Genomic DNA, 230,686 nt, shown 5'->3' on the forward strand with positions numbered 1-230,686 from the left:
ACATAGTTCATGGTGAAGGCGCTAGCCAGGTCGGCCCCGGCCTCGGCAAAGGCCTGGATTTGGGGCCGGTGGTAGGTTTCGGCTGCGGCCACGGTCATGGCGGTGCTGACGCTGTAGCCATCGCCCCGGGGGCCAATGCAGCCGCTGACGACGATTGGGGTGTCGGGGGTGGCGTAGGCCTGGCGCAGCAGGTGCAGCAGGGCGATCGCCTCGCGGTTGGCCGTGGCCAGTTCCTCCGCTGAGTAGCCCAGGCGGCTACCCCAGTCGGAGTTGGCCCGCCAGGTGGGGGACTCTAACACAAAGCCCACCCGCTGCTGAACGGCCAGATCGAGGTAGGTGCGAAAGTAGTTGGCGATCGCCTGGTAGCCCTCGGCGGTTTTCAGCAGGTCGAAGGCAGCGAAGTGGGGCAAGTCAAGGCCCTGATGGAAGATAAAGGTGGTTTCCATGCCGCCGTCGGTGAGGAAGAGGCGATCGGCGAGTTGGGGGAGGGGGGGGTAGGCATGGGTGGGGGACTCCTTGGGGAATGGGGGTGAGGGGATGGGTGAGGGGGTGAGGGGAACATCAACCAACGGGCGCACCGAGCCGTCAGCGCTGCAACTGGGGGTTGCAGACTGAGGGTTGCCGAGCCGCAGCGGACTCGTTTGATTCAGGCTGAAAGCTTGGTGGTCAGGGGCTCATGGGTGGAGCACCGCTGATGTTTCTAACGATAGGGGCAAACTTTGGGCCTGTCTTTACAGAAAAGTATGCAGATGGGTAGGGTTGGCTGCCCTCAAGAGTATGGTGATGGGCTCAAGGTATGGTCTTGGCCATACCTGGGCGGAATCGGGGGCGATCGCCCCTACGAGAGCCTGAGGATCGAAGCCATCCTGGGGCTGCCAACGGCTCAAAAGTCTACTCTGATCGCCCTGGGGGCATAGGGGACGAAATAGAGTCCGGCCATTGACTAAACTACACCGTTCAGTTAAATTTTTGACAACAGCCCTTTCGCTACGGTTTGGGCTGAGGTTATGGGCTGTTAGCCTCACATTTGTGTCTTGCCCCTGTTACGTCTATGTCTATCAACCCTGATCAACCCTGGAGAAGGCCGAGTTTTTGGCTTTTAATTGGTGCTCTACTGATTGTGGGCACTGGCTCTACCCTGGCCGTTCGCAACGTTTTGCAAACCCGCCAGGCGGCCCGAGAGCAGGCCGAGCTACCGCCCCCCCGCCAGGTTAAGGTGGTGGCCCTGGGTCGGGTTGAGCCCGCCAGTCGGGTGATCGACGTCGCCCCGTCGGAGTCGGGCCGCATTGAGCGCCTGGAGGTGCAAAGGGGCGATCGCGTTGAGGCGGGCCAGATTCTCGCCTACCTCGACACCTACGATGTGCGCCGGGCCGAGCGCGATGTGGCCGCCAGTCAGCTGGCCGAGGCCCGCGCCCAGCTGGAGGCCGAAACCACCCTGGGCCGTTCCCAGGTGCAGGAGGCCAGCACCCGCGTGGCCCAAATCGACGGGCCGCAGCAGGCCGCGATCGCCGCCCAGCAATCTGCCATAGAGAGTCTCCAGGCCGAGCTGAGCGTGGCCGAAATTGATCTGGCTCGGTTTCAAGAGCTCAACGCCTCGGGGGCGATCTCCCGCCAGGAGTTCGATCGCCAGCAGGCCACCGTCAACAGTTTGCGCGCCGATCTGGGCAACGCCCAGGCAACTAAACAGCGGCTAGAGCAGACCCGCCTCAGCGACATTCAAAACGCCCAGGCCCAGGTGGTTTCGGCCCGCGCCACCAGCACCCGCGCCCAGGTGGCCAGCCGGGTCGACTCGGCGGCCCAGAGTCTGGCCCTGGCCGAGGCCCAGCTGGCCCGCACCATCGTGCGATCGCCCCAGGCCGGACAGGTGCTCGATATTTTTGCCTACCCCGGTGAGGCAGTGTCGGCCTCCGGGGGGCCGATTGTGGCCCTGGGGGACACTCGCCAGATGGTGGTGGTGGCGGAGGTCTACGAAACCGACGTGGGTCTGGTCAGGCTGGGGCAACCGGTCACCATCACCAGCCGCAATGGGGCCTTTAGCGAGACCCTGACCGGCACCGTCAGCGAAATTGGCCTGCAAATTGCCAAAAACGACGTGCTCGACGACGACCCCGCCGCCAACGCCGATGCCCGCGTGGTCGAGGTGCGGGTGGCGGTGGACCAGAGCGAGGCCGTGGCGGCACTGACCAACCTCCAGGTCGATGTCGCCATCGACATTGAGTCGTGAGGGCACCATGAAACTCCCCTCCCTGCCCCGCATTCCCCTGGCCTGGTACAACCTGCGCCACGATCGCCCCCGCCTGCTCGTGGCCGTGGCCGGGGTCACCTTTGCGGTGCTGCTGATGTTTATGAACCTGGGCTTTTTGGGAGCGCTGGTCAGCACCACCACCAACTTCTACGACCAGTTCAACGGCGACATTTTTTTAATCTCGCCCCAGTCGCTGGAAATTAGCTCCACCAAGGCATTCCCCCGCGAGCGGCTGTACCAGGCGGCGGGGCTTGAGGGGGTGGCGCGCACCATGCCCCTCTACGCCGAGTACGCCCTCTGGAAAAACCCCGAAACCAGCCTCAGTCGGGCCATGTTTGTCTACGCCTTCAACCCCAGCGACCCGGTATTTTTGATGCCCGAGCTGAATACCCCTGGGGCCAGTCAGGCGCTTCAGCAGCCCAACTCGGTATTTATCGACCGGCGATCGCGGCCCGAGTTTGGCCCCCAGACCGTGGGCCTCGAAACCGAAGCCGACCGCCGCCGCATCACCATTGTCGGCCAGTACGACCTGGGCGGAGGCTTTGCCGCCGACGGCACTTTGATCATGAGCGACCAGAACTTTCGCCGCTACTTTGCCCCCCGTTCCCTCAACCAGATCAACCTGGGCCTGGTGCTGCTGGAGCCGGGGGCCGACGCCCAGCGGGTCAAGCTGGCTCTCCAGAATCAGCTCCCCGCCGATGTTGAGGTCTACACCAAACCCGAAATCGTTCTCAAAGAAAGCCAGTTCTGGATTCAAACCACATCGATTGGCTTCATCTTTGGGCTGGGGGTGCTGGTGTCGTTCATCGTTGGCACGGTGATTGTGTACCAAATTCTCTACACCGACATTCGCGACCACCTGCGGGAATACGCGACGCTGAAGGCGATCGGCTATAGCGGCGGTTACCTGTTTAAGACCGTGATCCAAGAGGCCATTTTGCTGGCCCTGATGGGCTACGTGCCGGGGCTGGTGCTGGCCCTGGGGCTTTATGAACTGGCTTACAACGCCACGGCGGGCACGCTGCCCATGCAGATGACCATTTTTCGGGTGGTGTTTGTTTTTACCCTGACGGTGCTGATGTGCGCCCTGTCGGGCTTGATCTCGGTACGCAAGGCGGTGACAGCCGATCCGGCGGAGGTGTTTGCGTGATGCAGCGAACTCCGCTAGCCCTCCTCAACCTGCTCCACGATCGCAAGAAGTTCCTCACCTCGATGGCCGGGGTGGCCTTTGCGGTGCTGCTGATGTTTTTGTTCACGGGGTTCAAAAATGCCCTCTACGACAGCCAGACCCAGTTGCTCAGTCGGCTCAATGGCGATATCGTGCTGATCAACCGGCTGAAGGAAAACATGTTTGTGCCCCGGGCCTTTGCCCGTCGCCGCCTCTACCAGGCCCAGGCCTTCGACGGCGTGGAGGGGGCCTACGCCCTCTACATCAACGATGCCCGCTGGAAAAATCCGGAGACCCGCAAAACCCGTCCGGTGCGGGTGATCGCCTACAACCCCTCCGACCCGGTGCTGCCGCTGCCGGAGATTCTAAATCACCAGCAGGAGCTGCGCCTGCCGAATACGGCGCTGATTGACGTGCGATCGCGCGCTGAGGTCGGCCCCCGCGAAACCGGCGTGATCACCGAGCTGGCCGATCGCGAAATTCGCATTGTCGGCACCTTCAGCCTGGGCACCGACTTTGCCTCGGGCAACGGCAACTTGATCATGAGCGACCAGAACTTTTTGCGGTTTTTTGCCAATCGCGGGCCTGAGGAAACCGAGCGCAGCTTTGCCACCGCCGACATTGGTCTGCTGCGGGTGGCCCCCGGTGCCGACGTGGCTACCCTGGTGCAAACCCTGCGGGACAACCTGCCCCAGGATGTACTGGTGCTGCCCATGGATGGCCCGGAGGGGTTCATCGCCCGGGAGCGCACCTACTGGGAAGAGAACACCAACATCGGCTTTGTGTTTTCGCTGCTGACCACCATGGGCTTTGTGGTGGGAATTATTCTGGTCTACCAGATTCTCTACACCGACGTGGCCGACCACTGGTCGGAGTACGCCACCCTGAAGGCGATCGGCTACGACAATGCCTACCTGTTCGGGGTGGTAATTCAGGAGGCGGTTATTCTCTCGGTGCTGGGATTTATCCCTGGGCTGCTGATCAGCGCCCTGTTCTACAACCTGGGGGCCGCCGTTACCGGGCTGCTGTTTCAGCTCACCCTACAGCGAGTCGCTAACATTTACATCATGACGTTTGTGATGTGCCTGATTTCCGGTGCCATTGCGGTCCGCAAGGTGCAGCGTACTGACCCCGCCGAGGTATTTGGCCTATGAGTTCTGCCCCGCCCACATCCCCGTCTGCCCTGCCCGCCGCTGTTGAAGCGTCGATTCGGGTGGGCAGCCTCAGCTATTTCTTTGGCCGGGGCGATCTGCGCAAGCAGGTGCTGTTTGACATTAGCCTCGACCTGCACCCCGGCCAGATTGTGATCATGACCGGCCCCTCCGGCTCAGGCAAAACTACCCTGCTGACGCTGATTGGGGCGCTGCGATCGGCCACCGAGGGCAGCCTCCAGGTGCTGGGGCAGGAGCTGGTGGGGTTGGGCGATCGCCAGCTGGTGGGCATTCGCCGCAACATCGGCTTCATTTTTCAGGCCCACAATCTGTTTGAGTCGCTGACGGCGGCCCAGAATGTGGAAATGGCGGTGGAGCTAACCGGCCAATTCGGCAGCAAGCGCCAGCAGGCGATCGACATCCTCAGCCAGGTGGGGCTGGCCGAGCGGGCCGACTACAAGCCGGGGGCCCTGAGCGGCGGGCAAAAGCAGCGGGTGGCGATCGCCCGTGCCCTGGTCAACCAGCCCCAGCTGATTCTGGCCGACGAACCCACCGCCGCCCTCGACAAGCAGTCGGGCCGCGACGTGGTCACCCTGATGCAGCACCTGGCCCAGGAAAAGGGCTGCACCATCCTCATGGTCACCCACGACAACCGCATTCTGGACGTAGCGGATCGCATCATCAACCTGGTGGACGGGCGGCTGGAGTCCGACGAAAGCCCCCAGCAGTTCGTAGACTCCCACGCCCCCAAGTCCCTCGATCAAAAAATGTTCATCATGTGAGGGGCTGGCGAAAGCCGGTTGCGCCACCCAGAAGCAATGGTGGCACTGCCCACGCTACAAAGACTAGGATTCACTACCCATCCCCCCTCCCCCCCATCCACCCATCCCCCCTCCCCCCCATGCCCATCTCCTTCGCCAGCAACGTCCAGGCCCTCACCTACACCAAAGTCGCCGACTACCTGCAAACCGCCGCCCTGTTCAAAGACAACCTGCGAGCCTACGGTGACATCCCCCGCTTCGACGTGCTCTACGGCTCTACCCTGGTCGAAATCGAGGTGTTGCCCTGGGAAGTTCATCCCTGGGAAAAGGCCGACCTGGCGACGGTGCGGGCCACTAGCTGCGTCACCATCGGCAGCACCATCGACCACGAACTGATGCACTTTTTGCTCACCGAAAACCGCCGCATGCGGTTTGGGGCTTTTCACCTCGACGAAGCCAACCAGGTGCTGTTTGCCGAGAGCGTTCTGGGCGGCGAAAACATGGATCTGATGGAGCTTCAGACCTGCATTCTCTCCGTCGTCACCATCGCCGACACCTACGACGACATCATCGCCCAGCGCTTTGGCGGGAAGCGGGCCATCGATCGCCTGGAGCAGAGGGCGATCGCCCCTTAGGAGAGGCCCCAGGGAGCGCTCTATACGGGCCGAACAAGACCAAAGGTATGAAGCAGCCGTACCCAAGCCTTACCCTATGGCCGCTCACTCCGGGCTGTTGCCAGGGTATCTGGTCATCCCCAGGGGGAACGGCCAACGGCAAAGCTTATAACCCAAAGCCCCTTCAGCTTCATGCAGGTTTTGGGCGATCGCCTTTGCAGAACGGTGCCGCCAGGCTTAGAAAAATGACTCAATGATGCCTTGCGCGGATCACCCGTTCTGCCCACAACCCTTGGAGTAGTAACCTTTCCGTGAGCTAGTGGAAGTTACTTGATCGCCATACCAGGGCCAGCCAAGTACCTTAACACAAATTTAATAAATCAGGGAAATTACTTAAACAAAACAAAAAGTTGTATTTCCAAAAAATACTCAACCTCGATTTTAACCATAAGGTTTGGATAATAGATATGCTTCTACCAAAGCCTGGTTTTTAATCGCCCTACACCTCATTTGCTCACATAGCCAATTCGCAAACGGCCTAGACGGTCTTGTAGCCTGAAATACAATTTTATCCGCGGATCGACAAATTATTTCTGTAAAAGAGTGGCTCGATCACACTGTTTGGCACACCATTGAATAAGTTGACAAGCAGCGATCGAATTGTATAGCTATAGCCACTTAGGTTAGGACACCGCTTGCTTGAGGACAGCCTCAATAGCGGCCCGCAGGCCATCGTCGTGGGGGAGGGCTTTTCGGATCCGGCTTTTCAACCACCCCCAGCACTAGCGGACTCGTTTGATTCAGGCTGAAAGCTTGGTGGTCAGGGGCTCATGGGTGGAGCACCGCTGATGTTTCTAACGATAGGGGCAAACTTTGGGCCTGTCTTTACAGAAAAGTATGCAGATGGGTAGGGTTGGCTGCCCTCAAGAGTATGGTGATGGGCTCAAGGTATGGTCTTGGCCATACCTGGGCGGAATCGGGGGCGATCGCCCCTACGAGAGCCTGAGGATCGAAGCCATCCTGGGGCTGCCAACGGCTCAAAAGTCTACTCTGATCGCCCTGGGGGCATAGGGGACGAAATAGAGTCCGGCCATTGACTAAACTACACCGTTCAGTTAAATTTTTGACAACAGCCCTTTCGCTACGGTTTGGGCTGAGGTTATGGGCTGTTAGCCTCACATTTGTGTCTTGCCCCTGTTACGTCTATGTCTATCAACCCTGATCAACCCTGGAGAAGGCCGAGTTTTTGGCTTTTAATTGGTGCTCTACTGATTGTGGGCACTGGCTCTACCCTGGCCGTTCGCAACGTTTTGCAAACCCGCCAGGCGGCCCGAGAGCAGGCCGAGCTACCGCCCCCCCGCCAGGTTAAGGTGGTGGCCCTGGGTCGGGTTGAGCCCGCCAGTCGGGTGATCGACGTCGCCCCGTCGGAGTCGGGCCGCATTGAGCGCCTGGAGGTGCAAAGGGGCGATCGCGTTGAGGCGGGCCAGATTCTCGCCTACCTCGACACCTACGATGTGCGCCGGGCCGAGCGCGATGTGGCCGCCAGTCAGCTGGCCGAGGCCCGCGCCCAGCTGGAGGAGGCGCTAGGCTGCCAGTGGCGGCTTTACGCTTGAGCCACAAGTCGATGGTGTTGCGACTGATCCCAAAAACAACACTGGCTTCGCTCTTCTTCATCCCATCCAGTTCGATGGCGTTGATGACCTTTTGTCGCAAATCGAGGCTGTAGGGTTTGGCCATGGCATGCAGGGGGAGATGGCGTTACCTCTAAATTATGTCCTAATCAGGCTGGCTATAGCTATATATCCTGCTCTAAAAATTTTTGCTTAGATTGCTCTATTGACATTGGTGAACAGTAAGTCAATTTCATTGATCTTTTAATAATTAAAATATAGGCTGGTCAATGCTTAAGAACCTCTCACAAAAATGGCTTGTCCAAGAGTCAGCTATTACCTTTGACTCCTGGCCAATGACTCACCAGAACGCCAATCAATTTTTTATGTATATAGACAAGCAGCTAATTCCCTTGGATGTACACGATCCAAATTTACCTTCTGGTTGCTTTGTTGAGTATTTTGGCAAGGCGTTGCAAGTCGTCGATAACGCTCTGAATAATCAGGGACTTGTTTTTTATCTCACCATGACCGAAATGGAGGAAATGCCTTCCTATGGTGCCAATGTTTTTGTGCTGATACTGGGAGATGAACTCTACCGGTTGCCAAGTTACATCGATCGCGTGGGAGGTGTTTTTAAGTGCTACGGTACTCATCAAATTCGTGAGCAGCTCAATCTATTTCGACCGCTTCTAAGGCCATCTTATTTGAAACTTTTGATTCTTGCTCAGGTGGCCAAAAACCTTGGCCATCGCTTGGTCAGAAAAATTCGTCATAGACTTAGAAAAATCAAAACCTTGCTTTTTGATGATCGAAAACTGGTTCCTGTATACGACATTCCGCTAGGTTATTTCAATTCTGAGAATCTGCCTATCAAACCCATGGCCAGTCGCACCTGCGATGTGTTCTTTGATGGCAGCATAATTCATCATGAGTACCCGGTTTGGTCGTTGAGGTACTGGTCCAAAACGCCAAAGGCCCATGCCCGAGAGCAGATGGTGGCGAAGTTAAAAGAGTTTGGTGCTGAAAACCCCCAGTTTCAAGTTCACTTAGCCCTCGCCGTCGGTTTTTCTGGCTTCCAGAACACGGCAGAAAATACCTATAGCCAAAATTTAATGAACGCCAAAATTTGCCTTGCTCCCAGAGGCACTACTTTGGAAACCTATAGGCTCTTTGAGGCTATGCGCTATGGCTGCGTCATTATCGTAGAATCTCTGCCGTCTCGGTGGTTTTACGATGGGGCTCCCATTATTCAAATTGGCAACTGGCAAAACTTGGGCCCAGTGCTAGACAAACTGCTTAACAATCCCACCCTGCTAGAGACCCTCCATCAGCAGACCCTGGATTGGTGGGAAACAAAGTGCTGTGAAAAAGTGGTGGGCAAGTACATTGCCGATGAGATCAACGCGCTAAGGCTAAGGTTCTAGGGCGTGTTATCAATTGCGGCCTACACCCGGTATAGCCATCGCCAGGACCATTAGGACATGACCCAAGCCCCTGAATCGATGGCTATACGCCATTGCGCCGCCCCAGTTTTTGCCTTTGGATGAGGCCAATGTCCTAAGCGCAATGGCCACCGCTATGTACCAAGCATTGCTGTCCTCGAAGCGCCCAGCCATCCCCGCTGTAGCGGTCTACTCCTACAACCGTGCCCTTAACTCAATAGCAACCGTACCAGCAGCAGCAGACAGGCCACCCCCAGCAACGGGGTAGAGATGGCCACGACCCGGGCCGAGAGCCAGGGCGGCAGATAAATATCCTGGATGGTTTGCCCTGGCGGGGTCAGAGTTTCGGCCCAGGTTCGCAGGGGACAGCGAAAGCCGTTGCCAGCATAGATCACGACCTCAATGGTGATGAGTGCGAAGGCGATCGCCGTCCAGAGGGTGAGTTGATTCGCGAGGCCGCAGTACAGCAGGAAGAGAATGGCCCCGAACATCACCACAAAAACGAGGGTATGAAATAGCCGTACCCAGACTAACCGCATGGCTTCTCCCTCCAGGTCTGCTGCTTCTATGGTATCTGGTCACCCAGGTAACCCTGTTCACCACAAGGGGCACCGCTAACGGAAGGCTTAAGACCCCAGCAGCCAGGACAGGAAATGTTGTCTCCGGGGGAATAAAGGTGTGTAGCAGAGCTAGCGCTGATCTATTCCAAACCCTGAAAAATGTGTTGGGTGGTGAGTAGGGCGCTGAGCCCGACAAAGCCATGGCAGCGGCCTCGCTGGGCGGTCATGCCGAGCGCGATCGCGGCGGACTGGGCCGGATTGCGGACAAAGCGGGGGGAGGTGTTGATGTAGGCCACGGCGCTGGTGGCCAGCTGGGCGAAGCGGCTGCCCTCAGCGTAGGATTCGGTGGCAATGGCGTTGGCGTGGCCACTGCTGTGGCGGTTGATCAGGGCCGCGGCGGCCTGCACGTCCTCTACCGCTCGCAGGGCAACCGTTTTGCCCAAAAAAGGACGATTCCAGTCGGCGGCAGCGGCGGGCTTGACATCGGGGAGTTCCCCCAGCAGGGCCTCGTCGGCCAGCACCTCAAAGTCCTGATCCCACAGGGTGTGGCAGAACTGGGCCAGGGTAGAGGCGCTGCAGCTCCGGTGAACCAGCACTTTTTCGATGGCGTTGACAGCGTCGGGGTCGCCCCGGTGGCTGTCTAGCACCATGTGGGTTACGGTGCTGAGCTGACCGGAGGCCGACCAGTAGAGGTAGCAGTTGCCCATGGCGGTGGGTAGCACGGGCACCCCGGCCTGACGCACCACCTGCTGCACCAGACCAGGCCGCCCATAGGGAATGATCAGATCGATACCGGGGTCCTGCAGCAACCAGGAGCGGGCGACATCCCCCTGCTCCTCGGTCAGGGAAAAGACGCACTCCTGGGGCAGGCCCACCTGGTCGAGAGCCTGGTGGATCGCCTGCAAAATGACCTGGTTGCTCTGACTGGCCTCGTTGCTGCCCTTCAAAATCAGGCCGTTGCCCGTGCGCAGGCTCAACCCCGCCGCGATCGCCGCCAGGTCAGGAAAGGCTTCGTAAACCAGGCCCACGACCCCCAGGGGAACGACCTGGCCATAGCCCACGGTGGCTTTGCTCAGCCGACTGGGGGCGGGGTGCAAGAGCCCGCGCGGATCCCCCAGATAGGCCAGACGGCGCAACATTTTGGCGGTGGTCTGCAGGCGCTCGGGGGTGAGTTTGAGCCAGTCGAGCACCCGCTCGGGCACAGCCATGTCCAGACTGGCCTCCAGATCGAGGGTATTGGCCTCCAGGATGTCGTCCAGGCAGGCTTCAAGGGTGGTGGCAACAGTTTCGAGCAGGTGGCTCTGAGCCTCGGCTCCGGCGCTGACCAGCACCCGGCTGGCCTGGCGCACCTGCTCAACCGCAGCGCTGAAGTCTGCCTGGGTGGCTAGATTCACCATCGTCTTACCGCCGAGAGGCCAGCCAGAACATGCCCACTACCGCTAGCGATACCGCCAGGGTGGTCAGCAGTCGGGCAATGGATTGGGCGCCATCGGGGGTTTGCAGGGTGGCCAGCAGCAAAAAGAAGACCATCACCCCAAAGGCCGCCAACACCACCAGGGGGAGATAGCTAACGCTGAGGGACGAGCGATCGAGCCGCCACTGCTGGCCCGTCCAGCGCCAGATGCGCTTGTAAGGGTAGTGGGTGGAGAGCTGCTCAATCACGTAGCCGTCGTCCTGGACGACAAAAATCTGTTGGCAGCGATCGCAGCCAAAGGCCTCAGTCAGCGTAATCGGCTTAATACAGCCATTGCGGCGACAGGGGCAGGGATAGTCGGCATTTTGGTCGATCTTCTGGCTTTTGTAGGTACGCACAGCACTGCCAGTGGGGAACAACATGGGCTGCTATCCCAAGTCCAGCTGGGGCTCTGGAGATGTGCCCGTGGGAAAACTCCACCGCTGAACCTGGATGGGGTTCTAGTCCCATCATGTAGCCCCATCATTCTGACACATTAACCAAAACCTCCTCTGAAAAACAACTAGCTGAGATAGGTAGATTGGCCAACCGGCTCAAAACGGTAAGTTTAGGTTTAGATGTAGCGACAGCGGCTTGAAATTTTGGGGACAACCGTGCTAGTTAAAAGCTACTTAACTATGCGACTCCTGTTCTTGCCCAGGGCAGGGGTCTCCACTATCGGGTTCCTGACATAAACCCCTGGCCCCGATCCCCTCACCCCTACGGACAGGATGTTGTTATGGCTACCGAGCGCCTGGAGACGGCCATGAGAAATTTTCAGCACGTCAATCAGATGGTGGAACGCTACACCCGCCTGTGCCGTGCCTACGTCAGTTTGTCCGAGCGATTTCACCAGCTCGATGTGGACCACATGACGCTGAAAGGGCAGGTCGTTCCCCTGCTCAAGGCGCTCCAGGAGCACCAGGCCAAGCTAAAAGCCGTCGAGGCCGAAAATTTCCAGCTCCAGTCCGATCGCGACCAGCAGGAGGCGCGGCTTCAGGCCGCCCTCGACCAGCAGGAGGCCAAACACCGCCAGGAGCTGCAGCAGCTCACCAAGACCTACGAAGAGCAGCTGCAGAACCTCTCCAGCCATGTTGCTGAGCTTCAGCCCCTGGAGCAGTTGCTCAGCGGGGATACCCACCACGAACTCAGCATTGCCGAAGAGCAGATGGAGCTGGTCGAAACCACACTTCAAGAAATTGAAGAGGACAGCTCCCCCGACCTCTCGGACGAGGAAAAAGCCCTGCTGGCGGCCTACCGCTCTGACCCAGCAGCCTTCCTGGTGGCCGCCGCCGCTCCCGTGGGGGGTGAGCCCCTGGACAGTGAGCTTCTGGACAGTGATCTTCTGGGCAGTGAGCTGCCGAACAGTGGGGCAGAGGCCGAGGAACCCGTCGCCGTGGGGCACTACTACTACGATGACCCGGTATCTGACGCATTCAGGGCCTAGGGTGGGTCATCAATTGTGGTCAGAACCCCCAAGGGGCGTTCCTGAACACAGGTATAAATCAAAAATTCAATGCCTCTCGTAGGGGCAAACGACCGTTTGCCCCTACCCAAATTCATGCCTCAATTCTGCAACGCCGCCCCAAGGTATTAGCGTTGTGACGCCCAATCTAAGAAGATGACTGAGGCCCTGGGCCATCTCAGGACACCAGCTTACTCACCAGCCACTGGGCTAACCCGCCCCCGTAGGGAGCACAGAGGCGGTGAATGGAGGCTGCGGTAAACCGCTGCTGAGCGAAGCAGAGAATGTTGCCGTAGACGCCATTGGGGTAGAAGGGCGATTCCTGGGCCAGGTCTAAGGCCTGGAGGTCAAATAGTTTAGCCTGGGTGCCAGGCGCATAGTCAATCATGATGCTGAAGTCGTAACCCCGCTGTTGGAGGGTCTTGAGGCAGGTCATGGTGCCCTCAAAGAAACGCGGCGACCAACCCTTTTCGCCTTGCCTACGGCTGCCGCCGCCGCCGTACTCAAACATCACCACCTCAGGCAGTAGCGCTGGGGGCAGTTCGGCAAACTGCTGAATCACCACGGGTTCCCAGCCTTCAATATCGATCTTAAAGACGGTAATGCGGGTTGCGCCCACCTGCGCTAGCAGGGTAGCCAGGTCAAGGGTGGGCACCTCCCGCGTGTTGCTGGAGGCCCCAAACCAGTCAGCAGCCAGGGAGCTAAAGTTGCTGTTGGCCAGGTTGGCAAACTGACCCAGGTGCAGGGTCTGGGTGCCGACGCGATCGGACAGGCACTGCTCGACGAGCTGAATAGGGTACTGCTGACAAATGGCCCGCAGCTTGTCAGTCGGAGATGGCTCGACGGCAACGGCGGCAAACCCGAGGCGGGCAAACAACTCGCAGTAAAAGGCAAAGGTCCCTACCCCCACATCAAAACACAGCCCCTGGCGCTGGGGATCGATGTCGGGCAGGAGGTGCTCAAGCAGGGCCTGGCAACAAGCTTCTACGCGCATTAATCTGGCCCTAGAGAAAATTTAATCTAAGCGTAAGGCATTTAGGCCGTGCGGAGGTTGCCGGTTGACCGGTTCATCCGCTACGCAAATAAATAATACATATAGACAGCTAGATAGGTGCCTGAGCTGAGCCACTGCTCCCTATCCCTCGGCGCTAGAGCACCGGTTCAGTATGGCTGCGATCTCGAATATGCCCCCCGCAGGGTCTACAGAGTCCTACCGATTTCTTGGCCAAACAGAGGTTTAAACCGATGATCGATCACTCTTTTCCGTCGGGTCCAAGGCGGCCAATAGTTGCATTTGCGCCCCAGTAGGGGCGACGCCCCTGGTCGAGGGGGGTCTGGGGCCAGCGACATGGCCCCAGTAGCACCTTGGGCTTACCGCCGCAGTTGTGGCTCGCGTGCCCCGATCTCGCTGCAAAACAAATTCTGTACCGACGATCTAGGGTTCGGTTCATCCAGGGAATGGTCGGGCGGGCCATGCCCACCTGACGGAGATGGCTGGACAGGGTTAGGGCCAGGCGGGGCTGCAAGCTAAAACGTCATCGGCGCGATCGGTTCGATGTCGGGGTCGTGGCCGCCCACCTGGCTCGTGCGCAGCACCCAGGCAGACGCGCCGTACTTGAGAAACCTGTGCACCACCACATCGCTGGCCTTGCGAGGAAACACCGTGCGCCAGCTGCCCAGGCCCATGATCAGGTTGCGAATCGGTTCATCTTCGATGGAGCTACCCAGGTTAAACTCGTTCTTCTCCCAGGCAGGGCGCAGGCCCCCCAGGGGTTGGAGGGTGTCCTTGAGGTCGCGGCCAAATAGGGCCAGCTGGTGCAGCGGCTCGGCCTGGTCGGGGTGCTGGTCAATCAGGGCGTCGGCATGGCGGTGGAGGCTTTGGGCAATGCCCTGCAAGCTGGCAAACAGCGCCTGGTTGGAGTCCTGGGAGCAGTTGTTGGAGGGGCCGACGAAGGTGCCGCCGGTGCCGTCGCCGATGCGGTAGCGGGCGGTCATGGCCTGCAGGTGGGCTTCCATGCGGCCCAGGGGAGAGCGGCGCTCGTCGTCGAAGTAGTAGTAGCGGCTAAAGGCGTCGAGCTTGACCAGAATATCGCAGGTGGGCCGGGTGCCCAGCCAGCCCCGCTGGCGATCGCCCTGATACCTCGACCAGTGAATTGTGCCTGCGATCAGCCCGTCGATGTTGTGGGCGTAGACCTGGTAGTAGCGGATCTCGAAGCGCTTTTCGTCAGCTAATCGGTCGTGCACCACCTCGGCCCGGCCGTAGGCAAAGTGGCCAAAGAAGATGGGGCTAAAGGCGGCGGGCTCTTTTTTGGTGCCGCCGATGCCGCCGTAGGTGTGGAGGATGAGGGCGCGATCGCCCACCTGCCACTCGGCGATCGCGTCGTGAATTGCCTCCGGGCGACCGTTGTCTTTCGCGGTACAGAGCACCGAGCTGACCCGGCCCTTTTGGGCCACCACCTCGGCCCACGACTCTTTGCGAATGTAGCGGTAGGCCGCTTTGGCGCCGCCAAACACGACGCGATCGGGCTGCAGCCGAAACAGGGCGCGGGGACCGAGGGCCTGCACCACAAAGGTACCGCTGGCGTCCTGTGCCCCGTAGATGTACCAGCCCGACTCGTTGTAGGGCGATTTTTCTAAATCCCGCGTGGTCGAAGGGTCGCTGCCGTAGGCCTCCATGGTGGCTACCGGGGGCAGGCTGAGCTGTTCCTCCGGGCCGTCAAAGGCGCGGCTGACCCGGTTAAAGTGGCGCACCCGCCACCGGTCGGTAACCGCCACCGGCTCGACAAACTGCACCAGGCCGTAGTAGCGCCCGGTCACCTCCATGGGCTGGGTGCTGATCAGGAGGGTAACGCCGTCTTTGTCCAGCACCACCTGGGGGTTCTCCACCACGGCAATCATGTCGTCTTCGGGCAGCGAACCGGCCAGGGACTCCAGCGGGTCAACCCGCAGCCAGTGGTTGAGCCGCACGGGGTTGATCACCCCGTCAAAGCGGCTGGCGTACTCGGCATCGGCGCTAAAGTGCACGTCGTGGGTGACCGCCTGCACCATCCTTTGGGTGAGGGGATGGTCTGACCAGCGCAGCTTGACCACTCGGCCCACCAGGCCCTGGTGATCGTCGGGGGCATGGTGAATTTCGTAGAAAACGCCACCAAACCGCTCCTGCTTGGCGGGCAAAATCAGCCGCCCCACCCAGTCGCCCAGGGGCAGGTAGAGGGCCGGGTCGGGTCGCCGGTCGAGGGGGTAGTTCTGGTAGCGCACCAGGGGGTGAGCGGCAAAAATGTCGTAGTTGTTGGCCTCGCCGCCCCGCTCCAGCTCGGCCTCCAGGATTTCGCCCCGCAGAATGGCATTGATGGTGTCAATGGTTTGCGCCAGCGAACTGCGGCCATCGGGCAGGAGCAGCTTGGGGTCAAGGATGCCCCCCGGCACCTGGTGCCCCACCGGCCCCATGGACACCAGGGTGATTTTGCCCCGGCGCTTGGCCCGGTTCCAGTAGGAGAGGGGAAACAGCTTCCAGCGCCCCGGAAAGATCTTCGGCCCCAGCTTTTCCACCGTGTCTTTCTCTCCCACCAGGTGGTAGAGGTGCTCCAGGGCCAGGAGGTTGATGTTGGCGCTGATCACCCCGCCCAGGGAAATCACATCCACCGGTGCCCCCAGGGCGCGCTTCAGGTAGGGGGCGCAGGCGCAGGACATCTGCCCGCCGCCGCTGTAGCCAATGAAGGTGACAGGAATACCGCTGCCCACCGGGTAGCCATTTTTCAGCAGCCCGTTGTAAACCACCTGGGCAATCCCCTGGTTGTAGAGCGGGCCGTAGCGCTTGTCGGCGGAGACCCCCACAATCAGCACGTTGCGAATATTGACCAGCAGCCCCAGCAGGCTGGCGGGGTTAGCAAAGCGCAGGGTGTCGGCGTAGCGCCACAGAAATGACAGGGGACGATCCTCATTGAGGGGGGCATTCATCACCGAGTAGGGCATGATGCCGCGAATCAGCCCCACATCCTCGGGGAGGGTGGGGGCAAGGGTATCGAGAAATTCTTCAATATCGGGCAGGTACTCGAAGCTGGAGATGCCAATGCCGTCGAGGTAGACCAGGTAGCGGCTGACCTGGTTGGGGTCGGCGAGCGGTTCAGCCAGTTCCCCGGCGTTGAGGGTGGTGTTGACTTCGTCGTCGTACCAGCCCGCCCACCAGCCCAGGGTTTCGAGGGGGGCCAGGAGCCCGGCCACCACCAGGGCCACCAGGCCAATCCAGATTAAATTCAGCACCAGCACCAGGGGGGCGGGTAGGCTGCTCAGCCAGCCAAACCACCACAGCCGCAGGGGACGCAGTAAGGTCAGTGTGGCCACCGTCAGCACCACCATGGCCAGCAGTCCCAGGAAGGGCTTCAGGTTGGGCCACAGCCGTTCGCTGGTGGGGACCGGGGGAACGGCTACCGCAGCGCCACCACTGGCCGGGACAGCAGCCAGCGGTGGCGGATCGCCGGTAACGGCTGCGATCACCTGGACCTGGCTGAGGGCATTGATGCGTTGGCTGAATTCCTCCTGCCAGCGGGTGGAGGTTTGGGCCAGGTCGTCCCGGTAGGAGGCGGTCAGGGCGCGGCGGCTGGTGACCAAATCCACCCCCGCCGCCCGGTTGGCGATGCGTTTGCCCAGACTGGCCAGGGGGCGGCCGACGGTGTTTTGCAGTACCTGCAGCAGCACCCAGCCAAAAACGACGTAGCCAAAGGCATTGCCAAGGCCAAGGTTGGCGATCGCCGCCACCCCCACCACCATGGCCAGCAGATGCCACACCGACAGCAGATTGAGGATGGGGAGGCCCAGGTAGGGCAGCGCCCCCAAAAACGCAAACAACAGCGGCGCATAGGCCGCCCCCAGCACCGTCACCAGCTGGCCAAAGGGCAGCGATCGCGTCCAGGGAGCCAGGGTAACCAGCCAGGTGCTCAGCACCAGGGCTAAAAAGCCAAAGGCAAACAGCACCGCATTGATGGCCAGGCTGAGGGCAAACCGGGCCGGCCTTACCTGATTGATAAACAAGATAATGCTCTGGCCAATGCCCTGGGACAGCCCCGCCAGCAGCACCACCAGCAGCGCCAGTCCCTGCCCTCGGGGGAGGGTGGTGGCAATCCGAAAAGCTTCCGCGTTGAGAGCAAAGACGTACCCCAGCACTTCCCAAAAGCGATCGAGCATTGACCCCGGCCTCAATGGTGTGCCGAGATCTTACTCCAAGGGCAGAGCCAAAATAGCCTCTGTTAGGTTAAGTGAAGGATCTCGAGGGGAGCCTGGCGGGGAGACTCCAAAACCAGGCTGGGGGCTGTAACCGTTGATTCCTGAGCTGTCAGAGGCTAACTGATGACAGCCCCTAGAATAGAGCCAGCGCTATACCCGGCATTTCTATGGCGAAACTCTGGCCCTACGCCACCCCCGGCATTCCCGACCACCTGTTCGAGCAGCTGCCCGGTATTCCCCTCAGCAGCCGGGAGGTGCGGTTGCTGCTGCTGGGCTACCTGCGGCTCCGCCCCAAGGATGTGCTGTGGGATATTGGCGCGGGCACCGGCACCCTGGCGATCGAGGCGGCGCTGATGATGCCGGGGGGTAAGGTGGTGGCGGTGGAGCGCGATGGCGATGTGGCCGACCTGGTGCGGCGCAACTGCGATCGCTTCGGCCTCTCCAACGTACAGGTGATCCAGGGCAGTGCCCCCGACTGCCTGGGCGACCTGCCCCACCACCCCGACTGCATTTTTGTTGAAGGGGGCCGCAACCTGAAAGATATCCTGCTGGCCGCCTGGGACTACCTGCCCTCCCTGGGCCGGGTGGTGGTGACGGCGGGCAACCTGGAAACCCTCTACGCGGTGTCCGAGACCTTTGCCCAGCTGCGGGTGCGGAACATTGAGGCGGCCCAGCCCGCTGTCAATCGGCTGGAGACCAAGGGCAATTACCAGGTGTTCACGGCGGTAGACCCAATCTTCATTCTCAGCGGCGAAAAGTACGAGTGATTCCCAGGAGGGCAGCACGATGACCATCACTGCATCAGAACGCTTTCGGGGCTGCCTGCTGGGGCTGGCGGCGGGGGATGCTGTGGGCACCACGGTCGAATTTCGGCCCCGGGGTTCATTTTCGCCAGTCACCGATATGGTGGGCGGTGGCCCGTTTGACCTCCAGCCGGGCCAGTGGACCGATGACACCTCGATGGCCCTCTGCCTGGCCACAAGCCTGGTGGAGCAGGGGGCCTTCGATGCCGCCGACCAGATGGATCGCTACTGCCAGTGGTACGAACAGGGCTACCTCAGCAGTACCGGTCACTGCTTTGACATTGGCAACACGGTGCGACAAGCGCTGGAGGAATACAAGCGGTCGGGCCAGCCCTTCAGCGGCTCTACCCATCCCCAATCGGCGGGCAATGGCTGCCTGATGCGGCTCGCCCCCGTGCCCATGTTTTACAGCGCAGACCGCGATCGCGCCATAGCGTTTTCGGGCGAGAGTTCTCGCACCACCCACGGGACCGCCGAATGTGTCGAGGCCAGTCGGCTGTTCGGCCATGTGCTGTTCCAGGCTCTCTCAGGCGCTGGCAAACGGACCATTCTGCTCGAACACGATCTGGAAACCTTTGCATCTCCCGCCATTCGGGCCATTGCCGCCGGAGCGTATCAACGTAAGCCCGTCGAGGAGATTCGCGGCACAGGGTATGTGGTCGACAGTTTAGAGGCGGCGCTGTGGTGTTTTTGGACCACAGAAACCTACGAGCAGGCCGTTCTGGCCGCCGCCAACCTGGGCGATGACGCCGATACCACCGCCGCCATCTGTGGTCAGGTGGCCGGTGCCTACTACGGCGAAGCGGGCATCCCCGAGCGGTGGCTGAGCCAACTCACCCTGGGGGATCAGATTGCAGCCCTGGCCGATCGGCTCCAGGCTGCCGCTGTCTAGTCTGGGCTATTCATCAGAATTTTGAGCTATCCTCTTATGGGATGGGCCTCTGGCCCGTTACGCCCTGAGCATTAAATAAATCTAGCTAAACAGCCAGCACCTGCTGAATTCGGCGCTCCAGCTGATCGAGGTCGAGGCCGCCCTGGTCGCGGTTGATGCGGCGCACCGTCGAGTTGACCTTCGACAGATCCTCCAGCAGGTCGGTCAAAATCTCCTGCTGCTGCCGCGACTGAATCACCTCGCGCGGCTCCTGCACCAGATCGCGCACAATAGTGTCCTCGGTGCGGGAGGCCACAATGGGGTCGGTGTGCCCCTCCAAAAATACAAACGTCCGCCGTCCGGGGCCGCGCTCCTCTTCAACCGGCTGGAGCGAGGTCACCTGGTCCGATCGCACGTACTTACCAAAGCCTAAATGTACCAATACCGACGATTGAATCTTCATACTGCCACTGCGTCTACTACCGCTATATCCCCATGATAAATACCGTTTAGAACCACCAGAAGCCAACCCAGGAGAGGATTCTACGGTAGTTTAGGTAGGGGTTTACGCGGCGGTTTCAGCCGTGACGGGTTGACCTCAAAATCCCTGGGACAGTCACCGGAAAAATGTCGCGATCGCCCCATCCAAGCCCTGGTGAAACCACGGCTCTGTTGTCCATTATTTCAAGGGTGAAAATGCCTCCTTCTATGCAGCATCCCAGTCGCCACGTGTGGGACTTTTGGTATTACTTTGACGCCGCCAATCATCTTTTTCATATTTTTTATTTAAATGCCGATCGGGACTTAGTGGCCTCAGACCAACATCACTTTGCTTCCTGCGTTGGCCATGCCACCACCGCCGATTTCGACCACATTGACTGGGGCAAGGCCGACAGTTGCCATGTTCTGAAACCCGCCCTGGGCCACTGGGCCAACACCTGTATCTGGAGTGGCGATGTGATCCAGGTGCAAAACGGCTACCTGATGTTTTTTACCTCCCGCGATCGCCATCGGGATGACGGCTTTACCCAGAGCATTGGGGTAGCCTATACCGACGATGTGGGGTCGCCCCACTGGCAAATTCTAGACACCCAAATTAGGCCTGGTTCTGTCTACCACACCAGGAGCATCGACGGAGATCTGACCTTTCACGCCTGGCGCGATCCATTTTTGTTTCGGCAGCAAGACGGCCAAATTTACATGCTACTTTCCGCTAAAACTGGCGATGGCCACCTGGGGCGCAGCGGCGCGATCGCCCTCCTCAGCGTTTCCGAATCGGACTTTTCGGCGGCAGTCCAGGGCCACCGCGAATGGGAATATCTATCCCCAGCGGTGCAGCCCCGCTGCTATGCCGAAATGGAAGTGCCCCAGCTGTACAAAAATCCCCAGGGCGGCTACGAACTCGTCTTTTCCACCTGGGCGAAATACGATTTTGCGCCGACCACAGAAGGAGCGGGCGGCTTTCAGGGGTTAACCCTACCAAGGTCTGGCGACACCGAAGCGGCTATCGAGTTCTCCTCAACTAACCCAAATTTTCGTGTGCTGCTGCCTGAGAAATACGGCCTATACGCCTGCCGTATTGTGCCCGAACTCGACGGCGAAATTATCGGGTTTGACATCCAGATGGGAGGCATTCGCCGCAGCGGCATCAAAACCAGGCTTGCCGCAATGGACCGCGATTTTTCAGACTTTTCAGTTTAGCGTTAGCGTCAAACTATTGTCCCGGCCCAGCGCCTAGGGTGCACAGGTCTGGTGGAGCTGTACCCGATCGCCTCCATCCCCCCTGCCAGGCTGACTATAGTAGGATTTGGACATCCCAGCGCCAGCACCCGATCTAATGCAGAACTCCGGCTTTTTCCGCAGCGCCCAGCGGTGGCTGTTTCGCACCCCCGAGCGCGCCCTCAACCAGGCCTACGAAGCCGCCCAGATGATTGTGGCGATCGAGCGCGAGTACTTCGGCGGCAACCCTATCTCAACCCGCTACGGCAGCTACGGCGACAGCGCCATGGAGTATTTTCAGGGCGAGCTGAAGAAATACCTGAACCTGATCAAGGTGCGGATGGCCGAGTTTCGGGCCAGTCGTACGGTCGTGCGGGTCAGCGATCCGCGCACGATGGAAGTGCAGCTGCCCGCCTCCGAGGCCGACGAACTGGCCGTCAGCGTAATTGACCAGCAGGCGATGTTTTTTCGCAAGCTGCGCCTGGTGGACGAGGTGCTGGCCCGCTACGCCAGCCTGGATGCCAACCCCGAGCGGGTAATTACCCTGGCCAATGGATCCGATGGCCGCCTGGAGCCAGCCCCCTCGGCCCAGGTGTTGCGCTCCAAGGCCAACCAGGCCCGCGGCGGCGGGGCGAATCTGGCCAGCCAGAATGGCGTCGCCGCCACCAACCCCCTGAACCCCGACGGCACCCGCGCGGCGGGCCTTTCCGATCGCGTCAACGTGCTGCCCCGCTCCATTCTGCGCACCGTCGATCGCATTCGGCAGGACCTCGACCCCAACGCCGAACAGGAGGTGGTGAAAGAGTTTCGCAGCTCCAAGTCCAAAACCACCGCCGCTATTCGGTTTGTGCTGCTGCTGATCATTGTGCCGCTGCTGACCCAGCAGTTTACCAAGGCCTTTATCGTGGGGCCAATCGTTGACCGGGTGCGGGCAGGCGGCTCCGAACCCGAGGTTTTTCTCAATATCGAAATGGAAGAAGAAGCACTCCACGAGCTGCAGCAGTTCGAGGAGCGGCTGCGCTTCGAGGTGCTAATCGGCAAAGCGCCGCCGCTGTCCGAACTCAACATCGAGCAGCGGGTACGCACCAAAGCCAGCGAGATTGAAGACGACTACCGCGCCCGCAGCGCCAGCGCCGTCAAAAACGTGTTTGCCGATATTCTGGCCGCGATCGCCTTTGCCCTTCTGCTCATCTACCGTCGCCAGGACGTCGCCAACGTCAAATCCTTTATGGACGAGATCGTCTACGGCCTCAGCGACAGCGCCAAAGCCTTCATTATTATCCTGTTCACCGACACCTTCGTCGGCTTCCACTCCCCCCACGGCTGGGAAATCCTCCTAGAAGGACTCTCGCGCCACCTGGGCCTACCCGCCAACCGCGACTTCATCTTTCTGTTTATCGCCACTTTCCCCGTTATCCTCGACACCATCTTTAAATACTGGATCTTTCGCTACCTGAACCGGATCTCGCCATCGGCGGTCGCCACTTATAAGACGATGAATGAGTAGGTGGGTCAGTGAGTGGATGGGTGGATGGGTAGATGGGTGGGGAGAAGCGGCTGATTGAAGCTGCCTACAGGCTGATTTGCAGAACAGAGGTTTAAACCGATGATCGGCTGGTCCTTTCCGTGAGGTCCAAGGACGGCGGAACGTCCTTGTCGACGGGGGTCTGGGGCCTGCGAAATGGCCCCAGCAGCAGATCTGGCTTTTGCCCCCAATTGTGCGCCGCCCCGCCCCACCGACCGCCTTGAAGCAAGTTCCCCAGCGTTGCGTTGCGGCTGCTCAAAGCAACCGAGTGGTGCTGGATGAGGGTAGCCGCGAATGCACCCTAGGGTAGACCTGGCTTTTAACCCCAAATGTACGCCGCCCCGCCCCGCCCCACCGATCACCCTGGGCAAAGGCCCTTTGCCCCTAAGGCGGCATACAGCCCGATACCCTACCTAAAGACAGAGTGTTCCACTCTCAACACGAATTAACATTTCATAAAATTAGGTCCGCTTTCCGCCATCCCAGTGAGAGAATCTGCCCACACCCCGGCTGTGGACAACTGCTGACCCTGGCGATTGATAGCTGTGATACCTACCCTATAAAGAGCCACTTGTTATGCTCAGGCCAGCCCCAATCCTCCCCTAGCGACCCCAAACCCATCTCCCATCGCTTTGGGAAATTGCTCTAGCAACGCCCTGATCTAACCCGCAAGCCCCCAGCCTGCCTGGTCTTCCCCAGGTTCAACTCCCCAGGAGACATCCCCGTGTTTGAGTACCTGCCCCCCCTCAACAGCCACAACCTGCCCTACCCCGATACCATTCACCCCATCGTGGTGCATTTCGTGATTGCCATGGTGCTATTCGCCGTGCTCTGCGACCTGATTGGCTTTGTAACCAAAAATACTCGCCTGTTCGAGGTCAGCTGGTGGAACATGGTGTTTGCCACGGTATCCATCTTCATCGCGATTATTTTTGGCCAGATTGAAGCCGGCCTGGCCGAACCCTACCCGGCGGCGGTGAGCGATCTCAACCTGCACACCCTGATTGGCTGGTCGCTCTCGGGCATCATTGCTGCCCTGACCGGTTGGCGCTACATTATCCGTATTCGCACCCCCGAGAAGCTGCCTGGGGCCTACCTGGGCCTCAACGGACTGCTGACGGCGATCGTGCTATTTCAGATCTATCTGGGCGACAAGCTAGTGTGGGTTTACGGACTGCACAGCGAACCGGTGGTCGAAGCTACCCGGGGAGGGCTGCTGTAATGATGTCTTCTCTCGTCGCTAGCGTCGGTGCCAACAACCTGCCCTACAGCATTCCCATTCACCCCAACCTGGTGCATTTGACGCTGGGTCTGTTTATCGTGGCGGTCGGTTTTGATATTGTGGGGGCGCTGTTTCCGCTGGAGAAGCGGGTGTTTAAGTTCCTGGCCATTCCGGCCACTCGCTCTAACCTGTTCGATGTGGGCTGGTACAACATGGTGGCCGCCGCCATCATCACCTTTTTTACTGTGGCAGCGGGCTTCTACGAAATCTTGATGGCCGACATGACCGTCGAAGGCGTCAGCGACTGGGGCCTGGGCTTTAAAGACACCATGATCTGGCATGGCCTGGGCGGTGTACTGATCTTAGCTCTGATCGTGCTGATGACCGTTTGGCGAGGATTTCAACGCTACCTGTGGCGACAGGACCGCGCCCGCCAGGTGCAGTGGAGCTATCTGCTGGTGGGACTGGCCGTCTTTGCGCTGATGTTTGCCCAGGGCACCCTGGGGGCCCACCTCGGTGGGGAGTTTGGCGTCCATGTCACCGCCGATCAGCTGCTGCGATCTGGCAGCAGCCCCAACCAGCTTTAGAGGAATAACCGACAGCGATATGACCACACCGACCACACCGACAGAACCCCGCAGCCTTTCCTTCCGCACGGTTGCCCTGCTGGTCGCCCTGGCGATCGCCGACGCCGCTATCAGCTTCTGGGTCGGTCGCCAGGCTTACCTCTGGATGCCGCCCCAGGCATCGGCTGAGGCTCTGCTGGTAGACGATCTATTCGGGTTTTTGACCACCATTGGCTGTTTTATCTTCCTGGGGGTTACCACCGCGCTGGTGGTTTCGGTGCTGTTTCAGCGGGCCGATAAGTACGACACCAGCGATGGCCCCCCCATTGAGGGCAACCTGTTGGTGGAAATTCTCTGGACGACCATTCCCCTGGGGCTGGTGATCTGGATTGCCACCTACAGCTACCAGATCTACGACAAAATGGCCATCCTCGGTCCGATGGAGCACATGAACCATGTGCCCAGCCTGAGCCTGATACCTCCGGCGGAGGCCGCAACGCTGCCTGCGGTGCCCGAAAAGACGCCGATCGAAGTTCACGCCCGTCAGTGGGCCTGGGAGTTTTACTACCCCGATCAGGGGATCACCAGTACTGAGCTGCACCTGCCGGTGAATGAGCGGGCCAGGCTGGTGCTGACCTCTGAGGACGTGCTGCACGGGTTCTATGTGCCTGCCTTTCGCATCAAGCAGGATGTCATCCCCGGCAGTTCTATCGATTTTGGGTTTACCCCCATTCGCGAGGGTAGCTATCGGCTGCGCGACTCTGACTACAGCGGCACTTACTTTGCCGCCAACCAGGGCACTGTGGTAGTAGAGTCGGCGGAATCCTACCAGCAGTGGCTGGCCGATGCTGCCGCAAGTCCGCTCACCGTTGCCGACAACCGGGCCTACCGCGAATTTAACAAGGCTCCCGAGCGCCTGGGCTGGAAATCAATTCAGCCCGCCCCGCCCCCCCGTGTCAACTACGCCAGCGCTGAGGACAATAGCTATGAGTAATGCGTCGTTAGAGGCGATCGCCGCCAAGAGCGGCCAGCCGTTTCCCGGTGCCCCCAACAACTGGCAGCGCTTTTTTAGCTTCAGCACCGACCACAAGGTGATCGGCATTCAGTACATCGTCACCGCCTTTGTGTTCTTCCTGATTGGCGGGCTGCTGGCCATGGTGATGCGGGGCGAGCTGATTACCCCCGAGGCCGACCTGGTCGATCGCACCGTCTACAACGCGCTGTTCACCATGCACGGCACCATCATGCTGTTCATGTGGACCTTTCCCGTGCTCAACGGCCTGGCGAACTACCTGGTGCCGCTGCAAATCGGGGCCAGGGATATGGCCTTTCCCCGGCTGAATGCCGCCGCCTTCTGGCTGGTGCCCGTATTTGGCATTCTGCTGATGGTCAGTTTTTTTGTTCCCGGCGGACCTTCCCAGTCGGGCTGGTGGGCCTATCCCCCGGTCAGCCTGCAAAACCCCACCGGCAACCTGATCAACGGCCAGGTGCTGTGGCTGCTAGCCGTAGCCCTTTCCGGGGTGTCGTCGATCATGGGGGCGGTCAACTTCGTCACCACCATCTTTCGCATGCGGGCACCGGGCATGGGCTGGTTTAGAATGCCTGCCTTCTGCTGGACAGTGCTCAGCGCCCAGATGATTCAGCTGTTTGGGCTACCGGCGCTGACAGCGGGGGCGGTTATGCTGCTGCTGGATTTGACGGTGGGCACCAGCTTTTTCGACCCGGCTCGGGGCGGTGACCCGGTTCTCTACCAGCACTTCTTCTGGTTCTATTCCCACCCGGCGGTCTACGTGATCATCCTGCCGGTGTTTGGCATGTTTTCGGAGATTTTTCCGGTCTATGCCCGCAAGCCCCTGTTTGGCTACAAGTTCGTCGTCGTGTCGTCGGTGATCATCACCATGCTCAGTGGCGTGGTGTGGGTTCACCACATGTTTGCCAGCGGCACCCCCAGCTGGATGCGGATGCTGTTTATGTTCTCCACCATGCTGATCTCGGTGCCCACTGGGGTAAAAGTGTTTGCCTGGGTGGCCACGGTGTGGGGCGGCAAGCTGCGCCTCGATACACCCATGCTGTTTGCCCTGGGCGGCCTGATTTGCTTTTTGTTTGCGGGCATTACCGGGATCATGCTGGGGGCAGTGCCCTTCGACATCCACGTCAACAATACCTACTTTGTGGTGGGCCACTTCCACTACGTGATCTACGGTGCCACGGTGATGGGGGTCTACGCCGCTATTTACCACTGGTTCCCCAAAATGACAGGTCACATGTACTATGAAGGGCTGGGCAAGCTGCACTTTGCCCTCACGTTCATCGGCGTCAACCTCAACTTTTTTCCCATGCATCCCCTGGGGCTGATGGGCATGCCCCGGCGGGTGGCCTCCTACGACCCCGAGTTTGCCTACTGGAACGTAATCGCCAGTCTGGGCGGCTTTTTGCTGGGGGTTTCGACCCTGCCGTTTATTCTCAACATGATCAGCTCGTGGATACTGGGCAAGCGGGCTCCGGCCAACCCCTGGAATGCGATCGGCTTGGAATGGCTAATTTCGTCACCGCCGCCGGTGGAGAACTTTGAAGAAATTCCGTTAGTAGTGTCTGGCCCCTACGGCTACGGCTCCCATGAACCCCTCGTTGCTAACCACCCCGCTGGAGAGTTGAACAGTGAGCACAGCTAACTTAGACCCGACCCTCAACACCCACGGTGCCCACGCCGCCGAGCACGAAGAAGAAGACCACCGCATGTTTGGCTTCATCGTCTTTTTGCTGTCAGAAAGCGTGATTTTTCTGAGCTTTTTTGTGGGCTACACCGTCTACAAAACCAACATTCCCGATTGGCTACCGGCAGGGGTCGAGGGCCTGGAGGTGCGCGAACCGCTGATCAATACCATCGTGCTGGTGTCGAGCAGCTTTGTGATTTATTTTGCCGAGCGGTTTTTGCACAAAGAAAATCTGTGGGGATTTCGTGCCTTTTGGCTGCTGACTATGGCCATGGGCAGCTTTTTTCTCTACGGCCAGGCGGTGGAGTGGATGGGGCTGCCCTTCGGCTTTACCGATGGGGTGTTTGGCGGCACGTTCTATTTGTTGACCGGCTTCCACGGCCTGCACGTGATGACCGGCGTGCTTTTGCAGGGGATTATGCTGGGGCGATCGTTTTTGCCCAACAACTACGCAGGCGGTGAGTTTGGCGTGGCGGCCACCTCGCTGTTCTGGCACTTTGTTGATGTGATCTGGATCATTCTGTTTATTTTGATCTACGTGTGGCAGTAGAACTGGTGCCCAGATCCCAGGGTTCTTACCTGCTACCTTAGATTACCTACGCCTTGCCCAAGGAACCCTGGGATCTCTTGAGGCACTGCCCACCAATTCCTAGCCCGTTAGAGCCGACCCAGTGAGGACCCCGCCATGATTATCGACGACCAGCACTACGACATAATCATTGTTGGTACGGGGGCGGGGGGCGGCACCCTGGCCCGCAAGCTGGCCCCATCGGGCAAGCGGATTTTGCTGCTGGAGCGGGGCGAGGCCATGCCCCTCGAAGAACAAAACATCAGCGATGTGGATATTTTTCAAAAGCAGCGCTACCACGCCCCGGAGCAGTGGTATGACGAGAACGGGGAGCCGTTTACGCCGCAGATGAAGTACGCCATCGGCGGTAATACCAAAATCTATGGGGCCGCTCTGCAGCGGATGCGGGAGCAGGACTTTGAAACGGTGAACCACCAGGACGGCACCTCCCCCGAGTGGTGCCTCAAGTACAGCGACTTTGAACCCTACTACACCCAGGCGGAGGCGATGTACCAGGTGCATGGCCAGGGCGGGGTAGACCCGACAGAACCGCCACGCAGTGCGGAGTTTGCCTACCCGGCGATCGCCCACGATTCCACCATTCAGCCCGTGGTTGAGGGCCTCACCCGGCAGGGCTGCCACCCTTACCCCCTGCCCATGTCGCTGTCGCTGCGAGAGGATGACCCGACGGGCGACGCCGAGGTGTTTGGGGTGGGCCCGGCGCTGGATTTTGGCAATGTCAGCCTCAAGACTGCGACCCAGGTGACGGGCGTTCTGACTAATCCCTCGGGAACGGCGGCTCGAGGGGTGCAGGCCAATATCAACGGCCAGCCCTACCTGTTTCTGGCCGACATTGTGGTGCTGGCCTGTGGGGCAATCAATTCGGCGGCGCTGCTGCTGCGATCGGCCAACGAAAAACACCCCAATGGGTTGGCAAACCGTTCTGACCAGGTGGGCCGCAACCTGATGAAAATTCAGCTCAGTTCAATTGTGCAGGTGACGGCCCAGTCTAACTCAGGCAAATTTCCGCGATCGGTGGGCATCAATGACTACTACTGGGGCGACAGCCAGGTTGACTACCCCATGGGCCACATCCAGAACATGGGCGGCGTGCTGCAGGACGCGATTTTTGCTGAATCGCCGCCGGTACTCTCGCTGGTGACCAAATTTATGCCCAACTTCGGGCTAAAGCAGCTGGCGACACGATCGATCGCCTGGTGGGCCATGACCGAGGTACTGCCCGACCCCAAAAACCGGGTGGAAGTCAAAAACGGTAGGCTCTATGTGTCGTTTACCGCCAACAACGCCGAGGCCCACGATCGCCTGGTTTACCGCTGGCTCGACGTACTCAAGTCGGTCGAAAAAGACAGCAACCTGTTCTCGCGAACGGGCCTGCACCCGCGCGGCGAGGTGCCCCTGTCGGTGATGGCCTACCAGTGTGGCACCTGCCGTATGGGAACCGACCCCACCACCTCGGTACTGGATGCCAACTGCCGCGCCCATGACCTCGACAACCTCTACGTGGTAGACAGCAGCTTCATGCCCTCCAGCGCCAGTGTGGGCAATGCCCTGACGGTGATCGCCAATGCCCTGCGGGTTGGAGACCATCTACTGGAGCGGTTAGGGTAACAGCCCATTCACGGCCCTCTAACATTCCCCTCTAACATTCAAACGACATTGAGCCTGGGGGGCCGCTCTAGTGTGTGTAGCGATGGCCATTGCGCTTAAATAACCCTGATGGCCCCTTTCCTAATTCCTTCGAAAAGTCTATTGATAATGCTAACGTGCTCTACATCCATGTCTGGTTCAGATAGCAGACCGATCAAAAGGCTCTGTTCCTTTTGAGAAATTTTCCGTGCCATCAAGACATTGGCAAACAATGCTTTGACCAAGTCAGAGGATAAGTTCTTCGTTTGGGCTTTGAGTGCTTTAAACTGAAGATAAACCTCTTCGGTAGGAACGCTATGGGTTTTGGTCATATTGAGTAAACATAGCAAGCTTTTCTCGGTGGAGATATACTTGTCAATAGCCAAAGTCCAGAATTTCCAGCTCGTTTCATTTAAAAACAGCTGATTTTCATGTTCACCGTTGTTGATTAAGAGATTTGCCAAGTAGTCTGTTACTCGTCTGGCGAGATCGTGAGAGTCCTGCTTGGGGCAGGAAAAATCAAACTGCCCACGGAAGAGAAGGTTTAACCGTTCGGGGCTTTGATTGAGTCGGTACCAGATCCAGATTTGGTGGGTGAAACAGGGTTCGGCTCGGAAGGGAGAAAATCCCTCGCCAGGAATGAGGTCGAGGTGTTCGCATCTAATGATGTGTCTTGCTCTTCCTTCAAGTCCGGGCAAAAAACCGCAGTAGGAACGGATAATCCTTCCACCCTCCGCCATACAGGAGAATCGTTTAACGGTTTGGCTTCGGGGTTCTCGTCGAACTGAATGCTCATGTATATTTGAGTTTCCCTTGGGTAGATATGTTTCCACAGGCAGCTGCGATTTTACAGGAATTTAGATTAAACCTTATCAAGATGCACACCCATCATGAAATTTAAAGTTCGAGATATTGCCCGACCAACAGAAGAATTATGGCCCTAGCCCGTCTGAAAATCAATGGTCTTAGTCGGTCAGAGGAGCTAGATCGTGGGTTGGCCTTGTTTTTTTCTCCAGACGGTCAAAAACGAAACCATCAGACTGCCTGCTATTTTAACAGGGGTTATTTCTCTTTCCAAGGATTCCCAGCTTCAGGTCCAATAGCACATCTAAATTATGACTATTGATTAATTTTGCGCTAACGAAAATATCTTGAGTCCCTGCGGGGCAGCATTGCCAAGAAACTCCAGGCCTTTTATCGCGGGTGGCCTAAGTCAAGCGATTAGGGTGACCGTGCCAGTGTCGAGGTCGTAGCGGGCACCGACCACCTGGAGCTGGCCCGATCGCTGGCGATCGCGGATCAGCGGCGATCGCATCAGCTGCTCCATCTGGTAGCGCACATTGGCTGACACCGCATTGTCCACCGCATTGCCCGGCTGCCCTTTTACTTGAGCGATCGCTGGCAAAATGGCCTCGACAAACGTACCGATTTGACCTGGCAGAGGGCCATTTTCAACCGCCGCCGTCACCGCCCCACAGCGCTCGTGACCCAGCACCATCAGCAGTGGGGTCTGCAAAAGTTCCACGGCGTACTCGATGCTGCCCACCACTTCTGGCGTGGCAATGTTGCCCGCCACCCGCACATCAAAAATGTCGCCGAGACCCTGGTCAAACACGATTTCGGCGGTCACCCGTGAGTCGGCACAACTCAGCACCGTGGCGAAGGGATGCTGGGCCTGAGTTAGCTCCAGCACTCGCTCCTCCGTCTGGTCGGGGTGCTCTAGATGGTGCCCTGTAAAGCGCTGGTTGCCCTCTAACAACCGCTTTAGAGCTGCCTGCGGGCTGAGGGACGGCGATCCTGAAGCCGCTGCCGCCGCCGATTGAGTCGGCCAGATGACAGGGGCCAGTGCCGCTAACCCCAACAACTGGCCTCCCACAGCCAGTACCTGGCGGCGATCGATACCCCTAGGGCTGTAGTCCATAACCCAACTCCTTGCAGCCTGTTTTTTATAGCGACGCTTTATAGCGACGCCACGCATTTAACCGAGCGAATTTCCATTACATCCGAGATGTAGCAGGTACCCCCAAACTTGTTCAGCAGCGGTCGCACGTTCTCGGCCACGACTTTAATTTGGTCAGGCATACAAAACGCAATGATGTAGACGTTGTCGCCCATGGTCATATCCAAATCCTCGCTGCCGTCGCGCAGCCCTTCTCCCTCCACGTTGCGAATCACCGCGTGGCCATGAACGCCCGATTTTTTGAGGCTGTCCAAAATTTTTGTCAGCTCAAAAGAGTTGGCAATAATTTCAATTTTTTTGACAGGGTGCATAGGCTTAGCTCCACAACAGGTTAATGCCTTACAAATAAAGCGGTATTCCCACAATGATATTGAACGGAAAGGTAACCGCCAGAGCTGTAGAAACGTACAGGCTCGGGTTGGCCTCGGGCACGGTCAACCGCATGGCCGCGGGCACCGCAATGTAGGACGCACTGGCACACAGCACGGCAAAGAGTAGAGCATTTCCCTGGGACATATGAATTGCCTTAGCGATGAGCAGTCCCACCCCAGCATTGAGGATTGGAATCAGAATGGCAAAGGAAATCAGGAATACCCCCGTTTTTTGCAGGTCTTTAATGCGTCGGGCAGCTACCAGACCCATGTCGAGCAGAAAGAAGGTCAGCACCCCATAGAACATCTGCTGGGTGAAGGGCGACAACACTTCCCAGCCGTGTTCTCCGGTCAGTACGCCGATGAGCAGACTGCCGACCAGCAAGAAAACCGAGCTGTTCAAAAAGGCGTCGCGCAGCACCTCAGACCAGACAAACTCGCGCTTTTCATCCCTGGCAAAAAAATTGACCAGAATCAGTCCAACAATAATGGCGGGAGACTCCATCAGCGCCAGCGCAGCGACCATAAAGCCATCGAAGGGCATGCCCAATTCGGTCAAAAAGGCGCTGGCGGTGATAAAAGTGACGGCGCTGATCGAGCCGTAGGTAGCTGCGATCGCAGCTGAGTCGTAGGTGTCGAGCTTAATCCGCAGAATAAAAAAGGTGTAAAGCGGCACCACACAGGCCATAATGATGGCCGCCAAAATGGTCAAAACCACCTGCTGGTCAATGCCACTTTTGGTTAGCTCAACTCCCCCCTTAAACCCAATCGCCAACAGCAGATATAGCGAAAAAAGCTTGGGAATTGGCGGCGGAATTTCTAAGTCGGACTTGACCAGCACAGCTGTCATTCCCAAAAAGAAAAACAGCACCGGAGGATTCAAAATGTTGGACATGATCAAGTTGGCATCCATGTCCATCTCCCCTGCTGCGGATATTGACTCAGGTTAAATAAAATTTGCATTTGCAAGTGATAATTGCCCTATGCTCCTTGGTGTATCGTGTTGAATCTTCTCTGTCAATCATTTTGGTAAAAACTTTGCCGATCTCTACCAGGATTTGTAATTCATCACCTCGGATCCACAGATTTAACCGTCGCAGTCTTTGGCCTAGGCAATTCCTGCAGAGGGAGGATGTTCTAAAAAAGGAGTTAACCGCTAAAGGGCTAACTCCTGTATTGCTCTACTGGCCAACCTGCCAGCAAAGGGATTTAATGGCCGGGACCAAATTTAGTGCGTTATGCAGATGATCTCAGGCGCTAGGATTAACCAAGGTTTGTCTTTTGAAGACCCATTTTGGTCACTGCATTGCGGGTGAAGTTAATCCGCTGCTCAAAATCAAGTTCTTTGATCTGGTTGACAAAGCCCTCGGTATTTTCAGGCAGGGAATAGTCATTGGGAACGTTGATAATTTCGCCCGACTCCATGCCCTGGGCCAGCAGTAGCCAAAACTCCAGTTTGGACGAAGGGCTAAGCGCACCGTACCCTTTGCTGATGTCGGTATCGGCCCTGTTGGCAATGTCGCGCTGGGCCTGAAGCTGGTCATCTTTGGACAAAACGACTACCTGGTTGTACAGGGTTTGGCCCAGACCTTCTACTTTGCTGTCGGGGTTGGGCTGGAGTTGGTCTTTGAGGTCTAAATAGCCATACCACAGCAGGGCTAACTGAGTGTCGGCATCAAACTTTTCAAACTGGTTTAGGGGTTCTTTAACAGCGTCTACGGTTAAGTAGGTCATGGAGACCTCCTGTGTAAGGTTTTGACGTTGAGTGCTGCTTAGAAACCTGAGATTCAGGCTGAACTTCAAGTCGGCAAGCCAAGCTTTCAACGCCTTCATTACAAACTGTAACGATCTGACTCAGGGGTCGTTGTCCGTCAGAAGAAATAACCTTAAAACTTCAAATTGAAGTAGCTTTGCCTCCCCAGGCGATGGTTTAGCCTTAACCTTACACCACCGCCGGAGCCTCGTACTGAAGGGCCAGGGTACGCAGCACCGCCTTGGTCGAGCCCGTCCAGCCAATGATGCCGTCCTGGGCGCGCACCATTTCCAGGGTGGCCTGCTTGAAGGCGGGAAAGTAGCTCTCCGTGGCGTCTTCCACCAGCAGGCACTCGTAGCCGCGATCGTTGGCCTCGCGCATGGTGGTCTGCACGCAAACTTCGGTGGTCACTCCGGTGATGATCAGGTGGGTAATGCCCAGGCTCTGGAGGTGAGACTCTAAGTCAGTGGCGTAAAAGGCCCCTTTGCCCGGTTTGGGAATGATGACCTCTTCCGGCAGTGGCGCAAGCTCGGCAATGATGCCGTTGCCCGGTTCGCCCAGCACCAGAATGCGCCCCATGGGCCCGCGATCGCCGATTTTGAGCGGGCCAGAACCGCGATCGCGCTTCGACGGCGGACAGTCGGACAGATCGGGCAAATGCCCCTCCACCGTCTGAAAAATTGGCAGGTTGTAGCGGCGGAAGGCCTCCTGCAGCGCCTTGACTTGGGGAATGATGGCCCGCAGCAGGCTGACATCGTTGCCCAGGGCATCGCCGAAGCCGCCGGGCTCAATGAAGTCCCGCTGCATGTCGATGATCAGTAGCGCCAGGCCGGTGAGGGGTAGGGGGTAGGGGTAGGGGAGGGCGGGGATGGTGGGCATGGTGGGTAAGAAGGTAGGCGGGTGGATGGGTAGGTGGGTGGATGGGTGGATGGGTGGGGGACGGGGGCTGCGGTAGGGGCTTAGCAGTGCTCGGCCCCTAAGGTCTGGGGCTATTCTTCGATCTGGACGGGTTTGGCCCAGATGGCGAGGACGATGCAGCCGTCGGGGCTGTGGACGGTGTGGCGGGTGCCGGGGGGATTGACTACCAGGGTGCCCACGGGGTAAGTGCCGTTTGCGTCGGACTGACTGCCGCAGATCACCAGGATGTGCTCGAAGCCGGTATGCAGGTGGGATGGCACGGTGGCCCCCGGTTGGTAGCGCAGCAGGGCGGCGGCGGCCCCACCGGGTTCGGCGGGGTAGAGCCGGTGGATCTCGACCCCAGGGCGAAAGGGTTCCCAGGAAAGGTTAGGGTCGAGTGCGATCGCCTTCAGGTCATCTAAAACAATCGGTTCCATCAAGACTCTCCCATTGGTCAACCTCTTCTCGCCAGGGCAGGACAGACCCGTGGGTCTGCCCCTACCCATCCACCCCCTACCCGCCTACCCGCCCACCCATCCACCCATCTACTCCCCTAATGCCCCGCCATCCGCTGCCCCAGCACCTTGATGTCTGCCTCAGCGGTGGGGCTTTCGTAGACCAGTTCGCCGTCGCTGATGACAAAAATGCGATCGCTCAGCTTCAGCAGCTCGTCCAGGTCTTCACTGACCAGCAGCACTGCGACGCCGCGATTGCGGGCGGCGAGGATCTGGGTATGGATGTAGTCTACGGCGGAGAAGTCGAGGCCGAAGCAGGGGTTGGCAGCAATCAGCAGGTTGATGTTGGTGGAGGACAGTTCTCTGGCCAGCACGGTGCGCTGCACGTTGCCGCCGGAGAGGTGGCCCACGGGGGTATCCACCGAGGGCGTTTTGACCGAAAACACCTGCACCAGTCCCTCGGCCATGCGCCGAATCTGGCTGAGGCTGAGCAACCCGCCGCGCTTGGCCTGGGGGGGCTGATCAAAGGTGCGCAGGGCCATGTTTTCGGCCACGCTCATGTGGGGCACGCAGGCGTTGCGCAGGGGTTCCTCGGGCAGGGTATAGACCTGGTGCTGGGCCATTTCCCGGCGGGTTGACTGGTAGGGGGTGCCGTTGACCAAAATCTCGCCGCTGTGGCGGGGACGCTGCCCAGCTAGCACCTCCACCAATTCCCGCTGGCCGTTGCCCGAAACCCCGGCAATGCCAACAATTTCGCCGCTGTGGACGGTGAGGCTGGCGCTGCGGACAGCGGGCAGGCCATTGTCGCGATCGGCGCAGAGGTCTTTTAGCTGCAGCACGGGGCGCGAGTCGGCGACGACGACTTTCTCCACCGGGGTGGCCTCCGTCTTTTCGCCCAGCATCATGTGGGCCATGTCGTCGACGGTGAGGTCGCGCACGTAGCCGTGGCCCGCCAGTTTGCCCTTGCGCAGCACCGTCACTTCGTCGGTAAAGGCCATTACCTCGCGAAACTTGTGGGAGATCATCAGCACGCTGAGGTGCCCGGCGGTGACTTCCTGCCGCAGCAGCCCCAGCACCTCGTCGGCCTCGTCGGGGGTGAGCACCGAGGTAGGCTCATCGAGAATCAGCACCCGGCTATTCAGATAGAGCTGCTTGAGAATTTCGAGTTTTTGCTTTTGACCCGCCGCCAGTTGGGCAATGGGGGTGCGCAGGTCGATTTGAAAGGGGGAGGTAGCCATAAAGGCGTCCAGGCGTTCATACTCAGCCTTCCAGTTGATCCACTGGGGGCTGTCGTAGCGCGAAAGCACCAGATTTTCGGCCACGGTCATGGCCGGTACCGAGGTGAAGTGCTGGTACACCATGCCTAGGCCAAAGTGGTGAGCATGCTTGGGGCTATTGATATTCCGGGACTGCTTATCGACCAGCACGTCGCCAGAGGTAGGGGTGTAGAACCCCATGATGCATTTCACCAGGGTGCTTTTGCCCGCCCCGTTTTCCCCCAGCAGGGCGTGGAAGCTGCCGGGGGTGACTTTGATCGACACCTGGTCGAGGGCGGTGAAGGTGCCAAAGCGCTTGGTCAGGTTGATCACCTCTAGCTCGGGCGGGGTGGTTTTGGTGGGGGGGGTGGCGGTGGTGGTTTGCATGGAGGGTAGGGGGTAGGGGGTGGGTGGGTAGGGGGTAGGGGCAGACCCACGTGTCTGCCCTCAAGAATTTTGGATTTGTGATTTTGGATTTGGGTAGGAATTCCTAGGGTGGGCACTGCCCACCATTGTCCTCAGACCCGTCTCAAATTTCTTGGCCTGATCTAAACCAAGGCCTCGATCAGGGCTTCCGAATGGGCCACAGCGCCAAACACGCCGCCCTGCATTTTGACCATTTTGAGGGCGGCGAGGTGGTTGCCGTAGTCGGTGGCTCCGGTGCAGTCGGAGAGCAGCAGGCACTCGTAGCCGCGATCGTTGGCGTCGCGCATGGTGGTGTGGACGCAGACATCGGTGGTGATGCCGGTGAGAATGATGTTGCGGATGCCTTTGCGACTGAGGATCAGGTCCAGGTCGGTGGCGTAGAAGGAGCCTTTGCCGGGTTTGTCGATCACCACCTCGCCGGGCAGGGGTTGCAGCTCGGGGATGATCTCCCAGCCGGGTTCGCCGCGCACCAGGATGCGTCCGCAGGGGCCGGGGTCGCCAATGCCTGCGCCGATCTGGCGCGATCGCCACTGTTTGTTCTCTGGCAGGTCGGCCAGGTCGGGGCGATGGCCCTCGCGGGTGTGGATGATGGTGAAATGACGATCGCGCATCACCGCCAGCAGCTTGGCGATCGGCTCAATCGGGGCGCGGGTGAGGGCCAGGTCGTAGCCCATTTTGTCTACATAGCCGCCGATGCCGCAGAAATCGGTCTGCATATCGATCACAATCAGGGCCGTATTCTCGGGCCGCAAATCGCCGTCGTAGGGGTACGGGTAGGGTTCGGCGTCAACAAAGGTTCCCATGGTTACTCTCCATTGCGATCGGACTTGAGATGCACACTGACGGCAGGAAGGGTTGAGGCAATACTGGGCAATGGGGACTATTCCTGCGTCTGTCCCAGCGCCCCTGGGGCACCCGTCAGCGTCCGCTTCGGCGAACAGGTGACGATCATAATAATTAGCGTCAAAATATACGGTGACGCGTTGAACAAATAGTAGTAGGCGTCGATGCCCACCGACTGTAGGGCTGGGCCGATCGCCTGGGCACCGCCAAACAGCAGCGAGGCGTAGAGACACTGCACCGGACTCCAGCGGGCAAAGATCACCAGCGCCACCGCCATCAAGCCCTGACCGCTGGAGATCCGCTCTGACCAGCTGCCGGGGTAAAACAGCGATAGCGATGCCCCACCAATTCCGGCCAAAAAGCTGCCCGCCACAATGCTGGCCATCCGCACCTTAAAGATTGAGATGCCCATTGCTCGGGCGGCATCGGGGCTGTCGCCCACGGCCCTCACCAGTAGCCCCCAGCGAGTGGAGCGAAAGAACCACTGCATCAGCGGGGCGATCGCCACCCCCAGCAGAAACAGCGGACTAATTTGCAGGGCCGATCGCACCTGGGGCATTTGACTCCAGGCGCCCAGCGCTATCACCGGCAGCTGGGGGGCCGATGGCTGAATGAAGGGTTTGCCCAGGAAAAAAGCCAGGCCGCTGCCAAAGATAATCATGGCAATGCCCACCGCCACATCGTTGACCCTGGGCTGCTGGGACAGCCAGCCGTGGATCAGGCCCAAAAACATGCCCGCCACTCCGGCCACAATCACCCCCAGCCAGGGCGACCCGCTCAGGTACGACACGGCGTAGGCGCTCATTGCCCCCATCAGCAGGGTGCCCTCCAGACCCAGGTTGATTTTGCCGCTTTTCTCGGTCAGGCATTCCCCCAGACTGACAAACAGAAACGGGGCACTCCCCCGCAGGGTACCGGCAAGAATGGCGAGGGGAATGCCCCACCAGCCTAACGCTTCACTGGCCATGGTTTTCAGGCTCCGTAGGTGTGATTGAAAGGGGTGACGGAAAACGGTTAAGTGACTGATTCAGGGGTGAACTCCTGCCCCATCTTTGCTGGCCCAGCCGCTGCTTGTGGCCAACCTAAACCGGGGTGGCGGTGGCTACCGGGGGAGTGGTAGGTCGCACCTTGGGCGGGCGAGCCTTGAAGATCGGCAGCTTGCCGTAGAGGGAATCGCTGTAGAGCACCGAGAGAAACACGATGCCCTGGAATACCATCACCGTGGCGTCGGGCAGACCGTGGCTGCGCTGGAGAATGCCGCCGCTGGCCAGAATGCCCCCCAGCAGCAGGGCCACCAGGCTGGCGGCCAGCGGGTTGTGGCGGGCGATGAAGGCCACCAGTACACCGCCGTAGCCGTAGTTGGCGTTGAGCGATTCATTGGCCCGACCGTGCACCGCCGCCACCTCCACCATGCCGGCCAAGCCCGCGCAGGCTCCGCCCAAAAAGCAGATCGCCAGGGTGAGCTTGCCCACCGGCAGCCCCGCCACCCGCGCCGCCCGCACGTTGCCCCCGGCGGTGCGGGCCGCAAAGCCAAAGGTGGTGCGCTGAATTAGAACGTAGGCCAGAGCACAGGCCATCAGCCCCAACACCAGCCCGTAGTGCACCCGGCTGCCCGGCAGCGTGCCCAGCATGTGCATCTCAGGAATGGGATAGGTGGAGGGCTTGTTCAGCGAGGCCGGATCTTTCATCGGGCCGTTGACCATATGGTTGAGCAGCGCGATCGCGATGTAATTCATCAGCAGGCTGCTGATCGTCTCATTCACCGCCCGGTAGTGGCGCAGGGCACCGACGATGGCGATCCAAACCCCGCCCGCCGCCATGCCCGCCAGGGCCATACCCAGCTGCACCCCAGCGGTCGGCAGCCCCCAGCCGCCCAGGGTAAGACCACCCGCCACCGCCGCCAGCCCCCCCAGCACCAGCGCTCCCTCGTTGCCAATGATCACCAGCCCCAGCCGGGCGGGGAGGGCCGTACAGAGGGCGCTCAGCATCAGCGGCGATGCCTGAATCAGCGTGTTTTGGAACGAACTCCAGCTGCCAAAGGCGGCCCGATAGATCGAGTAGTAGACCCCAAATGGGTTGGCCCCAGCCAGGGCACAAAACAGGCCAAACATCACCAGGGCGGCCACCAGCGCCCCCACGGGAATGCAGATTTTTTCCAGCAGACTCCGCCAGCGATCGCTCATCATCAAGCTCCTTTATTCACCGGATTATCAATGTCAGGTGTTAGGTGTCAGGTGTTAGGTGTTAGGTGTCAGGCAGAACCGATACCCGATACCCGACACCCGATACCCGATACCCGACACCCCTCTACCCCACACTCCCCATCACCCCTTCCGCTAGCCAGTTCATCTGCTCCAGCTCGACGGCTGTTTGGCCCAGTTCCTTGCCGCCTGCGATCGCGACCTTGCCCTGGTTGTCTTTGATCTCGCCTTTGTAGATCACCAGGTTGCCCGCCACCAGTTCGGCCTTGGCGGCCTCTGCCGCCTGCTGGGCTTCGGGGCTCACCGCCGGGCCAAAGGGCGACAGCTTCAAAAAGCCGTCCTGGAAGCCGCCCCGCACCAGGTGGGGAATGCCGCCGTTCATCAGGGTTTTGCCCTCCTGCATCAGGGTGACGTAGTTCTTGTACACGTTTGACCAGTCCCACTCGGCGCCAGTCAGGTAACCTTTGGGAGCCAGTTCAGCCTGGTTGGCGTGGTAGCCGGAGGCAAAAATGCCCCGCCGCTCGGCGGTTTCAATCACCACCTTGGGGCTGTCCACATGGCAGGTAAGCACATCGATGCCCTGGTCGGCCATGCTGTTGGCGGCTTCGGCCTCGCGCACCGGGTCGGCCCAGTCGCCCGTAAAGATCACCTGGGTGGTAACGCTGGGGTCAATGCTGCGGGCCCCCAGGGTGAAGCTGTTGACGTTGCGCAGCACCTGGGGAATCGGTTTGGCGGCGATGAAGCCCAGCCGCTTGCTGTTGGTGGCATGGGCGGCGACGATGCCGGCCACGTACTGGGCCTCATCGATGTAGCCAAAGTAGCTGCCGACATTGTCGGGATGTACGCCCTCCTGGTAGAGCCCGCCGCAGTGGAAAAACTGCACTTCGGGGAACTGCTGGGCCAGGGTCAGCACGTGGGGGTCAAAGTAGCCAAAGGAGGTGGCAAAGATCGCCGTGGCACCATCCAGGTCGATCATGCTGCGGATGGTTTCCTGCACAGCGTTGGTCTCAGGCACGCTGGCCTCTTCGGAGGTTTTCACGCCGGCCATCCCCTCCAGGCTGGCCCGCCCCTCGGCGTGGGCCTGGTTGTAGCCGTAGTCGTCCTTGGGCCCAACGTAGATAAACCCGGCGGTCAGCGTATCGCCGCCCGCCGCCGTGGGGGCGTTGCCACAGCCGCTGAGTTTGACCGTTAGACCAAAGGCACCCGTGGCCAGCAATCCCCGGATGGCCTGGCGTCGGGTCACCTGAAACGTGGGTTTCCGCATGGGGGTTCTCCTGAATTGAGGGCAGAGTCAAGATGAAGCGCGCGGCCCTAACCCCGGTGGCATGGGAGGGGCAGAGAGGAGGGCTTTGGCGCGATGTGGTTGTGGAACGCTGTTGAACGTTAAGAAGAGACTATCAATGGGACCCGAAAACCGAGGTTCGAGAAAGGTGTGGCGGAGGTGCGCTGATGGCTGGGTCTCCCCGGACGATGCAGCAAAATGTGACCTAAAGTACAAATTTGGCAGGTGGGCTTGGCTACGATGGCAGCCATCGGGTTTGCTCCAGGCCTTGTGCTGCGTTAGTTTCAGGCCAGCGAGTAGCATTGAATACAGGCCCATAGCTGCACTATGACCGCCGCCGACGCCCTAGCCCTGGTTGAGCGATTACTGGCCGCCCGTGGGGCGAGGGGCTTAAACGCGATTCAGGCCACCCTGCTCCGGCAGACCTGGAGCGATCGCACCTACCAGGCCATGGCCCTGGAGCTGGGCTACGAGGTGGGCTACGTCAAGCAAATTGGCTCCGACCTCTGGCAGAGCCTATCTGACACCCTGGGCGAAAAGGTGACCAAACGCAACCTGCGGGAGGTGCTGGCCCGCCAGCAGAGGACGTTACTGGCAGACGTTGGCTTGGCCTTACAACCACCCAACCTGGGCCGCTGCCGCGACTGGGGCGATGCCGCCACCGCCACCCCTTTCTACGGGCGCACCGAGGAACTGGAGCAGCTCCAGCGCTGGGTGCTCGGCGATCCGGCGGCCCAGGGGCAGGGCCAGCGCTGTCGGCTGGTGGGGCTGTTTGGCATGGGCGGCATGGGCAAAACCACCCTGGCGGTCAAACTGGCCCAGCAGCTGCAAGACCACTTCGAGGTGGTGATCTGGCGATCGCTGCGCCATGCTCCCCGGGTTGAGGACCTGCTGCGAGACCTGCTGGGGGTGCTGGTGCCGGGGGCCGATACCGCCGCTACCGACTTTGCCAACTCCTTTGATGGGCTGCTGCGATCGCTGCTCGACCAGCTGCGCCAGCGCCGCTGTTTGCTGGTGCTCGACAACGGCGAAACGATTTTGCAGCCCCGCGATCGCACCGGCACCTACCAGCCCGGCTACGAAACCTACGGCCAGCTGTTCTACAGCCTGGGTAGCACCGACCACCAGAGCACCCTCCTGCTCACCAGCCGCGAAAAGCTCAGGGAAATTGCCCAGCAGGAAGGGGCGGCCCTGCCGATTCGATCGCTGCGGCTGAAGGGGCTACCGCCCCCGGTGGGGCAGTCGATCTTTCAGGCCCGGGGCCAGTTTAGCGGCACGCCCACCGACTGGCAGCACCTGGTCAACCACTACGCGGGTAACCCCCTGGCCCTCAAGATGGTGGCCGCCGTCGTACAGGACTTTTTTGACGGGCAGCTGGGGCCGTTTGTGCAGATTCTGGCCCAGGGGGACTCGGTGTTTGGCGACATTCGCGACCTCTTGGCCCACCAGTTTGACCGCCTCTCGCCGCTGGAGCAGCAGATCATGGCCTGGCTGGCCATCCACCGCGAGCCGATGACCCTGGCCCAGGTGCGATCGCACCTGGTTGATCCCCTGGCCCTGGGTGATGTGATCGAAGCCCTGACCAGCCTGGAGCGGCGATCGCTGATCGAGCGCGATGCCCCCAGGGCGACCAGCCCCCGCAGCACCCGCTTCACCCTCCAGCCTGTGGTGATGGAATACATCACCGACTGGCTGGTGGAGCAGGTCAGCCAGGCCATTCTGGCTGAGCCCACCACTGTCCCCAGCCCGCTGCACACCCACGCCCTGATTTTGGCCCAGACCAAAGACTACCTGCGCGACAGCCAGACCCGGCTGATTTTGCAGCCAGTGCTCGATCGGCTGCGGCTGCGACCCCAGGATCTGGCCTGCCGCCTGCGCCACCACCTGGCGGCCTGGCGCGGGCAAAACCTACCCGGCTACGCCTGCGGCAACCTGATCAACCTGCTCCACCAGGCCAAGATTTCCCTGGCGGGCTGGGATTTTTCTCACCAGACCGTGTGGCAGGCCTACCTGCAGGACAGCACCCTGCACCAGACCAACTTTGCCCAGGCCGACCTGGCTAGGTCGGTGTTTAAAGACACCTTTAGCCAGGTGCTGGCGATCGCCTTTAGCCCCGATGGTCAGCTGCTGGCCGCCAGCGACGTCAGCTACGAAATCCACCTGTGGCGGGTCAGCGATGCCCAGCCCGTGCTCACCCTGTGTGCCCAGGACGGCTGGTGCTGGGCGGTGGCCTTTAGCCCCAACAACCAGACCCTGGCCAGCAGCGCCAACGGCACCATCGACCTGTGGAACCTCAGCACGGGCGATCGCTACGGCCAGCTCAAGGACTCCTCCAGCCGGGTGTTCTCGCTGGCCTTTAGCCCCGACGGGCGCTGGTTGGCCAGCGGCTGCGAAGACCACCAGATCCGAGTTTGGGACCTTCGCAGCGGCACCCTGGTTCACCGACTCAGGGGCCACACCGACGAGGTGCGATCGGTGGCGTTTTCGCCCCAGGGCTACCTCGGCGGCGGACTGACCCCCAGCGCCCACACCACCCCCTACCACTTAGCCAGCGGCAGCTACGACGGCACTCTGCGCCTGTGGAGCCTGGCCAGCGGCGACAGCACCGTTCTGGCCACCGGCTCCCCCGTCTGGTCGGTGGCCGTTCACCCGGTCAACGGCCATACCCTGGCCACCGGGCACCAGGACGGCACCATTGGCCTCTGGGACGGGGCGACCCAGACCCGGGTGCGATCGCTCCGAGGCCATACTCAGGCGGTGCGATCGATCGCCTTTAGCCCCGATGGCTGCCTGCTGGCCAGCGGCGGCGACGACCAGACCCTGCGCCTGTGGAACTGGCAGAGCGGGCAGGTGGACTGGGTGCTGAAGGGCCATAGCAGCTGGATCTCCAATGTCGCCTTTAGCCCCGTTCGCGGTGGCTCGACCGAAGCGATCGGCTACACCCTGGCCAGCGCCAGCGAAGATCAGTCCGTGCGCCTGTGGGATAGCCAGACCCACCAGGCCCTGCGGGTGCTGCGCGGCCACAGCAGCGGGGTGTGGTCAGTGGCCCTGCATCCCCAGGGGAACTACCTGGTCAGCGGCGGCCAGGATCGCCAGGTGCGGCTCTGGTCCCTGGCCGAGCAGGCTGCCCCCAGGGCATTTTCAGGCCACGACGGTTGGGTGTTTGCGGTGGCCATCAGCCCCGATGGTCGCTGGATTGCCAGCGGTGGAGAAGACCGCACCGTGCGCCTCTGGGATAGCGACAGCGGTACTTGCCAGACCACCTGGGCCGTCCACAGCCACGAGGTCTGGGCGCTGGCCTTTTGCCCCCGGAGCGACTGCTTGGCCAGCGGCAGCCTCGATGGCACCATTCGCCTCTGGGACCCAGTTAGTCGGTCTGGTCGGGGCGTTTTGACCGGCCACAGCAGCGGGGTCTGGACCCTGGCCGTCAGCCCGGACGGACGCCGCCTGGCCAGCGGCAGCCAGGATCAAACCGTGCGCCTGTGGGACTTGGATCGCCAAACCTGTCTACAAACCCTGCCCTGCGAGGGCAGCTGGGTGCGGGGACTGGCCTTTAGCCCCGACGGCCGGTTTCTCTCCAGCGGCGGGTCCAACGGCTACGTCATGCTGTGGGACTTGAAGCTGGGCCACCGCACCGTCATCGGCACCCACCCCAGCCTGGTGCTGGCCGTGGCCTTTAGCCCCGATGGCCAGTGGCTGGCCAGCTGCGGCGGCGACGCCACCATTAAACTCTGGCACCTGCCCAGCCGCCGCTGCCATCAAACCCTCTCCGGCCACGATAAGTGGGTGCGCTACATTACCTTCAGCGCCGACGGCGATCGCCTGATCAGCTGCAGTCAGGACGAAACCATCCAGGTCTGGGGCAAACTCGTGACTCCAGACGGGTTCATTTATTGTCATCAGCAAACCCTGCGGGTGCCCCGCCCCTACGAAGGCCTGGTGATCACGGGCGCAACAGGGCTTACGGAAGCCCAAAAATCTGCCTTAATGACCCTAGGGGCCAGCGAAACCCTCCCCCTGGAAAACAGCGCTGCTGCACCCGCTACGCAGTCCGTCGGTAGCGGTATACCTCTACCCGGGCAGTCGGAGAAGGCGTAGGAACGGGCTGCCAGACTACACGGTCCGCCGCCATCCGATCGCTAGCGCGGCAACGGGAGGGGAAAGCTACCGACCTATAGGTACGCGGCACAGGGTATAAGGTTGAAGGGAAAGCCATGAACTTGAGCCGCCGCCCTCTGCCCCTGACCAGGCTAAAGTCAGCCTGTCGGATCTGGAGAGCATCTAGCTTCGGTTCTTGGCCCTTAGCTCTGTTCTAAAAATAGCTATGTCATCTGAATTTACCATCGGCGATCGGGTGCGCCTGATTGCCCTGCCGTCTTACTTCAAAACCGCCGACCCCATGCCCATGCTGCGCCCCGCCGACACGCTGCCCCTGGGGGCCGAGGGCCTGGTCCAGAGCCGCCGCCCTGGCGGCTACTGGGGGGTGAAGTTTGCCAAAGGGGCGTTTTTGCTCGACAGCCAGTACCTGGAGCGCATAGAAGCCCCGGCAGACGAGGCTACCGGGGCTTCTCAGTGAGCGCTACAGTTTGAACGCTACAGTTCTTAGGGGCTGGGTAAAGCGAAGCGCCACCCAGCGGCAGTCAACCCGGTTGGATTTTGCTAGCACGCCACCCAACCTACCATTTAGATTTGACAGATTAGATTTGACAGATTTGACCGGGCATTAGGCTGAGGCTGCTTCGGAATTTTCATCCCCGGCATCAGCGGTAGCTTCAGCCAGAGGTTCAGCTACAGTTTCAGCCTCGGGCGCAGTTTCGGTCGCTTCGGCCTCAGGCGCTTCGGCTTCAGGCGCATCAGCTCCAGATTCCTCAGCCACGGCCTCCTCGGGCAATTCCTCGGCTTTGGATTTGGGCTTGGGGCCGCGCATCAGGGCGGGAGAAACCGCAGGTTTGCGATCGCGCTCATCGCGATCGCGGCCCCGGCCTCCGCGTCGGCCCTTGCTGCCCTCCCGGCGTCCTCCGGTGCTGCGCTCACCGCCGCTGTTGTCTCCCACTGTAATAATCTTTTTCTTAGGCTTCTCGGGGGAGGTATTGGGAGTGTCTGCCATGACCCTACAGTAGTTAACGTCGTGGAGATCTTAACCCGAATCAGGTCTCAAATCTGGCTTGCTCCATCGTTCAGCTTTGATCTGATTTGATCTGGCGGAGATAGCGGCCCGATGGAGCCCACTCAATCCTTCTGGACAGAAGGATCCCGCTGTCGGCGTGATTGCGATCGGCTAATCGACCACCCGCAAACGCCCCTGACTCAGCGCCTCGTAGACCCGATTGATCAGGGCGGCATCCTTGGGGCTCAAATCTCGCTGGGAAAACATGGCCATGAGCTGCTGCTGATCGTTGCGGGTTAGGCGGCGGGCCGCAAACATTCTGTCGATGGTTTGCTCAAGGTTTGACATGGTGACGCACTCTGAATGAACAAGCGGAGGCTACTTTGACGACGCGCAGAAGGTCTCCTTGGTTACATTACTCAACAACCGTAACGCTTTGTATTATTAACCTGATTTTACTGATTGCCAAGGGGAGGCACATCGGGAGGATAACTTACTTGTTTGCCAAACTTGCACATGCCCCAGGGGCTCAAATCCGTATTCCTACGATCCCCCGATTGGGGGCCACAAAAAAGCTCCCGCCCTGGGGCAGGAGCTTTTATGGGTTAGCCCACTAGGCTTGGCCTCAACCGTTAGTCGAGGTCGCCCATAGCGAGCACGGGTTCAGCTTCGCGATCGATCCCTTTCTCGAAGCCTGCCTCAGCCGCACGGGCGCGGCCAGCATGCCAGAGGTGACCAATCAGGAAGAAGAAGCCCAGCACAAAGTGAGAGGTGGACAACCACTGGCGGGGGTTCACAAAGTTCACCGAGTTGATTTCGGTGATCACGCCGCCCACCGAGTTGATGGAGGCGTTGGGCGCGTGGGTCATGTACTCAGCCGCACGACGCACCTGCCAGTCCTGGATGTCGTTGGTGAGCTTGTCCAGGTCAAGGCCGTTGGGGCCACGCAGGGGCTCCAGCCAGGGGCCCTGGAAGTCCCAGAAGCGCATGGTTTCACCGCCGAAGATGATCTCACCGGTGGGAGAGCGCATCAGGTACTTACCCAGACCGGTGGGGCCTTGGGCGGCACCGATGTTGGCACCCAGGCGCATGTCGCGCACCAGGAAGGTCATCGCCTGAGCCTGGGAGGACTCGGCGTTGGTGGGGCCGTAGAACTCAGAGGGGTAGGCGGTGTTGTTGAACCACACGTAGCAGGAGGCGATGAAGCCCATCAGGGACAGAGCGCCCAGGCTGTAGGACAGGTAGGCTTCACCAGACCAGATCAGGGCACGGCGGGCCCAGCCAAAGGGCTTGGTCAGAATGTGGAAAATCCCACCGCCGATGCAGATCAGGCCAACCCAGATGTGGCCGCCGATGATGTCTTCCATGTTGTTGACACCGATGATCCAGCCGTCGCCACCAAAGGGAGAGCCTAGCAGGTAGCCGAAGATCACGGCGGGGTTCAGGGTCGGGTTGGTGATGATGCGCACATCGCCACCGCCCGGGGCCCAGGTGTCGTAGACACCGCCAAAAACGCAGGCCTTCAGCACCAGCAGCAGCGCACCACAACCCAGCAGGATCAGGTGGTAGCCGATGATGTTGGTCATCTGGTTCTTGTCTTTCCAGTCGTAGCCGAAGAAGGAAGAGTACTCTTCCAGGACTTCGGGGCCGCGCAGGGCGTGGTAGATACCGCCCAACCCCAGCACTGCCGAGGAAATCAGGTGCAGTACACCAACGACGAAGTAGGGATAGGTGTTGATGACTTCACCACCAGGCCCTACCCCCCAACCCAGCGTAGCCAGGTGGGGTAGCAGAATGAAGCCCTGCTCATATAGAGGCTTGTCGGGAACAAAGTGAGCGACTTCAAACAGGGTCATAGCCCCTGTCCAGAACACAATCAGACCAGCGTGGGCCACGTGGGCCCCCAGCAGCTTGCCGGATAGGTTGATCAGTCGAGCGTTACCAGACCACCAGGCAAAGCCGGTGGATTCCTGGTCGCGCCCTGCAATGTACGAGTTGCTAGAGAGCGTTACCACGGGGGAGTACCTCTTCGGGGAATACAAACTTCTCATGGGGCTGGTCGGTGGGTGCCATCCAGGCCCGGATGCCTTCGTTCAGCAAGATGTTCTTGGTGTAGAAGGTCTCAAACTCGGGGTCTTCCGCCGCCCGAATCTCCTGCGACACGAAGTCGTAGGCCCGCAGGTTCAGGCCCAGACCCACAACACCCACCGCACTCATCCACAGGCCGGTCACCGGCACAAACAGCATGAAAAAGTGCAGCCAGCGCTTGTTGGAAAACGCAATCCCGAAAATCTGGGACCAGAATCGGTTCGCGGTCACCATCGAGTAGGTCTCTTCGGCCTGAGTGGGCTCAAACGCACGGAAGGTGTTGGCGTTCTCGCCGTCTTTGAACAGCGTGTTCTCCACGGTGGCACCGTGGATGGCGCACAGCAGCGCTCCACCCAGCACACCCGCCACTCCCATCATGTGGAAGGGGTTCAAGGTCCAGTTGTGGAAGCCCTGGAAGAACAGCAGAAAGCGGAAAATCGCCGCTACGCCGAAGCTGGGCGCAAAGAACCAGCTCGACTGGCCCAGCGGGTACATCAGAAAGACGCTGACAAACACCGCAATCGGGGCCGAGAAGGCAATGGCGTTGTAGGGCCGCAGACCCACTAGCCGGGCTACTTCAAACTGGCGCAGCATGAAGCCAATCAGTCCGAAGGCACCGTGCAGCGCCACGAACGTCCACAGCCCGCCCAGCTGGCACCAGCGCACAAAGTCGCCCTGGGCCTCGGGACCCCACAGCAGTAGCAGCGAATGCCCCAGGCTGTTGGCCGGAGTCGATACCGCCACGGTCAAAAAGTTGGCACCTTCCAGGTACGACGACGCCAGGCCGTGGGTGTACCAGGAGGTCACAAAGGTGGTCCCCGTCAGCCAGCCCCCTACCGCCAAAAAGGCGCAGGGAAACAGCAAAATGCCGGACCACCCGATAAACACAAAGCGATCGCGCTTTAGCCAGTCGTCAAGGACGTCGAACCATCCTCGCTGGGCTTGCGCGCGTCCCATTGCTATGGTCATGTCAAATCCTCTTTATATGACATCCAATCCATAAGGTCGCGGCTCTGTTGGATCCAAACCTAAGGGTTTGGCAGAGCATTACCTCAGAGCAGGGGTTTATATCTACTAAGTATTCCAGATATTAGAGCCAGGAGGAAAAATATTCCTGCCTCCGTAGCGATCCCCTGTCTGAGTTACACCAGCTAGCCTCCAAGCCAGCCCTGGGGCCAGCCTTAGAAAGGCCAGATTTCTATTTATGATAAGGAGTGTTCTAAATTTTTACAATCTGACACGTAAATTCTCAGGGTCATCGATCGGAGACTTTTGCCCTGGCGAGACGGGCAAGCGCTGCGCAACCGGGGTTTGCCCCGGTTGGAGCGGTACCGAAGGGGTTTAAACTGGAGCTACATCGCTGTCCTAACGACTACTTGCTACGGACGATCGCCCAAGTATCCCTAGCGGACCTGGGGGCGTCTACCGCAAATGTCTTTACTGGTATGGCTGGTCGGGATCGCTGGAGAGTCGGGGAGGTGCCCGTTGGCGGACATTTCCCGGTCGTCTAGCTGATCCTGGGACACCTCAATCGTTTTTGCTGGCGTTTTCAATCTATTTTTTCTTAAATTTCTATGGCCGCCTCTGTTTCTTCGACCCAACCGCAGACTTTGAAACGCACCGTACTGGGAGCCCGCCGCGCAAGCAATATCTTTTGGGCCTCGGTACTGACCCTGGGAGGGCTGGGCTTTGCTCTGGCAGGGGCCTCCAGCTACCTAAAAACTAATCTTCTGCCGTTCTCTGACCCCACACAGCTGGTGTTTATTCCCCAGGGCATTGCCATGGGCTTCTATGGCGTGGCCGCCCTGGGCCTGGCGACCTACCTGTGGGTGGTGATTGGCCTGGACGTGGGGGGTGGCTACAACAGCTTTGACAAATCCAGCAACCGCCTGAGCATTGTTCGCAGCGGGTTCTGGGGCGAAAATCGCCGCATCGAAATTGAGCATCCCCTGGAGGATGTCACGGCGGTACGGGTCGCCATCAAAGAAGGGCTGAATCCCAGACGTACGCTTTACTTGCGGATCAAAGGGCGCTCTGACATCCCTCTGACCCGGGTGGGGCAGCCCATCCCGCTGGCTGACCTGGAAAACCAGGGAGCTGAACTGGCGCGGTTTTTACAGGTGCCCCTCGAGGGCCTCTAGGGGCTGTCCATTAGGTGTTCAACTACCTGCTCAACGCTCAAAATCAAGGGTTACAGCCCCTAACCTGTCCTGGGGTGGGGGGCGGGCGTGGCAACGCTTGATATATAGAGCTTTTGGCCACAGTTGATGACACGCCCTAAGCCGCGTGCCTGGGGTGAGAGGTGGCTAAGTTCCCCTCGGCGCTAGCCCCAGTCGCCGATCCCTTGAGATAACATGGGGGGTCGGTTGCACTATTAGGAATTGACGTATTAATGGCTCTTTACCTGCGCCCCTTTACCCTGGCTCTGGCCGCGCTACTGACCCTGTGGCTGGGTGCCTGCGCTAATTCTGCCAATCTGGAAGCGCCCCCCAGCGATGCGGCTCCGGCTCCCGGGGTTTCAGAACTGGCCGCCTCGTCAGCCAATCTGCCGGTGCTCGAGGGGACGGCCACGGTGGAGATGGTGGTCAACGGTAGCCCCATTGTGATGGAGCTAGACGGTACCAATGCCCCGATTACCGCCGGTAACTTTGTCGATTTGGTGAATCGCGGCGTTTACGACGGTCTGGTATTTCATCGGGTAGTGCGCGACCCGCAGCCCTTTGTAGCCCAGGGCGGCGACCCCCAGAGTAACGACCCCAGCGTGCCCGCCCAGCAGCTGGGCACGGGCAGCTTTATTGACCCCGACACCCAGGCCCCTCGCTACGTGCCCCTAGAAATTAAGCCAGCGGGAGCGGCGGAACCGATCTACAGCGAAACCTTTGAGCAGGCCCGCATCAGCGCCGCCCCGGAGCTGCCCCACACTCGCGGGGCGGTGGCGATGGCGCGATCGCAGGCGGTGGACTCGGCCTCGGCCCAGTTCTATATCACCCTGGCGGAGCTGCCCTTTTTGGACGGTAGCTACGCGGTGTTTGGCTACGTCACCAGCGGCATGGAAACTGTAGATGCCATTCAGCAGGGCGATCGGATTGAGTCGGCCCGGGTGATCGAGGGGCTGGAGAATCTCAGGACTGAGTAGCCGCAATGCTGGGGATGGGTGGATAGGTCGATGGGTGGACGGGATAGCGGGCTGGTGCGGTTGCCTTGAGCGCATCCCTGGGTAGCCAAGAGGCAGGCGATCGCCGGGTGGTGGTGACGGGCCTGGGGCTGGTGACGGCTCTGGGAACCGCCGCCGCAACGACCTGGAAACGACTCCTGGCCGGGGAAACGGGGATTCGCCGGTTGCAGCCCTTCCCCGAGCTACCGCCCCGTCCCCTGGCGATGGTGGGAGAGCAGCCCGCAGATTTACTGGATCTGCTGCTGCCGGCGGTGGCGGAAGCCGTTGCCGATGCCGGGCTGACTCTGCCGCTGAGCGACTGTGGGGTGGTGATTGGCTCCAGCCGCAGCTTTCAGAGCCGCTGGGAGTGGATGGCACGGCAGCCCACCGGGGGCGAACGGTCGTGGCTGATGGCGTTGCCCCACATGGGGGCGATCGCTGCCGCCCGTCAGATCCAATCCCTGGGGCCGGTGCTGGCCCCGATGGCCGCCTGCGCCACGGGGCTGATGGCGATCTTTCAGGGCTACGAGCTGGTGCGGCGGGGGCAGTGCGATCGCGTTCTGGTCGGTGCCGCCGAAGCTCCGATCACGCCTCTGACCCTGGCGGGCTTTGAGCAGCTGGGGGCGCTGGCCACCACGGGCTGCTATCCCTTTGCCCCGAGGCGGGAGGGACTGGTGCTGGGGGAAGGGGCGGCGGTACTGGTGCTGGAGTCGGAGGCGGCGTGGCTGGCGCGAGGGGCCCCCCAGCCCTACGGCTGGATTCTTGGCGCTGGGTTTAGCGCCGATGCCTACCACCGCACTGCCCCGGACCCAGCGCTGAAGGGGAGTCGTTTGGCCCTCAAAAACTGTCTTTACTACAGCGGTTTGAGGCCCGAGCAGGTGGGCTATATCCATGCCCACGGCACGGGCACCCGGCTGAATGACGACCACGAGGCGCGGCTGCTTCAGGCGGGCTTTGCCTCGCCGCCGTGGATGAGTTCGACCAAGGGGGCGACCGGGCACACCCTGGGGGCCTCGGGGGCGATCGGCGCGGCGATGGGTCTGCTGGCCCTGCGGCACGGGGTGCTGCCGCCCAACGGGGGCGCTCGCGGCTGCGGCATTTACCCGCAGCTGGTGACTGAGCCGATGGCCTACGAGGCCAAGGTAGCGCTGTGTCTGAGCTTTGGCTTTGGCGGGCAGAACGGGGTGCTGGCGCTGGGCCGGTAGCCAAACAAAGCCCGCTTACTGCCTTAGCAAGCGGGCTTTGGGTACAGAACAGGTTGTAAAAATCATGATTTTGCTAGAGGATTTCGACCGTTTCTGCGTAGGCATCGCCATCAAAGGGCTGAACGCCAATGTTGGGATAGTTGTCGTCGTCGGGGCCAAAGATTCTGCCGACGGGTTCAGCAAAATACTGCACTAACCCTTCAAAAAAGTAGCCAAATACTGAGAGATTCAGACCTTTCATGACTGGCACCTCGCGAATTTAATGATAGTGATAACGGCAAACTGTGCCGATCGCTCTGTACCAATTGCCCTACCAATTGCACGGTGGCGATCGCGGTGTAGCGGGTCAGGGTTTGATGATATTTGGTGTACCCTGATACTTAAATGCTACGGGATTACTCCAGGTCTAACGGTGCAACGGTGACCATTCTTTACAGCGGTTGGCAAGTTGTAATATATGGAATGCACCCTTAACGACTTGGTTATCAGTAAGGAGACTTCTCTGTGAAACGCAGTCACGCGGCGATCGCACTCTTGAGTGGGCTAATCGGCAGCTGGGTGGTGATTCCCAACGTTCAAGCCGCTGCCCCAGCGCCGCCATCCCCAGCCCTCAGCCAGTTTGGCCAGGCCCCAGAACCCATGCCGCCGCTGTGGGTTGCCCAAAACGGCAGCAATGGTCTCAGCGCCGCCCAGCAGGAGCAGGTGGATGAGCTGCTGCGCCAGGGCCAGGCCAGGGTGACGGCCCGGGACTATGCCGGGGCGATCGCGATCTACCAGCAGGCCGCCGCCATCGATCGCCAGAACCCCCGCCTGTTTTCCGGCATTGGCTACCTCCAGGTGCAGCAGGGCAACTACGGCGAGGCCATCACCGCCTACCGCAGCGCGATCGCCCTCGACGGCAGCAACCTGGCCTTTCGCTACGGCCTGGCCCACAGCCAGTATAAAAACGGCCAGTTTGACGACGCCCTGTCCACCTATCGCGACATTCTCGCCATCAACCCCCGCGAGGTGAACGCCCACCTGGGCATTGGCGGCATCCAAATCGAGCGCCGCGACTTCGACGGGGCCCTGGCCACCTACCAGAACCTGTCCCGCGTCGCCCCCGGCAACGCCCAGGTCTACGAGGCGCTGGGTTCCCTCTACATTCAGCAGGAAAACTACGATCAGGCCCTCACCTACCTGAGTCAGGGGCTGCGGGCCAACCCCAACAACGGCGATCTCCACGTCAGCGTGGCCAATCTCTACCTGCTTCAGGGCAACTACGCCGAGGCCACCAAAAACCTGCGCGAGGCCCTGCGGGTGGCCCCGCAAAACGCCAACGCCCAGCACCAGATGGGCTACGTGCTCTACCAGCAGGGCGATCGCGAGGCCGCCTTCGACTTCCTGATGCGGGCGGTGCGTCTCAACCCCGACCTGATTGCGGCCCACGCCCTGCTGGGGGCTCTGCTGCTGGAGCGCGAGCAGTACCTACAGGCGGTGCTCTCCTACCGCCGGGTGGTGGAGGCGTTGCCTGAGGACCCGGCTGCCTTCTACAACCTGGGGCTGGCACTCCATGGGCAGGGGCTAGAGGCCCAGGCCCTCTCTAACCTGGAGCTAGCGGCCATTTTGTACAGCCGCCAGGGCGATACCGAAGGAGCTGCCCGGGCCCGTGAGCTGATGGCCTTTTGGGGTTTTGGGCGATAGGCCATGCCCGAAGGCCCTGAAATTCGCCGGGCGGCCGACAAAATTCAGCGGGCGATCGGCGGTGAGATCGCCGCCGATGTGTTCTTTGCCTTCGACCGACTCAAACCCTACGAGGACGCGTTGGTCGGTCGCACGGTGACGGCGGTTCAGCCCTACGGCAAAGCCCTGGTCACCAGCTTCGACAACGGGCTGGCGGTGTACAGCCACAACCAGCTCTACGGTATCTGGGTGACCTGCAAGCCCAATGCCGTGCCGGCCACCCGCCGCCAGCTGCGCTTTGCGGTGCAGACCTCGCGGCGGTGGGCCCTGCTCTACAGCGCCTCCGATATTGAGGTGCTGAGCGCCGACGCGGTGCTCGCCCACCCCTATATCGCCAGGCTGGGACCCGACACCCTCGATGGCACCCTCACCGCCGCCGAGGTGGAGGACAGAACCCTCAGCCCCCCATTTCGCCGTCGCCAGTTTGCCTCCCTGCTGCTCGACCAGGGCTTTTTGGGCGGCCTGGGCAACTATTTGCGCACCGAAATTTTGTATGTGGCCCGCATTCACCCTGGCCAGCGGCCCCTGGATTGTGCCCCAGAGCAGATCGCCGCCTTTGCGGCGGCCGCCCTGGCCCTGCCCCAGCAGTCCTACCGCCACAGCGGCATTACCAACGACCTGGGGCTGGCCGCCCAGCTCAAAGCCAGCGGCTACCGTCGCCGCGACTACCGCCACTGGGCCTTTGGCCGGGTGGGCAAACCCTGCCACCGCTGCGGCACGGCGATCGCCAAAATTGTGATTGGCGGGCGTCGCTGCTACCTTTGCCCAGTCTGTCAGCCCGTCAGCCGCTTGTAATCGAAAGTCCATCCACCAGCACCGAAGGGGTATAGCAGGAGCCATTCCAGTCGGCGTCGCTGCCCAGTTCGATGTTGTCCTTCAAGGCGGTGTACACATTGCCTGCCACCATCGTGTCCTTGACGCGGCCCACCAGCTCGCCCCGATGAATGCGGTAGCCCAGGTCAATATTCACCGAGAAGTCCCCGGCAATGCCCGCCCCACCCCCCAAAATCTGATCAACCAGAATGCCGTTTTCAACGGTGGCAATCAGCTCCTCCAGCGATTTTGTCCCCGGCTGCACCAGGGTGTTGTAAAGGCTGGGGGTGGGGTAGCTGCCCAGCCCCGGGCGAAAGCCGTTGCCGGTTGATTCGGCCCCCAGGGTGCGGCCCACGGCGCGATCGCTGTAAAACAGTCCCACCACCCCCTGTTCGATAAACACCAGCCGCTGGGTGGGGGTGCCCTCGTCGTCAAAGGGGCAGCTAAATGGACCGGCCTCAGGGTCTTGCAACAGGGTAATGGAGGACGAGGTCATCTGCTCGCCCAGGGCGTTGCTCCAGGGGGACGATCGCTCCAGCACCCGCTTGCCGCTGAGGGCGGACTGTAGCGTGCCCCACAGCATGTCGGCAGCCTTGGCCGTAAAAATTACTGGCAGACGTCCTGTTTCGACCTCAGCCGATTGCTCTGCCCAGGCCAGCCGCTGCAAGACCTGGTCGGTGAGCGCATCGATATCCAGAATATCCCGCTGGGTCTGGCCATCGCTCACGCTCAAAAAGTCATCCCCCCGCACCCAATCGGCGGACAGGTAGGTGCTCAGGGTGGCGTCGCTGTAGCGGCAGTCGAGTCCTCTGCTGTTGAGAATGCGAGTGGTCTCCACATCGCATTCCACGTCGACGCCACAGATCACCTCCGGGTAGGCCCTGCGAATGCGATCGATCATCGCCTGGCCCCAGTCAATCAGCTGCTCCACCGGCACCTCCTGGCCCATGTTGGCATAGACGCGGCTGGTTTCTCCGGCCAGATCGATGGTTTCGGGGTCGTTAAGGGCGCTGATGGCCAGCGCCTTATCAATAATCGCTTCGGGATCAACATTGCCGTAGGCAACAGCCAACCCCGGTCGCCCATTCACCCACAGCCGCAGCGCCGTCCCCAGGGCCGCAGAGCTTTCCAACTGCTTGAGGCGGTTGGCTTCAAAGAAAACCGGGCGCGATCGCGATCGCGATTGCAGCACCTCTGCCGCTTCGGCACCCCGCTGTAGAGCCAGATCGATCAGTTTCTCGGCCAGCAGGTCTTCGGCAGGGGCAGGCACCATAGCAGTCGTTTAACAGGGCTTAACAGAAGTCTTCTTATCTTCCCGGATTGCGGTACCCCTGCAAAGGGCGCTGCCCCTACATCCGACTAAATAGCCGCTAGGTCTGATGGCTTTGGCGTTTTTAGCCTCCAGGGTCGCCTGAAGAGCCGATTCAACGCTAAAATAGCAAAGCCCCTGGAGAGGTGGCAGAGTGGTTGAATGCGGCAGTCTCGAAAACTGTTTGGGGGTAACACCTCACGAGGGTTCGAATCCCTCCCTCTCCGTTGAAATCCAGCTCCCGTAACGATTTGCGGCGTTCCCCTTGCCTCACTCAGCTTATGAAAATTAAGCTGAGTGCAGGTAGTTTGTACTCTTTTTGGGGGAGGAATGGGGGAGATGGGGGGGAGAAGTCTGAACCAGAGTGCGCCTGACCTCAAAGAACGGATCAACCAGGTGAATCAGGGGCTGGAGAAGGTCTCGATTCGCGAGAAGGACCACCGGTTGTACGTGCGGGGGAGACACTTCCCCCCCAAGCCAGGGGATAGCACCGGGGGCCGCTACGAGATCGCTCTTGGGGTTTCAGCCACTCCTGCTGGCCTGAAGGTGGCGATCGCGAAGGCAAAAGACATTGACAATGCACTGCTATGGGAAAAATTCGACTGGGAACCGTTCCTCAAAGGGAACCAAAAGCCCCCTGAAACCGTAGCAGAATGGGTAAATCGTTACGAAGCGCAACACTGGGAGCAAACCCTCCGGAGTCCAACCAAGGAGAATACCTATCACAAGAACTACCGATTGCTGTTCAATCGACTCCCTCAGAACGAACCGCTAACGATTGAGCTGCTGCGATCAACGATTCTGAGCGAGACCCAACCGGGAAGTCGCAGTCGCAAAGGATTTGCCATAGCATTCCGAAGATTGGCTGACTTCGCAGGCTTGGATCCAAGCATACTAAAAGAGCTGAGCAAATTAGGGAAAGGGTACACCTCCAAATCGGTCGAGCCGCGCAGCTTGCCTCGTGATGAGGAAATCGTAGATCTCTGGGAATCGGTAAAGAATCCAGCCTGGCAGTGGGTCATTTCGATCCTTGCGATTTATGGGTTAAGGCCTCACGAGATCTTTAGAATTCGCACAGACAGGATTGATGAGGATCCACCTATTCTTGAGGTGGAAGAGGAAACCAAAACAGGATGGCGGATTGTGTATCCTAGCTACGGCAAGGGGTGGGACATGATGACACCGCACATTGTGAAGTATCCCAATATTGAGACCGAGGGAAAAAACAACAACCAACTGGGCGGCAAAATTTCTCAGGAGTTTCGCGAACTGAAAATTCCCTTTCCTCCCTATAACCTACGCCATGCCTATGCTCAGCGGATGTACAAGCAAGGGTTTAGCGACACCTTCATTGCCCGCTCTATGGGCCACTCTGTCGCCGTGCAACGGTCAATATACCGAGCTTGGTGGGATCAGGACACGTATGATGACGAATATCGTCGGGTGATGGGGCTTCAGAACAAGGCGTAAGCCATATTGGTAGTGCCTACTGAGACGGCCTTAGCTCTCGCAGTTTTTTTTTCGAGTCAGTTTCATCAAGGCGCAAAAGCATTGCCCTAAAGGGATTTCGAATATTTGAATTCAAGACTGCCCAAGAATTGCCCAAGAATGATTTTTCGCATTCAGACGGCTGATGTGGGGAAGTTGCCAGTTGAAGAAGCTGCTGGCTCATCACTGGTAAAGCCTGTGATATGTGTCGCCACAGCGTACGAACAGAGAAATTGCTTACAGAGTCAATCATGATATTTAGCGGCGTAAGATCGCGCTCTGCTACCGTGCCATCAACAGTGGGGGGATTGAAGGATATGGCAGTAATTTCGAATGGAGCTGCCCGAATAGCGATCGCCATTCGGACAGCACAGAAAAATTGGTGACCGAGTTAATCTTTGACAATGCGGCCTTGGTGTTCGTTCAATTGTAGAAACCCTGGACCATTGCCTTCAGCATCAGACTGAGCAATGACATAGAAGAAGCGCGATTCGGTGTTCTTAGCAATGATGAGATAGGGATAGCCATCTTGACTGATGGCAGCTTTGCAAACTTGGCCGCCAACTAGTTGGCTGAGATCTTCTGAGTAGGAAAGCGTCATAGGAGTGATTCTCTAGGTTGTGGATGTCGAAAGTAGGGCAGTTTTAAGCTCTGAGGCTATCGGAGTCAGCTCTGACCGCTGCGGTATCAGCAGAGCCTCCTTATTTTGTGGCTCTGGAGTCTTATTGCCCTCTTATACATAAATTATATCCCATGTATACGCGGGCTATTGGGATAAAAAATGGATTTTAAGGGGGGTTTGATGAGAATTGCTGATCGATATCTGGGAAATCCTACTCATCCCATAAGTGCAGTTGATCGATGGATGCATGGGTGTAATGCCTCGTATACTTGGGATGATTCTGTCTTTCTAGCAGCAGTAGCAGTGGAGTATTTCCGGTGATGAGTGATGAGGCTGCCCGCAGAGACTATTTGACCCGCTTCCAGCAGCAGGGGGAAGTAGCGATGGCGGAGCGCCCTCTCTGTGTGCGGTTGCCGGAAGATATTGACGGGCTGATGAGGGAGAAGGAGAACCGCACGGCCTGGCTGCGGGATGCGATCATGGAAAAGCTCTGGCGAGAGGGGCATCTGCCGAAACGATATCAGAGCTTGATGGAACAGGCATTGGATTAAGGGGAGGCAGTTGATGTCAGCACAGCCCTTAGGCAAGTATCTGACGTTAGAGGAATTTTGCACCTGCACACAGACCTACCAGCGGTTCGCTGACCAGATTGACCCGTTTCCTAAAAACTTGGAAGAAACATTGCCCGCCCTAGAGGCGCTGTGTCAGTACATTGTTGACCCGGTGATTGATAGGTTTGGGCGCGATTCTCCTTCTGCTGAGGCAGACGCTTCGCGAACGGAGAGGCTGCACCAACGCTTCCAGCTCACCTACGGCTTTTGCTCTGCGGATTTGAAGCGATGGCTGGCGAAAAAAGACCCGGTGACGGGCAAGAAGTACGGTATAGCTACTCCCAGCCTGGATCAGCACATGGCCCATGAGGTAAATCGGAACGGGCGGTACTACTGCGATCGCCTCGGTGCAGCCTGTGACTTTCGTATCCTTGACCTACCCAGCGATGTGCTGGTGGATTGGATTATGGCCCAAGGTCTGCCGTTTGACTCGCTGTATTTTTATGGATGCGATCGTCCTATCCACATCAGCTATGGCCCTCAACATAAGCGGGACATTTGGGGTTTTACGGCAAAAGGCACTCCAACGCGAAGAGGAACTGAGAGGTGGCTAATGCACATACGGGCTTCAAAAGTATTTTGACAGGTGTATGGGCATCATTTCTCGGGTTGGGCAAAGTGTCAGGTAGTGCTTTCAGACCCGCGCCAGAGGCAGGCAGTGAGTTTTCTGCCCTGCTTCAGCTCTTCTGCGGGGGTAGTGAGCAGGGGCCAGCGCAGTGCTTTGTAAAGTTCTAGCCGATAGAGATCAAAGGCAGACTCTAGCAGGGCGGCATGGACGGTAGCCGCATCTAAAATCCAGCGTTGGTAGGCGGTCCTTCTTCCACTTCCCCGCTGAGTACTGGGCGCATATTTGTACCACCAATCCGATTGAATCGACGTTTGCCACCGTGCGACTCAGAACCGGCAAAACCCGAGGTTGTGTCTCCAAGGACACCATCCTGGCACTGGTGTTCAAGTTGGTCGAAAGCCATCAGAAGAGCTGCTCAGAATTCGAGGCTTCAAACACCTCGCCGATGTGATTGAAAGAGTCCCGTTCAAAGATATATACCGAGTAGATGACACAACCGATGTGACCCAGATGCAGGACGCCACCTAGGGCAGTGAGTGGGGCGATCGAAACACTGGACCAGTTGCATTAGGAGTCTACCCACACAATACTGAAGTTTTTAGAAGGAAAGATGGACGCCGCTGAGGTGACGGTTGGGGGAAACCGTGGAAACTTACTTGATAAAAGTATTCACCAAAGGGCCATAGGTTTCAATCAGACGATTTCGCAGCATATCAACATTAGGAATCATCCTTTTTTGCCGAGATAGTGCCAAATTAGCATAGGTTGGCATGACCGCTCCATGTCTAGTCGTTCGTGGAGCTGAGATGTTTACATCCCAGTGGGGAAAGCCGTTTGGAGGAACAACAAAAGATCCCCCTGGATAAGGACAGTCTGTTCTATTTACACAAACTAAATAAACACGATTATCTTCAGCTTTAGGAACAGCTAGTAATTCCCTTTCTGAAGGTTGTACCCAAGCGCTGCACCAAACAACAATATCGGCTCCATTTAATGCAAGAATACGTGTGCTTTCAGGATAAAGGCCATCATCACCCAAAATGATGCCAATGCGGCCAAATGGAGTCTCAAAGACCGGCAGCTCATCACCCGCCTTAGCCCAGGCCTGCATAGATGGGCTTAGATGAGTTTGTCGATAGCGACCGATTACATGGCCATCTGGGCCAATCAAAGTTGCTGAAGAAGAAAGGATATCGCCTATTTTCTCAATAACGGGAAGAACGATCGCACAACCATAATCTCTCGCGATTTCTCCAGCACGGTTGATATGAACCTCTGCATCCTTAGCCGCATCTTCTGCTTCTTGGTGGTTAAGATTCCACATTGGGGAACTAAAGTGTAACGGTAAGGCCAAAAGCTTAACTCCCAACTTAGCTGTATGGCTAACCATCTCGAAAGCAGCATCCAGACTGTTAGGATCATCAGTCCTATGACATTGAACAGCTGCTACTTTAGTCGTTTCCTCTTCAGGAATGAGTGGCTGCTTGAGGAAGGCCGCGACTGGGGTTTCCTCAAAAGGAGTCAGCAGTCTTTGATAAATATCGGGACGGCGATTGCCTAACTTAGTTTTAAGTTCTTCTGAGAAAGCAATATCAGCGGATACAACACCATGGGTATCGTAGGGGATCTTCGCGGCTACCTGACCAGTAGGAGCCACAATCATACTGCCACCAGGATAGTAGATGCTGCGTTCTACCCCAGCTTTAGTGGCTGCAATAATCCAAGATTCATTTTCAAAAGCTCGTGCTGGCACCCACATCTCTGCTTGATCCATCGCAAAGAAGTTTGCCATATCTAAAATGATGTCGGTTCCCTGCAATGCCAGACATCTAGCAATCTCAGGTATGCGACCATCAAAACAAATGAGCAAACCAATGCGGCCCAACTCTGTATCAACAACAGGAGAACCTTTAACCCCGCATTCAAACCAGTTTTGGTCGTGGGTAGCCAAAAACTGTTTTTGGTAGTGAAGGATTAACTTGCCTGTCTTGTCTAGGAGCAATCCACTGTTAAAGATTTTTTCATTAACTTCGTCTTTCTCAGTAAAGCCACTAGCTATAAACAAGCCATGCTTGCGGCAAAGGTCAGCCATTGCCTCGACATATTTCCCAGTAATTGTCTCGGCTAGCTCAGAGCAGTGCTGCTGAGAATCGAATAAGTATCCTGTATTCATGCACTCAGGGAAGACAACCAGTTCAGCACCCTGCCGAGTTGCTTCCTGAGCGTATTTATCCAGAAGATTGATATTGAAATCCAGATTTCCCAGAGCAGCTAAGGTTTGCACAACAGCTGCTCTAAACTTTCGTCTTGCCATTTTTAGGTGACCTTATGATATCTATGCTAGTTCTTCCTTGCCAAGCATCATCTTTTGAGCGCTCATTTCTTGATTAAGCACACCTTCAGACAAGAACACATCGATAAACTTCTGATAGGACGTTACGTCTTCAGCGTCTAAATCGTTAAATCCTCTTAGACGAGGCTGGGCAACATACTCTGCTTGGTCTGGTTCTAAAGCCGTGTACTTAGAAATGATAGGACGATACTTATCAAAGTTCTCATTTGCCATCTTCGTAGCTTCATCAATAATCTGAACTACTTTTTTGGCTGTTTCAGGGCGGTCAGTAATAAACTTTGATGTCAGAACTGCTGCCCCTGAGTAGAATGGGTCAGAGATAAATTCAGAAACGGGGTTTACCATCGCAATTTTAGCCTGCTTTGTGGCTTCTGCAATTGACCCTACAGGTTCAAGCGAAAGAGTAGCATCTACAGCCCCCGATACAACGGATGGTAGGTGTAATCCTACGGCCATTTGCTCAATAGTTACGTTGGTACCTGGTTCTAGTCCATTCTGCTTCAATAGATGCTTGAGGATAGTTTCCCACTGAACCCCTGGGATAGTTCCTACTTTTTTACCTTCAAGATCTTTGAGTGACTGAATAGAAGAGTCAGGCTTGACGATTAACCCATCATTTGTGAATCCGCTCTTAATACCGCCCCCTTGAAGCCCGAAGACTCTGAACGTTCCGGGTGCTTTAGCTTCAGCTAAGACTGTAATTCCAGCTGCGGCTCCAGGCGGGCCAAAATCAGCACGACCAGATACTAGAGAATCAATGATCTGGTTTGGATTCTCAAATTTGGCAGACTCAACTTCAATGTCAGCTTGCTCAAATAGTCCCTCTTCTAAGGCTACATAGTATGCAGTTGTCTGCATAATTGGCAACCAAGAAGCAACCACCTTCTCTTTCTTAACGATTACCTGAGGGGAACCCTGACTAGAATTTCCTTGGGTGCCATTATTGCAAGCAGCCAAAGCACCTGTTCCTAATGCGAGGGCACCATACTTAACAAATTTGCGGCGATTCAGGTCAGTCATGATAATTATCTTCCTTTCCAATGAACAAATTTATCCTCAATGATCAGAAAAATCTGGTTTAAGGCATATCCCATAACCCCTGTAGCGATAATAGAGGCATACATTTGGGGCATATCAAAAACTTGTTGTGAGTCAATAATGCGCTGTCCCATGCCGTGAGTAGAGCCAATGAACATCTCGGCAACAATAATAACAACAAGAGTTAGTGAAATTGATGTTCTTAGTCCTATAAATGTTTGAGGTAAAGTTTCAAGAAACGTAACGTCAACAAAAATCCTCCAAGAAGGAACTCCCATTGCTTTTGCTGCCATAACACGAGTTTTTTTCGTGTTCATAACACCATAAGCTACGTTGAAAAATACGATTAAAGCTCCTGCAAAAGCTGCAACGGCAATTTTAGAAAAGTCTCCGATACCAAAGACAACCAAAAACAGGGGAAACATTGCCGTTGCTGGAGTAGAGCGGAAGAAGTCTATCAGAAATTCAAAGGAGCGATATACCTTCTGGTTTGATCCTAATAGAATGCCAATAGGGACTCCCACAACTACAGCAATCACGAAGGCGTAGAGGCTTCGATAAAGTGTAAGCCAGAAGTCTCTAATTAGATCTCCACTGAATAGGCTAATAAAGAGCGAGTTGAAAGTTTCTAAAGGAGTTGGCAGAAGTACAGGATTTATTAATTCTAGGGATGCTACTACCCACCAAATGGCAATGACTATTAGAGTGCCAACATTAGCAATTAGGAAAGATGCTAGAGCCTTACTATTCATCTTAGGCATCACCTACTCACCTCCCTCCTAAAAATATCTAGGCTATAAGCTTTGGTGTCAATGAATCGAGGGTCGGAAAGCGTATTTGCGGTACGCGGATGGCTGATATCAAATGAAATTATCTCAGCTATATGGGTGGGTCTTTTGGTTAGGAGGACAACATTGTTAGAGAGATAAATGGCTTCCTCTAGGTTATGTGAAATCATTACCATAGTGACACCAGAGGATATGAATACCTCTTGCAACTTTTCAATGATGGATAACGTAGCTTCGTAGTCTAAAGCTGAAAACGGCTCGTCAAGGAATAAGACCTCTGGGCCTGTCGCTAGTGCCCTCATAATTGAAACAAGCTGCTGCTGCCCCCCAGATAATTCATAGGGATAGCGTTTAAGGTCAAACTTTACCCCGAATTTATGTACTAACTCCTCTAGCTTTAATTTGCGCTGTACTTTTGATAAGCCTGCCCTAGATAATGGATAAGTGATATTGTCACTTGCTCTCAACCAAGGAAAAAGAGCATCCCTATAGTTCTGAAATACATATCCTATTTTTGTTTCTGCAAGCGGCTTTCCGTCAAAATAGACTTCCCCACTATCAAATGGGATAAGCCCAGAGATCATGCTAAGAAGCGTTGATTTTCCACAACCATTAGGACCAAAAATTGATGTGAACTGGCCCCCAGGTATACTCAGGCTGAAGTTTTGGTAAAGAATTTCTTTATGAAATTTTTTGGTTAAATTTCTTACTTCAATGCCTGTGGAAAGTGATGTTTCTCCCTGCTGATTTTCCGAAGCGCCTACTAAATCTAAATGCATGTTCAGAAAAGACAGAACAACTTAGTGAAAACAATTCTTTTTTTTGTATCTTTGTGCAAGTTATCAGTCACCCTACGTCAGTATTGTTGTCTCAGATACATTTTCTCTGCTTCTTTCCCTGACTGAAAGCTCTTGAACTGTTTTGGGGATACCCAAGAACAGTGGCCGATCACAGTGTTTATGGCTCTCACCGACCCCGAAAGCATTCTCTCTAAGTCCAGCGAGAGGAAAAAGTACCTCTTTCACATTCTCAAAACCAAGCTGCTCGAGGTTTTTATCATCTGGTACACATTAGCGATTTGGCTTGAAACTAGCAAAACTAAAATTTGAGGCCATTAAGGGCTTCTACAGACTCTGGCGTTAATGTTGATGTTCTGCTTCCTTTTCTGCGACTAACTCGTGCATTTTTTGGTCGATCGCCTCAGTGTCCAGTAAGCCTTTGTCCGCTAGCAGTTTTTCACAGGCCATGACCCACTGTTCGTAATAGGGTATGGAGTCAGAGGCATCGTTTTCGGTGGCGGCGATCACGGATGAGAGATACTGGGTCCATTCCGGCCAGGTACAGTGCTCAAGCGTAGCCAACTGATTCACAATGGCGAAGGCCTTGGCTTCCCAAGGCGCATTAAACACGCGTTCCTGATCGGTATTGGACATGCCGGAGCCGGATTGAACGGGCGGTGGATCTTGAGGATATTGCATAGGATTCAGGTCGCATCTAAGTGGTCGTCAAACAGGTCGATATAGAGGCAATCTCTGGGGGAGGCATCTGGCCCCCAGAGCTCCTGAGCGGCAAAGCGTACGCTGTATACGTACTGCGGTTTTGTTGCCAAACGCTGCCCCACCTTGTCCGGAAAGACGTAGACCCCATTCACCTTGGCGATGGTGCCCATCTTTCCTCGTACATAGCGAGGCAGGCGAGTGTAGGTGATAGGGTGCATGACTTTTGCTCGAACCCTGTCCCCGGCTTGAAATCGAGGCGGATCGTCACTGACGCCACGGCAGTCAACGCCATTCTGGAGTAAATACTGAGCCTGGGCGACTGTCATGCACTCATTGCTGGTTTCGATGGCCATCGTGATTACTCTCCTTGTACCAGCTCAGCGATACGTTGCTCAATTTCTGCAAGGGTGACCAGGTTGTGCTCAGTGAGCAAGAGTTCCAGGGCATACAGCCAGCGCTCGTAATAGGCCGAACTGAGATAGTCTCCCGGTGGCATCCGTTCTGAAGCATGGCGGGTTTCATCTACCGGGAAAAAGTTGCAGAAGGTTGCAAAGCTCATGGCAAAAACTTTGGCTTCCCATTCGGAATGAAAGACGGGTTCATCTGGCTCGATGGGGATAGGCCCCATACCGTGCATACCACCCATGTCGTGGGGACCGTTCATCGTAAATCCTCCTAAGCGGCAAGGGTGGAAGGTTGTTCGGGGGGCTGAACCTTGGCCGTGCCAATCATGGCGTTACGAGTTACTAAACCGGCCAGCGCCGCTTCGGACAGGCCCTCGGTGCCCTGCGGTCGCTCTGGCAGAACTAAATACCGCAAATCGGCGTTGCTGTCCCACACTCGAATTTCGACCTCATCAGGAATGACCAACCCAAATTCCTGTAGCACTTTGCGCGGTTCGATCACGGCCCGCGCTCGGTAGGCAAAGGACTTATACCAGGTGGGCGGCAAGCCTAAAATGGCCCAAGGATAGCAGGAACAAAGTGTGCAAACAATCAGATTGTGGACTTGAGGGGTGTTTTCCACCACGACCATGTGCTCGCTGGAGAACCCCGTTAACCCAAGTTCTGCGATCGCGCTCGTGCCATCGGCCAGCAACCGCTGCTTATAGGCGGCGTCAACCCAGGCTTTCGCCACAATCCGGGCTCCGTTGTGGGGGCCAATTTGGTGTTCATAGGCCTCGATGATGGTATCCAGAGTTGTCGGATCAACGATGCCTTTTTCAACGAGCAGCGACTCAATTGCTTTGACGCGGAGGGCAATTTCGGACTCTGGGCGGTGAGTATGGGCCATGGCTTAGTAAAAAGTAGCGGACATCAATATTGGAATGGCTGGACAGTGATTGTACAAAAAACTGCTAGTTGAAACTCGGAATTTGTTGACAAATTTCACCGAATAAGTGACAAAACTTAGAGTTGTATTATAGGCTAAAACAATCAATTCTCTAAAACGTTTTATGGCAATAATCAACACCTATACCCATCCATTTGAGCTCCCATTAGAGAATACAGCTCTGCTCGTCATTGATATGCAAAATGATTTTTGCCATCCTGACGGCTTCAATAGTAGCCAATTAGATCTTAGTCTAGAGTCCATCAGGGCTATTATTCCATCAATTCAGACTTTGCTTGAGTGGTCTCGAAAAATGGGACTGATGGTCGTTTTTACCCGCGAAAGTCATTCTCCTGATTTATCTGACTTAACCTCCAGCAAACAAAAGCGATATACCAATGCCGGTTCCCCGATTGGTGAGCCCGGTAAAATGGGACGGTTTCTAGTTCAGGGAGAAAAAGGGGTTGAAATTATCGACGAATTGAGGCCTCTCCCCCATGAAATACAGCTAGATAAACCGGCCCATTCTTGTTTTGTCAACACTCAACTTGACCATAAGCTCCGCAGTCAAAACATCACTCACCTTCTCATCACGGGGGTCACAACTCAATGCTGTGTGCTGGCAACCTATCGCCATGCCAGCGATCTGGGCTATGACTGCCTGTTGTTAGATGACTGCTGCGCTGCGTTCGATCGCGCTGATCATGACGCCACGATTCACATCCTGCAATCCGAAGGTGGTGTATTAGGTTGGGTTGCTCATTCCTCCATGCTTTACCATGTCTAGCTTTCTCCTTACACCGAAGTGATAGAGGCTGCTCCTTTGTCAAGAAAACGTCAGCATCTGCCGCTTATTTTTGCGAAATGCGTAGGACATAAGCCTGCATCTTGTTCTATAAGCAAAGAATGACAGTTTTTCTTGCGTAAGTTGTGCCCTTCACTACAAAACTCATGGACTGATGCCTTTATTCTCAGAGCCAAGCGGTTACTGGGCCTATGCCTGATGATGACTCGGCTCTTGAGCATAGCAACCCGTGATCTTCCCTTTTAGTCTCGTCAAGCTTTATCGCGATCGAGGTTTGTGTTCCTATGCTGCCGAAGCATGTTTTGATTCTTTCCGCATTGGGTGCTTTGTTTGTTGGGGGCTGTGGGGCGTCGCTGCCCACCGAAAATACGGAAGCGCCCTCCTCAGAGAGCGCCGGAGCAGCCCCTGCTAATGAGCTGATCTCGGTAAAAGCGGGTCACTTAGTGGCGTTGGATATGGCACCGTTGTTCTTGGGAGTCGAATCGGGCTGTTTTGAGCAGCACGGTCTGGATGTCGAGACGGTGTTCTTCACCAATCCCGGCGATAACAATGCCGCCTTGGCCGGTAGCCAAATCGACTTCAGTACTAATCCCTTTACCCTGCCGTTTTTTGCGGCCAATAGCGGCGTGCCGATTAAAACGGTAGCGGCAGCTGGGGGATGGGGCGTTATGCAGGTGATTATTGACAGCGACTACGGAGTTGAGTCCATCGCCGATTTGACTACCTTCGTGACAGAAAATCCCGACCAGCCGTTGAAAATTGCCACCCTCCGGGGGGACACGCTGGAGTTGATTCTGGTGGATGCCTTTGAGCAGGCTGGCCTTGATCCAGAAGCCTTTGAGATGGTCTATTTCGACGATCTACTGGCTATGGTCGATGCTTTTCGATTGGGAGAGGTGGATATCCTGAGCCACATCAAGCCTTACACGACCCAATTTGTCGCCGCTGGCGAGGCGAATGTCATCACCGACAATGCTGAGGTTTGGTCGCCGACAACGCCGAACACTGTGGTTAGCGTGCTGGAGAAGACTCTCAACGAGCGTCCTGAAGTCGTGGAAGCCTACATTCAGGGCTTGCAATGTGCGGCAGAGATTATTAATACCGACCCTGAGCAGGCTATTGAACTCCTTGCGGGGGGCAACTATTACCGAGTGGAAAATGACGTGTTGCTGACTGCCTTCACCACTCAACCGTCCCCTATCACCTTTACTCCCGACCTGGATGCGGTTCAAACGGTGGTCGATAAGATGGTGCAGTTGGAGTATATCCAGGCGGACGTACCCGCAAAAGATATCTTTGATGTCTCGATTGTGAAAAAGCTAGAAAAGTAGCATGGTGAAGGGCAATTCTGGCGGACTAGGTTTCATATCGCGATCGCTGCTGCCCCTAGTTTGTGGGGTGATTTCTTGCGTCGTCTTTGTCGGAGCTTGGGAAGTCATTGGTGCTAATCCCGAAAACCCCATTGCCCAGGTTTTGCCCCCGCCATCCAAATTTCTGCCGGTGCTCTTTGAGAGTGATTTCAAAATTGGCCTGGGTTCGCAGTCGGCATCGATTTATCAGTCAGTCATTGTCACTTTAATCCGGGTAATTTCGGGAATGACAGTGGCCTTTGTAGGATCAATTGTTTGTGGCCTGTTAATCAGCCTTTCAAAGTGGTCAGAGTTGTTTATCCTGCCGATTTTAGGACTGATCGCGCCCATTGCTCCTATCGCCTGGGTGCCCCTGGCTCTAGTGGTTTTTGGCGTCAGTAATCTGACGGCGGTGTTCATTGTCTTCATGGGGGTCTTTTTCACCCTGACGATCGCGACAGTAGCGGAAATCAAGAGAATCCCCGAAAGCTTGTTAATCACTGCCGAAAATCTCGGGGGGGATAACTTTGCCCGCTGGAGGTTCGTCATTATCCCCGCTGTTTTACCCGGTGTATTTACCCTGCTCAGACTCAATTTTATTGCTGCTTGGATGGCCGTTTTAGCCGCTGAAATGACTGGCTTAAGGGATGGCCTTGGCACGGTTGTGATGACTGGACGCAACCTGTTCAACAGCAACCTAATTTTGCTAGGCATTTGCATTATCGGCATTACCGGATTTGCTGTTGACCGATTGCTGCTGCTGATTCAAAGAAAGTTTTTCTGGTGGAAGATTTAACTGATGAGCAGTCATTCCTCAGCTTTAGGTGAACGCCATCACCAACCGATTCTGGCCTGTCAGCAGGTGGCGAAAGTCTTTCATGCCAATCAGCAGTCTTCGTTCACGGCGCTAGAAGACATCAATCTGGAAGTTGCCAAGGGTGATTTTGTCACCATTCTAGGCCGTTCAGGAGGCGGAAAGTCGACCCTACTCAAGTTATTAGGGGGGTTTATTCCCCCTACCTCAGGACAGGTTTTATTTCATGGCGTGCCCTTGCCAGGCATTACCCCAAAAATTGGCATGGTGTTTCAGGAAAATTCTCTGTATCCCTGGTTAACCGTTGAGCAAAACATTGGCTTTGGATTCAAAGTTCGCGGCAGACAAAAGTGTCAGTATGCTTTGCGCGTTCAGGAAGTGATGGAACATGTGGGGCTAGCTCCAGCCCGCCACCTATACCCTCATCAGCTTTCAGGAGGCATGAAGCAGCGTGTTTCTATTGCGCGATCGCTAGCCAATCAACCCGACGTGCTACTGCTGGATGAACCCTTTTCGGCCCTGGATATCCAACTGCGGCGGCGACTTCAGAAATTTCTCCTGAACATTTGGCAAGATACCAAAGAAGCAACCCTGGTGCTGGTCACCCATGATGTGGAAGAGGCGATATTGCTGGGTCAGAAGCTCATTGTGGTCGGTGGGCAGCCAGGCCAAATTATAGAAGCAGTAGACATTTCGGCTCCGGCTTTTAGCGATCGGTATGATCGGCATTTTTTAGAACTGCAACAGCATCTAGAAAGAGTAGTCGGAGAAGAGCCCGACATGATGGAAAATCCCTTTTCATGGGCGGCGAACTCAGGTCAAAAAGTCACAAGTCACTCTTGACTAATTCGAGCTGGGTATTGGGCCTTATAGATTTTTAAGATATTTCTGGATTTTAATGCTGTAACGCTATCTTTCTGCTTTAACCAATTAATGAATTCCAGCAGGTCCTCATTATCTTTGTAGATGTACTCAAGCATAATATCGAACTCGCCAGTAACAGCGGACAGGTAACTGATATTTTCCATGCCAACTAATTCATCAAGTGTTGCCCCAAAAAAAATAGGATCGACTTTTATTTCGATGTAGGAGACATTTTCATGCCTAACCTTTCCCGTATTAATGAAAGCGCTGATAGTGATGATACCATCATCCAAGAGTCGCTTCATTCGATACCTAACCGTTGCTTCTGGCGTATTTATTGAGCGAGCGATATCTCGGTAAGGGATTCTGCCGTTATGTTGCAAAAGCTCAATAATCCTGAGGTCAAGACTATCAATCTCAGAATTTTCTAGATTCTCGATAGCGACACTGACGTTAGTCATCATTGCATTGTTTTCTAAGATGCCTAGGGCTAGTATAACAGCCACATTTGGCTGGTAATATCACAACATCCTAGGAATTTATATGTTCATCAAAAAACTGAATAATTCATCCTTTAGCATGTTGTCAAATATACAGTTTATAGTATCTTTCTTTCCTATATTGATTTTATTGGGATATAAAAAGAATGGTGAGGCTGAAAATTAGCTTCAATCACTTTTAAGTCTTCTCACTTTTTGGTCAAGAACTCTCAAAGAAGCTTTTTCTGATGGAGGTCTAATTGGCCTTTTAGAGCTGGTAAAGTATTTTAGGGGGGCTGTAAACTTTGCAAGACCTGATTCCAACGACTGTTTTAACCGGGTATTTAGGCGCTGGTAAAACTACGCTCCTCAACTACATTCTGACGGCTCAACACGGTAAGCGTATCGCCGTCATTGTGAATGAGTTTGGCGAAGTTGGCATTGATAATCAGTTGGTGATTGATGCTGACGAAGAAATCTTTGAGATGAACAATGGCTGCATCTGCTGCACCGTGCGGAGCGACCTGATCCGCATTGTCAGCAATTTGATGGAGCGTGCAGAAGATTTCGACTATTTGATGATTGAAACGACGGGGTTGGCCGATCCAGCACCAGTTATTCAATCCTTTTTTGTGGATGAGGTGATGCGATCGCGCCTCCTCTTAGATGCCATTGTCACCGTCGTCGATGCCAAATATATCTGGGAGCACTGGGACAGTAGCGAAGCCCAAGAACAGATTGCCTTTGCCGATGTGGTTTTGCTGAATAAGGTCGATCTAGTGTCACCGCCCATTCTGGAAGAGCTAGAGCAGCGCATTCGGAGTATGAATGCGATCGCCAAAATCCACCAGACACAGCACTGCCAAATTTCACTGGATACTGTGCTCGGTGTCGGAGCCTTCGACCTGAAGAATGCCCTCAGTATCGATCCAGAGTTCCTTGGCGAAGATGCTCACGATCATGACGAAACCGTGACCTCGGTTGCGATTCAGGAGGCGGGCGTCGTCAACGGTGAGCAATTTAATCGCTGGATCTATCAGTTAGTGCAAGCCCGTGGGTCTGACCTCTTCCGCATGAAAGGCATTCTCGACATGGACAACGCCAACCGCCGATTCGTCTTTCAAGGGGTGCATATGACCCTGGATGGCCGTCCCGGACGCCCTTGGCAAGAGGGAGAAACGCGGCGCAATGAACTGGTGTTTATCGGTCGCAATTTAGACGAAGCGGAGCTGCGGCGCGGTTTTAGCGCGTGCTTGATGTAACCCCCAATAATTCTGAACGCAATTTGCCATGAAACAATCCGAAGCCTTAACAATCAGCATCGGCGTACTCGGTGGTGTCGATGTTTTCCTGACTGCAACGGTCATTCCGGTACCGGTTTGGGTCACTTTTACCGCCTGGGCCTCCTTCTTTATCGTGGGGGGCGGTGTGCGGGGCTTTATTAAGTCCATTTCCTGCAATATTACTGGCATTATCATTGCCGCGCTTTCGCTGTTGGCGATTGACTTGATCGGGCCGAGTCCTCTAGTGGCCGCCATTTGTGTGGGCATTGGCAGTGCCGGTATGGTGCAGGCCTCAAAATTGCCCTTTACCCATGGTATTACCCCGGCCATCGTCTGGGGCTTTTCACAAACGGTGGGGACGGTAGCGGTCACGGGGTTATCAGTCACCGCCCCTCTGCCCAACAACCCGGTGTTAATTGCGATCGCCGCGATGATTCTCGGCAACTTGTTCGGTTATCTCTCGGAGGCTTGGGGTAAGGCCATGACCACCTCTGCCTTGGCCACGACGGGTGAATGATCATGCCCCGGCACAACTCGCCCCACGACTGAACCCACAAACAGGTCAGTTTTGCACACCTTTAATCAGGCCAAGGAGCCATAACGCTGATGAAACTACAGCATAATCTGGGGGGGCTAGAAGGGCTCGACCCCATCAATACTGAGACGCAGGTCTTTGTCGAACCCTGGGAACAGCGCATCTTTGGCATTCACACCGCCATGATGGCGCTCAGTAATCATCTGGGGGACTCACTACCCGACTATGCGATCGAGGAAGTGCCTACTGAGTTCAAAAGCTTCTGGACGTGGGGCCACCTGCGTATGGGAGCTGAAGGCATGCACCCCTTTGACTACTTCCGCTTGCGTTACTACGAAAAGTGGCTAGGGGGGATTTCCGGTTTCTTTGTCTCGGAGGGGTACATCACCGAAGAAGAACTGGACGCTCGCACCGCCGAATTGCTGGAGGATAGTGAAAAAGCAGCGGCCCCCTTACCGTCTGGAGGCGCTGCCGAAATTGACGCCCAAGTCTTGAAATATTTACAGGAAGGAGACTCCCCGCTGCGAGAATTGCCTGCCCCACCGAAATTTAGTGTGGGCGATCGCGTCCGGGTAAAAAACATCTCACCAGGTGACCACAGTCGCCTTCCCGGTCACCTCAAAGGCCACCTGGCAGAAGTCGTTCTGGTGTATGAAGGGGCTTTTACCTATTTCTTCCCGACCGAAGATGGCATTGGTGTCCCGATGCCCGTGTACAGTCTAGCCTTCAAGAATGAGGAGATCTGGCCAGAATCGTTGACTGAGCCCAATTCGTTCTACTACAACGACATTTTTGAAGTGTATTTAGAAGCCGTTTAAGGGGAAAACCTCATGCCTAGTAATTATCCAGGATTTAAGTACGGAGCCGATCGCGAAACTGTCAGTGCTGCGAAGGTCAAAGCGCTGGAGTCGCTCTTAATCGAAAAGGGCATCATCACAAGTAATACAGTTGACAGCATTCTTGGCTATTTTGAAACGGAAATGGGTCCGTTTAATGGCGCTAAGCTCGTCGCCCGTGCCTGGGTCGATCCGGACTTTAAGGCGCGGCTGCTGGCAGATTGTAATGCGGCCTGTGAGGAATTGGACTTTCCTCAGGGCATGTCAGGGGCTGAAGGCGAGCATATGCGCATTGTCGAAAACACGCCTGAAGTACATAACATCATTGTGTGTACGCTGTGTTCTTGCTATCCCTGGCCCACCTTAGGATTGCCGCCCTACTGGTTCAAAGATCCGACCTTCCGGGCTCGCGTGGTGCGAGAACCACGCAAGGTCTTGTCTGAATTTGGGGTTGAGCTCGACGACTCTGTCCAGGTACGGGTATGGGACAGCAGTGCCCAGATTCGTTGGTGGGTGCTGCCGATGCGTCCCGAAGGTACTGACGGCATGAGCGAAGCAGAGCTGGCGGCCTTGCTGACCCCTGAGGCCATGATGGGCGTCGCCACTGTCAAGGTTTAACACTTTGATCCCCGGCAAAGGCGGAGTTCAGGGGACTGAGCACAGCCCGGACTCCGCTCACAGATAGAGACACACACGCGCTATGTTTACCAAATTTGAGCATTTTGCGGCGACTAGCTTAATGGGGAATCCCACAGAAGCACCGCCCCGCAAAGACGGACATCTGCATTTCGATCGCGACTGGGAAAAAATGGCCTTCGGAGTCGCGATCGCCCTCTCCAAGCAGGGGTACTACGAGTGGGAAGACTTTCGCCAAACCCTGATGGCCACGATCAAGGAGTGGGAGACTACCCACGACCTCAACGACCCCAACTGGGACTATTACCAGTGTTGGTTAACCGCCCTGGAAACGCTGCTCATTAAATCAGGTGTCATTGCCGCTGGTGAGTTAGAAACGCAACTGGCGCAATTACTGCATTGCCAACCTTCTGAACTGTAATCATTCGAGAACATAACCAATGAAACCAACCCCTCATTTTTCCCGGACTCGTAAGTTGGTCACGGGTGGCTTCGTTAGTCTGAGTAGCCTCGCCCTCGCCGCGCCCGCCCTCGCGCATCACCCGTTTGGTGGGAGTACACCGACCAATGCCATCCAAGGCTTTTTGTCGGGGCTAGGGCATCCTGTTATTGGGCTGGACCATTTGGCGTTTGTGGTCATCATCGGCTTGCTCGCGGCGGCAATGGGGCAAGGTTTGATGATGCCCATCACCTTTACGCTGGCGGCGCTAGCGGGCACCGGACTGCATTTAATGGGTCTCAACTTACCGTTGCCTGAGATGATGATCTCGGCCTCGGTATTGTTATTTGGCATTTTGCTGGCCCTTAAGCAACCGCCCGCCACCCCCATCGTGGTCGCCTTAGCCGCGATCGCTGGGCTGTTTCATGGCTATGCCTATGGAGAGGCGATCGTCGGTGCCAATATGGGGCCGCTCTTTGCCTATCTACTCGGCTTTTCCAGCATTCAAATGGTCATCGGCATCGTAGCCTACACCTTCGCGCAGCGCCTCTCGCCCCAGTCTGAAGGCGGAGCCCTCAACCTTCGGTTTGCCGGGTTTGCCTTTGCCGGTTTAGGGTTCGCCTTCCTCTCCGGCATCTTTTTCGCTTAACGATGTCATCAGCTTGGCCCTAATGTAGCTGCGCCCCCTCGGTGACTAAGACTCCGGGGGGTATCATTTGCCAGAAGCTTGACAGTCTTTTCTACAGACCGCTATCCCGCAGGCGCTCAAGCTGATTACCATACACGCCAGTAAGGGGCTAAAGTTCTCGGTTGTATTTCTCCCTGGGGTGGACACCAATATTGGGAAGTGGCTGATGAGGCCCGGTTTCTTGATGTGGGACATGACCAGGGCGATCGAGGTACTGGTGTTGAGATGTGATCGGCGATCGCAGATCGGTTGCACCCAAACCTACCAGCGGCACGCGGATCAGATTGACCCATTTCCCAAGAACTTAGATGATATGTTGCCAAGCCCTAGAAGCGCTGTGTCAACATATCATCGACCCGGTGATTGATGGGTTTGGACGCGATTTTCCCTCGGAGAGGCTACGCCAACGCTTTCTGCTCACCTACGGCTTTTGCTCGGTGGACTTGAAGCGGTGGCTGGCGAAGAAAGACCCGGTGACGGGGAAGAAGCACGGTATCGCTACCCCCAGCCTGGATCAGCACATGGCTCACGAGATGAATCGGGATGGGCGGTACTTTTGCGATTCCCGCAGGGATCGCTTCGCGAATCGCATCGGTGCCGCCTGCGATTTTCGCATTCTCGATCTGCACAGCAATGCCCTGGTGGATTGGATTTTGGCTCAGGGATTGCCCTTCGACTCACTGTATTTCTATGGCCCAAACCGCCCTATCCACATCAGCTACGGCCCCCAGCACAAGCGCGATATCTGGGCGTTCACCGAACGGGGGACACCAATGCGGTACCGTCCTGACGGGTCATAATTCAACCAAATGTCGCTCAATGTGCCAGAGCTGATCCGCCGTGAGCCACTCGGGCTGAAACCTGAGTAGGTCAATGCGGTAATCCGGGTCAAGATCCCGCAGCACATCGAACGCTTTCCACGATTCGTCAAAATTTTCCCAATGGACCAGGGTGATATCTGACCAGTAGTTCAGCGGCTGAGGCATTGTCAGGTCGCCGATCACCCCCAATCGTCCGAGGTTGAAGTGAGTCCGCAGCCGCTCTGCCGCCTGGTGGGCCAGCTGCCACCATTCGGTCTTACGCTCCGCGTCCTTCTGCTCCCACTCCAGCCGCTGGCGCAATCCCTCAATCCAGGCTTGCGGCGGCAACAGTTTGACCGCACTCTCCAAGCCAAAGGTCATCAGCAGCATGGCTAAAACGTTTCGGGTACCTGGGGTCGAGCCGATCAGTGGTTTGCCTTCTATAAACTCAAATTTTGCCCTCGGGCACCAGCTGATGTATTCCTCAAAGGCGATGGGCATGGGCGATGGCTGGATGTTGGGGATAAACAGCAGGGAGCCCCACTGGGGGCCTTCCTCGGCGTGAACCTGCTGAAAGCCTTCCACTGGCTGCTCTATCTTAAAGGTCTTGGGTTCCAGGGGATTGTAGTCCTCATCCTCTTGCCAGAGAGCATCGGCTCGAAAGGCTAATCCAGGAATGCTGCTGGGGCGGTAGTAACCATCGCTGTCGGGTTGATGGCGTTGATACCGACCTTCGATAAGCCGGTAGAACTCGATCTGTTGACTTTCGGGCTCAATCAGCCAGTATTCTGGGACACCTGCCGCCTGGTAAGCCTCGAATTTGGTGCTGCGGTCAGCCGCTTCATGCCCCGGCATCAAAATTTCAATCACCAATTCTGCTGGGCCGCTCAAAAAATAGGAAAAGAGCTGATTGAGCCCCTGGCTCTTGTAGAAGATTAGATCCGGTGTAAAGCCGTCATCGCCCAGACGCATGACAAAATCTCGCCCCAACGATTCGCAGCCAGCCTGATTCGCCAGCCGAAAGGAATCCACTGACAACTGCTGCTGTATGCGGTGATGAGTCCAGGTTTTCTCTGCTCGACCGGCCTGCAAGTCCTCCGCAATGAACTCAACATCAACGATCTGTTGCTCCAAAAGGTTGAGTATTTCAAGGGGAGAGTCGAGTTTAGGAAGGGTGAGGCCATAGCCTGCGGCAAGGGCCTGAAGCCAGCTTTCGGTTGGGGCAAGGGCGATCGCCGCCTCTGCCCTCCTGCCCTGGAGAATCTGCCTAAGCAATAGCTGACTCCCGATTAGGGAGTTGCCCACGACCAGCTGACCGTCGATCAATTCCAGCTTGCTTTCGGGTTTGTTATTGATCCAGTTGTCAAACAACTCAGATGTCGGTGGATAGAGCGCCATAGCTTTACAAATGCTCCCACAGCTTGAAGTAGCATGGGTCTGTCTGAGGTGGGCTGTCACCAGGGTAGGTCAAGAACCGTCAGAGTAAACCATGAGCGCTGCCAACGAGCCGTCTGACCAATCGTTTCAGGACGAGTTACAGAAGCGTTGGGCTTCCCAGAGCGTTGAGATGCAGTTCTGGGAATGGCCAGAATTTCGTTTGGAGTTGGTCAACGGGCAGTTTTTGGTGGGAGGCACCCTGGCAGGGAGCCGCTGGTTACTCAGAGAAGCATTGAAGGGTTGGGGGCTGGAAGCTGCCATTGCCTTTGCTCCGGTAGAGCTGTGGTGGGAGGCACTGCGGCTGGCTTATGGAGTTCCTTGCCAATCGGCAGAGGCGTGGCTGCTGTGGGCGGAGTCTTTACCCTTGACGTCAGCCTATCAGGAAGAGTCTGGGCCATTGCTGGGCTCCCATTACATGGGGGAGCATCGCTGGGTGCGGGACTACCTGCGTCAGGTGCTGACGACGGCAGTAGGACGAGCCCAGTTGGGTACCTGTGCCGGGCCGAACTATGGTTTGCAGCTGGGTCAGGATGTTTTGACGCCAGACGTGCTGATGGTAACTGCTGAGCAACTGGCGACGGGGTGCTTTCACGATTACTACGTCGAGATACCGGCCCAATTGGTTATTGAAGTCAGCCTACCGGAGCGGCGGGGGCTGGATGTCCAGGAACGGCGCAGCCTGTATGAGCAGGGGCAGGTGCCCCACTACTGGGTGGTTGACCCGGTGGGGCGAGAGTTTACGTTCTGGAGATGGACGCCGGAGGGCTATCAGCCGGAGCCGCTGGATGTGGATGGCTGCTATCGGGGGGTGGAGCATTTGAGCTTTAGTCCCGAGATTTTCTGGCTCTCTTTTGATGAGCAGGTGTCTCCCTACAATTCAACGCTGTCGGCGTTTACCAGCGAACCCCGGCCTCGTAAGTGGGAGCTGCGGCGGGAGCCCGGTGTGGAGCTGGGCTATGGGAGCATTCCGTTGCGACCGCAGGTGGATCTGGAGCCTCACCCCATTACCGTTGAGGAGTTTATTGCCTGGTGTCCAGAGACAAAGCTGGAGGGGCCGCCGTTTCCGCTGGTGGGGGGAGAGACGGGGACTCGAAATGCGATCGCATTGCTGTTGATGAGTCTGGGATTGGTGGAAACGGTGCGGCTGATGCCAGGCTATGAGTGGGTGCGGGTGCTGCGGCGGGTCGAGCGGGAACAGCAACAGGATGCTCAGCGGAGAGAGCAGTGGTGGCAACACGCTAGAGCCATTGCTCGCCAACTAAGGGAGGACCATAGAGTGCAGGGGGTCGGCGTGATCGGTGCCTTGGTGAGGGATGAACCGCTCAACGTCTGGTCTCGGATTCAGCTGGTGATGTGGGATGTGCCGGAGGGGGTTCAAATATGGCAATTGGGACAAACCCTGCCGGAGAAGCCGTCGATTGAGTTGATCTCAGCGGTACGGGCATTGCCAGGCGAGTGGGAGGACATTTCTCAGCGAATGGAGGTGTTAGAAGGGGAGTGGCAGCCCTGCGGCCCTCGGCCCCAAGAGCGCATGGTGCTTCACTGGCAAGAGGATTGAATAATCTACGGCCCTCAGCTTAAGCGGGGTATTTGGGCCTTTACCGAATAGAGGACAGGACATCAACGTGCTATCACCTCTGCGTCACAGTCGTTAATCCCACCAGTAGCAGATGAGGACGGCGTCGAATCTGTCGCCCAGGGTTTTGCCGCGAAGGCCACCTCTGAGCCGCATGGCAAAGTATTCGCGAAACTCCCAGTCCTCCTGGCCTTCGGCGACGTTTCCACTGTAGACATCGACTGAATCGGCCTGCCATTTTTGGCCCAAGTCCATCAGTTGAGCCACGGTGACGTCTTGGTTTTCGGTCAGCAGATATAGGGTGTCTGCTGGGTAAGGGACGAAATGCATCAGGCTGGTTTCGGGCATGGGACGATAGTTGGCCATGGCCAAAAGGGTTTCAAGCACTCCGTTGAGGCTCAGGCCGTCTCGGTCGGGGGCGAAGATGGGCTTCGTAAACACAAAGCTTTTCCATAAATGGGGCTGCTGGGCCAGGTCGGTGATCACCACTGACCCATCGAATCGGTTGAATCGACGCTGCCAGACCAGGGCCGCCATCAGCTCATGCGGGGTATAGGCTTGGGCGATCGCCCCGATTTTCTCCACCTCAAGCATCAGCACTCTCCCTGGCTACCTGCGACCGGAGCCTGGATTGTACTTTCTGCTTCTGCTCGTCGCTGGCATCCTTGCGCCATACCACCCGGTGCCCTTGCAGCTCAGCCCCGTGGTCGAGTAAACACCGCTCCCAGCCGCGCCGGTCAAAAATCGCCTTTACATCGTTCAGCAGACCCCATTTTTGCTCTTGCTGGCTGAGCTTGGCGAACTTGGCATGGCTAGGATAGTCAGGCGCGAGGGTTTGGTCTTTTTGGTGGAGCAAGGGTGGGTTGTCAGAGTCGTAGTCGCGGTAGCGAACATAGAGATCTTGAAGGGCGATCGCCATACTGGTTTTCAACGCCGGGTGCGGATCTTTGTCGAACTGGGGAAAGGCCAGGTAGGTGATCTGTGGCTTCTGAACGTGGAACTTGACCACGGTGGCTTCTTCGGGGCGTCCGATAGTGCGAGAAGCACAGCCCTCGTAGAGGCGCAGCAATGGGTCAAGTTGGTCTATCGCCGACACATGCACCCAGAGGGAGTTGGGGCGCTGCTGACCGATCGCACTCTGCCGACAGCGCTGCTCGATCATCTCTGTGCGGCCTAGGGTCATGAGCATGAGGTCGGCAGCGGTGCAGGCTTGCTGGTAGCTGCCAAAGAGGGCTTTGATATCTGCTTGAACTGAGGGCGAGAGGTCTTTAAACTTGGGGCGGTTGCCGAAGTGGCTGAGGGCCAGGTAGACCAGCAGATCGTTGCGACGCTTGTCTGCGATCGCATCCCATTCCCCCGCATCGGTCGCTTGCAAGACAACGGTGAACGCCCGCCTAATACTGCCAAAGGTTTCCTGTAGGGGTGCGAGGGTGTCGGTGCCCAGTTCCTCAACTGTGGGTAGTCGACCGCGATCGGTATAGAAGTCCATCAGCGGTTGCAGGCGATCGCGGTATTCTTCAAACTTGCTGACCTTGAGGCGAATGCGGGGGGCCGTAGCACGGGAACGGAACCGGGAGGCCCGAAAGGCCTCGGCCTGGGCTTCATCGCGAAAGACAAAGTAGATGCCCAGGGCAATGGGGATGGCGTCTACCCCCAGTACCTGGTCGATGTAGGCCTTGAGTTCTTCTTGCTCGTAGTATTTCTGAAAGGTGTTGCGGCTGGTGATGATGCCGTCGCCGTAGGCAATGACGCCTCGGGTGCGATCGTCGATCAGCACTTGGGCGGCAACGATGAGGACTTTTTGGGCCAAGCCCCAGGCGTTGATCAGGGCTTCTCTGCGCTCGGCGGTGTCTTCGATGACGTTAATGACGTAGCCCAGGTTGACCACGGCGGCTGGGGTGCGGGGAATATCAGGGCGAAAGTGGGGATCCCAACCGGCGCTAGTGAGGCCCAGGCGGTGGATGTAGTCGATGTCGGCCCCGTGGCCACAGCCGTAGTCGAAGTAGGTGGTGTCGGCGGGGAAGAGCCCAGCTTCCACAGCGAGGCGGACGGGTTTAGAGGCAGTAACGCGGGCGATCGCAGCTCTATGTCGCTGAATCTTAGGCTTAGCCTGTTGAGCCGACTTGATTGGGCAAGCCAGGGCGTGGTTGTGAATTTCGATGCCCTGCTGGGTGAGGCGACGTTCCCAGTTGAGTTGGGTGCCAATCTCGCGGGAGTTATCCAGTAAACCCATGGCGACCTGCTGCTGGGTCAAATGGGCGAAGCGGGTGTAGTTGGGATAGTTGGGGGCGACAAAGGTTTCTTTGCGGTGGAGCAGCGGCGGGTTGGGGGCATCGCTGTAATCGCGGGTTTCGACGGTGTCTGTGGCCCAATCGACGATGGTGCTGTTGCGGAGTAGGGGGTGAGGTTCGGTGTCGAACTCGGGATAGTAGAGGTAGGAGAGTTTGGGCTGATCGAAGTGAAACTTGACCAGAGTAAAGGGCAGTTCCTTTTTCAGCAGGCGACGGGCGCACTGTTCGTGGTGCCGCAGGGCTTCGTCTAGGGAGGGCAGAGCGGATTGATGGATGTAGAACGCATTGGGCAGGCACTTGCCGATAGAGCTGCCCTGACAGTGCTTAACCAGCTCTGCTTGGGGCAGGCTGGTGGCAGGTTGCCCCACGACTTCAACACTCTGAGTCATTTTCAGTACACTTGTATGACACCCTCGCCGAGGTCTTCCTCGACCCAACTCACCCAATTGAAAAAGAAACCTGTATCTAGTGTTTGGCTACTCGTTTGCCGTTAGAATGACGCTACCCAGACCTCATCACCACTGTGACGACTTGCCTACATGAGAACGCTCAGCTTATTTGAAAGCGATCGCCTCTCTCTTGACCGCAGCATTGAGCTATCGGCAGAGTCGTTGCGCCACTATGGTTCTTTGTATAAGCATTGGGCGATCGCGTTCTCGGGCGGCAAAGATTCTTCAGCCACTGTTACATTAGTTGCTGACTTGCTCGATAAGGGGCTGGTGCCTCGACCTGCGAGTATCACGGTGCTCTATGCCGATACCCGCCAGGAGCTGCCGCCGCTGCACAATGCCGCGATGGGAGTCTTGAAGACGCTGCGAGAGCGAGGGTTTGACACTCGGGTGGTGTTGCCTGAGCTAGATCACCGCTTTTTTGTCTACATGCTGGGCCGGGGGGTGCCGCCACCGAGCAATACCTTTCGCTGGTGTACGCCCAAGCTCAAGGTGATGAGCATTGAAAAGGAACTAGAAACGCTGCGGGAAGAGTATGGCGAAAAGTTTCTGATGCTGACAGGGGTGCGCGTTGGGGAAAGCGCGGCCCGTGACCAGCGCATTGCCGTGAGCTGTACGAAGGATGGGGGCGAGTGCGGCCAGGGTTGGTTTCAGCAGACCACCTCGGGGGCGATTTCCGATACTCTTGCGCCGCTGCTGCACTGGCGGGTTTGCCATGTGTGGGACTGGCTGGTGAAGGCCGATATTGAGCTGGGCTTCCCGACGTTCGAGATCGCCGAGGTCTATGGCCACGACCCGCAAGATGATCTGGGGGAAACGGAGCCGATGAATGCGCGAACGGGCTGTATTGGGTGCCCGCTGGTGCAGAAGGATGCGGCTCTGGAACGGGTGGTGGCTCAGCCCAAGTGGGTCTATCTGGCACCGCTGGAGAAGCTGCGGCCTTTGTATTGGGAGATGAAGAAGCCCCAGCACCGGCTGCGCAAGCATGGGGAGGTGAGAAAGGCGGCGACCAAATATATTGGTCGAAATCGGTTGGGGCCGCTGCACATGGAGGCCCGCCGCATGATGCTGGAGCAGGTTTTGGCGATTCAAGAGGAGGTGAACCAGGCGGCTAGAGCCCAGGGGATGCCGGAGGTGATCTTGATTAATGAGGAGGAGTTGGCCAGAATTGAGGAGCTGATGGCGGAGAATACTTGGCCTAACCAGTGGGATGGAACAGAGGTTAGGGGAGATGCTATGCTGCCTGAGATTTTGCCTGATGGTAATGTTCAGCAGCTTTTGTTTGAAGAAGATGGGCTTTGGGGCTAAACCGTACTGCTTTGGGTTGAAACGCTATGAAAGAACGGACGATTGCTGAAGCTGCTGTTGAAGTCCTTAAAGCGGCTAAAGAGCCGATGACAGCGGCTGAAATTACGCAGGTCATTCTTGATAAGGGGCTATATGAGTTCAATACCCAGGATCAAGTTGGGATGGTGAGGCGGGCGATCGCTCGTCGATGTGAAGGGTATGAGCGTAAAGATTCGATGCCAGATAAAATTTTTGAAAAAAGGCCGAGCAGCAAATACACTGTAAAAAATTAGTGAAGGCACAGATTTAAGCACTTGTCATTGCTTCCATATAAGATTCAATATCTATTTCAATATCAAAAATTATGCCCATAGCAATTTCGGGATTGAACTTGAACTTCTCTCTGTACGAATAGGCCTTGACATCTGGCTGAAGACCTTGCAAGAAAGAATGGCTATTCAAAACAAAGGTCTCTACCTCATTTTTCTTAACCACTCGAAACCCGTGAGTTTCACGAAGATAGTTTCTGCAATCGTTCAAATCAAGAATAAATCTTCGTTCAGAATCGCTAAAAACTCTACTACTCCTGTCATGAAGTGACCAGAATACTGATGTGAATTTTACATGCTTTTGATTGTCGTCAATCAGGCCATTGGCTGTCGGAAAAACTTGTCTTTCTCGATGACCTATCAATAGTAAAGCGCAATCGATAGAACGATGCACGCAAAGTAAAGCCATTTGAAAATTATTAAAAGTTAGCCAAAACTCCCCTAAAGCTAAAAAATAGCCAGAAGCAGCTTCAAGCTTTTCCAAACCTCTTAATGCTGCCCACTGACCTAGCCCTTTATCTACTCTTTTGTAAGTATCTACAAGAGGTTTTAATGCATTGATGTCGTTTAGGCCTTCTAAATCACACCTCTCTTCCATCTGATTAAAGACTTGGCGAATAGTTAAAGATTGATTCCACCATTGCTTGTAACTGTCTTGAGTAAGAAAATCTATTGGAGACGTTTCCAAAAACGCTTCCCGAAGAATGCCTGCATAATTCAATAGCTCATCAAGCAACCACTTTATTCGATACATATAAAAGTTTTGAAAATTAACCTTTGAAAGATCGCTGACGATTTTATTGCAACGACTAATATCAAGAAGGTGAAAAGCTTGAAAAAACTGGCTAAGTAAACTGATCAAGTAACCTGAAGAGCAATCGTGACATCTAGGATCGATCTCAAGATCGGGATGAGAACTAGACAATTTCAAGGCAATATACCAAGCAAAAATTTCTGGATTTTTGCTCACGCTAGGTTTTAATTTAAACTTCTGACACTCACTTACAGAATTATCCTCCAAAAAAACTTCGAAATACTCATATTCTTCATGAGCAACAAGCGTGTAGTCAAAAACTTGAGTAACCGACTCATTCCAAATTCCTATACTCTTTCCCATCGTATCTCTGCTGGATTTAAATCTAACCGATTGCTCAATTTTTCCACGGCTTCTTTATATTCCGCGTTAGCTAGAGCCTCAATTTCGGCAATAAACTTTTCTGGGTCTTCTTTACTATACAATTCAAGTTTGTCCTTCAATCCACGTTGATAAGGTCGATTAGCCCAGTCTTTTTCAACCACATCACATATTTTTTTGTGCAGCTCAGATAGGTATCGCTCAAGGGCCTCATCCGCCAGCTTATAAAGAAAGCTGTATACTTCATCTGAGTTGCTTTCGTAGTTTTCCTTGAGCCAGCTCTTGATTCTATTGTTGCTATCAGGCTGCAATAAAGATGCGGTTAACAAATCTCTCCAAGCTTTTTTTGCATATTGCGCGAGCAATACTCTGTTTCCAGAGTAGATCAAGAAGTTGGTATAGGGAAGGTTTTTGTCAAATAATCTCTTCTCTGGCTTGAATGCAAACTTATTCAGTGCTTCAACAACTAACTCTGCCGATTTTTCTGGTGGGATACCAAAGTCTTTAGCCAGATTTGCTGCAATACTTGCCCATACCCCAACAAGTGCTTGTTGAAATACATTCAAAAAATAGACCCTATCTTCCTCATTTTGTGTAACAAGAGGATCAAATTCTTTCTCTTGAAAGTTTCTTATTGATGCTTGATCTTTGCCAGTACAACGCCTAAACCGAGATAAAACATCTTCTTTAAAGGTCGCTGCATCATTTTTCCCTTCCTGAATCTGTTCGTCGATCCTTGATACAGCTTTCAAAAAGCTTTCTCTAATTTCTTTGTATGGACGAGGTTTTGTAAACAAAACGTCCAATGCCGGAGTGATCAAGTGATCGATTTGTCTCCTAAGAACGGGTTCCTGGGATGCGTGAAATTCACTTTCTTCTATTGAAATTGCAGATATTGCGTTTTCATCTGTAGCTAATTCAGTTTCGATCTCAGCAAGATTTAAGAGCTGATACTGAAAGCCCTTTTCAGCATCAGAAAAAGCATAAGCTCGCAAGGCTTCAGCAATTATAGATACAGTTGTGATAGAGTACTTTCTTTGAACCGTGTTAGCCCTATTATCCCTTCTTTCATTCCACTCAAGCTGCTGAAGCTTGGAATGACAGGGGTCTGGATTTGATTGCTTCCATAGATTAGCTAAACTCCTGACCGCCATTGAGGCTAAGCTTTTATCCTTAAGCAGGTCAATGAAATGTCCTGACACCTCCTTTGCCGTAGTATTTATAGTGACAAACATCTCCCTGAGATCTTTAACAATAGATTCAGAGTTCCCTGCAGCAGACTCTGCTGCAGGAGTAAATACAATACAAACTGGCAGCTCTACGAATTGAAGCAATTCTTTATTCTTTTCATTTAACCTCATCAATGCTTCAAAGCGATGTTGACCATCAATGACAATTAATTTTATCTTCCTGCCATTATACTTGAACGTAGCCCATGCAGGATTATAGTGATAGGTATCTCCATCAATATTGAGTGAGTAGCCTAAATCCGCTTCAGTCGTTGGAAGTTCGACACAAAACTTGTCTTTATCAAAAACTATAGTCAGATTGTCATTTTCGCTGTCAAATCTTCTCTCAATGACATCATAAGCATCCTTAACCTGATCATTTTCCAGGGAAACTACAGACACTATAATCGGAGGAAAAAATAAAACTCTGTCTGTGCCTTTCTCTAGATATTCCTTGATAATTTTTTCGTCAACTCTCTCATAGTCTACGTCACGCTGCATAAGATCCTCAAAACGGATCTTTGAGAATTCAAATGCTGATGAAGCGGTGGATAGCCTGCCAATTTCTTTGATATTTAAGCAGCAAAGAAGATAATTGACTTCGTAGCTTTCAGTCGTTTTAAATCGCCCAAACACTCCATCAATTATTTCGGGGAAAATTGATATTTCTTTTTTAGGGGGTTTGGCCATTTTTGGTGGTTCTTATTTAACGACTATTCTTTATCGAATCTTCAACGATCTTCAGGCTGCCAAAGACAAGCTGCTCATCCAGCTAAAGAAACTAATTCTTGTATTGATCTCAGGCTTATGTTGGCCGATAGGTAGCCAATTCCTCGATGCAGGTGTAACCTAAATTGGCCTGAGAGAGTATCCTTGTTGATTTCTATGCCGTCTCTCTCACATCTCTGTCTAAGTGCAATTATAAGCAAATCCGAGGTTTCTCCGCCAAACACTTGCCAGGTCATTTCTAAATTGCTGTCGGTAGGGATTGGCACTGGTGAGGGGGGAGTCGTCTCTGCCAATGAGAGGCAAAAGGCCCAACGGCAAAGAATGTTCCACTGGTCTATTTTGGTCGTTCGCTTTAGTTTGATGAGCTGATCCTTGCCAGCTTGGGAGATGCGAACACGGTCTACCGGGGGTTCTAGCATAGTACTTACCAAAAATAGCCGGGCTCAACATCGGTCTGGTGTTGCTTGGCATCGTAGCGCAGCAGGTACTCACGGCTGATCGCCTTACTGCTTCTAAGCTGTTCTACCTCAGCTTCGCGAATCTCGGTATCCGTAGACAACAGCAAAACCTGGTGGCTGGCTTGGGGGAAGTATTTTTCAACCAGGTTGTTGCGGTGGTAAGAGTCGAGCCGCCCCAGGGGCGTGTCGATCGCCACCGGCAACTGACGACCCGAGGCGCGGGCCAACCCCCACAGCAGGGCGATCGCCAGCAGCTGCTTTTCCCCCGCCGAGAGCCGATGCTTGGGTACCGGCTGGCCTGCCCGGTCAAACAATGCCAGGGTAAAGGCTTCGGTGTTAATTTCGACTCGATGCACCAGGTTGGACTTGTGCAACAAGTAGAGAAAGCATTGCGTCACCAGGGTTTCGAGCTGGTTCAGCTTGCGCAGTTTGAGCCGCTGTTTGAAGACCTTGAGCTTTTTCTGCACCGTCGCGATCGCCCTTAGAATGTGCTCGTCGTTCAAGTACTCCAGGGTGGCTTGGCTGTACTCCACCAGTTCTTTGCGGGCTTTGTCGATGGCGTGGATGATTTGGTTGTAGTCCTGCTGGGCCTTCTCGTGTTCCACAGCGAGGCGGGTCACCTCTGCCTGGGCTTGGTCTACCTGCTGGGATAGCTTTTCGTAAATTTCGGGAGAAGCGGCGGTGGCCAGATAGCGCTCGGTGGTTTCGATGGTTTCTTCCAGGGCTTGCAGGGCGGTGAGTCGTTCCTGGGCCAGCTGCTGCTGGGCTGGCAAGCCATGGTCTAGGAGCTGGGTCAGCTGGTGGAGGTGATCTACACTGGCGTGGAGCCAGGGCTCGGCATGGGGATGGGCCAGGTCGTCGTCTTCGCGGGCCAGGAAGTCTCGGATTTGCTCAACCGCAGTTTTTTTCAGCTTTAGGGTTTCCACAAAGTCGATGAGGTGCTGGTTGCGCTTCTGGAGCAGGTCTTTGGCGGCCTGAAACTGCTGGTAACGGACTTCGACCTGAATCTGCGCCTGGGCTTCGCGCAGCAAGGGCTGAATCAGAGCCAGGGGTAGGCTGCCAGCGGCCAGGTCTCGGAGGGCTTGCCGCTGCACTTCAGCTTCGGCTTTGGCCTGCTGCAATTGCCGGTCGAGCTGGCTTTTTTCGGCGGCAATTTTGCCCCCTTCCGCAAAGAAGCGTTCCTGGGTTTCGCTCAGGGTTTTCTTAGCAATTTGGAGCTGGGTGTAGGTCGCAGCGATCGCCTTTTTGGCCGAGCGACGCTGGCCTTCCAGGTCATCAAGCTGCTGCTCAATGGCCTCTAACTGTTTGAGTTCCTGACTGCTGGAGAGCTTTTTGCGCTTGCGGGAGGCCAAGACATCGAGATCAGCAGAGAGGCGATCGGGCAGTTCTAGTCCCAGAAGCGATCGCATCGCTCCAATCACCGCTGGGGGCAGCTCGTCCTGTTCAGCTAGCTCCTTGACTTGTTCACCATCGAAAAGGAACAGGTTAGCAATCCCCAGGGGCAGCAAGTCCTCAATCCGCTGATCCCAGCCTTTCTCCAGGGCTGGGTCTGGCTCCCCATTCACCAAAATTTCCAGCTGGTCGCGGCTGCTTTTGGCGTCTTTCATCCAGCTGCGGCAGATGCGAAATTCCGTTGGTTGGGCGGCGTTATTGAGGGTGAGCTGGAGTGATAGCTCTACAGCGGTGGATTCATCCTGGGCTTGGCGGTTGACAGCCTGGTTGAGAAATTCTTTGTAGGGTAAATTGCCACGGGTAGAGCAGGGGGCGCGGTGGCCATAGAGGGCCAGGCGAATAGCATCCATCAGCGTCGTCTTGCCGCCGCCATTCATGCCGCCAAACAGAATGATCGGCTGCGCGGCATCCACCGGGGCCATATCGATGACCTGCCGTCCCCGATAGGGGCCAAAGTTTTGAAGCACCAGTTCGCGAAAAATCACGGGTTTACGTCCTCGCCCCAAACTTCATTGCGCCCCAGGTGGGTGCCTCCTGAGTCTGGTCTTGGTCTTGTTGTTCAGGTTGGTCAGCCTCCGGTTGCTCTGGGGCAAAGAGTTGCTTGATAGTGTCTACCTCTCCACTGGTGGCCGCCTGCTGAACCAGCCGTCGGCTGCGGGCATAGTCCATGGCCTCATCCCTTGGCCGAGAACTGGTGTCAAAGGGTTTTTCGAGCGCCTCAATGACGCCCTTGCGGCGAGACATGGTTTGGTATTGGCGCTCGGTGTCTAGCAGCCTGGCGATCAGCTCAAACTGCATAGAGTCGTCGCAGATGTCTTCCAAAATGCTCCACTCGTCTTCCCCGAGCAGAGAGTTGCCCGCGTTAGGGCGAGGGTCACGAAATGGGATACCCGTGACGGTTTCGTAGATGCGGGGCAGGGAGTCATCAAACTCATGAAATTCTTCCAACCAGATGCGGCGAATTTCGCTGAGTTCTTCCAGGGCTATTAGCTCAATGTCCTTCATCTCGTTAGGGGCGTTGTGGCGGGCTTCGGCCTGGGCCTGCAAGACTCGCCGCAGCCATTCTTCGCGCCACTGTTTAGTGTAGGGGCCGGGAATATTTACCACTTCGGTGGTGTCGGCCCCTGGCACAGAGCGTTCATAGAGCTGCACATGGCCCTGTCGTCGTCGGAAGTCGCGCCGATCGAGGTCGTTTTCCACATCTAGTTCGTTGCGAAGATCGAGCAGCGGCTGCATCCACTCTTTCTCTTCGTCGTTTTGGATCATGGCTTCCATAGACTTGTCTTTGGCGACCAGGGTGCAGACCCAGCAGCCAAACCGCGAACTGCCGCAGCTGGGGGTGGAGGTGTCGATCACCAGAGGGCATTCGTTGTCAGCGGTGGCCCCTCGATACATGGTGAATAGGTCTTTGTTGTCGTTGCCCCAGGGGTTGGGCCACTGCATTAGGTACAGCCATACTTCGTCGGTGCGCCAGTCTTCGATGGGGGTGTAGATCAGCGAGTTGGGGCGGCTGGGGTTGTAGTTCATGTGAGAAAAGACCCGCCACTTGCGGTGCTCGGTCATGAGAGCGGCCCGGCTGGCGCTCTCGGCTTTGCGGGTGCCCAGCACGAGAATGACCTCGCCACTTTCTCGAATTTTTTCGCGAATGTAGTCGTCGGAGGGGCGAATTTTGAGGCGCTCGGTACACCAGCGGAATCCCTGACGCGGCGCGGGGTAGCCCTTGCCGATCAGGTTGACCCAAAAGGTATCTTTGACGGCGGGCTTGAGCAGCAGGGGTTCGATAGGCATTCCCTGGGCCTGGGCGGCACCTTTCATCTGCTCTAGGGATTGGCTCACCCAGGCGGCAACTACGGGGTTTTCGACCAGGGTGTCGGTGGTGATGACGTGGATGGTTTTGGTGCGCTGTTCGGGGGGCAGGGCGGCGATCGCACCCCAGACCAGTTGCAAAATAACGGTGGAATCTTTGCCGCCGGAGTAGCCAATAATCCACGGCAGCGAATCTTGGCAGTAGAGCTGCTGAATTTCGGCGGTCAGTGCCTGAATGTCTTCTACCAGTTCAGGGACAGTTCGTTGAGCCGGGTCAGTGGCCTCGGTGGGGGTAGGGTGGGTCATTCTGGCCTAAGTCCGTAATAAGTACGTATAAAATGACGTACGTATGAAATCTACATTTCCATCTCGTCGGAGATTTGCCTATAGGTTTCAACCATTTCGCTGAGGCGGGTCTTGCCAGTGGTCGGTTCTCGGTTATACACAATCTCTGAGGCTTGCAGAACCTGCTGTATCAAAGCATCTGCTTTCTGGTCAGCCTCTTCTACGTTTTCAACGTAAACCAGCTGAACTCCTAATTCGCTTGCCCGACGCTCCAGTTCTTCTGGTGAAAGGGTGGTTACCGCAAAGGCGATACACTCCTCACGATGCGTAGGCGTATCTCTGTCTTCAATCCAGACTTCGATGTCAACGTCTTCGGCTCCAACGGCTGTCATAAACTGCTCAGACTCAGCTTCTGTACGAGTTATGATTTGAAACTCATACTGGACCATGGCGGTTATCTCCCTGCTAGTACGTAAACCCGCTCTAGCTGCTCCTCTTCTTGGGTCAGCGATAAGCCTAATGCCTTTTTGATGTAGGTCGTCATGAAAATAACGCTGGTTTTAGATTTTGACAGCCGCCCAGCCACCATAATGCGCCCCTCCCAGTCACGGTTGGAGCGCAGCCAGTCGATCTTGCGCAGCCCCCGCAGCAGTTCCGCCCAGTCGCCGTCGGGGTAAGTCGCAATTAGCGCGGCCCCGGCTTTGCCAATGCCTGACAAGGTAACGGCGTGGCTGTGGACGTACTCGCGCCGAATCTCGCCAGCGCTCACTTCCTTCGCGAGCACCTGGTGCCAGTCAAGAATGTTTTGACTGACCGCCTCCCAAAAGCGGACGGCAAGGGCAATTTTTTCCTCTATGGCAGCATCGCGGTGGTTGGTTAACAGGTGCTGAGTGGCGCTGTAGATGGCGCTGAGGGTGAACAGTTTGCTAGAGCGCACCGGCAGGTTGCTGCGCTCTGGGTCTGTCAGCTTGGCGAAAATGGGTACCCGCTTGACGACCTCCTTGGAGAGGATCGCTTTCTTGTCGCGGGAGTCGTAGAGGATGTTGAGGGAGGCGTCGGGGCGGGCGGCGTAGCGGTTGAGGTCGGTGAACATCTGCTGCGATCGCTTTAGCCCCAGGTCGAGGAAGAACACTACAGCAATGGTTTCATCCCCCAATTCGGGGTTTTCCTTCAGCGCCTGCTCGAAGGCCGCTCGGCGGTGCTGCCCATCGTTGATGACAAACCGGGCATCCATAGGGATCTTGAGTTGGCCGATGTCTTCCCCAGCTACGGCTTCAAAGGCGACGGTGGCATTCACCGAGACTGTGATCGCTGAGAACACATAGTCTTTGGGGTTGTCGATGATATAGCGGGCAATCTCGGGCACCCGCTGCTTGTTGAGTACCCGCTGAGACCTGAGTTCAGCAGGGATCTCCTCATCGTCGAACGAGAACAGCTTGGGGATGAGACGCACCGGGCACATGGAGACGTAATACTCGTGCCCCGCCTGAATGCCCCTGATAGCCGGAAACAGATACTCGAATGGGAGAGCCATAGAACTAGCCCAAGACCTTCCCAAGCAAGATATCATAAAAAATAACGCACAGCACGTTAAAAATTACATACAACACAACCTGTCGCTTCTATAGCCGTTCCTGATTGCATGAACATTGTGGAGACTTCTCTGATAACCATACAGTCATGCTTTTTACCGTTGAAGCCCAAAAGCATTGTCAGTAAGCACTCTTGAGAAGCAAGTTCTCAAGGCACACTAATAACAAATAAGCCACTTGTGGAATGTTGGCTAGAAAAGCAGCTGATTTTCCAGTAGATCACGAAAAATTACTAGGCAGTGTTTTAAAACCCTTTGAAAGCATTGATTTCTGGCACGGCAGAATCAGGCTTTTACCAAGTTTTAAAACATGCCCTAGTGATTATGCTAATAATGACCAAGACTTTCTTACCCCTTCCAGCTTTCATTTTGATTAACTGAATCTCTCAATAGCTTAGTATAGGTTCGAAGAAACTCCTCAACGTGGTAAGGCTTTGAATCAAGTTTCTCGGAAAGATAGTCATATCCACCACTGGCATACTCGTTCAATCTGTCTATTCCTATATCAGTTAAGTTTGTTGGATGCTGTGGATCAACTAAATCAATAAATAGTTTGCGAATCTCATCCTTTTCAGTGACACTAACCCCTAAACGGGAAAGTTCTGATCTTATGAGCAAACCTATAATTAGCCTTTGATAAGGCTTATAGTCGCTCACAAAATTATCCATAAAGTCTGTTACTTCAGAACACTGTTTCACTGGATCAGTTTTGCGGCCCACAGCCAACCCAAGCATTAAGCAAAAATAGTAAAGATCAAATTTAGTGCGGATTGGCTTCTGGTCTCGAATATTAGAGAACCAATTTTCAGTATCCTGGCGGATTCTAAAGTTCTTAAATGCCATATTCTTATCCCTCTGCCTCATTTAAATCAAATTTATCAAAATATTCCTTACCCTCTATGAGAGCTGAATTTGAGGTTTTTTTGACTCCCTCAGCAGGAAGTGAAAGCATCAAACTTTCTGTGCCAGGTGTAAGTCTAAATAAAGTAAAGAACTTGGTTGAGCTTCCCGAACTTTCATGCAAAATATCTGTGAATCCTGCTCTCTCCGATGAAATTGTAAATGCAACAAATTGCTTGCAAAGACTAGGTATCAGCTTTGCAATTTCTCGCCGTACTTCCATTGAAAGAGGGTTTGCTGGGCTGTCTACAATTAGTGGAAACTGATGCTGTCCTCTACTTAATAAAGTTGTTAAGAAAGTGTAACCAACAGAAAGAGTCTGGCCAACACTTGCTCCTTCCTGATTTCGAAGTTTAAGGGAACGATCAATTTTTTCGATTCGAATTGGATCACGCGACAGCACCCTTTCAAGACGGTTGTTACATTCCTCAGCAATCGCCATTTGCAGGTTTAACTGTGCTTTCTTAAAGGCCTGTTCAACTATCATCGTTAAGATATCTGTTTTAGCACGCAGTTCTAAAGTCCCTGTAATTTCTGCTAGATCACTCTCTGCACTCTTGAGCAACTTCTTTAACGATGCTAGACAGAGAGTACTCTCGTTATCACTAGAGCTTGCACTACGATCTATGTCTTCAAGCAAGTCTTTTAGTTTCTTTCTGCGCTCATCCTTACTTTTTCGCTCATCAACCCAGATTCTTAGTTCTTCATCACCCTTATCAATTAGTTCTTGCTCTAAAACTCTAACAGCAGTTTCAGCTAGCTTATTGTCCGATACTGCTCTCTCTAAAATTTCTATTTTTTGAGTTAAGTCTACCGATGTTTCATTTCCTACTTGACGCACTTGAAGATCGATATCTTGTTTCAGTGCATTTAATATTCCAGACGTATCTTCAGCTAAGTAAAGTTCGCTCCGCTTACTGATTACCTCCCGTGAGTGGCTATCTAAAGGACGTCCGCAGATGCACTCATCTTCCTCCAATAACTCATTAAAAAATTGACTCGATGTACTAGCTGGTAAGCGCAAACGATCTAATTGGAGTTTAAGCTCTCCTAACGAATCGGAAAAAGCCTCATGCAATAAGTGAGGTTGTCGAATTCGGTTCATTACCTCTAATGCCGAAGCTTCAACTCTATTGCGAGCATTAATCTCATCACGTTTTTTTGCTTCGAAGTTGTCTCGTAAAGTTTGTTCACTACCAATCTGATCGTTGATTTTTTGCTCTAATAACTCTATTTGTGTTTCTAGGGTTTCTAACTCTATAACTGCTTCTTCTCGGGCTTCAGATACCCGGCTTATTCTTTCTCTTAACTTATCAACCTTATTTCTACGCTGGCTTAATCCCTTTTCAGCTTTTGCACTCTTGTTCTTGGTTGCTGTCTCCCAAGACTTTTCTGCTAATTGTTTTATATCTTGCAGTAAATATAGTTGAAAAAGTGCATCAATTGCTTTAGAAGCTTCCGACTCATTTGAATCCAAAAGTTTATCTGCAAATTCGCCATCAAACACAAACAACTGAACAAACCTACTGTCAAGGAATCGTTTTACTTCCGGCGGAGGATCCCAACCAGGTTTTATTCCTCCACTCCCAACAGAAGTAGTGCGATATTCAGCTTTTCCTCTATCAAAATCTAATTTAAGCTCAAATGTTAGAGGTTTTTCATCTACTCTTAGTTTTAGTATGAAAATTCCTGCTGAATGAGATTCAGCAGGTCTACGGAGACTTCTAATTTTTTCTGGAGTCCATCCTGATGCTTCTCCATTCATTGAAGCTCGTATCATTGTTAAAGTTGTGGTCTTGCCTGTTCCATTAGGCATCTGTATTAGTGATACAGGTGTAATCTCTTCATGATTAGTTAAATCAATTTCAACATCAGGACATCGTAAGCCTTCGCTTTTCCAACCAGCCAACTCAATTTTCATGAAGATCACCAGTTACGTTAACAGTAATAGCAGATCGGACATTTTCTAAATAATCTTGCTCATCACTTGCACTAAGTTCTGAAGTACTCATGGCGTTAAGCCATGCTTCAATTCGTTTGGCAACCTTGTCTAACTGACCTGACTCGCTTACGGCCTCATAAAGAGCACTAATAACTTCATAATCTAAGCTTGACATCTTTACTCTATTCTCCTGGTTTGCGAAAGTGCAGATAGCCAAATGCACCGAGCCTCATCTGCATTTAGTTCATTGTCTTCATCCTCTTTAGAACGCACAAAATCAACGATCATTGCTCTTTTTTCAGGAAAACTTGGATCAGTACGCAGACATCTTCCAATGCGTTGAATGGTCTCTAGCCGCGCTCTCGAAGATGAAAATAGGATAACGTTTTGAAGATTTCGGATATCAATTCCTTGTGATATACGATGACAAGTAATCAAGCAATCAATACTGCCTCGAGAAAAATCAACCAAATTTCGGCGGTCATCTTCTGCATAATACGTTCTATAGCGGTGAGTGTAGGAATCCAATGCTTCTAAAATCGGTTCACCATAGGCTTTATCCTCTACGAATATAATGGTAGATTTAATCACCTGAGGATTTAAACTCAGATATTCGGCGAAAATTTCCGGTTTCTTTTCTGCCGTTTTATAGACTCGCGCAAGTTCTGTCCACAACTCCTGTTTGGTCATCGGTCTACCTTCCCGTTGTCGAGCCGAACGTTTAGCATAAACTTGTTGCAAACGCTGCCGATCACCTTCTGTAACAGGGTAGGTTAATGGAACATAATCAAACTCACACAAGATACCTCTTTCAATCGCTTCTTTTAGCCCAAATTGGAAGAACACATCACCAATTTCTTCGAAAATAAACTTTGTTCCTTCTTGATCGTATTCTCTTTCTGGAGTTGCACTTAGTCCCAACCTGTATCCAAAAGCCTGATGTTCTCCTGCAAGTTTAGTTCGCAGTGATGGGCTTCCTAATCCGTGCACTTCATCATGAATAATGATCAAACGCTCTTTGAAACTACTGTCGAGGCGGTTAAACAAAGAGGCAAGCTGTTCACGGGAAATAACTAATATGGCTCGATTATGGTTTAAAGCAAACTCTCCTAACTCATGATGCTTATCATAATGTCTTAAAACCCTATATGGGCGAAGTCGTTTGATAGCCCAAGGTTCGATCTCCTTCCGCCATTGGTCTAATAAATCTGTTCCTTCTGTACTAATAACAATTCCATCGATTTCATTGTTTTGATCGAGCACTGAAAGAATATTAATTGCTGTACGGGTTTTTCCTGTGCCCGTAGCCATTTCTAAAACTCCATGTCTTATTTTCAGAAAAGCAGCAATTGCCTCATCTTGATGTCTCCATTGAACTTTATCTCTCTTATCTTGTTGAGAGTTTGTTAAGCCATTTAAATAAGTGTTGGGTTTGTCTTTTGCTATCGATTTTTTGAGGTCACACTCAAGATCAACGCTGGGCTTCTTGTCTGGAGCTTTGCTACGAATTAGTGCGGCGGACTCTAGCGATAGTGGTAAAACTTTTAAACCCACAGCCTTTGCTGCCCAGGCTTCTTCAAATTGTTCCTGTTTAATACGAACCCTTTCCTCATCTCCAGAAATCCAACTTCGGTAAACATCAATCGACTCATAATTACGTTCATATCCATTTTCTGACTCATTAGCTGAACCGGTAAAGGCAACTTTGTCACCCCATGGAAAACGAAAAATACCTATCTTCTCATGAAATATTCCTGGCTTTTCAACATGCTCTGGAAATGCAAACTGGAGAACAAGATGGTCATTTGCCACCATCCAAGCAAATAACTGTATGCTTCTTTCAATATAGTCACTTACAATTGGTTCATTCAAAAGCTCCTCAATAAGGCTTTCGGCAGAAAGCTTTCTGAGCTTTTGTCTCTCTTGTTCGTTTAAAGCATTCTGTAATGCAATACGATCTCCACTAGATAGTTCAGGGGATATTAGCAAATATATTTTTACTGATTCCTCGCTAAATCTTGGCAAGACATCCAGCCATGCAAGCAGTGCCTTGCTTGAGAAGTAGCCGACAGCCCTCTGATATTCTAAGCAATGCCTTAAACAAGGAGAAAAAAACTCTTTCCCGAGGTTTGATTCTCCGCTTCGATAATGACTTGCCAAACTTCTGATGAAATCCTTGCTAATTAATATTTCATCTGAGTTGTTATGCATAATTAATTATCCTTAGATCGAATTAATGACTCTAAGGCTCTTTCAAGTTCTTCTGATCGTCTTTTATACTGGTGTTCCTGAATTAGTTCCTCTAGACAGTGATTCTCTTCTTCAGAGATTTCGCTCAGTGAATTATGGTTTTCAATAGTAAACTTATTTTTTAGACTCCACCTATAATAAATATCCCTCGAAACTAATTCTCGCAACGAAGTGTATAAGTATTGATTTACTTCCTTCCGCGTTGAACCTATGGCCGTTGCAATTCTCCTAGCTCGAACAGGAATTCCTTTCTTTAAGACTTTAATTATTGCGACCTCAATATCATCCATCTTTCTGCGCTAATTTAAAGTAAATCTCCACTATAGTTTGCTTAGTATTCCCTGTTGCTCTTCTTTGAGTAACACAATTCCTTGCAATTTCTAGGCCAGCAAACGTGTAGAATTCATGAACCTATGATTCAAAAATTGATGCAGAACACTCAACCTAATTGACTTAAGTCAATGGACAGCCTGAAATTCCCCTTCAAGGTAGCTTGCATCAAGCATGTACTGAGTTAGTGGCCAAGCAAACAAGCCAAACGATTTTGAAGGCCTGTTCCAACTCGCGCAGCAGCGCCCACTCGATCCCTGGTCTCGCCCTCGCAGCCCTCGGGCGCTTCCGGAACGGATCGCTCTGCAAATCGCCTCAATGTCATCGTTCGACAGCTTTGGCGACGTTACCAACTGCATCCGCCCTTGTGAACGGACAAACGCCGTCAACCCCTGGGCCACCGCCGCCATCGATGAGCTAGAGAAAAACCCCACCGCCCGACTGTAGCCCGACGACTGCTCTAGACAAGGGATGTAGAAATCCTGGATGAGGTGATCGCGATGGCCCCTAGGGGCCGGTCTTTGACCATCGCTACGATACTCATCTCGAATCTGTAGCTCTTTCAGGCTCAAGGCGCAAAGCTCAAGGAGGTTGCCTTCGAGTATAGGCAAGGCAACTGGGGAAGGTCGCTAATTTATAACGTTATGTTCACAAACAAACGGGGAGCAGTCTATCAACCGCTCCCCGCTTCAATGCTTCTATTCTCTGCTTTCCGCAAAAATGCTAGCCCTGTCTCATGTTCCCTGCCCCATCCCGCTAGGTTTCCGTCCAGAGCAGTCGCAGCCTTTGACTAAACGCACCTCGGTCAATGCGCCGCTGCATCTGGCAAGCCAGCACTTGGTTCCGCTGAATGCCATACGCGCCCATCGTTGCATCAATCACCTCGCAGAGGTCAGCGAGTTCGGTCACCAGGTTGGTCTCCACAGCCTCAGCGGCTTCCTGCGCTTCCTCGATCAGCTTTTGCCGCAATGCCTGGCAGTAGTCGGCCTGGGTCATCTCCTCAATGCCAAACTTGATCTGTTGGCTTTCTAGAATTTCGGGGATGCGATCGCGCACCAGCTTGTTATATTCCTTGCGCACCATAAACGTAGATTCCTCTCCGGGGGGATAGTAGAGCAGCGTGTAGTCACGACCAGTCGCAGCGCGACGCAGCACCCGTAGACATTCTTCCGCATCAGAGCGGCGACGAAAGCGATTGACCACTATCCGCTGCATGTCGGGCAGAAAGCGCACAATCGCCCAAACATGGAATGGGCTGATATTCATGCTGTAATAACTTGAGCCAGGGCAAATGAGGGTGAGACACTGATCCACAGTGCCCTCCCGGTGTTTTTAGCCTGTTCTAGAACGAAACTAGAAACTAGTTTCCAAAAAAGAGGCCAAATTGTCAACTGATTCCTAGAACTTGATTTCTAAATGCCGCGATCTCAGTCCGATCAGCCTAACCAGCCAACCCTTAAAGACTTGAGAAAGCGAGCGGGGCTTTCCCAGGAGGCGCTAGCGCGGATTTTGGATGTCAGCGGCAAGACCGTGAGCAACTGGGAGCGAGGCATGAGTATAGCTAGCCTCACGGTGCCGCAAATGAAAGCCCTATGCGATGCCCTAGGTGTAACGCTCAGTGAACTGCCCGATGACTTTAGCTCTTAGCTGCCTACCCTATAGGCAACCCTTGTAGTGAGTCCCTAGGTATGGATGACGATCGACTGCCTTCTGGGGCTTTTAGTCAATTACCTGACTCAAGCAAGGTCAATGTTGCTGCACTAACCCGTCTATTTGCCAGCACCACCAACTCCTACAAATACCTCTTCTTTCTGTCACTGCTCGATATTATGAGGCGTCGCTGCTTTGAGGTGACAGAGCCGATCAGCTTTCAAGACCTGATTGTGGAGATGCTGTCTAACGCCTGGTTCCCCCACACGTTTTTCAAATTGTCCTTTGGCACCCAAGACCAAGTGGCTCAAAAGCTGGATGCCCTGGATCTAACTATCACTGAGCCCATTATCCGCTTTCGCGATACCGATAAAACCCTTTTCAGAAGAGCGATCGCTCTTCAGGATTTAGATGATGTGGTGTCTCACCTCAGCCGTTACGTTCCCTTCCGGCTGATTGCGCCCTTTCTAGAACACCAACTGGCGGGAGTCAGTCGGGGCAAGGGGAACCAGCTAGAGGTCGCTATACCTGCGATCGCAAACCGTTGCTTCAACAGCGACAAACCACTCTACCGATTTGACTCAGAACAGCACAACCGCTGTCAGGCGGTGATCATCCATCCAGCCTGGGCCAGCTACCTAGAGCAGCACCACGGAATTGTGCGCGGTTGGGCCGCGTGGGAATGGCTGACTTACATGCAAAAACGGAACCCGAGTACTCCGGCGATCGCTAACAAGCTGTTCATGCCCACCCGGCGCGATTCGCTGACCAAGCAGACCGACTACTGGAAGTTGGTGCTGTGCTCCCAACCGCTCCGCTGCATCTATTCTCAGCAGGTGATTGACCCCAACCGCTTTTCCCTAGATCATTACCTGCCCTGGTCATTTGTGGCTCACGACCAGCTATGGAATTTGGTGCCGACACTGCCAGAGGTCAATTCAGCTAAATCGAACAATCTTCCATCCAATGAGTACTTTGCCCAGTTTGTGACAGTTCAACATTCTGGGCTCTTGGCCACTCGCGAAGCCTTAACAGCAGGCAAATGGGAAAGACAGATAGAGCCTTTTATCAATGATTTAGGCATAAGCACTCAGGATGAACTGCTAGATGTGCAGCGACTCGGGAATGCTTATGAACGTGTGGTAAAACCACTGGTATCCCTGGCCGCGAACCAGGGTTTTAGCATTGAGTGGCGATATTAATCTGTCTAGAGTAGTGACCGATGTATAGGCTCATTGCACAACAACCGGCTCGTCCCAGTGGGTAGTGTACCGCTGGGTGCGGTTGTAGGCCTGCAGTAGTTATACCCAGGCCGATACAACCGTTTAGTACCGTCGCTTACTTAGAATCCATCGATCGCCGGGGCTTAGACTTGCCCGATCGCGAGAGGTTAAAGGACTGCGAAAACGCCTTCTTCCGAGCGCTGGTGACATTGCCACTCTGGTAGTCAGCTTCTAAATCTTCCAGCACCGCCTGTTCCTCCATCAGCATGGCGCTGGGGGGCATAGCGGCCATGGCGATGCGAGCACGGCTGAGGGAGTCGGTGGCAGCGGCGTAGTCGCCCCGATCAGAATACATCACGGCCTCACGGCGAGCGCGGGCCGCCATCAGCAAGGCTACCTGCTCTTGCACCGCTGGGTTGGCGGGGAAGTCGCTGAATTGTTCGGCCCTCACCAGGGGCAGCTCCAGCCCGGCCCGTATCACCTGCCGACCGGGCTGCTCAGCATCATCCCAAGCCAAGCGCACCTGCATCAATTCGCCGCTGCGCTCTAGGGCAGGCACCTGCAATCGCACCACCACCTGAATGAGCGACCCCACCATCAGGTTGGGCAGCTTATAGCGCCGGGTGTCGGTCTGCTCAAAGTCATTCAGCACGTCCATAACCGTGACGCCATTGCCCGGCTTAATCCCCAGGCTGACGCGCTGTCCCAGGGTAGCCGCTAGACCGGAAAGCTCGGTTTCAAAAATGGTCGGTAACTGGTCAGCCGACTCGATGTGGAAGAAGTTGCCGTCGCCGCTGCGGGCCATCGCCGCCAGCAGGTCTTCGCTGTAGTCGTCGCCGATACCCAGGGTGGTGGTGCTGACGCCACGTTCGGCCAGACCGTGAACGTCACTGGCGATCGCATCCACCCTCGTCTCCCCCACATTGGCCAACCCATCGGAGAGCACAATCACCCGGTTAAGCTGGGCAGGGTTGAGGTACTGGCTCACCTGCACGCCGCCCTCAACCCAACCGGCGTGCAGCGCGGTAGACCCCCGTGAATGGATATGGCGTAGCTTCTCTAGCAGGGTGTTTTTGTCGGTGGCCAGGGTGCTGGACACCAGGGTTTCAATACGGTCGTCGAAGAGGACGATGCTGATTCGGTCACAAGGCAGCAAATTCTCCACGGCAAAGCAGGCGGCTTCGCGGGCGTAGTGCATCTTTTGTCCCTGCATCGAGCCGGAGCGATCGATCGCCAGGCTGAGGTTAAGCGGTACGCGATCGGTCTTGAGGGTGACGGCTGGGGGTGTGATGCGCACCAGCACGTCGAGGGTCATGGGTTGCTGAGTAACGATCCCCCCATGGAGCGGAATCAGTTCGACGGTGGGCAGGGCGGGTTTGGCTTGGGTCATGGTGGCCTCTGAGTGGATTTAAGGTGGGCGAGATGGTCAGCGATGAGCTGGAGCAGGCTGTCCCGCTCGTGGGCAGTGGCGGGTGCTACAAAGTCTTGGCGGACGTGGAGTTCTAAACCGTCGAGAATCTCTAGACGAGTCCAGGTTTGGGGGGTAGATGTCGATGGGGTGGCGGGTGGCGGGGCAGGTGCCGCCAGGGGAGCCTGCATCGCTGGACTGGCAGAACGCTTGACCGAACGATCTGATGGAGAGAATTCCCTGCGGTCCCGAATTTGAGACAAAAACGCCAGCGCCGGGTTCGCCGCCTCCACCGTCAGCTGCACACCGCCTTGCAGAATGTCTTCTAGCGCCGTGTCAGCCTGACCGCCAATTAGGCTGCCGATGGAACTAGCGCTGTAGCCTTCCGCCAGTAGACGGCGCAGCACCAGCAATTGGAGTAGATGTCGGTAGGTGTACCGAGCTTCGCGCCCCTGCTTGAGGGGCTTGTCTAACCATCCCTGAGTGGTGTAGTAACGCACCAGCCGAGGGTTCACCGGTTCTTGCCCACGATTTCCAGAACTCTGGTCGGGCAAAAACTGGGGTAGCAGGTCGTTGGTCACCTCAACGAAGCGATCTAAGACCATCTCGGGCTGTTGCTGGGCAATCTGTTGCAACATGCTCATAGGCCCATAATAGACACTTGCAAATTAAACTGTCAATATCATCTTGAACTGCAATTATCCCTATGGCATCTCCTGTTGTCCTGATTACCGGCTGTTCGTCAGGTATTGGTCAAGCGCTTTGCCAAGCCTTCCATCGACGAGGCTGTCGGGTGGTCGCGACAGCCAGACGGTTAGAGACCCTGGATAGCCTGAAGGCCCACAGCATTATGACCTTGCCTTTGGATGTGACGGACTCGGCAGGCATTCAACAAGTGATTGCGACCGTAGTAGCTCAGGAGGGGCGCATTGACCTGCTGGTCAACAATGCGGGCTTCGGGCAGTTTGGCCCGTTGCTGGATCTCAGCCCAGCTCAGATCCAGGCCCAGTTTCAGACCAATGTATTGGCTCCCCTGGAACTGGTGCAGCAGGTGGCTCCGGTGATGAAACGGCAGCGATCGGGCGTCATCGTCAACATCGGCAGCATTTCGGGCGTGGTGACAACGCCCTTTGCGGGGGCTTACTGTGCCTCGAAGGCGGCATTGCACAGTCTGTCCGAGGCACTACGGATGGAGTTGGCCCCCTTTGGCATTCATGTAGTCACGGTACAGCCGGGCGCGATTCAGTCGAACTTTGGCCACATTGCTGAAGAGGGATTGGCAGAAGTGCTCTCGCCGGAGTCGTGGTATGCACCGCTGGAGTCCAGGATTCGGGCCAGGGCGGTGCTGTCTCAGACTCAGGCCACGCCAGCAGACGCGTTTGCGGAGCAGCTCGTCGCGGCGATAATGAGGCCGCAGCCGCCAATGACAATTCGATTAGGGAAAAAGAGTCGATGGTTGCCGTTGCTTAAGCAGGTGTTGCCGCCCAGGCTGATGGAGTTTTTGCTCAAACGACAGTTTGGGCTCACGCAAGTCTTGCGATGAAGAGAATGCGCCCTGCTATTGCTTTGCTCCTGGCATCTGGCTACCACAAGCCGATCAATCATCTGCTTGAAGCCTTTCGATGTGGCACTCATAGCCCTCTCCGAGCGCCCTGCGCCAGCATTGCAGTACTCCCTCCGAATCATCTGTAAATTGCACGATCAGCAATTCAGTAACAGCTCGGCGATCAGGCACGCTACCCTGAGGATGCGACCAATTCGTTCGCCTCAGCACCGCTTTGACTCGCGCTAAGGTTCTCCATCCACACTGGGGCGCAGGCGAAAAGCTCTCCCACACCTCGGAAATCAGCGACACTGCATCCGGGGATAGGGTCTCTGGGCACAGCGATTCCGGCAACCCAATCGCCGTCGTCAACTGTTCATCCGACCACCAGGCCCACCACTCTTCCCGGTGCAAGAGTTGTACCTCCTCAGCCTGCCGAATCTCTGCCCAGGGCGTTCCGTCCAACGCAGCTAGACGAAGCGCCTCAGTCCAAGTCACCGCAACGTAGCGGCGCGTCATAAATCGAGCCATGATGCCCCTACCCCGCTACCGCCCTACCCAGAACAACAGCAACGAGATCGGGAACGCCTCCCAATGCCTTGCCCCCAAAGCGTCGATTCAAGAACCTTTTCATGCCAGCCCAGCAATCCTGAACATAACGATGGTCTGGTGATGTGAATCGCGCCTGCCTGGGGGCGAACAGAGCTTCACGACACTACTCGGTTTTTTGAGTAGCAAATATCACCAGTACACCATCTGTACGGAGTTGCCGCGCTAAATCCGGAAGAAAAAGAAAACCTGTGGCGAGGTTTACCCAATCAATTCGGGCGGCCTTCAATATCGGCTTCCATCAGCGCTATCGCTCGCTCATAAATCCTTAAACCCAGCAGTACCAGTCGCACCAGCATTTGGTCAGGATTGCGCTGACTCGCCGCCGCCAACTCCATAATCCGCTCTGTTGGGATATGTTCATGGAACAGAATCAAGTTAGCCTCCAGTTCATGAACCAGAGGGCGGCGGTGCTTTTGGGCACTTTCCCGCAGAACTTGTCCTGCCTCACTGGTGAGCAACAGTTCCAGGATTTCGGCGATGAAGGGAGACCGTTTTCGATTGCCTTCCACCGCACATTGCGCCTCAATCGCCTCCATCAGTTCCGTCGTCATGTACAACGTAGGACGACATCCTACTTCCGAAGATTCTGACGGTGATTTGTCTTGGGGCGTAGAGGACTTGACCATAGGAGTGACAGGAGTGAGACCAACTGACGCTATCCTAGCCTCCCCTTCGGGCGAACGAAACGTTGAAATGTCATAGCTTTACAGAAATCTGAGGTAGATCGGTAGAAGGGTCCTCCGCCTTACAGGATTTTGACCGGTAAATTCATACTCTGCTTGGCAACCAACACTGAGTCTCAACGAGATAGCTATATCTTAGTTGGCACAGTCATATGCCTTCAAAAGCTGTAAAGCATTGGCTTCAGGAGACTTTAGGCTTTTTTGGACATTGTTAGCTCTCTTGAGCCATGGCCATCATCTCTTTGTAAACAAAATCTAAAACCTACTTTACTTTCTAAGATTCATACCTCAGTATGGCTTCTAACACTTTCAATGTGAAAGTTCAGCGAAGATTGAGTCGTCAATCTTGAGTTCCTGATGAAGTTCCGTGCTTGACCTACAGATGGCGAGACCAACGATCTGCCGCCCATAGTTGAAAATCGTCCTACTCAATCTGTTCAGGGAGCAATCTACCTACGTCCTCATTGCTTGGAGTAGGAGATATGAATCTTGTATCTAACCGCCTGGGGTATCTACGACCTCTAGTTCAACGCAGCCGTAAGACTCTTTCTAGGGCTGGAAACCAACTAACTCACTTCAAATTTCGTGGCCTCAGCGGATGGACGCTGTTGGGCCTAGCCGCCGGAATCCTGCTATTCATCAGCATAACCAGCCACGCCAACCCAGCCATGGCCCAGCTCTTTGACACTGTCGAAGGTGAGGCCCAGAACATCTTCGGGCAATACCTGGATGGCGACATCATCAGCTTTATGTTTGGCCTGCTGCGCCTGGTGGTGTGGGTCTCAGCAGTGGGTTTTGTGTTCTTTGCGGTTTATCAGGCGCAACGGGGCGAACAGTGGCAACCGCTGCTGCAAAACGCCTTCATCATCATTGCCGCCGTCGTCATCGTCGAAGGCCTGAGCCGCCTGTTCTTCGGAGCCTGAGATGAGCGACGACTCGCGCCTGTACTGCCCGGTCAATCCGAGTCTGGGCCGACAGCCTTCCCTTGGCCCTATCCCCGCCAACCTGCTCGCCCCCTCGGGCGGCATCTTCGTCGGCTTTTATATCTTGATTGAAGTGCTACTTGGACTGGGATTTGTCCCATTCCTGCTGCTCAGCACCTGGGGCATTTCCACCTGGTGGGTGGTAGTCGGCGAAAAGACCTGGCTCTTTACCCACAAGTTTGTGCCTGTGCCCGATTGGAAACGGGGCCATGTGCCCTATCAGCGTCATTTATCCAACCATTATGAGTAAACCAAGGCTTGGAACGCAACGCTACCGCTTTCGCCCCTTTGAAGATGAAGCGCACCTGGAATGTCTCTGCCGACTGAACCTGCGGGGCCGCAATGTCGGAGCCTATCTGCTCAAGCACCAGCGACAGTACAGCCTGGTGTTTGGCTTTCGCAGCCGTGGGATTCACACCCAGCTGCAGTCGGGGCAGGCAGAACCGACATTGAAGCGACTCGAAGATGGGTTGAAGGGGTTTCGACCGGGCGATCGGCTGCGGATTCACTGGCGCTCGTTTGCCGATGATCGCGATCGCCAACAGTCCCTCGAAACCCTGATTCAGTTCACCGCTACCCTGGAAAGTCAGTTCTTGCTGCTGGCGCAACAACGCGCTACCCGCGATTTAACCACCGAGAAACAGCGTCAGCCCAAACAGCTTTATCTCTTCGCTACTTACCCCCTTGGGTCAGGGCAAGAGCAAAGCGCTGATCATGTTGAGAAGCTGCTGGCCTGGGTGGTGGCCCAGTACGATACCTTCAAGGGGTTGAAGGAGCAGAACCAGCAGCAGTCCTACGTGCAGCTTTTAACCCAGGGCTTCACCGACGGCTACCTGCATTGGGAGCAGCAGCTCAATGCCCGCATGGGTCTTCAAGTCACGCCCATGGGAACCGAGGACTTGTGGCAGTACCTCTGGACTCAGTTCAACTCAACGACAGCCCCCCCTGTCCCACAATGTTTAGAGCTGAGCGACGACGACGGCGATGTAAAGCTCAGTGAACTGATCTACGATCCGCTGCACGCCACGTCCCGCTTGATTCGCGGAGAAAATGGCCAACCCAGCCATCCCAAGGCTGACCGCCAGTGGGTGCAGGTGAAGGGGAAATTCGTGGGAGCCGTAGTGCTGGAATCTAAACCCGCCGGATTCACAACCCCCGAGCACCAGCTCTACTACCTCTGGCAAGCCCTGGCTCAGTTCCCCGATTGCGAATGCGTCTGCGAACTCGCTGCCGCAGACCGGATGATGACCCGCGTCACCCTGCAACGACTGACCAAGCAAAGCGTCACCGCCACCTTCCGCGCCAACCTGCTGCGAGATGTGGATGTGGCCTCCCAGATGCGGATGAAGCAGGGAGTGGAAGCTCAGGAGCGGATCTATGAGGGTGCCCTGCCCATCTGGGTCAGCGGTCTGGTGCTTCTCCACCGCGATAGTCCCGAATCGCTAGCGGAAGCCTGCCAGAAACTGACCAACGCCTTCCATCAGGGCGACTTTATCCGCGAGACCGAAATTGCCTGGCAGTTGTGGCTCAGGGCATTGCCAATTGTGGGCGATCGCTTGATCGACGATGGTCGCAGGCAAATGTACCTGACTAACGAAGCCCCCGGACTGATGCCAGTGGCTTGCCCTCGCACTATCGACAACCGGGGCATCGAGCTGATCACCCGCGACGGTCAGATGCCGGTTTACCTGGACTTTGTCAATCAGCACCGGGGGATGCTGATTTTCGGGGAGACCCGCAGTGGCAAGTCGGTACTGGCGGCGGAAATCTTTGTGTGGGCGATCGCCAACGGCATGAACGTCATCTCCCTGGACTATCCCAAACCCGACGGCACCACCACCTATACCGACCTGGTGAAGTTCTTCGGCGACCAGGGAGCCTATTTTGACATTGGCTCCGAGAGCAACAACTTGTTTCAGATTCCTGACCTGCGCAACTTACCGGATAATCAGCGGCAAGAGCGCCTGGACGACTATAAGGAGTTCCTGGTCAAAGCCCTCGACACTATGGTGATGGGCACCGAGACCGATAACCAATTGGGCAAACGGGTCCACACGGTGCTCTGGCAAGCGCTGTCCACCTTTTTTGAAACTCCCCAAATTCTGGCTCGCTATGATGCCGCCTTTGAGGATGGCTTTGGAAGTTCTGCCTGGCAGCGAATGCCGACGCTGGCTGATTTTGTGGAGACGGTGGTTCATTTAGATCTAGAAGTAGAATCCGCTTTGCTCAATGAAGCTGTCGCCACCATCCTGCTGGAGCTGCGGGGCTGGCTCTCCAGCCGAGTCGGCAAAGCCATCTCCCAACCTTCCACCATTCGCACCGATGCCCGGCTCACCGTCTTTGCCCTCCGCAACGTCGGCGACAACATCGAAGCGGCGGTGCTGGCCCTCTCGGCACAATCGATGGCCTTCCGCCGAGCCCTGGAAGTCTCCGACTCCCTGCTGGCGATCGATGAAAGCCCAATTCTGTTCAAGTACAACGGCATCGCCCAGATCATTGGCCAGGTCTGCGCCAACGGGGCCAAGTCCGGCATCCGCCCCCTGATCATCGGCCAGGACCCTGACACCATTGCCCAATCCGTCGCCGGGTCGCAGATCCTGCAAAACCTCAACACCCGGCTGGTCGGGGCCATCCAGCCCAACGCCCTGCCCTCCTACCAGCGCCTCTTCGGCTACGACCCCAGCCTCTTGCGACCCAATACCGAAGAGTCCTTCCGCATCAGCCCTGGTCGGCTCTGTTCCCACTGGCTGCTCGATGCCGATGCCAGGCTTACCCCCTGCGCCCACTACCCGTCTCCCGAACTGCTGGGGGCAGTAGCCAATAATCCCAAAGAACAGCGGGCACGCCAGCGGGTGCTGAGTCAGCATCCCAACAAGTTTGCTGGGTATGCCGCCTTTGCTAAAGCCTACGTTCAGGCGCTACGCAGTGGTCAGTCCCTCGACACCATTGCGCCCGCCACCCCTCAGTTTGAACTGATCCACTCAACGGCTGAGTTATCTCCTAACGGTCATCAGCCCCAATCATCAACCCCTCGGAGGTCATCATGACGACTCAATCAAAACGTCAACGAATTCGGTATCGCCTTATCCTCGGCACCAGCCTTGGTCTGGGTCTACTCGGCATCGGCACCGCTCGTGCCTCTCTCCAGCCCGGCGGCTGGGGCCAGCAGTGGCAGGACTGGGCGACAGAAAATCTATCCAATCCTTTAGAAGATATCCTGGCTCAAATCGAGGAAACCACAGCCTTAGCCGAAGAGACACTTCAGAATGTCTTGGGCGACCAGTGGGAAGCCCTGAAATCCGCCTTAGGCAGCAACCTGCCCGACCCTAGCCGGGTACGGATGGACGAGGTAGTGCCGATTCAAAGCATCCTCGGCACTGACCCCACCACCCAACAGCGAGAGCTGGCCAACCGCTATGACCAGGAAGTGGCTCGCTCGATGGCCTCGCCCTGGCTGGGCGACCAGGGTCAAACCCGGCTCTCCAATCAAGCCGAACAAACCACGACTCTTTTGGAAGGGAGTCAGGCGCGCACCCAGGAGGTGCAATCTATGGCTGAAGCGGCTCAAGGCATGAACGTCACCCAGGACGTGATGAAGCAAAACGCCCAGATCCAGGCGTCCGTTGCAGCCCTGCTCCACGAACAAACCCAGCTCACCGCCGAAAATAATACGACGCTGACGCAACTCCACCAGCTTCAGGGGATGCTGACTCAGCTCGCCGCTAACACCAGCGAAGGCATCGACGAAACCAACCGGCGTGAGCGGGTGGAGCGGCAGATTTCGATCTCCGGCTCCGCCCAGGCTCCGATCTACATCCCCGGTGCTCTTGGAACCGACACCTCTGGAAACTAAGACCGATGCTCAACGCTCTCCTACCATCAAGCGTCATCTTCCCCGCTCAGGTCACAGGCGGGGTCGGCATCATCGACGACAGCGTGCAGCAACTGGAGGCCGTGCAGCAGGCCTGGGATGCCCGCTGGGAGGATATCTTCGCCTCCAGCAGCGGGCTATACCTTGGCATCAATCAGTTTGCCTCCATCATTCTGGTCGGTGCATTCCTCTTCTTTGCCGTGGGCTGGGTGAAAGAAGCCATCGAACGGGGCATCTTCCCGGCTCTGCCCAACGTGCTCTGGGTTCTGACCATCGCGGTACTGCTCTTTAACAATGGAGCCTTGCTGGGGTCCGCTACCCTCGGCATCCGCAACCTGATCAATGCCCAAACCCAGACGGTGCTTCAGGTGCAGGTGGGTGAAGTGTCGATGCTCGAAGCTCTCAACGATGTGATTCTGTCCCAGCAGGCCAAAGCCGTGATTCAGCAGGAGTACGCCACCTGCGATGCCCAAACCGGGCAGGCTCAGGTGGATTGTTTTGTTCGTGCCGGAGAACGCGCCCAGCAGCGGCTGGAGCAGGAATACCGTTCCCGAGGCTTCTGGAGTGCCGGACTGCAACGGCTCTGGAGTCGAGTGCAGCAGATCAGCCAGCAGGTCGAGCAGGTCTACCAGTCTGGCGAGGCTCCTATTGGGGGCAATCCCCTGGCTGACATTCTGGTGGGAACTGTGCTGCAAACCAGTAGCCAAGCGCTGGCGGAGCAGTTCCTCAAGGGCTGGCAGTGGGCCTTTGCCAATCTGATCGAAATGGCGATGCTGTTGACCGGGTTGATTGGCCCGATTGCGGTCGCGGGTTCCGTCGTGCCCCTCCAGGGTCGTCCGCTGTGGTCCTGGCTGGTGGGCTTTTTCAGCCTGGGGATGGCTAAGTTTTCCTACAACGTCATCGTCGGTTTGGCGGCAACGGTGGTCGTGGCTGCCGATGCCCAGACCTCTAGCGACTTTGGCTTTCTGCTACTGATCTCTATCCTGGCTCCGGTGTTGGCCCTGGCTATTGCTGGGGGTGCCGGGATGGCGGTCTTTCGTGGTGTTTCCGGTGGGGTGACCCGACTGATTGCGGTCGGCACCTCTGCTATTCCCATTCCGAGGTAAGTGATGGAACTGCTTGAACTCAGCCGTAAGGTGAAACGGCCTCGTATCCATTCGAGCGACATTCTGCCCCTGGCCTTTGCGGGGCTGTCGGTAGGGGTGATGATCTTCGCGCTATCCCTGCTCTGGCTCGCAGTCTCAGTGTCGCGGCTGGCCAACCAGAAGCCGCCGACTCTGGTGCAGCAGGTGGATGGTCGCGCCTTCTCGGTGCGACCTGCTGACTACCGCCACCGGGAACCCGAGGTAATCCGCCAGGTGGTTTCGACCTGGGCGGTGATGACGTTCACCTGGGGTAAGCTGCCGGGTGAAGGGGAGAGAGCTGCTGATGAGGGGGTTCAGGTCACGGGGCGAAATCGAGTTTCAAAAGCGGCCTGGGAAGCCTCATTCCTGCTGGCCCCTGACTTCCGCGATGCCTTCCTCCAAACGCTGGCCACCGAAGTGATACCCGAGGGTGTCTTTGACGGGCAGGTGTCAGCGGTCTTGATTCCCCAGCACATTTCTCCGCCCCAAGCGATTGGTGAAGGGCACTGGCAGGTGGATCTGGTGGCGACCCGAGTGGTGTTTGAAGCCAGCAACCCGGCGGGGACAACCCTAACCTTCAACCGTCGGTTGACTGTGCGGGCCGTTGAGCCCACCGACAAGCCCCTGATTCCCGATGCCTCGGAATATCAAACCATTGCCTACCGGCTGCTGGAAAGCGGGGTGCAGATTGAAGCGATTCGACCCATTCAACCGGAGGATGTCAGCCGATGAGTTCCCTCCCAGAACCTAACCTAGAGATGCTGCGCACCATGATGGGCGCACCGGATCTCGCAGAACCGCTGGTGGCCGAAGAGGCTTTCACAGAACCTGTGCAGTCTGAGCGGCCCCTGTGGAAGCTGCCGGTGCCGAAGCTGGTGCTGATTGGTTCAGCCCTGGTGCCCGTCTTTGCCCTGGCGGGTGTTTTCATCGCAGGCAGCCGCCAGGGCGATACGCCCGGTAAAACGACAACTACAGCCGAACCAAATTCAACGGAAGCTCAGCCTCAGACGGTGGAAGCTGAACTGGAAGAAGCCAGAGCAGAGATTGCTGCCCTTAAAGCGCAGATGGCGCTGGAAGATCAGTCGGTAGTGCAGACGACTACTTCAGGTGAACCACCTCGTCCGGTTACGACGCCTGCACCGCCGTCTCCTTCGTCTGTTTCAGCACCAGCCAGGTCAACCTCTCAACCCGTCGCATCAGCCCCACCGCCCACCATTTCAGCAAGACCTGCCTCCCCGGCTGTCAGCTACCCAGCACCGACACGTCACCTGCAACCCGCCACGACAACTACTCCTGTCACCTCTCGCCCATCAGCGAATCCTGCTGCGTCAGCGCCATCGGCTGAACCTGATATTGATCCGGCTGAACGCTGGCAGCAGCTGGCTCAGGTCGGTAGCTACGGGAGTTTGCCTCTGCCCGAGGAATCCGCTGAACCTGCCTCAGTGCCGGAGCCTATCACTCAAGCGCAATTTGCCTATGCCACTACTCTCCCTCCGGCACCCGCTCCCGTCAGTCCGCCAGAATCCACAACGACAGGGGAAATGCCAGAGTTTTCAACGGCTGAACCTCCTGACCTCCAGCCTATAGAAGCATTGGATGAAGGCTCAGTGGCAGCCATTGATGATGAAGCACCCACTTATCCAGACATCCTGGCAGCTGAAGAAGCTCGGATTCTCCAGCCAGCCCCGCCAGCATCTTTAGTAGCAGGAACTCAATCCAGTGGCTCTCTGGTAACACCCGTCATCCTCGATAGCACCGCTGAGGGCAACAATCTATTGGTCGTACTTTCAGAACCGTTAGTCGATAGCCAGGGCCAGGTAGCCATTCCAGCTGGGGGCGAACTGGTCGTACAGGTGGAAGCGGTTTCAGATAACGGGCTGGTGCAGCTCTCTGCCACCCAGGTGATCTGGAGCGACCAGGGCCAGGCTCGCGAACTAATGCTGCCCCAGGGCGTGATCCAGATCCGTGGTCAGGGCGGCGCACCGCTCCAAGCTGAAGCTTATAACGACATTGGCCCCGGCATTGCGGTTATGGACGCTGGACAGTTTGCCCTGGGCTCCATCCGTCGCGCCAGTGAACTCTACACCCGCCCCAATACTCGGGTTGAAACCGGCAGTAGCACGACCGTTGTAACCACAGAAAATCCGGCTCCGAATGTGTTGGCCGGGGTACTGGAAGGGGGCACCGACGCCATCCTCGACACCATTACTGAGCGCAACCAGCGGGCAATTGAGGAGCTGGAGCAGCGACCCCGCATTGCTTACATTGAGGCCGGTCGGCCTGTGCAGGTGTTTGTGAATCAATCAATGCAGATGCCGATTTGAGGGTAGCTCAATGATTCGATCTTGGAAAACGTTAGCCCTGTCGTTGGCTTTGGTGGTGGCCTCTGGCCCAGCCTGGGCACAGGCCACCCGCACCATTTCTAATCGGGCCGCTCGGGGAGATCACGCCCCGGTCGCGGTTGAGATTCATCCGGGTCACGGGGTCACGCTCAACTTTCGCCCGGTGGGAGCGGTTGTCCGCCGGGCTTGGTTGGATGATCCCTCTGAGGTGACGCTGGATTTTGACGACACTCGCTGCGCAGCAGTAGCGGCACCGGGAGAGTGCGCCGCCACGGTGATTCACCTGCGGCGGATTCAACCCCTGGCGTTTCCAGGGTTACCTGCCACAGCGACAACGACATTAACGGTCGTGACCGAGCGCGACCTCTATACCTTTCAACTGGCCTTTCCGAATACCGGCGCACCAGCCTACAGCATTCTAGCCATTCAACCGGATGCTCCATCGCCCTATGCCAGCGCCATTTTGACGACACAGATCGCTAGCCCTACTGGGGTGCAATGGGTCGAGCGAGGACTACTCGAAGCTCAACACCGCAATCTGGTGGTCACTGGTGATCCGCTCTGGGAACGCATTCAAGCTCTGCTAGAGCGACTTAGGCAGGGCCGACCTTTGAGGGAAGCCGCGCAAAATGCTGGGGTATCCGAAGCTCTAGTGGTGCGACTGGCGGAGTTAGGCCGACCGGATTCTGGAATCACCCAAGGGAGATAACCCATGAATAAACGATTTCGACGACGTCTTCAACGTTTGGGCCTGGTAGTCCTCGGCCTGATCACAGCCAGTTTGGTTTGGTTTAAGCCAGCGCCTCAAGCGGCGACAGAACCCTGGATTCCTACGGTGCCGGTGCAGTGGGATAAACAGTATGCGCGAGTCCCTGACTGGTCACAACTGACCTTTGCCAACCTGCCGCCGCTGCTGTCTGGCGGAGCCGTTGATATACCCGACGATCTGGTCAGCAGTCTGGGCTACGACCCGTCTCGCATTTGGCAGGCCGGGCAGTCGGTGGCTGAGGTGCTCAAGCTGGGCGATTTTCAAACCAGCCTATATCCTCAGTTGTTCAACCTCCAGACCCTGGCCCAGTTCGCCCAGCTCGATCTGAACCAGGTGGCATTAGTTGCCTTTGAACTGGTCGGCTGGCAGCGGGTTGAGGATTTGGTCGCGACTATTCCGGGGTTAGGCAACCTGCGGCTAGACCAGGTGCCGCCCCTGGAAGCGCTGATCTCCCAAGCGCTGCCGGTGTCGAGTCTTCGAGGACTCAGTGGGAATGATCTGTCCCTTGCTAACCTGCTGGCGGAGTTTCCAGATCTGGGCCAACTGAGCCTGGGGCAACTGGGTAGTCAGCTCAACTCGTTTGCCCTGAGCGATATTCCGGGCATCACCGGCATTTCCTTACAAAACTTTCGCAACTGGGGCAATAGCACCATCAGCGGGGTGCCGGGGCTGGCCTCGGTACCGTTGGATCAGATGCCCAATCCCCTTTCTGGGGCTGGGGCGATTGGTCAGATCGATATGGTCTACGGCCAGGTGGAAACCCAGCGGCAGGCGACAATTTCAGGCAGCAAACAGGCCGGGTTTCAGGTGCCTTGTGAGGAGTCCTGCGCCCATGTGGAATTTGCCGGAACCCCAGACCTGCATGGCAAGCAGTGGATCTCAGGCCAGGTGCAGCAGGTGCCAGGGGGTGAAGGGTTTCTATCGTTTGTGAATGGGGGCCAGGAGCCCACCGGACGACATCCCTTTGGCGATGCGTTTAAAGTAGCGCTTTGGGATGTGGATGAATCCTCGGGCACGGTCAGCACGGCCCTGTTTTTCCGCATGTGTCAGCGGGGAGGATTCTTGACCCCAGATCTGGGTTGTACACCCTACTTCATTGGGCCAGTGCCCTTTATGACCTACCAAGAAACCGACTTCATGCTGGTGGGGGCGTTAGAAGGTGGAAGTGGGGGGCAAGCGGCTTCGAGCCTGCCCGTGGTATCAGCGTCTCCTGAAACCTTGGGGCAGTCAGTTGCGCAACAAGCACAACCGCAAGCAGGGGATTTAACAAGACTACAACCCTGTGGATCAAGCAAGGACGGGCTTGATTTAGGAGCACTTTCAACCGCAATTTCCGCCCTCAGCCGCTATCCCACCGCTATTGGCCCCTATGGCTGCGATACCCAGGGCCACTGCGGTCGTCGCTTAGGCCAGTACCCCCTGATGAGCTATCAGCCACAGGTGCAGGCGATGATTGCGGCGCAGCCAGGAGGGCAGGAGTTTCTCAAGCGGGTCGAGTCGGGGGCTGAGATCAACGCCAATGAAGTTGAGCGATTCTTACCGACAGCGACTCAAACTCATCTGGTAAAGGAATCCTTGCAGGCTATTGCTGAACAGTTCCAGAGCGAGGGGGTATCAAATGCTGCCTTGATTGAGCGAGTTGGCCAGCACTACTTTGGTGGCCCAGGGGTGCCGACCGAAGGCACGGTGGCTGATATTCAGGGCCAGGTCTTTCTCAACCCACAAACCGCTTCGTTGAGCCAGGCCTATGGCCAGGTCCAGGGCTGTTTGGCACAGAGAGGTAGCTGAAGATGAAACAACATATCTTCCCGCTTTTTGCTCTGGTCTTGCTCCTGGTTTTAGCAGTCTGGCTCTGGCCTCGGCCATCTCAGACCGACTGGCGCTTAGCCAAAGAGGTGGCTCCTTTGCCGCTACTGAGCCAAATGCTGCAAGACAACTTGAGCACTACTTCCCCGGCAGATCCAGGTCGGATGCAGATGTGGAAGGTGCAGGTCGCAGGCCAACGGCACCCCCTTTATCTGGTGGATTCTCGGATTGAGGGCATGGAAATGCAGCCCCTCTGTGGGGCGATTGGCTGTGCGTTTTTTGGCTATATCCCTTACTACGGTGGCTTTCGGCGGGTGCTAGCCACCTATCTCAATCCCCATGTACCGCCAGGGCAGAGCCTGATTGAGCCGACGACAACTATGGAGCGTGGCCTACCCCGACTGATGGTGAATCAGTTAGGCACTGAAGGCCTCCAGCAATACACCCTGGGCTTCAACGGTGAAGTCTACGAAATTCAGCAAATTGACACCCTGGCAGGATCATGACAGCCTCCTCTCAACCCCAACGCCCCCTGGATCTAAGCATTCTGCGGGACACGGCCCAACCTTTCCTGGACTCCGGCATGGGTACCCTGCTGCTTGGCCTGGTAGTGCTGTGGGTGGGGATGAGTCTGTTTGGCAATAGCACCAACAAGAACAAACTGGCGACGGGGCGCTTTGCGGGGAAGGCTGAACGGCGACGGGCGAAGGCTCTGGGGCGTAAGCAGCAGAAGCAGAAGCATCCGGCCAAAGTACCGCTCAAAGCTGGAGATCTCGATATCCCTCAGGCTCAGCAAAGCATTGTGGTGGCGGGAGCCCCGGACTCCGGGAAAACCTACAGCATCATTGATCCGGCGATTCGTTCGGCGATCGCCCAGGGGTTTTCTATAGTGGTCTACGATTTTAAGGGCAGTCAGCTCGCCGCCCATGCCGCTTGGGCTGCCAGTCAAGGCTATCAGGTCGATGTGTTCGCCCCCGGCCAACCCTACACCGGCATCTGCAACCCGCTCGATTTCCTCGAAGATGAAACCGATGCCCTGATGGCATCACAGCTCGCGGCAGTACTGCAAAAGAATACCCAGCGGGACGGTGGCTACCGGGATAACGACTTTTTCAACAGTGCTGGTACCAATCTAGTCGAGGCGGTGATGCTGCTCGCCAAGCGCACGCCCTACCCTGACCTGCTGATGGCGAGCAAAATCTTGAACCTCTCCCACCTGCCGGGACGTATTCGACAGGCCGGGGAGTCGGGATGGATTCCGCCCTGGACGATGGAGAGTTTTAGCCAGCTGATTGCCTCTGAGGAGGCTGATAAGCAAATTGCCGGGATTGTCGCCACCGCCCAGCGCACGTTCAAAACCTTCACGGGCAAGCAGTTGGTCTCCAGCTTCTGTGGCAAGACCACCATTCCGCTCGATATGACGGGAAAGCGGATTCTGTTCTTGCAGGTGGATATCCAGAAACGCGATGCCGTGAGTCCTCTCCTTGCAGCTATCCTCCACCTGATCGTCACCCGCAACTTTGCTCGACCTCGATCTGAACCGTTGGTGATCGCCCTTGATGAGTTGCCGACGCTCTACCTGCCAGATCTGCCCAAGTGGATTAACGAGTTTCGCTCTTACGGGTTTGTGGGGCTGCTGGGCTACCAGAACTTTGCCCAACTCCAGCACATCTACGGGCGCGATCTCTCTAGAGCCCTATTTGCCGCCTGTGGTACCAAGGTGTTCTTCAACCCCAAAGACCGGGAGACGGCCCAGGAGTTCTCGGGCTACCTGGGCGAAAAGGACGTGCGGATTTACACCCGCTCCCGCAGTCAGGGGCGCTATGGCAGCAACAGCCGTTCTGAGCAGTGTCAGCGGGTGCCGCTGATGACGGCGGATCAGATTTTGAAGCTGGATCAGGGGGAATGCGTGTTTATCAATCCCGCCTATCGGGGCGGTGGGGAGGCGTCGGTGCCGCTACGGGTGCGGGTGAAGGTGACTAAGCAGGAGCAGAAAATCCAGGAGCGCAGTGAAGCACTGTGGCACAGCACCGTGCAGCCAAAACTTATTGCCCGTTGTCAACAGCAGCAGACGCTGAGCGATCTGGACGTGGAGAACCGATCGCGTAAGGAAATGGCTGAACGATTGTTTCCAGTATCAGTCAATCAGGAGAAAGCCTTTTCAGGATCATTTGCCGATTCCGATATTACTGACGAAGAGTTTGATGAGGCGTATCGACAATGAAGCACGACTTAACAACCTGGGATTTATCTTCAGACACAGCGACTTATCTGGGCCAGCATCCCGAACAACTCTCAGCCTTGGCTGAAGCCAAAGCGCTGCCGCCTTTGCCACCAGGGTATGTGCCTGAGGTGATAGAAGTCCTGTTTGACGATGTGCCCTACCTCCGCTCAGTTGGCGGGGCATTGATCTTTGCCAGAGACTGCTTACCTGACTACCAGCCGGGCTGTGTGGAATACCGCCTGGATGATCAGCTGGCCTTTTTCCAAATCGGCAGCGAGGTGGTGATTGATCGGTTAGGTGGTCTGGCGCTGGTGCAAGGGAGGGTGGCATGAATCCCTTTGTGATTAGTCCCCAGGAAGCCCAGGCCATTCAAGAAGATGAGGTGCAGCTGGTCATGGCCCTGACCCAGGTGAGTCAGCGGCTAGCGTTGACCTTCCAGCAGTCGCCACCACTGCCCCGAGCGGGTCAGGATGACCTGCGAATTCAGCTGGGTCAGCGGGTGATTTATGGGCAACTGGCCGATGGCACTGTTCGGCGAGAGCTGAACCCCAACAGCCTGAAGGTGATTCTCGATGCCATTCAGCAGCCGGTCACCCCAGGGGTTGATCCGGATGCGTATCGGGGCAAGGTTCCGGCGATTGAGATCCGCGATCGCGGGACAGTGCTTTTCCGTGAAGAGCGGGACGGTGCCATTACCGTCAACCAGATCCAGATGCAGATCGGGGAGACTACAGAGAAAGTCAAGCCTGCCGTTCTCAGCCCAAATCTGAATGACCGCAACGGGAAAACCCCTGAGGCTCCATCGCTAGATTTGACGGTTACCCCAGAGGTTGTGGCTCAGGTTGACCCAGAAGTTGTGGCTCAGATCGCAGCCCGGCTGATCAATCCTCTCAACGAGGCCCAGCCCATTTATGATGCCGTAGCCGTTGGTGACTACCACATCAAACAGAGTGGTCACCATCTGAGCATCAGTCGGGATAATCAGGTGCTTTTGGTGGTTCGTGACGGGGCCGTCGTGTCCAACCAGTTGCAGGACACTGATCGGGCCGCATTCCTGGAGTTGGAGACTCGGCTCTCTCCAGCCGTTGCAACAGAGGCAGCTCAGCCAGAACTATCCCGCAATGGTTCAACCCCACCCGCGATCGCTGTACTGAATCGGGAAGTGGAGCGATCGGACAATAGTCCGACCAAGACTCTGCTGAAGGCGACGACGGAGAACTGGCAACGACCAACGCTGGATATTCGCATCACTCAGTGGCTCAGTCAACACCTGGAAAACCGGCGCAATCAGGAAATGGCGCGGGCGGTGGTGGAGCTATTTCAGCGGGGCCACGAACGCACCGGAGAAAGCCTCTATCAAATCGGGGACTATAACCTCAGCCACAAAGCCGGTGGTAACTACAGTCTGCGAGACCAGCGGGGAGAGCTGATGCAGGTGCGGGTGACAAGACCTGCGGGGCTAAGCCGGAGCATTGAGGTGGTATCGGTAGCCGAGCGAGCCAGCGATTTTCAACGGCAAGAGTTGCAAAACTTGCGCCACAACCGGGCGGCTATGCCCCAGGGCAAGCTGGACGTGGAAGCGGTCTATGCGGCCCGCACCCGCCGGGTTGAGCATACCGTGCGGAACTTCCTCCAGAGCCACGTCTACGCCAATACCTGGAATAAGGAAGGGGGCCAGTTCAAGCTCGAAGTAGGCACCGACGACCTGCTGCGCATTACCGATAAGTGGGGGCGCGGGGTGGTGTTTGAACGCCACCACAGCAACGTCGTCTCACGGCTGAACCAGCAAGATTTGCTTCACTTTGAGCGGCTAGAGCAGCGGATGCAGCTGGTTCAACAGCAGACCCATCGTCAGCCCAAGGCCCAGATGGAGCTGGGCTAAATCATCACCGCAATCAGGGATTCTCCGGCATCTACCTCGACTGCTCATTCCCGGAGACCAACACCATGGGCCATCCTCAGCTGGCTGAGGCCTATGCGTCCCACTTCCTATCGGGTCAGGGCTTTGGCTCTATTGTCGAAGCTCGACGGTTTGCGGCGGCGGTGCTTGGGGAATCCGTACCGCCGGGGACAGCGCTAGCCAAGACGGTGGATGAATCCATTGAGGCTGCTGTAGTGCGGGCCGGAAAACAGGTGGTGGCGGGTTCTCAGTTCACCCATGAGGCCTATGACTACCTGGTGGAACTGCTCCAGCGACAGCCTAATTTGAGCGTGCGGTCATCCACCTCAGTGCTGCAACAGGCCTACAGTACGCCAATTCCCATCGCTTATCTGGCGTCGGTTTTAGGTGGCATCAACGCTGACACGACAGTCTATGAGCCTACGGCAGGGAATGGAGCGCTACTGATTGGGGCCAACCCAGAGAACGTAATCGCCAATGAACTGAATCCAGATCGCTGGGCTGAACTCCAAACCCGTGGCTTTAGCCAGCTCACCCAGGCCGATGCCTTGACTTACAAGCCTGAAACCCAGGTGGATGTGGTCATCTGCAACCCTCCCTTTGGGGTGGTGAAAGACGAGCAGCGCCATACCCGCCGATTTCCCATTGCTGACACCTGGACAACCCAGATCGACCAGGTGATCGCCCTGAAGGCATTGACGGTGATGAGGGAGGGTGGTCGAGCAGTACTGATTTTAGGAGGTAAGCAAGGTCGTGAAGACGAACACCGCTCTGAGCGCTACAACAGCCGTGAGAGTCGTGCCTTTTACTATCTGCTTTATGCGAATTACCGGGTCACCCAGCACCTATCTATCTGGGGTGACCTGTACCGCAAGCAGGGCGCTGGGTTTCCTATCGACGTGATTGTGATTGAGGGGCGGGGTAAATCAAGTCGCCCCCTGCCTGCCGCTGAGGTGCCGACCATCTACACATCGTTTACCGAATTAAAGGAGCTACTCCCAAATGAACCTACCCACTATGCCCGTTTCTCCCTGGACGTATCCGTTCATGACCAGCCAGTATCCCAGCTTTCCCAACCTCTGGACGTTGGAGGGGCTGGGAACGCTATTCATCGTCAAGGTGCCTCCCGAACTGGAGCAGCTGAGCGAAGCCACTTACCTGCAGCTGATGCAAACTCGGCTGGACAGAATGATTCAGGCCTCCGTCTCGGAAACCTCTCAGATCGAGACGCAGCAACAGTTGGCGAGCACCCTCAGCGAATTGGATCCGGTTCAACACACGCCGATATTGGAGCCGGACGACGACCCGGAGTTCGCCCTGGAGTATTGGCGGCAGCAGTGGGCGGAGACCTTGATTCGGAGCAACTGGCGGTTTCAGGAACGATTACGCCACTACGGGGGGAGCTTCCCGGTAACGCCCGTAACCCCCAGCTATCCGGACTATCTGGACTGGATCAGCCTGCACGACGAGACCACGTTAGAGGCGTGGCTGGCGGAACTAAGCCTGTAGCCCTTCACCCGGAAATTACCATGAATACTCCTCTTTCAACCGGCGAGGCTGTGGCTGCGTCGGCAGACACTTACGATGTCCAGCCCCGGCAGGTAGCCTACGTGCCCAAGAGCAAAGGCTTTTCGACCCAAACTCTGATTCCCTTCAACATGGCCAGTGCCGCTCAACAGGCGCTGGAGCGATTTGAGCAGCAGCACGGCAACATTGATGAGTACCTGGCTACCCGCCTGGGCTATGGTTCTGTTTCTGAACTCCACGGCTACTTCAGCGCGGAGCAGGTGGATGCTTCGGCCCTAGCGATTAGCAATATCGAGCGGGGGGCGGGCTTTATTACCGGCGACCAGACCGGCATTGGCAAGGGCCGCATCTGTGCCAGCATTATGCGCTACGCCCAGCAGCAGGGGAAGATTGCCCTGTTTATCACCAAGGATAAGCCGCTCTACGCGGACATGATGCGGGATGTGGGTGATATCGGGATGCAGCGGTTTTCGCCCTTCATCACCGATAGCGGTACTGAGATTCCGCTGGCCAATGGCGCGGCACTGAAGACCGCTGGGGCGGCCAAGCAACAGGCGGAAATGCAGGCAATGATTCAGCGGGGGAATCTGGGCCGCTACAGTGCCGTGTTTACCACCTACAGCCAGCTTCAGACCGTGGGGAAGAAGGAACCGCTGCGGCGCACATTCCTGAGGCGGATGGCTCCTAATGCCATTTTGATCCTCGATGAGGCTCACCAGGCGGGAGGCAGTAAAGGGGGATGGAAAGAAGCGGGGCTACCGGATCGGGCGGATTTTGTCCGCGAGTTGATCGACCTGTCCTCGGGGGTGTTTTATTCCTCGGCCACCTATGCCAAACGGGCCGATGTGATGGACTTGTATGCTCGGCGCACCGACCTGCGGTTGGGCGTCAGCAGCATGACGGCGCTGGAGAATATCTTGACCCGTGGTGGGGTGCCGCTTCAGCAGATTGTCGCTAGCAAGTTTGTGGCCTCGGGTCAGATGCTACGGCGGGAGCGCTCCTATGAGGGCATCTCGTTTCAGGCCAAGACCGTGCCGGTGGATCGGGTGGTGGCCGATGACTTCTCGGCGGCGATGCGGGCGATTAAGGATTTTGACCGAGCTAAGCAGAAGGCGGTGAAGGCGATTGGTAATGAGGCGAAGGCGGAGGCAAAAGCCCTGGGTGAAGATGGGGCGATTGGCGAGGTGGGAGCCAGGAGCACCAACTTCACCTCGTTAATGCACAACTGCATTGAGCAGGGTCTGCTGGCCCAAAAGGCGGATGCTACGGTGCAGGAGGCGATCTCGGCCCTTCAGCGGGACGAAAAGCCAGTGATTACGGTGGCCAACACCATGGGCAGCTTCATCGAGGACTACGCGGAGTCCCAAGATTTGAGCCCAGGAGATGGGATGAACTTGTCATTTGGGGATCTGCTGGAGCGGTATCTGGAGCGATCTAGAGACGTGGTGGTGACCGACTACCGGGGTCACTCCACTCGGCTGCGACTCAGCGATGACCAACTGGGCGGCGATGCCGTTCTGGCCTATGAGGAAGCCCTGGACTGTATTCGCGAGTCCGACTTCAGCAGCATTCCTATCAGCCCGATTGACTACATTGAGCAGCAGTTAGAACGATCGGGCTACCGGGTTACTGAAGTTACCGGGCGGAAGTCGGGCATTGAATATGGATCCGATGGCACCATGGCCTACAAAGTGCGGTTGGGGGAGGAAACCACGGCCAAGGGCAAGATTGATGCGGTGGCCCGGTTCAATGCGGGGGATGCGGATGTCATTCTGCTGAACTGCTCGGGCTCGACCGGGATTTCGCTCCATGCCTCGGAGAAATTTGCTGACCAGCGGCCTCGACACATGATTGTGGCTCAGGCGGAGCGGGACATCAATGTGTTCATGCAGATGCTAGGCCGGGTGCATCGCACCGGACAGGTGGCCTTGCCGAACTACACCTTATTGATGGGGGATCTCCCGGCTGAAAAGCGACCGGGGGCAATCCTCTGTCGCAAGATGGCGAGTCTGAATGCCAACACGACGGCGGCACGGGAGACCGATATTTCCCTCAACACTGTGGTGGATTTTATGAACCCCTACGGCGAGCAGGTGGTGACGGAGTTGTTGGCGGATGACCCGGAGCTAAATGCCAAGCTAGATTTCCCCGCTGCCCAGGGGGATAGCGGGGCTTCAGATATTGCCTTGATTAAGAAGGTGACCGGGCGAATTCCCTTGCTACCCATTGCAGAACAAGAAGCGGTTTACAGCCTCATTGAGTCGGAGTACTGCGACCTGGTGGATCAGGCCAGAGCGATGGGGGAAAACATTCTGGAAGCGGATCAGCTGGATTTGGAGGCCAGGCCCCTGGCGCGGATGGAGGTGATGGCCGATGACAGCGAGACGACCAGCGAGTTCACCGGGCCGGTGTATCTGGAGCTGGTGGAGGCCAAAAGTGAGAGTAAGCCCTTGACTCAGCTTCAGGCGATCAATGCGGTGCGGGAGTCGGTGGGGTTGGCGGAGGTGACGTTGGTGGAGGCCCACGACGTTGATGCTTTGGCCATGCAAGCACGACAGCAGGTGACAGCGACAATTACCCAGTTAGGGGCAGAAACAGCTCGGTATCGACAGGCGGCGATCGCCCAAAAGCAAGACAGCAAGGCGATTGAAAAACTCAGCGATCGCATCGAACAGCAGTTGATGCATGTCTCCAGCATCCTGGAAACTTTCGTACCGGGGACACCGCTGCGGTTGGTGACACCGGCCAGCAAAACCATTCTCTATGGCGTGGTGGCGGGGGCGGATGCCAAAAAGCGATCCGGAAGTCCAGCGGCACCCAATTGCTGGAAGCTTAGAATTCTTGTCGCAGATTCGGCGCGGCAGATTACGGTGCCCTTGTCAAAGTTCAACACGGGGCGGGCGGGGGCGATCGATGCCACGGTTCAAGCCGAAGACTGGTTTGGCAATAGCGTCTACTCGCTGTTCGATAGGCAGCAGGAGGCGGGTCGGGTCAATCGGCAAATCTTTACCGGCAATCTGATCAAGGCCTTTGAGAAATACTCCAACGGCAAGTTGGTGAACTACACCGACTACCGGGGTGAGGTATGCCAGGGGCTGATCATGCCCAAGGGCTTTGATATTGAATCGGAGCTGACGAAGGAGCCGGTGGCCTTTAAGGAGCCCCAGCAGGTGTTCCGGTTCATCACAGAATTGACTAACCGACAGGGGACGGTGAAGACTCTGGATGAGCTGTTGCTGCTGAAGCCCCAGCAGGCAGGGGAGGGGTTCGTCCTGCAAGCGCCCAAATCTAAGGAGTCGGGTGGGCGGTACTACCTGGATGAAGCGTTGATTGCGGCGGCGGGGTCGGATTTTTATTCGGTGGCCGATCGCATGGAAGTCGTCATTCCCCCAGAACGACTGGAGCGGGTGCTGGGAGTGGTAATGCAGCAACGGAACTACACGCTAGCGGCGTTTGAGTTTAAGGAGGTGGCGCGGCAGTTGATGGGGGTGTCACTGCCCACGCTGGAAAAGGTGGAGATCCAGGAGGTAAAGCCCCCTGTTGTTTCTCAGCCGGTTGCGCCTGCGATCGCAAATCAACTCAGGTCAGAACCATCGGTAGAAATACCCGTGGCTGAAGCTCCAGTGACCCCAGTTGTTCCCAATCTGCCCCCAGTGGGCCAGCTGGAGAAGCGAATTCTTCGCTTTTTGAGGAATGCGGGGATTGAGCAGGAGGTCATGACGTCCCAGGAGTTTCACTTACGGATCGAGAATGAGCCCTTCATTCCGCTGGTGGTGGAGCGGCAGGGGGATGAGCTGTATCTGACCCACTACCTGACCCAGAACGGGGATATGTTCATCGACTCGGAGATGGTGTTTCGGGTGCGGGGTGCGGGGCAGATCGAGTTTAAGGAGACGGCGGTACAGAGTTTGCGGGGTGGGGAGTCGCGGATTCCAGACCGTGCCTTCGCCCAGATTTTCTCCAAGAACATCGTGCAGCAGGGGTTTGCGGAAGCCGCCCAGCTTCAGGTACAGGCGAAGCCTGAAGTGGAGGGAGTGACCCCGCAGGAGCCAGAGGATGAGCGATCGCAGATGCCCAGCGACTTGCGGCAGTATCTGGCGGTAAAAGAGCAGTATCCCGATGCGATCGTGCTGGTGCAGTCGCCAGATCAGCGGTTCTATGAGGCGTTCTTTCAAGGGGCTCGGCCTTTGATCGAGCATCTGGAGATGATTGGCACCAGCATGGAGTCTGGGGTGAAGGAACTCGGACGAGTACGAGTGGCAGGGTTCCCGGTGCAGAGTTTGCACAAGTACTTGGATAGGCTGCCCCAACACGGGGAGGTGGTGATTGCGGAGGGGGAGGGTGCGATTGCTGTACATCCCCATCAACCGCCAGCCCTTACTGTGGAAAAACCAACGCAGCCTGAACTCGAAGCTGTGGTTACTGCTCCAGCCACTGAAGAGCCGGAGTTTCAGGTGCAGAGCTTGTTTGATGTGGAGCCGTTTCGGACAGGGCACCCCACTGGCCAAGGGCCGCGATCTGGCTCCGATCCGCTGTGGCAGCAGGAGCCAGCGACGGCGGTGCCCGCGCATGAATCATTACCTCAAAATCCACCCCAGCCCAAACCCCTGAAGCCTGCCCAAGGGCCAACGCTGCAAGAAGTTGCCGATGAGGTGCGGGGGGCGGATTTAGAGGATGTGGCGGCGCATTTGGGGCTGGAATGCGATCGCCACGACAAGCACAAATGGCGCAATGGCGACCACATCATCAGCATCAGCGGGCCACTGTTTATGGACTGGCTGGCCGATGCCGGGGGGCGGGGTGCCATTGACTTGGTGATGCAGGTGCAGGGGGTAGAGTTTAAGGAAGCGGTGGAGTGGTTGTCAGGACGAGATTTGTCCCAGCGTCCTGCGCAAGTAGCGACCTATGCCCAAACTCAAGACCGAGGACCCCGGATGTTGGAGGTGCCCACCGCGAACGAACATCGCTGGGCGGGGGTGCGTGAGTATCTGGTGGAAGCCCGCAAGCTACCAGCGGTGCTGGTGGATCGTCTCAATGAACGGGGTTTGATTTTTGCCGATGACCATCAAAATGCCGTATTTTTGCGCCACCAGTTGCAGGCTCAAACGTGGAGTCGGGGTGAGGTAATTGGGGCCAGTTTGAGAGGCACGTGGGGCGAGGAGAACCATTTCCATGGGTTAGCGCCAGGCTCGGCTAGAGACCAGGGATGGTTTTGGATTGGCACAGGGCAGGGGCCGGTGAACCGGGTGCTGCTGGTGGAGTCGCCGATTGATGCGATGTCGCTGGCGGTGCTGGATCGGGCACAGCGGGGGCCGGAGGGGGTGTCAATTTACCTCTCGACGGACGGTTCTGGAGGGGTACCAACTGAAGCGTTGAAGACGGTGCTGCGGAGTGGAGGGCTGGTGGCGGCGGCTTTTGATGCGGATGTGGCAGGGGAGACCATGGCCTGGCGGGTGGCGCAGCAGGTGCCGGGGATAGAGCGGTTGACGCCGAACCAGGGGAAGGACTGGAATGAGGTGTTGGTCAATCCGGAGGGGTGCGGCAATGGGTGGCAGCAAAGTCACCCGGAATTGGGGCAACTCTGGCGATGGCATGGGGCAGCAACTGTTCTGGGGAGACCCGAGGGATATTCGAGCCGAATTACAGAGGTCGCCAGGGAAGTAGTTAAGGGACAGACTTTGTCCGAGAAGGCTCAAGCGGCTATGGCAAGAGATGTAAGTGAGGCATCAAACAGCCTTGTTTCTGCCCGTTCTCAGGGTTCAAAAAAGTCAACTCGGTGTGAACTAGACAGATGAACTTAGGAAAAACTAGGTATTCACATGGGCTGCTTTGGGCAACTGAATGGTAAAACAGCTCCCTTGGCCGACGTCGCTGTTGACTTGAATAGTGCCGCTGTGGGCATAGGCGATCGCATGCGCAGTAGCTACCCATAATCCCGTTCCCTCAGTCTTGCGGGAGCGATCGCTGGTTTATGCCCCAGCCCAAACAGGCGGAACTGGAAGCGACGTTTTCCAGTAATGGCTCACCGCAATCTACGGCAACTTACCGCTAGTGCTTGCTTTGACCACCGTGCATCCAATCATGGAGTGATTACGAATTTGACTGGATGTCTAAAACCCCCATCATGCCCCGGTCTTCGTGATCGAGGACGTGGCAGTGGTAGACGGTTTTACCGGTATAGTCGCGGAAGGGTATGCGAATACGCACGCTCTCGCCGGGACTGACCGACACCACATCTTTCCACGCGGCATAGGGCGCAGGCTGACCATTGCGGCTGAGCACCTGAAACTTGTTGATGTGAACGTGAAATGGATGGGCCATGGTGCCGGTATTGATAATTTCCCAATCTTCCACGGTATTGAGCCGTACCTGGGTGTCGATACGGTCATGCTCAAAAGCTTTGCCATTGATCAAAAACACCATGCCCATGCCCATACCGTGGTTAAGAGTGAACTGGCGAGTGGTTTGAGGTTCGGGCAGCGGCTCAACGGCGATGAGTTGATTGGGCAACGGCAGCGCATTGGTAGTGCCACTGTAGGTCAGGGTCGCCACGGTTTCGGTCGAGTTGCGACTTTGAGACCCCCCCATCATGCTGCCGCCCATCATGCCCTGGGCCGGGTTGAAAGGCTGGTTGAGCAGGCGATATTGTCCGGGTTCGCGGTCAGCTCTAATGAGAACTTCGACCCGTTCACCAGGGGCCAGCACCAGGTCATTGAGTTCGACGGGAGCGGCAATCGCGCCCCCATCTGTGGCAATCAGATAAAAGGGATGCTCCTCTAGCGACAGCCAGAAAAACCGAGACGTTGATGCATTCAGCAGCCGCAGCCGTAGCAGTCCGCCTTGGGCGACTTCAAGTGATGGGTTGAACTGACCGTTGGCCGTCAGGAGATCGCCAATGCGTCCCGTCATCTGGGCCATGTGGCCAGGGTCGGGAATGTTGCCGCTGCGATCGAGGGCAAAGTCTTTGAGAACGATGAATGCTTCCTGCGCTGCCTGAATTTCGGAAATCTCATCCAGTTCGCCGCGCACCACAAATAGTCCAGCCAGCCCACCAAAAAGCTGCTCTGCCACCAGTCCGTGATAGTGGGGGTGATACCAGAAGGTACCTGCCGGATGGTTTTGAGGAATCTGGAATTCGTAGGTATGATGTTCGCCGGGCGGAATTTCGAGAAAGACGTTATCCCCTGTTCCCGTTGGTGGAATGTGGAGCCCGTGGTAATGGAGGTTGGTGGGCTGGTTTAGCTGATTGGCGAAGCGGATTTGCACCGTGTCGCCGGGCTTGGTCTCCAGACGCGGTCCGGGAACTTGGCCGTTATAGGTCAGCAAATTGGCGTTGCGGTTACCCAGCTTCACCCGTTGGGCCTCAGCCACCAGGTCAAAGCTGAGCAATCCGTCTTCGCTGCTGTGTACTGGAGCTTGAGCTAACGCTGGACCTGGTGCGGAGGATTGCAAAGTTCCTCTTGAGCATTGAGAGAGCAACACGGCCCCTGTCGTTCCGAGGCTCAATCCCAGAAAGTCTCTTCGCCTCATGGCTTTCGTTACGGTCATAAACAAATGCGAGAACTGAATCAGGTGAGGAGCGCTGTATTGCAATCAAGCCAGTTGAGTTGTGGTGGCTAAGCTAGCTTCACTAAAGGGAACGGCGACTGGATTCGCGCTGCTGCATCCCCAACCGCGCATCATGCCGCTGCGCCCCATCATGCCGACCATCAACAACACGCTAACGAGCAGGGTTACAACGATACCAGCAGCAAACCCAACCGCACCAGACGCTACGATTTTGGCATCCATGGTTGAACCTCCTACATCATGTTTCCAAAAGACCTTTGGGGTCTGAAGGTTGATACTGCGATCGTAGATCCTCTAGCCGACTAGAGAGTCAAGGCAGCGATAAGAAACGCAATAGTGCGATCGCCTCTTGGGTCGGCCTTTGACCATTACTAGCCTAGAGAGACTCTGTGAAATGGCGATGAAATGAGGGCTGTAGAAGCTAATTCTTCAGTCCTTATGTTGATTAACATTTATGGATGAAATCAAGATGAAATTGAGCTACCTCTTTGGAGTGAAGTCGAAGTTCCTGCCATTGATGGGTGATGTAAAAGGGTATTTCTTGCTATCTCTGAGCCATCGCTATTCGAGAAAACGTTATGCTTCTTAACCACGAACAGTATCAATCTAGCTTTGATAAAGCAATGGCCTGTGTGGTGGAATGTGAGCACTGTGCCGAAGCCTGTATGGGCAAACCGGAAATGGTGAAGTGTGCCCGCATGTGCCTAGATACGGGAGAAAGCTGTCGCACGCTGGCAACCTTCATGGTGCGAGGGTCTTACTTTATTGCGCCGCTGGCTAAGGCCTGTGCCGAAATTTGCGAAACCTGTGCTCAAGAGTGCGAAAAGCACGATATGGATCACTGTAAAAAATGTGCCCGCTCCTGTCGTGAGGCTGCAGAAGCCTATCGCAAGATTGCGAAGGCAGCGATGGCAACGGCCTAACTTCTTTGATTTGAATACCTAGGTGAATGCCTATCGGTGGGCCATCCCGGTGCGGGCACTGGCCTACTTAATTGAATAGCTTTTATTAAACCGAGTCCTGTTTCTGACGGTTATTCATTCTGACTAATTTTTTTCAACGTGTTGATTTTGAGGAAAACCCATGACAACTGAAGGCCGCGCAATGAACTCCCATGCTGATAAAGCGCATGATAACAGTATGGGCAGCAGCTATGTTCGATACTTCGCCATGATTGGCACGTCAATTGTGGTGATGTTCTTTCTGATGTATCTGCATTCGTATCAAATTCTCGACCATGCTTGGTTTAGTGAAACGCGGGTTTATATGGCCCTGATTATGGGTGCCGCGATGATGGTGATTATGCTGTCGTACATGCTGCACATGTATAAGAACCGCAGCATGAATATCGCTATTTATGCTGCGGCCATTGTCTTATTTGGGGCTTCGCTGTGGCTGGTACGTAGTCAGATCACGGTGAGCGATGTGGACTATATGGAAGGGATGATTCCGCACCACTCGATCGCGATTTTGACCAGTGAGCGCGCCCAGATTCAGGATGTTAGAGTCCGTGAACTGGCGGATGAAATTATCGAAGCCCAGCGCCGCGAAATCAACGAAATGGAATGGCTGATTTCTGATATCCGAGAAAACGGCCTGGTCAGCTCAGAAGCTGAGCTAGAAGGGAGAGAGGTGCCAGACTTTGTCAGCACTCCCACCCCTGAATAGGGCTGAGACGCAAAAATTGGCTACATCCAGGCATTACCGTTGCCCCTCTAGCACGAATTTTTGTTGCAAACACTAGAGCTTGCAGTTGGCCTAAGGCTTTAGCGTAACCCTATTCACTACTGCGAGCCGTTGCTCACCCCAGTCCTATGAACCATCCCCACCATCACACCACTCAGGCCGAAAATTCCAGAGGCAGTCATCATTCGGGCAACCATACTGGCCATCCCGTAGAGGCGGCTGGTGCATACCACGGCGACCATACCCACAGCGCTCAGGGCGGCCACAAAGGTCACGGCGGACATAGCGGCCACGGACACCACAGCCCGGCGATGTTCAAACAGCGGTTTTTTGTCTCGCTGGTGCTGACCCTGCCGATTCTCTACTTTTCGCCGCAGTTGCAGGGCTGGTTGGGGTATGAGGCGATCGCCTTCCCCGGCTCCGGTTGGATTAACCCGATTCTCGGCATTGCTCTCTATTTCTACGGCGGCTGGCCATTTCTAAAGGGGGCGTGGCACGAGGTCCAGAGCAAAATTGGCATGATGACGCTGATTGCTCTGGCGATTACGGTGGCGTTTATCTACAGCCTTGCCGTATCCCTGGGGCTGGAGGGGATGCCCTTCTACTGGGAACTGGCGACGCTGATTGACATCATGCTGCTGGGCCACTGGATTGAGATGGCCTCGGTGCAGGGAGCTAGCAAAGCCCTGGAGGAACTGTCCACTCTTGTCCCGAATGAAGCGCATCGGATGCGAAACGGCGACATTGAAGATGTCTCTGTGGATCAGATTCAGACCGGGGACGTGATTTTGATTCGTCCGGGGGAACAGATTCCCAACGACGGCGAGGTGATTGAGGGCAGCACCAGCGTCAACGAGTCGTTTTTGACGGGGGAATCTAAGCCCGTTCATAAGGAAGTCGGCGATGAAGTCGTTGCGGGTTCCGTCAATACGGAAGGTTCGGTGCAGGTGAGAGTCACCCGCATCGGCGATGACACGGCCATCAGCCAGATCATGCGGCTAGTGGAAGAGGCGCAGTCGTCCCGCAGTCGCTATCAGGTGCTGGCGGATAAGGTGGCCTACTGGCTGACGATTATCGCGATCGCCGCTGGCACCCTCACCTTTGTCGTCTGGCTGACGCTGGCGGATCTGATCTTTTCTATCAACCGGGCGGTGACGGTGCTGGTGATCACCTGCCCCCACGCCCTGGGACTGGCAATTCCCCTGGTGATTGCTAACTCGACCGGACTGGCGGCGAGGAATGGGATTTTGGTACGCAATCGCGATTCGCTGGAACGGGCCAAGGACATCAAAATCGTCGCCTTTGATAAGACCGGCACCCTGACCCAGGGCAAATTTGGAGTTCAAAATGTTGCAGCTGATGGCATGGGTGAGGAGCAGGCGTTGGCGATCGCCGCTGCCCTCGAAAATCCTTCCGAACATCCCCTGGCGAAGGCGATTGTCGATTCTGCCAAAGAACGTAAGCTCGACCTACCCCACATGCGCGACTTCCAGACCGTGACTGGACGGGGGGTAGAAGGCATGATCGACGGGCAAAACTACCGAGTGGGTCGCCCCGAATGGGTGAAAGAGGAAAACCTGTCCTTCTCGGATTCCTTGCAGCAAGCGCTAGATCGAGCCGACGATCGCGGCGAAAGTGCCGTAGTGCTGATGACTGGCGATCGCGCCATTGCTGTCATCGCTATGGCCGACCAGGTGCGAGAACGCGCCCGCACCACCATCGATCGCCTCCACGAAATGGACATTCAGGCGGTGATGATCACGGGCGATGCCGAAGCCGTGGCCCGTGCTGTGGCAGAGGATTTGGGCATCGATCGCTACTATGCCCGCGTGCTGCCGGAAGACAAGGTGAACCGTATTAAGGAACTTAAAAAAGAAGCCCCTACCGCTTTTGTGGGGGATGGCATCAACGATGCGGCGGCGCTGCTGGAAGCCAACATGGGACTGGCGATCGGGGCGGGGACGAACGTGGCGATCGAATCTGCCGACCTGGTGCTGATAGAAGATGACCCCCTGGATGCGGTAAAAGCCCTGGTGCTGGCGAAAAAGACCTACGGCAAGATGATTCAAAACCTGTTCTGGGCCACGGGGTACAACGTGATTGCCATTCCGCTGGCGGCGGGGGTGCTGTCGGCCTGGGGCATTGTGCTCTCGCCTGCGGTGGGCGCATTGCTGATGAGCCTTTCCACAGTCATCGTGGCGATCAACGCGGTAATGCTGCGGAGGGCAAAGCTAACTTAAATAGGAGTTTTGAGTTTTGAATTCATCAGCCAAAATTCGAATTCAAAACAGAGAAACTCAAGGAAAGACGAGGAAATGACTACCCAGAACATCCAAGACACTGCTTAATCCGATGGCGGGACGTTAACGAACTGTTTACCTAACTAAAACCATGGAAAATATTAAATACCTCAGCGACGACATTGCGATCGCCACCAACCAACCCGAATCCACTAGCTTTGAGCAAGCGGCCCAGGCTGGATTTAAGTCGGTGTTGAATTTGCGATCGCCCCAGGAAGAGGGGGCTTTAGCCGACGAAAAAACCAATGTCGAGCAGGCGGGGCTGACCTATGCCCAAATTCCCGTCAAGCCCAGCGACATCAGCGACGAACTGACCGATCGGGTAATGCAAACCCTAGACGAGTTACCCAAGCCCGTGCTGGCTCACTGCAAAAGCGGCATGCGATCGGGCGCGATGGCGCTGATGTATGAGGCCACCCGCAATGGCATGAGCGCGGATGCCGCCCTTAAAAAGGGCAAAGAAAACGGTTTCGACTGTGATGCCCATCCCCAGATGAAGCAGTTCTTTATTCACTACATTGACAGCCATACCGATCCACATGCGTCTGCATAACTCGTAGCAATTGGGATTTTGGCGTCTGTGAAGCGGCACCAGAATCCGCGTATGTACTATGCGTCTGCATAACTCGTAGCAATTGGGATTTTGGCTGTCTGATCTTTAAGCGAACGCCAATCCCAACTGCACGTTTCCTTGAGAAGCTTCCCCTGTGTTATTCCTAGTAAAACCATGTTTTTCAAACAGTTTTATCTCGAAAGTTTAGGTCACGCCTCCTACTTTGTTGGCTCCGAAGAAACCGGCGAAGCCCTGGTGCTTGATGTGCGTCGCGATGTTGACACCTACTTCGACACGGCCCGCCAGCAGGGGATGCAGATCCACTATGCCGCCGATACCCATCAGCACAACGACTACCTTACCGGCATTTGCGAACTGCCTGAGCGCGGCGACGTGCAGCTGATCGGCAGTGCTCGGGCCGAACTAGGCTACAGCGTGCGGGGAATGGGCGATGGCGATCGCCTGGAGATGGGCGAAATCGTCTTTGAGGCGATGCAAACCCCAGGTCACACCCCAGAGCATATGAGCTTTCTCGTCACCGATCGGGGTCGGGGCGATGAACCCGTGATGCTGCTCTCTGGTGGCGCACTGCTGGTGGATGATGTCGGTCGCCCCGATTTACTCGGCTCAGACGAAGACATTCGCCGCCATGCGGGACAACTCTGCCAGACGCTACAAGAAAAAATTCTCAAGCTGCCAGATTATGTGGAAGTCTATCCCACCCATGTGGCCGGTTCCCTTTGCGGCGGCAGCATCGGTAGCCGCCTCTCCACCACCATTGGCTACGAGCGTCGTATGAATAAAATGCTGGCGAACCTGGCCTCTCAGGATGATTTTACGAAGCAATGCTTAGATTTGTCGGAGCTGCCCACCGTCCCGCCCTACTGGCCCCGCATGCGAAAAGCCAATCAGCAGGGACCGGCGCTCTTGGGCGTGCTGGCCGATCCACCACCGCTTACCGTCAAGCAGTTTGAGCAGCTGCAAAAAGACGGTGCAATGGTAGTAGACTGCCGCTCGCCCGAAGCCTTTGCCAGCCATATTCCCGGTGCGGTCAATGTCGCCCTGAGCGCATCCTTTGCTACCTGGGCCGGGTCGGTGCTGCCGCCAGATGTGCCCCTGATTCTGGTGCTAGAGCGCTCCAGCGATCTGTGGGAAGTCTGCTGGCAACTGCTGCGGATTGGCTACGACCTGCCCCAGGGGTGGCTGGCGGGCGGCATGAAAACCTGGCGCACAGCGGCGCGGGAGATTGAGTTTTTGCCGTTGTGGAGTGTACATACCCTGCGGGAGCAACTACAACGGCAGGATGATCTGTTTGTGCTGGACGTGCGCCAAAAAGGGGAATGGAACAGCGGCCATATCAAAGGCGCGACGTTTATTACTGGCGCTGAACTACCCGATCGCCTGGATGAAGTGCCCCGCGATCGCCCCATTGCGGTTGTGTGTGGCAGTGGCTATCGAGCGTCGGTGGCGGCCAGTCTACTCCAGCACCACGGCTGGCGCGATGTTGCCAATGTGTTGGGGGGGATGAGCGCCTGGAAACGGGCCAACTACGAAATGGTTTGACGCTAGGTCAATCCAGGCCTCACGTTCTCATTAATACCGATTGAATTCAACAGATTAAGGGTGCTGAAATTAGCTGAAACTTACAATGGTTTTTGGGACAAAGCTGCCTAGGAGACACCAATTGAATCGTTTCATCCATTCCCCCGAATGGAATATCGCGATTTTCGCCTTCTTGCTGAACTTCTTTTGGGAAGTTCAGCAAATGCGTTTCTTCTTGCTACCGTCAGACCTGTCGTGCCAGGAAAGAGTCACAAATTGTACATTAGCGACTGTAGGTGATGTCGGTATTGCACTGCTGGCCTTTTGGACTGTTGCGGCGATCGCTCAATCTCGCCAGTGGCTACGACGGCCCAATGTCCAACGGATGGGTATTTTTGTGCTGGTGGGTGTCGTTGTCACTGTAGTTTTTGAACTCTTTGCGACAGGGATTTTGAACCTTTGGCAATACGCCGACACCATGCCGATCGTGCCGTTATTGGGAACGGGTGCGTTGCCGTTTTTACAGTGGGTTTTAGTGCCCCCCCTCGTCGTTTGGTTTGCCAGACGGCATCTGGTTTAACTGGGGTTGATTCATCTTCAAGAAAGTGAAAGGCGCGATCGCCCTCCTCTTCAGCAGCTAGCGATCGCGCCTTCAGTTCAGCCTTGTGACAGGCTACGGTTTGTACATCACCGTCGATGGTGGTGCGCCATCGCTGGAAAACGCCGCCTCATCTGCCTGTTTTGGCTTGGGCATGAACCAGCGACCAAACCGGGCATAGAGCGCCGGAATCACCAGCAGCGTCAGGGCAGTGGAGGTAAACAAGCCCCCCAGCACTACGATCGCGAGGGGTTGGAGGATTTCGTTGCCCGCCCCGCTGGCGATCGCCAAAGGCAGCATCCCCAAGGCCGAGGTCAGCGCCGTCATTAGAATGGCGTTCACCCGCTCCAGAGAACCGTGAAATACCGCTTTCTGCAGAGGTAGACCCTCGGCGAATTTGGTGTTGTAGTTGTCCACTAGCAGCAGGCCGTTGCGGACGGCGACCCCAAACAGCGTAATAAAGCCGATCAGCGAGGCTACCGACATCACCCCACCCGTCAGCAAAATCGAGACAATGCCCCCCACCAGCGCCAGGGGCAGGTTGATCATGATCGCCACCGTCGCGGGCAGCGACTTGACGGAGAAGAACATCAGCACGGCAATGGCGATCGCCGCCAAGATGCTGTACACCAGCAGGCTGTTGGTGGCGTTTTGCTCCGCCTCAAACTGGCCGCCGTACTGAATGAAGTAGCCGCTGGGCAGTTGCACATTCTCCCAAATCTGGGCCTGGATGTCGCCGACGACGCTGCCCAGATCGCGATCGGCGACGTTGGCCGACACCACAATCAGGCGCGACACATCTTCCCGGTTGACCACGTTTGCCCCCATGCCGTAGCCAACATCGGCCACATCGCCCAGGGCAATGATTTCCCCGGTTGGCGTGGAGATGGGAAGGTTGCTGATGGCATCCAGGCTGTTGCGATCGCTCTCCGCCAGCGCCACGGTTACGTCGATGAGCTGCTGATCTTCCGGCACCTGGGAGACGACACGCCCGTTCAGGGCCGTTTCTACCACCTCGGAGATCTGGGCCATGGTCAGGCCGTAGCCAGCAGCGGCTGCCCGGTCGTACTGAATCTGCACCTGGCGGATGGGTAATTGCGGCTCCAGTTGCAAGTCCACTACCCCAGCGATCGGTTCAATGGTGTCACGCACCTGTTCCCCGATGCTGCGCAGTTCGGCCAGGTCAGGGCCGAAGATTTTGATGGCGATCGCGCTCCGCACCCCCGACAGCACCTCATCCATGCGGTGGGAGATAAATCCACCGATATTGGGTGCCACCCCCGGCAGTTCCAGAAACGCCTCCCGCAGTTGCTGGACGCTGGCTTCGCGGTCTTTCAGGGCTTCGTCGCTGAGTTCGACATCAACGTGGGCCATATTTACACCCGCCCCATCGGCATCGCCGGGGGATCGTCCGGCCCGCACCTGCACCCATTCATAGAGAGGATTGTCCTTCAGGGAGTTGGCCAGGGCTTTACCCGCCCCTACGGTGATGTCCAGAGAAATGCCGGGAAACAGCACCATGGAGTTGACCAGGGATTTTTCCTGAAACTCAGGCAGGAAAACGCGACCGAGGGAGGGAACCACTGCCGCTGTCGCCACCAACGCCGCCAACGCCAGCGCCAGAATGATCTGTGGTGCCCGCATGGAAAATCCCAACAGTGGACGATAGATGCGTTCCGCTAACCGCGACACAAAGGTGCCTTCCTGAGGCAGATTCTGATTAGCCAGCAAAATTGCGCACAGGGCTGGGGATAGCGTCATCGCTACCAGGGTCGAGGCCATGATGGAGAACAGGTAGGCCAGTCCCATCGGGGCAAAGATGCGGCCTTCCACACCCGTCAGGCTAAAGATGGGGGCAAACACCACAACAATAATTACCGTGGAAAAAATCACCGCCAGCCGCACCTGTACCGACGTGTCAAACACCACCTGAAAAGGATGCTTGGGTCTGCCCTGGGCCTGGTTGGTCCGCAGACCGCGATAGCAGTTCTCCATATCTACAATGGAGTCATCTACCACCGAGCCGATCGCCACCACCAAGCCGCCCAGGGTCATGGTGTTGATGCCCAGGCCAAAGGCTTTCATGAACAACAGGCCAATCAGCAGCGATAGGGGAATGGCACTGAGGGTGATGATAGCTGTGCGCCAGTTCATCAAAAACAGCAGCAGAATAATCGAGACGATGATGATGCCTTGAATTAAGGATCCGCTGACGTTGCGAATGGCGGAGTCGATGAAGTTCGCCTGTCGGAAGGTGCGCGTCACCTGCACGTCGGAGGGAAAGGTGGACTGGAGTTCGGCGATCGCCGCCTCTACCGCATTCGTCACCGTGGGCGTGTCCACCTGCGGCTGCTTGTTGATCATCAGCACTACCGCTGGCTCACCGTTGAGGCTGGCATCCCCCCGCTTTAGCGCCGCCCCAGTCTGCACCGTCGCCACATCCCGCAGCAGAATCGGCTCACTATCCTGCACTTTCACGACGGACTGCTGCAAATCCTCGATAGACTGCATCTGGCCCATACCGCGCACCAGCAGTTCTTGGCCGCCGCCAATCAAAAAGCCGCCTGGAGCACTGGAGTTTGCCCCCGTCGCCGCAGCGGTAACTTCGTTGAGGGACACGTTCAGGGCTTGCAGGCGCTCAGGATCCACTAGCACCTGCTCCTGCCGCTCGTCGCCGCCGTAAACCGTCACCTGCGACACCCCCGGCACCGAGAGAATCTGGTTCTTCAGGGTCACGTCCACCAGGCGGCGCAGCGCCATCAGGTCGGTTGGCCCCTGCCCATCCACGGTAAAGGCGTATTGCAGAATCGTACCCAGCGGCGACACCAGCGGCGAGATTTCCGGCGGGTGGGCATTCTCCGGCAGTTGACTGGTGACCTGTTGCAGTCGCTCGGTCACCGCCTGCCGCGCCTGGTAAATGTCGGCATTCTGGTCAAACACCACGCTGACCATCGACAGCCCCACTTTGGAGGACGATCGCACCGTCGTCACCCCCGGCAGCCCGTTCACCGCACTTTCGATCGGCACGGTGATCTGGGTTTCCACTTCCTCTGGGGCTAACCCAACGGCTTCCACCTGCACATCCACCTGGGGCGGGGCGAAGGGCGGAAACACATCCAACGGCATCTGGGTGACGCTAAAGACGCCCCAGATCGTGACGGCGATCGCCCCCGCCACAATAAACCACCGCTGGGCAATGGAATTTTTGAGAATTTGATTTAGCAGCGCGTTCAGCATTTACCTAAACGCCCCCCTTCTTGCCACCACCTAAAACAACCACTGCACCCACTAACAGAACTGCACCCGCTCCGAGGGCCGCAATCACACCCATTGGAAAACCTCCGGAAGCTTCTGTCGTTTCAGCGGAGGCCTCTGCCACTTCGCTCGCTTCCATCTCGGTAGATTCCATCTCGGTGGATTCCATCTCAGTAGCCTCTGCCACAGGCGCTTCAGCGGGAACTTCACTCGTCGTTTCAGCCGCTGCCGGTTCGGCTTCTGCGGTTTGCGTTTTGCGAGACTCGGCATAGAGCGACAGGCTGCCCTGGGTGACGAGCTGTTCACCTACCGACAACCCTTCTAAAATGGCAACCATTTCGCCCTGGCTTTCGCCTGTTGTGACGGGCACCGGCTCATAGAAATTTTCATACTGTACAAACACCAGTTGCCGACCGTTGTCTTCGACCAGAGCCGTAACGGGAATCAAAACGGCACCGCTACCATCGGCGGCAGACTCAATGGGATCCACCTGAATCCCCAACAGCGAATCGGTTTCGGCATTCACCTCAACCCGGTTCACGCCGCCTTCGGCCTGAAACTCATCGCCATGACCGACGTGCGCCAGGGCAGCAGGCGTACTCAAAGCAAGGCTCAACGCCAGAACAGAACTCAATAACGGTAAGCGCTTCATGGGATCCTCCTCACAGTTGCGACAGCGCGAAGCAAAATCCTCAACAGGGTGCCACAGGGAAGATGAAAACCAGATGAAACGGAAGCGACTCCGGTAGAATCGGCTTCGTGGTGGATAGCTCCAGTGCCATGCGCGTCCTGTTAGTAGAAGACGAAGAAGATTTGGGACAGGCGATTAAGCAGGTGCTGGTCGGCGAAAAGTACGTGGTGGACTGGGTCACCGATGGGGCGCAAGCCTGGTACTGCCTGGAAAATCAGTGGGCCGACTACACCGTGGCGATTTTTGACTGGCTGCTGCCAGAACTCTCTGGCCTGGAGCTATGTCAGCGGCTCAGGTCGCATCACAATCCCCTCCCCGTCCTCATGCTGACCGCGTTAGGACAACCGGAAAATCGCATCGCCGGACTGGATGCCGGAGCCGATGATTACCTCGTCAAACCCTTTGTGATGGACGAGCTGCTGGCCCGACTGCGCGCCTTGCAGCGGCGATCGCCCCAGCTCAAACCCGAGCAGTTGACCGTAGGTGCGTTCACCCTGGACGATGCCAACACCCAACTGCTCGTCAACCTGCCGAATCAGCCGACCCAGGAAATTCCTTTAACCTTGAAAGAGTTTCAGGTGCTGGCTTATCTCATGGAAAACGGCGATCGCATCATCCCCGGCAGCAAGCTGCGCTCCCAGCTTTGGGACATTGACGAAGAACCCGTCAGCAACGTCGTTGCCGCCCAAATTCGCCTGCTGCGCCGCAAGTTTGCCCGCTACGCCTGCGACTGCCCCATCGAAACGGTGCCGGGGCAGGGGTATCGCTTTCGGGTGACACCATGAACAGCCAGCAGCTCTTTCGCCGCAGTCGCCTGCGCCTCGCCGCCTGGTATGCCCTGGTAATGGGCGGTATTTTGAGCCTGTCGGGGTTCGGTATGGCACGGGCGCTGGTGCAGGCCAACTGGGTGGCCCTGGAGCGCGAAATTGAATCTATCGCAGGTACGCTCCACGACAGTCTGGAGCCGATGTTGCCGCCCTCCGAAGATCCGACTGAGGTATTGCAGCAGATCTTGCCGGACCTGTGCATTGTAGAGCAGCCCTGTGAGCCAAATCCGTCGCTGATACAACGCCATACGCTGGGAATTAGCGATCGCACCACCTACTACATTCGCCTGTTCGACGATCAGGGCAACCTGCTGGCCTTTTCGACCAATCAGCCGCAACCGCTGCCGGACACGCTCAATACCGCCCCCTGGCAAACCCTCCAGACCGCAGACGGCCCCCGCTACCGCCAGTTCACCACCATTCTGCACAGCGCGGCCCATGCTCATGCCCCTGGTGAGGCGACCCATGAACATCCCTCCTGGGGGTATTTGCAGGTAGGGCGTACCCTGGCTCCCTTCGATGCCGAACTCCAGCGACTGCGGTGGATTCTAATCGGCGGCTTTCCACTGGCGTTGGGGCTGATTGCGATCGCAAGTTGGGCGCTGTCGGGGCTGGCCATACAGCCGATTTATCAGTCGTACCAGCGGCAGCAGCAGTTTACCGCTAATGCGGCCCATGAGCTGCGATCGCCCCTCGCCAGTCTGCTCGCCACGGTGGAAGCGATTCTCCGCCTGCCCCCAGAACAAGCGGCACAGGTGCCCGTGTTGCTGCATACCGTAGAGCGTCAGGGTCGTCGCCTCAGCCAGCTTGTGGCCGACCTGCTCTTGCTCACCAGCCTGGAGCAAGACACTGCCGCTAAGCCCCCTCAGCCATGCTGCCTGAACGATATTGTTGCCGACTTAACCGAAGAACTGGCAGAGTTAGCAGCCACGACTGACATTCACCTCAGCAGCCAGATTCTAGATACCCAAATCTATGTTGCGGGTTATGAGTCTCAGCTCTATCGCCTAGTGTCTAACCTCATAGCTAATGCCATTCAGTACACACTGCCAGGAGGCTCTGTGGTCGTGAGTTTAGCGACCCACGATCGCGCTGCCACCATCACCGTCAAAGATACGGGAATTGGCATCCCCGCTGAGGAGCAAAACCGCATTTTTGAGCGCTTCTATCGGGTCAACAGCGATCGCTCCCGCAAGACTGGCGGGACAGGCTTGGGCTTGGCGATTGCCCAGGCGATCGCCAAGCGGCATCATGGGCAAATATCCGTCACCAGCGAAGTTGGGAACGGCAGTATGTTTGTCATTCAGCTTCCGCTGGCAGCAATCTCCCCTTCTGGGCAACAGGGTACAACGTCATCGCCATTCCGCTAGCGGCGGGGGTGCTGTCGGCCTGGGGGATTGTGCTCTCGCCTGCGGTGGGCGCACTGATGAGCCTTTCGACCGTGATTGTGGCGATTAATGCGGTGACGCTGCGTCGGGCAAAGCTGACTTGACGGATGATATCTGAATTGAGGGTGTTATCCGCCATCTGTGACAGATAACACCGCAATAAAGGGTATTATCCATCAAATATGACGCTGAATACATAGTCAGACTTCTCTTTTCTCTTTTGCGATAGTACAATTGAACACTACTAATTAGAGCACATAGGCAGGCATGGGAAGTAATCGATTTAATACAATTGAACGCGAAGGTGTGAATGCAGTAGAACGTGCTTTTCTAGACATCGGCTGGATCTTTAGGGAGCAACCAATAGTCGATGTCGGAATTGATGCTCAAGTGGAGGTTTGTATAGACGGAAAACCAACGGGACAATTAATTGCCATACAGATTAAATCTGGTAGTAGTTGGTTCAGCGAGAAGGTCAAGAATGGATTTCTGTATCGAGGATCAATAACGCATCTCGAATATTGGAAGAGTTACTCATTGCCTGTAATTATCGCTTTATATAAACCTGAAGATCATCAAGTTCACTGGCAAGCAGTTCAGGAGAGATATATCGAGACGACTAGAAAAGGATGGAAGATCATTGTTCCATTTGATCAGAATATAAATGAGTCCTCTATTCCTAAATTGCTTAAGCTAGCATCAGCCTACATTGTGGATGCAATGTTACCCGCTGTTCCATATTGCATTCATACGCAAGAAATTGTTACTCAGCTTGCAGAGATTCATAAAGTAGATTTACAAGAAACAGGAGCTTGGTTTCAACTAGAACATAAAGACAAATATCACCTCCCTTTGAACATCGAAACAATGGGTTATGGATTAATCAGTGTTAGGCATTTAAATTATGATGGCGAAGGATTGAACCGTGAGGTAGTCTTTGATCCAAGTATCATATTCTTTACCCAGTATGAAGACCCACGCGGTGATTGGGATCATTGGGTTCCTGTTAGTATGACTCAATATGACTTTTGCTTAGGTGTTAAACACTTTGTGTGTGCAAGCGTTGAAGAAAATGGATTAGTTGTCCTAGACAAGACTTTGCAGAAGGATATTGCATCTTTCGCAGAGAATTGGGCAAGAATATTACGGCAAAATGGTTGGACTAAATATGGTCAGAAGTCAAAAAAACTTAAACATGCCGTGAAGTCTAATAATTCAAATTCAGCGGATGGTTGAAAGGTACTGGTGGTAAGTTTGAGGTATTTGCCGCTGCTGATTTGAGCCGTTAGAGAGCTAGGTTCACACCGCGATACAAGTCCCTAATTTCAATCTTCAACCCAATACTCCTCAAGTAAACTTGCTCACCCTCAACATAGATCTCGGTTTCCCATTGACCAGAATTTGGTGTCACTCGCCGCCGACATTCAACCCTCATTTCATCTTGAGAAATCAACACATATTCTTCCAAAGAATCTAGCGACTGATAATCCTCAAACTTGACGCCTCGGTCAAATTCCTCCGTCGAAGGAGATAGCACCTCGGCGACGAGTTTTGGGTAGCGCTTCACGTAACGATCTTCCCTATCGCGCGGATCGCAGGTGACAAACGCATCAGGATAGTAGAAAAAGTCGTCGGCATAGTTGACCTTGACATCTCCCGAAAAAAACTGGCAGTCGCCATCTCGTAAATGCAGATTGATTTCCGTCAGCAAATTGATGCTAAGGCGGCTATGGTCGTCGCTGCCGCCCGCCATTGCGTAAACCAAGCCCTGCCGATACTCATGGCGAATGACATTCTCCTGCTCCATCGCCAGATATTCTTGCGGGCTAAACCCGGCTGGAATTGCAATCATCGTGGCGATCGCCCCATCGAGACGTGACTGACACTCTTAATCTAACGAACGCAGAAGTCTTTTAAGACGACTTGGGCAGAGTAATTGCAAACGTGCTGCCCTTGCCGGGTTGACTCTGCACCTGAATATCCCCGCCGTGGGCCTGGGCGATCGCTAGCGCAATCGACAGTCCCAGGCCCGACCCGCCGCTATGGCGAGAGCGATCTTTTTCGACTCGGTAGAAGCGATCGAAAATTTTGGTCTGGTCTTCTGGCGCAATGCCGACTCCAGTATCTTCAACCGTCACCACCGCCTGATTTTTTTCGCCTTCAGGAAATGTCTTGCGAATAGTCTGCTGGAGCCGGATGCTCACTTTTCCGCCTGCGGGGGTGTGCTGGAGAGCATTGCTGACAAGGTTGAATACCAATCGATAGAGGTGTTCTTCATTGCCCATAACCACGATCGCAGGATTTTCGGGTTGATTCAGGATGAGGTGAACGTCGCGGGCGATCGCCAATGCCGCTAGTTCTTCTTCAATGTCGCTGAGAATATCCTGCAAACAGCAAGGTGTTTTGGCTGATGGCACCTGGGTATCCAACCGAGACAGCAGCAGCAAATCGCTCACAAGATTGGTCAGGCGTTGATTTTGACGGTTGATCACCTGTAGCGTCTCGCGGGCCTCAGCGTCAGAAATTTTGGGCAAGCGCATCACAGATTCCGTGGTGGCTTGAGTCGCCGTCAGGGGGGTGCGCAGCTCGTGGGCGGCATCGGCAGTGAACTGCTGAATTTTGCGGTACGACACCTGCACCGGCCTCAGAGCCAGCCCCGCCAGCCACCAGCTGGCCGCCGCAATCAGCCCTAGCGTGATGGGCAAGCTGAGCAAAATAATTCCCCGAATCGTGGTCAGGTAGGCGGCAAAATCGTGGAACGAGCGCCCCACCAGCAGCGTTCCCAGGCGGCTCTGGTCATTCAGGTTGTAGAGGGGCAGCGCGATCTGGCGGTACTGGCTGCCGTCCTCAGTCCACAGGGTTTGCCAGGCCGCCTCGGTGCTAGTCGGGGGCAGCCCCTCAGGCCAAATGCCCGCCGTGGCCATCAGTTCACGTTCTAAAGACACAACTCGAAAGTAGTAGCTGCCGCGATAGGGCGACCCGCTGTGGTGCCCCCGCGATGGCTCAAAGGGAACCCGACAGGGTTCCCCGGCAACGCACAGGTTTGGCAGCAAGTTGGGCGAAACGCCATCGATTTCGCCGTTGGCGGTCAGGGTGGCTTCGAGGGCATCGTGAACCGTTTCGGCCACAGATTTGAGTTCGCGATCGGCGGTGACGCGGTGGGCATGGGCGATCGCCTCATACACCCCAAACCCGCTGATGCCCAGCACCACCGCCATCACGCCGGTATACCAGACGGTGAGCTGTCGGCGGCTGCGGCGAAACAGCCTATTGGGTGTTGAGGCGGTATCCCATGCCATAGACAGTCTCGATAAACTCTTCACAGCCATACTGCGCCAATTTTCGACGGAGCAGGCGCATCTGGGCCGCCACGACGTTGCTGTTGGGCTCAGCCCCAATTTCCCAAAGCTGATTGAGCACCTGATCGCGGGTCAAAATTTGATTGGGATGCTCCATGAAATATCGCAGCAGTTGAAACTCTTTTTGGGTGAGTTCGATGGGTTTTTCGTCAAGTTCGCCGGAGTGGAGGAAAGCGATTCTGCGATCGCAGTCCAGCACTAGCGGCCCCACCTGTAGCTTACTGGGTTTGAGTTCGGGCGATCGCCGCCGCAGTGCCCGCAGTCGCGCCAGCAGTTCCGCCATGCTAAAGGGCTTCACCAGGTAGTCATCGGCCCCGGCATCCAGACCAGCAATGCGGTCTTCAATCTGATCCTTAGCTGTCAGCATCAGGATAGGCAGAGCATGATGGTGCGACCTGAGCCACTCACACAGCTCAATTCCCGACTTTCCCGGCAGCATCCAGTCGAATACCCCTACCGTGTAGAGCGATAGGTCGTGCTCCAGATAGGCCAGCGCCTCATCCCCCGACTGCACCCAGTCCACCACGTAGGCTTCCTGGGTCAGGGTGCGCTTGATGGCTTTGCCCAAATCGGGCTCGTCTTCAACCAGCAGAATTCGCATGGCATTCAAGTAAATTTCCTGGGCGGTTGATTTAGCATCAAGGTTTTCGGGCTTGTGGTTCAAACATCGAGGTGTCGATTCCCAACACCTGTTGATACTTGATGTACAGAAAGGCGATTAGGGTCTCCCAACCCTTCAGCTCTTCGGCCAGCTGCCCGTATTCCTGGGGCATTCCGGCTATCACCTGGTCAGTGACCAACGCTACCTGATTCCTGATTGACGTCTAAACGACGATTTCTGGCCACCTGGAAGATAACGCCATCCAGCAGGCGCTCAAAGGTCTGTTTATCCACCGTTTGAGCAGAGTCGACGGTTTTGATCACCTTAGCAACGACGCGGTCGAGTTCGCGCATCGCGTTGCGGGGAGAGTTGGGTAGCTTCATACAGTTAACCGATGAGGGTAGTTGACAGCCCAAAGGTCACAGTACTGCTATTTTGAGCCTAAATCCTCAAGTCGGTTTTAGAGTCAAGGGAAGCAAATCGTCAGGCCAAACAGGTTGTGCCTAAATTTCATTTTGATTTGAACATTGGCTGATAGAGTCCGGTTTAATCTAGTGCTTTGAATTATCTTCAGGGAAAACCGTATGCGTGTTCAGCCTTGCCGAGCCTCTGTTTGGGCCAGCTCAGTATTGGGGCTTGTGCTGGTATCGGCACCGATCGCGGCTCTGGCCCACACTGGCCACGACCACGGGGCTGAGTTTCAGTCGGGGACCAGCCAACCCGCCAGCGGCATTCGGGTAGACTCGGCCACCGCCGAGCGCCTGGGCATTCAGGTGGTGCCCGTCAAGCGAGAGGTTTTGAGCCTGGGCCTGCAAACCACCGGAGAGCTGATTGCCCAGCCAGACAAGGCCGTGATGGTAAATGCGCCAATCAACGGCACAGTGGTTGAGCTATTGGTCGAGCCCGGTGAAACGGTGACCGCCGGACAGCCGCTGGCGCGAATCCTTGCGCCTGATTTGATTGACCTGCGGGTCAGCGCTCAGGAAGACCGCGTCGGGGCCGAGGCCGATTTACGCTCCGCCGAAGCTAACCTGACCCTGGCCCAGCGCAACTACGAGCGGCAGGGGGCGATCGCCACCACCGAAATTCAGGCGGCCCAAAAGCAGCTCGATCTCGCCCAGGAGCGCTTTACCCAGGATGAGCGGTTGCTGGGAGCGGGGGCGATCGCCCGGCAGCAGTTTCTAGAATCTCAATCCGAGTTAGCTGAAGCCCAGAGCAACCTCACCCGCGCCCAGAGCCAGCAGCCCCTGCTCGAAGCCCAGGCCGAGCTAGAGCGCGCCAGGGCCACACTCGCCGCCGCCCGTTCCCAGGTGCAGCTCAGCACCGCCGCCTACGAGACGCGCCTGCAACAGCTCAACAGCCCCGCCACCGAGCAGGGCATGGTGACCATCAATGCCCCGATTGCGGGCAAAGTAGCGGAGCGGCCAGTCACCCTAGGGGAAGCGGTGGAAGAGGCCGTCACCCCGCTGCTGAGCATTGTGAATGGCGACAGCCTGCGGGTGACGGCCAATGTCTATGAAAAAGACCTGGGCACCGTGGCCCCCGGACAGTCTGTACGCATCACCGTTGCCAGTTTGCCGGATCAGTTCTTTACCGGCCAGGTGATTACAGTGGGGGCCGTGGTGGATGGCACCAGCCGCGTGGTGCCCGTGACCGCTGTTCTAGAGGATGCGGGCGATCGCCTGAAGCCGGGCATGTTCGCCGAGCTAGAGATTTTGACCGAGCAAACCCCGACCCCAGTGCTCACCGTTCCAGCCAGTGCTGTAGTCGATGCCGACGGTAAATCTCTGGTGTTTGTGCAAAACGGCGATGCCTTTGAGCCGGTGGAGGTCACCCTGGGCCGCACCGCTGGCGACGCGGTAGAGGTGCAGTCTGGCCTGTTTGAAGGCGATCAGGTCGTCACCCAGGGCGCGTTGCAGCTCTACGCCCAATCCCTGCGGGGCGACGGTAGCGAGGCTGAAGCCGAAGCCGATATGGCAACGACCCGCCAGGGCGCTCCCCTGTGGCTGTTAGCGGTAGGCGGCGTGGGTGCGATCGCCGCCACCGCCACCACCGCCTTTCTCCTCGGTCGCCGCTCCCGCCCAGTCCCGGTACATGCCCTCAATGGCTCGTCCCCCGATCCCAACTCCTCCTTTGCCGCCGTCCCTATCGCCCAGGAACCCGTCGCCGTCGAAGACAAGTAGGTTGGGTGAAACGAAGTGGAACCCAACAAAATCCTCACCAATGTTGGGTTCCGCTGACGCTCCACCCAAACTAAAGCTGAAGCGTTAGCCACCCACTCACCTACCCATCCACCCTCCTACCCATCCACACCCTCCATGCTCAACGCCATTCTCAAATGGTCCATCGCCCAGCGCTGGATTGTGGTCATCGCCACCGTCCTCATCACCCTCTACGGCCTGCGTACCCTGGGCCAGATGTCGCTGGATGTGTTCCCCAGCTTTGCCCCGCCCCAGGTCGAGATCCAGGCAGAAGCGCCTGGCCTGGCCCCGGAAGAAGTGGAATCTCTGGTGACGCTGCCGATTGAGAGCGCGGTGAACGGCACACCAGGGGTGACGGCGGTGCGCTCCACCTCCGTTGCGGGGGCCTCGGCGGTGCGGGTGGTGTTTAGCTGGGGCACCGACGTCTACCAGGCCCGGCAGCTGATTACCGAACGGCTCCAGCAGGCGCAGGCCCGATTACCGGAAGGGGTCGAAGCACCCCAGTTGGCTCCCCTCAACTCGCCCCTGGGCATCGTGCTGGAATACGCCTTTACGGCTGAGTCTACCCCGCTGATGGAGGTGCGGCAGCTGGTCGATCGCCAGGTCACCAATCGGCTGCTGGCGGTGCCAGGGGTGACGCAAATTACCACCTTTGGCGGCGAAGAGCGACAGTATCAGGTATTGGTGAATCCGGCCCAGCTCAGCGCCTTTGGCGTCACCTTAGAAGAGGTGAGTGCGGCGGCGGCGGCGGCGAACCAAAACGGGGCCGGGGGCTACTTGATTGACGCCGATCAGGAACTGCTGATTCGTGGTGTTGGCCGCATCGAGTCGATTCAAGACTTGCAGCAGGCTGTGGTGACGGCGCGGGAGGGTAAGCCTGTGTTGCTCCAGGATGTGGCGGAGGTCACCATTGGCCCCGCCCTCCTGCGGGGCGATGCCAGCCTGAATGGGGAACCCGCCTTGGTGATGCTGATCAATAAGCAGCCTCTGGCCGATACCCTGACCGTGACAGACCAGGTGGAAGCCGCCCTTGAGGAAGTCGGCCCCAGCCTGCCCCCCGATGTCACCATTACCCGCACCTTTCGGCAGGCGGATTTCATCGAAGCCTCCATCCACAACGTGCGCGACTCTCTGCGGGACGGCATCATTATCGTCTCTGTCATTCTGCTGCTGTTTTTGATGAACTGGCGCACCGCCGCCATTACCCTCAGCGCCATCCCCATGTCGCTGCTGATCTGCCTGATTCTGCTGGACTGGTTTGGCCTCAGCGTCAACACCATGACCCTGGGCGGGCTGGCGGTGGCGATCGGCTCGGTGGTAGACGACTCGATTGTGGATATGGAGAACTGCTACCGGGGGCTGCGGCGCAACCGCCAGTTGGGCAGTCCCAAGCACCCCTTTCAGGTGGTGTACGACACGTCGGTGGAGGTGCGCACCAGCGTGCTGTTTTCCACGGTGATTATTGCGGTAATTTTCGCGCCGATTTTTTCCCTCACTGGGGTGGAAGGCCGCATCTTTGCGCCAATGGGGATCGCCTACCTGGTGGCGATTTTTGCCTCTACCCTGGTGGCCCTGACCCTGTCGCCTGCCCTCTGCGCCTTTCTGCTGGCCGCTGCGCCGCTGCCGGAAGAAGATACCTGGGTGTCGCGCCGCAGTCAGCGGCTCTATCAGCCGGTGCTGCGGCTGGCCCTGGGGCGACCCAAGCTGATCCTGCTAATCGCGATAGGGGCTCTGGTGGCCTCCCTATCGCTGCTGCCCGCCCTGGGACGGGTCTTTCTGCCGGAGTTTCAGGAGCGATCGCTCGTCGCTTCCATGAACCTGTTCCCCGGCAGTTCCCTGGCGGCGACCAATCGGGCTGGGCTGGCGGTGCAGCAGGCGCTCCAGGACGATCCCCGGTTTGAAACCCTTCAGATGCGCTCTGGGCGAGCACCGGGCGACCCGCACGTGGTGGGCTCCAACTTTGCCGAACTCGACATCGAGCTGAGCGACGCGGGCATGAAAGACCGGGAGGCCACCCTGGAGATGCTGCGGGCTGAGTTTGAGAAGATTCCGGGAGCCCCCGCCAGCGTGGGGGGCTTTATCTCCCACCGCATGGACGAGGTGCTGTCTGGGGTGCGGAGCGCGATCGCGGTGAAAATCTTTGGCCCCGATCTGGCCGAGCTGCGCCGCCTGGGCACCGAAGTCACCGAAGTCATGGGCGGCGTTGAGGGCATCGTGGACTTGCAGCTCGCGCCCCAGTTGCCCGTGCGACAGATCCAGATTCGTTTTGACCGTACTGCTGCGGCCCGCTATGGCCTGACGATGGAAGCCCTGGCCGACACGATCGAAACCGCCCTTAATGGTCGCGTGGTCTCCCAGGTGCTCGAAAACCAGCAGCTCTTTGACCTGGTGGTGTGGTTCGAGTCGGGCGCTCGCGGCAACCCCGACACCCTGCGGGACATGCTGATCGACACCCCCGCTGGCCAGCGCATTCCCCTCGCTCAAATCGCCCAGGTGGACTACGGCACCGGCCCCAACGCCATCAGCCGGGAAAACGTGTCCCGCCTGATTATCGTGTCGGCTAACGTCAGCGATCGCGACCTGGGTTCCGTCATCACTGACATTCAGGAGGCGGTGCGCCAGCAGGTGACATTCCCACCGGGCTACTTCATTCAGTACGGCGGCCAGTTTGAATCGGAACAGCGCGCCACCCAAAACCTGCTGGTGTTTGGGGCGCTGGCCCTGGTGGTGATTGCCGTGCTGATGTACTTCACCGTCAAGTCGCTCCCCGCCACGGTGATGATTCTGCTAAACCTGCCGCTGGCGATCGTGGGGGGCATTTTCTCGGTGGCGATCGGCGGTGGCGTCCTTTCGGTGGCCTCCCTGGTGGGGTTCATCACCCTGTTTGGGGTGGCGGTGCGCAACGGTCTGCTGCTGGTCGATAACTACAACCAAAAGCTGGCGACGGGCATGCCCCTGAGGCAGGTGATTTTCACGGGTTCGATCGAACGGCTCAACGCCATTCTGATGACCGCCTTCACCTCTGCCTTAGGCATGTTGCCCCTGGTGATTAGCTCTGGCCCAGGTCGAGAGATTTTGCAGCCCCTGGCGATCGTCGTGCTGGGCGGGCTATTCACCTCTACTGCCCTGACCCTGCTGGTGCTGCCCGCTCTTTATGCCCAGTTTGGTCGCCATCTGGTGCCCCCTGAGCCGGGTGAGCGACCCTCAACCGACTCATTGCCAGACGCTGAGGCGATCGCCACCCGGCAACCGATCAGCTCAATTTAGTGGTTTCAAGTTTTTCCGGAGATTTATCCATGCGTATCCAACTCCTGTCTGCCCTGTTGATGACCGTTGCCCTAGCCCTGACCGCCTGCGGTGGCTCCGAGACGGTAACCGCTCCCGACGATGCCGCCGCCCCTGCCGAAAGCGCCACCGCTCCCCCGGAGGCTGAAGCCCCTGCCTCAGAAGACCACAGCGCGGCCAGTAAAGGCGGTCAAGTTGTTGAGACGGGGGCTTACCACATGGAACTGGTGCCCGTGCCAGAAGCTGACGGCATTCACCTGGATCTGTATCTACAAACGGGCGACACCCATGAACCCGTCGCCGATGCCACCGCTGTCGCCCAGGTGCAGCTACCCGACGGCACCCAGCAGGAAATTCCGATGGAGTACGACGCCGCTGGCGAACATTTCTTTGCCTTCATCCCCAGCCAGGTCTCAGGAGAGTATAAAACCGTGATTCAAACCGACATCCAGGGGGAGAAAGTCAACGGGCGGTTCAACTTTTCAAAGTAGATAAACCGTAGCGAGCATGATCGCTTGGTCAATAGTTCGGAGTTGTATCGAATCCGATCCACAAACCCCGATTCAAAACCGATATCTGGTAGGGAGCATTGCACTGCAATGCCCCTACAAAGCGGGTGTATACAGACAGGATTTTGTATTACCTAGCATCCCGGCGGCAAGAAAACTTTTTTTAGCGGATTTTCTTTGGCTCAACCTCTTGACCTTAAAGTTCACTGTAGGCTTTAGGGTAGCGTTATCAACATATTTGATGCCGCTGGGCATCGCGAGGTAAACCGATGACCGCTACCCTTCCCAACTCCCAAGCAACCCATATCGATCTCCAAACGCCAATCAGGCTCTACCGCATGTCTACTCCCAAGCACGAGTGTCCCTGGGGGCTGCGGGCGGTGAATCTGCTCAACGAGAAAGGCATTGCCTTTGACGATATCAAGCTCACCTCTCAAGATGAAGTCGCTGCATTTAAAGCCCAGCACGACGTGGCAACAACGCCTCAAATCTTCTTTGGCGATCGCCGCATCGGCGGCTACACCGACCTGGCCGCTTACTTCGATGTCGAGGCAGAAAAGGCCGAGTATTCCTACACTCCGGTCGCCGCGCTATTTTCCACCGCTGGCCTGATGGCTCTGGCCACTTCCCTGGGAGTTCCAGGCTTTATGGGCATCTCCCTCTCCATGCTGGCGTCCTTGAAGCTGATGGATCTCGACGCCTTTGCCGAAAGTTTCGCCAAATATGACCTGGTGACGCGACGGTTCAAGCCCTATGGCAAGGTGTACCCCTTCGCAGAACTCGCGATCGGGTTGGGCTTCCTCTCCGGAGTTGCGCCCCTGGCAACCGGCATCGGCTCGCTGGTGGTAGGCGTCAGTGGGGCGGTGTCGGTTTTCAAAGCCGTCTACATCGACAAAATGGCGCTCAACTGTGCCTGCATCGGCGGCAACTCAAAGGCACCATTGGGGGTCGTGAGTTTCGCCGAAAACGCCATTATGGCGCTGATGGGGGCAACCTTAATCTTCTCCGCCGTGGGAAACCGTGAGGTGGAACCGCAAGCGGTGTTGTCGCCTCAGGAAGCAGCTATCGTTCAGGTGCAGGCGATCGAATAGGGGGAGCGATCGCCGAACACCGGCCTCAAACGGCGATCGCCCTCAATTTCATTTCCATTTCATGATCATGCGTCAGGCTAGTGAGCTGAATTATCTTAGAAAAAGCACTAGCCTGACGTTCTGGTGGGGAGGAATTTATGAACCGTCGTTTGTTTACGTCTACGCTAGTCGTGGTGGGCCTGGTTTCAACGGGGATCGCCGCGACAGGCTGCTCACTGGCCCAAGGCCCCCATGCTCAAAATGGCACAGAAGTGGCTGAGCAGGTAGCGATCACGGCCGAAATTACCGTCTTTCGCAGCCCGACCTGCGGCTGTTGCGGTCAGTGGATTGAGCACATGAAAGCCGCTGGCTTCATCGTCAAAGACAATCTGACTGAAGACCTGACTGCTATCAAAGAGCAGTATGGTGTCCCTGCCAATCTGGCCTCTTGCCACACAACGATTGTGGATGGTTACGTCGTTGAAGGTCACATTCCCGCTGAGGATGTGCAGAGGCTATTGACTGAAAAGCCGGACGTTGCCGGTATCGCCGTTCCGGGAATGCCCATCGGTTCTCCCGGTATGGAATCCGGTAGTTACGTCGAGCCCTACACCGTCTTCTCCTTTACCGAGTCGGGTGAACCTGTTCCTTTTGCAGAACACTCTTAAATAACAATGGCTGAACGTTCCAAATCCAGACGCCGCAAAGCTCAAGGCCCCAATATTCTCGCGATTGTGCTTGGCCCCATTGGCATCACAGTGCTGATGGTAGCGGTGATTGGTACCCTCTGGTATCGCAATCGGCCCGAGCAAGTTGCCTTTGAACCCGACACCACCATTGGCGAAACCGCTCTGGTTTCAGTGCAAACGTTTCCTGACCAGGGGCGCGAGCACGTCGAGCTAGGAGAACCCGTAGACTATGACAGCGACTTCCCCACCTCTGGCCCTCACGACCCCAACCCCACAATGCCGGGAGTATATACAGATGTTCAACGGCCCGAACAGCTGGTGCATTCGTTAGAGCATGGCAACATCGTCATCTATTATGACCAGCCCGCAGCAGAGACTAAAAAGGCGCTGGTAAGCTGGGCCGATCAGTTCTCTGGTCCCTGGGATGGGATCGTTGTGGTTCCCAAGGCAGGATTGGGCCAGGATATCGTTCTCACAGCCTGGACGAAAAAGCTAGTGATGCCGGAATTTGATCCGCAAGCTGCGGCCACCTTTATTGATGAATACCGGGGACGGGGACCCGAAAACCCGGTGCGGTAGTTATCAGTCGGCTTATCTCAAACTGTACTGGAGGGTGATGACGATCGCGTTGGCCTTTGAGGGCCGGTCTTTGACCATCGCCCAGTCAAACCCCACACACAACGGCGGATACCACCGCTGGGAAATCTGAGCGCCGATGTGTACCGAATGATGGAATAGGAGACGCGGCGATAGTTTTCTGCCCCATCGCCGCCGAATCTATTGGGGGTACCACGCCTGCCGCCACTGCTGCATCTGGTCGATTTCCGCCTGCTGTGTATCGAGAATATTCTGGGCGACCTGGCGCAACTCAGGACGCTCACTATTCTCCAACGCTTGCTCGGCCATCGCCAGCGCCCCTTCATGGTGCGGAATCATGGCGTTGATAAAGCGCAGGTCGAATTCAGCATCGGCCTTGCCTAAATCGCCGCTCATCATCATGGCGGTTTGCATTTCCGATGTCATTACCATGGTGTGACCCATCTGGGCGTCATACATCACCAGCTCTGCTCCCGCATCGGGATACCAGGCTTGCCGCCATTGCTGCATCTGATTTATTTCCGCCTGCTGTGCCCCAATCACCGCCTCCGCTAGTTGCTTCATCTCGACTCGTTGAGAGTTTTGCAGCACCGCTTCGGCCATCGCGATCGCCCCTTGGTGGTGCAGAATCATACCGTCAATAAAGCGCAAATCAAATTCGGCATCCTTCGGTCCCAGATCCATCGTCATAGCATGGTCGGCCATAGCGGTATCGCCCATAGGCAGGGTATGTGTCTCGGAACCTTGAGACGTCATCTGGGAGGGACTGCATCCAGCCAAAATCGCTGGCGCTGAGATTAAACCTCCGACCAATACCCACGAAGCAAACGTTCGTTGCAAGCGCATATCGGTCTACATCCTTTTCTCATCAAGATGTGAACAGCCGTTTTCGGGTGAAGCGTTGAAGCGCTGACTCACTCGAATTACCGCTGACGTTCATTATGAGCTTAGAAAAGTGAAATCAGCGTGAAATGACAACGGCGCTGATTTCATCATTTTTTCGTTGGATACGAAACTGTATCCAACAAGCTTGCTTGCCTTATGAGGTTAATCTTCGGAACTCTTTATTTTTTTCGGTTTCCGTACAGTGGCTTAACGGATAAGATCTAGCTAATCTCCTATTTCCATAGCCCAACCTTTCCGTTTAGAAGACGGCACCTGCTGCTGCCCAGCCATCCGAACCACATGGGCCGCATAGTTCATAGCCTCCTTCTTCCCCTGTTTGTCATGGATCAACCTCACCGTCTCACTCCCCGCCACCAGCATCAGCGTCACCTCCTTAGGCGAATACCCATCCCGCAATGCCCGCTGCGCTACCCGCAGCTCCAAACTTGCTGATGGTAACCCCGCTGAGTACCGCTCCCATCGAGCCAAAAGCTGCTCCCTCGTATTCACCGCCGTCGGTTCAGGAGCATCTACCCTTTGCTGCTTTCGTTCAACCGTCCGTCCAACCGCTCTAGCGACTCTATCAAGTGCTGCTGCAAAGCCAACTCGGTCTTGAGCTGCCCGTTCCAACTGCTCAACGCCGCAATTAACAGTCTCAACTGCTCCTGCAAAGTCGCCTGCGCATCGGAAGAGGTCTCGTCGCTGACGATACGCTGCAATTGCGCGACCAAGCACCCCAAGCTCTGGTTCCAGTGCTGCGGCCACATCGCCAAATCTTCCCCCAAGCTCTGGACGTGCTCTTCGAGGTGCAGCACCCGCTGCGTATTCACGCAGATCTCGGCCCGTAGCGGCTCTAAGCTGTTCTGCAACACGCTGGCCAATACGCTCTCCCACTGCTCTGGGGTCAAGGCTGGGGATGGGTTCTGGTTCGCGCTGTTCCCGTTCGAGTAATTGTCCATGGTTAATCACCTGTTGAGTTAAGGGCACGTAGTCACTCACGTTCTCCTTGGCCCGCGACACCTGGGCCAGCCGCACCAAGTCGGCCTGGCTGGTTGTGTACAACGTCACAGCCCGCTTCGCCCTGGAAATCGCCACATAAAACGCTTCTCGATTCGTCGTTTCGCCCAGCAGGGCCAGCACCCGCTCCGCCGTCTTGCCCTGGCTGCTGTAGGTGGTGCTCACCCAGGCGTAGTCGATGTATTGATTCCCACTGAGGTTGATCGTGGCGGTATGGCCCGCGCCATCCTGAATTGTTGCTGTCCCATCAGATCCCAGCTCCGTCACCACAAACCCTTGCCCATTGCGGATTCCGGCTTTGGAGTTGTTGCGTGTCCATTTGAGGCGATCGCCCACCGCCACCTCAATGGATTGAGTTGTATAAACGGTTTTGCGCGGGCACGCTGCTGGATTGATCGATAATACTGATCCACTCGGCGTCTCCAGTACCACTTGCTGGGCCTCGACATTCACCGCTACCACCCGGTACTGCTCCCCCCTCAGCAACCCCTGCTTCTGGTAATCCTGAACTGGTACCAGCACATCACCTGACGCATAGACTTTGAGGTAACTGGCCTGAGCCGTGGTTAGATCCTTCCGTCGCAAGCTCTGCAACACAAACCCATCCGCGCCCAAAGCACCCTCATCCTGCAATCCCACCCGCACCGCCTGAGTCAGGGCTAATCGCTCTGCGTTGGTTCCCGCCAACACCAGCGTAGTCTCCCGCTCTACCGCCGCCAGCGCCAAATAATCTGCCGCCACCTGCTGAATCCGCTCCTTGGTTTGAGATCCTTCCTTCACACACCCAGCCTGGGCCAGGATCTCAATGCCTTCATTGACCTGCCCCTGGGCCACCAACTCCACAGCCGATCGCAGCACCCCAGTCTGTTGTCGTCGATGGGTCTCCAGGTAAGCGGTTGACATTCCCCCTGCTTGTAAGCTCTTGAAGGGATTGCCTGCCTCTACAGCGGAGAGCTGTCGGGTATCGCCTACCAAGAGCACCCTTGCCTGCTCCAACGTTGCCCGCCGCAAGAGAGCATGGGCATCCTTCATGCTCAATAGCCCTGCCTCATCGACAATCCATAGCGTTGACTGAGGCGGTTCATCCAAGGGTTGAGACACCAATAATCCAGCAACCGTAATGGTTTGAATGCCCAGCGACTCTCCCAATACATGAGCGGCTTCAGCGCTGGGGGCCAAGCCTCGGATCAGGTAGCCCTGCCCTTGAGCCAGATCCTTCAACACGCTTAGGGCATAGGTTTTGCCAGCTCCCGCTACGCCTTGCCAGGCCATCACCGCATCTGGTGTGGTCGCTGCCATCTCCACCGCATGTTGCTGTTCAGGGTTTAAGGAGTGAGTTACCAGATCGTCCAACTGGGTACCGTTGGGGACAATTGCGCTCACCTGCCCCTGTCCCTGTTGCATTAAGCGGATGGTGTTGAGTTCCAAATTCAGTGCTGTCTGGGTGGTCAACTTGCCGTCGACAACTTTGATAAGTTCAAGGCTGTCGGCGATCGCCTCCTCAATCGCCTCAAACCCCTGCATCCCTAACTCGTGCTCAAAGACAAACCGCTCCAGCGTCGTCTGCCGAAACACCGACTCCCGCTCCCCACAGTGCTGGATTGCCGCGTCAATTACTGAAGCAGCCGATGGCTGATCGCCAATTGCTGGGGTATTGCCTTCTGGTAGCTCCGGCAGTTCTAGCCCCTTCAACTGAATCAGCGCATTCCACCCCCGCTGTAACAGCCCCTCGTCCACCTCCTTAGGTTTCCGCTTCCGTGACACCAGGGTCGCCGTTTCCCGCATCGCTCGATTGTTCTTGGAGCCTGTCGACTCCCACTCTTCGATCAGCTTTAGAATCTGCTGCCTGCGGGTCGAGAATGCCTTGAGCAGATCCGGCGAGTATCCCACTATCTCAAACTGCCCGTGGGCCTTTGGCTCAATTTGGTAGCCCTGCCGCCTCAGCGCTACCGCCAGTTCATTTTGATAAATCTGGCCCAGGAGCTTTTGGTTGGCGATCGCACTTTCATTGCTCAAACTAAACCACCGTCCATCCTCCAACTGCGTCGCATTCATCACCACACAATGACTGTGCAGCTGCGGCTCCGCCTCCCGACTAGTGGAATGGGTAAACACAGCTGCCGCAATATTCCCCGTCGTCACCTTGGTTCGCCCCGCTTCCGTTGAAACTCTGGTCTGGGCATAGCGCTCTTCCAACACCGATAGCGCTTTCGCCACCGCCTGATGATGGGCCTCCAACACTCGCTCGTCCTGCTGCACTAGGGCCGCAATACTGACACTTTTCGGGGCGCTGAAGGTAAAGTCGGTCGCCGCCCGTCGATTTTCTGGGTCAATTGCCTTTCCTGTCAGCGATCGCCCGTCGGTCGCCTGCCCCGAGAGCATCTGGCTGAAAGCTTGCTGATTAACTGTCCCAGCTAGACCCAACGACGCAGCTCCTTTACCCACCCACTGGGTCGGGTGAGCGGCTTCTTCAACCGAGTAATAGTCCTCGTGGGTGTAGTAGGTCTCCGCTTGAGCGGCAGAGAGATTACTCGTGGAAAGCATGGAGAAGCAAGGTTAAAAACACGACGCTCCGTTGAAGGGAAACTGAAGCGTCTTCAAAAACGGTAGAAACCCTGCGGGGAGGGCCGTTGTCCGGTTTTTGCCAAAACCTTGGCGTACTGTGTGGCCTCTCCGCGAAGCCCCCGATAGGGGCGCAGCACTCGGATACAGGACCCGAAATACAATTCCCATATTATCCCTGTTTTGCGCTTTTGGGCTAAATTTACGAATGTTGACATCCCATATATTCCCATTCCTGCAAATGTGGTCTATGGTAGGGATGTCGCGTTTGGAACGGCCTATGCCGCACGCTATGACTGAGAAACCAACGGTTTTGATGGTGGCTGACCTCGGTTCGTCAGCCTCGAAGGTTTTCTATCGGGTTGGGGGAGGGGCTACGCTGGCGCTGTGGATGGGTGCAGAAGTTGCTCCCAATTTATCCCAGGCGGTGCTGACTCAATTTCGGGGCAGCACTCGCCCTCAAGATTCTGCCTGGCTGGAGTTGGGTGAGCAGGTGGTGCTGGTGGGGGAGTCAGCGAAGGCCTGCTTGGAGTCCAACAGCATTCGCGCCAATAAGTCTGAGTTGGCGGCTTACAAGATTGCAGCGGCGCTGGGGGTAGTGGCTGAGTTGGAGTCGTTACCTCCTTCCTTTGAGGCGGTTCTCTGGTTGGCCTTACCCTTGACCGAGTTGGGCACCCGCGATGCTATCCGCAAGCAAGCGGAGGCCATTTGCCAGGGGGGATTTCGGTTTCGGGGGGAACCGCGGCGGGTGGGGCTGAGGATGCAGGCGTTTCCCGAGGGGTTTGGGCTGTACTTGAACAGGAAGGGTGAGTTGGAAGCGGTGGGACAGGAAATTAACCAGCGGCGTACCCTGATTGTGATGATGGGCCACCGCAACCTGTCGGTGCTTTGCTTTGATGGCGGCTCGCTGCGGGCGGCGGGGTCAAATTCCAATGGGCCAGGCTTCTGGCCGATATTTGAGAAGGCGGCGCGATCTGCTGGGGTGACCCAGCCCGACTATGGGTTTCTGATGGCGGCGATCGCATCCAATCAATCCCAACAGCTCTCCGTGGCGCATGGGCGGTTGTTTGACTTTAGTGAGCCGATGACAGCTTGCTTGGATACCTACTGGCAGGCGGTGCTGACCTACTGGCAAGACCAGGTGATGCCGCAGCTAGAGGTCATGAATACCGAGGTGATCATCAGTGGTGGCGCGTCGTCGATCCTTCGGTCACGGCTGAGTGCCTACTTTACTGAGCTGGGGTTGTCGCAGCAGGTGCTGTTTACCGAAGGTGGCCCTCGGCGGCTAGAGGCGCTGGTGCGGGGGGTGCCCGAATCGGCCCAGATTCCCTCCATGACATTACGAATGGCCGATAGCTATGGTCTGTTTCGGGGCCTGATCGGTACGCTCGATTCCGTCGCCGTTTAGAGTTTAGAAAGCACGTCGCAAAACCTATGGCTTCCAAGTCTCAGCCCGATAAACGTCAAAACCGCAAGCGGATCCTGTTCTCCTTCAATGTCGATTTGGAGTCGCCCCTAGGGGTCGTGTTTCAGTACCTGATGCACAACCCAAAGATGCCGAGCCAGATGGGCAAGCAGAAGGGTGTGGAGGCGATCGCCGCTTTCTGGCGACCGTTTGCTTTTCAGATGCAGGGCCAGGTCAATGACGATGAGCTGAAGGTGCTGGCTCGCGAGTCGTTGATGACCCTCCAGCGGCAGATGGAGCTGATTGCGGAGACCTTTGAGGTGGAGTTGCCCCAGTCAGATGCGGTAACGCCGGAGCTAGAGGTGGCCCTGGAGCGTACGGTGGAGCGGGTGCTCCAGCGGTATGTGGGAGCGGGTGCGCTGAGTCTTCAGAAAACGCCAACACCAGCACACGCAGCGGGGGTGACATCTACCGACTCTATGCTGGTGCCGCCGGGGGAAGAGGGCGTGGGATTTGAGCTGGACATGTTCCAGGAATTTGAATCCGTTTCACCCAAAGATCTGGTGTCGTAGGGGGGTAGCGCGATGGAGTTGACACCAAAGGAACCAGCGACCGAAGTAGGGGTGCAGGCGCGGCAGGCCTATCTGACCTTTGCCCAGCGGGTGGTTGGGGATGAGGTAGATTACGCCACGCTCTACCAGCAGTTTGCCTCGAATGATTGGGCGGCGATCAAGCTCGACGATGCAGTGGCGGAGGCGGTGCTACGGGCGGGCTATTCGCAGAAGTCGGCGGTGGGGGTGTTGCACCAGGGGCCTTATGTGCAGCATCAGGTGCATCAGAAGGGGGCTCCGGCGGCGGCGATGAGTCAATATGTGCGATCTACCGTGCTGATGGCCGTGCAACGGGTCTCTGGGCAGAGCCAGGGAACCCGGCGGCAGCAGCAACCTGGGTTGGAGATGGAGTAGCCCTGGTGCATGGGAGTCTTGGCCCGATGACAAAACTCAACCTGTCAGAACTTGATAAGCGGCTCACCCTACTTGAGGCTCAGCAGCAATGGGTGTACCGCGTTTTGGAAACCTATGGGATAAAAGGGCTCTGGCTCTCTCCCGGCAAGGCCTCTGCCCTGTTGGGCATTAGCCGCGATCGCATCCTGGCAGAAGTTGAACGGGCCGAGAAGATGCGCTCTTTAGGCAAGCGCGGCGACGTTAGCTACGGTATTCACTACAGAAATATTCAGGATCCAGAGGTCGGTCAACCGACCTGGCAAATTCATGTCGCGGCATTTGACCAGGTGCTAGCTATTCCTCCCGAGCAGCGGAAGATTTAGCTGTTCTGGCAATGATGGCATAGATAGTTAATTGACCGGAGGGTGAGATGAGCGAACGGCAGGATTAAAACCCTGCCGTTCGCTCAATCGTTTTAGCCATCTCAAAGTGGTGCATGAGTCCTGGACGAATGACGCTATCTAACTAATTGGCTGGATCTTTAGCAACAAGTATTTGGGGGAGAAATGGGGGATTTATGTTGAGCTAATGCTCGTATTCCTTGTCAAACAGTGATTTCAAGATATACCCTCGCAGTCTCGAAAACTGTTTTGGGGTCAAACCCAACGAGGGTTCGAATCCCTCCCTCTCCGTTTAAATCCAGATCCGTGACGGTGTGCGGCGTTCCCCTTGCTTTACTCAGGTGAGAACAGTCAAGCTGATTGTAGGTAGTTCGTACTCTGCGTTGCTGAATGCAGGTATGATATACCCCCTCGCCCCCCAATTCTGGGGGAGTCGAACGCTCAAAGTCCCCCAGAATTGGGGGACTTAGGGGGCGATGATAAGGATGTCAAGTTTACAGATTCATTACTCAATTCAGCAACGCCTTCCAGGTGAGCGCCTCTCCGGCCCGCAGGGGCACCAGACCATCGTCCACAAAGGGCAGCTGATCGGGAATGCGCCAGGTGGTTTTGCTCAGGGTAATGCGATCGCGGTTGCGCGGCAGCTGGTAAAAATCTGGTCCATAGAAGCTGGCGAAGGCCTCCAGTTTGTCGAGGGCGTTAACGCTCTCAAATGCCTCGGCGTACAGTTCCAGGGCGTGCAGGGCCGAAAAACACCCGGCGCAGCCGCAGGCACTTTCTTTGCTGTGGCGAGAGTGGGGGGCGCTGTCGGTACCCAGAAAAAACTTGGGATTGCCCGAGGTGGCCGCCCGCAAAATGGCCTGGCGGTGGGTTTCGCGCTTCAAAATGGGCAGGCAGAAGTAGTGTGGCCGCAGCCCCCCTTGAAACAACGCATTGCGGCTATACAGCAGATGCTGGGGGGTAATTGTAGCCGCCGTGCGGTCGGTTGCCAGCACATAGTCCACCGCCTCTGAGGTTGTAATGTGCTCCAGCACCACGCGCAACTGGGGAAAGCGCTGCTTTAGGGGAATCAGGTGTTTCTCTATGAACACCTTTTCGCGGTCGAATATATCCACCGCCGGGTCGGTCACTTCCCCGTGGAGCAGGAGCGGCATATCGGCCTGCTCCATGGCCTCAAAGACGCGATCGCATTTGCCAATGTCGGTGACCCCCGCATCTGAGTTCGTCGTTGCTCCGGCGGGGTAGTACTTCACCGCTTTGACAAACTGAGCCTCCCTGGCCGTCACAATTTCCTCGGGGCGGGTGTTGTCGGTCAGGTAGAGGGTCATCAGTGGCTCAAACTGCTGACCTGCCGGAATGGCCGCAAGAATGCGATCGCGGTAGGCCGCCGCCTCGGCCACCGTACGCACTGGCGGCTTCAGGTTCGGCATCACAATTGCCCGAGCAAACTGCCGCACCGTGTGGGGCAGTACCGCCTTCAGCACCTCGCCATCGCGCAGGTGCAGGTGCCAGTCGTCGGGTCGAGTCAGGGTCAGCGTTTCCATGGTTTCATCCTATTGCAAACCTCCATTAGGGTAGGGCAGGTTCGACGCAGGGGCATTGCACTGCAATATCCCCATCAGAGGCGCCAGGCTGTCAAGGGGTTCTAGGGCATGTCATCAATTATGGCCAAAAGCCCGGTATATCAAGCTTTGCCCCGCCCGATCCGAAGGACAGGCTAGGGGCTTTAACCCTTAATTTTTGAGCGGTTAGCAGCTAATTGAGGTCATTCCCTAGCTCAGTCGCACGACAGCTTCGTTATCCAGCAGCGTATTGCCGGTGAGAATGTCTTCCACTGTAATGCGCAGCAGCCGATCGCGCTCCACCCGAAACAGCACCCGCACCCGATCGCTGCCCGGAAACCCCGGTGGGTCGAGCTGGGCGATCGTGCGGGCCCCGTCGCGATCGTTCAGGGGCTGCACCGAGGGGGCATCGCCGCCGAGCTGGCGGGTCACCAGGCGACCGTTCTCAAAGTACACCTCCGTTTGGGTGCTGGCGGCCCCCAGTTCGCCGATGATCAGCTCAATGCTGGGCTGCTTTTCCACCGACGCGCCCAGGGTCAGTTCAACCGGGGTACTCATGGGGTAGGGCTGCCCCTGGGGCAAAATTGCATGCCAGCCGTGGCGGTTGTTGCGTCGGTCCCAGTAGCGAATGCCGTAGCTGTGGTAGAGAAAGTCTTCCACCGTCAGCCCCTGGGCCACTTGTAGCGCCCCCTGGGCTACGGCCTCAAAGGGGCGATCGCACCGCACCTTTCCTTCCCCAAACCGCTCCCTCGCCCACCGCTGCACCGCCGGAATCTGCGCGGTGCCCCCCACCAGCAGCACGGCGTCGATCGCATCCTGGTCAATGCCCTGGCGCTGGCCCTGCTGCAGCACCTGGGTCAGCCCCTTCTCTAGCCGCTCAAAAAATTGGTTTTGGGCCAAAATTTGCTCAAACTGGTCGCGGGTCAACGCCAGGTCGTAGGTGTCAAAGGTTTCGTCGTCGAAGTAGGCTTCCGCCGCCTCGGGATGAGCCGACAGCGCAATTTTCAGCCGTTCAGCCAGGCGCTGCACCACTGGCCCGTCGGGCACGCCCTGGTTGTGAAAGTGCGCCACCAGCCACTGGTCGATGTCGGTCCCGCCCAGATTTTCCCCTGCCTTGGCCAGCACCCGCGCCAGCTCGGGCTTTTGGGCGCTGGTTTGCTCGGCCCCCTGCCCCCGCCACTTGAGCAAAAAGCCCACCGGCTGCTTTTGCGCCGGAGCCACCAGCCGCACCAGCGACCAGTCGAGGGTGCCGCCGCCAAAGTCGAGCACCAGTAGGGTCTGCTCGCCGCTGAGGCCGTAGCCCAGGGCGGCGGCCGTCGGCTCATCGATCAGCCGCACCTGGCCAATGTCGAGGGCGGCCACCACATCCCCCAACCACAGGCGGTAGGTCTCAAAGCTGTCCACCGGCACCGTCAGCACCAGGCTGTCGTTGTCTCCGGCCACCGGTTGCACCTGGGTCAGCACCGATCGCAGAAACCACTCCCCCAGCTGCTCGAAGGAGAGCGATTCGCCGTCGATGGTGGGCAGAAACCCCTGCAGCGGGGTGCCAATGCCGCGCTTGATATTGGCAAAAAAGCGGGGGTCGGTGGCCAGGTCGAGGCCGCGAACGCGCACCCCCTGCCCCACAACCACCCCATTGGCCTGGGGCTTTTCCACGTAGACCAGGCTGGGCACCAGGGGCGGTACTCCCTCTAGCTGCAAACTCAGCCCCGGCAGGGCCAGCGTTTCGGGGCTTTCTGTCGCCGGGTTCCAGCGGGCAACGACGGTATTGCTGGTGCCAAAATCAACCGCTATAGCCATAGGTGCACGTTAACAATGGTGCTACCCATCCTACCGGGAGTGGGGATCGCTCGGTAGGCTAGCGTCCTGCTCTGCCGCCGCCCGCCGCTGCTCAGGCCACGACTTGAGCAACACCAGCACCAGCGTGATCACCGTCAGCGGAATGACAAACAGCAGCATGACCTGGCTAAATAGGCCCAGCTGGTCGTGATCCGCCGCCCGCAGGATCAGGTAAGTGACGTAGGCCACGTAGTAGCCGCTAAACAGCACCCCCTCCCAGCGCGAAATCACATTGCCGGTGAGAAAAATTGGCAGGCAGGCCAGCGCCACCGCCACCATCACCGGCAGGTCGAAGTACAGCACCGAGTTAGGAATGGTGATACCCGGTCCCGACGTCACCGCCGTCACCCCCAGCACCGTCAGAATATTGAAAATGTTGCTGCCCACCACGTTGCCCACGGCGATGTCTCGCTCGCCGCGAAACGTGGCCACCGCCGAGGTAGCCAGCTCCGGTAGGGATGTCCCCGCCGCCACAATCGTGAGGCCAATCACCAGCTGACTCACCCCCAGTGCCTGGGCAATGCTCACCGCCCCGGTAACAAACAGCCTGGAGCCCAGCACCAGCGCCACCAGCCCAGCCCCCATCAGGGCCAGGTTGATGGCCCAGGTTGAGCGTCCCAACGGGGCAGCGCCATACTCCCGGTCATACTCCGACTGCACCTCGGCGTTGGTTTCTTTGCGGCTCTGGTAGATCAAAAACAGCGTATAGATCACCCCGCCAATGAACAAAATAACGCCGTCGGTGGGCTGCAGCAGGCGATCGAAAGAAAAAAACAGCAGCAGCGTCGAAATGCCCACCATGATTGGCACATCGAGCCGAATCAGCTGCTGCGCCACCGGCAGCGGGGCCACCAGGGATGACAGGCCCAAGATCACCAGCACGTTAAAGATATTGCTGCCGATGACGTTGCCCAGGGCAATGTCGCCCTGCCCAGCCAGGCTCGACTGCACGCTCACCGCCATCTCTGGAGCGCTGGTGCCGTAGGCCACAATGGTGAGGCCAATGATCAGGGGGGAAATGCCCATCAGCGCCGCCAGCTTGGCGGCCCCCCGCACCAGTGCCTCTGCCCCCACCAACAAAAGCCCGCCACCGGCAATCAGCAATAGGATGGCAACAGTCATACTTGAAAGCTCACTCAGTAAACGCTCTAGTTAAGATGGCCCGAGCCCTTGACCAGGACAGCGATCGCACTAAACCAAGGTCAACTTACAGTATGTCTGATTCTGATCCATCTCTGTTGAAAGCCGCCGCCCTGGCTCCCTGGCGAAGCTCCCTGGCGCGCGCCCTCCACCGCAACCGCAGCCGCCCCTACAGCCGCTACTTTCAGCTGGCGACCGTCACCGCCGCCGGACGTCCCGCCAACCGGACGGTGGTGTTTCGCGACTTTCTGCCCCACACCAACACCCTCACGGTAGTTACCGACCAGCGCAGCGCCAAGGTGGCCGATATTTCCGCCCACCCCTGGGCCGAGGTCTGCTGGTACTTCACCCACACCCGCGAGCAGTTTCGGCTGGCTGGCTCTATTCAGGTCGTCGGTGCCGCCGACAGCCCCCTGGCCGAGACCCGGCAAGCGGCCTGGGACGCTCTCTCTGACAACGCCCGCCAGCAGTTTTACTGGCCCCACCCGGCCCAGCCTCGCGATCCTGAGGCCGACTTTTCGCCCCCAGAAATTCAGCCGACGCCGCCCGCTGAATTTTGTCTGGTGCTGGTAGCCCCCAACCGGGTTGACCATCTGGAGCTGCGCGGCGAGCCGCAAAACCGCACCCTCTACGATCGCCACAGCGACGGCACCTGGCAGGTCAAGGCGGTCAATCCTTAACGGCTCAGCGTTGGCTTACAATTCAGCCCCACCTACTTAGGAGCGCCCCAGGCGGCGCAGTCGTCGGTCGAGCCAGATTAACACGGCCAACGCTGGTACCACCGTGCCCATGGTGGCCAACCAGAAGCCGTGGGCGGCGGCGTTCCCCCGGTCGAGCGCCCAGCCGCCTACTGGCGGGCCGATCAGATAGCCAATCGCCCAGCACATCGAGTTGACTGAGAGGTAGACCCCCCGCAGGGCATCGGGGGCGAGGGCCACCACCAGCGTTGAACCAATTGGCGTGTAGGCAACCATCGCCAGGGCCATAATCCCCAGGGCCAGCCCACCCCAGGCCAGCGGAAACTGGCCCGTGCCCGATAGCCACACCAGCCCAAACCCCAGCCCCCACAGCAGCGCCGACATCATTAGCCCCTGGGCCGGGCGGTAGCGCTTGAGCCAGCGGGCCACCGGCAACTGCGCGATCGCCGCCAGCACCACATGGCCGGTAAACAGCAGGCTCAGGGTGCCCTCCCCCAGGGTCTCGCCTCCCCCGGCAAAGCGATTTAAGTAGAGGGGGAGCGTGCTTTGAATCTGGGCCAGGTAGCCTGTGAACAGTACGTTCACCAGGGCGTACACCATTAGGGTATTGTCCCGCAGGGCATGGCCCCAGCCCTGCAGCAGCGAGCGGGCGGGGTTATCGGCGGGGCGAGTTTCGGCAATGGCGGCGTAGATGAGGCCAAAGAACAGCAAAAACGTGATGCCGTCGATGGCAAACAGCGCCCGGTAGGCCCCGGTCAGCGAAATTAGCGCTCCCCCGGCCACTACCCCCACCCCGAGGCCAATGTTGTCGGCCAGGCGCACCAGGGCGTAGGCCTCGTTGCGCTGGGCGGGGGTGCTAATGTCGGCGGCCACCGACTCGGCGGCGGGCCAGTACAGGCCCACCCCAAACCCCATCAGCAGGTTACCCAGCAGAAAAACCGGAAAATTGTGGGCCAGAATCAGCACCCCATCGGCGGCGGCCGACACCAGGGCCGACCCCAGCAGGGTGGGTCGCCGCCCCGCCGTGGGCGAATCCACCAGCGACCCACCCAACACCCGCCCCCCAATGCCCGCCACTGAGCCCAGGCCAATGCCCAGCCCCACCTGGGTCGCCGTTAATCCCACCTGGGTGGTAAAAAAAATCGGCGCGTAGAACAGCGTAAAGCCGATCCCCACCTGGGACAGCAGCCGTCCCGCCGCCAAAATCCACATCCGGTGATCCAGGGCAGGCAGCAGCTGGCTGAGCCATCGAGCCAAGGCGGTCTTCATAGCGGCGGCAGCCGTCGGGGGCGTCGCCAGGCATCGATCAGCGCCACGGTGCCACCGACCATGCCCCACACCAGCCACAGCCCCAGGTCGTAGCCTTTGCGGTGGGCCACCTGGGCAGCCACCAGGCCAATCAGGCAGTGCAGAAACAGCGGAAAGTAGGCAAGGGGCAACGTATCGGCCATAGTGGCAAAGGAAAAGACAGAGAAAACCACAAAAATGCAACGGAGTGGGCGATCGCCCCCAAAATAGAGCCAACCCGCCCAAACTTCCCTGATACTTGGCGCAATACCCACCTTACACCCAGAGCCAGATCTATGCTGATGAGACTATCGTTCTATTCTGACAATTAGAATCTGTCGGGAGAAATACCGCTGTGGCCGCTGGACTTTTTGTGGGGTTGATCACCCTCGACTGCATTTATCGCGTGGACCACGTGCCCAGCAGCGATGAGAAAATTGTCGCCACAGACAGCCTGCTGGTGGCCGGGGGGCCAGCCACCAACGCCGCGATCGCCTTCGCCGCCCTGGGCAACCGCGCCACCGTGGTCGGGGCTCTGGGGCATCACCCCCTGGCGGCGCTGGTTCGCGCGGAGCTGGCCACCTACGGTATTGCGGTGGTCGATCTTACCCCCGATCTGCAAGCGCCGCCGCCCCTGTCCACCATTCTGGTCACCGCCGCCACGGGCGATCGCGCCGTGGTCTCGCGCAATGCCGTGGGTCGCCAGGCCGCACCCCCCGCCGACCTCGAACCCCTGCTCAAGGGCGGAGATATTGTGCTGATCGACGGGCACCAGATGGCCGCCGGGGCCGCGATCGCCCGCCAGGCCCAGGGCATTCCCATTGTCGTCGATGCGGGCAGCTGGAAGCCCGGCTTTGAAACCGTGCTGCCCCTGGCCACCAGCGTCATCGCCGCCGCCAAGTTTCGCCTGCCCGATCAGGCCGATACCCTGGCGGCCCTGGGCGACCTGGGGATTGCTGAAGTCGCCCTGACCCACGGCCCCAACCCGATCGACATTTGCCACCGGGGGCAATGCGACCAGCTCCCGGTGCCTGCCGTAGAGGTCGAGGACACCCTGGGAGCCGGAGACATTTTTCACGGCGCGTTTTGCCACTACCGATTGCAGACTGCTTTCGCAGACGCCCTGACCCAGGCAGCCGAAGTTGCCGCCCAGAGCTGCCGCCACTTCGGCCCCCGCGCCTGGATCGAGGAGTTCGAGTTTTCAAAGGAGGGCGTCGCTGAACCGAGGTGATACGGAGAGGAACCCCAATTCAAAACAGAGATCTCGTAGGGGCATTGCACTGCAATGCCCCCACCACCCGACCGTATGAAGGCAGGATTTTATATGAGATGAGCGCAGAAAGAAACCCCATTTCTAGCTCCCCAGCGATCGCGCCGCCCCCCCAACCGCTATAGTGCTCTCTGATACCACCCCACCCATCCACCCGCCCACTTACCCACCTCTCCCCCATGCCCTACGAACAGGAAAAACAAACCGCGATCGCCGCCGTGATCCAGGCCGCCCAGCTCTGCGAACGGGTGCGCCAGGGTCTGGTGCCCCAGGCGATCGAGAAAAACGACAAAAGCCCCGTCACCATTGCCGACTACGGTGCTCAGGCGATCATCTGCAAGGCGCTGTCGGCGGCATTTCCAAGCGATCCGGTGGTGGGTGAAGAGGACACCACCGACCTGCGCCAGCCCGATGCCGTCCCCGTTCTTGCCGCTGTCACCGAGCAAGTGCAGCAGCTCGTGCCCAGCGCCACCGACGGCGACATTCTCAGTTGGATCGACCACGGCAACGGCAGCGTTGGCCCCCGCTACTGGACCCTCGACCCCATCGACGGTACCAAGGGCTTTTTGCGCGGCGACCAGTACGCGATCGCCCTCGCCCTGGTCGTCGATGGCGACATCAAAGTGGGGGTGCTGGGCTGCCCTTTCCTGAGTTTCGGCGGTGAAACCGGACTGCTGTTTGTGGCGGTGCGCGGCCAGGGGGCGACGATGGTGCCTCTGGCGGGGGGCGATCCCCAGCCGCTGCGGGTGACGGGGGAGGGCGATCGCGATCGTTTTCGCCTGGTCGAGAGCGTCGAGTCAGGCCACGGCGACCTCAATCAGCAGGGGCAGGTGGCCCAAACCGTCGGCATTACCACCCCCTCCCTGCGCATGGATAGCCAGGCCAAGTATGCCGCCGTTGCCGCCGGACAGGCCGCCCTCTACCTGCGCCTGCCCTCCCCCAAAACCCCCGACTACCGCGAAAAAATCTGGGACCACGCCGCCGGAGTGCTGGTGGTCGAAGAGGCGGGGGGCAAAGTCACTGACATGCACGGCAAGCCGCTAGATTTCGCCAGCGCCGCCCGCTTCCCCAACAATCCCGGCGTGGTAGCCAGCAACGGCACCATCCACGCTGCGGTGCTGAAGGCATTGGCCGAGTAATGAGACTTGTGGCAAGGGATGTGCCGTTGGGGGATAGAGAGGGTTTCTACATCGAGTTTGCCTTGAGCACCCCTGCTTCAAAACGTAGATCTTGTAGAGGCACTGCACTGCAATATCCCCATAAGTCAAGGGAAGAAAATGGAAGATATACAGATCTTGTCCTGTACCGAACTCATGTCCAAGCACTGTCCGTAGTGCTATAGTGGTGTCATGCCAGGTTTAGCTTCGCTCCGGATAGTTGTTGATACCAATGTTGTATTTGAAGGTCTGACCAAGCAGGGTGGGGCTTCAGGTCTGATTATCGATGCTTGGTTGGCTGGGCTGATGGTAACTTGTGTCTCCAATGCGCTTGCCTATGAATATAGTGATGTGCTGTCTCGCAAGCTCTTAGAAGAACGGTGGAGTAGACTGAAACCTGTGTTGGGGAGACTTCTGAGTATCGCTCAATACACAAATATTTATTTTTCGTGGCGACCAACATCCCCAGACAGAGGGGATGATCTCGTGATCGATTGTGCGATGAATGCAGGTGCGATCGTGGTTACGTCTAATATTCGGGATTTCCAAAGTGCAAGACAATCGCTTGGGCTGCGAGTTTTAACCCCTGTGCAGTTTGTGGGCGTATTAGCATCAGGAGAAAATTCATGAGCCGATTGACCTTACGGTTACCTGAGACTTTGCATCAACAGCTTGCTCAGCTTGCTGAAGGGGAAGGGGTATCGCTGAATCAGTACATTGTCTATGCCTTGACCCGCCAAGCAGCGTTAGCCCCTGCAATTCAGATCGTCCCTCAACCGGAAGTTGAACGACAACAACAGGCATTCCAGGCATTGACAAAGCAGTTAGGGCAAGCTTCGTCTGCTGAGGTTGAGTCTGTGTTAGCGGCGCGTGAGCAAGCTGATCAAGAAGCAGATCTGAGTGCAGATGTCATTGCGCGTCTCAAGGAACAAATTCAGATGGGCATGGGTAAACCAGATCGGAGTTAGCGCCAGCAAGATAACAAGTCGCCGCACTGGAACGGTGAAAAGTAGTTGGTGAGTAGCCAAGGTAGTCTGCGCCCGGTGGGCTTGGTCGTTAGGCCTTCATATATGGCCTTTTGCGATCGCAGATCTCCTGGAGGCTGGGTTGAGTTGGCAAATCCTAACACCATCGCTACTTTCTTAAAACCCCGTGGGGGGGCGTACCCCCCAAGAATTGTGGGGCTTCCTTCGCCAAGTCGACCGACAAATTTTAAGTTTGATAGACCATTAATCAAGGCTGTAGGTCGGTCGAGACGATTCTGCCACCTCGGAGTCATCGTGCAGCCACACCTGGCGAGGCGAGCCAATGGCGATGCGGTGACGATCGAGGGCCATCTTCAGCCGCCGCCGAAACTCCATTCCCACCAGCCACTGCTTCAGCGGCACCGTCTTGATCCAGATGCGAATCAAAATGCCGCTGTGGGAAATCTCCTGGACCCCCAGAAACTCGCGGGTGTCTAAAATTTTCGGTCCCCACTCGGGGTCGGCGGCCAGCTCGTCGGCGGTTTCACGCATCACCGCCAGGGCGTGGTTGACGTCGGTGGTGTAGGCCACCTCCACGTCGAGGGTGGCCCGCGACCAGTGGCGGGTCATGTTTCGCACGTGGTCAATGGAGCTGTTGGGCAGAGTAATCAGCTCTCCGGCGGGGTTGCGCAGCTGGGTCACCCGCAGGTTGAGGTTCTCGACAAAGCCGTCGATGTCTCCCACCTTGATCACATCGCCAATGCGAAACTGATCCTCCAGCAAAATCAAAAAGCCGTTGACCAGATCCTTGACCAGGTTCTGGGCCGCAAAGGACAGTACCAACGCCACCAGTGTTCCCAACGCCAGCACCGAGCCCGGTACCAGGTTCAGCCACTGGAGTACCCAGATCAGGCCAATGATGTAAACCACCACGGTCTTGACGCCTTTGATCACCTGGGCAATGGTGTGGATGCGCTGGAGGTTGGTGGAGGTCATCGGCTGCCCCTTGGCATACTTTTGAATGAACCGATCGACCGCCAGGTTGATCAGGCGATCGCTCAGCCCGACCACAAACCAGGTGAGCAAAATCACCACCGGGGCCAGCACTATGGTCTGGGCAAACTGGCGGGTTTGGGGGAACAGGTTGAGGCTGTAGGCCAGGCTGATGGCCCCCAGGGAGACGATGCCCCAAAACAGCAGCCAGCGCACTAGCCGCACCGCCTGAAGCTGGTGTTCGAGCCTGAGGTGCTGGTACAGCCCGTGGCGCAACTGCGGGTCCTGGTGGCCGTGGGGGGCCTGGCCAAACTCCCTGGCCTGGTGGATCTGAGCGTCAATCAAGGCCGACTCTGCTGTGCGGCGCTGGTGCAGCCGCTGCTCGAAGCGCCCCAACCCCACCCGCAGGGCAAACAACATCAGGCTCAGTACCAGCGTCGCCGCCACCACCTGGACTGCGGCAATGAACTGTTCGCGCTGGGCCTCGGGCTGGCGTTGGGCCACTGCCTGGGGCAGCTCCTGCTGCAAAATTTCCTGCCACTCCTCGGCCAGGACCTGCTTGCTGGAGGCCACGTGGTACTGGGCATCGGTATCGGTTACGGTCAGCAATACCCGCGGCTGGGCCAGGCCGGCATCCTGGGCAAACAGGACCGGATAGTTATCGATTGTTTGAATCACCACCTCCAGCGTCTCGGGGTTGAGCGGGGTGCCCCCCGCCTGGTCCGCCGGGAACAGACGCCGCAGGTTGGCCTCAATCTGCCGCGCCCGCACCTCCACCGGCAGCTGGGTGCCCACCTCGGCTCGGTTGAGGACCACGGGCGACGCCACCCGAAACAGTTCCTGCCCATCGAGCTGTACGCCAGCCGACTCCAGGGTGCCGCGCCGCTCTACGTTTACGGGTAGGGGTTCGTCACCGGGGACTGGCAGGGGCAAAAACTGCGCCACGGCAGGGCCCGAGGGCCGCACAAGCTGAATTGTGGCCACCGCAAGCAGAGTCAGGCTGGCCAGGAGCAGCGATCGCCGCCGTCGATTGAGGGGCCAAAAACGAGGTTTGAGCATAGGACAGACTTTTCAGCAAGCATTCAAACACAACTTAACCCTTAAACTCGCAGCGTCAAGTTGTCATTCGAACGGTTTAGAAATTGCTGTTGGAGGGAAGACAGTAAAGTTCCCGCACCGAATCCTGTACCAGCACCGCCAGGGTGGCTACCCCCAACACAGTGCCCAGGGGCGTAAACGTCAGCGCGGCGCAGGCGACCACAATGCTGAACCAGTAGTGTTTGCGCCGTCGCAAACAGCCGCCGGAGACCACTAGCGCGATCGCCAGCACCAGCCCATAGACAAACAGCGCCAGCCCAATTGCCAGAAAGATCAGCCCTACGGCGGCGGACGGTATCTCACCGTCGCCGCTGGTTACAGCCCCTGGGGCCAGCACCACCGCACCCCCGATCGCCACAAACACCAGCGGCAGCAGCGCAAAGGCCAGCACCAGCCCCGCCACCACGTAGTGCAGCATAGCCAGCACCTTCAACCTCTCGATATCTTGGCTAGGGGGCAGCGAAGTCATGACCCAAATATCCCAATTGATACATCTTCTACGCAGATCCTGTCCCGCCTATCCTGGGGAACTAGAACCCTGTGTCCCAATCTTAGGGGCTGTCATCAACGTCGCCGCGTCCTGGGTCGCAATCACCTGTTCCTGCCGTCAGCCCTGATCACGCTTCAATCCCCACCCCAGTAAACCTACCCTCACCCCCCCACCCCCTCCGCTATCCTAAAAGCATCCCCCTTCCACTCGCCCACCCATCCACCCATCCACCCGCCCACCCCTATGCCCGCTCCCGACCCCTCCCCCCTGCCCCCGTCCCCCGACACCACCTGGGACGATGTTGAGGCCGAACTGGGGGAACTGGTCGCCACGGTACAGGGAGCACCCCTGGCCCTGCCCCCCGCCGACCCCGCCATTTGGGAAGATGTGGAGACTGAACTGGGCGATTTGGTCCTCGATTTTCAAGACCTGCAGGACGACCTCAACTACCGCCGCGCCCAGGCCGCCCTGGGCAGTCTGGTGCAGCGGCTCAACCTCACCCCGCGCGAGCAAGCTGGGGTGGAAGAGGCTCTGCAAAACCTGCGGGGCCTGATCGACAAGCTGGAGCATACGGTGGTGCACATTGCCGCCTTTGGCCTGGTGGGGCGGGGCAAGTCGTCGCTGCTGAATGCGCTGCTGGGCGAGGAGGTATTTATCACCGGCCCCACCCACGGCGTCACCCAGGTGGTGGAGGGCAGCCGCTGGCAGGTCAGCCAGGATTCTCTAGGGGAGGACACCCCCGATCTGCTGCGGGTTTCGCTCAAGAGCCTGGGCCAGTCGCGCATCGAGCTGATCGACACCCCCGGCCTCGACGAGGTGGATGGCGCAGACCGCGCCGCCCTGGCCCGCCGCATTGCCGAGCAGGTGGATTTGATTCTGTTTGTGATAGCGGGCGACATTACTCGGGTGGAGTACGAGGCCCTGCAGGCTCTGCGCCAGGCCAGCAAGCCCATGCTGCTGGTGTTCAACAAAATCGATCAGTACCCCGAAGCCGATCGCCAGACTCTCTACGAAACCCTGCGCGATCGCCGCCTGCAGGATCTGATCTCCCCCGATGAAATTGTTATGGCCGCCGCCTCCCCTCTGGCGGTGCAGGCCACCCCCCGGCCCGATGGCACCGTTGCCTACCAGACCGTGCGCGATCGCCCCCAGGTGGACGACCTGAAGCTCAAAATTCTCGACCTTTTGCACCGCGAGGGCAAAGCCCTGGTGGCGCTCAATACCCTGATGTACGCCGAAGGGGTGAGCGCCGAAATTTTGGACCGCAAAAAGCAGATCTGCGATCGCATTGCCGACGACACGATCTGGAACGCCACCCTGATCAAGGCCATCGCTGTGGCCCTCAACCCTGTCACCGTGGCCGACCTGGTGGGCGGTACCGTGGTCGATGTGATGCTGATTCTGAACCTGTCGCGGCTCTACGGCCTGCCCATGACCCGCCCCGCCGCCCTCAAGCTGCTCCAGCAGATCGCCCTGGGGCTGGGCGGCATTACCCTCAGCGAACTGGTGATTACCCTGGGCCTCAGCTCCCTGAAGGGGGTGCTGGGGGTATCTGCGATCGCCACCGGGGGGCTGTCCCTCGCCCCCTATGTGCCCGTGGCCCTGGCCCAGGGCGGCGTGGCGGGACTGGCCACCTACGGCATCGGCCAAATTACCAAAACCTACCTCACCAACGGGGCTACCTGGGGACCCGAGGGGCCACGGGCCGTGATCACCGAAATTCTCGATGGCCTCGATGAAGACTCCATTTTGAACCGCATTAAAACCGAACTGCGAGCCAAGATTTCACCCTGAAGCAGTGAAGCGATGGCGTTCTTGCCTCCTGCACTTAGGGAAATAGCCAGTCACAGGGTTTCCCCCGTCCTGTTCACAGCAACCGCCGGGCGGGAGTAGGGCTGAACCGCTTGAGGCGGCGATCGCAGTTGCAGTAGGCTGACTGTTTGGGAGCAAGCGGTCGTCCTTACGCCTAGAGCCTCGGTACAGGATTGGTGTTGCAGCAAGGCCAGGGTATGCGAGCCACAACTGCGGCGGTAAGCCCAGGTGCTACTGGGGCCATTTCGCTGTGTCCCAAGCCTCACCACGCCCAAGCGCAGCGGCCATTGCTGCCCGCCCGCCAGGCCAGGCTAGTTGACTGTAGTCCCCTGGGGCTGGGGGGTTTGGGTGCCGGGAGTCGGAATCTGAGGTGGTTCGATGCCTCTAATGGGAACCGCAGGAACGGTTCGAGTGCTGCCAGGAAAGGTCTGGGTTGCGCCAGGCACAGGCTGAACCGGGCCGGGCCCAGGTTGAGTCGCGCCAGGTGCCGTTTGAGTTGTACCAGGAACGGGTTGAGTCGCACCGGGAGTGGTCTGAGTCGCGCCGGGAACAGTCAGAGTTGTCCCTGGAGTGGTCTGGGTGGCATCTGGTACGGCCTGACCTGGGGCAGTCTGGGTTGTACCAGGGGTGGTCTGGGTGGCACCCGGAGCCGTCTGCGTACCGTCGGGCAGAGTTTGAACAGCATCGGTGCCAGTACCCGGTACAGACGGAGGTCCCGTCAGGGTAAAGCTTCTGACTTCGGGCAATGAGAGTTGTTGAGGCTCAATTAGAGCCCCCTCTGGCCCTGCGGCCTGCCCCTGCGGTTGGGCAGGATCGGACACATTGTTACTCTGGCAAAGGCCGTCCAGGTTGATTACCTCTCCCCGAGCATTAACCATGTAGCAAAAACCCTGGGCGTGGCTAATACTAGGCCACAGCAGCGCACCCGCCACCAAGCCCAGGCCACTGGCATAATTCAGAAGATTAAATCTCATAGCCTCAAGCCTCGTCGCATCTATTGAACGTTTTCGATAGACCAAATATCTGTTTTCAACCTATCAACGGCGCGAGAAATACCGTATCGGCCGGGCGGTAGAAACCGTGGTCAGAAAATGTTTTGAAGCAATGACAAATACCCGGTTTTGTCGAATTTCACCCAGCTTGTCGGGGCGTTGCAGTGCAAATGCCCCGACGGATCGATTTTGAATCGGGTTTTTGGTGAACTCGTTGAGCGCCCAATTTTCGGCGGTTATTGCCGATCACTCTACAGTCGCTCCAGTACTCCCGACTGCCGTAGCCCCGCCAGATGGCTCTGCCCGGTGCAAAACAGCACCGTTTTAAGTTCTGCGATCAGCACCGCCGCCAGGGCCGCGATCGCCTCCTCTGAGTCACTCGCCGCCCGCAAAAACGGCATCGCCAGCCCCGCCAGGTCGGCCCCCAGGGCGATCGCCTTGGCCACATCCAGCCCGTGGCGCAGCCCGCCCGAGGCGATCAGCGGCAGGGCCGGGGCCACCCGTCGCGCCTGTACAATGCAGTCGGCGGTAGGCAATCCCCATTCCCCAAAGGTCTGCCCCAGCCGCCGCTGGTGGGCGTCGCTAGCCCGTTCGCTCTCCACCCGCGCCCAGGAGGTACCCCCGGCTCCGGCCACATCCACCGCCGCCACGCCAGCGTCGATCAGGCGCTGCACCATGGGGGCCGAAATGCCATTGCCCACCTCCTTGGCGATCACCGGTACGGGCAGCGCGGCGCAGAGCGGCTCAATTTTTTTTAGCAGGCCCTTGAAGTTAGTATCGCCCCCGGTCTGCACCGCCTCCTGCAGCGGATTGAGGTGCAAAATCAGAGCGTTGGCCTCCAGCTGGTCCACCACCCGACGGCACTGGTCGAGGCCGTAGCCGTAGTTGAGCTGCACTGCCCCCAGGTTGGCCAGCAGCAGAATGTCGGGGGCCAGCGATCGCACCGCAAAGGTCTCCATCAGAGCCGGATTTTCGACCCCCACCCGCTGGGAGCCCACCCCCATGGCCAGCCCATAGCGCTGGGCCGCGATCGCCAGGCGGCGGTTGATCTGGTGGGCCGCGTCGGTACCTCCCGTCATGGAGGAGATCAGCAGCGGTGCCCCCAGTCGATGCCCCAAAAACGTAGTGCTGATGTCGATGTCCTGCCAGTCCAGCTCCGGCAGGCAGCAGTGGGTAAACCGATAGTGCTCCAGGCCTGTGGTTACCTGGGTACACTGCACCGGCCCCTCCAAACAAATGCGCAGATGGTCGGCCTTGCGGATCTGGGTTTCGTGGGCGGCGGGCAGTGCAGTCACGGGCAAAATGGCTAAATCGACGCTCCCTATCCTAGGCAAGAACGGGGCCGCTAAGCTGCGATCGCACACCCAATGTTACACCGCCCTACCCTTTCAGCAACTCCACCCCATCGCGCCCGTCCACCTCCTGCAAAAAGACTTTGACCTGCTCATCTTTGGCGGTGGGCAGCGCCTTGCCGACAAAGTCGGGACGAATCGGCAGCTCGCGGTGGCCGCGATCAATCAGCACCGCCAGGCGAATGGCGCTGGGTCGCCCGTAGTCGATCACTGCATTTAGCGCCGCGCGAATGGTGCGACCGCTAAAAATTACATCATCCACCAGCACCACCACCCTGTCGGTGATGTCGAAGAGAATCTCGGTGCGGGCCGGGGTGCGAGTGCTGATTTTGTCCAGGTCGTCGCGGTAGAGGGTGATATCGAGCGCCCCCACCGGCAGCGCTACCCCTTCCAGCCGCTGAATCTGCTGGGCCACCAGGTGGGCCAGGGGCACCCCCCGGGTGTGAATGCCCAGCAGCACCAGGCGGTTCAGGTCGCCGCCGTGTTCTACCACCTCCGAGGCCAAGCGGTTGAGGGTACGGCGCATTTCCTCGGCAGACAAGATTTCAACCACAGTGCTGCTGGCACTCATCGTCAGCTCTCCCGACAGCGGTAAAGACCCACTATAGCTGACCCTGGGATGGGGGCGGGGACGGTGAGGGGGGGAGGCGGTGGGGGGCTATTTTTTGTGCTTGCGGTCACAATCGAGCTGGAAGTTGTCCGGCAGCATACCAGTGGTAGCAGTTAATCGCTCAGGGTTGATTGGCGACGGCATGCGTATTTTGCTGGTAGAAGACGATGGGCGACTGGCCGATGCCCTGGCCGAAATTTTGATCGCCCAGCGCTACACCGTCGAGTTTGCCTGCGATGGGGAGACGGGGTGGAACCAGATCAGCGCGATCGCCTACGACCTGGTTTTGCTCGATGTCACCCTGCCCCGGCTGGATGGCATTGGCCTCTGCCAGCGGATGCGCGATCGCGGCCTCACCACCCCAGTGCTCATGCTCACCGCCCGCGACACCAGCTCCGACAAGGTGTTGGGCCTCGACGCCGGGGCCGACGCCTACATGGTCAAACCCTTTCACCTGGAAGAATTGCTGGCCCAGGTGCGGGCCCTGCTGCGCCGGGGCCAGGCCAGCGTCACCCCCAGGCTGAGCTGGGGGCCGCTCACCCTCGACCCCACCAGCTACGAAGTCACCTACCACCGCACCCCCCTGCGCCTGACGCCGAAGGAATTTGCCCTACTGGAGGCGCTGCTGCGCTACGGTCGCCGGGTGCTCAGCCGCACCGCCATCATCGACCAGATCTGGCACTGGCAGGAAGCCCCCGAAGACAACACCATCAAGAGCTACATCAAAACCCTGCGGGCCAAGCTCAAAGCAGCCGGAGCCCCCAAAGACTTTATTGAAACCGTCCACGGCCTGGGCTACCGGCTCAAGGCGATGGATTAGGGCGATGGATTAGAAACGCCGCCCCCAGCGGTAGCGAGTTTTGATGTTAGAAAACCGCAACAATCTCCACGATTTCTCCACTTTTCCATCCCCAAAATCTCTACCCCTCAGCCCTAATCTAAGTCCCTAAGTTGTCCAGGCAAGAAATTGGAAATGGGCTAATTCACCAGCATTTCTGTATCGAATAATGCAATCTTAGCCTAACAGTTGAAACTGGTCAAACCAGTAGCGCTGATTTGCCTGGTTCACCACAACCCCACCGTTGCTGAGATGAGGTAGAACCAACCATGAGTGACGACCAACTGCGACTAGAGACCGCCGGGGCAGCGGCCCAGGTGCTCGAAGAACCACCCCGTTCATCCCTGTTCCCGCCCGTGGATATGATCTACGGGCTCAACGATAAACCACCTCTGGGGCAGACCATTTCGGCGGCCCTCCAGCACGTGATGGCGGCTTTTGTGAATATCATTGCCCCAGCCCTGGTGGTGGGTAACGCGATCGGATTGGAAGCCAGCGACATCAGTTTTTTGATTAGCCTGTCGCTGCTGATGTCGGGGGTGTGTACCTTTATTCAAATTCACAAAGTTGGCCCGGTGGGTTCGGGGCTGCTGAGTATTCAAGGCACCAGCTTTGCCTTTGTGGGCACCCTGGTCACGGTGGGCACCAACGCCGTAGAGGGGGGCAGAACGCCGCTGCAAACCCTGGCCTACCTGCTGACGATTTGCATGCTGGCCTCGTTTATTGAAATCGGCCTCAGCTTCTTTATTGAACCGCTCAAAAAGGTGATGACGCCGTTGGTCAGCGGCATTGTGGTGCTGATGATTGGCCTCAGTTTAATTCAGGTGGCGATGGTGGCTATGGCCGGTGGCCCCGCCGCCCGCGCCGACGGCAGCTTTGCCAGTCTGCAAAACCTGGGGGTCTCGATGCTGGTGCTGACGGTGATCATGGTGCTGAACTTCACCGGCAACTCGTTTCTGCGGATGTCGGCCATTCTCATCGGCCTGGTGGTGGGCTACCTGGTGGCCGCGCCCCTGGGCATGCTCAACTTCAGCGGGCTGTCGCAGCTGTCCCTGGTGACGCTGCCCATCCCCTTCCGCTATGGGTTTGGCTTTGGCCTGGCGGGGTTTATTCCCCTGGCGTTTTTGTTTGTGATCACCACCATTGAGTCGATTGGCGACCTGACGGCGACCTCGATGCTGGTGGGCGAGCCGATTGAGGGGCCGCTGTACCTGAAGCGGGTGAAGGGTGGCATTTTGGGCGACGGGGTGAATTCTCTAATTGCCGCCATCTTCAACACCTTTCCCAACACCACCTTCAGCCAGAACAACGGCGTGATTCAGCTGACTGGGGTGGGCAGTCGCTACGTGGGCTATTTCATTGCGGGCATGCTGGCACTGCTGGGCCTATTCCCAATTATTGGCGGCCTGTTTCAGGCGATGCCCCAGCCGGTGCTCGGGGGGGCTACCCTGCTGATGTTTGCCTCGGTGGTGGCCTCGGGGATCAAAATTCTCAGCGGTGTGACCCTCAATCGTCGCAGCACGCTGATTTTGGTGGCCTCTCTAGGGCTGGGCATGGGGGTGTCCTTTGTGCCCGACGCCCTGGCCAATACCCCCTACCTGATTCGCGGTGTGTTCTCCTCGGGCATTGCCACCGGGGGCACCGTGGCGCTGCTGCTGAATATGATTGTTCCTGGGCCACGCGAGTAGGCTACCTGGGAATACTGGATTCAGCCATTGAAACAGTCCTTCAACCCAAAAGCAGGGGTCAAACGACCCCTGCTTTTTTCGCTAACAGGTTGTGCCAGTAGGCGACAGGCTACGACGGCGACAGGAATAGGGTGAGGGCGCGGTGGTCAAAGGACTGCACCTTGCCAGCGTCGTTCAGGTCTTCTACAACCCGGTTCAGCAGATCGGTGGCGCGATCGCGGTGCTGGTGTTCCCGCCCGCGCAGCCGCACTAAAAACTTGACCGAATCCCCTTTACTCAACCACTCAGTGGCTCGGTTGATGCGCAGGGCGTAGTCAGACTCGCCGATGTTAGGGCGAAACTTGACCTCTTTGACGGAGGGGCGAGAGGTCTGCTTCTGGCGCTTGTTTTGCTGGTACTGGAGCTTGCCGTAGTCCATGATTTTGGCCACTGGGGGGCCATCTTCACTGGGGGAAACGACGACCAGGTCGAGCTTGCTCTCTTTGGCCATTCTGAGGGCGTCTCTGGTGTCGGTGACGCCCAGGTTTTCGCCGGTCTGGGTGATCAGCAACACCTCAAGGTCTCTAATGTCGCGGTTGACGGTGGGTTTTGGTTTCTTAGCGATAGGACAAATCTCCGAATTCTACAAAACATAAGACGGGTTCCCCAGGATTGAGCGCATCGCGTCGATCCCTTAGTTCCTATTAAGGAAGACAGGTAGAACTGCAACAGCCCAGAGCCGAGAAGACCTCAGGAGTTAACCTGTAGGTACCTTAGCAAACTGGGGCCCGCTTTATTTTTCCTCTCAGGATACGCTGGGCCGATCACAGCTACATCTCCCCGCCGACGGGTTCTTTTTTTGGGGTGAAACTTTGTAACGCAGAGGCCGAGAGCTGAGATTAGCTGAACGTTAGTATTGGTAGCAGAACTATAACAAGCCTGGCTAAGGGTGTCAGGTGCCAGGTTTCAGGTTTTGGGACTGGTTGGCCGACTGACGCCGCAGAGTGCTAGGTAGCTTGAGAAATCCCCTGCTGAAACTGTCGGATGGCTGCTCCGGTGTCGGTTTCGGCCAGCAAGATACAGCGTCTAAGCAGATCTAGATCGAGATCTTGCAACCCTGCTAGCTGGCTGCGATCGCACTGCCCATACCCCTGCGTTGGCGTAGCCTCTCCCTCGGAGACTCGCGGCCCATAGACCACCAGCCCCCCCCAGCCTGTTTAGATCACTCCAATGGCAGTTCCACGGTGACGGTGGTGCCCTGGCCCTCGGTGCTGGCAATCTGCCAATGGCCCCGGTGTTGGGTAACCACGGTGTGGACGATCGCCAACCCCAGACCGCTGCCGGGGCGATCGCCCACATTGCTGCCCCGCTGAAAGGCCTCGCGAATAGAGGCCAGGTCGGCGGCGGGGATGCCCCGACCACCATCCTGCACAGCGATGGTAGCCCGCTCACCATCGCTGCTGAGGCTCAGGTGAATGGGGCGATCGCCGGGGGAGTAGTTGGCGGCGTTGAGCAGCAGGTTGGTGAGCAGCGATCGCATCAGCCGCCGATCCCAAAAGGCGGTGACCGGCGAACCTGGAGCGCTCAGGGCGATCGGCTGGCTCACCTGGGGCTGCACCTCCTCCATCACCTCCCGGCAGAACGTCACCGCGTCCACCAGGGCGGGGTGGAACTCCAACTTGCCCGCCTCGGCCCGGGTGAGGGTGAGCAGATCGGCGATCTGCTGGCCCATGTGCTGGGCGGTGGTCAAAATTCGATCCACCTTGGGCTGGGCCACCTCTAGGGAGGTCACGTCCCCCCGCAGCGACTCCGCCGACAGCAAAATGGTGCTCAGGGGGGTGCGCAGCTCGTGGGAGGCCATAGAGAAAAACTTCAGCTTCATTTCCCCCAGGGCGCGGGTGCGGGCCAGTTCGGCCTGCAGGCTGTGCAGAAACAGGGCCAGGGTGCCCGTCAGCAGCAGCCCGGTGAGCAGGGTCAAGGGCGCGCCGTAACCCTGGCCCAGGCCATAGGTGGCCGCTGGGGCAAAGGCCACCCGCCACTGACGCTGCCCCAGGGTGAGCAGGCGGGTGCAGTCCTGGGGTCGGGGGCACACCGCCCTCGAGGGGCGCAGGGGGTCTTCGGTCGCCACTACGGTCTGGCTCGCCGCCTCGTACTGGCCCAAAAACTGTCGCTCGGCCTCGGCATCCTGGTCATACAGGGCAAAGTCAATGTTGTAGTTGAGGTCTTGCAGCGCCTCTTCAACCACATCGGCTACCCGAAACACCCCCAGCACAATGCCCTCAAATTCCGCCTCGCGCGTCGGCCGATCGGGGGGAATGTCGCCGTTGGGGTAGAGCGGCAGCACCACCAAAAAACCAAACTGGTCGCGCTGCTCCTGCACCAGGCGAATGCGCTCGGTGGCCATGATCCGGCCCGTGGCGCGGGCGGGGGCAATGGCCGCAGCGCGGGTGGGGTCGGAGGCCAGATCGTAGCCCAGGGCGGCTTCGTTGGTGAGAAAGGGGGCGACGTAGGTGACGGGCACATACTCGGCCCGCGCCCCGGCCCGCCGCAGCTGGCCCGTGGGGGACAGCTCGGTAATGTCAAAGGTGGGGTAGCCCTCGGCCCGCACCCCGGCCACAAAGGCGGCGCGATCGCCCGCCCGCACCAGCGGGGCCCACTCCAGCGCCTGAATGCCGGGATAGGTGACCAGCGATCGCGCCACAAAGGCGGCAAAGTCCTGGCGCGATACGGGCTGCTCGGCCACCCGGTAGTAGTCGTGCAGAAAGGTTAGCACATCGGTGTAGCGGTTGAGGCTGCGCTGGAGCGCCGTGGCCAGATTCTCGCTCTGCTGCTGAAATTCGGCCTGCCGCTGCAGCGCCTCCCCCTGCCCCACAAATTGGGCTGCCCCCACCGATAGCACCGCTCCCAGCCCCAGGGTCAGCCCCATCAGGACGGGGTACCAGAGCGAGGGCCTGGTCATTACCCCTTTTAGCAGCGCCACTTGCACCCGTCTTTTTCCCCAGCCCTTGACACCGCTCAACCCCAACTACACTCACAGCAGCGGTACTAGCCGCGATTTTTGATAGTCATCACCTGCACAATCTGCTGGGCCAGCGATTTGGGAATTTCTAGAATTATGTAGAGGTCTTCTAAAAAGGCCTGCTCCTGGGGCGTGACCGTGCGATCGGACAGCACCAGATCGGTGGCGATCGCAAAGGCCGCCTCCCGCAGGTCCGGCGACAACACCTGCTTAGCCTGGTTCACCATCGCTCCGGGGCCGTCCTGCTTCAGGCGCTGGAGCAACGTGTCAAACAGGCGGTGCAGGGCCTCGCTGGAGTAGCTGCTAAACAGCGCCATCCGCGACAGCAGCATGGTCATATCCTGGCCCTCCTGCTCGGCCAGATAGCCATCGGCAGCGATCGCCACCATGGCAATACTGGCTAGGGCTTCCGCCGGACTCATCGGTGAATTGCTCATACTCTCCCCAAGCGCTGCCCAGTGTTCACCCGTAGCAAGGGCCTGTGGCAAGGAACAGTGTCCTCAGCGCCATAGTCATTGCTATAGTTTTCGGGTGCCACTATTCTTGCCCCAAAGCGGTCGGGGCGCAATCCAGTCGTCAGGAGTCTTTACAGCTAGCCATCTCCGCTAACCACGACATCAGTCAAATTGCTTAACCTTGTGATCGATCTCACCGCTGGCGGTGACAAATTGGCTAGGTTTTTGGGAACCTTCCAGTGATACTAAGGTTGACTCAACTTTAGCCGAGTCATCTACAGGGAACACACAACCAAACCGGCAAGCCCTCAACGGGTCTGTCGGTTTTTTTTGTCAAAGGTCCATGCGCATACTGCACCCTCTTGGGCTGGGCAAACGCCTATGCCCCTACTTGGGTTGGGCAAACGCCTATGCCCCTACGCAATCTGTCTGTAAGGCGTTGGGTTGAGGGGTGGCCCTGCTGGCACCTCAACCCATCAGCCGTCCAGGGTTCCGGCCGCCTGCCGGTAAAAGCCCTGCATATCCTCAAACCACTGCCGCCGCGACTCATCCCAGGTGTAGAACATGTGGCCCCCCTGAAAGTGGCGCAGGGTGAGATTGGGGCGCAGGTCATCGCTGAGGGCCATCTGGTCCACCAGGTGGTTGGAAGAAAAGTAGGGCGTCACCAGGTCGTAGATGCCGTGGGTGATGTAGACCTTCAGGTAGGGGTTGAGGGCCATGCCCACCCGCAGATCGTCCACCGAACCCACAAACCCCTGGCGGTAGTCGCTTTCGGGCAAAAACTCCCAGGCTTTGAACACCTCGAAGCTGAGCAGGTTGTAGGTGAGGGTGGTGTTGACCCCCAGGGTGGAGCGCAGGTGGCTGTTGATGGCGCCGGTAAACAGGCGATCGATGCCCTCCAGGGTGGGGTCGGTGCCCTCGTGCAGCACGCGATCGGGGAAGGGGTCGATCGCCGTCACCGAGCCATCGTAGAGGCCCAAAATCCGCTGTTGGTGGCGCAGCAACTCCCGGGCAAAGACCGCGATATCGATTCGGCCCCGGTGGCGCTGCACCACCTCCGGGGGCAGGCCAATCAGCTCGGCCAACTGGCCAAACACGCGCTGCTGGTCCTCGGCGGCGGCGGTGCGGCCCAGGGCCAGCAGCGGGATCAGCGTTTTGCGGGCGAACTCGGCGGCTTTGGCCCCGTGGGCGGCGGGGCTATCGGGGGTATCGACCCGACCGTGGTAGACCGCCGTCGCCGCCATCGACGGGATTACCGTAGCCCAGCCGCTGAGGTTGTAGTCGTTGCCCTCCAGCAGCATGAACTCCATTACCGGGGAGATCAAAACGGCCCCGCACAGGCCCACGCCGTAGTCCTGCTGGAGTTTGCGGCAGAGTTTGGCCACCCGAAAGCCGCCGTAGCTTTCTCCAGCAATAAAAATCGGCGACAGCCAGCGGTGGTGGGCCGACAGGTAGCCCTGGATAAACTCGCCCAGAGCCCTGAGGTCGCGATCGACCGTCCAGAATTTTTTGGCGCTGTCGTCGGGTTTGTCGTCGGGCTTGGGGGACGATTTCTCGCCCGCTTTTTCCTCAGTTTTCTCGGCCTTGTCGTCATCCCTGGGCAGGGTGCGACTAAAGCCGGTGCCCAGCGGGTCGATAAACACCAGGTCGGTGAAGCTCAGCCAGCTCTCGCCATTGTCGGTGACCTGTACTGGGGGGCGGGGCAGGCTGCCGTCGGGGTTGAACATCACCCGGCGCGGTCCCAGCGCCCCCATGTGCAGGTAGGCCGAGGCCGCCCCAGGGCCGCCGTTGAACACAAAGGTCAGCGGTCGCTGGGCCGGGTTTTGGTCGGCTTTGGTGTAGGCCACGTGAAACAGCTCAGCCACGGGCTTATCGTTTTCGTAAAGGGTTTGCCACTGGGCCGAGGCGGTGTAGGGGTGGCTGCCCTGGGGGGTGGTAAGCAGGTGCTCGGTGGTGTTGCCCTGCCGCTGGGAAGTTGCTGGCATGAAGATGCGGTAAAAAGACTCTTCATTGTTATAGCGCGGGGCGATCGCACAGGTACTAATAGCTATAGGTGTGCTTCCCGCAGAGATACTCGTTTTGAGTTGGTTTCCGAACCCACTGCAAATGGCCTAATTCTTTGCTCCGGAGCGGACGTCGCTCCTGGTGAAGATTTAGATTAGGTTAAGGGCTGATGTCAGTTGACGGTTAACGGCGGGAGCATCGCCGATCGCAGTCCTGGCTGGCTTGGGGTCGGGCGTGGCAGGGCTGATGCCAGAGGGCTTGGGCCAAATGTGATGACACGCCCTGGATCAATCACTGTCTGCGTTTGGAGTTAAGACCTGATGAGATGGCTATTGCTCGACATTGTCAGAGCCTTTAACAACGTCTACAGCGGCTGGATTGCCTGGAATTTGTTTTTGGCGGCCATTCCGCTGCTGCTGAGCTTTGTGCTCTTTCGTCGCCAAACCCTGGCCAAGCGGTGGTTTTTGCCAGCCTGCGTGCTGACGGGGGCGATCGGGGTGCTGGGCCTGGGCCCTCGCGTCCCTCGGGTTATCTATGGCCTCGCCAACCTGGCCCGAGCTAATGCCAGCGGTGGCCTGTTTTCCTGGTTGGAGCTGCTTTGGCTGCTGGTAATTACGGCCCTGGCCACGCTGCTCAGCCTCGGAATTTTTAAGACTAAGCGGGACTCCCAGGGGTGGCTATGGTGGGTGGGACTGGTGGTGTTTTTAATTTTCCTACCCAACGCCCCCTACGTGCTCACCGATATTATTCACCTGATTCGCGGCACCAGTTCGGGGCAAGTTCGCATTTTGGTGGTGGCGCTGGTGTTCATTCCCATCCATGCTGTCGCCATTTTGCTGGGCTTTGAGGCCTACGTCGTCTCCATTCTCAACCTGGTCCACTACCTCAAACAGTCCGGCGCAAAGACCATGGTTCTACCCCTGGAACTAACGATCCATGCCCTCAGCGCGGTGGGCATTTACCTGGGTCGGTTTCTGCGGTTCAACAGCTGGGATCTGGTCCTTGCCCCCACCAGTGTGCTGGTGGACACCCTCGACGCCCTGACCTCCAGGCGGCCCGCCGCCGTGATTCTGGTCACCTTTTTGATTTTGGCCAGCCTGTACTGGGTGATGAAGCAGATCACCCTGGGGCTGGTGCTGCGGTTTCGCTACGCCCGCCAGGGAATTGATGTGGTTTAGCCTGGGCGCTGGGGCAATGTCCGGAGCGGGTCGTGCAGACAATGTAGGACTAAGCGGGCACTTTAGTCCCAGGGCTTGTCATCAGCGTGTCAACCGTAGCGGTCCATTGATGACAGCCCCCTGGCGTTACTGGCGGCGGCTATGTCATTTAAAACCAGCGTGCAGCACTTTCAAACCCTGATCACCTCGTTTCATCCCATTGTGGTGATCGACACCCTCGAAGAGGAACGGGTGCAGAAACTGATCGGCGCGGCCTGTAGCGATATGCAGATGGCGGCCTTTGAGTGGAGCATTGCCCAGGGGCTGATGCGATCGCCCGACAGCCCGGACAACCGCTGGCAGAACGAGTACACGCCCCCCGGCACCAGGCGCGGCCAGGCCTTGCCCAAAACCGCCGAACCCATCGACATGCTGCGCCACATTCAAGACCTCAATCTGAAGGCGATTTTCTGGCTCAAGGACTTTGCCCACCACCTCAAGGACCCGGTGGTGGCGCGGCTGCTGCGGGAAGTGGCCGATCAGTTTTCCCACCACCGCTCGACCCTGGTGATCAGCGGCAGCGGCCAGACCCTACCGCCCGAAATTGCCCACGATGCCGTCTATTTCGACATCAAGCTGCCCGAACCCGAGGAGCTGTATGGGGCGGTGTCGGAGGTGGTGCGGGTGCTGAAGGGCCGCGTCAAGGTAGAGCTGACCCCCGAAGACATTCACGCCCTGGTCAAGGCACTCCAGGGCATGACCCTGAGCCAAACCCGCAAAGTGGTGTCCTACGCCGCCCTCCACGACGGCAAACTCAACGCCGACGACATTAAGCGGGTGCTGGCGCGCAAAGCCCGCGTCATCCACGAAGAAGGGCTGCTCGACTACTTCCCGCCCGAGACCAACCTGGCCCAACTAGGCGGCTTTGAGGGGCTCAAGGGCTGGCTCAACTGTGCCCGGGTGGGCTTTACCCCCCAGGCGCGCCAGTACAACCTGCCCGCCCCAAAGGGCATTCTGATTGTGGGCATTCAGGGTTGCGGCAAGTCGCTGGCGGCCAAGACTATCGCCCGCCAGTGGCAGCTGCCCCTGCTCAAACTCGATGCCGGGCGCCTCTACGACAAGTACATCGGCGAGTCCGACAAAAACTTTCGCCGCGCTGTCACCATGGCCGAAACCATGGCCCCCTGCATTCTCTGGATTGACGAAATCGAAAAAAGCATGGGCCAGACCAGCGGCGAGGCCGACGGCGGGCTGAGCCGTCGCCTGTTTGGCTACTTTCTTACCTGGCTGCAGGAGAAATCCCAGGAAATTTTTGTGGTGGCCACCGCCAACGACCTGTCGGCCATTCCCCCTGAGCTGCTGCGTAAGGGACGCTTTGACGAAATTTTCTTTGTCGATTTGCCCGAGGCTGTTGAGCGCCGCGATATTCTCGCCATTCACCTGGGTCGCCGGCAGCAGGGGCACGACGCCTTTGACCTGGATGAGCTGGTGGTGGCCACGGAGGGCTTTAGCGGAGCCGAGATTGAGCAGGCGGTGATCACCGCCTACTACCGCGCCCTGCACGAAAATCGGGCCGCCGACACCGCCCTGCTGCTCGAAGAGATTAAGCGCACGGTGCCCCTCTCGGTGACCCGCCGCGAGGACATTCAGCGGCTGCGGGCGATCGCCCAGGAGCGCTTTGTGGTGGCTCGCTAGGGGCTGTCAGCCTGGCCGCGATCGCCTGTCACCTCCCTGTCATATTTGCTGCTGACCTTGAAGGAACACATTTCCTTACGGGAGGGCTTAATGGTTATGGACTGGCAGGCAATTTTGCACTGGCTGTATGTGGGGGGAATGGCCCTGGGGGCGCTGCACTTCTGGACCCTCAGCCGCAATCCGAAGGGGGTGCCCCAGTACGAATACGCGGTGGCTATTTTTATTCCAATCTGGTCGGGGCTGGCCTATATGGCGATGGCTCTGGAGCAGGGCAAAGTGGAGGCGGCGGGGCAGTTGGCCCACTACGCCCGATACCTGGACTGGGTTGTGACCACGCCGCTGCTGTTGCTGGCCCTGAGTTGGACGGCCATGCAGTTTTTGCCCAAAAAAGACTGGACGTTGATTGGGGCCCTGATGGGCACCCAGGTCGTGGTGATTGGGACGGGGCTAATTGCCGATCTGTCGGAGCGAACGGAGGTACGGTACCTGTGGTACTTCTGTGGGGTGGCGGCTTTTCTGGTGGTGATGTGGGGCATCTGGGCACCGCTGCGGGCTAAAACCCGCGCCCAGGGGCAGGAACTGTCGGATCTGTACGACAAGCTGCTGATTTACTTTACTGTGCTGTGGATTGGCTACCCGGTGGTGTGGATTATTGGTCCCTCGGGCCTGGGGCTGATCAACCAGACCACCGATACCCTGCTGTTTTGCGTCCTACCCTTTTTCTCGAAGGTGGGCTTTAGTTTTCTCGACCTGCACGGACTGCGATCGCTGCAAGCCCCCGGCACCGCTAGCGAAACTGACCATGTGGTGCGCTCCACTTTCAGCATCTGGGGCATTCCCATCGCCCTGCAGCCGTCGCAGCGTCGAGGCCCCCGCTACCGGTTCAAAGACTCCCGTTAGCGCCGTCCTGGGCCAGGTCGATGGGCACGATTTGCCCCTGACCCCACAGGATTGAGAAACCCAAGGGAGCCACTCAGGGAGAACTCGTTAATGGTGTAGGGTGCGTCATCGCCTAGAGCGTCGGTACAGTATTTGTTGTGCAGCAAGGCTATGGGCATGCGAGCCACAACTGCGGCGGTAAGCCCCAAGGTGCTACTGGGGCCATTTCGCTGGCCCCAGTAGCACCTCGACCAGAGGCGTCGCCCCTGCTGGGGCGCTAACGCGAACATTGGCCGCCCTGGACCTGACGGAAAGGAGCGATCGATCATCGGTTTAAACTTTTGTGCTGCCAAGGAATCGGTAGGGATCTGTAAACCCTGCGATGACAGATTCGAGATCGCAGCCATACTGAACCGGTGCTCTAGCGTGACGCACCCACCCCGAACCTGGCGGTGGGTTGGGCTTCGCCCCTAGGCGGCCTACTCCGCCAAGCGCTGGTTAATCTGCTCCAGCAGAACCGGATCGCGCTGGGCCTGGTACAAAATCTGGTCAAACTCTTCCACGGTCAAATCTTCGGCTTGAATGGCCGCGGCCATGGTCTCGTAGCCCGCAGACTGGATCGCCACCACCTGCTCGGCGGCGGTGCGGAAAGGGGCAACCTGCGGCGGCGGTAGCTCAGCGCCATTGGATTCCTGGAGGGTCTGCACCAGACGGTTGAACTCATCCATCGTCAGCCCTTCGGCCTCAACGGCGGCCACGATCGCGGCCTGAGTGGCCTGCTCAATCCCTCGAACGCTCTGTAAAGCGCTGACGAAGCGATCGAGCTGGTCGTCATCCAGGTCGAGGGGGGTGGTCTGGGGGGCTGGGGCCTGGGCCAGACCTGGGGCGGGCAGAACCGCCGCAGACAGACCCAGCAGGACTGCGGCCAGCGATCCGGATAGCAGGGCTGCTTTGAGCATGGGTAACGTCCTCATCGGGGGTTGGGTCCGGTCGAGTTGAGCGGTGGTTCAGAGGTTTCGAGATTGCCGGGCAGGCGCGGGTGCCGTGGGCTGCGGCACCACGAAATACGGCCGCAGCCGAACCAACCGCCCAGTCTTAAATTCCTGGATTCACTCTCTGGTGGCGCACTGGGGCTGATTGTTTTGAGTTCCTGGGCCCGGAATGGAGCGCACGTATAGAAATAGGCTTGGCGCTAAATGTGACTAGAAAATGACAGCGCCTCCCAGCCCACGGCAGCGGTGAGGCCCTGTCACTTTTTGGTCATGTTTGGCTGGAAGTCTGGAGGAGAGGGGATAGGAGAAGAGGAATGAGAAGTTTATTAATGCGAAACCCGATCGCGATCGCAACGGCCTGGATCGGGATTTATCTGGCCATTATTTTGTCTCCCCTGCTGATGTTGCTGCTGTACCCCACCGCCCCTGGGCGGGGGTTTTGGCTGGAGTTTTCGGTGGCCCTGGGCTTCATTGGGTTGGCCATGATGGTGCTGCAGTTTGCCCTCACGGCCCGCATTCGCACGTTCGAATCCGCCTACGGCATCGACGTGATTTTGCAGTTTCACCGCTACACCTCGGTGGTAGCGTTTCTGCTGATTCTGGTGCACCCAATCATTTTATTTGTCACCGATCCAGAGACGTTGCAGCTGCTGAACTTTTTTGAGGCCCCCTGGCGCGCCAGGGCGGCGGTGATCGCCACCCTGGCGCTGACGCTGCTGGTGGTCACCTCCATCTGGCGCAAAAAACTCAACATTCCCTACGAACCCTGGCGGCTGTGGCACGGTATTTTTGCCGTCACCGCCGTGGGGCTGGGGCTGGCCCACGGCTTTGGGGTGGGCAACTACCTGAGTTTGGAGTGGAAAATTGCCCTGTGGAGCCTGTTTGGGCTGGCGGCCCTGTGGATGCTGATTTTTGTCCGGCTGATCAAGCCCTGGCAAATGACCCAGCACCCCTACCTGGTGGAAAAAGTCGTCCCCGAGCGAGGCGATGTGTGGACCCTGGTACTGCGCCCCCGGGGCCACAACGGGTTCACCTTTCAGCCCGGCCAGTTTGCCTGGCTCACCCTCAACATTTCCCCCTTCCGCATGCGTGAGCATCCATTTTCCATGGCCTCCAGTGGTGACCAGGAGGACTGCCTGGAGTTTGGCATCAAAGCCGTGGGCGACTTTACCAACCAGATCAAAACGGTTAAACCGGGCACGGTTGCGTTTCTGGATGGGCCCTACGGGGTGTTTACCTTCGATCGCTACTGGGATGCCGCCGGGTTTGTGATGATTGCGGGCGGCATTGGCATCACCCCAATCATGAGCATGCTGCGCACCGCCGCCGATCGCCAGGACGATCGCCCCTTTTCGCTGATCTACTCCAGTTCCACCTGGGACGACATCACCTACCAGGAAGAGCTGGAGGAGCTAAAGGAAAAGCTCGACCTCACGGTGGTGCACGTTCTGCGCAACGCCGAGGACGACTGGAGCGGCGAAACGGGCTACGTCGATCAGGACCTGCTCGAACGCTACATCCCTATCCACCGGGGCAGCCGCCACTACTTCATCTGCGCCAATCCCAAAATGATGGACCAGGTCGAGCGCGCTCTGCATCAGCTAGAGGTGCCCGTCACCCACCTTCACATGGAACACTACAACCTGGTTTGAGGAGTAAGTCCGATGCGCTACAGCATCATGCTGCAACTGGTGGCCAGCATTAGCACCTTTTTTGTGGCCGCCGCCGCCCTATTTGCCTGGATTCAAAACCGACAGCTGGTGCCTGACCCGGAGATCGAGCGAATGTCTGCGATTCAACTACCCCAGGAGCATCACTTACCCCAGGAGCATCACTCCCAGGGTAGCCTCCAAAACGTCAGTCGCCGGGCTCGCGCTGAGCCCTGAGCGGGTCGTGAATGGTGTACTGGGTCAGCCGTTGAACGGTGACCGGAGATAGGTTGAGGGCACGGGCAATTTGCCTTTCCACCTCATCCAGGTAGGCCGTTTCCAGTTCGATCGCAACGCTCTGGGCCTGGCGATCGCTGGGATTGACCGCGACCTCAGTAAGGCCCCGGCTCCGATCGACTCGGGCTCGGATCAGGCGAATGTCGCTCCCCTGGTCCTGGCCAAGGGGCTCGGTAGGGAAGAGCTGAGCACTGCGATCGCTCCGGTGGAGAACTTGTTCTGTAACAAGCATGCCGACCAGCCAGAACAGGCCACCTGCCAGCGGCAGGAGCAACCAGAAGGTCGTTCCCAGGGTTGAGAAAGGCTGTACCCATGGACGCATTGACATGGCAATTTTCCGACTCATCCCCTCACCATACCGATGGACCCGAGGGCTGAAATCTAACCGGAGAAGGACGTGATCGCCGAGCAGCACCACCCCTGACCCCTCTGCCCTGTACAGCCTGGCCCCACCGAACGACAGCAAAACTGGCCTAACCAGGGGCCGGATTAAACCCGACTTTGGACCGAGTTAGACCCCAATTCAGACCAGTTTCAACCGTTGATTTCCGACAGATATGCTGCACTGAACTAGAGGAGGCATCCATGCCACTCCGCACCCTGATTGTCCTGATCTCCCTGGGAGTCCTGGCGGGCTTCCTGGGCTTCCAGCTAGAGCTGACGCTGCCCAATCGACCGCCGGATCTAGCCTCCACCTACACCCCACTCACCCAGCCCGCCCCTAAAGGGCTGGGCTCCTACGACGTCCTGGGTCATACCGTGAGCCGGGCGGAGGCGGCCCAGCTGCTGCAAACTGAAGCCGGCAAACAGCAACTTTCCCCTGACAATGGGGCAGTCGAAATCACCGAGGATCTGCTGGATCTCGGGCGCGAGACGTTTTATCAGCAGACCTTTGGCAACGAAGTGTTGTTTACCGACCTGGTCGGCATTCTGGATGGTCCCCTGGGACTGCCCAAGCTGACCAAAGCGATTCTGGCCCTGAAGGGACAACCCACCGACAACCTGCAGGTGACGCTGGATGAAACGCTGGAGCTGGGCGATCGCACCTTTCCAGCCGGCACCGTGATCAACACCGGCCTGGATGTGCCGAAGGGCTCCGTCTTTCCCCTCGGGCTGGTCACCCACATTGACCACGCCCGACCCAAGGTGGGCATCACCTGCGCCCTCTGCCACGCCACCGTCAATGCCGACACCGGCAAAATTATCGAAGGGGCTACCAATACCGACGTTAACCTGGGCATGCTGCTGGCGTTGGCGCCCAACTCGGCGGCCCTGTTTCGCCAGACCGACGTCAACCCTACCGAGATGCCGGCGGGCGATCGCACCTATCTCAACGACGAGGGCGAGGTGGGGCACCTGCCCGACATTGAGCAGCTAGAGACCGCCGTAGACGGGGCGCTGCTGTCCTGGCCGCCGGGCAACTTCGTCTCCAACGGCGACATGAACAACAACTCCGCCCAGGTGCCCTCCTCCTATACCCATGAGGCGTTTCCCTACGCCTGGAGCGGGGTGGCCTCCATCGGCTGGTTCCACGGGCTGACCACCCTCAACAATGCCGTCTTTGGCCTCAATGCCGACCCCACCACCACCGCCGATGCCGCCCCAAAGGTGCTGGGCATTGGTAAGGAAACCTACCTGGGGACCATGTTCCAAAACGCCGCCAGCGATCGCCTTCGGCTGCCGGAAGGGGCGCGCCCGTCGGAATTTTTTGACGCGATCGACCCTACCCCCGGTGCCCCCGGCCTCAACGCCACCATCAAAATGCCGGAATACCCCAACGGCACCCTGTTTATGCAGAACGGCCTGATGGCCGCTACCCCCGGGCACCTGGTCGCCGCCCAACTCAACGGCATGTCGGCCTGGCAAAACACCCTGGCCCCACCCCCCAACGACATCGTACAGGACGTGGCCTCGGTGCAGCGGGGAGCCAAACTCTTTGACGATGCCAACTGTGCCACCTGCCACAGCGGCCGCTACTTCACCAACCACCGGGTGATTGCCCAGCGGGAAGTGAAAACCCAGCCGGTGCGGGCGCCAGCCTCCAAGGATTTTGCCGAGGCTTTTGTCGAGCCCGACACCTATGCCCCCAACGTGCCCGTACCGCTGCCCGCCGACCCGGCGGTGCTGCCGGTGCCCACCGACATCACCCCCAAGGAAGACATCCAGCTCGCCTACGCCCAGAGTGACCCCAAGGGAGGCTACAAGGTGATGAAGCTGATCGGTGCCTACCTGCACGCCCCCTACCTGCACGACGGCGGCGTTGCTGCTAGCGCCACCGCGCTCAAACCCGAGCCAGACGGCTGGTTTACCGTCGCCGACCCGGCCCAGATTGGCATGGTGGGCACCTTTATGCGGGGCATCAGACCCGACCCGGCCGCCAGCCTGCGCATGCTGGTCGATCGCAATCTGCGGGAACCGATGGTGGAGGTCAATCGAGCCAGTCCCGACCTGCAGCGGGCCAATGTCAGCGGCCAGGGCCACGACTACTGGGTAGACCAGCAGGCCGGGTATCAGCCCCAGGACCAGACCGATCTGGTTAACTTCCTGCTGTCCCTGGATGACGACCCGATCGCCCTGCCGCCGTCGGTGAGCCCAGAGCGGGCCGAGGCCAACCTGGCCCTGGGACCGGATAACAGCAAAGCCGACGCCCACAACCCCGCATCCTAAACGGCCCAACCCCTAGGGGCGTGCGCCCTGCCCAACCCGGGGTAACCAAACAGGATTCGGTACAACCCCCAATCGCAGTACCAGCACCTGCCCAATAGCCGCTACCCTATCAGCTCAGCTGAGTTGATGGGGTATCCCACAATGACTCTCGAACATGCCCCGGACAGCGGGAGAGCCAATCAGGAACCGAAGTTAACCGATCGTTAGGGTTTCCATAATCATCCCTACTTAGCTTGATAAACTTGGCTGCCTACGATAAGGGCGCATTCCGTGCCTGGGTATCGCTGTGCCAATTTTTGGCCTGAACCGCCGCTAGCGGCCTCTGCCCCGGCCCCCTAGAGGAGCCCTATCCATGTCCGACAAGCGCAACCTACGCCAGAAGTACTCCCGTCTACTGCAAGGAGCGGTCAACACCGACGACCTGCGCCCCGGCGACGAGCCAATGTGCAATCATTCAAACAATCCCACCTTTGCCGATGTGCTCCACAGCCGCCTCCAGCGCCGCCAGATGCTGAAGGGCAGCCTGGCCCTGGCGGTGACCTCCATGTTTGCTGGCCCCGCCCTCAACGGGCTGCGCCCCCAGCCCGCCGAGGCCAACCCAGGCCGCACCCTGCTGGGGTTCAAGCCTATCCCGGTGAGCGAAGCCGACACCATTGTGGTGCCCGAGGGCTACACGGCCCGCACCATTCTGCCCTGGGGTGAGCCGATCACCGGCAGCTATCCCGCCTACCGGCTGGAGAACACCGGGGCCCAGCAGGGCATGCAGGTGGGTATGCACCACGACGGCATGCACTTCTTCCCGATCGAGGGCCGCGACCCCTACCAGGGCAGTTCCACCGATGGCCTGATGGTGATGAACCACGAGTACGTGGAGCCCCGCTTTTTGCACAAAGCCGCGATCGGCATGTCTCTCGACTCGGATGCACCGCCGATGCAGGGCGAGCGGCGAGCGGCCGACGAGGTGTTGAAGGAAATTAACGCCCATGGGGTGTCGGTGGTGCGTATTCGCCAGCAGGCCAACGGCAGCTGGGCCGTCCAGCGGGATGGCCGCAACCGCCGCATCACCGGCATGACGCCGATGGAACTGCGCGGCCCGGTGCGGGGCAGCGATCTGGTGAAGACTAAGTACAGCCCTAACGGCACCCGCACCCGGGGCACCCTGAACAACTGCGCCCACGGCGTTACCCCCTGGAACACCTACCTGACCTGTGAGGAGAACTGGGCGGGCTACTTCGTCAACAACGACTCCACCACCAACCCCCAGGGGGAGCGGGTGGCCAACCTGCCCCGGGAACACCGGCGCTACGGCCTGGCCACGGGCCGTTCCCGCTTTGGCTGGGAACGGGCCAATCCAGGTCTGGACCAGTATGCCCGCTTCGATGCCTCCACCAAAGCCGCCAGCCCCACCCAGGACTACCGCAATGAACCCAACACCTTTGGGTACGTGGTGGAGATCGACCCCTTCAACCCCAACAGCACGCCAGTGAAGCACACGGCCCTGGGCCGCTTTGCCCACGAGGGGGTCGTCTTCCAAACCCCGGTGGAGGGGCAACCCATCGTCTGTTATTCCGGCGATGATGCCCGCTTTGAGTACGTCTATAAGTATGTGTCGGCCCAGCCCTACCGCCGGGCCACCGCCAGCGGGGCACTGCTGGATGAGGGCACCCTGTACGTGGCCAAGTTTAACGCCGACGGCGCTGGCGAGTGGGTTGCCCTGGTGCACGGCCAGAACGGCCTCACCGCTGCCAATGGGTTCAAGGATCAGGCCGATGTGCTGGTGAACACCCGCGCCGCCGCCGACTTTGTTGGGGCCACCAAGATGGACCGGCCCGAGTGGGGGGCGGTGGACCCAAGCACTGGGGACGTCTACTTCACCATGACCAACAACTCACGGCGGACAGCGGAACAGGTCGACGCGGCCAACCCGCGCCCGGAAAACCGCTGGGGACAGATTGTCCGCTGGAGCGAAACGGGCAACAACCCCGCTGCCACCACCTTCCAGTGGGATATGTTTGTGCTGGCAGGCCCTGAAACGGATAGCAGGAAGTTCTCGGGGCAGTCGCTCACCGCTGAGAATATCTTTGCCTGCCCCGATGGGCTCTGGTTTGACGCCGATCGCCGCCTGTGGATTCAGACTGATATCGGTGAAAGCGAGCAAAACAAAGGTGACTTTGTGCCGTTTGGCAACAACCAGATGCTGGCGGCTAACCCCGTCACCGGCGAGATTCGCCGCTTTTTGACGGGGCCTGTGGGCCAGGAAATTACGGGCGTGATCACCACCCCCGACCAGCGCACGATGTTCATCAACGTGCAGCACCCGGGGGCCACCACCCCCGAGGCCGACTTTGCCGCCGGCAAGGTCAACTCCCGCTGGCCCGATGGCAACCCGGCGATCTACCCCCGTTCGGCCACGGTGGTAATCACCAAAAACGACGGTGGCATCATCGGCAGCTAGGGATTCCGGACTGCCCCAGCTTCGGTAGGAATGCAGGCCCCTCGGGTAGGTAAGACACCTACTTGGGGGGCTTGTTCTATAGTCCTCTCGGTCTCCGCGCAGGCCCTCTTATAGCGATGGCCATTGGGCTTAGGACATGGGCCTCTTCCAAAGGCAAAAACTGGGCGGCGCAATGGCTTATAGCCATCGCTTCAGGGGCATGGGTCATGTCCTACCAGTTCTGGCGATGGCTATAAGCCGGCGTTACTGCCTCTCCATAGGGTGGGTTAGGGCGTGTCATCCATGCTGGCAAAAACCCGCTTGCCATCATGCGTTACCCTGTCGCTAACACCCTTGCGGTTAAGGGACTCCTATGGTCACAGCTTTCCTCGGCCTATGATGAAGCGTCGGCTGGCTTTCTTCTTTCTGGCCCTGGTGGGAACGGTGGTTCTCGCCTGGGTCACGGTGCCAGCGACCATCCTTCCCCCCGTTGCCCCCGCCAACCCCACCACCGTCCACGTGGTGGAAATCGGCATCCACGCCCGCCTGCTGATGCCGGTGGGCGATCGCTGGCGGCAGTATGGCTTTGGCGACTGGGACTACTACGCCCGCCGAGAGCAGGATCTGCTCAGTGGCCTGCAGGCGCTGCTGTGGCCCACCCCCGGCGCCCTGGGATGGGGAGAGTTTGAATCCCTGGAGGCGTACCGGGGAGCCTTTGAAGCGGTGGGGGGCGAAATCTTGAGCTTTGACGTGCCCCTGGAGCGGGTGGAGGAGCTCCAGGACTCTCTCCATAGCCGCTTTGATCGGCAGATTCCCGCCGGGCAGGTGTTCAACGAGGTCAACAATCTCCGTTTGGTGAGAGATGACCAGACCTACTCCGTTTTTCACAATAGCAACCATGAGTTGGCCGGGTGGCTGGAAGCCCTGGATTGCCGGGTCAGGCACCTGGGATTGTGGATTTCGTTTCGGCTGGGGAACCCGACGGGGTAAAACGATTCATGGACTGGTTGCAATTCAGTTTTGAACAACTTTTGATCAATGGGTTCAAGGTGATTTTGGCCTTCCTGCTGGCACTGCCCATTGCCCTGGAGCGGGAAAAATCTACCCGCATCATGGGCCTGCGCACGTTTCCCCTGGTGGCCGTGGCCAGCTGCGGCTATGTGCTAACAGCTATTGGTTTTATCGGCCCTGGGGGGGAAGATTCAAAAGCCCGAATACTGCAAGGTCTAATGGGCGGGCTCGGCTTTATTGGCGGTGGAGCCATTTTGAAGGAAGGGGTGAATGTGCGCGGGACCGCTACTGCGGCCAGCGTATGGTCCACTGGAGCACTGGGGGCTGCTGTGGCCTATGCCCAGTACGAAGTGGCTCTTCTAATTACCGCCGTCAACTATCTTACCCTGCGCTTTTTGACTCCGATCGAAGAACAGATGGGTAAGTCTGACCGTCCGCCCTCTGCTCGTTCATCCCAGGATGAGGAGCCGTAGCCGCAGGCAGCCAAGATTCTACTCACCGACCATAGCTATGACACAGACTCAAGCCCGCCCGGACGTTCGCTCTGGCACGCCCAAACCGCCCTCCGGTTGGACACAGCTGAAGTGGTATGGCCCTGGACTGATGTGGATGATTTCATCCGTCGGGTCGGGTTCGGTGCTGTTTACCCCCCGCGTCGGCTCCCGCTACGGCTACGAGTACCTGTGGGCGTTGCTGATCGTGATTCTATTTATGTGGGTGATGATCCGCGAAGTGGGGCGCTACACCGTGGTCACGGGCAAGACCATCCTCGATGGCTACCGGGACCTCCCCGGCCCCAAAAACTGGGCTATCTGGCTCATCTTTCTACCCCAGGTGGTGGCGGCGGTGGTCACTATTGCGGGCATTGCCGCCCTGGTGGGCAGTGCTCTGATGCTGGCCCTGCCAGGAAACCAGGCCGTTTACGCGGTGGCGATTATTCTTTTGTCGTCTGTTCTGGTGGTATCGGGGCGCTACAGCAAGGTGGAAAAGGCCACCTCGGTAATGGCGGGGGTGTTGATTCTGGCGGTGGGGGCGGCGGCCATCCAGGTCTTCCCCGGCGTGGGGGAGATCGCTGGCGGACTGGTGCCCGGTATTGGCGACGACTTTGACATTGAATTTTTGCTGCCCTGGCTGGGCTTCATTCTGGCGGGGGCGGCGGGGATCATGTGGTTTTCCTACTGGGTGGCGGCCAGGGAGTACGGTGGGCCGGTGGAAGATAGCGCGGGGGCCGATCAGCCCCCGGACAATCTGGGTGACTACGACAACGACGAGGACTTTCAGCAGCGGCGGCGCGATCGCCTGCAGCGGTGGATGCGGGTGATGAGCACCACCGCCATTGTGGGAGTGGTCGGGGGCGGCCTGGTGATTGTCGCCTTTATGGTTTTGGGGGCTGAACTGCTGCAGCCGGAGGGCATTGTCCCCGAGGGCATTGCCGTGGCGGAAGACCTGACCCGGCTGCTGTCGGAGGTGTGGGGCGAGTTTGGCTACTGGCTGCTGCTGGTCAGCATTGTGATTGCCCTGGGGGGCACCATCGTCGCCAACCAGGACGGTTGGCCCCGCACCTTTGCCGATGCGACGCTGATTCTGGCGGGCGATCGCCTCAACCCCGAGCCATCCCCAGAGGGTCACAGGGATGAACGGCTCCAATGGCGGCGCTGGTTGGGCGATCGCGACAATATGAAAAACTTCTACGTCATCGTCACCGTGACGGTGCTGCCCCTGGTTGTCTTTTTTGTGGTGCGCGACCCCGTGGACATTCTGGAGGTGGGCGGCATCGTGGCGGCGATACACACCCCGGTGATCGTGGGACTGACGCTGTATTTGAACAAAACTAAACTGCCCGAAGACCTGCAACCCGGCTGGCTGGCCACTCCGATCATGGTGCTGTCGGGGCTGTTCTTCACGGCGGTGGCGGTGCTCTATTTCATGATCGAGCGGTTTGGCATGGATCTCTAAACGCAAATTCCATAAACGCAACTATTGATGGCGAATCAAACTCAAACCCAACCGGCCCAGCGGGAGCAGAAAGAACAGCAGGAGCAGGGCCTGGTGCGCGAAATGAGCCTGTTCAATGCCCTGGCCATTGGCCTGGGCACCATGCTGGGGGCCGGAATTTTTGTGCTGTCGGGGACGGCGGCCCAGGAGGCGGGGCCAGCGGCGGCGGTATCCTTTGCGATCGCCGGGTTGATCTGCCTCCCCATTGCCATGACCGTGTCTGAACTGGTCACCGCCATGCCCCAGGAGGGGGGCAGCTACTACCTGATCTCCCGCACCCTGGGGGCGGTGGCGGCGGCGGTGGTGGGGCCGGCCAACTGGCTGGGGCTGATGTTTGCCACGGGCTTTTACCTGATTGGCTTTGCCGAATACGTGGCCGACTTTGTCGAGGTTCCCCTCCGGCTCAGCGAGCTGGGGGCGGGGCTGTTTTTCATTGGCCTCAACTACCGGGGGGCCAAGCTGAGCGGCACCGCCCAGACCGTGATTGTGGCCATTCTGGTGCTGATCCTGGCGGGCTTTGCCGGACTGGGATTTTTCAACGTCGACGCCGACCTGCACGACCCCTTTGCCCCCTTCGGCTGGGGCACGGCCTTTGGCGTGGTGGGCCTGATTTTTGTCTCCTTCTCTGGCTTTGAAAAGGTGTCCACCGTCGCCGAGGAAATTCAGCAGCCCGGTCGCAACCTGCCCCGGGCGATCATTGGCTCGGTGGTGGCGGCGACCCTGATCTACGTGGCGGTGGTGTACGTGCTGACCGGGGTGCTGCCCTACGACCAGATGGATGAATTTGACACCCCGCTGCTGGCGGCCGCCGAGCAGTTCATGGGCAATCCGGGGCGAATTGTGGTCAGTGTGGGTGCCCTGCTGGCCACGGCCTCGTCGGCCAATGCCGCCATTCTGGCCTCGTCGCGGATTAACTTTGCCATGGGCCGAGACCAGATTCTGCCCCGCTGGTTTGGCCACATTCACCCCCGCCACCTCACCCCCAGCCGCTCCATTCTGGTGACGGGGGGCATTGCCCTGCTGCTGTCTTTGACTGAGCAGGCGGCCATTCTGGCGGAAATTTCCAGTGCCCTGTTCATGGTGTCCTACGCCCTGATCGTGATGGGGCTGATCGTGGTGCGCCGCGCCGCCCCCGCCTGGTATCAACCCACCTTTCGGGTGCCGCTGTTTCCCTGGTTGCCCCTGGTGGGCGGGGGGGCGGCCATCGTCGTGATTGGCACCCTCGATCGCTTCTCCCAGCTCTCCGGGCTGGGGCTGGCCGCCGCCAGCCTGCTCTGGTACTACCTCTGGGCCCGCCGCCGCACCACCATCGAAGGAGAACTGGGCCACTGGCTCCACGACGCCCAGCCGTTGCGATCGACCCTGGGTCGCTCCGACCTCCAGGGGGAGCGTCAGTACGGCGAAATATTGCTGCCCCTGACCGAAGATCGCCCTGCCCTGGGGCTGGTCAATCTGGCCACGGCCCTGGCCCAGGGGCGGCCCGGCACCCGCCTGAGCGGACTCCAGATCGTCCCGGTGCCCTACAACCTGTCCCTGCAGGCGGGCCAGCACCAACTCCACCGCCGCCGCGATCGCCTGCAGCAGCAGCTTGACCAGACCCTGGCCCAGGTCCAGACCCCAGGGGTGGAGCTGGAAGCCCGCGTCCAGGGAGCCCGCAATGTCGACTCGGCGATTGTGGCGATCGCCCAGCATCAGCCCCAGACCCACCTGGTGGTGCTGGGCTGGCATCGCCAGTCCAGGGCTAGCCCCTTCAGCCCCTCCACCTCCCGCGCAGTGCTGAACAATGCCCCCTGCGATGTGGCGGTGTTGCGCGATCGCCAGCTCGATCAGATTCAGCGCATCCTGGTGGCGGTGGCCGACAGTCCCCACGCCCTCACCGGGCTGCACCTAGCCCGCTACCTGCAGCAGGCCACCGCCGCCACCGTGGTGGTGTTCCACGGGGTAACGCCGTCGGCGGATCGCCGGGGGGCCGAGGGCACCGTCCGGCAGTGGGTGGAGGCGGAGTTTGGCCCCCGCCAGCAGGCGGTGAGGGTGCAGGTCGAGTCCGTGGATTCCGTGGAGCAGGCCATTTTGGCCGAGGCCGCCCAGGGTTACGACCTGGTAATTGTGGGCGCGTCCCAGCGGTGGTTCGCCCAGCGGTGGTTGTTCAGCGCCACCGCCGATCACGTGGCCGAAAAAGCGCCCTGCTCCGTTCTGCTGGTGCGGCGGCACGAACCCCGCCGCCTGCTGCGCCTCGAGCGGCTGCTGGCCCGGCTGCGCCGCTGGCTGTGAGGGCAAAGGACTTGGATTGGGGGTGGGGATGGAAGGGGGGCGATCGCCCGTCATTTTTCCGTCACCTTTGCCGTCAATTCTAAAACTATAGGCTGACCTCCCAGACCCCGCCCCTGGGATGATGCCGCCTCTGGAGCCCATTGAGAACCCCGTACCATGGCCATTGTCAGAAAAGCCCGTCGCCTCCTCAAAGGCACCGCCGTCGAGTGGCAAACCCAGGAAATTTCGCTGCTGTCCTCAGCCCTGGCCTACTCCACCGTGTTTTCCCTGGCCCCCCTGATGATTCTGGTGATTCTGGTGATGGGGTCGATCTTTGGGGAGGCCACCGCCAGGGAGCAAATTGTGTCCCAGCTGGCGGAGCTGATGGGGGAAGAGGGGGCAGAACTGATGGCCACCGCCATTACCAACCTGCGGCAGCAGACCGGGGAAGGCCCCTGGCAGCTGGTGCTCAACCTGGGCTTCTTTGTGTTTGGGGTCTCCAACGTGTTTGCCCGCATTCAAAATTCCCTGGACCGGATCTGGGAAGTCAAGCCCAACCCAAGGCGACAGATGCTCCACTTTGTCCGCAAGCGGCTGCTGTCCGTTGCGATGATTCTGGCAATTATTTTTTTACTACTGGTGTCCTCGGTGCTCAGCACCCTGCTGGCGGCGATGGTGGTCAATCTCAACGATTGGGTGCCCGGCCTGGGGCATCTCTGGCAGGGGTTGAGCGGGCTGATTTCCTTTGGGGTGATTAGCGCCGTGTTTGCCGCCATGTACACCATCCTGCCGGATGCCGATATTCACTGGCAGGACACCCTGATGGGCGCCATGATCACGGCGCTGCTGTTTCTGCTGGGACAGGAACTGTTTGGTCTGTTTCTAAACTGGGTCGACATCGGTTCCGCCTACGGGGTGGCCGGGTCGTTTCTGGTGGTGATCACCTGGGTGTTCTATGCGGCTCAAATTTTGTTTTCAGGGGCGGCCTTCACCAAGGTCTACGCCCGTCGCCACGGGGAACCGATCACCCCCTCCGATTTTGCCGTCTCCACCGCTGATCAGGAATCGAAAACCAGCCAGGCCAGAAACCGAGCCAGAAATCAAACCAGAGACCGGACGGGAGACTGACCTGTCATCTTCCCGTCACATTTGATTTTCAAGCTGAAAATAGCCCCTGATATTGCTGAAACTCCAATGCTTGACCTCTGGTACAAAAACGCCGTCATCTACTGCCTGGACATTGAAACCTACATGGACGGCAACGGCGACGGCATTGGTGACTTTGTCGGCCTGACCCAGCGCCTGGACTACCTGACCGGTCTGGGCATTACCTGCGTCTGGCTGATGCCCTTTTACCCCTCTCCCAACAAAGACAACGGCTACGACGTGATGGATTACTACAGCGTCGACCCAAGGCTGGGGTCTTTGGGGGACTTTGTGGAATTTAGTCGGCGGGCCGAGGAGCGGGGCATTCGCATTATTGTGGACCTGGTGGTGAACCACACCTCCGATCAGCACCCCTGGTTTCAGGAGGCGGTGCGGGACCGGGAGTCCAAGTACTGGGACTATTACCTGTGGTCTGAGCAAAAACCGGAGGATATCCAGGAAGGGGGCGTGATGTTTCCGGGGCTGCAGGACACCACCTGGACCTACTACGAAAAGGCTGGCGCCTACTACGCCCACCGCTTCTACGACCATCAGGCCGATCTCAACATCACCAATCCAGAGGTCAGGGCCGAAATTCAAAGGATTATGGGATTCTGGCTGGCCCTGGGAGTATCGGGCTTTCGCATCGACGCCGCGCCCCACCTGATCGAGTTGCGCCAGGCGGACAATCTCTTTGAGCGGGTTGAAGACCCCTACATCTATATCGACGAAATGCGCGATTTCCTCTCCTGGCGACGGGGAGATGCGATTTTGCTGGCGGAGGCCAACGAAACTCCCGACGAGCTGTCGAAGTACTTCGACCATGGCGATCGCATGCAGATGCTGTTCAACTTCTGGGGCAACCAGTATTTCTTCCTGGCCCTGGCCAGACAGGAGGCCGCTCCCCTGGTCCAGGCGTTTCAGGACCTGCCCCCCGTCCCGTCCATCGGGCAGTGGGCCAACTTCGTTCGCAACCACGACGAACTCACCCTCGACAAGCTCTCCGACGACGAGCAGGACGAAATTGCCGCCGCCTTTGCCCCCGATCGCGACACCATGTGGATTTTCGATCGCGGCATTCGCCGCCGGTTTGCCCCTATGGTGAATGGGGATCTACAACTGCTCAAAATGACCTACAGCCTGCTGCTGAGCCTGCCCGGTACCCCCGTGCTCAACTACGGCGAGGAGTTGGGCATCGGCGATGACCTCTCCCTGGAGGAACGCAAACCCGCTCGCACCCCCATGCAGTGGTCTCCCGGCAAAAACGGCGGGTTTTCCACCGCCGCCCCCGAGGATCTGATTTTGCCGGTGGTCTCAGAGGGGCAGTTCAACTACAAAGAGGTCAATGTCGCCTGCCTGCGCCGCGAACCGGGCTCCCTGCTGACCTGGATGGAGCAGGCGATTCGGCTGCGGAAGGAATGCCCAGAACTGGGCTGGGGCCAGTGGCAAATTTTGGACACCAAACACCCCAGTGTGTTTGCCCACCGCTGCCAGTGGCAGGGCAATGTCGTCATCGCGATCCACAACTTCAGCCCCGACCCCTGTACCGCCACCCTCACCCTGAAGGACGACCTGGACCACTGCCTGGTGGATCTGTTCAAAAACCAGCCCGAGGAAACGGTTTCCGCCCCCACCCACGAGTTTCAGCTCGAGGGATACGACTACCGCTGGTTTAGGGTGACCAATTCGGTGATCTAGTCCAGTTGCCGGGGCAGCTAGTCTGTCACCTTAGCGTCACATTTGCTTTTCACAGTGAAAATACTGGCAATTCTGGGCAGACACTGTGGTTCCCCTCCATGACAACAACCCCACCCAGATCACACCCTGGGTCAACTACGGACTGATTGCGACCAATATTCTGGTCTTCCTGTATGCCCTGACGCTGACCCCCAGCCAGCTAGAGGAGCTATTTCAAACCTTTGCGGTGGTGCCCGAGCAGCTAACCGCCAGTTTCCAGAGCGGCAACCCAGCCCAAATGTGGGCGGAGGGGATAACGCTATTTACCTCGCAGTTTCTCCACGGCGGCTTTTTGCACCTGGGCGGCAACATGATGTTTCTCTGGGTGTTTGGCAACAACATTGAGGAGAAGCTGGGCCGGGTGTCCTACCTATTTTTTTACCTGACCTGCGGGGCGCTGGCGGCCCTGGCCCAGTGGGGGGTGGCTATGCAGTCCAGCATTCCGGCGGTGGGGGCCAGTGGGGCGATCGCGGGCGTGCTGGGGGCCTACATTCTGCGCTTTCCCAAGGCTCGCATTCTCACCCTGGTGCCGCTGGGGTTTTTCCTCACTACCTTTCGCATTCCGGCCCTATTTTTCCTGGGCTTCTGGTTTTTCCAGCAGTTTTTGTACGGCTTTGCCAGCTTGCAGGCAACTACCACCGCAGACACGGGCGGGGTAGCCTACTGGGCCCATGCCGGTGGCTTTGTGGTGGGTCTCGCCCTCGGCCCGATGCTGGGGTTACTCTCCACCAAGCCCCGCTAACCCCCGACGTCGAGCATCCCCATCCATGAATCACCAAAATTACCGAGACTTTGTCAGTCGAGTGCTGCTGGTCGTCAGTCTGGTGGGGTTTGTGCTGGCGGTGGCCTGGTTCTCCTGGGCCGTGATCGATGTGCTGCTGCTGGGGGTGCTGGGGATACTGGTGGCCCTGATGCTGCGGACCCTGGCTGCCCCCATTGCCCGCCGCACACCGCTGTCGAGAAAGGCTGCCCTGGGCGTGGTGTTGCTGGTGCTGGTGCTGGTGCTGGCGGTAGCGGCCTGGCTGCTGGTGCCCGAAATCATTGCCCAGGCCAGTCAGCTGGTCGAGCAGATTGAATTGGGGATTGGGCTGCTGGAGGCGATCGCGATCGAGCGTCTGGGGGAAGAAGGCCTCTACAACGTAATTGAACAGTTCAATCGCCAGCGCCTCAGCTTCGACTACTGGTTTCCCCAGGTGTTCGACACCTTTACACTCACCCTGCGAATCTTGGGTGACACCCTGTTTGTCCTGTTCATCGGGCTGTTTGTCGCCTTTGACCCCTACCTGTATCGTCGGGGCCTGATCAGCCTGATTCCGCCCCAGGGGCACCAGCGAGCCCAGGAGGTGATCAATGCCATTGTGCAGGGGTTGCGGGCCTGGCTGCTGGGGCGCGTGATTTCCATGGTAGTAGTCGGCGTTGTGATCACCCTGGGGCTGGGGCTGCTAGACGTCCCCCTGGCGCTGGTGCTGGGGATCATTGCCGCTCTGCTGGAGTTTATTCCGGTGCTGGGGCCAATTTTGGCCTCGATACCCGGTGTTTTGATCGCCTTTACCGTAGGACCCATTAAAGCGCTGTATGTCGCCTTGTTTTACCTGGTGGTGCAGCAGCTCGAGGGCAATGTCCTGACCCCGGTGGTGCAGCAGCGGGTGGTTTCCCTGCCTCCGGCCCTGGGGCTGTCGACTGTGTTGGCCATGGGAATTGTGTTTGGCCTGCTGGGGGTGCTGGTGGCTACCCCCGTGACGGTGGTCGTGTTTATCATGGTGCGAATGCTCTACCTCAACCAGAGTGCGGCAGATATTCTGTAGGGGTTTGGCCCAGGCTGTGGAGCGGGCTTTTTTAACCAAGATCTAACCCAGGCCAGAGGCAGAGTTGTGGGTGCTTGCCTATGTTCAAAACGATAGGGCTGAGTTAGACACGGTGGTTAACCCCATGCGAATCCTGCTAGTTGAGGACGATCCAGAGCAGCTGGAACCGTTGGAAACGGCGCTCTCCCAGGCCGGACACATCGTCGATGGCCTGCTGGATGGTGGCATTGCCCAGGGCATGATCGCCCAGCGGGACTACGACCTGCTAATTCTGGACTGGATGCTGCCGGGGGTCAGTGGTCTGGTCCTGTGCCGCCAGTATCGGGAGGCTGGCAAAACGGCTCCCGTGCTGATGCTGACGGCGAAGGACAGCACCCTGGACAAAGTCGCCGGGCTGGATGCCGGTGCCGATGACTACCTGGTGAAACCCACCGACGTGATGGAGCTGCTGGCGCGGGTGCGGGCTCTGGGACGGCGATCGCAGATCTACGGCGGCGAGACCCTCACCCTGGCCGATCTGACGCTGCATTTGACCAACCTGACCGTAGAGCGAGGATCGGTCTGTATCGAGCTGTCCGGACGCGAGTTTCAGCTGCTGGAGTACCTGCTGCGCCATCCGCGCCAGGTGCTCTCCCGCGACCAGATCGAGCAGGCCCTGTGGGCCTGGGGCGACGAGCCCGAGAGCAACGCCATCACCACCCTGGTTCGTCGTTTGCGCCACCGGCTCAGCGCCCTCCAGGCCGCCGACTGGATTTCAACCGTCTACGGCATGGGCTACTGCATTTGCCCCACAGCTTGAGATGTTTACCCACAGCCGCCGCAACCTGACCTGGTGGTTCACCCTCTCCATGGGCAGCATTTTGCTTGTGTTTGCCGGGGTAGTTTACTATCAGCGGGTGGCCTACCAGATGGAGTCAGTCGACCGCCTGCTCTACAAGAAGGGCCGGGTGCTGGCCGCCAGCATCGAGTACCGCGACACGGCCTTAGGGGTGGAGCCGGCCAACCTCGACAATACGCCGCTGCTGGGCAGTACCCCCCCACCCGCCGATACGGATATTTTTTACGCCCGCTGGTACACCGCCACCGGACAACTGAGCCAGTATTTTGGCCCCTCGCCCCCAGAGCAGCTGCCCCCAGAGCCGCTGATCGAGGGCCCGGAGTTTCAAACCCTGCAATGGCCCATTGCCCCGGCGGGTTCTGCTGCTTCGATCGCAAATGGGTCCAGCCATCCCGCCCCGTGGGCCAGGCGCGCCCAGACGTTTCCCCTGCGACAGATCACCCTCCCCGTCTACCGTCGCGAGCAGGTGATTGGCTACCTGCAAATCGCGACCCCGATGACGCCTGTGCAGGACAGTCTGCGCCAGACGCTGGTTGGCTTTGCCATTACCGTGCCCCTCACCCTCGGGGTGATCAGCCTGGTGGGCTGGGGGCTGAGCGGCTTGGCCATGGCACCCATTCACAAGTCCTATCAGCAGCTGCAGCAGTTCACCGCTGACGCCTCCCACGAACTGCGGGCTCCGCTGGCCGCCATTTTGAGCAATGCCCAGGTGGGGCTGCTGGCGGGCAGCGATCGCGGCGCTGAACAGCAGCGGCGGCTGGAGAAAATTGTTGCGGTCACCCAGGGCATGAACACCCTGGTCAGTCAGCTGCTGGTGCTGGCCCGCTACAGCGAGTCCCTCAAGGCCCAACCCCTCCAGGTGCTAGACCTCCACCCCTGGCTGAAGGACCTGGTCGCCGCCGAGACGATCCAGACCGTGGCCCAGCCGATCACCCTGACGGTGGTCTGCCCCACTGCTCCGGTCTGGGTTCAGGCGGACCCTGACCTGCTGCGACAGGCGGTAAGCAATTTGATGATCAACGCCTGTAAGTACACCCCGGCGGGGGGCTGGGTCAAGGTCACCCTCTCGGCGGGCACCCGCAGCGCCTGGATCGGGGTGGAGGACAACGGCATTGGCATTCCGGCCAAGGATCTGCCGCATATTTTTGAGCGCTTTTACCGCGTGGATAAGCAGCGATCGCCCCAGACCGGCGGCCTGGGCCTGGGCCTGGCGATCGCCCAGCAGATTGTCCAGGCCCACGGCGGCGATATCCACGTCGCTAGCGAAGTCGGCCGGGGCAGTCGCTTCTATGTGGAGCTGCCCCACGCCAGGGCCAGGGGCGATCGCTGACCCGGCCCCTTCAGGCGGCGCAATGGCCACTGTAATATTCCTGCAATATTAAGAATTGCCTCCGTTGGCCAGCCAAGCCAGGAAAAGGGCTTTGACAGACCAAATCACTGTGCCAGAATGCCTGTAGCCTCCGATTATGGCGCATCGCTGCACGTCCCTCGCCCCAGGAGATTTTGAACATGCTGCTTTACCTACTGAGTGTTTTGGCCACAGCCCTGTCGCTGCTGCTGGTAGACGCGATGTTTGCCGGTGTGGTGCTGGCTAACTTCCCGGCCGCCATGGTAGCCGCGATCGCCATTGGCCTGGTCAATGGCATTATCAAGCCAGTCCTATTTATTTTGTCGCTGCCGATCACCATTCTGACCCTGGGTCTGTTTTCGCTGGTGGTCAACGGTATCTGCTTCTGGCTGGCCTCGCTGGTCACCCCTGGCTTCTCGGTCAGCGGGTTCTGGGCCTTTATCGTTGGCCCCATCGTGCTGTCGGTGGTATCCACCGCGTTGAACAACTTCTTTGTCAGTCAGGCCACCAGGCCCAAAACCCAAGAAATTAACGGATAAGGGGCGTTGCTGAATTGAGTAATTAACCTGTAAAGTTGACATTCTTTCATCGCCCCCTAAATCCCCCAATTCTGGGGGACTTTGAGAGTTCGACTCCCCCCAGAATTGGGGGGCTGGGAGGGCATATCACACCTGCATTCAGCAACGCCGGATAAGGCCTCCGGCTCACCGCGCATCTGACCGCAGCCATCCAATGACTCCATCGCCAAGATCGCAGGTCGGTGCAGCTGACCGGTCTACCGATCCTGAACCCGAAACCCAGAACCCGAAACCCGAAACCCAGAACCGCCCTCTTTGCCTTTTGCCTGACTGAATCTCTACTAAAACATCACAGCCCCGAACGGTGGCTGCGTACCGTTTGGCAAAACGCAGATCGCCTGGTACTGGTTGCGGCCCTGGGCCTTGGCCTGGTAGAGCCCCTGGTCGGCACTGAGCACCAGATCGGAGGGTAAACCGTTGGCCGAGGGCTGCACGCTGGCGATGCCGCAGCTGATGGTGACGGCGGTGGTCGGGGCCATGGCGTGGGGCAAGCTCAGGTTTTGCACCGACTGCACCAGGCGATCGCCGACTACCGTGGCCCCCTCCAGGGGGGTATTGGGCAATATTACCGCGAACTCTTCGCCACCGTAGCGAGCGACCAGATCGGCGGGGCGATGGATACCCTGCTTGAGGGTTGTAGCCACCTGCTGCAGGCAGCGATCGCCCGCCGGGTGGCCGTAGTGGTCGTTGTAGTGCTTGAAATGGTCAATATCGCAAATAAGCAGCGACAGCGGCACCTGGTCACGCACGCAGCGCCCCCACTCCTGCAGCAGATACTCGTCAAAACGACGGCGGTTGGCCACCTGGGTCAGGCTGTCGATCAGGGTCTGCTGCTGGAGTTGGTAGTTGGCCTCCCGCAGCTGAATCTCCAGCCGATGCTGAGAAATTAGCCGCCGCACCCGCTGACGCAGCACGGCCCAGTGGATGGGTTTGGTCACATAGTCCGCCATCCCAATGGCAAAGGCCTGATCGACCGATTTTTCGTCCTCCAGCCCGGTAATCATCAGCATGGGGGCTGGGTTGCCCTGGGCGATGGCCTGCAGCCGGCGGCACACCTCAAAGCCATCCATACCCGGCATGAGCGCGTCGAGCAAAACCAGGTCTGGCCAGTGGAGCACGTAAAGGTCCAGCGCCGCTTTGCCATTGGGCGCTTCAATCACCTGGTAGCCCTCCTGCCCCAGGTATTGCCCCAGCAAACGGAGCATGAAGGGGTCGTCCTCGGCTACTAAAATAACGGCGCCCTCAGGCTGGATTGGCATGACCCATTCCCCCCTGGGACACCAGGGCTGCGTGCAGGTCCGCCTCTACCCGCTCAGCGGCCTGGCGAATGGCCTCGCTTTGAGCGGTGTAATCGGCGTAAAGCCCCTGGCGCACGGCCTCCTCCAGATCCCGGCACAGGGCCGAGAGCGCGATCGCGCCCACCGTGGCACTGCTCGATTTAAGGGTGTGGGCCGCCCGCTGGAGGGTAGGCCAATTGCGCTGGCGGTTGGCGGCATCCAGCTCATCCAGTAGCTGGGCGGTGCTGGCCAGGTAGCTGCCCACCAGATCGGCCAGAATGTCGGGGTTGCCGCCGCCCAGGCTGTTGATCAGCTGGCGCAGGCTGTCCGGGTCAATGGCCGGGGCGGCGGCGGGGGCCGGGCCGGGGCAGGGGTCGCGGTTAGTTTCCAGCACCCGCACCAGATCGCCCACCCGAATGGGCTTGCTGATGTAGTCGTCCATTCCCGCTTGCAGACACTGCTCGCGATCGCCCGTCATGGCGTTGGCGGTCATCGCCACCACTCGCGGGCGTTGCTGGGGCCAGCGCTTAACGATCTCACGGGTGGCGCTCAGGCCGTCCATTTCCGGCATCTGCACATCCATCAGCACCAGATCGTAGGGCTGCTGTTCCAGGGCGGTCAGCACCTCCAGGCCGTTGGCGGCCACATCGGCCCGGTAGCCCAGCCGCTGCAGCATCAGCAGAGCCACTTTTTGGTTCACCACATTGTCTTCGGCCAGCAGAATGCGCTGGGGGCACCGCTGCCCCAAGGTACTGTCAAACCCGGAGGGGTCGGGCTGGGGGGTGACTCGCAGGGGCTGAGGCTTCACCGGCGCCACCCCTGGGGCCGCGGCTGGGACCGCTCCCAGAGCCGCTCCCAGGGCCGCCAGCAGGGCATCCTGCTTGACGGGCTTGCTCAGGCAGACCGCAAACAGCCCGCGATCGGCCTGGGTAGGCGTCCAGCCCAGGGAGGTGAGCATGATCAACGGCAGCGATCGCGGCAGCCGAGTAATGGCGCGGGCCAGGGTCAGCCCGTCCATGGCGGGCATCTGCATGTCCAGAATGGCCAGCTCAAACGACCGTTGCTCCAGCAGGGCCAGGGCCGCCATCCCCGAATCGACTGCCACAGGCGTCATCCCCCAGCTCTGGGTCTGAAGCTGCAAAATTTTGCGATTGGTGGCGTTGTCGTCCACAATCAGCAGGGAGCGCCCCTGGAGATCCGGGGGAACGGCGGGGGCGATCGCGGCCGGCTGCGGGTCCAGCGGCAGCGGCAGGGTGAAGAAAAAGGTCGATCCCTGGCCCTCCACGCTCTCGACCCAGAGACACCCCCCCATCAATTCGCATAGCCGCTTGCTGATGGCCAGACCCAGCCCCGTGCCGCCAAACTGGCGGGTGGTGGAGGCATCGACCTGGCTAAAGGGCTGAAAGAGACAGGACAGCCGTTCCGCCGGAATGCCGATGCCTGTGTCTTTGACCGCCACCGTCACCAGGGCTGGATCCGACGGGTCGCGAGGCTGCACCGAAACCGAGACAATCACTTCGCCCTGGGCCGTAAATTTGATCGCGTTGTTGACCAGATTCACCAGCACCTGGCGCAGCCGACTGACATCGCCCAGCAGGTTTTGGGGCACCTCCGGCGGCAGCAGATAGGCCAGCTCCAGACCCTTTTCGGCGGCCTTGACCGCCAGCAGCTGTAGGGCGTCTTCGAGGCAGGTCCGCAGGTTAAAGGGCTGGGTCTCTAGCTCTAGTTTATCGGACTCCATTTTGGAAAAATCGAGGATGTCGTTGATGATAGTGAGCAGGCTATCGCCAGCGTGGCGAGTGGTTTCGACAAAGTCGCGCTGCTGGTCGGTGAGGGGGGTGTCGAGCAGCAGCCCCGTCATGCCGATCACCGCGTTCATGGGGGTGCGGATCTCGTGGCTCATCATGGCCAAAAACTCGCCCTTGGCCTGGTTGGCGGCTTCTGCGGCCTGGCGGGCCTGCTCCAGCGCCTGCATGTGCTGATAGAGCTGAGCTTCGGCCTTCTTGCGATCGCTGATGTCGGTCTGGATGCCAACAAAGTGGGTGAGCTGGCCCTCGGGGCTGTAGATGGGCGAGATGCTGAGATCATTCCAGAACTGCTGGCCGTTCTTGCGGTAGTTGATCACTTCCACTGTGCAGTTTTGCCCTGCGGCCAGGGCCCGCCGCAACAGGTGGAGTCCGGGCTGCTGGCTCTGCCCCTGCTGCAAGAAGCGGCTGTTGCGCCCCAGGGCCTCTGCACTCGAGTAGCCGGTGATGCGCTCAAAGGCCGGGTTGACGAAAATAATTGGGTTATCGGGCTGGCGGGCGTCGGTTATTACGATACCGTTGCTGCTGGCGGCGATCGCCTGCTCCTGGAGCCGCAACGTTTCCTGCAGCCGCTGACGGTCCACCTGGGCCTGCTCCAGCTGGTTTACCCGGTAGTGCAAATCCATCTGAGCCATCACCTGGCAGCTCAGCACGGTCAGCACCTCTCGCTGCTGATCGCTCAGGTGGCGCGGCACCCGGTCGGCTACGCAGAGGGTGCCCAGGGTGTAGCCATCGCTAGTTTGCAGCGGCATGCCGGCATAAAAGCGAATGCAGGGGGTATGGGTGACCAGGGGGTTGTCGCAAAAGCGCGGGTCGACTAGTGTGTCGGGCACCTCCAGGAGCTCAGGCTGCAAAATAGCGTGGGCACAAAAGGCTATATCCCTGGGGGTTTCATTGACCGGGAGGCCCAGCTGAGCCTTAAACCACTGCCGCCGCTCGTCGATCAGGCTGACCATGGCCATGGGCGTGGCGCAGATCATAGCGGCCAGGCGAGTCAGGCTATCGAAACCATCCGCTGGGGGAGTATCCAGAATACGATAGCGATGCAGTGCCTGTAGCCGACAGGCTTCATTCGTGGGGAAAGGTGCAGGTTGCATAGGCCATTGCCCTAGGGCAGAGAAGCGGTTGAAACGGGGGCCAGTAACTGAGGCCAGAAAACAGGGAGCTAGATAAAGAAGGGGCAGTCTTGAGAGTACCCAGAATGGTGTAGCCGTTATTGCAGTCTGGCCCCGCCTCGGCTCAGGCTGGGCGGCTAACCATTGCCAACCCTGCGCAGAGTAGCCATTCTTACTGCCTGGGTGAGTCGAAGCCCTGCCGTAAAGTTTGGTAACGCGCCTTTTTGCTGGGGCATCGCCTGAAAGCCGGCCTGCACTGCGAAGCACCGCGCAACCGCCCCTGGCCCCGATCGCGTCAGCGCCGCTCCTGCACCCACCGGGTCAGCATCCCCTGACACTGAATCCTATTCGGCTAACCCCGTAGGGGCGTAGCATGCTACGCCCCTACGGGGTTGCTGGCTATGAATCGGGGTTTTGTGACTCGGATTATGTACGACTTGGTGTTGCTGGATTGAAGCATGAATTTGAGTAGGGCAAACGGTCGTTTACCCCTGCGAGAAAGGAAGCTCTCAAGCAACTCAACCCAGAAGCTGCCGAGGAGTTTTTTGCTTGTACCTGTGCAGCTAGGATCGCCTGCTAATTGACTGGCAAAACCTGTGAAATGTCTTCTACTCCCGATGTTTTGCCATTCAAACACTATTAACCAGAATGGCTTAAATGGCGTTGCTGAATTGAGTCATGAATCTGTAAACTTGACATCTCAGCAACGCCCCCTAAATCCCCCAATTCTGTGGGATTTTGAGATTTCGCCTCCCCCCAAAAATGGGGGGCTGAGGGGGCATATCATGCCTGCATTCAGCAATGCCGCTTAAACTATTTAAGCCTGTCCATTGGCCACCAGCCACAGGTAGGCCAGCACCCCCAGCGCCGCCACGCCCGCCAGCGCTTCGCCCTGCTGGTGGACAAACGTGCGGGCGATCGCCCAGCTGTCCCGCAGCAGCTGCCGCCGGGTCTGGCCCAGTTCTGCCATCAGCGCCTTCACTTCGGCGTTGACCTCGTCCAGGGTAAGCTCGTCGCGGCGGTAGGCGGCTTCGACCGCATCCAGCTTGCGCCAGTAGTCGCGGGTAGCGCCGATCAAATCGGGAAGCATTTGTTAACGTTTGTGACTGTACTGTTGACAGTCTAGCGCTTGCCTGGGTGAGGGGCGTCTGTAGGACGGGGGAGAGGACCCTCAGGCCTTGGACGATTCGATCGCGCGCTCCGCCAGTAGCCCATACCCCTCATCGCCGTGGGCTTTGTAGAACACCAGGGCGGCTTCCACCTGGGCTTCAGAGAGGCCGTATTCTTCGGCAATCTGCGCCGTGGACCACTCCCATTCCGTGGCCGCCATCACCACCGTGCGCACATGGATGCTGGTGCCATGGATCACGGGCACCCAGCTATTTTCGGCGTCGGAGCGAAAGGCGATGTCGGGAAAAGCGGGGTCGGGTTCCATCAGGGCACAGTGGTTCTCTTTTTGCAGCGAGGCCAAAACCGTGTACACCAGTTGCCAGCGGTCCTCAATGGGGAGTTGCAGAGCCTGGTCTTGGAGTTCCTGGAGCATCATAAACGTGAGCATTGCGTGGGGATTGAACACCTCTATTAAACTGCATATGCTGAACGGGGTCCTGGGGAGGGGTATTTGGAACCCGGCGCAGGAGGCGACTGGTTTATGCTGATAGGGGTACCTCTCGCCTCAGCGAGGGGGCCTTCCGTTCTCAGTTCTTCAGCCCTTGCGCTATGTTTGCCACCACCGCTCCACCGCTGCCCGTCAACCGCGATCGCATTCGTCCGGCAGTCCAGGCGCTACAGGATCAGCTGGTGACCTGGCGGCGCAGCCTGCACCAAAAGCCCGAGCTGGGGTTCAAAGAATGGCTGACCGCTGACTTCATCTGCGCCAGGCTGTCGGAGTGGGGCATAGACCACCAGCGCAACATTGCCCAAACCGGCGTGGTGGCGGTAATTGAGGGCACGCGCCCCGGCCCGGTGCTGGGCATTCGCGCCGATATGGATGCCCTGCCCATCCAGGAAGAAAACCCCGTGCCCTACTGCTCGCAGCACGATGGGGTGATGCACGCCTGCGGCCACGACGGCCACGTGGCGATCGCCCTGGGCACCGCCTACTATCTGGCCACCCACCGTGACTTTGCGGGCACCGTCAAGGTGATCTTCCAGCCCGCCGAGGAGGGGCCGGGGGGAGCCAAACCCATGATCGAAGCGGGGGTGCTAAAAAACCCCGATGTGGATGCCATGATTGGCCTCCACCTGTGGAACAACCTGCCCCTGGGCACCGTGGGCGTGCGCACCGGGGCGCTGATGGCGGCGTCAGAATTTTTTACCTGCACCGTGCAGGGTAAGGGCGGCCACGGGGCGCTACCCCACCAGACCGTAGACTCGATTGTGGTCGGGGCGCAGATCGTCAATGCGCTGCAAACCGTCGTAGCTCGCAACATTGACCCCACCAAGGCGGCGGTCGTCACCGTGGGCCAGTTTCACGCCGGTAAGGCCCAGAACGTGATCGCCGACACCGCCACCCTGGGCGGCACCGTGCGCTACTTTGACCCCGCCTACGCCGACTACTTTGCCCCCCGCATGGAGCAAATTATTGCCGGGGTTTGTCAGGCCCACGGGGCCAGCTACAGTTTCGACTACCGGGCGCTGTACCCACCTGTGATCAATGATGCGGGGATGGCGGATCTGGTGCGATCGGTGGCGCTATCGGTGGTGGAAACCCCCGCCGGGGTGGTGCCCGACTGCCACACCATGGGCGGCGAAGACATGGCCTTCTTTTTGCAGGAAGTGCCAGGGTGCTACTTCTTTTTGGGCTCAGCCAACGCCGACAAGGCCCTGGCCTACCCCCACCACCACCCCCGCTTCGACTTCGACGAAACCGCCCTGGGCCTGGGGGTGGAGATGTTTGTGCGTTGCGTGGAGGCGTACTTCGCTTAGGGGTTTTGGGTAGAGGATAGGTTAACTTCTTTGAGCGCAGGGGTGCGCGGCGGCCAGAGTTGCTATGCTTGGCGGTTAGGTAGACGAGGATTTCACCATGGGACAGGGCGGGCGGTGGGTTAGGGTGCTGCTGCTGGGGGCGATCGCGCTGGTGACGAGTCTGCTGCTGACCCAGGCCATCCAGTGGACGAGCGGCTCCGGCCCCCAGGCGGTGGCCCAGGGCAATGCACCGCCGCCCACCCTGGCCCCGGCCCTGCCTATGGTCAGCGGCAGTTTTGAGGATCCCCAGGGGCGGTTTCAGATCGGCATCTTAGAGGGCTACAGCGTCAGCACTGTGGGGGGAAACCCGCTGTTCCAGGCCGCTGACGGCAGCTTGGCCTACACCGTGGCGGTGGCCCCGGTGGCCGGTGCCCCTTCCCCCGAGGCGGCGGTGGTGGCGGCAGCCCAGAGCACCTTTGGCAATGGGGAAGGCTTTGTGGCGGGGGACGTGCAGCCCATTGCAGGCGGCGGCGTGCGGATCAACTGGACGGGCCGCCTGAGCCAGGGGGCCGCCCCACCCCAGCCCATCAGCGGCAAAATCTTTGCCCGCCAGCGCGAAGCCCAGGTGTTTTTGCTGTTGGTGGCGGCTACCAGCCAGGCCGAGGCCCAGGTCTCCGATGCGATCAATGCCCTGGGCAGCACCCTCATCGTGCCCTAGGAGCTGTGATCAATTGACCTCCTGATGCCCTGGAGTTAACCGTTGCAGCTCCTGGCCTGTTCTGTTTCGTTCCAGTCAACCTACGGGAACCTTAACTTTTTAGCTTTGACGCTGCCCTAGGCTAGATTAGCGCTAGACCGTATTCCCCAGAGAGAGGGTTGCCGAGATGGCCCCGCGCCGAACAACCTTTTGGAGTCAGCCCCAGACCTACCTGCTGCTGGGGGGTACCGCCCTGGGCTATGCCCTGTTTATGCTGCTGGCCGGGCCAAGGCCCCTGGCCGTTTTGACGGGGTCTGGCATAGCCGCCGCGATGGTGGGCAGCTGGGCCGTGGGCTTTCGCCCCAGGGAGTCTGAGGTCAGCAGCGGCGATTTGCTCCATAGCCAAACCTTTGCCGCCCAGCTGGGTACCCTGGGACAGCGGGTGCCGTCCAAATCCCAGCCGACCTGGCGACAGGTGCAGGGCTGGGCCACCGAATCCCAGCAGTTTGCGGCCCGCATCTACAGCCGCGACCCCCTGCTGCAGGTGGACCTGCTCGAAGCCCTGCACACCGTGCTCGACCTCTCGGGCCAGGTAGCCGACGGGCTGGTCGTCCTCGACCAGATCGAGACCCCAACCTACAAGCAAATGGCCCAGCAGCGCCTGGATGCCAGCTGCGATCGCCTGGCGGCCACCCACGCCCAGCTCCAGCAGCTGCAGGATCAGATCGCCCTCTCCAGCCTGGACGCCGCGGGCGACAGCACCCTGCCCCAGCGCCTGCAAACCCTGGTAGAAGCCAACAAAATCATCCTCCAAAATCCCCCGGAATAGTCCCCCACCCTCCCATTCCCTACACTCTCCCACCCCTAACCCCCCCCTACCCCTAATCCCCCCACTACCTACGCTCTCCCACCATGCGCCGCCTTCCCCTGCTTCCCTTCCTGATCGGTCTCTGCGCTGTGCTCCTGTGGAACTGCACCCCCGGCGGTCGCGTTCCCTCGGTCAACTCTGTGGAGAGTGCCCGGCAAGTTCTGGAGCAGTCGGTGCTGCCCCGCATCAGCGTCAGGGAGGACATCATTGCCGACGAGTTGGCCAGCCGCTACACCGTCGATCAGATTGAAGAGCCGCTGCCCGATGTCAACACCTTTCCCCTCTACGGGGCCCAGCCCGGCGGCGGCAACACCGCCTACATCGAAATCTACAGCTCCTCCGAAAAGGCCAATGTTGAACGCCAGAACGAGCGCTGGCTGGTGGAAGTGGCCAATGCCTTTAACCAGCGCCAGGAGACCCTGCCCTCCGGGGCAGTAATCCAGGTGGGGGTGCGTCAGGTGGCCTCGGGGACCGCCGCCCGCCTGCTGGGGGCGGGGGCGGTGCAGCCCGCTGGCTATAGCCCCTCCAACGACCTGTGGGTGGCCATGGTGCAGAGCCAGGGCGTGCCTACTGTGCCCGTCGCCGATCGCCTGGTGCCCAATACCGCTGGCTGGGTGCTGCCTAAAGCCGTCTACGATAGCCTGGCCCAAGATAGCGCCGGAAATGGCACCGTCAGCTTTGACCAGCTGCTGAACGCGATCGCCTCGGGCCAGGTCACCGTCGCCTACCCCAACCCCTACAGCAGCTCCACCGCCCTCAACCTGCTCTACACGCTGTACTGGCGGGCGGCGGGGCACCAGCAGACCGGCGGCCAACTCACCGTGGCCGAACTGCAAACCCCCCAGGTCAACTCGGTATTTGACCAGTTTCAGCAGCAGGTGCTGATCACCACCGCCACCACCCTCGACCTGCAAGAGCTGTTTCTGCGCGACCAGAGCAACCTCCAGGCTTTTCCGCTGGAGTACCAGAACTACCTGGCCCTGCGCCAGGTGCCCGGCTTTAGCGATACTGAATTTGTCCCCTTTGGCGTGCCCCACAACAATCCCCTGGTGGGCTTTAGCTGGAATAGCCCCCAGCAGCAGCAGGCCCTGGAGCGCTTCGCCACCTTTGCCCAATCGCCTGAGATGCAGGCCCTGGCCCAGCAGCAGGGGTTTGTGGAAACCGACTACCTGCGCTCGGCTCAGCTTCCCCCCTTCCCCAATGGTGAAACCCTGCTGGCGGCCCAGTCCAACTGGAAGCTGCGCAAGGACGGGGGGCGGACCGTCTATATGGCGCTGGTGATCGACACCAGCGGCTCCATGGAGGGGCCGCGCATCCAGTCGCTCAGGGATGGGCTGCGGGTCGCCGCCAGCCAGATTAACTCCGGCAACTACGTCAGCATTGTCACCTTTGCCGATGTGCCCGTGCGACGGTTGCCCCTGGCCCCCTTTGACCAGCTCCAGCACCAGAAATTTTTGGCCACCGTGGACAGTCTGCGGGCTGATGGGGCCACCGCCATGTACGACGGCACCATGGTGGCCCTGGCGGACCTGCTGGCCCAGAAGGAAAAAGACCCCACCGGGCGCTACTACCTGCTCCTGCTCAGCGACGGGGAGGTCAACCGGGGCTATACCTTCGACGCCATTCGAGACATTCTGGCCTACAGCGACGTGCGCTTTTACCCAATTGCCTACGGTGAGGTGAGCCAGGATGAGTTGCAGGCGATCGCGGCCCTGCGCGAATCCACCGTGCAGCAGGGCACCCCCGACAACGTGCAGACGCTGTTCAAGGATCTGTTCCAGGTTAATCTTTAGGGGTTTGGGGTATTGGGTCTCAGGTTCAAGGCGCTGCCCGCCCCCCGACACCTGAAACCCGACACCCGAAACCCAACACCCACCCCCCAACCCCATTCCCCCTGGTTTTTAAAGCCTTCCTCCCGCCCCCATGCGCAACCCCAACCAACGACTGATACTGACCTTGGGCCTGGGCTGGATCGCCTTTGCCGGGCTGGGATTGGGGCTGCGCCAGCTTCTCGCCAGCCCCAGGGTGACGGTGGTGATCGATCGCAGCTACTGCGCCCCGGCCCAGTGGCAGCAGCGGGTGGGCGATCGCTACGCCGATCTCTACGAGCAGCAGCAGCAGCGGCAGATCACCATTGACCAGGTAATCTACGTCAGCGACCTGGGCCAGGAGGTGGCCGCCACGGTACCCTCCCCCCAGGAGGTGCAAACCCTGAGCACCTACGGCCGCCCCAACCCCGACCAATTGCAGCAGGCGACCCAGGCGAACCCCGACGCCACGGTGCTGAGCTGCGGGAACTAGGGGTATCAGGCTGTCAGGCTAGAGTTAACGGGTGGGTGGGTTCACGGTGTACGGTTCAAGGCCAGCCGTAAACCGTACACCGTGAACCGTACACCGTATCTCCCAGGTCGCGGCCTGATCCTGGCACTGTCTTACACTGGAGACTGCGTCTCTTTCCGGCCTGCTCCCCATGATCGCTACCTCCCCCCGCCCCAGCGAGACCACCGTTCGGCCCGACAGCGACTGGCGGCTGTTTTTGCGCATGTGGCCCTACATTTACCAGCACCGCCGGGCGCTGCTGCCGCCGCTGGTGTTGCTGGTGCCTCTGTCGTTGGCCAATGCCCTCCAGCCGGTGCTGATCGGCCAGGCCATTTCTTTGATTCGCCAGGAGCCGGTGATGTTTTTTCTGGAGGGCCGCACCCTCCAGGGCGGGCTCAATTTGCTGGTGGGGCTGCTGGTGGTTACCGTAGCCATTCGACTGCTGCTGGATGGGTTTCAGAGCTACTTGGTGCAGGCGGTGGGGCAGCGGATTACCGCCGACATTCGCACCGATCTGTTCACCCACGTCACCGCGCTGGCGGTGCGCTTTTTTGACCGCACCCCCGTTGGCAAGCTGATCACCCGCATCACCAGCGATGTCGATGCCCTGGGGGATGTCTTTTCCACCGGGGCGGTGGGCATCATCACCGATGTCTTTTCGATTTTGGTGCTGCTGGTGGTGATGTTTACCATGCAGTGGCAGCTCGCCCTGATGCTGCTGGCGCTGCTGCTGCCCGTCACCTGGTTAATCATTTACTTTCAGCAGCAGTACCGCAAAGCCAACTACAAGGCCCGCGAGCACCTGTCTGAGCTCAACGCCACCCTGCAGGAAAACGTGTCGGGCATCAGCGTGGTGCAGCTGTTTCGCCGCGAGCGCTACAACGCCGAGGGGTTTCGCCACACCAACCAGACCTACATCACCGCCGTCGACAAGACCATCTTCTACGACTCCGCCGTGTCGTCCACGCTGGAGTGGATTTCCCTGGTGGCGATCGGTGGCGTACTGTGGCTCGGCGGCCTGCTGGTCATGCAGGAGGCGCTCACCTTTGGCACCCTGGCCACCTTTATTCTGTTCGCCCAGCGTCTCTTCGACCCCCTGCGCCAGTTTGCCGACAAGTTCACCGCCATCCAGGCAGGGCTGACGGCGGTGGAGCGCATCACCGACCTGTTCAATGTCCCCGTCGAAATTCGCGACCCGGAGCATCGGGGAGGCGGTGAGGAAGGTGGAGAAGGTGAGGTGATGAGGCGTGGGGAAGAAAACGGCCATAGCGGCATGACCGGGGGCGCATACGCAGCGGCTTTAGCGTCGTCCCAGGCTGCGCCACCGCTGGTAGACAGCCAGCCTGAAGCGAACGATTGCTCAGCCCCCTTTCCCACCACCTACCCATCCACTCACCCACCCTCCCACCCTCTCACCCCCTCCCCCGCCTCCGAAATCCGCTTCGACCACGTCACCTTTGGCTACAAGGCCGACGAGTACGTGCTCAAGGACCTCACCTTCACCATTCGCCCCGGCGAGAAGGTGGCGCTGGTAGGACCCACGGGGGCGGGCAAGAGCTCGATCATTCGTCTGCTGTGCCGCCTCTACGACATCGATCGGGGGGCAATTCTGCTGGATGGGGTCGATATTCGCGACCTGCCCCAGGCGGAGCTGCGGCGACGGATGGCGGTGATTTTGCAGGATGGGTTTTTGTTTGCGGGCGATGTCAAAAGCAACATTACCCTGGGGGAAGATTACCCGCGATCGCAGGTGGTCGCCGCCGCCCAAAAAACCAACATCCACACCCTGATCGAGCAGCTGCCCCAGGGCTACGACACCGAACTGCGGGAGCGGGGCACCAACCTCTCTGGCGGGCAGAAACAGCTGTTGGCCTTTGCCCGCGCCGCCATTCGCAATCCCGGTATTCTGGTGCTCGACGAGGCCACCGCCAACCTTGATGTGGGCACCGAGGCGATGATTCAGGAGGCCCTGGAGCGGCTGCTGGAGGGGCGTACGGCAATTATTATTGCCCACCGCCTGTCCACCATTCGCAATGTCGATCGGATTCTGGTGCTCAAGCATGGTGAGTTGGTCGAGCAGGGCAGCCACAACGAACTGTTGGCCCAGGAAGGGCTGTACTCCAGCCTCTATCGCCTGCAGCGGCTGGGGGTTTAAGGGGAAAGGTTAGGAAAAAGGGGACGTTGCCCAGGGGGAACGCCAAAACCCTGTAGGTTAAGGCTTAACGTTTTTATCCTTTGGGTCCAGTCTCCCTGAGTTGGTGCTATGGTACCTGCGGCCTCTTCCCCCGACGCGCAAGCCCATCTCTCTCTGAATGACGGTGACGGCTTTTTGGTTTGCGGGCTGGGCAGCCTGGGGCAGAACTGCGTGGCCACTCTAAAAAGTTTTGGGGTGCCGGTCCACGCTATCAACAGCACCCTGCCCGACCAGTGGGAGGTGCCCCAGCTGCGGGACATGATCGACCATCTGGAGATTGGCGACTGTCGGTCGGCGCAGGTGCTAGAGCAGGCGGGGATTCGCCATTGCCGGGCGGTGCTGCTGGTCACCCAGGACGAGCGAGTCAACCTGGAGGCCGCCCTGACGGCGCGGGTACTCAACCCTAGGGTGCGGCTGGTGATGCGCTCCGACAAACAAAACTTGAACGAGCTGATGGGGCAGCAGCTGCAAAACTTTGTGGCCTTTGAGCCCACCCAGCTGGCGGCTCCGGCCTTTGCCCTGGGAGCCTTTGGGGAAGAGCTGGTGGGTTACTTTACCCTCGACGACCATCGCTTTCAGGTGGTCAAGCAGCGGGTAGAGGCGGGCAATCCCCGCTACGATCGCCGCCAGATTTACGAGCTAGACACCATCCATCGGCGAGTGCTCTGCCACCGCCCCGCCGATGGCAGCGATTGGCCCAGAGCCGCCAGTGCTTCCAGCCTGTTTTACACCTGGTTGCCCGATACCCTTCTGCGATCGCAGGACGAGGTGGTCGTGATTGAGAGCGATACCCGGCTGCGCTCACCCCGCCTTGAGCCGCCCCCGCCAGAGCGGCACGGACCATTGACCCGCACCGTGCAGGTCTGGCGTCGGCTGCGCGATTGGCCCACCCTGAAACAGGAGGTACTCGGCCTCTGGCGGACCGGGGCCGAGCAGCAGTTGCGTCGGGTCGCCATTATTTGCGGCATTACGGTGGTTGTCCTTTGCCTGGTAGGCACTTTGCTCTTCGACCTCAACTCCCCCGCCGACATCGGTATTTTTGACGCCTTTTTGTACACCTTTATCACCCTGTTTGGCGGCTACGGAGATGTCTTTGAGGCGCTAGAGACGTTCCACAACCCGCGTCTGCTCCAGCTGTTTGGTGTGCTACTGACGGTGGCGGGGGCGGCTTTTGTGGGGGTGCTCTACGCCCTGCTCACCGAGAAATTGCTCACCCTGCGGTTTGAGTTTATGGAGCGCCGGCCCCCGGTGCCAGAAAAAGACCACGTGGTGGTGATCTGGCTGGGACGGGTTGGCCGGCGGGTGCTGCTGCTGCTGCAAGACCTCAACCAGCCGGTGGTGGGCATTTCGCCCCAGGCCCTCGACGCCGATGTGCTGCCCAAAGTGCCGCTACTGACCGGGGATGTGGGGGCCGCCCTAGAGAAAGCCCACCTGGCCACCGCTAAAAGCGTGGTAGCAGTCAGCGACGACGAGATTCAAAACCTGGAGGTGGGGCTGCTGGCCCACCGGGTCAACCCCCACTGCCGCCCCATCATTCGCACCTACGACCAGCAGTTTACCGATCGCGTTGCCCAGATTTTTCCCTTTGCCCAGGTGCTGTGCGCCTCGGCCATCTCCGCTGAGGCCTTCGCCGGAGCCGCCTTTGGCGAGCAGGTGATTGGGCTGTTCCGGCTCTACGGCCAGACGGTGCTGGTCACCCAGTACGAGATCGAAGCGGAGGATAGCCTGGAGGGGCTGCTGCTGGCTGAGGTGGCCTACGGCTATGGGGTCGTGCCCCTGTGGCACCAGCGATCGCCCCAGGCCGGAAAAGTGATGCCCTCCGACGATACCCTGCTCCAGGGGGGCGATCGCCTGGTGGTGCTGGCCTCCATCGGCGGGTTGCGCCGCATCGAGCAGTGCCAGCGGGCCCCCCGCACCTGGCGATTGCATATAGATCGAGCCCTCACCGCCGATGCCCTGTTTGAGGGGGCCGCCGAGATTGCCCGGATTACGGGCTGCTCCCTGGGTAACGCCCGGGAGTTTATGGCCAAACTGCCGGGTACCCTGCCAATTCCCCTCTACCAGCATCAGGCTCTGCGGCTGGCGCGGCTGCTCACCCGGGCTCAGGTCAAAGCCCAGGTGATTGCTCCCCAGAGCCTCTGACAGTCCGAGGGGTCGTCCGCAGCTACCCTGCCGAGGTCTCCACATTCCTGCCCATTCCCTGGCACAGGGCAATGGCGTATTGCCATCGCTAACGTTGAGAGATTCGAAATTTTGATGCCGGGGTCGAAACCTTTGCGATAGAGTTTGCCAAGGGAATATCTCAACTCACTCAGGACTCAGACTATGGCTAAGCGGCGCGGGTGGCAGGGGCCAGAGCACGGCGTCAGGGAGCAGTCGCCCAGGCTCCGTTCCCCAGGAAAACCGGCCCTGGCCAAGATCTTCCTCTGGGCCGCTGGCCTTGGCGGGCTGGTGCCCCTGGCTCTGCCGGTGCTGGCCCTGACCGAATCGGTTGGCCCCCAGGGCATCGATGCCCGCCGCCTGCACGCTCCGCCCTACAGCCTCACCGGCGAAAAAATCGCCATTGGCCAGGTTGAAATTGGTCGCCCCAGCCGCTTTGGCATCGACAAAGTGGCAACCGAAACCCTGCCCGTTGCGGTGCGGCGGGTGCTGCTGCTCGACCAGGTGGCCCGCCCTAACGAATATGTCGATGGCCATGCGGCCAATGTCGCCAGCGTCATGATCAGTCAGGACAAACAGCGCACTGGGGTCGCCCCCGAGGCGCTGCTGTACTCGGGGGCGGTTGGCCCCCTGGGCAATACCACCGCCCAGCCCGAAGAGTGCCTGGCTGCCCAGGCGGTGGCCCTGCAGAATGGCGGCGACGTGCGCGCTATCAACTTCAGCTTTGGCGAACCCCTCACCCGCGACCCCCGCAGTAACCCTGTGCTCGACGGCAATGCCCTGCTGACCCAGTGCATTGACTGGTCGGCGCGGGTGCACCAGACCCTGTACGTAATTGCGGGCAACCAGGGGCGGGGCGGCATTCCCATTCCCACCGACAATTTCAACGGCATCAACGTGGCTTACTCGCGCCAGGTCGGCGGCGAATTCAACCGGCTGGACGCCTCCAACCTGGGCAGCGAACCCACCGCGCCGGGGCGGCGGGGGGGGGCCATCGAAACCAACGAGGGGCCTCGCCGATCGATCAGCCTGGTGGCCCCCGGCAGCGCCATCGAGCTGATTGACCCCGACGGGCGCGTCCGCACCTCCAGCGGCAGCAGCTTTGCCTCGCCCCACGTGGTGGGCACCATTGCCCTGATGCAGCAGCTGGTCGATCGCCAGTTTCGGGCCGGAGTCCCCAATTGGCCGCTGGCGGGCCGTCACCCCATGGTGATGAAGGCGGTGCTGCTCAACTCCGCCGACAAAATCAAAGACAGCGGTGACGGTCTGCACCTGGGCATGACCCGCACCCTGCTCGACGACAGCGGCAATTCGTGGCTGGCCTCTGACGCCTACCGCGACCCCAAAATTCCCCTGCACAAAGACCTGGGCACGGGGCACCTGAATGCCTATCGCGCCTACCAGCAGCTTCTGCCCGGTGCCTTTGGGCCTGGGCAGCCGGTGCCCCCCATCGGCTGGAACATCACCGAACTGACCTCCCCCGCTGGCTCGACCACCGGGCATGACTACGAGTTTGCCACGCCCCTACAGGGGGGAAGTTTTCTGTCGGCGACCCTGGCCTGGGAGCGGGTGGTCGAGCTGGCCGATGCCAACCGCAACGATCTCTACGATCGCGGCGAAAGCTTCCGCGATCGCGGCCTGAACAATCTCAACCTCTACCTGCTGCCCGCCGACAGCGACGACCTGTCTGAGAGCCTGTGGTCCTCGGTGAGCGAAGTGGACAGCGTCGAACATATTTTTTATCAAATTCCGGAAACGGGGCGCTACAAACTGAGAGTTATCTATCAGCAGCAGGTGCACGGCGAGCCGACTCAGCCCTACGCCCTGGCCTGGTGGACGGTGCCTGCGCCCTAGGCAGGGCAACACCCGTTGCAGCCTTGCCCTCATCACGCCTGCCGCTATGGTTCTTTGGAGGAATAGTCAGTGGTAGATTACGCCCTTGCCCTCAGATGCTGCCGCCTGTGCCAGGAAGTCTATCGCGATTTCACCAGCCTGCGGTTTTCGGCCTATCCCGATATCGACCCTGTGTTTGTGGAGAGCCAGGACAATGGCTTTACCGATACCCAGGTGGCGATTCTGAACCAGCTCAACAGCGATCGCCTCTATATTGTCTTTCGCGGCTCCGACAAATCCGTCGACTGGATCAACAACTTCCAGTTTCGCCAGCAGATCTATCCCTACAGCGACGGCAACACCGAGGTGAAGTTTCACCAGGGATTTATGATGGCCTACTTTGCCGTCCGCAAACAGCTGCTGGAGGCGATGGACAATTTTTCGGGGCAGCAGGTGATCGTCACCGGCCACAGCCTGGGCGGTGCCCTGGCCACCGTCGCCGCCCTAGATCTTCAGTACAACCTGGGCAAAAAGCGCGACCTCCGCTTTGAGGTCTACACCTTTGGTGCGCCCCGGGTCGGCAACCGGGCTATGACAGAGTCCTACAACAAGCGCCTCCCCAACAGCTACCGCTTTATCTACGGCTGGGACATTGTCACCCGCGTTCCCCGCACCTGGCAGGGGTTTGCCCACGTGGAGGAAGCGATTCAGCTGGGCTCGCGCTGGACCTGGCAGGTGCTGAGCCGTCGCTTCAGCGACCACTCCATCCAGGGCTATGTTGCCGGGCTCGAAGCCGAAGTCGAGAACGCCGCGTGAGTCCCGCCTTGAGCTTCTCCCTCAGCTCGGCTCCCGCCCGCCGGGTTTTGACCGCCCTGCACTGGCTGCTGGCCACCTTTCCCCTGCTGCTGCTGGTCAGCCTGTGGGGAATGACGGCCCGGGCCGCCCAGCTGCTGGGCACGTTTCCCCGGCCCTTTGTCAACGACCCCTACCAGTTTGGTGCAGACGACCGCCCCTACCGAGCCTGGGCTTGGCTGGTGGCCGAGACGTTTAACCTGACGGCCCTCAGCTGGCTGCCCTGGCTGGGGCTGGTGGGGCTGACCCTGTGGTGTCAGCGGCGCTACTGGTCAAAGCGGGGCGGCGGGTGGTCTGCCCTGCCCTGGCTGGTGCCGGTCGGGCTCTACGTCCTCGCCCACCTGGCCCTGATTTTTGACCCCACCGGCCGGGTGAGCTGGTACCTCGACTAGAGATCCCCCAGCAAACCCGGTTCCTCGGCTGGCAGGCCAGCGATGGCCTCAGGGCAACGGCCAAGGAACCGGGTCTGGAGTGATTAGAGGCTGTCGGTCGTCCCCGTCTCGGCCAGGGGAGGGGGTGCGGTGACGTTGCTGAAGCCCATCTGGGTAGCCGCTTCGCGCAGCAGCGAGATCTGTGACTGAAACTCCAGGCCCTTAATGGCGGAGAGAATGTCATTGACCGGACCCTCGGCCTGGTAGTCGCTGGGCATGCCGACAATCTGGTTGCCCATGGCTTTGGCCCAGCCGTACCACACCAGCAGCTGGTTGTTGGCGCTGAGGCCGCCGTAGCGCTCGGAGATTTCGCTGTGATCCTTACGCACCACTTTGCGCATGGCCTCCAGCTGCTCCTCCTCGGAGAGATCAAACAGCGCTTCGATCAGAGGCTCGGCCAGCTCAGGGTCGGCAGACTCCGGTGCTGCCGGGGTAATGGAACCACCCATCGCCTCATAGATGTAGTAGAGCAGGGCCAGCTTGTCGTCTACGGACAGCGCATCGTAGCGCTGAAACAGGTCGTTGGTGGATTTCTCAGTAATTTGAGTTGTTCGTGCTTCAGAAGCCATACAGCTATCCAATATCAACGCTTCACTCTAAACCGGCGATCGCTGCCGCCACATCTTTACAGAGAGGGAACCAGGACGATCCGATGGGTAGAGGATCTAGGGCATCCGCGATGCCGCTGGGGAGTGCGCCTAACTCCTGAGCACCGACCTGGGGTTGGCCAGCGACGCCTCCCCAGGAGGGTCTAATCCCCGGCTTGGAGCAGGAGTATTACGGAGTTTAAACCATCCCAAGGGCTGCTGTATTAAGGGCTCAGGGGGCGATCGTCCGTTTATACCCCGGTAACCCGATAGGCTTTTTGGTGTTTTGTGGATTTCTGTGATAAGCTCCTTAGCTATGTCCGCAGAAAGTGTTCATTGCGGACTAAATCGGACAGTCCCAGAAAATTCTGTCCCTTAAAGACCAGGGGCCACGGCCTAATCCCCCGCCTTTATTAGCCACCCCAGTCTCTCCCTTTTCTCAATGTTGATGGAGTTCGAACCATGTTTGTAGACCGTTTGAATCGCTGGAAAGTCAGGCTGGCGGCTTTTCTGGTTGCCCTGGTGGCCGTGACCAGTCTGCCCCTGCTGAATGCCCCCGTGTTGGCCGACAGCCCCAGCACCACAATTGACTTTGTTAGCCCCCAGTGGCTGGCCGACCACGCTGACGATACCGACCTGCGCATTCTCGACGTGCGCATGAACCCCCTGGACTACATCAACAGCCACATTCCCGGCGCGGTCAACATTGCCGACAACACCTTCCGTGGCCCCAACGGTCGTCTGCCGGTGCAGTACTGGGAGCAGCAGAAGATTGAGGCCCTGTTTCGCGAGGCCGGTGTCAACAACGACAGCCACGTGGTGATTTACTCCGATGGCAACAGCA

At 57.9% G+C, this 230,686-nt stretch carries 203 protein-coding genes, 2 tRNA genes and 4 pseudogenes (2 of these 209 running past the window's edge); 120 read left to right on the forward strand and 89 right to left on the reverse strand.

Annotation, left to right across the window (positions count from 1 at the left end; translation table 11 throughout):
* Positions 1-569, reverse strand: partial view of a homocysteine S-methyltransferase family protein gene (locus tag NF78_RS20795; protein ID WP_263970667.1) — the 5' portion only. 481 nt of this gene lie to the left of the window's left edge; the window shows 569 of its 1,050 coding nt (coding positions 1-569); the start codon lies at positions 567-569; its stop codon lies beyond the left edge, outside the window.
* Between the two features lie 482 nt (positions 570-1,051).
* Here NF78_RS20795 and NF78_RS20800 point away from each other — a divergent pair, with 482 nt between their 5' ends.
* The 6 genes from NF78_RS20800 (at position 1,052) to NF78_RS32565 (ending at position 7,552) form a co-directional block, all read left to right on the forward strand.
* A complete protein-coding gene (locus tag NF78_RS20800) occupies positions 1,052-2,224 on the forward strand; it encodes an efflux RND transporter periplasmic adaptor subunit (protein ID WP_072016209.1) in 1,173 nt (390 codons plus the stop codon).
* Between the two features lie 7 nt (positions 2,225-2,231).
* A complete protein-coding gene (gene devC, locus NF78_RS20805; RefSeq protein ID WP_035991391.1) occupies positions 2,232-3,395 on the forward strand; it encodes an ABC transporter permease DevC in 1,164 nt (387 codons plus the stop codon).
* Positions 3,395-4,567 (forward strand): ABC transporter permease DevC, encoded by a 1,173-nt coding sequence (gene devC / locus NF78_RS20810; RefSeq protein WP_035991392.1) that lies wholly within the window; start codon positions 3,395-3,397, stop codon positions 4,565-4,567. The genes devC (NF78_RS20805) and devC (NF78_RS20810) overlap by 1 nt, the downstream gene beginning before the upstream one ends.
* Positions 4,564-5,346: an ATP-binding cassette domain-containing protein gene (locus NF78_RS20815; protein WP_035991393.1), complete on the forward strand. Its 783-nt coding sequence runs from the start codon at positions 4,564-4,566 to the stop codon at positions 5,344-5,346. The genes devC (NF78_RS20810) and NF78_RS20815 overlap by 4 nt, the downstream gene beginning before the upstream one ends.
* A 119-nt stretch (positions 5,347-5,465) precedes the next feature.
* Positions 5,466-5,960 carry a T3SS (YopN, CesT) and YbjN peptide-binding chaperone 1 gene (locus NF78_RS20820; RefSeq protein WP_035991395.1) on the forward strand — a complete coding sequence of 165 codons (495 nt, stop codon included), beginning with the start codon at positions 5,466-5,468 and terminating at the stop codon, positions 5,958-5,960.
* Between the two features lie 1,184 nt (positions 5,961-7,144).
* Entirely contained in the window at positions 7,145-7,552 is a 408-nt protein-coding gene (locus NF78_RS32565; protein WP_081972808.1) for a biotin/lipoyl-binding protein, read from the forward strand.
* Here NF78_RS32565 and NF78_RS29865 read toward each other — a convergent pair.
* Positions 7,517-7,676: pseudogene (locus NF78_RS29865) on the reverse strand (IS630 transposase-related protein); the annotation flags it as partial. The gene NF78_RS32565 and the pseudogene NF78_RS29865 sit on opposite strands and share 36 nt — an antisense overlap.
* 163 nt (positions 7,677-7,839) lie before the next feature.
* On the opposite strand from NF78_RS29865, the gene NF78_RS20830 reads away from it, so the two are divergent.
* Positions 7,840-8,976 carry a hypothetical protein gene (locus NF78_RS20830; protein ID WP_052050796.1) on the forward strand — a complete coding sequence of 379 codons (1,137 nt, stop codon included), beginning with the start codon at positions 7,840-7,842 and terminating at the stop codon, positions 8,974-8,976.
* 227 nt (positions 8,977-9,203) lie between these two features.
* Here the strand turns inward: NF78_RS20830 and NF78_RS20840 are convergent, their stop codons facing one another.
* From NF78_RS20840 to NF78_RS20850, 3 genes are all read right to left on the reverse strand, one after another.
* Complete coding sequence (locus tag NF78_RS20840) at positions 9,204-9,533, reverse strand: hypothetical protein (RefSeq protein ID WP_035991403.1); 330 nt, start codon at positions 9,531-9,533, stop codon at positions 9,204-9,206.
* Positions 9,534-9,694: 161 nt separating this feature from the next.
* A complete protein-coding gene (locus NF78_RS20845) occupies positions 9,695-10,951 on the reverse strand; it encodes an aldehyde dehydrogenase family protein (RefSeq protein WP_035991404.1) in 1,257 nt (418 codons plus the stop codon).
* Between the two features lie 4 nt (positions 10,952-10,955).
* Positions 10,956-11,390: a hypothetical protein gene (locus tag NF78_RS20850; protein ID WP_225885389.1), complete on the reverse strand. Its 435-nt coding sequence runs from the start codon at positions 11,388-11,390 to the stop codon at positions 10,956-10,958.
* Between the two features lie 356 nt (positions 11,391-11,746).
* Between NF78_RS20850 and NF78_RS20855 the strand changes: the two genes are divergently transcribed.
* Positions 11,747-12,454, forward strand: a complete 708-nt coding sequence (locus NF78_RS20855; protein ID WP_035991405.1) for a hypothetical protein — start codon at positions 11,747-11,749, stop codon at positions 12,452-12,454.
* 196 nt (positions 12,455-12,650) lie between these two features.
* Here the strand turns inward: NF78_RS20855 and NF78_RS20860 are convergent, their stop codons facing one another.
* Entirely contained in the window at positions 12,651-13,466 is an 816-nt protein-coding gene (locus tag NF78_RS20860; protein WP_035991406.1) for an FkbM family methyltransferase, read from the reverse strand.
* A 533-nt stretch (positions 13,467-13,999) separates the two neighbouring features.
* Positions 14,000-17,653 carry a CAAX amino protease gene (locus NF78_RS20865; protein ID WP_035991407.1) on the reverse strand — a complete coding sequence of 1,218 codons (3,654 nt, stop codon included), beginning with the start codon at positions 17,651-17,653 and terminating at the stop codon, positions 14,000-14,002.
* A 206-nt stretch (positions 17,654-17,859) separates the two neighbouring features.
* Between NF78_RS20865 and cbiT the strand changes: the two genes are divergently transcribed.
* Together cbiT and NF78_RS20875 are read left to right on the forward strand one after the other, a co-directional pair.
* Positions 17,860-18,459 carry a precorrin-6Y C5,15-methyltransferase subunit CbiT gene (gene cbiT, locus NF78_RS20870; RefSeq protein WP_035991408.1) on the forward strand — a complete coding sequence of 200 codons (600 nt, stop codon included), beginning with the start codon at positions 17,860-17,862 and terminating at the stop codon, positions 18,457-18,459.
* 19 nt (positions 18,460-18,478) lie between these two features.
* A complete protein-coding gene (locus tag NF78_RS20875) occupies positions 18,479-19,387 on the forward strand; it encodes an ADP-ribosylglycohydrolase family protein (protein WP_035991409.1) in 909 nt (302 codons plus the stop codon).
* Positions 19,388-19,472: 85 nt separating this feature from the next.
* Here the strand turns inward: NF78_RS20875 and NF78_RS20880 are convergent, their stop codons facing one another.
* Positions 19,473-19,829 (reverse strand): hypothetical protein, encoded by a 357-nt coding sequence (locus NF78_RS20880; RefSeq protein WP_035991410.1) that lies wholly within the window; start codon positions 19,827-19,829, stop codon positions 19,473-19,475.
* 245 nt (positions 19,830-20,074) lie between these two features.
* Between NF78_RS20880 and NF78_RS20885 the strand changes: the two genes are divergently transcribed.
* The 8 genes from NF78_RS20885 (at position 20,075) to NF78_RS20920 (ending at position 29,309) form a co-directional block, all read left to right on the forward strand.
* A complete protein-coding gene (locus NF78_RS20885; protein WP_225885390.1) occupies positions 20,075-21,067 on the forward strand; it encodes a beta-fructosidase in 993 nt (330 codons plus the stop codon).
* A 136-nt stretch (positions 21,068-21,203) separates the two neighbouring features.
* Positions 21,204-22,592 (forward strand): proton extrusion protein PcxA, encoded by a 1,389-nt coding sequence (locus NF78_RS20890; protein ID WP_035991412.1) that lies wholly within the window; start codon positions 21,204-21,206, stop codon positions 22,590-22,592.
* A 742-nt stretch (positions 22,593-23,334) separates the two neighbouring features.
* Positions 23,335-23,832, forward strand: coding sequence for a DUF2231 domain-containing protein (locus NF78_RS20895; RefSeq protein WP_035991413.1), 498 nt, complete (start codon positions 23,335-23,337; stop codon positions 23,830-23,832).
* Positions 23,832-24,419, forward strand: a complete 588-nt coding sequence (locus NF78_RS20900; protein ID WP_035991414.1) for a DUF2231 domain-containing protein — start codon at positions 23,832-23,834, stop codon at positions 24,417-24,419. Before NF78_RS20895 ends, NF78_RS20900 begins: the two co-directional genes overlap by 1 nt.
* Before the next feature lie 19 nt (positions 24,420-24,438).
* Entirely contained in the window at positions 24,439-25,392 is a 954-nt protein-coding gene (locus tag NF78_RS20905; RefSeq protein ID WP_052050797.1) for a cytochrome c oxidase subunit II, read from the forward strand.
* A complete protein-coding gene (ctaD, locus tag NF78_RS20910; protein WP_035991415.1) occupies positions 25,385-27,070 on the forward strand; it encodes a cytochrome c oxidase subunit I in 1,686 nt (561 codons plus the stop codon). The genes NF78_RS20905 and ctaD overlap by 8 nt, the downstream gene beginning before the upstream one ends.
* Complete coding sequence (locus tag NF78_RS20915; protein ID WP_035991416.1) at positions 27,057-27,662, forward strand: heme-copper oxidase subunit III; 606 nt, start codon at positions 27,057-27,059, stop codon at positions 27,660-27,662. The genes ctaD and NF78_RS20915 overlap by 14 nt, the downstream gene beginning before the upstream one ends.
* Before the next feature lie 135 nt (positions 27,663-27,797).
* A complete protein-coding gene (locus tag NF78_RS20920) occupies positions 27,798-29,309 on the forward strand; it encodes a GMC oxidoreductase (RefSeq protein WP_035991417.1) in 1,512 nt (503 codons plus the stop codon).
* Positions 29,310-29,404: 95 nt separating this feature from the next.
* On the opposite strand, the gene NF78_RS20925 is transcribed toward NF78_RS20920, so the two are convergent.
* The 12 genes from NF78_RS20925 to NF78_RS20980 all read right to left on the reverse strand — a co-directional run bounded on the left by NF78_RS20925 (position 29,405) and on the right by NF78_RS20980 (position 40,753).
* Positions 29,405-30,067, reverse strand: a complete 663-nt coding sequence (locus NF78_RS20925; protein WP_035991418.1) for a hypothetical protein — start codon at positions 30,065-30,067, stop codon at positions 29,405-29,407.
* Between the two features lie 473 nt (positions 30,068-30,540).
* The gene (locus tag NF78_RS20930; RefSeq protein WP_035991419.1) at positions 30,541-31,248 is read right to left on the reverse strand and encodes a carbonic anhydrase; all 708 of its coding nucleotides are present in this window, start codon (positions 31,246-31,248) and stop codon (positions 30,541-30,543) included.
* A gap of 38 nt (positions 31,249-31,286) precedes the next feature.
* A complete protein-coding gene (locus NF78_RS20935; RefSeq protein WP_035991420.1) occupies positions 31,287-31,598 on the reverse strand; it encodes a P-II family nitrogen regulator in 312 nt (103 codons plus the stop codon).
* Positions 31,599-31,626: 28 nt separating this feature from the next.
* On the reverse strand, positions 31,627-32,571 hold the full coding sequence (locus tag NF78_RS20940; RefSeq protein WP_035993529.1) for a sodium-dependent bicarbonate transport family permease: 945 nt from the start codon (positions 32,569-32,571) through the stop codon (positions 31,627-31,629).
* Between the two features lie 350 nt (positions 32,572-32,921).
* On the reverse strand, positions 32,922-33,392 hold the full coding sequence (locus NF78_RS20945; RefSeq protein WP_035991421.1) for an orange carotenoid protein N-terminal domain-containing protein: 471 nt from the start codon (positions 33,390-33,392) through the stop codon (positions 32,922-32,924).
* 208 nt (positions 33,393-33,600) lie between these two features.
* Positions 33,601-34,290 (reverse strand): cysteine hydrolase family protein, encoded by a 690-nt coding sequence (locus NF78_RS20950; RefSeq protein WP_035991422.1) that lies wholly within the window; start codon positions 34,288-34,290, stop codon positions 33,601-33,603.
* A 110-nt stretch (positions 34,291-34,400) separates the two neighbouring features.
* Positions 34,401-34,745, reverse strand: coding sequence for a cupin domain-containing protein (locus NF78_RS20955; protein WP_035991423.1), 345 nt, complete (start codon positions 34,743-34,745; stop codon positions 34,401-34,403).
* 116 nt (positions 34,746-34,861) lie between these two features.
* Positions 34,862-36,406, reverse strand: coding sequence for an ABC transporter ATP-binding protein (locus tag NF78_RS20960; protein WP_035991424.1), 1,545 nt, complete (start codon positions 36,404-36,406; stop codon positions 34,862-34,864).
* A gap of 161 nt (positions 36,407-36,567) precedes the next feature.
* The gene (locus tag NF78_RS20965) at positions 36,568-37,248 is read right to left on the reverse strand and encodes a cysteine hydrolase family protein (protein WP_035991425.1); all 681 of its coding nucleotides are present in this window, start codon (positions 37,246-37,248) and stop codon (positions 36,568-36,570) included.
* A gap of 77 nt (positions 37,249-37,325) precedes the next feature.
* On the reverse strand, positions 37,326-38,255 hold the full coding sequence (locus NF78_RS20970) for an ABC transporter permease (RefSeq protein ID WP_035991426.1): 930 nt from the start codon (positions 38,253-38,255) through the stop codon (positions 37,326-37,328).
* Between the two features lie 115 nt (positions 38,256-38,370).
* Complete coding sequence (locus tag NF78_RS20975; protein WP_035991427.1) at positions 38,371-39,471, reverse strand: ABC transporter permease; 1,101 nt, start codon at positions 39,469-39,471, stop codon at positions 38,371-38,373.
* 124 nt (positions 39,472-39,595) lie between these two features.
* Positions 39,596-40,753 carry a BMP family ABC transporter substrate-binding protein gene (locus NF78_RS20980; RefSeq protein WP_035991428.1) on the reverse strand — a complete coding sequence of 386 codons (1,158 nt, stop codon included), beginning with the start codon at positions 40,751-40,753 and terminating at the stop codon, positions 39,596-39,598.
* 345 nt (positions 40,754-41,098) lie between these two features.
* Here NF78_RS20980 and NF78_RS20985 point away from each other — a divergent pair, with 345 nt between their 5' ends.
* Entirely contained in the window at positions 41,099-44,869 is a 3,771-nt protein-coding gene (locus NF78_RS20985; protein ID WP_052050799.1) for an NB-ARC domain-containing protein, read from the forward strand.
* Positions 44,870-45,095: 226 nt separating this feature from the next.
* Positions 45,096-45,347 carry a regulatory protein SipA gene (sipA, locus tag NF78_RS20990; protein ID WP_035991429.1) on the forward strand — a complete coding sequence of 84 codons (252 nt, stop codon included), beginning with the start codon at positions 45,096-45,098 and terminating at the stop codon, positions 45,345-45,347.
* 147 nt (positions 45,348-45,494) lie between these two features.
* Here sipA and NF78_RS20995 read toward each other — a convergent pair whose 3' ends face one another.
* The 4 genes from NF78_RS20995 to psbD all read right to left on the reverse strand — a co-directional run bounded on the left by NF78_RS20995 (position 45,495) and on the right by psbD (position 48,935).
* Positions 45,495-45,878 (reverse strand): hypothetical protein, encoded by a 384-nt coding sequence (locus tag NF78_RS20995; protein ID WP_052050800.1) that lies wholly within the window; start codon positions 45,876-45,878, stop codon positions 45,495-45,497.
* Between the two features lie 171 nt (positions 45,879-46,049).
* The gene (locus NF78_RS31955) at positions 46,050-46,226 is read right to left on the reverse strand and encodes a hypothetical protein (RefSeq protein ID WP_197064933.1); all 177 of its coding nucleotides are present in this window, start codon (positions 46,224-46,226) and stop codon (positions 46,050-46,052) included.
* A gap of 284 nt (positions 46,227-46,510) precedes the next feature.
* A complete protein-coding gene (gene psbC, locus NF78_RS21000; RefSeq protein WP_035991430.1) occupies positions 46,511-47,893 on the reverse strand; it encodes a photosystem II reaction center protein CP43 in 1,383 nt (460 codons plus the stop codon).
* Positions 47,877-48,935: a photosystem II D2 protein (photosystem q(a) protein) gene (gene psbD / locus NF78_RS21005; RefSeq protein WP_035991431.1), complete on the reverse strand. Its 1,059-nt coding sequence runs from the start codon at positions 48,933-48,935 to the stop codon at positions 47,877-47,879. Before psbD ends, psbC begins: the two co-directional genes overlap by 17 nt.
* A gap of 605 nt (positions 48,936-49,540) precedes the next feature.
* Here psbD and NF78_RS21010 point away from each other — a divergent pair.
* The 3 genes from NF78_RS21010 (at position 49,541) to NF78_RS21020 (ending at position 52,325) form a co-directional block, all read left to right on the forward strand.
* A complete protein-coding gene (locus NF78_RS21010) occupies positions 49,541-50,107 on the forward strand; it encodes a photosystem I assembly protein Ycf4 (RefSeq protein ID WP_035991432.1) in 567 nt (188 codons plus the stop codon).
* Between the two features lie 251 nt (positions 50,108-50,358).
* Positions 50,359-51,102: a peptidylprolyl isomerase gene (locus NF78_RS21015; protein ID WP_035991433.1), complete on the forward strand. Its 744-nt coding sequence runs from the start codon at positions 50,359-50,361 to the stop codon at positions 51,100-51,102.
* Positions 51,103-51,167: 65 nt separating this feature from the next.
* Positions 51,168-52,325 carry a beta-ketoacyl-ACP synthase gene (locus NF78_RS21020; RefSeq protein WP_225885391.1) on the forward strand — a complete coding sequence of 386 codons (1,158 nt, stop codon included), beginning with the start codon at positions 51,168-51,170 and terminating at the stop codon, positions 52,323-52,325.
* Between the two features lie 73 nt (positions 52,326-52,398).
* On the opposite strand, the gene NF78_RS31410 is transcribed toward NF78_RS21020, so the two are convergent.
* The gene (locus NF78_RS31410; RefSeq protein ID WP_156119906.1) at positions 52,399-52,566 is read right to left on the reverse strand and encodes an isochorismate synthase; all 168 of its coding nucleotides are present in this window, start codon (positions 52,564-52,566) and stop codon (positions 52,399-52,401) included.
* 263 nt (positions 52,567-52,829) lie between these two features.
* On the opposite strand from NF78_RS31410, the gene NF78_RS21030 reads away from it, so the two are divergent.
* Together NF78_RS21030 and nei are read left to right on the forward strand one after the other, a co-directional pair.
* Positions 52,830-54,008 (forward strand): tetratricopeptide repeat protein, encoded by a 1,179-nt coding sequence (locus NF78_RS21030; protein ID WP_035991434.1) that lies wholly within the window; start codon positions 52,830-52,832, stop codon positions 54,006-54,008.
* 3 nt (positions 54,009-54,011) lie between these two features.
* Positions 54,012-54,842, forward strand: a complete 831-nt coding sequence (nei, locus tag NF78_RS21035; protein ID WP_035991435.1) for an endonuclease VIII — start codon at positions 54,012-54,014, stop codon at positions 54,840-54,842.
* Here the strand turns inward: nei and NF78_RS21040 are convergent.
* Positions 54,829-56,133 (reverse strand): TldD/PmbA family protein, encoded by a 1,305-nt coding sequence (locus NF78_RS21040; RefSeq protein WP_035991436.1) that lies wholly within the window; start codon positions 56,131-56,133, stop codon positions 54,829-54,831. The two genes, nei and NF78_RS21040, sit on opposite strands and share 14 nt — an antisense overlap.
* 176 nt (positions 56,134-56,309) lie before the next feature.
* On the opposite strand from NF78_RS21040, the gene NF78_RS21045 reads away from it, so the two are divergent.
* A tRNA-Ser gene (locus NF78_RS21045) sits at positions 56,310-56,396 on the forward strand.
* Positions 56,397-56,508: 112 nt separating this feature from the next.
* Complete coding sequence (locus NF78_RS21050; protein ID WP_197064934.1) at positions 56,509-57,639, forward strand: hypothetical protein; 1,131 nt, start codon at positions 56,509-56,511, stop codon at positions 57,637-57,639.
* 16 nt (positions 57,640-57,655) lie between these two features.
* On the opposite strand, the gene NF78_RS31415 is transcribed toward NF78_RS21050, so the two are convergent.
* Both NF78_RS31415 and NF78_RS21055 read right to left on the reverse strand, forming a co-directional pair.
* Positions 57,656-58,018, reverse strand: coding sequence for a hypothetical protein (locus NF78_RS31415; RefSeq protein WP_156119907.1), 363 nt, complete (start codon positions 58,016-58,018; stop codon positions 57,656-57,658).
* Between the two features lie 30 nt (positions 58,019-58,048).
* Positions 58,049-58,258, reverse strand: coding sequence for a hypothetical protein (locus tag NF78_RS21055; RefSeq protein WP_035991438.1), 210 nt, complete (start codon positions 58,256-58,258; stop codon positions 58,049-58,051).
* Positions 58,259-58,596: 338 nt separating this feature from the next.
* On the opposite strand from NF78_RS21055, the gene NF78_RS21060 reads away from it, so the two are divergent.
* The 3 genes and pseudogenes from NF78_RS21060 to NF78_RS29870 form a co-directional block, all read left to right on the forward strand.
* A complete protein-coding gene (locus NF78_RS21060) occupies positions 58,597-58,830 on the forward strand; it encodes a hypothetical protein (protein ID WP_318655496.1) in 234 nt (77 codons plus the stop codon).
* Positions 58,831-58,843: 13 nt separating this feature from the next.
* The gene (locus NF78_RS21065; protein ID WP_035991439.1) at positions 58,844-59,473 is read left to right on the forward strand and encodes a hypothetical protein; all 630 of its coding nucleotides are present in this window, start codon (positions 58,844-58,846) and stop codon (positions 59,471-59,473) included.
* Between the two features lie 229 nt (positions 59,474-59,702).
* Positions 59,703-59,986 (forward strand): annotated as a pseudogene (locus tag NF78_RS29870) (IS256 family transposase); the annotation flags it as partial.
* 124 nt (positions 59,987-60,110) lie between these two features.
* Here the strand turns inward: NF78_RS29870 and NF78_RS21070 are convergent.
* The 8 genes from NF78_RS21070 to nthA (NF78_RS21105) form a co-directional block, all read right to left on the reverse strand.
* Entirely contained in the window at positions 60,111-61,772 is a 1,662-nt protein-coding gene (locus NF78_RS21070) for a carbon-nitrogen hydrolase family protein (RefSeq protein ID WP_035991440.1), read from the reverse strand.
* Positions 61,773-61,793: 21 nt separating this feature from the next.
* Entirely contained in the window at positions 61,794-62,831 is a 1,038-nt protein-coding gene (locus NF78_RS21075; protein ID WP_035993543.1) for an ABC transporter substrate-binding protein, read from the reverse strand.
* 5 nt (positions 62,832-62,836) lie between these two features.
* On the reverse strand, positions 62,837-63,610 hold the full coding sequence (locus NF78_RS21080) for an ABC transporter permease (protein WP_035991441.1): 774 nt from the start codon (positions 63,608-63,610) through the stop codon (positions 62,837-62,839).
* A complete protein-coding gene (locus NF78_RS21085) occupies positions 63,610-64,416 on the reverse strand; it encodes an ABC transporter ATP-binding protein (RefSeq protein WP_035991442.1) in 807 nt (268 codons plus the stop codon). Before NF78_RS21085 ends, NF78_RS21080 begins: the two co-directional genes overlap by 1 nt.
* Positions 64,417-64,776: 360 nt before the next feature.
* Complete coding sequence (locus NF78_RS28485; protein ID WP_052050802.1) at positions 64,777-65,115, reverse strand: nitrile hydratase accessory protein; 339 nt, start codon at positions 65,113-65,115, stop codon at positions 64,777-64,779.
* A 5-nt stretch (positions 65,116-65,120) separates the two neighbouring features.
* Positions 65,121-65,489: an SH3-like domain-containing protein gene (locus NF78_RS33075; protein ID WP_052050803.1), complete on the reverse strand. Its 369-nt coding sequence runs from the start codon at positions 65,487-65,489 to the stop codon at positions 65,121-65,123.
* 5 nt (positions 65,490-65,494) lie between these two features.
* Positions 65,495-65,800, reverse strand: coding sequence for an SH3-like domain-containing protein (locus NF78_RS33080; protein WP_052050804.1), 306 nt, complete (start codon positions 65,798-65,800; stop codon positions 65,495-65,497).
* An 11-nt stretch (positions 65,801-65,811) separates the two neighbouring features.
* Positions 65,812-66,429, reverse strand: coding sequence for a nitrile hydratase subunit alpha (gene nthA / locus NF78_RS21105; RefSeq protein ID WP_035991445.1), 618 nt, complete (start codon positions 66,427-66,429; stop codon positions 65,812-65,814).
* A 163-nt stretch (positions 66,430-66,592) separates the two neighbouring features.
* Here nthA (NF78_RS21105) and NF78_RS21110 point away from each other — a divergent pair, with 163 nt between their 5' ends.
* The 4 genes from NF78_RS21110 to NF78_RS21125 all read left to right on the forward strand — a co-directional run bounded on the left by NF78_RS21110 (position 66,593) and on the right by NF78_RS21125 (position 70,279).
* Positions 66,593-67,255 (forward strand): cysteine hydrolase family protein, encoded by a 663-nt coding sequence (locus NF78_RS21110; protein WP_035991446.1) that lies wholly within the window; start codon positions 66,593-66,595, stop codon positions 67,253-67,255.
* A 302-nt stretch (positions 67,256-67,557) separates the two neighbouring features.
* Entirely contained in the window at positions 67,558-68,604 is a 1,047-nt protein-coding gene (locus NF78_RS21115) for an ABC transporter substrate-binding protein (RefSeq protein WP_035991447.1), read from the forward strand.
* Between the two features lies 1 nt (position 68,605).
* Entirely contained in the window at positions 68,606-69,418 is an 813-nt protein-coding gene (locus NF78_RS21120; protein WP_081972810.1) for an ABC transporter permease, read from the forward strand.
* A 3-nt stretch (positions 69,419-69,421) separates the two neighbouring features.
* Positions 69,422-70,279, forward strand: coding sequence for an ABC transporter ATP-binding protein (locus NF78_RS21125; RefSeq protein WP_081972812.1), 858 nt, complete (start codon positions 69,422-69,424; stop codon positions 70,277-70,279).
* Here NF78_RS21125 and NF78_RS21130 read toward each other — a convergent pair.
* On the reverse strand, positions 70,270-70,764 hold the full coding sequence (locus NF78_RS21130; protein ID WP_052050806.1) for an Lrp/AsnC family transcriptional regulator: 495 nt from the start codon (positions 70,762-70,764) through the stop codon (positions 70,270-70,272). The two genes, NF78_RS21125 and NF78_RS21130, sit on opposite strands and share 10 nt — an antisense overlap.
* Positions 70,765-71,084: 320 nt before the next feature.
* Here NF78_RS21130 and NF78_RS21135 point away from each other — a divergent pair, with 320 nt between their 5' ends.
* From NF78_RS21135 to NF78_RS21165, 7 genes are all read left to right on the forward strand, one after another.
* The gene (locus NF78_RS21135; protein WP_035991448.1) at positions 71,085-72,041 is read left to right on the forward strand and encodes a CobW family GTP-binding protein; all 957 of its coding nucleotides are present in this window, start codon (positions 71,085-71,087) and stop codon (positions 72,039-72,041) included.
* A 28-nt stretch (positions 72,042-72,069) separates the two neighbouring features.
* Complete coding sequence (locus tag NF78_RS21140) at positions 72,070-72,579, forward strand: DUF1097 domain-containing protein (protein WP_035991449.1); 510 nt, start codon at positions 72,070-72,072, stop codon at positions 72,577-72,579.
* Positions 72,580-72,668: 89 nt separating this feature from the next.
* Positions 72,669-73,415: a nitrile hydratase subunit beta gene (gene nthB, locus NF78_RS21145; RefSeq protein ID WP_035991450.1), complete on the forward strand. Its 747-nt coding sequence runs from the start codon at positions 72,669-72,671 to the stop codon at positions 73,413-73,415.
* 12 nt (positions 73,416-73,427) lie between these two features.
* Positions 73,428-74,051 (forward strand): nitrile hydratase subunit alpha, encoded by a 624-nt coding sequence (nthA, locus tag NF78_RS21150; protein WP_035991451.1) that lies wholly within the window; start codon positions 73,428-73,430, stop codon positions 74,049-74,051.
* Between the two features lie 82 nt (positions 74,052-74,133).
* Positions 74,134-74,490 (forward strand): nitrile hydratase accessory protein, encoded by a 357-nt coding sequence (locus NF78_RS21155; protein ID WP_035991452.1) that lies wholly within the window; start codon positions 74,134-74,136, stop codon positions 74,488-74,490.
* Between the two features lie 19 nt (positions 74,491-74,509).
* A complete protein-coding gene (locus NF78_RS21160; RefSeq protein WP_035991453.1) occupies positions 74,510-75,157 on the forward strand; it encodes a HupE/UreJ family protein in 648 nt (215 codons plus the stop codon).
* 347 nt (positions 75,158-75,504) lie between these two features.
* Entirely contained in the window at positions 75,505-75,996 is a 492-nt protein-coding gene (locus NF78_RS21165) for a hypothetical protein (RefSeq protein WP_263970668.1), read from the forward strand.
* Here the strand turns inward: NF78_RS21165 and NF78_RS28500 are convergent.
* Complete coding sequence (locus tag NF78_RS28500; RefSeq protein WP_081972814.1) at positions 75,991-77,394, reverse strand: Uma2 family endonuclease; 1,404 nt, start codon at positions 77,392-77,394, stop codon at positions 75,991-75,993. The genes NF78_RS21165 and NF78_RS28500 overlap by 6 nt on opposite strands.
* A 91-nt stretch (positions 77,395-77,485) precedes the next feature.
* Between NF78_RS28500 and NF78_RS28505 the strand changes: the two genes are divergently transcribed.
* A complete protein-coding gene (locus tag NF78_RS28505) occupies positions 77,486-78,991 on the forward strand; it encodes a Uma2 family endonuclease (protein WP_052050808.1) in 1,506 nt (501 codons plus the stop codon).
* A 93-nt stretch (positions 78,992-79,084) separates the two neighbouring features.
* Here NF78_RS28505 and NF78_RS21180 read toward each other — a convergent pair whose 3' ends face one another.
* Together NF78_RS21180 and NF78_RS21185 are read right to left on the reverse strand one after the other, a co-directional pair.
* Positions 79,085-79,603 (reverse strand): hypothetical protein, encoded by a 519-nt coding sequence (locus tag NF78_RS21180; RefSeq protein WP_035991454.1) that lies wholly within the window; start codon positions 79,601-79,603, stop codon positions 79,085-79,087.
* The gene (locus tag NF78_RS21185) at positions 79,596-81,689 is read right to left on the reverse strand and encodes a DNA phosphorothioation-associated putative methyltransferase (RefSeq protein ID WP_052050809.1); all 2,094 of its coding nucleotides are present in this window, start codon (positions 81,687-81,689) and stop codon (positions 79,596-79,598) included. The genes NF78_RS21180 and NF78_RS21185 overlap by 8 nt, the downstream gene beginning before the upstream one ends.
* Before the next feature lie 150 nt (positions 81,690-81,839).
* On the opposite strand from NF78_RS21185, the gene NF78_RS21190 reads away from it, so the two are divergent.
* Both NF78_RS21190 and NF78_RS21195 read left to right on the forward strand, forming a co-directional pair.
* A complete protein-coding gene (locus tag NF78_RS21190; protein WP_035991455.1) occupies positions 81,840-83,057 on the forward strand; it encodes a phosphoadenosine phosphosulfate reductase family protein in 1,218 nt (405 codons plus the stop codon).
* Between the two features lie 26 nt (positions 83,058-83,083).
* Positions 83,084-83,329 carry an HTH domain-containing protein gene (locus NF78_RS21195; RefSeq protein WP_035991456.1) on the forward strand — a complete coding sequence of 82 codons (246 nt, stop codon included), beginning with the start codon at positions 83,084-83,086 and terminating at the stop codon, positions 83,327-83,329.
* Positions 83,330-83,342: 13 nt separating this feature from the next.
* Here the strand turns inward: NF78_RS21195 and NF78_RS21200 are convergent, their stop codons facing one another.
* From NF78_RS21200 to NF78_RS29885, 11 genes are all read right to left on the reverse strand, one after another.
* Positions 83,343-84,482 (reverse strand): hypothetical protein, encoded by a 1,140-nt coding sequence (locus NF78_RS21200; protein WP_035991457.1) that lies wholly within the window; start codon positions 84,480-84,482, stop codon positions 83,343-83,345.
* On the reverse strand, positions 84,467-86,419 hold the full coding sequence (locus NF78_RS21205; protein WP_035991458.1) for a hypothetical protein: 1,953 nt from the start codon (positions 86,417-86,419) through the stop codon (positions 84,467-84,469). Before NF78_RS21205 ends, NF78_RS21200 begins: the two co-directional genes overlap by 16 nt.
* A 74-nt stretch (positions 86,420-86,493) precedes the next feature.
* On the reverse strand, positions 86,494-86,877 hold the full coding sequence (gene dndE / locus NF78_RS29880) for a DNA sulfur modification protein DndE (protein WP_072016210.1): 384 nt from the start codon (positions 86,875-86,877) through the stop codon (positions 86,494-86,496).
* Positions 86,878-86,882: 5 nt separating this feature from the next.
* The gene (gene dndD / locus NF78_RS21210; RefSeq protein ID WP_035991459.1) at positions 86,883-88,853 is read right to left on the reverse strand and encodes a DNA sulfur modification protein DndD; all 1,971 of its coding nucleotides are present in this window, start codon (positions 88,851-88,853) and stop codon (positions 86,883-86,885) included.
* A 4-nt stretch (positions 88,854-88,857) separates the two neighbouring features.
* Positions 88,858-90,480, reverse strand: a complete 1,623-nt coding sequence (gene dndC / locus NF78_RS21215) for a DNA phosphorothioation system sulfurtransferase DndC (RefSeq protein WP_035991460.1) — start codon at positions 90,478-90,480, stop codon at positions 88,858-88,860.
* 50 nt (positions 90,481-90,530) lie between these two features.
* Positions 90,531-90,908, reverse strand: a complete 378-nt coding sequence (locus NF78_RS21220; protein WP_035991461.1) for a hypothetical protein — start codon at positions 90,906-90,908, stop codon at positions 90,531-90,533.
* Between the two features lie 5 nt (positions 90,909-90,913).
* A complete protein-coding gene (gene dndB, locus NF78_RS21225; protein WP_035991462.1) occupies positions 90,914-91,993 on the reverse strand; it encodes a DNA sulfur modification protein DndB in 1,080 nt (359 codons plus the stop codon).
* A gap of 405 nt (positions 91,994-92,398) precedes the next feature.
* Entirely contained in the window at positions 92,399-92,893 is a 495-nt protein-coding gene (locus tag NF78_RS21230; protein ID WP_035993567.1) for a hypothetical protein, read from the reverse strand.
* Positions 92,894-92,897: 4 nt separating this feature from the next.
* Positions 92,898-94,871 carry an AAA family ATPase gene (locus NF78_RS21235; protein WP_156119908.1) on the reverse strand — a complete coding sequence of 658 codons (1,974 nt, stop codon included), beginning with the start codon at positions 94,869-94,871 and terminating at the stop codon, positions 92,898-92,900.
* Positions 94,861-95,067: a CxC ATPase DNA modification system associated small protein gene (locus NF78_RS31420; protein ID WP_156119909.1), complete on the reverse strand. Its 207-nt coding sequence runs from the start codon at positions 95,065-95,067 to the stop codon at positions 94,861-94,863. Before NF78_RS31420 ends, NF78_RS21235 begins: the two co-directional genes overlap by 11 nt.
* A 2-nt stretch (positions 95,068-95,069) precedes the next feature.
* Positions 95,070-97,103: a DEAD/DEAH box helicase family protein gene (locus tag NF78_RS29885; RefSeq protein WP_072016212.1), complete on the reverse strand. Its 2,034-nt coding sequence runs from the start codon at positions 97,101-97,103 to the stop codon at positions 95,070-95,072.
* A gap of 687 nt (positions 97,104-97,790) precedes the next feature.
* Here NF78_RS29885 and NF78_RS33085 point away from each other — a divergent pair.
* Positions 97,791-97,919, forward strand: a complete 129-nt coding sequence (locus NF78_RS33085; RefSeq protein WP_263970669.1) for a hypothetical protein — start codon at positions 97,791-97,793, stop codon at positions 97,917-97,919.
* Between the two features lie 309 nt (positions 97,920-98,228).
* Here the strand turns inward: NF78_RS33085 and NF78_RS31970 are convergent, their stop codons facing one another.
* On the reverse strand, positions 98,229-98,738 hold the full coding sequence (locus tag NF78_RS31970; protein ID WP_197064935.1) for a nucleoside triphosphate pyrophosphohydrolase: 510 nt from the start codon (positions 98,736-98,738) through the stop codon (positions 98,229-98,231).
* A gap of 150 nt (positions 98,739-98,888) precedes the next feature.
* Here NF78_RS31970 and NF78_RS21250 point away from each other — a divergent pair, with 150 nt between their 5' ends.
* Together NF78_RS21250 and NF78_RS21255 are read left to right on the forward strand one after the other, a co-directional pair.
* Positions 98,889-99,119: a helix-turn-helix transcriptional regulator gene (locus NF78_RS21250; protein WP_035991464.1), complete on the forward strand. Its 231-nt coding sequence runs from the start codon at positions 98,889-98,891 to the stop codon at positions 99,117-99,119.
* Between the two features lie 41 nt (positions 99,120-99,160).
* Complete coding sequence (locus NF78_RS21255; RefSeq protein ID WP_052050810.1) at positions 99,161-100,324, forward strand: HNH endonuclease domain-containing protein; 1,164 nt, start codon at positions 99,161-99,163, stop codon at positions 100,322-100,324.
* Between the two features lie 136 nt (positions 100,325-100,460).
* On the opposite strand, the gene NF78_RS21260 is transcribed toward NF78_RS21255, so the two are convergent.
* Together NF78_RS21260 and NF78_RS21265 are read right to left on the reverse strand one after the other, a co-directional pair.
* Positions 100,461-101,735 carry a vWA domain-containing protein gene (locus tag NF78_RS21260; RefSeq protein WP_035991465.1) on the reverse strand — a complete coding sequence of 425 codons (1,275 nt, stop codon included), beginning with the start codon at positions 101,733-101,735 and terminating at the stop codon, positions 100,461-100,463.
* The gene (locus tag NF78_RS21265) at positions 101,732-102,397 is read right to left on the reverse strand and encodes a MerR family transcriptional regulator (RefSeq protein ID WP_035991466.1); all 666 of its coding nucleotides are present in this window, start codon (positions 102,395-102,397) and stop codon (positions 101,732-101,734) included. Before NF78_RS21265 ends, NF78_RS21260 begins: the two co-directional genes overlap by 4 nt.
* 62 nt (positions 102,398-102,459) lie before the next feature.
* On the opposite strand from NF78_RS21265, the gene NF78_RS21270 reads away from it, so the two are divergent.
* On the forward strand, positions 102,460-103,296 hold the full coding sequence (locus NF78_RS21270) for an SDR family oxidoreductase (protein ID WP_035991467.1): 837 nt from the start codon (positions 102,460-102,462) through the stop codon (positions 103,294-103,296).
* Between the two features lie 818 nt (positions 103,297-104,114).
* Here the strand turns inward: NF78_RS21270 and NF78_RS21280 are convergent.
* A complete protein-coding gene (locus tag NF78_RS21280; RefSeq protein ID WP_156119910.1) occupies positions 104,115-104,534 on the reverse strand; it encodes a hypothetical protein in 420 nt (139 codons plus the stop codon).
* A 725-nt stretch (positions 104,535-105,259) separates the two neighbouring features.
* On the opposite strand from NF78_RS21280, the gene NF78_RS21285 reads away from it, so the two are divergent.
* The 13 genes from NF78_RS21285 to NF78_RS21345 all read left to right on the forward strand — a co-directional run bounded on the left by NF78_RS21285 (position 105,260) and on the right by NF78_RS21345 (position 119,592).
* On the forward strand, positions 105,260-105,514 hold the full coding sequence (locus NF78_RS21285) for a hypothetical protein (protein WP_156119911.1): 255 nt from the start codon (positions 105,260-105,262) through the stop codon (positions 105,512-105,514).
* Position 105,515: 1 nt separating this feature from the next.
* Entirely contained in the window at positions 105,516-105,824 is a 309-nt protein-coding gene (locus NF78_RS21290; protein ID WP_035991470.1) for a hypothetical protein, read from the forward strand.
* A complete protein-coding gene (locus NF78_RS21295) occupies positions 105,817-108,621 on the forward strand; it encodes a hypothetical protein (RefSeq protein ID WP_052050812.1) in 2,805 nt (934 codons plus the stop codon). Before NF78_RS21290 ends, NF78_RS21295 begins: the two co-directional genes overlap by 8 nt.
* A complete protein-coding gene (locus NF78_RS21300) occupies positions 108,618-109,427 on the forward strand; it encodes a hypothetical protein (RefSeq protein WP_035991473.1) in 810 nt (269 codons plus the stop codon). The genes NF78_RS21295 and NF78_RS21300 overlap by 4 nt, the downstream gene beginning before the upstream one ends.
* Before the next feature lie 5 nt (positions 109,428-109,432).
* Complete coding sequence (locus NF78_RS21305) at positions 109,433-110,551, forward strand: hypothetical protein (protein ID WP_035991475.1); 1,119 nt, start codon at positions 109,433-109,435, stop codon at positions 110,549-110,551.
* Between the two features lie 3 nt (positions 110,552-110,554).
* On the forward strand, positions 110,555-111,301 hold the full coding sequence (locus NF78_RS21310) for a hypothetical protein (protein ID WP_156119912.1): 747 nt from the start codon (positions 110,555-110,557) through the stop codon (positions 111,299-111,301).
* The gene (locus NF78_RS30515) at positions 111,298-112,893 is read left to right on the forward strand and encodes a TrbI/VirB10 family protein (RefSeq protein ID WP_081972816.1); all 1,596 of its coding nucleotides are present in this window, start codon (positions 111,298-111,300) and stop codon (positions 112,891-112,893) included. Before NF78_RS21310 ends, NF78_RS30515 begins: the two co-directional genes overlap by 4 nt.
* A 10-nt stretch (positions 112,894-112,903) precedes the next feature.
* Positions 112,904-113,620, forward strand: coding sequence for a hypothetical protein (locus NF78_RS21320; RefSeq protein WP_035991481.1), 717 nt, complete (start codon positions 112,904-112,906; stop codon positions 113,618-113,620).
* Positions 113,621-113,623: 3 nt separating this feature from the next.
* Complete coding sequence (locus tag NF78_RS21325) at positions 113,624-115,468, forward strand: hypothetical protein (RefSeq protein ID WP_156119913.1); 1,845 nt, start codon at positions 113,624-113,626, stop codon at positions 115,466-115,468.
* Positions 115,469-115,701: 233 nt separating this feature from the next.
* A complete protein-coding gene (locus NF78_RS31425; RefSeq protein WP_156119914.1) occupies positions 115,702-115,992 on the forward strand; it encodes a hypothetical protein in 291 nt (96 codons plus the stop codon).
* Positions 115,989-117,710 carry a type IV secretory system conjugative DNA transfer family protein gene (locus tag NF78_RS21335; protein ID WP_052050814.1) on the forward strand — a complete coding sequence of 574 codons (1,722 nt, stop codon included), beginning with the start codon at positions 115,989-115,991 and terminating at the stop codon, positions 117,708-117,710. Before NF78_RS31425 ends, NF78_RS21335 begins: the two co-directional genes overlap by 4 nt.
* Positions 117,707-118,042 carry a hypothetical protein gene (locus NF78_RS31430; RefSeq protein WP_156119915.1) on the forward strand — a complete coding sequence of 112 codons (336 nt, stop codon included), beginning with the start codon at positions 117,707-117,709 and terminating at the stop codon, positions 118,040-118,042. Before NF78_RS21335 ends, NF78_RS31430 begins: the two co-directional genes overlap by 4 nt.
* A complete protein-coding gene (locus NF78_RS21345) occupies positions 118,039-119,592 on the forward strand; it encodes a hypothetical protein (RefSeq protein ID WP_035991487.1) in 1,554 nt (517 codons plus the stop codon). Before NF78_RS31430 ends, NF78_RS21345 begins: the two co-directional genes overlap by 4 nt.
* Positions 119,593-120,050: 458 nt before the next feature.
* Here the strand turns inward: NF78_RS21345 and NF78_RS28510 are convergent, their stop codons facing one another.
* Positions 120,051-120,239 carry a hypothetical protein gene (locus NF78_RS28510; RefSeq protein ID WP_052050815.1) on the reverse strand — a complete coding sequence of 63 codons (189 nt, stop codon included), beginning with the start codon at positions 120,237-120,239 and terminating at the stop codon, positions 120,051-120,053.
* A 373-nt stretch (positions 120,240-120,612) separates the two neighbouring features.
* On the opposite strand from NF78_RS28510, the gene NF78_RS28515 reads away from it, so the two are divergent.
* Together NF78_RS28515 and NF78_RS21350 are read left to right on the forward strand one after the other, a co-directional pair.
* A complete protein-coding gene (locus tag NF78_RS28515) occupies positions 120,613-121,119 on the forward strand; it encodes a hypothetical protein (RefSeq protein ID WP_156119916.1) in 507 nt (168 codons plus the stop codon).
* Between the two features lie 20 nt (positions 121,120-121,139).
* Entirely contained in the window at positions 121,140-126,932 is a 5,793-nt protein-coding gene (locus tag NF78_RS21350; protein WP_052050817.1) for a strawberry notch C-terminal domain-containing protein, read from the forward strand.
* A gap of 12 nt (positions 126,933-126,944) precedes the next feature.
* Here NF78_RS21350 and NF78_RS31435 read toward each other — a convergent pair.
* The 3 genes and pseudogenes from NF78_RS31435 to NF78_RS21360 all read right to left on the reverse strand — a co-directional run.
* Positions 126,945-127,088, reverse strand: a pseudogene (locus tag NF78_RS31435) (ATP-binding protein); the annotation flags it as partial.
* A gap of 139 nt (positions 127,089-127,227) precedes the next feature.
* Positions 127,228-128,589, reverse strand: coding sequence for a multicopper oxidase family protein (locus NF78_RS21355; RefSeq protein WP_263970670.1), 1,362 nt, complete (start codon positions 128,587-128,589; stop codon positions 127,228-127,230).
* A 141-nt stretch (positions 128,590-128,730) separates the two neighbouring features.
* Entirely contained in the window at positions 128,731-128,928 is a 198-nt protein-coding gene (locus NF78_RS21360; protein ID WP_035991489.1) for a hypothetical protein, read from the reverse strand.
* 356 nt (positions 128,929-129,284) lie between these two features.
* On the opposite strand from NF78_RS21360, the gene NF78_RS21365 reads away from it, so the two are divergent.
* From NF78_RS21365 to NF78_RS21395, 6 genes and pseudogenes are all read left to right on the forward strand, one after another.
* On the forward strand, positions 129,285-129,629 hold the full coding sequence (locus tag NF78_RS21365; protein ID WP_035991491.1) for a four-helix bundle copper-binding protein: 345 nt from the start codon (positions 129,285-129,287) through the stop codon (positions 129,627-129,629).
* 160 nt (positions 129,630-129,789) lie between these two features.
* Positions 129,790-130,374, forward strand: coding sequence for a DUF305 domain-containing protein (locus NF78_RS21370; RefSeq protein WP_263970671.1), 585 nt, complete (start codon positions 129,790-129,792; stop codon positions 130,372-130,374).
* Between the two features lie 146 nt (positions 130,375-130,520).
* Complete coding sequence (locus tag NF78_RS21380; protein WP_072016215.1) at positions 130,521-132,632, forward strand: copper-translocating P-type ATPase; 2,112 nt, start codon at positions 130,521-130,523, stop codon at positions 132,630-132,632.
* 145 nt (positions 132,633-132,777) lie between these two features.
* Positions 132,778-133,245 (forward strand): annotated as a pseudogene (locus tag NF78_RS21385) (beta-lactamase hydrolase domain-containing protein); the annotation flags it as partial.
* A 174-nt stretch (positions 133,246-133,419) separates the two neighbouring features.
* Positions 133,420-134,808 carry an MBL fold metallo-hydrolase gene (locus NF78_RS21390; RefSeq protein ID WP_035991500.1) on the forward strand — a complete coding sequence of 463 codons (1,389 nt, stop codon included), beginning with the start codon at positions 133,420-133,422 and terminating at the stop codon, positions 134,806-134,808.
* 121 nt (positions 134,809-134,929) lie between these two features.
* A complete protein-coding gene (locus NF78_RS21395) occupies positions 134,930-135,367 on the forward strand; it encodes a hypothetical protein (RefSeq protein ID WP_035993598.1) in 438 nt (145 codons plus the stop codon).
* Positions 135,368-135,460: 93 nt separating this feature from the next.
* Here NF78_RS21395 and NF78_RS21400 read toward each other — a convergent pair whose 3' ends face one another.
* Both NF78_RS21400 and NF78_RS21405 read right to left on the reverse strand, forming a co-directional pair.
* Positions 135,461-138,622, reverse strand: coding sequence for an efflux RND transporter permease subunit (locus NF78_RS21400; RefSeq protein WP_035991502.1), 3,162 nt, complete (start codon positions 138,620-138,622; stop codon positions 135,461-135,463).
* 4 nt (positions 138,623-138,626) lie between these two features.
* The gene (locus NF78_RS21405; RefSeq protein ID WP_035991504.1) at positions 138,627-139,292 is read right to left on the reverse strand and encodes a cobalt transporter; all 666 of its coding nucleotides are present in this window, start codon (positions 139,290-139,292) and stop codon (positions 138,627-138,629) included.
* A gap of 128 nt (positions 139,293-139,420) precedes the next feature.
* On the opposite strand from NF78_RS21405, the gene rppA (NF78_RS21410) reads away from it, so the two are divergent.
* The 3 genes from rppA (NF78_RS21410) (at position 139,421) to NF78_RS29900 (ending at position 142,782) form a co-directional block, all read left to right on the forward strand.
* Positions 139,421-140,116, forward strand: a complete 696-nt coding sequence (gene rppA / locus NF78_RS21410) for a two-component system response regulator RppA (RefSeq protein ID WP_035991506.1) — start codon at positions 139,421-139,423, stop codon at positions 140,114-140,116.
* Positions 140,113-141,528: a two-component system sensor histidine kinase RppB gene (gene rppB, locus NF78_RS21415; protein WP_035991508.1), complete on the forward strand. Its 1,416-nt coding sequence runs from the start codon at positions 140,113-140,115 to the stop codon at positions 141,526-141,528. The genes rppA (NF78_RS21410) and rppB (NF78_RS21415) overlap by 4 nt, the downstream gene beginning before the upstream one ends.
* Positions 141,529-141,813: 285 nt before the next feature.
* Positions 141,814-142,782 carry a DUF4365 domain-containing protein gene (locus NF78_RS29900; protein ID WP_081972818.1) on the forward strand — a complete coding sequence of 323 codons (969 nt, stop codon included), beginning with the start codon at positions 141,814-141,816 and terminating at the stop codon, positions 142,780-142,782.
* A gap of 49 nt (positions 142,783-142,831) precedes the next feature.
* Here NF78_RS29900 and NF78_RS21420 read toward each other — a convergent pair whose 3' ends face one another.
* The 5 genes from NF78_RS21420 to NF78_RS21435 form a co-directional block, all read right to left on the reverse strand.
* A complete protein-coding gene (locus tag NF78_RS21420; protein WP_035991511.1) occupies positions 142,832-143,398 on the reverse strand; it encodes a Uma2 family endonuclease in 567 nt (188 codons plus the stop codon).
* A gap of 61 nt (positions 143,399-143,459) precedes the next feature.
* Positions 143,460-144,845, reverse strand: coding sequence for a two-component system sensor histidine kinase RppB (gene rppB / locus NF78_RS21425; RefSeq protein WP_035991513.1), 1,386 nt, complete (start codon positions 144,843-144,845; stop codon positions 143,460-143,462).
* Positions 144,814-145,506 carry a two-component system response regulator RppA gene (gene rppA / locus NF78_RS21430; protein ID WP_035993600.1) on the reverse strand — a complete coding sequence of 231 codons (693 nt, stop codon included), beginning with the start codon at positions 145,504-145,506 and terminating at the stop codon, positions 144,814-144,816. The genes rppB (NF78_RS21425) and rppA (NF78_RS21430) overlap by 32 nt, the downstream gene beginning before the upstream one ends.
* Positions 145,507-145,543: 37 nt before the next feature.
* Positions 145,544-145,678: a hypothetical protein gene (locus NF78_RS33090; RefSeq protein ID WP_263970672.1), complete on the reverse strand. Its 135-nt coding sequence runs from the start codon at positions 145,676-145,678 to the stop codon at positions 145,544-145,546.
* Between the two features lie 16 nt (positions 145,679-145,694).
* Positions 145,695-145,889, reverse strand: coding sequence for a hypothetical protein (locus NF78_RS21435; protein WP_035991515.1), 195 nt, complete (start codon positions 145,887-145,889; stop codon positions 145,695-145,697).
* Between the two features lie 201 nt (positions 145,890-146,090).
* Between NF78_RS21435 and NF78_RS21440 the strand changes: the two genes are divergently transcribed.
* The 6 genes from NF78_RS21440 (at position 146,091) to NF78_RS21465 (ending at position 153,839) form a co-directional block, all read left to right on the forward strand.
* Positions 146,091-147,689, forward strand: coding sequence for an efflux RND transporter periplasmic adaptor subunit (locus NF78_RS21440; RefSeq protein WP_072016217.1), 1,599 nt, complete (start codon positions 146,091-146,093; stop codon positions 147,687-147,689).
* 135 nt (positions 147,690-147,824) lie between these two features.
* The gene (locus NF78_RS21445) at positions 147,825-150,974 is read left to right on the forward strand and encodes an efflux RND transporter permease subunit (protein WP_035991517.1); all 3,150 of its coding nucleotides are present in this window, start codon (positions 147,825-147,827) and stop codon (positions 150,972-150,974) included.
* A 29-nt stretch (positions 150,975-151,003) separates the two neighbouring features.
* Positions 151,004-151,483: a hypothetical protein gene (locus tag NF78_RS21450; RefSeq protein ID WP_035991519.1), complete on the forward strand. Its 480-nt coding sequence runs from the start codon at positions 151,004-151,006 to the stop codon at positions 151,481-151,483.
* Positions 151,484-151,770: 287 nt separating this feature from the next.
* The gene (locus NF78_RS21455; RefSeq protein ID WP_052050820.1) at positions 151,771-152,592 is read left to right on the forward strand and encodes a MauE/DoxX family redox-associated membrane protein; all 822 of its coding nucleotides are present in this window, start codon (positions 151,771-151,773) and stop codon (positions 152,590-152,592) included.
* 137 nt (positions 152,593-152,729) lie between these two features.
* Positions 152,730-153,239, forward strand: a complete 510-nt coding sequence (locus NF78_RS21460) for a DUF411 domain-containing protein (RefSeq protein WP_035991521.1) — start codon at positions 152,730-152,732, stop codon at positions 153,237-153,239.
* A 6-nt stretch (positions 153,240-153,245) separates the two neighbouring features.
* Positions 153,246-153,839, forward strand: a complete 594-nt coding sequence (locus NF78_RS21465) for a DUF3105 domain-containing protein (RefSeq protein ID WP_035991523.1) — start codon at positions 153,246-153,248, stop codon at positions 153,837-153,839.
* Positions 153,840-154,037: 198 nt separating this feature from the next.
* Here the strand turns inward: NF78_RS21465 and NF78_RS21470 are convergent, their stop codons facing one another.
* Together NF78_RS21470 and mobF are read right to left on the reverse strand one after the other, a co-directional pair.
* Positions 154,038-154,613: a DUF305 domain-containing protein gene (locus NF78_RS21470; protein ID WP_197064937.1), complete on the reverse strand. Its 576-nt coding sequence runs from the start codon at positions 154,611-154,613 to the stop codon at positions 154,038-154,040.
* A gap of 354 nt (positions 154,614-154,967) precedes the next feature.
* On the reverse strand, positions 154,968-158,303 hold the full coding sequence (gene mobF, locus NF78_RS21475; protein WP_052050821.1) for a MobF family relaxase: 3,336 nt from the start codon (positions 158,301-158,303) through the stop codon (positions 154,968-154,970).
* A 310-nt stretch (positions 158,304-158,613) separates the two neighbouring features.
* Here mobF and NF78_RS21480 point away from each other — a divergent pair, with 310 nt between their 5' ends.
* From NF78_RS21480 to NF78_RS31440, 5 genes are all read left to right on the forward strand, one after another.
* A complete protein-coding gene (locus tag NF78_RS21480) occupies positions 158,614-159,729 on the forward strand; it encodes a hypothetical protein (RefSeq protein ID WP_156119917.1) in 1,116 nt (371 codons plus the stop codon).
* 26 nt (positions 159,730-159,755) lie between these two features.
* Positions 159,756-160,298 carry a hypothetical protein gene (locus NF78_RS21485; RefSeq protein ID WP_035991529.1) on the forward strand — a complete coding sequence of 181 codons (543 nt, stop codon included), beginning with the start codon at positions 159,756-159,758 and terminating at the stop codon, positions 160,296-160,298.
* A gap of 12 nt (positions 160,299-160,310) precedes the next feature.
* On the forward strand, positions 160,311-160,691 hold the full coding sequence (locus tag NF78_RS21490) for a hypothetical protein (RefSeq protein WP_035991531.1): 381 nt from the start codon (positions 160,311-160,313) through the stop codon (positions 160,689-160,691).
* 26 nt (positions 160,692-160,717) lie between these two features.
* Positions 160,718-161,053 (forward strand): hypothetical protein, encoded by a 336-nt coding sequence (locus tag NF78_RS21495; RefSeq protein WP_035991533.1) that lies wholly within the window; start codon positions 160,718-160,720, stop codon positions 161,051-161,053.
* A gap of 177 nt (positions 161,054-161,230) precedes the next feature.
* A tRNA-Ser gene (locus NF78_RS31440) sits at positions 161,231-161,362 on the forward strand.
* 218 nt (positions 161,363-161,580) lie between these two features.
* On the opposite strand, the gene pyrC is transcribed toward NF78_RS31440, so the two are convergent.
* The 3 genes from pyrC to NF78_RS21510 all read right to left on the reverse strand — a co-directional run bounded on the left by pyrC (position 161,581) and on the right by NF78_RS21510 (position 165,594).
* Positions 161,581-162,615 carry a dihydroorotase gene (pyrC, locus tag NF78_RS21500; protein ID WP_035991535.1) on the reverse strand — a complete coding sequence of 345 codons (1,035 nt, stop codon included), beginning with the start codon at positions 162,613-162,615 and terminating at the stop codon, positions 161,581-161,583.
* A 228-nt stretch (positions 162,616-162,843) separates the two neighbouring features.
* The gene (locus tag NF78_RS21505) at positions 162,844-164,433 is read right to left on the reverse strand and encodes an Hsp70 family protein (RefSeq protein ID WP_035991537.1); all 1,590 of its coding nucleotides are present in this window, start codon (positions 164,431-164,433) and stop codon (positions 162,844-162,846) included.
* Positions 164,434-164,463: 30 nt separating this feature from the next.
* Positions 164,464-165,594, reverse strand: a complete 1,131-nt coding sequence (locus tag NF78_RS21510; RefSeq protein WP_035991539.1) for a calcium/sodium antiporter — start codon at positions 165,592-165,594, stop codon at positions 164,464-164,466.
* Positions 165,595-165,686: 92 nt separating this feature from the next.
* Here NF78_RS21510 and NF78_RS21515 point away from each other — a divergent pair, with 92 nt between their 5' ends.
* On the forward strand, positions 165,687-166,292 hold the full coding sequence (locus tag NF78_RS21515) for an Npun_F5749 family FMN-dependent PPOX-type flavoprotein (protein WP_081972820.1): 606 nt from the start codon (positions 165,687-165,689) through the stop codon (positions 166,290-166,292).
* A 36-nt stretch (positions 166,293-166,328) separates the two neighbouring features.
* Here the strand turns inward: NF78_RS21515 and NF78_RS21520 are convergent, their stop codons facing one another.
* Positions 166,329-167,579: an MFS transporter gene (locus NF78_RS21520; protein WP_052050822.1), complete on the reverse strand. Its 1,251-nt coding sequence runs from the start codon at positions 167,577-167,579 to the stop codon at positions 166,329-166,331.
* Positions 167,576-167,791, reverse strand: a complete 216-nt coding sequence (locus NF78_RS21525) for a hypothetical protein (RefSeq protein WP_263970673.1) — start codon at positions 167,789-167,791, stop codon at positions 167,576-167,578. The genes NF78_RS21520 and NF78_RS21525 overlap by 4 nt, the downstream gene beginning before the upstream one ends.
* 161 nt (positions 167,792-167,952) lie before the next feature.
* Between NF78_RS21525 and NF78_RS21530 the strand changes: the two genes are divergently transcribed.
* The 4 genes from NF78_RS21530 to NF78_RS21540 all read left to right on the forward strand — a co-directional run bounded on the left by NF78_RS21530 (position 167,953) and on the right by NF78_RS21540 (position 170,992).
* Positions 167,953-168,828: a PfkB family carbohydrate kinase gene (locus NF78_RS21530; RefSeq protein WP_035991541.1), complete on the forward strand. Its 876-nt coding sequence runs from the start codon at positions 167,953-167,955 to the stop codon at positions 168,826-168,828.
* Positions 168,829-169,046: 218 nt separating this feature from the next.
* A complete protein-coding gene (locus NF78_RS21535; RefSeq protein ID WP_035991543.1) occupies positions 169,047-170,006 on the forward strand; it encodes a 3'(2'),5'-bisphosphate nucleotidase in 960 nt (319 codons plus the stop codon).
* Positions 170,007-170,216: 210 nt separating this feature from the next.
* Positions 170,217-170,654 (forward strand): putative toxin-antitoxin system toxin component, PIN family, encoded by a 438-nt coding sequence (locus NF78_RS29905; RefSeq protein ID WP_072016218.1) that lies wholly within the window; start codon positions 170,217-170,219, stop codon positions 170,652-170,654.
* Entirely contained in the window at positions 170,651-170,992 is a 342-nt protein-coding gene (locus tag NF78_RS21540; RefSeq protein WP_035991545.1) for a YlcI/YnfO family protein, read from the forward strand. The genes NF78_RS29905 and NF78_RS21540 overlap by 4 nt, the downstream gene beginning before the upstream one ends.
* Positions 170,993-171,253: 261 nt before the next feature.
* Here NF78_RS21540 and NF78_RS21545 read toward each other — a convergent pair whose 3' ends face one another.
* On the reverse strand, positions 171,254-173,041 hold the full coding sequence (locus tag NF78_RS21545; RefSeq protein ID WP_052050823.1) for a mechanosensitive ion channel family protein: 1,788 nt from the start codon (positions 173,039-173,041) through the stop codon (positions 171,254-171,256).
* A 76-nt stretch (positions 173,042-173,117) separates the two neighbouring features.
* A complete protein-coding gene (locus NF78_RS21550; protein WP_035991548.1) occupies positions 173,118-173,549 on the reverse strand; it encodes a hypothetical protein in 432 nt (143 codons plus the stop codon).
* Between the two features lie 264 nt (positions 173,550-173,813).
* Here NF78_RS21550 and NF78_RS21555 point away from each other — a divergent pair, with 264 nt between their 5' ends.
* Positions 173,814-175,364 carry a DUF697 domain-containing protein gene (locus NF78_RS21555; RefSeq protein WP_081972822.1) on the forward strand — a complete coding sequence of 517 codons (1,551 nt, stop codon included), beginning with the start codon at positions 173,814-173,816 and terminating at the stop codon, positions 175,362-175,364.
* 329 nt (positions 175,365-175,693) lie between these two features.
* Here NF78_RS21555 and NF78_RS31445 read toward each other — a convergent pair whose 3' ends face one another.
* The 3 genes from NF78_RS31445 to pyrR form a co-directional block, all read right to left on the reverse strand.
* Positions 175,694-176,356, reverse strand: coding sequence for a hypothetical protein (locus tag NF78_RS31445; RefSeq protein ID WP_156119918.1), 663 nt, complete (start codon positions 176,354-176,356; stop codon positions 175,694-175,696).
* 269 nt (positions 176,357-176,625) lie between these two features.
* Positions 176,626-177,675, reverse strand: coding sequence for a type 2 isopentenyl-diphosphate Delta-isomerase (gene fni, locus NF78_RS21565; protein WP_412768534.1), 1,050 nt, complete (start codon positions 177,673-177,675; stop codon positions 176,626-176,628).
* 79 nt (positions 177,676-177,754) lie between these two features.
* On the reverse strand, positions 177,755-178,297 hold the full coding sequence (gene pyrR / locus NF78_RS21570; protein WP_197064938.1) for a bifunctional pyr operon transcriptional regulator/uracil phosphoribosyltransferase PyrR: 543 nt from the start codon (positions 178,295-178,297) through the stop codon (positions 177,755-177,757).
* Between the two features lie 142 nt (positions 178,298-178,439).
* Here pyrR and NF78_RS21575 point away from each other — a divergent pair, with 142 nt between their 5' ends.
* Both NF78_RS21575 and NF78_RS21580 read left to right on the forward strand, forming a co-directional pair.
* Positions 178,440-179,156, forward strand: coding sequence for a response regulator transcription factor (locus tag NF78_RS21575; RefSeq protein WP_318655497.1), 717 nt, complete (start codon positions 178,440-178,442; stop codon positions 179,154-179,156).
* Positions 179,157-179,443: 287 nt separating this feature from the next.
* Complete coding sequence (locus NF78_RS21580) at positions 179,444-180,862, forward strand: uracil-xanthine permease family protein (protein WP_035991557.1); 1,419 nt, start codon at positions 179,444-179,446, stop codon at positions 180,860-180,862.
* A gap of 109 nt (positions 180,863-180,971) precedes the next feature.
* On the opposite strand, the gene infC is transcribed toward NF78_RS21580, so the two are convergent.
* The 4 genes from infC to NF78_RS21600 all read right to left on the reverse strand — a co-directional run bounded on the left by infC (position 180,972) and on the right by NF78_RS21600 (position 186,300).
* Positions 180,972-181,475: a translation initiation factor IF-3 gene (gene infC, locus NF78_RS21585; protein WP_081972824.1), complete on the reverse strand. Its 504-nt coding sequence runs from the start codon at positions 181,473-181,475 to the stop codon at positions 180,972-180,974.
* A 588-nt stretch (positions 181,476-182,063) separates the two neighbouring features.
* Positions 182,064-183,800 carry a CHASE domain-containing protein gene (locus NF78_RS21590; RefSeq protein ID WP_035993620.1) on the reverse strand — a complete coding sequence of 579 codons (1,737 nt, stop codon included), beginning with the start codon at positions 183,798-183,800 and terminating at the stop codon, positions 182,064-182,066.
* Between the two features lie 86 nt (positions 183,801-183,886).
* Positions 183,887-184,297, reverse strand: coding sequence for a tellurite resistance TerB family protein (locus NF78_RS21595; RefSeq protein ID WP_035991562.1), 411 nt, complete (start codon positions 184,295-184,297; stop codon positions 183,887-183,889).
* 494 nt (positions 184,298-184,791) lie between these two features.
* A complete protein-coding gene (locus tag NF78_RS21600) occupies positions 184,792-186,300 on the reverse strand; it encodes a S10 family peptidase (protein WP_035991564.1) in 1,509 nt (502 codons plus the stop codon).
* Positions 186,301-186,639: 339 nt separating this feature from the next.
* Between NF78_RS21600 and NF78_RS21605 the strand changes: the two genes are divergently transcribed.
* From NF78_RS21605 to NF78_RS21615, 3 genes are all read left to right on the forward strand, one after another.
* Complete coding sequence (locus NF78_RS21605) at positions 186,640-187,497, forward strand: DUF1361 domain-containing protein (protein ID WP_035991566.1); 858 nt, start codon at positions 186,640-186,642, stop codon at positions 187,495-187,497.
* Between the two features lie 141 nt (positions 187,498-187,638).
* Positions 187,639-189,171, forward strand: coding sequence for an AAA family ATPase (locus NF78_RS21610; RefSeq protein WP_035991569.1), 1,533 nt, complete (start codon positions 187,639-187,641; stop codon positions 189,169-189,171).
* A gap of 90 nt (positions 189,172-189,261) precedes the next feature.
* Entirely contained in the window at positions 189,262-190,071 is an 810-nt protein-coding gene (locus NF78_RS21615; protein ID WP_263970674.1) for a bacteriorhodopsin, read from the forward strand.
* A gap of 458 nt (positions 190,072-190,529) precedes the next feature.
* On the opposite strand, the gene NF78_RS21620 is transcribed toward NF78_RS21615, so the two are convergent.
* Complete coding sequence (locus NF78_RS21620) at positions 190,530-191,009, reverse strand: DUF4168 domain-containing protein (protein ID WP_035991573.1); 480 nt, start codon at positions 191,007-191,009, stop codon at positions 190,530-190,532.
* Between the two features lie 347 nt (positions 191,010-191,356).
* On the opposite strand from NF78_RS21620, the gene NF78_RS21625 reads away from it, so the two are divergent.
* Together NF78_RS21625 and NF78_RS21630 are read left to right on the forward strand one after the other, a co-directional pair.
* The gene (locus NF78_RS21625) at positions 191,357-192,694 is read left to right on the forward strand and encodes a ferric reductase-like transmembrane domain-containing protein (RefSeq protein ID WP_197064939.1); all 1,338 of its coding nucleotides are present in this window, start codon (positions 191,357-191,359) and stop codon (positions 192,692-192,694) included.
* A 12-nt stretch (positions 192,695-192,706) separates the two neighbouring features.
* Positions 192,707-192,928, forward strand: coding sequence for a hypothetical protein (locus NF78_RS21630; protein WP_035991577.1), 222 nt, complete (start codon positions 192,707-192,709; stop codon positions 192,926-192,928).
* Here NF78_RS21630 and NF78_RS21635 read toward each other — a convergent pair.
* Positions 192,900-193,316: a hypothetical protein gene (locus tag NF78_RS21635; protein ID WP_156119919.1), complete on the reverse strand. Its 417-nt coding sequence runs from the start codon at positions 193,314-193,316 to the stop codon at positions 192,900-192,902. The genes NF78_RS21630 and NF78_RS21635 overlap by 29 nt on opposite strands.
* Positions 193,317-193,573: 257 nt before the next feature.
* Between NF78_RS21635 and NF78_RS21640 the strand changes: the two genes are divergently transcribed.
* The 13 genes from NF78_RS21640 to NF78_RS21700 all read left to right on the forward strand — a co-directional run bounded on the left by NF78_RS21640 (position 193,574) and on the right by NF78_RS21700 (position 210,758).
* Positions 193,574-195,655: a di-heme oxidoredictase family protein gene (locus NF78_RS21640; protein ID WP_052050825.1), complete on the forward strand. Its 2,082-nt coding sequence runs from the start codon at positions 193,574-193,576 to the stop codon at positions 195,653-195,655.
* 352 nt (positions 195,656-196,007) lie between these two features.
* Positions 196,008-198,110 (forward strand): PhoX family protein, encoded by a 2,103-nt coding sequence (locus tag NF78_RS21645; RefSeq protein ID WP_052050826.1) that lies wholly within the window; start codon positions 196,008-196,010, stop codon positions 198,108-198,110.
* 375 nt (positions 198,111-198,485) lie between these two features.
* The gene (locus tag NF78_RS21650) at positions 198,486-199,079 is read left to right on the forward strand and encodes a hypothetical protein (RefSeq protein WP_035991581.1); all 594 of its coding nucleotides are present in this window, start codon (positions 198,486-198,488) and stop codon (positions 199,077-199,079) included.
* Between the two features lie 8 nt (positions 199,080-199,087).
* Entirely contained in the window at positions 199,088-199,573 is a 486-nt protein-coding gene (locus NF78_RS21655; protein ID WP_035991582.1) for an MgtC/SapB family protein, read from the forward strand.
* A gap of 37 nt (positions 199,574-199,610) precedes the next feature.
* Positions 199,611-201,056, forward strand: a complete 1,446-nt coding sequence (locus NF78_RS21660; protein ID WP_035991584.1) for an Nramp family divalent metal transporter — start codon at positions 199,611-199,613, stop codon at positions 201,054-201,056.
* Positions 201,057-201,083: 27 nt separating this feature from the next.
* Positions 201,084-203,366 carry an amino acid permease gene (locus tag NF78_RS29915; protein WP_072016221.1) on the forward strand — a complete coding sequence of 761 codons (2,283 nt, stop codon included), beginning with the start codon at positions 201,084-201,086 and terminating at the stop codon, positions 203,364-203,366.
* Positions 203,367-203,522: 156 nt separating this feature from the next.
* Complete coding sequence (locus NF78_RS21670) at positions 203,523-204,473, forward strand: YihY/virulence factor BrkB family protein (protein ID WP_035991586.1); 951 nt, start codon at positions 203,523-203,525, stop codon at positions 204,471-204,473.
* Positions 204,474-204,539: 66 nt separating this feature from the next.
* Positions 204,540-206,189, forward strand: a complete 1,650-nt coding sequence (locus tag NF78_RS21675) for an alpha-amylase family protein (protein ID WP_035993629.1) — start codon at positions 204,540-204,542, stop codon at positions 206,187-206,189.
* Between the two features lie 85 nt (positions 206,190-206,274).
* Positions 206,275-206,970, forward strand: coding sequence for a rhomboid family intramembrane serine protease (locus tag NF78_RS21680; protein ID WP_035991588.1), 696 nt, complete (start codon positions 206,275-206,277; stop codon positions 206,968-206,970).
* Positions 206,971-206,995: 25 nt separating this feature from the next.
* Complete coding sequence (locus NF78_RS21685; protein ID WP_052050827.1) at positions 206,996-208,033, forward strand: AI-2E family transporter; 1,038 nt, start codon at positions 206,996-206,998, stop codon at positions 208,031-208,033.
* A 124-nt stretch (positions 208,034-208,157) separates the two neighbouring features.
* Positions 208,158-208,832 (forward strand): response regulator transcription factor, encoded by a 675-nt coding sequence (locus NF78_RS21690; RefSeq protein WP_035993634.1) that lies wholly within the window; start codon positions 208,158-208,160, stop codon positions 208,830-208,832.
* 1 nt (position 208,833) lies between these two features.
* Positions 208,834-210,201, forward strand: coding sequence for a sensor histidine kinase (locus NF78_RS21695; protein WP_035991589.1), 1,368 nt, complete (start codon positions 208,834-208,836; stop codon positions 210,199-210,201).
* 179 nt (positions 210,202-210,380) lie between these two features.
* The gene (locus NF78_RS21700; RefSeq protein WP_035991591.1) at positions 210,381-210,758 is read left to right on the forward strand and encodes a phage holin family protein; all 378 of its coding nucleotides are present in this window, start codon (positions 210,381-210,383) and stop codon (positions 210,756-210,758) included.
* A 320-nt stretch (positions 210,759-211,078) separates the two neighbouring features.
* Here the strand turns inward: NF78_RS21700 and NF78_RS21705 are convergent, their stop codons facing one another.
* The 4 genes from NF78_RS21705 to NF78_RS21720 all read right to left on the reverse strand — a co-directional run bounded on the left by NF78_RS21705 (position 211,079) and on the right by NF78_RS21720 (position 216,552).
* Complete coding sequence (locus tag NF78_RS21705) at positions 211,079-212,056, reverse strand: response regulator (RefSeq protein WP_052050828.1); 978 nt, start codon at positions 212,054-212,056, stop codon at positions 211,079-211,081.
* Positions 212,040-214,976, reverse strand: a complete 2,937-nt coding sequence (locus tag NF78_RS28520) for a response regulator (protein ID WP_156119920.1) — start codon at positions 214,974-214,976, stop codon at positions 212,040-212,042. Before NF78_RS28520 ends, NF78_RS21705 begins: the two co-directional genes overlap by 17 nt.
* Positions 214,977-215,811: 835 nt before the next feature.
* Positions 215,812-216,084, reverse strand: a complete 273-nt coding sequence (locus NF78_RS21715; protein ID WP_035991593.1) for a hypothetical protein — start codon at positions 216,082-216,084, stop codon at positions 215,812-215,814.
* Positions 216,085-216,165: 81 nt separating this feature from the next.
* Complete coding sequence (locus NF78_RS21720) at positions 216,166-216,552, reverse strand: DUF433 domain-containing protein (RefSeq protein ID WP_052050830.1); 387 nt, start codon at positions 216,550-216,552, stop codon at positions 216,166-216,168.
* Positions 216,553-216,713: 161 nt separating this feature from the next.
* Here NF78_RS21720 and NF78_RS21725 point away from each other — a divergent pair, with 161 nt between their 5' ends.
* The 10 genes from NF78_RS21725 to NF78_RS21770 all read left to right on the forward strand — a co-directional run bounded on the left by NF78_RS21725 (position 216,714) and on the right by NF78_RS21770 (position 229,216).
* Positions 216,714-217,922, forward strand: a complete 1,209-nt coding sequence (locus NF78_RS21725; protein ID WP_035991595.1) for a M20 metallopeptidase family protein — start codon at positions 216,714-216,716, stop codon at positions 217,920-217,922.
* A 97-nt stretch (positions 217,923-218,019) separates the two neighbouring features.
* Positions 218,020-218,619, forward strand: coding sequence for a hypothetical protein (locus tag NF78_RS21730; protein WP_052050831.1), 600 nt, complete (start codon positions 218,020-218,022; stop codon positions 218,617-218,619).
* A gap of 166 nt (positions 218,620-218,785) precedes the next feature.
* Complete coding sequence (locus NF78_RS21735; RefSeq protein ID WP_035991597.1) at positions 218,786-219,427, forward strand: hypothetical protein; 642 nt, start codon at positions 218,786-218,788, stop codon at positions 219,425-219,427.
* A gap of 83 nt (positions 219,428-219,510) precedes the next feature.
* Entirely contained in the window at positions 219,511-221,259 is a 1,749-nt protein-coding gene (locus tag NF78_RS21740; RefSeq protein ID WP_035991599.1) for a VWA domain-containing protein, read from the forward strand.
* A gap of 130 nt (positions 221,260-221,389) precedes the next feature.
* Entirely contained in the window at positions 221,390-221,767 is a 378-nt protein-coding gene (locus NF78_RS21745; protein WP_035991601.1) for a hypothetical protein, read from the forward strand.
* 169 nt (positions 221,768-221,936) lie between these two features.
* Positions 221,937-223,940, forward strand: coding sequence for an ABC transporter ATP-binding protein (locus NF78_RS21750; RefSeq protein WP_035991603.1), 2,004 nt, complete (start codon positions 221,937-221,939; stop codon positions 223,938-223,940).
* Positions 223,941-224,048: 108 nt separating this feature from the next.
* On the forward strand, positions 224,049-226,121 hold the full coding sequence (locus NF78_RS21755; protein ID WP_035991606.1) for a potassium channel family protein: 2,073 nt from the start codon (positions 224,049-224,051) through the stop codon (positions 226,119-226,121).
* Between the two features lie 183 nt (positions 226,122-226,304).
* Positions 226,305-227,993 carry a S8 family serine peptidase gene (locus NF78_RS21760; RefSeq protein WP_081972830.1) on the forward strand — a complete coding sequence of 563 codons (1,689 nt, stop codon included), beginning with the start codon at positions 226,305-226,307 and terminating at the stop codon, positions 227,991-227,993.
* Positions 227,994-228,062: 69 nt separating this feature from the next.
* The gene (locus NF78_RS21765; RefSeq protein ID WP_035991608.1) at positions 228,063-228,788 is read left to right on the forward strand and encodes a lipase family protein; all 726 of its coding nucleotides are present in this window, start codon (positions 228,063-228,065) and stop codon (positions 228,786-228,788) included.
* Positions 228,785-229,216: a hypothetical protein gene (locus NF78_RS21770; RefSeq protein WP_035991611.1), complete on the forward strand. Its 432-nt coding sequence runs from the start codon at positions 228,785-228,787 to the stop codon at positions 229,214-229,216. Before NF78_RS21765 ends, NF78_RS21770 begins: the two co-directional genes overlap by 4 nt.
* 83 nt (positions 229,217-229,299) lie before the next feature.
* On the opposite strand, the gene NF78_RS21775 is transcribed toward NF78_RS21770, so the two are convergent.
* Entirely contained in the window at positions 229,300-229,824 is a 525-nt protein-coding gene (locus tag NF78_RS21775; protein ID WP_052050832.1) for an orange carotenoid protein N-terminal domain-containing protein, read from the reverse strand.
* A gap of 480 nt (positions 229,825-230,304) precedes the next feature.
* Between NF78_RS21775 and NF78_RS21780 the strand changes: the two genes are divergently transcribed.
* A protein-coding gene (locus NF78_RS21780; protein ID WP_035991614.1) for a sulfurtransferase crosses the window boundary here: on the forward strand, positions 230,305-230,686 show its 5' end (the start). 575 nt of this gene lie beyond the right edge of the window; the window shows 382 of its 957 coding nt (coding positions 1-382); its start codon is at positions 230,305-230,307; its stop codon lies off the right edge, out of view.

The organism is Leptolyngbya sp. KIOST-1 (genome assembly GCF_000763385.1).
Lineage (GTDB): Bacteria > Cyanobacteriota > Cyanobacteriia > Phormidesmidales > Phormidesmidaceae > Nodosilinea.

Coding starts and splice junctions, on each gene's coding strand:
- NF78_RS20800 (WP_072016209.1), top strand. CDS start 1,052: ATGTCTATCAACCCTGATCAACCCTGGAGAAGGCCGAGTTTTTGGCTT.
- devC (WP_035991391.1), top strand. CDS start 2,232: ATGAAACTCCCCTCCCTGCCCCGCATTCCCCTGGCCTGGTACAACCTG.
- devC (WP_035991392.1), top strand. CDS start 3,395: ATGCAGCGAACTCCGCTAGCCCTCCTCAACCTGCTCCACGATCGCAAG.
- NF78_RS20815 (WP_035991393.1), top strand. CDS start 4,564: ATGAGTTCTGCCCCGCCCACATCCCCGTCTGCCCTGCCCGCCGCTGTT.
- NF78_RS20820 (WP_035991395.1), top strand. CDS start 5,466: ATGCCCATCTCCTTCGCCAGCAACGTCCAGGCCCTCACCTACACCAAA.
- NF78_RS32565 (WP_081972808.1), top strand. CDS start 7,145: ATGTCTATCAACCCTGATCAACCCTGGAGAAGGCCGAGTTTTTGGCTT.
- NF78_RS20830 (WP_052050796.1), top strand. CDS start 7,840: ATGCTTAAGAACCTCTCACAAAAATGGCTTGTCCAAGAGTCAGCTATT.
- NF78_RS20840 (WP_035991403.1), bottom strand. CDS start 9,533: ATGCGGTTAGTCTGGGTACGGCTATTTCATACCCTCGTTTTTGTGGTG.
- NF78_RS20845 (WP_035991404.1), bottom strand. CDS start 10,951: ATGGTGAATCTAGCCACCCAGGCAGACTTCAGCGCTGCGGTTGAGCAG.
- NF78_RS20850 (WP_225885389.1), bottom strand. CDS start 11,390: ATGTTGTTCCCCACTGGCAGTGCTGTGCGTACCTACAAAAGCCAGAAG.
- NF78_RS20855 (WP_035991405.1), top strand. CDS start 11,747: ATGGCTACCGAGCGCCTGGAGACGGCCATGAGAAATTTTCAGCACGTC.
- NF78_RS20860 (WP_035991406.1), bottom strand. CDS start 13,466: ATGCGCGTAGAAGCTTGTTGCCAGGCCCTGCTTGAGCACCTCCTGCCC.
- NF78_RS20865 (WP_035991407.1), bottom strand. CDS start 17,653: ATGCTCGATCGCTTTTGGGAAGTGCTGGGGTACGTCTTTGCTCTCAAC.
- cbiT (WP_035991408.1), top strand. CDS start 17,860: ATGGCGAAACTCTGGCCCTACGCCACCCCCGGCATTCCCGACCACCTG.
- NF78_RS20875 (WP_035991409.1), top strand. CDS start 18,479: ATGACCATCACTGCATCAGAACGCTTTCGGGGCTGCCTGCTGGGGCTG.
- NF78_RS20880 (WP_035991410.1), bottom strand. CDS start 19,829: ATGAAGATTCAATCGTCGGTATTGGTACATTTAGGCTTTGGTAAGTAC.
- NF78_RS20885 (WP_225885390.1), top strand. CDS start 20,075: ATGCAGCATCCCAGTCGCCACGTGTGGGACTTTTGGTATTACTTTGAC.
- NF78_RS20890 (WP_035991412.1), top strand. CDS start 21,204: ATGCAGAACTCCGGCTTTTTCCGCAGCGCCCAGCGGTGGCTGTTTCGC.
- NF78_RS20900 (WP_035991414.1), top strand. CDS start 23,832: ATGATGTCTTCTCTCGTCGCTAGCGTCGGTGCCAACAACCTGCCCTAC.
- NF78_RS20905 (WP_052050797.1), top strand. CDS start 24,439: ATGACCACACCGACCACACCGACAGAACCCCGCAGCCTTTCCTTCCGC.
- ctaD (WP_035991415.1), top strand. CDS start 25,385: ATGAGTAATGCGTCGTTAGAGGCGATCGCCGCCAAGAGCGGCCAGCCG.
- NF78_RS20920 (WP_035991417.1), top strand. CDS start 27,798: ATGATTATCGACGACCAGCACTACGACATAATCATTGTTGGTACGGGG.
- NF78_RS20925 (WP_035991418.1), bottom strand. CDS start 30,067: ATGGCGGAGGGTGGAAGGATTATCCGTTCCTACTGCGGTTTTTTGCCC.
- NF78_RS20930 (WP_035991419.1), bottom strand. CDS start 31,248: ATGGACTACAGCCCTAGGGGTATCGATCGCCGCCAGGTACTGGCTGTG.
- NF78_RS20935 (WP_035991420.1), bottom strand. CDS start 31,598: ATGCACCCTGTCAAAAAAATTGAAATTATTGCCAACTCTTTTGAGCTG.
- NF78_RS20940 (WP_035993529.1), bottom strand. CDS start 32,571: ATGGATGCCAACTTGATCATGTCCAACATTTTGAATCCTCCGGTGCTG.
- NF78_RS20945 (WP_035991421.1), bottom strand. CDS start 33,392: ATGACCTACTTAACCGTAGACGCTGTTAAAGAACCCCTAAACCAGTTT.
- NF78_RS20950 (WP_035991422.1), bottom strand. CDS start 34,290: ATGCCCACCATCCCCGCCCTCCCCTACCCCTACCCCCTACCCCTCACC.
- NF78_RS20955 (WP_035991423.1), bottom strand. CDS start 34,745: ATGGAACCGATTGTTTTAGATGACCTGAAGGCGATCGCACTCGACCCT.
- NF78_RS20960 (WP_035991424.1), bottom strand. CDS start 36,406: ATGCAAACCACCACCGCCACCCCCCCCACCAAAACCACCCCGCCCGAG.
- NF78_RS20965 (WP_035991425.1), bottom strand. CDS start 37,248: ATGGGAACCTTTGTTGACGCCGAACCCTACCCGTACCCCTACGACGGC.
- NF78_RS20970 (WP_035991426.1), bottom strand. CDS start 38,255: ATGGCCAGTGAAGCGTTAGGCTGGTGGGGCATTCCCCTCGCCATTCTT.
- NF78_RS20975 (WP_035991427.1), bottom strand. CDS start 39,471: ATGAGCGATCGCTGGCGGAGTCTGCTGGAAAAAATCTGCATTCCCGTG.
- NF78_RS20980 (WP_035991428.1), bottom strand. CDS start 40,753: ATGCGGAAACCCACGTTTCAGGTGACCCGACGCCAGGCCATCCGGGGA.
- NF78_RS20985 (WP_052050799.1), top strand. CDS start 41,099: ATGACCGCCGCCGACGCCCTAGCCCTGGTTGAGCGATTACTGGCCGCC.
- sipA (WP_035991429.1), top strand. CDS start 45,096: ATGTCATCTGAATTTACCATCGGCGATCGGGTGCGCCTGATTGCCCTG.
- NF78_RS20995 (WP_052050800.1), bottom strand. CDS start 45,878: ATGGCAGACACTCCCAATACCTCCCCCGAGAAGCCTAAGAAAAAGATT.
- NF78_RS31955 (WP_197064933.1), bottom strand. CDS start 46,226: ATGTCAAACCTTGAGCAAACCATCGACAGAATGTTTGCGGCCCGCCGC.
- psbD (WP_035991431.1), bottom strand. CDS start 48,935: ATGACCATAGCAATGGGACGCGCGCAAGCCCAGCGAGGATGGTTCGAC.
- NF78_RS21010 (WP_035991432.1), top strand. CDS start 49,541: ATGGCCGCCTCTGTTTCTTCGACCCAACCGCAGACTTTGAAACGCACC.
- NF78_RS21015 (WP_035991433.1), top strand. CDS start 50,359: ATGGCTCTTTACCTGCGCCCCTTTACCCTGGCTCTGGCCGCGCTACTG.
- NF78_RS31410 (WP_156119906.1), bottom strand. CDS start 52,566: ATGAAAGGTCTGAATCTCTCAGTATTTGGCTACTTTTTTGAAGGGTTA.
- nei (WP_035991435.1), top strand. CDS start 54,012: ATGCCCGAAGGCCCTGAAATTCGCCGGGCGGCCGACAAAATTCAGCGG.
- NF78_RS21040 (WP_035991436.1), bottom strand. CDS start 56,133: ATGGTGCCTGCCCCTGCCGAAGACCTGCTGGCCGAGAAACTGATCGAT.
- NF78_RS21050 (WP_197064934.1), top strand. CDS start 56,509: ATGGGGGGGAGAAGTCTGAACCAGAGTGCGCCTGACCTCAAAGAACGG.
- NF78_RS31415 (WP_156119907.1), bottom strand. CDS start 58,018: ATGGCGATCGCTATTCGGGCAGCTCCATTCGAAATTACTGCCATATCC.
- NF78_RS21055 (WP_035991438.1), bottom strand. CDS start 58,258: ATGACGCTTTCCTACTCAGAAGATCTCAGCCAACTAGTTGGCGGCCAA.
- NF78_RS21065 (WP_035991439.1), top strand. CDS start 58,844: ATGTCAGCACAGCCCTTAGGCAAGTATCTGACGTTAGAGGAATTTTGC.
- NF78_RS21070 (WP_035991440.1), bottom strand. CDS start 61,772: ATGGCAAGACGAAAGTTTAGAGCAGCTGTTGTGCAAACCTTAGCTGCT.
- NF78_RS21075 (WP_035993543.1), bottom strand. CDS start 62,831: ATGACTGACCTGAATCGCCGCAAATTTGTTAAGTATGGTGCCCTCGCA.
- NF78_RS21080 (WP_035991441.1), bottom strand. CDS start 63,610: ATGCCTAAGATGAATAGTAAGGCTCTAGCATCTTTCCTAATTGCTAAT.
- NF78_RS21085 (WP_035991442.1), bottom strand. CDS start 64,416: ATGCATTTAGATTTAGTAGGCGCTTCGGAAAATCAGCAGGGAGAAACA.
- NF78_RS28485 (WP_052050802.1), bottom strand. CDS start 65,115: ATGCAATATCCTCAAGATCCACCGCCCGTTCAATCCGGCTCCGGCATG.
- NF78_RS33075 (WP_052050803.1), bottom strand. CDS start 65,489: ATGGCCATCGAAACCAGCAATGAGTGCATGACAGTCGCCCAGGCTCAG.
- NF78_RS33080 (WP_052050804.1), bottom strand. CDS start 65,800: ATGAACGGTCCCCACGACATGGGTGGTATGCACGGTATGGGGCCTATC.
- nthA (WP_035991445.1), bottom strand. CDS start 66,429: ATGGCCCATACTCACCGCCCAGAGTCCGAAATTGCCCTCCGCGTCAAA.
- NF78_RS21110 (WP_035991446.1), top strand. CDS start 66,593: ATGGCAATAATCAACACCTATACCCATCCATTTGAGCTCCCATTAGAG.
- NF78_RS21115 (WP_035991447.1), top strand. CDS start 67,558: ATGCTGCCGAAGCATGTTTTGATTCTTTCCGCATTGGGTGCTTTGTTT.
- NF78_RS21120 (WP_081972810.1), top strand. CDS start 68,606: ATGGTGAAGGGCAATTCTGGCGGACTAGGTTTCATATCGCGATCGCTG.
- NF78_RS21125 (WP_081972812.1), top strand. CDS start 69,422: ATGAGCAGTCATTCCTCAGCTTTAGGTGAACGCCATCACCAACCGATT.
- NF78_RS21130 (WP_052050806.1), bottom strand. CDS start 70,764: ATGATGACTAACGTCAGTGTCGCTATCGAGAATCTAGAAAATTCTGAG.
- NF78_RS21140 (WP_035991449.1), top strand. CDS start 72,070: ATGAAACAATCCGAAGCCTTAACAATCAGCATCGGCGTACTCGGTGGT.
- nthB (WP_035991450.1), top strand. CDS start 72,669: ATGAAACTACAGCATAATCTGGGGGGGCTAGAAGGGCTCGACCCCATC.
- nthA (WP_035991451.1), top strand. CDS start 73,428: ATGCCTAGTAATTATCCAGGATTTAAGTACGGAGCCGATCGCGAAACT.
- NF78_RS21155 (WP_035991452.1), top strand. CDS start 74,134: ATGTTTACCAAATTTGAGCATTTTGCGGCGACTAGCTTAATGGGGAAT.
- NF78_RS21160 (WP_035991453.1), top strand. CDS start 74,510: ATGAAACCAACCCCTCATTTTTCCCGGACTCGTAAGTTGGTCACGGGT.
- NF78_RS21165 (WP_263970668.1), top strand. CDS start 75,505: ATGATATGTTGCCAAGCCCTAGAAGCGCTGTGTCAACATATCATCGAC.
- NF78_RS28500 (WP_081972814.1), bottom strand. CDS start 77,394: ATGGCGCTCTATCCACCGACATCTGAGTTGTTTGACAACTGGATCAAT.
- NF78_RS28505 (WP_052050808.1), top strand. CDS start 77,486: ATGAGCGCTGCCAACGAGCCGTCTGACCAATCGTTTCAGGACGAGTTA.
- NF78_RS21180 (WP_035991454.1), bottom strand. CDS start 79,603: ATGCTTGAGGTGGAGAAAATCGGGGCGATCGCCCAAGCCTATACCCCG.
- NF78_RS21185 (WP_052050809.1), bottom strand. CDS start 81,689: ATGACTCAGAGTGTTGAAGTCGTGGGGCAACCTGCCACCAGCCTGCCC.
- NF78_RS21190 (WP_035991455.1), top strand. CDS start 81,840: ATGAGAACGCTCAGCTTATTTGAAAGCGATCGCCTCTCTCTTGACCGC.
- NF78_RS21195 (WP_035991456.1), top strand. CDS start 83,084: ATGAAAGAACGGACGATTGCTGAAGCTGCTGTTGAAGTCCTTAAAGCG.
- NF78_RS21200 (WP_035991457.1), bottom strand. CDS start 84,482: ATGGGAAAGAGTATAGGAATTTGGAATGAGTCGGTTACTCAAGTTTTT.
- NF78_RS21205 (WP_035991458.1), bottom strand. CDS start 86,419: ATGGCCAAACCCCCTAAAAAAGAAATATCAATTTTCCCCGAAATAATT.
- dndE (WP_072016210.1), bottom strand. CDS start 86,877: ATGCTAGAACCCCCGGTAGACCGTGTTCGCATCTCCCAAGCTGGCAAG.
- dndC (WP_035991460.1), bottom strand. CDS start 90,480: ATGACCCACCCTACCCCCACCGAGGCCACTGACCCGGCTCAACGAACT.
- NF78_RS21220 (WP_035991461.1), bottom strand. CDS start 90,908: ATGGTCCAGTATGAGTTTCAAATCATAACTCGTACAGAAGCTGAGTCT.
- dndB (WP_035991462.1), bottom strand. CDS start 91,993: ATGGCTCTCCCATTCGAGTATCTGTTTCCGGCTATCAGGGGCATTCAG.
- NF78_RS21230 (WP_035993567.1), bottom strand. CDS start 92,893: ATGGCATTTAAGAACTTTAGAATCCGCCAGGATACTGAAAATTGGTTC.
- NF78_RS21235 (WP_156119908.1), bottom strand. CDS start 94,871: ATGAAAATTGAGTTGGCTGGTTGGAAAAGCGAAGGCTTACGATGTCCT.
- NF78_RS31420 (WP_156119909.1), bottom strand. CDS start 95,067: ATGTCAAGCTTAGATTATGAAGTTATTAGTGCTCTTTATGAGGCCGTA.
- NF78_RS29885 (WP_072016212.1), bottom strand. CDS start 97,103: ATGCATAACAACTCAGATGAAATATTAATTAGCAAGGATTTCATCAGA.
- NF78_RS33085 (WP_263970669.1), top strand. CDS start 97,791: ATGTCATCGTTCGACAGCTTTGGCGACGTTACCAACTGCATCCGCCCT.
- NF78_RS31970 (WP_197064935.1), bottom strand. CDS start 98,738: ATGAATATCAGCCCATTCCATGTTTGGGCGATTGTGCGCTTTCTGCCC.
- NF78_RS21250 (WP_035991464.1), top strand. CDS start 98,889: ATGCCGCGATCTCAGTCCGATCAGCCTAACCAGCCAACCCTTAAAGAC.
- NF78_RS21255 (WP_052050810.1), top strand. CDS start 99,161: ATGGATGACGATCGACTGCCTTCTGGGGCTTTTAGTCAATTACCTGAC.
- NF78_RS21260 (WP_035991465.1), bottom strand. CDS start 101,735: ATGACCCAAGCCAAACCCGCCCTGCCCACCGTCGAACTGATTCCGCTC.
- NF78_RS21265 (WP_035991466.1), bottom strand. CDS start 102,397: ATGAGCATGTTGCAACAGATTGCCCAGCAACAGCCCGAGATGGTCTTA.
- NF78_RS21270 (WP_035991467.1), top strand. CDS start 102,460: ATGGCATCTCCTGTTGTCCTGATTACCGGCTGTTCGTCAGGTATTGGT.
- NF78_RS21280 (WP_156119910.1), bottom strand. CDS start 104,534: ATGGTCAAGTCCTCTACGCCCCAAGACAAATCACCGTCAGAATCTTCG.
- NF78_RS21285 (WP_156119911.1), top strand. CDS start 105,260: ATGGCCCAGCTCTTTGACACTGTCGAAGGTGAGGCCCAGAACATCTTC.
- NF78_RS21290 (WP_035991470.1), top strand. CDS start 105,516: ATGAGCGACGACTCGCGCCTGTACTGCCCGGTCAATCCGAGTCTGGGC.
- NF78_RS21295 (WP_052050812.1), top strand. CDS start 105,817: ATGAGTAAACCAAGGCTTGGAACGCAACGCTACCGCTTTCGCCCCTTT.
- NF78_RS21300 (WP_035991473.1), top strand. CDS start 108,618: ATGACGACTCAATCAAAACGTCAACGAATTCGGTATCGCCTTATCCTC.
- NF78_RS21305 (WP_035991475.1), top strand. CDS start 109,433: ATGCTCAACGCTCTCCTACCATCAAGCGTCATCTTCCCCGCTCAGGTC.
- NF78_RS21310 (WP_156119912.1), top strand. CDS start 110,555: ATGGAACTGCTTGAACTCAGCCGTAAGGTGAAACGGCCTCGTATCCAT.
- NF78_RS30515 (WP_081972816.1), top strand. CDS start 111,298: ATGAGTTCCCTCCCAGAACCTAACCTAGAGATGCTGCGCACCATGATG.
- NF78_RS21320 (WP_035991481.1), top strand. CDS start 112,904: ATGATTCGATCTTGGAAAACGTTAGCCCTGTCGTTGGCTTTGGTGGTG.
- NF78_RS21325 (WP_156119913.1), top strand. CDS start 113,624: ATGAATAAACGATTTCGACGACGTCTTCAACGTTTGGGCCTGGTAGTC.
- NF78_RS21335 (WP_052050814.1), top strand. CDS start 115,989: ATGACAGCCTCCTCTCAACCCCAACGCCCCCTGGATCTAAGCATTCTG.
- NF78_RS31430 (WP_156119915.1), top strand. CDS start 117,707: ATGAAGCACGACTTAACAACCTGGGATTTATCTTCAGACACAGCGACT.
- NF78_RS21345 (WP_035991487.1), top strand. CDS start 118,039: ATGAATCCCTTTGTGATTAGTCCCCAGGAAGCCCAGGCCATTCAAGAA.
- NF78_RS28510 (WP_052050815.1), bottom strand. CDS start 120,239: ATGGCGCTGCTCGTCTTTCACCACCCCAAAGGGAGGGTTGCAGATGAC.
- NF78_RS28515 (WP_156119916.1), top strand. CDS start 120,613: ATGAACCTACCCACTATGCCCGTTTCTCCCTGGACGTATCCGTTCATG.
- NF78_RS21350 (WP_052050817.1), top strand. CDS start 121,140: ATGAATACTCCTCTTTCAACCGGCGAGGCTGTGGCTGCGTCGGCAGAC.
- NF78_RS21360 (WP_035991489.1), bottom strand. CDS start 128,928: ATGGATGCCAAAATCGTAGCGTCTGGTGCGGTTGGGTTTGCTGCTGGT.
- NF78_RS21365 (WP_035991491.1), top strand. CDS start 129,285: ATGCTTCTTAACCACGAACAGTATCAATCTAGCTTTGATAAAGCAATG.
- NF78_RS21370 (WP_263970671.1), top strand. CDS start 129,790: ATGACAACTGAAGGCCGCGCAATGAACTCCCATGCTGATAAAGCGCAT.
- NF78_RS21380 (WP_072016215.1), top strand. CDS start 130,521: ATGAACCATCCCCACCATCACACCACTCAGGCCGAAAATTCCAGAGGC.
- NF78_RS21390 (WP_035991500.1), top strand. CDS start 133,420: ATGTTTTTCAAACAGTTTTATCTCGAAAGTTTAGGTCACGCCTCCTAC.
- NF78_RS21400 (WP_035991502.1), bottom strand. CDS start 138,622: ATGCTGAACGCGCTGCTAAATCAAATTCTCAAAAATTCCATTGCCCAG.
- NF78_RS21405 (WP_035991504.1), bottom strand. CDS start 139,292: ATGAAGCGCTTACCGTTATTGAGTTCTGTTCTGGCGTTGAGCCTTGCT.
- rppA (WP_035991506.1), top strand. CDS start 139,421: ATGCGCGTCCTGTTAGTAGAAGACGAAGAAGATTTGGGACAGGCGATT.
- rppB (WP_035991508.1), top strand. CDS start 140,113: ATGAACAGCCAGCAGCTCTTTCGCCGCAGTCGCCTGCGCCTCGCCGCC.
- NF78_RS29900 (WP_081972818.1), top strand. CDS start 141,814: ATGGGAAGTAATCGATTTAATACAATTGAACGCGAAGGTGTGAATGCA.
- NF78_RS21420 (WP_035991511.1), bottom strand. CDS start 143,398: ATGATTGCAATTCCAGCCGGGTTTAGCCCGCAAGAATATCTGGCGATG.
- rppB (WP_035991513.1), bottom strand. CDS start 144,845: ATGGCATGGGATACCGCCTCAACACCCAATAGGCTGTTTCGCCGCAGC.
- rppA (WP_035993600.1), bottom strand. CDS start 145,506: ATGCGAATTCTGCTGGTTGAAGACGAGCCCGATTTGGGCAAAGCCATC.
- NF78_RS33090 (WP_263970672.1), bottom strand. CDS start 145,678: ATGCCCCAGGAATACGGGCAGCTGGCCGAAGAGCTGAAGGGTTGGGAG.
- NF78_RS21435 (WP_035991515.1), bottom strand. CDS start 145,889: ATGAAGCTACCCAACTCTCCCCGCAACGCGATGCGCGAACTCGACCGC.
- NF78_RS21440 (WP_072016217.1), top strand. CDS start 146,091: ATGCGTGTTCAGCCTTGCCGAGCCTCTGTTTGGGCCAGCTCAGTATTG.
- NF78_RS21445 (WP_035991517.1), top strand. CDS start 147,825: ATGCTCAACGCCATTCTCAAATGGTCCATCGCCCAGCGCTGGATTGTG.
- NF78_RS21450 (WP_035991519.1), top strand. CDS start 151,004: ATGCGTATCCAACTCCTGTCTGCCCTGTTGATGACCGTTGCCCTAGCC.
- NF78_RS21455 (WP_052050820.1), top strand. CDS start 151,771: ATGACCGCTACCCTTCCCAACTCCCAAGCAACCCATATCGATCTCCAA.
- NF78_RS21460 (WP_035991521.1), top strand. CDS start 152,730: ATGAACCGTCGTTTGTTTACGTCTACGCTAGTCGTGGTGGGCCTGGTT.
- NF78_RS21465 (WP_035991523.1), top strand. CDS start 153,246: ATGGCTGAACGTTCCAAATCCAGACGCCGCAAAGCTCAAGGCCCCAAT.
- NF78_RS21470 (WP_197064937.1), bottom strand. CDS start 154,613: ATGACGTCTCAAGGTTCCGAGACACATACCCTGCCTATGGGCGATACC.
- mobF (WP_052050821.1), bottom strand. CDS start 158,303: ATGCTTTCCACGAGTAATCTCTCTGCCGCTCAAGCGGAGACCTACTAC.
- NF78_RS21480 (WP_156119917.1), top strand. CDS start 158,614: ATGACTGAGAAACCAACGGTTTTGATGGTGGCTGACCTCGGTTCGTCA.
- NF78_RS21485 (WP_035991529.1), top strand. CDS start 159,756: ATGGCTTCCAAGTCTCAGCCCGATAAACGTCAAAACCGCAAGCGGATC.
- NF78_RS21490 (WP_035991531.1), top strand. CDS start 160,311: ATGGAGTTGACACCAAAGGAACCAGCGACCGAAGTAGGGGTGCAGGCG.
- NF78_RS21495 (WP_035991533.1), top strand. CDS start 160,718: ATGACAAAACTCAACCTGTCAGAACTTGATAAGCGGCTCACCCTACTT.
- pyrC (WP_035991535.1), bottom strand. CDS start 162,615: ATGGAAACGCTGACCCTGACTCGACCCGACGACTGGCACCTGCACCTG.
- NF78_RS21505 (WP_035991537.1), bottom strand. CDS start 164,433: ATGGCTATAGCGGTTGATTTTGGCACCAGCAATACCGTCGTTGCCCGC.
- NF78_RS21510 (WP_035991539.1), bottom strand. CDS start 165,594: ATGACTGTTGCCATCCTATTGCTGATTGCCGGTGGCGGGCTTTTGTTG.
- NF78_RS21515 (WP_081972820.1), top strand. CDS start 165,687: ATGTCTGATTCTGATCCATCTCTGTTGAAAGCCGCCGCCCTGGCTCCC.
- NF78_RS21520 (WP_052050822.1), bottom strand. CDS start 167,579: ATGAAGACCGCCTTGGCTCGATGGCTCAGCCAGCTGCTGCCTGCCCTG.
- NF78_RS21535 (WP_035991543.1), top strand. CDS start 169,047: ATGCCCTACGAACAGGAAAAACAAACCGCGATCGCCGCCGTGATCCAG.
- NF78_RS29905 (WP_072016218.1), top strand. CDS start 170,217: ATGCCAGGTTTAGCTTCGCTCCGGATAGTTGTTGATACCAATGTTGTA.
- NF78_RS21540 (WP_035991545.1), top strand. CDS start 170,651: ATGAGCCGATTGACCTTACGGTTACCTGAGACTTTGCATCAACAGCTT.
- NF78_RS21545 (WP_052050823.1), bottom strand. CDS start 173,041: ATGCTCAAACCTCGTTTTTGGCCCCTCAATCGACGGCGGCGATCGCTG.
- NF78_RS21550 (WP_035991548.1), bottom strand. CDS start 173,549: ATGACTTCGCTGCCCCCTAGCCAAGATATCGAGAGGTTGAAGGTGCTG.
- NF78_RS21555 (WP_081972822.1), top strand. CDS start 173,814: ATGCCCGCTCCCGACCCCTCCCCCCTGCCCCCGTCCCCCGACACCACC.
- NF78_RS31445 (WP_156119918.1), bottom strand. CDS start 176,356: ATGAGATTTAATCTTCTGAATTATGCCAGTGGCCTGGGCTTGGTGGCG.
- pyrR (WP_197064938.1), bottom strand. CDS start 178,297: ATGAGTGCCAGCAGCACTGTGGTTGAAATCTTGTCTGCCGAGGAAATG.
- NF78_RS21580 (WP_035991557.1), top strand. CDS start 179,444: ATGAGTGACGACCAACTGCGACTAGAGACCGCCGGGGCAGCGGCCCAG.
- NF78_RS21590 (WP_035993620.1), bottom strand. CDS start 183,800: ATGACCAGGCCCTCGCTCTGGTACCCCGTCCTGATGGGGCTGACCCTG.
- NF78_RS21595 (WP_035991562.1), bottom strand. CDS start 184,297: ATGAGCAATTCACCGATGAGTCCGGCGGAAGCCCTAGCCAGTATTGCC.
- NF78_RS21600 (WP_035991564.1), bottom strand. CDS start 186,300: ATGCCAGCAACTTCCCAGCGGCAGGGCAACACCACCGAGCACCTGCTT.
- NF78_RS21605 (WP_035991566.1), top strand. CDS start 186,640: ATGAGATGGCTATTGCTCGACATTGTCAGAGCCTTTAACAACGTCTAC.
- NF78_RS21610 (WP_035991569.1), top strand. CDS start 187,639: ATGTCATTTAAAACCAGCGTGCAGCACTTTCAAACCCTGATCACCTCG.
- NF78_RS21615 (WP_263970674.1), top strand. CDS start 189,262: ATGGTTATGGACTGGCAGGCAATTTTGCACTGGCTGTATGTGGGGGGA.
- NF78_RS21620 (WP_035991573.1), bottom strand. CDS start 191,009: ATGCTCAAAGCAGCCCTGCTATCCGGATCGCTGGCCGCAGTCCTGCTG.
- NF78_RS21625 (WP_197064939.1), top strand. CDS start 191,357: ATGAGAAGTTTATTAATGCGAAACCCGATCGCGATCGCAACGGCCTGG.
- NF78_RS21630 (WP_035991577.1), top strand. CDS start 192,707: ATGCGCTACAGCATCATGCTGCAACTGGTGGCCAGCATTAGCACCTTT.
- NF78_RS21635 (WP_156119919.1), bottom strand. CDS start 193,316: ATGTCAATGCGTCCATGGGTACAGCCTTTCTCAACCCTGGGAACGACC.
- NF78_RS21640 (WP_052050825.1), top strand. CDS start 193,574: ATGCCACTCCGCACCCTGATTGTCCTGATCTCCCTGGGAGTCCTGGCG.
- NF78_RS21645 (WP_052050826.1), top strand. CDS start 196,008: ATGTCCGACAAGCGCAACCTACGCCAGAAGTACTCCCGTCTACTGCAA.
- NF78_RS21650 (WP_035991581.1), top strand. CDS start 198,486: ATGATGAAGCGTCGGCTGGCTTTCTTCTTTCTGGCCCTGGTGGGAACG.
- NF78_RS21655 (WP_035991582.1), top strand. CDS start 199,088: ATGGACTGGTTGCAATTCAGTTTTGAACAACTTTTGATCAATGGGTTC.
- NF78_RS21660 (WP_035991584.1), top strand. CDS start 199,611: ATGACACAGACTCAAGCCCGCCCGGACGTTCGCTCTGGCACGCCCAAA.
- NF78_RS29915 (WP_072016221.1), top strand. CDS start 201,084: ATGGCGAATCAAACTCAAACCCAACCGGCCCAGCGGGAGCAGAAAGAA.
- NF78_RS21670 (WP_035991586.1), top strand. CDS start 203,523: ATGGCCATTGTCAGAAAAGCCCGTCGCCTCCTCAAAGGCACCGCCGTC.
- NF78_RS21675 (WP_035993629.1), top strand. CDS start 204,540: ATGCTTGACCTCTGGTACAAAAACGCCGTCATCTACTGCCTGGACATT.
- NF78_RS21685 (WP_052050827.1), top strand. CDS start 206,996: ATGAATCACCAAAATTACCGAGACTTTGTCAGTCGAGTGCTGCTGGTC.
- NF78_RS21690 (WP_035993634.1), top strand. CDS start 208,158: ATGCGAATCCTGCTAGTTGAGGACGATCCAGAGCAGCTGGAACCGTTG.
- NF78_RS21695 (WP_035991589.1), top strand. CDS start 208,834: ATGTTTACCCACAGCCGCCGCAACCTGACCTGGTGGTTCACCCTCTCC.
- NF78_RS21700 (WP_035991591.1), top strand. CDS start 210,381: ATGCTGCTTTACCTACTGAGTGTTTTGGCCACAGCCCTGTCGCTGCTG.
- NF78_RS21705 (WP_052050828.1), bottom strand. CDS start 212,056: ATGCCAATCCAGCCTGAGGGCGCCGTTATTTTAGTAGCCGAGGACGAC.
- NF78_RS28520 (WP_156119920.1), bottom strand. CDS start 214,976: ATGCAACCTGCACCTTTCCCCACGAATGAAGCCTGTCGGCTACAGGCA.
- NF78_RS21715 (WP_035991593.1), bottom strand. CDS start 216,084: ATGCTTCCCGATTTGATCGGCGCTACCCGCGACTACTGGCGCAAGCTG.
- NF78_RS21720 (WP_052050830.1), bottom strand. CDS start 216,552: ATGCTCACGTTTATGATGCTCCAGGAACTCCAAGACCAGGCTCTGCAA.
- NF78_RS21725 (WP_035991595.1), top strand. CDS start 216,714: ATGTTTGCCACCACCGCTCCACCGCTGCCCGTCAACCGCGATCGCATT.
- NF78_RS21730 (WP_052050831.1), top strand. CDS start 218,020: ATGGGACAGGGCGGGCGGTGGGTTAGGGTGCTGCTGCTGGGGGCGATC.
- NF78_RS21735 (WP_035991597.1), top strand. CDS start 218,786: ATGGCCCCGCGCCGAACAACCTTTTGGAGTCAGCCCCAGACCTACCTG.
- NF78_RS21740 (WP_035991599.1), top strand. CDS start 219,511: ATGCGCCGCCTTCCCCTGCTTCCCTTCCTGATCGGTCTCTGCGCTGTG.
- NF78_RS21745 (WP_035991601.1), top strand. CDS start 221,390: ATGCGCAACCCCAACCAACGACTGATACTGACCTTGGGCCTGGGCTGG.
- NF78_RS21750 (WP_035991603.1), top strand. CDS start 221,937: ATGATCGCTACCTCCCCCCGCCCCAGCGAGACCACCGTTCGGCCCGAC.
- NF78_RS21755 (WP_035991606.1), top strand. CDS start 224,049: ATGGTACCTGCGGCCTCTTCCCCCGACGCGCAAGCCCATCTCTCTCTG.
- NF78_RS21760 (WP_081972830.1), top strand. CDS start 226,305: ATGGCTAAGCGGCGCGGGTGGCAGGGGCCAGAGCACGGCGTCAGGGAG.
- NF78_RS21775 (WP_052050832.1), bottom strand. CDS start 229,824: ATGGCTTCTGAAGCACGAACAACTCAAATTACTGAGAAATCCACCAAC.